Origin of the sequence: Campylobacter concisus (assembly GCF_003048615.2) — a bacterium.
Classification (GTDB): domain Bacteria; phylum Campylobacterota; class Campylobacteria; order Campylobacterales; family Campylobacteraceae; genus Campylobacter_A; species Campylobacter_A concisus_C.
Genome location: NZ_CP049263.1, coordinates 1148257 through 1378942 on the forward strand (window position 1 = coordinate 1148257; position 230686 = coordinate 1378942).

Annotated in this window: 232 protein-coding genes, 4 tRNA genes, 6 rRNA genes and 1 pseudogene (2 of these 243 running past the window's edge); 96 read left to right on the forward strand and 147 right to left on the reverse strand. The window is 40.7% G+C overall.

Features of this window, described 5'->3' with window-relative positions:
- The 8 genes from CVS89_RS05815 to CVS89_RS05850 form a co-directional block, all read left to right on the forward strand.
- Positions 1-1050 carry the 3' portion of a M16 family metallopeptidase gene (locus tag CVS89_RS05815; protein WP_107848536.1) on the forward strand. It extends 192 nt beyond the left edge of the window, so 1050 of the gene's 1242 nt are visible here — the last part of the coding sequence; its start codon lies off the left edge, out of view; it ends in the stop codon at positions 1048-1050.
- A gap of 26 nt (positions 1051-1076) precedes the next feature.
- A complete protein-coding gene (gene dapA, locus CVS89_RS05820) occupies positions 1077-1946 on the forward strand; it encodes a 4-hydroxy-tetrahydrodipicolinate synthase (RefSeq protein ID WP_219811330.1) in 870 nt (289 codons plus the stop codon).
- A complete protein-coding gene (locus CVS89_RS05825; protein WP_021089130.1) occupies positions 1946-2734 on the forward strand; it encodes an enoyl-ACP reductase in 789 nt (262 codons plus the stop codon). The genes dapA and CVS89_RS05825 overlap by 1 nt, the downstream gene beginning before the upstream one ends.
- A gap of 31 nt (positions 2735-2765) precedes the next feature.
- Positions 2766-3311, forward strand: coding sequence for a CDP-diacylglycerol--glycerol-3-phosphate 3-phosphatidyltransferase (pgsA, locus tag CVS89_RS05830; protein ID WP_009293904.1), 546 nt, complete (start codon positions 2766-2768; stop codon positions 3309-3311).
- 2 nt (positions 3312-3313) lie between these two features.
- On the forward strand, positions 3314-4210 hold the full coding sequence (locus CVS89_RS05835) for a hypothetical protein (RefSeq protein WP_107848537.1): 897 nt from the start codon (positions 3314-3316) through the stop codon (positions 4208-4210).
- 76 nt (positions 4211-4286) lie between these two features.
- Positions 4287-5396 carry an RIP metalloprotease RseP gene (gene rseP / locus CVS89_RS05840; protein WP_107848538.1) on the forward strand — a complete coding sequence of 370 codons (1110 nt, stop codon included), beginning with the start codon at positions 4287-4289 and terminating at the stop codon, positions 5394-5396.
- Positions 5393-6031 carry a YggS family pyridoxal phosphate-dependent enzyme gene (locus tag CVS89_RS05845; RefSeq protein WP_196376803.1) on the forward strand — a complete coding sequence of 213 codons (639 nt, stop codon included), beginning with the start codon at positions 5393-5395 and terminating at the stop codon, positions 6029-6031. The genes rseP and CVS89_RS05845 overlap by 4 nt, the downstream gene beginning before the upstream one ends.
- Positions 6032-6141: 110 nt before the next feature.
- On the forward strand, positions 6142-6684 hold the full coding sequence (locus tag CVS89_RS05850) for a tetratricopeptide repeat protein (RefSeq protein WP_107848539.1): 543 nt from the start codon (positions 6142-6144) through the stop codon (positions 6682-6684).
- 41 nt (positions 6685-6725) lie between these two features.
- Here CVS89_RS05850 and CVS89_RS05855 read toward each other — a convergent pair whose 3' ends face one another.
- The 8 genes from CVS89_RS05855 to CVS89_RS05890 form a co-directional block, all read right to left on the reverse strand.
- Positions 6726-7295 carry a ComF family protein gene (locus CVS89_RS05855; RefSeq protein ID WP_107848540.1) on the reverse strand — a complete coding sequence of 190 codons (570 nt, stop codon included), beginning with the start codon at positions 7293-7295 and terminating at the stop codon, positions 6726-6728.
- On the reverse strand, positions 7295-7852 hold the full coding sequence (locus tag CVS89_RS05860; RefSeq protein WP_012001474.1) for a YajG family lipoprotein: 558 nt from the start codon (positions 7850-7852) through the stop codon (positions 7295-7297). The genes CVS89_RS05855 and CVS89_RS05860 overlap by 1 nt, the downstream gene beginning before the upstream one ends.
- A 10-nt stretch (positions 7853-7862) precedes the next feature.
- Positions 7863-8585: a membrane protein gene (locus tag CVS89_RS05865; RefSeq protein WP_012001473.1), complete on the reverse strand. Its 723-nt coding sequence runs from the start codon at positions 8583-8585 to the stop codon at positions 7863-7865.
- Positions 8579-8809 (reverse strand): 2-hydroxymuconate tautomerase family protein, encoded by a 231-nt coding sequence (locus tag CVS89_RS05870; protein WP_107848541.1) that lies wholly within the window; start codon positions 8807-8809, stop codon positions 8579-8581. Before CVS89_RS05870 ends, CVS89_RS05865 begins: the two co-directional genes overlap by 7 nt.
- Before the next feature lie 187 nt (positions 8810-8996).
- Positions 8997-10787 (reverse strand): translation elongation factor 4, encoded by a 1791-nt coding sequence (gene lepA / locus CVS89_RS05875; protein ID WP_004317620.1) that lies wholly within the window; start codon positions 10785-10787, stop codon positions 8997-8999.
- An 89-nt stretch (positions 10788-10876) separates the two neighbouring features.
- Positions 10877-11272 (reverse strand): transporter, encoded by a 396-nt coding sequence (locus tag CVS89_RS05880; RefSeq protein ID WP_107848542.1) that lies wholly within the window; start codon positions 11270-11272, stop codon positions 10877-10879.
- 26 nt (positions 11273-11298) lie between these two features.
- Positions 11299-12219, reverse strand: a complete 921-nt coding sequence (locus CVS89_RS05885) for a cation diffusion facilitator family transporter (protein ID WP_107848543.1) — start codon at positions 12217-12219, stop codon at positions 11299-11301.
- Complete coding sequence (locus tag CVS89_RS05890) at positions 12209-13081, reverse strand: ABC transporter six-transmembrane domain-containing protein (protein WP_107848544.1); 873 nt, start codon at positions 13079-13081, stop codon at positions 12209-12211. Before CVS89_RS05890 ends, CVS89_RS05885 begins: the two co-directional genes overlap by 11 nt.
- A 162-nt stretch (positions 13082-13243) precedes the next feature.
- Between CVS89_RS05890 and CVS89_RS05895 the strand changes: the two genes are divergently transcribed.
- The 3 genes from CVS89_RS05895 (at position 13244) to CVS89_RS05905 (ending at position 14796) form a co-directional block, all read left to right on the forward strand.
- Positions 13244-13618, forward strand: coding sequence for a cupin domain-containing protein (locus CVS89_RS05895; protein ID WP_107848545.1), 375 nt, complete (start codon positions 13244-13246; stop codon positions 13616-13618).
- Positions 13619-13646: 28 nt separating this feature from the next.
- Positions 13647-14282 carry an NAD(P)-dependent oxidoreductase gene (locus CVS89_RS05900; RefSeq protein WP_107848546.1) on the forward strand — a complete coding sequence of 212 codons (636 nt, stop codon included), beginning with the start codon at positions 13647-13649 and terminating at the stop codon, positions 14280-14282.
- 100 nt (positions 14283-14382) lie between these two features.
- On the forward strand, positions 14383-14796 hold the full coding sequence (locus CVS89_RS05905; RefSeq protein WP_107848547.1) for an Rrf2 family transcriptional regulator: 414 nt from the start codon (positions 14383-14385) through the stop codon (positions 14794-14796).
- A 210-nt stretch (positions 14797-15006) separates the two neighbouring features.
- Here the strand turns inward: CVS89_RS05905 and CVS89_RS05910 are convergent, their stop codons facing one another.
- The 15 genes from CVS89_RS05910 to CVS89_RS05975 all read right to left on the reverse strand — a co-directional run bounded on the left by CVS89_RS05910 (position 15007) and on the right by CVS89_RS05975 (position 27994).
- A complete protein-coding gene (locus CVS89_RS05910; RefSeq protein ID WP_159070865.1) occupies positions 15007-15489 on the reverse strand; it encodes a hypothetical protein in 483 nt (160 codons plus the stop codon).
- Between the two features lie 62 nt (positions 15490-15551).
- Positions 15552-15980 (reverse strand): hypothetical protein, encoded by a 429-nt coding sequence (locus CVS89_RS05915; RefSeq protein ID WP_107848549.1) that lies wholly within the window; start codon positions 15978-15980, stop codon positions 15552-15554.
- A gap of 251 nt (positions 15981-16231) precedes the next feature.
- Positions 16232-16450 (reverse strand): hypothetical protein, encoded by a 219-nt coding sequence (locus CVS89_RS10010; protein WP_107848550.1) that lies wholly within the window; start codon positions 16448-16450, stop codon positions 16232-16234.
- A gap of 104 nt (positions 16451-16554) precedes the next feature.
- Positions 16555-17040, reverse strand: coding sequence for a hypothetical protein (locus CVS89_RS05920; RefSeq protein WP_196088128.1), 486 nt, complete (start codon positions 17038-17040; stop codon positions 16555-16557).
- 65 nt (positions 17041-17105) lie between these two features.
- A complete protein-coding gene (locus CVS89_RS05925; RefSeq protein WP_107848411.1) occupies positions 17106-17411 on the reverse strand; it encodes a hypothetical protein in 306 nt (101 codons plus the stop codon).
- A 339-nt stretch (positions 17412-17750) separates the two neighbouring features.
- Positions 17751-17869: ribosomal RNA gene (gene rrf / locus CVS89_RS05930) — 5S ribosomal RNA — on the reverse strand.
- A gap of 133 nt (positions 17870-18002) precedes the next feature.
- Positions 18003-20907: ribosomal RNA gene (locus tag CVS89_RS05935) — 23S ribosomal RNA — on the reverse strand.
- Positions 20908-21340: 433 nt separating this feature from the next.
- Positions 21341-21416, reverse strand: a tRNA-Ala gene (locus CVS89_RS05940).
- Between the two features lie 12 nt (positions 21417-21428).
- Positions 21429-21505: transfer RNA gene (locus CVS89_RS05945), tRNA-Ile, on the reverse strand.
- A gap of 94 nt (positions 21506-21599) precedes the next feature.
- Positions 21600-23110 (reverse strand): 16S ribosomal RNA (locus tag CVS89_RS05950).
- Together the 16S, 23S and 5S rRNA genes with 2 tRNA genes alongside form the textbook arrangement of a ribosomal RNA operon.
- A 254-nt stretch (positions 23111-23364) precedes the next feature.
- A complete protein-coding gene (locus tag CVS89_RS05955) occupies positions 23365-24705 on the reverse strand; it encodes a DUF945 family protein (protein WP_107848354.1) in 1341 nt (446 codons plus the stop codon).
- Entirely contained in the window at positions 24702-25268 is a 567-nt protein-coding gene (locus CVS89_RS05960) for a DedA family protein (RefSeq protein ID WP_107848355.1), read from the reverse strand. Before CVS89_RS05960 ends, CVS89_RS05955 begins: the two co-directional genes overlap by 4 nt.
- Position 25269: 1 nt before the next feature.
- The gene (locus CVS89_RS05965; RefSeq protein ID WP_107848356.1) at positions 25270-25866 is read right to left on the reverse strand and encodes a YSC84-related protein; all 597 of its coding nucleotides are present in this window, start codon (positions 25864-25866) and stop codon (positions 25270-25272) included.
- Between the two features lie 9 nt (positions 25867-25875).
- Positions 25876-27429 carry a ribonuclease Y gene (rny, locus tag CVS89_RS05970; RefSeq protein WP_034901872.1) on the reverse strand — a complete coding sequence of 518 codons (1554 nt, stop codon included), beginning with the start codon at positions 27427-27429 and terminating at the stop codon, positions 25876-25878.
- Entirely contained in the window at positions 27350-27994 is a 645-nt protein-coding gene (locus CVS89_RS05975) for a 5-formyltetrahydrofolate cyclo-ligase (RefSeq protein WP_107848357.1), read from the reverse strand. Before CVS89_RS05975 ends, rny begins: the two co-directional genes overlap by 80 nt.
- A gap of 49 nt (positions 27995-28043) precedes the next feature.
- On the opposite strand from CVS89_RS05975, the gene CVS89_RS05980 reads away from it, so the two are divergent.
- The 5 genes from CVS89_RS05980 to CVS89_RS06000 are packed head-to-tail and all read left to right on the forward strand — an operon-like array spanning position 28044 to position 32316.
- Positions 28044-28679, forward strand: coding sequence for a TlpA family protein disulfide reductase (locus CVS89_RS05980; RefSeq protein ID WP_103638782.1), 636 nt, complete (start codon positions 28044-28046; stop codon positions 28677-28679).
- Positions 28679-29545, forward strand: a complete 867-nt coding sequence (gene ftsY / locus CVS89_RS05985) for a signal recognition particle-docking protein FtsY (RefSeq protein ID WP_107848358.1) — start codon at positions 28679-28681, stop codon at positions 29543-29545. Before CVS89_RS05980 ends, ftsY begins: the two co-directional genes overlap by 1 nt.
- Entirely contained in the window at positions 29538-29900 is a 363-nt protein-coding gene (locus CVS89_RS05990) for a VanZ family protein (RefSeq protein ID WP_107848359.1), read from the forward strand. The genes ftsY and CVS89_RS05990 overlap by 8 nt, the downstream gene beginning before the upstream one ends.
- Complete coding sequence (gene radA / locus CVS89_RS05995; RefSeq protein ID WP_107848360.1) at positions 29875-31215, forward strand: DNA repair protein RadA; 1341 nt, start codon at positions 29875-29877, stop codon at positions 31213-31215. Before CVS89_RS05990 ends, radA begins: the two co-directional genes overlap by 26 nt.
- A 57-nt stretch (positions 31216-31272) precedes the next feature.
- Positions 31273-32316 (forward strand): Cj0814 family flagellar-dependent secreted protein, encoded by a 1044-nt coding sequence (locus tag CVS89_RS06000; RefSeq protein WP_107848361.1) that lies wholly within the window; start codon positions 31273-31275, stop codon positions 32314-32316.
- Between the two features lie 35 nt (positions 32317-32351).
- On the opposite strand, the gene CVS89_RS06005 is transcribed toward CVS89_RS06000, so the two are convergent.
- The 4 genes from CVS89_RS06005 to fliL form a co-directional block, all read right to left on the reverse strand.
- A complete protein-coding gene (locus CVS89_RS06005) occupies positions 32352-33143 on the reverse strand; it encodes a cell surface protein (RefSeq protein WP_107848362.1) in 792 nt (263 codons plus the stop codon).
- A gap of 13 nt (positions 33144-33156) precedes the next feature.
- Positions 33157-33960 (reverse strand): hypothetical protein, encoded by an 804-nt coding sequence (locus CVS89_RS10015; RefSeq protein WP_107848363.1) that lies wholly within the window; start codon positions 33958-33960, stop codon positions 33157-33159.
- 140 nt (positions 33961-34100) lie between these two features.
- The gene (gene acpS / locus CVS89_RS06015) at positions 34101-34445 is read right to left on the reverse strand and encodes a holo-ACP synthase (protein WP_107848364.1); all 345 of its coding nucleotides are present in this window, start codon (positions 34443-34445) and stop codon (positions 34101-34103) included.
- Positions 34442-34978 (reverse strand): flagellar basal body-associated protein FliL, encoded by a 537-nt coding sequence (fliL, locus tag CVS89_RS06020; protein ID WP_002942267.1) that lies wholly within the window; start codon positions 34976-34978, stop codon positions 34442-34444. The genes acpS and fliL overlap by 4 nt, the downstream gene beginning before the upstream one ends.
- Positions 34979-35036: 58 nt before the next feature.
- Between fliL and ybaK the strand changes: the two genes are divergently transcribed.
- Complete coding sequence (ybaK, locus tag CVS89_RS06025; RefSeq protein WP_002942247.1) at positions 35037-35519, forward strand: Cys-tRNA(Pro) deacylase; 483 nt, start codon at positions 35037-35039, stop codon at positions 35517-35519.
- On the opposite strand, the gene CVS89_RS06030 is transcribed toward ybaK, so the two are convergent.
- Positions 35508-36494, reverse strand: coding sequence for an SAM-dependent methyltransferase (locus tag CVS89_RS06030; protein ID WP_021084707.1), 987 nt, complete (start codon positions 36492-36494; stop codon positions 35508-35510). The genes ybaK and CVS89_RS06030 overlap by 12 nt on opposite strands.
- Complete coding sequence (locus tag CVS89_RS06035) at positions 36491-37099, reverse strand: trimeric intracellular cation channel family protein (protein ID WP_107848365.1); 609 nt, start codon at positions 37097-37099, stop codon at positions 36491-36493. The genes CVS89_RS06030 and CVS89_RS06035 overlap by 4 nt, the downstream gene beginning before the upstream one ends.
- Before the next feature lie 117 nt (positions 37100-37216).
- Here CVS89_RS06035 and CVS89_RS06040 point away from each other — a divergent pair, with 117 nt between their 5' ends.
- Positions 37217-37882, forward strand: coding sequence for a lipid-binding SYLF domain-containing protein (locus tag CVS89_RS06040; RefSeq protein WP_107848366.1), 666 nt, complete (start codon positions 37217-37219; stop codon positions 37880-37882).
- A gap of 106 nt (positions 37883-37988) precedes the next feature.
- Here the strand turns inward: CVS89_RS06040 and CVS89_RS06045 are convergent, their stop codons facing one another.
- The gene (locus tag CVS89_RS06045; protein WP_002942234.1) at positions 37989-38198 is read right to left on the reverse strand and encodes a hypothetical protein; all 210 of its coding nucleotides are present in this window, start codon (positions 38196-38198) and stop codon (positions 37989-37991) included.
- A 150-nt stretch (positions 38199-38348) separates the two neighbouring features.
- Between CVS89_RS06045 and CVS89_RS06050 the strand changes: the two genes are divergently transcribed.
- The 10 genes from CVS89_RS06050 (at position 38349) to modD (ending at position 45491) form a co-directional block, all read left to right on the forward strand.
- Positions 38349-38795, forward strand: a complete 447-nt coding sequence (locus tag CVS89_RS06050) for a Fur family transcriptional regulator (RefSeq protein WP_107848367.1) — start codon at positions 38349-38351, stop codon at positions 38793-38795.
- A 102-nt stretch (positions 38796-38897) separates the two neighbouring features.
- Positions 38898-39221: an HMA2 domain-containing protein gene (locus tag CVS89_RS06055; RefSeq protein WP_009293946.1), complete on the forward strand. Its 324-nt coding sequence runs from the start codon at positions 38898-38900 to the stop codon at positions 39219-39221.
- Positions 39214-39864 carry an aminotransferase gene (locus tag CVS89_RS06060; protein WP_107848368.1) on the forward strand — a complete coding sequence of 217 codons (651 nt, stop codon included), beginning with the start codon at positions 39214-39216 and terminating at the stop codon, positions 39862-39864. Before CVS89_RS06055 ends, CVS89_RS06060 begins: the two co-directional genes overlap by 8 nt.
- Positions 39865-39895: 31 nt before the next feature.
- Positions 39896-40207 (forward strand): hypothetical protein, encoded by a 312-nt coding sequence (locus tag CVS89_RS06065; protein ID WP_232523957.1) that lies wholly within the window; start codon positions 39896-39898, stop codon positions 40205-40207.
- A gap of 9 nt (positions 40208-40216) precedes the next feature.
- On the forward strand, positions 40217-40531 hold the full coding sequence (locus CVS89_RS06070; RefSeq protein WP_009293949.1) for a hypothetical protein: 315 nt from the start codon (positions 40217-40219) through the stop codon (positions 40529-40531).
- Complete coding sequence (locus CVS89_RS06075) at positions 40531-40851, forward strand: hypothetical protein (RefSeq protein ID WP_012001864.1); 321 nt, start codon at positions 40531-40533, stop codon at positions 40849-40851. The genes CVS89_RS06070 and CVS89_RS06075 overlap by 1 nt, the downstream gene beginning before the upstream one ends.
- A complete protein-coding gene (locus tag CVS89_RS06080; RefSeq protein WP_411160889.1) occupies positions 40820-42910 on the forward strand; it encodes a heavy metal translocating P-type ATPase in 2091 nt (696 codons plus the stop codon). Before CVS89_RS06075 ends, CVS89_RS06080 begins: the two co-directional genes overlap by 32 nt.
- 14 nt (positions 42911-42924) lie before the next feature.
- Positions 42925-44388, forward strand: coding sequence for an alanine/glycine:cation symporter family protein (locus tag CVS89_RS06085; protein ID WP_107848369.1), 1464 nt, complete (start codon positions 42925-42927; stop codon positions 44386-44388).
- Positions 44389-44398: 10 nt separating this feature from the next.
- Complete coding sequence (locus CVS89_RS06090; RefSeq protein ID WP_107848370.1) at positions 44399-44656, forward strand: helicase; 258 nt, start codon at positions 44399-44401, stop codon at positions 44654-44656.
- Position 44657: 1 nt separating this feature from the next.
- Positions 44658-45491: a ModD protein gene (gene modD, locus CVS89_RS06095; protein ID WP_107848371.1), complete on the forward strand. Its 834-nt coding sequence runs from the start codon at positions 44658-44660 to the stop codon at positions 45489-45491.
- 170 nt (positions 45492-45661) lie between these two features.
- Here the strand turns inward: modD and CVS89_RS06100 are convergent, their stop codons facing one another.
- The 5 genes from CVS89_RS06100 to abc-f form a co-directional block, all read right to left on the reverse strand.
- Positions 45662-47602 carry a BCCT family transporter gene (locus CVS89_RS06100; RefSeq protein WP_107848372.1) on the reverse strand — a complete coding sequence of 647 codons (1941 nt, stop codon included), beginning with the start codon at positions 47600-47602 and terminating at the stop codon, positions 45662-45664.
- A gap of 126 nt (positions 47603-47728) precedes the next feature.
- On the reverse strand, positions 47729-49174 hold the full coding sequence (locus CVS89_RS06105; protein ID WP_107848373.1) for a DKNYY domain-containing protein: 1446 nt from the start codon (positions 49172-49174) through the stop codon (positions 47729-47731).
- Complete coding sequence (locus CVS89_RS06110) at positions 49155-50684, reverse strand: DKNYY domain-containing protein (RefSeq protein WP_107848374.1); 1530 nt, start codon at positions 50682-50684, stop codon at positions 49155-49157. Before CVS89_RS06110 ends, CVS89_RS06105 begins: the two co-directional genes overlap by 20 nt.
- A 75-nt stretch (positions 50685-50759) precedes the next feature.
- Positions 50760-51128: a hypothetical protein gene (locus CVS89_RS06115; protein WP_199907219.1), complete on the reverse strand. Its 369-nt coding sequence runs from the start codon at positions 51126-51128 to the stop codon at positions 50760-50762.
- A 67-nt stretch (positions 51129-51195) separates the two neighbouring features.
- Positions 51196-53127 (reverse strand): ribosomal protection-like ABC-F family protein, encoded by a 1932-nt coding sequence (gene abc-f, locus CVS89_RS06120; RefSeq protein ID WP_107848376.1) that lies wholly within the window; start codon positions 53125-53127, stop codon positions 51196-51198.
- 95 nt (positions 53128-53222) lie between these two features.
- Here abc-f and CVS89_RS06125 point away from each other — a divergent pair, with 95 nt between their 5' ends.
- The 3 genes from CVS89_RS06125 (at position 53223) to CVS89_RS06135 (ending at position 55736) form a co-directional block, all read left to right on the forward strand.
- Positions 53223-54542, forward strand: coding sequence for an MATE family efflux transporter (locus CVS89_RS06125; protein ID WP_107848377.1), 1320 nt, complete (start codon positions 53223-53225; stop codon positions 54540-54542).
- Positions 54539-55180, forward strand: coding sequence for a M48 family metallopeptidase (locus CVS89_RS06130; RefSeq protein WP_233091243.1), 642 nt, complete (start codon positions 54539-54541; stop codon positions 55178-55180). Before CVS89_RS06125 ends, CVS89_RS06130 begins: the two co-directional genes overlap by 4 nt.
- A gap of 70 nt (positions 55181-55250) precedes the next feature.
- The gene (locus CVS89_RS06135) at positions 55251-55736 is read left to right on the forward strand and encodes a tetratricopeptide repeat protein (protein WP_107848378.1); all 486 of its coding nucleotides are present in this window, start codon (positions 55251-55253) and stop codon (positions 55734-55736) included.
- A 98-nt stretch (positions 55737-55834) separates the two neighbouring features.
- On the opposite strand, the gene CVS89_RS06140 is transcribed toward CVS89_RS06135, so the two are convergent.
- The 6 genes from CVS89_RS06140 to CVS89_RS06165 all read right to left on the reverse strand — a co-directional run bounded on the left by CVS89_RS06140 (position 55835) and on the right by CVS89_RS06165 (position 62149).
- Positions 55835-57901, reverse strand: a complete 2067-nt coding sequence (locus tag CVS89_RS06140; protein ID WP_107848379.1) for a TRAP transporter permease — start codon at positions 57899-57901, stop codon at positions 55835-55837.
- A gap of 87 nt (positions 57902-57988) precedes the next feature.
- Complete coding sequence (locus CVS89_RS06145; RefSeq protein ID WP_002940425.1) at positions 57989-58930, reverse strand: TAXI family TRAP transporter solute-binding subunit; 942 nt, start codon at positions 58928-58930, stop codon at positions 57989-57991.
- A gap of 205 nt (positions 58931-59135) precedes the next feature.
- Positions 59136-60008 carry a carbon-nitrogen hydrolase gene (locus CVS89_RS06150; protein ID WP_107848380.1) on the reverse strand — a complete coding sequence of 291 codons (873 nt, stop codon included), beginning with the start codon at positions 60006-60008 and terminating at the stop codon, positions 59136-59138.
- A gap of 1 nt (position 60009) precedes the next feature.
- Positions 60010-60936: a cation diffusion facilitator family transporter gene (locus CVS89_RS06155; protein ID WP_107848381.1), complete on the reverse strand. Its 927-nt coding sequence runs from the start codon at positions 60934-60936 to the stop codon at positions 60010-60012.
- Positions 60937-60938: 2 nt separating this feature from the next.
- Positions 60939-61907 (reverse strand): agmatine deiminase family protein, encoded by a 969-nt coding sequence (locus CVS89_RS06160; protein ID WP_107848382.1) that lies wholly within the window; start codon positions 61905-61907, stop codon positions 60939-60941.
- A complete protein-coding gene (locus CVS89_RS06165) occupies positions 61904-62149 on the reverse strand; it encodes a CBU_0592 family membrane protein (RefSeq protein ID WP_009293649.1) in 246 nt (81 codons plus the stop codon). Before CVS89_RS06165 ends, CVS89_RS06160 begins: the two co-directional genes overlap by 4 nt.
- Positions 62150-62258: 109 nt before the next feature.
- On the opposite strand from CVS89_RS06165, the gene CVS89_RS06170 reads away from it, so the two are divergent.
- From CVS89_RS06170 to CVS89_RS06190, 5 genes are all read left to right on the forward strand, one after another.
- A complete protein-coding gene (locus CVS89_RS06170) occupies positions 62259-62912 on the forward strand; it encodes an amino acid ABC transporter permease (RefSeq protein WP_087581877.1) in 654 nt (217 codons plus the stop codon).
- Positions 62899-63567, forward strand: a complete 669-nt coding sequence (locus tag CVS89_RS06175) for an amino acid ABC transporter permease (RefSeq protein ID WP_107848383.1) — start codon at positions 62899-62901, stop codon at positions 63565-63567. Before CVS89_RS06170 ends, CVS89_RS06175 begins: the two co-directional genes overlap by 14 nt.
- A gap of 1 nt (position 63568) precedes the next feature.
- Positions 63569-64306 (forward strand): amino acid ABC transporter ATP-binding protein, encoded by a 738-nt coding sequence (locus CVS89_RS06180; protein ID WP_107848384.1) that lies wholly within the window; start codon positions 63569-63571, stop codon positions 64304-64306.
- 91 nt (positions 64307-64397) lie between these two features.
- Complete coding sequence (locus CVS89_RS06185; RefSeq protein WP_107848385.1) at positions 64398-65255, forward strand: cysteine ABC transporter substrate-binding protein; 858 nt, start codon at positions 64398-64400, stop codon at positions 65253-65255.
- Positions 65256-65275: 20 nt separating this feature from the next.
- On the forward strand, positions 65276-65590 hold the full coding sequence (locus CVS89_RS06190; protein WP_035142669.1) for a TfoX/Sxy family protein: 315 nt from the start codon (positions 65276-65278) through the stop codon (positions 65588-65590).
- A gap of 67 nt (positions 65591-65657) precedes the next feature.
- Here the strand turns inward: CVS89_RS06190 and CVS89_RS06195 are convergent, their stop codons facing one another.
- From CVS89_RS06195 to groES, 3 genes are all read right to left on the reverse strand, one after another.
- Positions 65658-67025: a phosphomannomutase/phosphoglucomutase gene (locus CVS89_RS06195; RefSeq protein WP_107848386.1), complete on the reverse strand. Its 1368-nt coding sequence runs from the start codon at positions 67023-67025 to the stop codon at positions 65658-65660.
- Between the two features lie 128 nt (positions 67026-67153).
- A complete protein-coding gene (groL, locus tag CVS89_RS06200) occupies positions 67154-68788 on the reverse strand; it encodes a chaperonin GroEL (RefSeq protein ID WP_002940160.1) in 1635 nt (544 codons plus the stop codon).
- A 17-nt stretch (positions 68789-68805) separates the two neighbouring features.
- Positions 68806-69066: a co-chaperone GroES gene (gene groES / locus CVS89_RS06205; RefSeq protein ID WP_009293641.1), complete on the reverse strand. Its 261-nt coding sequence runs from the start codon at positions 69064-69066 to the stop codon at positions 68806-68808.
- A gap of 168 nt (positions 69067-69234) precedes the next feature.
- On the opposite strand from groES, the gene CVS89_RS06210 reads away from it, so the two are divergent.
- Together CVS89_RS06210 and CVS89_RS06215 are read left to right on the forward strand one after the other, a co-directional pair.
- The gene (locus CVS89_RS06210) at positions 69235-71775 is read left to right on the forward strand and encodes a tryptophanyl-tRNA synthetase (RefSeq protein WP_107848387.1); all 2541 of its coding nucleotides are present in this window, start codon (positions 69235-69237) and stop codon (positions 71773-71775) included.
- Positions 71776-72936: an MFS transporter gene (locus CVS89_RS06215; RefSeq protein ID WP_107848388.1), complete on the forward strand. Its 1161-nt coding sequence runs from the start codon at positions 71776-71778 to the stop codon at positions 72934-72936. It abuts the gene before it with no gap.
- A 334-nt stretch (positions 72937-73270) separates the two neighbouring features.
- Here the strand turns inward: CVS89_RS06215 and uvrB are convergent, their stop codons facing one another.
- Positions 73271-75247, reverse strand: a complete 1977-nt coding sequence (gene uvrB / locus CVS89_RS06220; RefSeq protein ID WP_107848389.1) for an excinuclease ABC subunit UvrB — start codon at positions 75245-75247, stop codon at positions 73271-73273.
- Between the two features lie 125 nt (positions 75248-75372).
- Here uvrB and CVS89_RS06225 point away from each other — a divergent pair, with 125 nt between their 5' ends.
- The 8 genes from CVS89_RS06225 to CVS89_RS06260 all read left to right on the forward strand — a co-directional run bounded on the left by CVS89_RS06225 (position 75373) and on the right by CVS89_RS06260 (position 82965).
- Complete coding sequence (locus CVS89_RS06225; protein WP_009293637.1) at positions 75373-75606, forward strand: hypothetical protein; 234 nt, start codon at positions 75373-75375, stop codon at positions 75604-75606.
- A 14-nt stretch (positions 75607-75620) separates the two neighbouring features.
- Positions 75621-75857: a hypothetical protein gene (locus tag CVS89_RS06230; RefSeq protein ID WP_103613436.1), complete on the forward strand. Its 237-nt coding sequence runs from the start codon at positions 75621-75623 to the stop codon at positions 75855-75857.
- Complete coding sequence (locus CVS89_RS06235; protein ID WP_021085213.1) at positions 75854-76270, forward strand: type II secretion system protein; 417 nt, start codon at positions 75854-75856, stop codon at positions 76268-76270. The genes CVS89_RS06230 and CVS89_RS06235 overlap by 4 nt, the downstream gene beginning before the upstream one ends.
- Positions 76270-78123, forward strand: a complete 1854-nt coding sequence (locus CVS89_RS06240) for a primosomal protein N' (protein WP_107848390.1) — start codon at positions 76270-76272, stop codon at positions 78121-78123. Before CVS89_RS06235 ends, CVS89_RS06240 begins: the two co-directional genes overlap by 1 nt.
- 675 nt (positions 78124-78798) lie before the next feature.
- A complete protein-coding gene (gene ispG / locus CVS89_RS06245; protein WP_107848391.1) occupies positions 78799-79857 on the forward strand; it encodes a flavodoxin-dependent (E)-4-hydroxy-3-methylbut-2-enyl-diphosphate synthase in 1059 nt (352 codons plus the stop codon).
- Between the two features lie 4 nt (positions 79858-79861).
- Positions 79862-81274: a replicative DNA helicase gene (locus CVS89_RS06250; RefSeq protein WP_107848392.1), complete on the forward strand. Its 1413-nt coding sequence runs from the start codon at positions 79862-79864 to the stop codon at positions 81272-81274.
- A 110-nt stretch (positions 81275-81384) separates the two neighbouring features.
- Positions 81385-82545 (forward strand): ComEC/Rec2 family competence protein, encoded by a 1161-nt coding sequence (locus CVS89_RS06255; RefSeq protein ID WP_233091244.1) that lies wholly within the window; start codon positions 81385-81387, stop codon positions 82543-82545.
- Between the two features lie 51 nt (positions 82546-82596).
- Positions 82597-82965 (forward strand): hypothetical protein, encoded by a 369-nt coding sequence (locus CVS89_RS06260; protein ID WP_107848394.1) that lies wholly within the window; start codon positions 82597-82599, stop codon positions 82963-82965.
- A 29-nt stretch (positions 82966-82994) separates the two neighbouring features.
- On the opposite strand, the gene CVS89_RS06265 is transcribed toward CVS89_RS06260, so the two are convergent.
- Genes CVS89_RS06265 through CVS89_RS06300 form a run of 8 tightly spaced genes read right to left on the reverse strand, consistent with a single transcriptional unit; the run spans position 82995 to position 92395 of the window.
- Positions 82995-83858 (reverse strand): EamA family transporter, encoded by an 864-nt coding sequence (locus CVS89_RS06265; RefSeq protein WP_107848395.1) that lies wholly within the window; start codon positions 83856-83858, stop codon positions 82995-82997.
- Positions 83855-85090: a TolC family protein gene (locus tag CVS89_RS06270; protein ID WP_107848396.1), complete on the reverse strand. Its 1236-nt coding sequence runs from the start codon at positions 85088-85090 to the stop codon at positions 83855-83857. Before CVS89_RS06270 ends, CVS89_RS06265 begins: the two co-directional genes overlap by 4 nt.
- The gene (locus tag CVS89_RS06275; RefSeq protein WP_107848397.1) at positions 85087-88113 is read right to left on the reverse strand and encodes an efflux RND transporter permease subunit; all 3027 of its coding nucleotides are present in this window, start codon (positions 88111-88113) and stop codon (positions 85087-85089) included. Before CVS89_RS06275 ends, CVS89_RS06270 begins: the two co-directional genes overlap by 4 nt.
- The gene (locus tag CVS89_RS06280) at positions 88110-88832 is read right to left on the reverse strand and encodes an efflux RND transporter periplasmic adaptor subunit (protein ID WP_233091245.1); all 723 of its coding nucleotides are present in this window, start codon (positions 88830-88832) and stop codon (positions 88110-88112) included. The genes CVS89_RS06275 and CVS89_RS06280 overlap by 4 nt, the downstream gene beginning before the upstream one ends.
- A gap of 17 nt (positions 88833-88849) precedes the next feature.
- Positions 88850-90115: a TolC family protein gene (locus CVS89_RS06285; RefSeq protein WP_107848399.1), complete on the reverse strand. Its 1266-nt coding sequence runs from the start codon at positions 90113-90115 to the stop codon at positions 88850-88852.
- Complete coding sequence (gene fliP, locus CVS89_RS06290) at positions 90115-90837, reverse strand: flagellar type III secretion system pore protein FliP (protein WP_196779718.1); 723 nt, start codon at positions 90835-90837, stop codon at positions 90115-90117. Before fliP ends, CVS89_RS06285 begins: the two co-directional genes overlap by 1 nt.
- Positions 90838-90848: 11 nt before the next feature.
- Positions 90849-91628, reverse strand: coding sequence for a flagellar motor protein MotB (locus CVS89_RS06295; RefSeq protein WP_107848400.1), 780 nt, complete (start codon positions 91626-91628; stop codon positions 90849-90851).
- The gene (locus CVS89_RS06300) at positions 91628-92395 is read right to left on the reverse strand and encodes a motility protein A (RefSeq protein ID WP_103558167.1); all 768 of its coding nucleotides are present in this window, start codon (positions 92393-92395) and stop codon (positions 91628-91630) included. The genes CVS89_RS06295 and CVS89_RS06300 overlap by 1 nt, the downstream gene beginning before the upstream one ends.
- A gap of 136 nt (positions 92396-92531) precedes the next feature.
- Between CVS89_RS06300 and glmU the strand changes: the two genes are divergently transcribed.
- The 8 genes from glmU to CVS89_RS10190 all read left to right on the forward strand — a co-directional run bounded on the left by glmU (position 92532) and on the right by CVS89_RS10190 (position 101319).
- The gene (gene glmU / locus CVS89_RS06305; protein ID WP_107848401.1) at positions 92532-93842 is read left to right on the forward strand and encodes a bifunctional UDP-N-acetylglucosamine diphosphorylase/glucosamine-1-phosphate N-acetyltransferase GlmU; all 1311 of its coding nucleotides are present in this window, start codon (positions 92532-92534) and stop codon (positions 93840-93842) included.
- Positions 93829-95001, forward strand: a complete 1173-nt coding sequence (gene coaBC / locus CVS89_RS06310; protein WP_107848402.1) for a bifunctional phosphopantothenoylcysteine decarboxylase/phosphopantothenate--cysteine ligase CoaBC — start codon at positions 93829-93831, stop codon at positions 94999-95001. Before glmU ends, coaBC begins: the two co-directional genes overlap by 14 nt.
- Complete coding sequence (locus CVS89_RS06315; RefSeq protein WP_107848403.1) at positions 94998-95684, forward strand: hypothetical protein; 687 nt, start codon at positions 94998-95000, stop codon at positions 95682-95684. Before coaBC ends, CVS89_RS06315 begins: the two co-directional genes overlap by 4 nt.
- Before the next feature lie 3 nt (positions 95685-95687).
- The gene (gene uppS, locus CVS89_RS06320) at positions 95688-96359 is read left to right on the forward strand and encodes a polyprenyl diphosphate synthase (RefSeq protein ID WP_107848404.1); all 672 of its coding nucleotides are present in this window, start codon (positions 95688-95690) and stop codon (positions 96357-96359) included.
- A gap of 7 nt (positions 96360-96366) precedes the next feature.
- Positions 96367-97155, forward strand: coding sequence for a prepilin peptidase (locus CVS89_RS06325; protein WP_107848405.1), 789 nt, complete (start codon positions 96367-96369; stop codon positions 97153-97155).
- Positions 97148-98176, forward strand: a complete 1029-nt coding sequence (locus tag CVS89_RS06330; protein ID WP_107848406.1) for an LptF/LptG family permease — start codon at positions 97148-97150, stop codon at positions 98174-98176. Before CVS89_RS06325 ends, CVS89_RS06330 begins: the two co-directional genes overlap by 8 nt.
- Positions 98176-98907: a tRNA pseudouridine(38-40) synthase TruA gene (truA, locus tag CVS89_RS06335; RefSeq protein WP_103613423.1), complete on the forward strand. Its 732-nt coding sequence runs from the start codon at positions 98176-98178 to the stop codon at positions 98905-98907. Before CVS89_RS06330 ends, truA begins: the two co-directional genes overlap by 1 nt.
- Positions 98908-99075: 168 nt before the next feature.
- Positions 99076-101319 carry a molybdopterin oxidoreductase family protein gene (locus CVS89_RS10190; protein WP_258031156.1) on the forward strand — a complete coding sequence of 748 codons (2244 nt, stop codon included), beginning with the start codon at positions 99076-99078 and terminating at the stop codon, positions 101317-101319.
- 203 nt (positions 101320-101522) lie between these two features.
- Here the strand turns inward: CVS89_RS10190 and fdh3B are convergent, their stop codons facing one another.
- The 6 genes from fdh3B to tupB form a co-directional block, all read right to left on the reverse strand.
- On the reverse strand, positions 101523-102164 hold the full coding sequence (gene fdh3B / locus CVS89_RS06350; protein ID WP_103570688.1) for a formate dehydrogenase FDH3 subunit beta: 642 nt from the start codon (positions 102162-102164) through the stop codon (positions 101523-101525).
- A 1-nt stretch (position 102165) separates the two neighbouring features.
- The gene (locus CVS89_RS06355) at positions 102166-104991 is read right to left on the reverse strand and encodes a formate dehydrogenase subunit alpha (protein ID WP_107848407.1); all 2826 of its coding nucleotides are present in this window, start codon (positions 104989-104991) and stop codon (positions 102166-102168) included.
- A 30-nt stretch (positions 104992-105021) separates the two neighbouring features.
- The gene (locus tag CVS89_RS06360; RefSeq protein ID WP_002941238.1) at positions 105022-105195 is read right to left on the reverse strand and encodes a twin-arginine translocation signal domain-containing protein; all 174 of its coding nucleotides are present in this window, start codon (positions 105193-105195) and stop codon (positions 105022-105024) included.
- The gene (locus tag CVS89_RS06365; protein ID WP_103613901.1) at positions 105185-105880 is read right to left on the reverse strand and encodes a TorD/DmsD family molecular chaperone; all 696 of its coding nucleotides are present in this window, start codon (positions 105878-105880) and stop codon (positions 105185-105187) included. The genes CVS89_RS06360 and CVS89_RS06365 overlap by 11 nt, the downstream gene beginning before the upstream one ends.
- 245 nt (positions 105881-106125) lie before the next feature.
- Positions 106126-107079: a tungstate ABC transporter ATP-binding protein TupC gene (gene tupC / locus CVS89_RS06370; protein ID WP_107848408.1), complete on the reverse strand. Its 954-nt coding sequence runs from the start codon at positions 107077-107079 to the stop codon at positions 106126-106128.
- 9 nt (positions 107080-107088) lie between these two features.
- Positions 107089-107781, reverse strand: a complete 693-nt coding sequence (tupB, locus tag CVS89_RS06375) for a tungstate ABC transporter permease TupB (protein WP_012140313.1) — start codon at positions 107779-107781, stop codon at positions 107089-107091.
- A gap of 75 nt (positions 107782-107856) precedes the next feature.
- Here tupB and tupA point away from each other — a divergent pair, with 75 nt between their 5' ends.
- Positions 107857-108675, forward strand: a complete 819-nt coding sequence (tupA, locus tag CVS89_RS06380) for a tungstate ABC transporter substrate-binding protein TupA (protein WP_002941321.1) — start codon at positions 107857-107859, stop codon at positions 108673-108675.
- A 122-nt stretch (positions 108676-108797) separates the two neighbouring features.
- On the opposite strand, the gene CVS89_RS06385 is transcribed toward tupA, so the two are convergent.
- The 13 genes from CVS89_RS06385 to mqnE form a co-directional block, all read right to left on the reverse strand.
- Entirely contained in the window at positions 108798-109199 is a 402-nt protein-coding gene (locus CVS89_RS06385; RefSeq protein ID WP_159070855.1) for a hypothetical protein, read from the reverse strand.
- A 137-nt stretch (positions 109200-109336) separates the two neighbouring features.
- On the reverse strand, positions 109337-110593 hold the full coding sequence (locus tag CVS89_RS06390) for a hypothetical protein (protein ID WP_159070856.1): 1257 nt from the start codon (positions 110591-110593) through the stop codon (positions 109337-109339).
- A gap of 65 nt (positions 110594-110658) precedes the next feature.
- Positions 110659-110964, reverse strand: coding sequence for a hypothetical protein (locus CVS89_RS06395; protein ID WP_107848411.1), 306 nt, complete (start codon positions 110962-110964; stop codon positions 110659-110661).
- A gap of 339 nt (positions 110965-111303) precedes the next feature.
- A 5S ribosomal RNA gene (gene rrf, locus CVS89_RS06400) occupies positions 111304-111422 on the reverse strand.
- Positions 111423-111555: 133 nt separating this feature from the next.
- Positions 111556-114460, reverse strand: a 23S ribosomal RNA gene (locus tag CVS89_RS06405).
- A 433-nt stretch (positions 114461-114893) separates the two neighbouring features.
- A tRNA-Ala gene (locus tag CVS89_RS06410) sits at positions 114894-114969 on the reverse strand.
- A 12-nt stretch (positions 114970-114981) separates the two neighbouring features.
- Positions 114982-115058, reverse strand: a tRNA-Ile gene (locus tag CVS89_RS06415).
- A 94-nt stretch (positions 115059-115152) separates the two neighbouring features.
- Positions 115153-116663: ribosomal RNA gene (locus CVS89_RS06420) — 16S ribosomal RNA — on the reverse strand.
- Between the two features lie 302 nt (positions 116664-116965).
- On the reverse strand, positions 116966-117667 hold the full coding sequence (locus CVS89_RS06425; RefSeq protein ID WP_107847725.1) for a pilus assembly FimT family protein: 702 nt from the start codon (positions 117665-117667) through the stop codon (positions 116966-116968).
- Between the two features lie 3 nt (positions 117668-117670).
- Entirely contained in the window at positions 117671-118888 is a 1218-nt protein-coding gene (locus CVS89_RS06430) for an ArnT family glycosyltransferase (protein WP_107847724.1), read from the reverse strand.
- A gap of 9 nt (positions 118889-118897) precedes the next feature.
- The gene (locus tag CVS89_RS06435; protein WP_021084219.1) at positions 118898-119338 is read right to left on the reverse strand and encodes a phosphoribosyltransferase; all 441 of its coding nucleotides are present in this window, start codon (positions 119336-119338) and stop codon (positions 118898-118900) included.
- 12 nt (positions 119339-119350) lie between these two features.
- A complete protein-coding gene (locus CVS89_RS06440) occupies positions 119351-120643 on the reverse strand; it encodes an NCS2 family permease (RefSeq protein WP_004317807.1) in 1293 nt (430 codons plus the stop codon).
- 11 nt (positions 120644-120654) lie between these two features.
- Entirely contained in the window at positions 120655-121719 is a 1065-nt protein-coding gene (mqnE, locus tag CVS89_RS06445) for an aminofutalosine synthase MqnE (RefSeq protein WP_107847723.1), read from the reverse strand.
- Between the two features lie 110 nt (positions 121720-121829).
- On the opposite strand from mqnE, the gene CVS89_RS06450 reads away from it, so the two are divergent.
- The 6 genes from CVS89_RS06450 (at position 121830) to CVS89_RS06475 (ending at position 128291) form a co-directional block, all read left to right on the forward strand.
- Positions 121830-124328 (forward strand): HD domain-containing protein, encoded by a 2499-nt coding sequence (locus CVS89_RS06450; RefSeq protein ID WP_107847722.1) that lies wholly within the window; start codon positions 121830-121832, stop codon positions 124326-124328.
- 3 nt (positions 124329-124331) lie between these two features.
- On the forward strand, positions 124332-126143 hold the full coding sequence (gene glmS, locus CVS89_RS06455) for a glutamine--fructose-6-phosphate transaminase (isomerizing) (RefSeq protein WP_107847721.1): 1812 nt from the start codon (positions 124332-124334) through the stop codon (positions 126141-126143).
- Between the two features lie 128 nt (positions 126144-126271).
- Entirely contained in the window at positions 126272-127066 is a 795-nt protein-coding gene (locus CVS89_RS06460; RefSeq protein WP_107847720.1) for a CsgG/HfaB family protein, read from the forward strand.
- Position 127067: 1 nt separating this feature from the next.
- Positions 127068-127493: a gamma-glutamyl phosphate reductase gene (locus CVS89_RS06465; RefSeq protein ID WP_103558357.1), complete on the forward strand. Its 426-nt coding sequence runs from the start codon at positions 127068-127070 to the stop codon at positions 127491-127493.
- Positions 127494-127524: 31 nt separating this feature from the next.
- Positions 127525-128040 carry a DUF4172 domain-containing protein gene (locus CVS89_RS06470; RefSeq protein ID WP_107847719.1) on the forward strand — a complete coding sequence of 172 codons (516 nt, stop codon included), beginning with the start codon at positions 127525-127527 and terminating at the stop codon, positions 128038-128040.
- Positions 128041-128048: 8 nt separating this feature from the next.
- Positions 128049-128291: a hypothetical protein gene (locus CVS89_RS06475; protein ID WP_233091246.1), complete on the forward strand. Its 243-nt coding sequence runs from the start codon at positions 128049-128051 to the stop codon at positions 128289-128291.
- A gap of 30 nt (positions 128292-128321) precedes the next feature.
- Here CVS89_RS06475 and CVS89_RS06480 read toward each other — a convergent pair whose 3' ends face one another.
- Both CVS89_RS06480 and CVS89_RS06485 read right to left on the reverse strand, forming a co-directional pair.
- Positions 128322-128816, reverse strand: a complete 495-nt coding sequence (locus tag CVS89_RS06480; RefSeq protein ID WP_107847717.1) for a hypothetical protein — start codon at positions 128814-128816, stop codon at positions 128322-128324.
- Between the two features lie 11 nt (positions 128817-128827).
- On the reverse strand, positions 128828-130027 hold the full coding sequence (locus CVS89_RS06485) for a tetrahydrodipicolinate N-succinyltransferase N-terminal domain-containing protein (RefSeq protein ID WP_107847716.1): 1200 nt from the start codon (positions 130025-130027) through the stop codon (positions 128828-128830).
- 159 nt (positions 130028-130186) lie between these two features.
- Between CVS89_RS06485 and CVS89_RS06490 the strand changes: the two genes are divergently transcribed.
- The gene (locus CVS89_RS06490) at positions 130187-130783 is read left to right on the forward strand and encodes a YagU family protein (RefSeq protein ID WP_107847715.1); all 597 of its coding nucleotides are present in this window, start codon (positions 130187-130189) and stop codon (positions 130781-130783) included.
- Between the two features lie 173 nt (positions 130784-130956).
- Here CVS89_RS06490 and CVS89_RS06495 read toward each other — a convergent pair whose 3' ends face one another.
- The 6 genes from CVS89_RS06495 to thiC all read right to left on the reverse strand — a co-directional run bounded on the left by CVS89_RS06495 (position 130957) and on the right by thiC (position 136499).
- A complete protein-coding gene (locus tag CVS89_RS06495) occupies positions 130957-131409 on the reverse strand; it encodes a hypothetical protein (RefSeq protein ID WP_107847714.1) in 453 nt (150 codons plus the stop codon).
- A 159-nt stretch (positions 131410-131568) separates the two neighbouring features.
- On the reverse strand, positions 131569-132258 hold the full coding sequence (locus CVS89_RS06500) for a cytochrome-c oxidase (RefSeq protein ID WP_103645734.1): 690 nt from the start codon (positions 132256-132258) through the stop codon (positions 131569-131571).
- A 103-nt stretch (positions 132259-132361) separates the two neighbouring features.
- Positions 132362-133699 (reverse strand): PFL family protein, encoded by a 1338-nt coding sequence (locus CVS89_RS06505; protein WP_021085933.1) that lies wholly within the window; start codon positions 133697-133699, stop codon positions 132362-132364.
- Between the two features lie 9 nt (positions 133700-133708).
- Entirely contained in the window at positions 133709-133975 is a 267-nt protein-coding gene (locus CVS89_RS06510) for an ACT domain-containing protein (RefSeq protein WP_002939508.1), read from the reverse strand.
- A gap of 131 nt (positions 133976-134106) precedes the next feature.
- On the reverse strand, positions 134107-135207 hold the full coding sequence (locus tag CVS89_RS06515; RefSeq protein ID WP_009294471.1) for an Mrp/NBP35 family ATP-binding protein: 1101 nt from the start codon (positions 135205-135207) through the stop codon (positions 134107-134109).
- Positions 135201-136499 carry a phosphomethylpyrimidine synthase ThiC gene (thiC, locus tag CVS89_RS06520; protein WP_107847713.1) on the reverse strand — a complete coding sequence of 433 codons (1299 nt, stop codon included), beginning with the start codon at positions 136497-136499 and terminating at the stop codon, positions 135201-135203. The genes CVS89_RS06515 and thiC overlap by 7 nt, the downstream gene beginning before the upstream one ends.
- 149 nt (positions 136500-136648) lie before the next feature.
- Between thiC and CVS89_RS06525 the strand changes: the two genes are divergently transcribed.
- From CVS89_RS06525 to CVS89_RS06540, 4 genes are read left to right on the forward strand one after another with little or no spacing between them, the layout of a single operon-like run.
- Entirely contained in the window at positions 136649-137767 is a 1119-nt protein-coding gene (locus CVS89_RS06525; protein WP_107847712.1) for a bifunctional 2-C-methyl-D-erythritol 4-phosphate cytidylyltransferase/2-C-methyl-D-erythritol 2,4-cyclodiphosphate synthase, read from the forward strand.
- Entirely contained in the window at positions 137764-138654 is an 891-nt protein-coding gene (locus tag CVS89_RS06530; protein WP_107847711.1) for a response regulator, read from the forward strand. The genes CVS89_RS06525 and CVS89_RS06530 overlap by 4 nt, the downstream gene beginning before the upstream one ends.
- The gene (locus CVS89_RS06535) at positions 138632-139813 is read left to right on the forward strand and encodes a sulfate adenylyltransferase (RefSeq protein WP_103596762.1); all 1182 of its coding nucleotides are present in this window, start codon (positions 138632-138634) and stop codon (positions 139811-139813) included. The genes CVS89_RS06530 and CVS89_RS06535 overlap by 23 nt, the downstream gene beginning before the upstream one ends.
- Positions 139814-139821: 8 nt before the next feature.
- Positions 139822-140289, forward strand: coding sequence for a phosphatidylglycerophosphatase A family protein (locus CVS89_RS06540; RefSeq protein WP_103601499.1), 468 nt, complete (start codon positions 139822-139824; stop codon positions 140287-140289).
- A 53-nt stretch (positions 140290-140342) separates the two neighbouring features.
- Here the strand turns inward: CVS89_RS06540 and CVS89_RS06545 are convergent, their stop codons facing one another.
- The 3 genes from CVS89_RS06545 to CVS89_RS06555 are packed head-to-tail and all read right to left on the reverse strand — an operon-like array spanning position 140343 to position 142674.
- On the reverse strand, positions 140343-140804 hold the full coding sequence (locus CVS89_RS06545) for a hypothetical protein (RefSeq protein ID WP_021084467.1): 462 nt from the start codon (positions 140802-140804) through the stop codon (positions 140343-140345).
- A gap of 47 nt (positions 140805-140851) precedes the next feature.
- Entirely contained in the window at positions 140852-141805 is a 954-nt protein-coding gene (gene hemH, locus CVS89_RS06550; RefSeq protein ID WP_107847710.1) for a ferrochelatase, read from the reverse strand.
- The gene (locus tag CVS89_RS06555) at positions 141805-142674 is read right to left on the reverse strand and encodes a Gfo/Idh/MocA family protein (protein WP_107847709.1); all 870 of its coding nucleotides are present in this window, start codon (positions 142672-142674) and stop codon (positions 141805-141807) included. Before CVS89_RS06555 ends, hemH begins: the two co-directional genes overlap by 1 nt.
- Before the next feature lie 167 nt (positions 142675-142841).
- Between CVS89_RS06555 and alaS the strand changes: the two genes are divergently transcribed.
- The 8 genes and pseudogenes from alaS (at position 142842) to CVS89_RS10150 (ending at position 150237) form a co-directional block, all read left to right on the forward strand.
- The gene (gene alaS / locus CVS89_RS06560; protein ID WP_107847708.1) at positions 142842-145400 is read left to right on the forward strand and encodes an alanine--tRNA ligase; all 2559 of its coding nucleotides are present in this window, start codon (positions 142842-142844) and stop codon (positions 145398-145400) included.
- Positions 145397-145894 carry a 3-isopropylmalate dehydratase gene (locus CVS89_RS06565; RefSeq protein ID WP_107847707.1) on the forward strand — a complete coding sequence of 166 codons (498 nt, stop codon included), beginning with the start codon at positions 145397-145399 and terminating at the stop codon, positions 145892-145894. Before alaS ends, CVS89_RS06565 begins: the two co-directional genes overlap by 4 nt.
- Entirely contained in the window at positions 145894-146436 is a 543-nt protein-coding gene (maf, locus tag CVS89_RS06570; RefSeq protein ID WP_107847706.1) for a septum formation inhibitor Maf, read from the forward strand. Before CVS89_RS06565 ends, maf begins: the two co-directional genes overlap by 1 nt.
- Complete coding sequence (locus tag CVS89_RS06575) at positions 146433-148361, forward strand: transglycosylase domain-containing protein (protein ID WP_021087919.1); 1929 nt, start codon at positions 146433-146435, stop codon at positions 148359-148361. Before maf ends, CVS89_RS06575 begins: the two co-directional genes overlap by 4 nt.
- A gap of 8 nt (positions 148362-148369) precedes the next feature.
- The gene (locus CVS89_RS06580) at positions 148370-148684 is read left to right on the forward strand and encodes a helix-hairpin-helix domain-containing protein (RefSeq protein WP_107847705.1); all 315 of its coding nucleotides are present in this window, start codon (positions 148370-148372) and stop codon (positions 148682-148684) included.
- Between the two features lie 191 nt (positions 148685-148875).
- Positions 148876-149314 (forward strand): annotated as a pseudogene (locus tag CVS89_RS10030) (phosphoethanolamine transferase domain-containing protein).
- Positions 149274-149663, forward strand: coding sequence for a sulfatase-like hydrolase/transferase (locus CVS89_RS10145; RefSeq protein WP_265094328.1), 390 nt, complete (start codon positions 149274-149276; stop codon positions 149661-149663). The pseudogene CVS89_RS10030 and the gene CVS89_RS10145 overlap by 41 nt, the downstream one beginning before the upstream one ends.
- A complete protein-coding gene (locus tag CVS89_RS10150) occupies positions 149644-150237 on the forward strand; it encodes a phosphoethanolamine transferase (protein WP_265094329.1) in 594 nt (197 codons plus the stop codon). Before CVS89_RS10145 ends, CVS89_RS10150 begins: the two co-directional genes overlap by 20 nt.
- Before the next feature lie 41 nt (positions 150238-150278).
- Here CVS89_RS10150 and glyS read toward each other — a convergent pair whose 3' ends face one another.
- The 17 genes from glyS to CVS89_RS06670 form a co-directional block, all read right to left on the reverse strand.
- The gene (gene glyS / locus CVS89_RS06590; RefSeq protein WP_107847704.1) at positions 150279-152297 is read right to left on the reverse strand and encodes a glycine--tRNA ligase subunit beta; all 2019 of its coding nucleotides are present in this window, start codon (positions 152295-152297) and stop codon (positions 150279-150281) included.
- Positions 152294-152446: a hypothetical protein gene (locus CVS89_RS06595; RefSeq protein ID WP_162141601.1), complete on the reverse strand. Its 153-nt coding sequence runs from the start codon at positions 152444-152446 to the stop codon at positions 152294-152296. The genes glyS and CVS89_RS06595 overlap by 4 nt, the downstream gene beginning before the upstream one ends.
- 3 nt (positions 152447-152449) lie before the next feature.
- The gene (locus CVS89_RS06600) at positions 152450-153832 is read right to left on the reverse strand and encodes an endonuclease/exonuclease/phosphatase family protein (RefSeq protein WP_107847703.1); all 1383 of its coding nucleotides are present in this window, start codon (positions 153830-153832) and stop codon (positions 152450-152452) included.
- The gene (locus CVS89_RS06605) at positions 153829-154308 is read right to left on the reverse strand and encodes a tRNA (cytidine(34)-2'-O)-methyltransferase (protein WP_012139996.1); all 480 of its coding nucleotides are present in this window, start codon (positions 154306-154308) and stop codon (positions 153829-153831) included. The genes CVS89_RS06600 and CVS89_RS06605 overlap by 4 nt, the downstream gene beginning before the upstream one ends.
- Positions 154309-154382: 74 nt before the next feature.
- Positions 154383-155555: a CCA tRNA nucleotidyltransferase gene (locus CVS89_RS06610; RefSeq protein ID WP_107847702.1), complete on the reverse strand. Its 1173-nt coding sequence runs from the start codon at positions 155553-155555 to the stop codon at positions 154383-154385.
- Positions 155515-155955 carry a CiaD-like domain-containing protein gene (locus tag CVS89_RS06615; RefSeq protein ID WP_196088133.1) on the reverse strand — a complete coding sequence of 147 codons (441 nt, stop codon included), beginning with the start codon at positions 155953-155955 and terminating at the stop codon, positions 155515-155517. The genes CVS89_RS06610 and CVS89_RS06615 overlap by 41 nt, the downstream gene beginning before the upstream one ends.
- Positions 155937-156182 (reverse strand): hypothetical protein, encoded by a 246-nt coding sequence (locus CVS89_RS06620; RefSeq protein ID WP_002941772.1) that lies wholly within the window; start codon positions 156180-156182, stop codon positions 155937-155939. Before CVS89_RS06620 ends, CVS89_RS06615 begins: the two co-directional genes overlap by 19 nt.
- Positions 156179-157246 (reverse strand): 3-isopropylmalate dehydrogenase, encoded by a 1068-nt coding sequence (gene leuB, locus CVS89_RS06625; protein WP_107847700.1) that lies wholly within the window; start codon positions 157244-157246, stop codon positions 156179-156181. Before leuB ends, CVS89_RS06620 begins: the two co-directional genes overlap by 4 nt.
- Positions 157247-157255: 9 nt before the next feature.
- Entirely contained in the window at positions 157256-157741 is a 486-nt protein-coding gene (locus tag CVS89_RS06630; protein ID WP_021092243.1) for a 3-isopropylmalate dehydratase small subunit, read from the reverse strand.
- A gap of 125 nt (positions 157742-157866) precedes the next feature.
- A complete protein-coding gene (locus tag CVS89_RS06635) occupies positions 157867-159414 on the reverse strand; it encodes a flavocytochrome c (protein WP_107847699.1) in 1548 nt (515 codons plus the stop codon).
- 131 nt (positions 159415-159545) lie between these two features.
- A complete protein-coding gene (locus tag CVS89_RS06640; RefSeq protein ID WP_107847698.1) occupies positions 159546-160439 on the reverse strand; it encodes a DUF4299 family protein in 894 nt (297 codons plus the stop codon).
- A gap of 18 nt (positions 160440-160457) precedes the next feature.
- Entirely contained in the window at positions 160458-160817 is a 360-nt protein-coding gene (locus CVS89_RS06645; protein ID WP_107847697.1) for a DsrE/DsrF/TusD sulfur relay family protein, read from the reverse strand.
- 73 nt (positions 160818-160890) lie between these two features.
- A complete protein-coding gene (locus CVS89_RS06650) occupies positions 160891-161490 on the reverse strand; it encodes a LysE family translocator (protein WP_107847696.1) in 600 nt (199 codons plus the stop codon).
- A 284-nt stretch (positions 161491-161774) separates the two neighbouring features.
- Positions 161775-162266 carry a DUF1877 family protein gene (locus tag CVS89_RS06655; protein WP_107847695.1) on the reverse strand — a complete coding sequence of 164 codons (492 nt, stop codon included), beginning with the start codon at positions 162264-162266 and terminating at the stop codon, positions 161775-161777.
- 82 nt (positions 162267-162348) lie between these two features.
- The gene (locus CVS89_RS06660; protein WP_430393993.1) at positions 162349-163365 is read right to left on the reverse strand and encodes a type II asparaginase; all 1017 of its coding nucleotides are present in this window, start codon (positions 163363-163365) and stop codon (positions 162349-162351) included.
- Between the two features lie 115 nt (positions 163366-163480).
- Complete coding sequence (locus CVS89_RS06665; protein ID WP_021085868.1) at positions 163481-163816, reverse strand: branched-chain amino acid transporter permease; 336 nt, start codon at positions 163814-163816, stop codon at positions 163481-163483.
- Positions 163813-164475, reverse strand: coding sequence for an AzlC family ABC transporter permease (locus tag CVS89_RS06670; RefSeq protein ID WP_107847693.1), 663 nt, complete (start codon positions 164473-164475; stop codon positions 163813-163815). The genes CVS89_RS06665 and CVS89_RS06670 overlap by 4 nt, the downstream gene beginning before the upstream one ends.
- A 149-nt stretch (positions 164476-164624) precedes the next feature.
- On the opposite strand from CVS89_RS06670, the gene CVS89_RS06675 reads away from it, so the two are divergent.
- Complete coding sequence (locus CVS89_RS06675) at positions 164625-165584, forward strand: tetratricopeptide repeat protein (protein ID WP_107847692.1); 960 nt, start codon at positions 164625-164627, stop codon at positions 165582-165584.
- Between the two features lie 9 nt (positions 165585-165593).
- Positions 165594-166034 (forward strand): sel1 repeat family protein, encoded by a 441-nt coding sequence (locus tag CVS89_RS06680; protein WP_107847691.1) that lies wholly within the window; start codon positions 165594-165596, stop codon positions 166032-166034.
- 255 nt (positions 166035-166289) lie between these two features.
- On the opposite strand, the gene flgG is transcribed toward CVS89_RS06680, so the two are convergent.
- Positions 166290-167078 carry a flagellar basal-body rod protein FlgG gene (gene flgG / locus CVS89_RS06685; protein WP_002942100.1) on the reverse strand — a complete coding sequence of 263 codons (789 nt, stop codon included), beginning with the start codon at positions 167076-167078 and terminating at the stop codon, positions 166290-166292.
- 15 nt (positions 167079-167093) lie between these two features.
- Positions 167094-167903, reverse strand: coding sequence for a flagellar hook-basal body protein (locus CVS89_RS06690; RefSeq protein ID WP_107847690.1), 810 nt, complete (start codon positions 167901-167903; stop codon positions 167094-167096).
- A gap of 150 nt (positions 167904-168053) precedes the next feature.
- Between CVS89_RS06690 and rpoD the strand changes: the two genes are divergently transcribed.
- A complete protein-coding gene (rpoD, locus tag CVS89_RS06695; protein ID WP_107847689.1) occupies positions 168054-169907 on the forward strand; it encodes an RNA polymerase sigma factor RpoD in 1854 nt (617 codons plus the stop codon).
- A gap of 748 nt (positions 169908-170655) precedes the next feature.
- Here rpoD and CVS89_RS06700 read toward each other — a convergent pair.
- From CVS89_RS06700 to CVS89_RS06730, 7 genes are all read right to left on the reverse strand, one after another.
- On the reverse strand, positions 170656-171411 hold the full coding sequence (locus CVS89_RS06700; RefSeq protein WP_196088134.1) for a flagellin: 756 nt from the start codon (positions 171409-171411) through the stop codon (positions 170656-170658).
- Positions 171412-171548: 137 nt separating this feature from the next.
- Positions 171549-172841 carry a histidinol dehydrogenase gene (gene hisD / locus CVS89_RS06705; RefSeq protein WP_107847687.1) on the reverse strand — a complete coding sequence of 431 codons (1293 nt, stop codon included), beginning with the start codon at positions 172839-172841 and terminating at the stop codon, positions 171549-171551.
- On the reverse strand, positions 172838-173689 hold the full coding sequence (locus tag CVS89_RS06710; protein ID WP_107847686.1) for a pyridoxal-phosphate dependent enzyme: 852 nt from the start codon (positions 173687-173689) through the stop codon (positions 172838-172840). The genes hisD and CVS89_RS06710 overlap by 4 nt, the downstream gene beginning before the upstream one ends.
- Positions 173682-174773 carry an OmpA family protein gene (locus CVS89_RS06715; protein WP_103609058.1) on the reverse strand — a complete coding sequence of 364 codons (1092 nt, stop codon included), beginning with the start codon at positions 174771-174773 and terminating at the stop codon, positions 173682-173684. The genes CVS89_RS06710 and CVS89_RS06715 overlap by 8 nt, the downstream gene beginning before the upstream one ends.
- Positions 174770-176083, reverse strand: a complete 1314-nt coding sequence (locus CVS89_RS06720; protein WP_107847685.1) for a MotA/TolQ/ExbB proton channel family protein — start codon at positions 176081-176083, stop codon at positions 174770-174772. The genes CVS89_RS06715 and CVS89_RS06720 overlap by 4 nt, the downstream gene beginning before the upstream one ends.
- Before the next feature lie 4 nt (positions 176084-176087).
- Positions 176088-177152, reverse strand: a complete 1065-nt coding sequence (fbaA, locus tag CVS89_RS06725; RefSeq protein ID WP_021092185.1) for a class II fructose-bisphosphate aldolase — start codon at positions 177150-177152, stop codon at positions 176088-176090.
- Between the two features lie 15 nt (positions 177153-177167).
- The gene (locus tag CVS89_RS06730; protein WP_009294116.1) at positions 177168-177986 is read right to left on the reverse strand and encodes a peptidylprolyl isomerase; all 819 of its coding nucleotides are present in this window, start codon (positions 177984-177986) and stop codon (positions 177168-177170) included.
- Between the two features lie 94 nt (positions 177987-178080).
- Between CVS89_RS06730 and nth the strand changes: the two genes are divergently transcribed.
- Positions 178081-178713 carry an endonuclease III gene (gene nth / locus CVS89_RS06735; protein ID WP_107847684.1) on the forward strand — a complete coding sequence of 211 codons (633 nt, stop codon included), beginning with the start codon at positions 178081-178083 and terminating at the stop codon, positions 178711-178713.
- Here the strand turns inward: nth and dsbD are convergent.
- Positions 178710-180437 carry a protein-disulfide reductase DsbD gene (gene dsbD, locus CVS89_RS06740; RefSeq protein WP_103594081.1) on the reverse strand — a complete coding sequence of 576 codons (1728 nt, stop codon included), beginning with the start codon at positions 180435-180437 and terminating at the stop codon, positions 178710-178712. The two genes, nth and dsbD, sit on opposite strands and share 4 nt — an antisense overlap.
- A 107-nt stretch (positions 180438-180544) precedes the next feature.
- Between dsbD and ppk2 the strand changes: the two genes are divergently transcribed.
- Entirely contained in the window at positions 180545-181354 is an 810-nt protein-coding gene (gene ppk2 / locus CVS89_RS06745) for a polyphosphate kinase 2 (protein ID WP_002942696.1), read from the forward strand.
- Between the two features lie 53 nt (positions 181355-181407).
- Here ppk2 and CVS89_RS06750 read toward each other — a convergent pair whose 3' ends face one another.
- The 4 genes from CVS89_RS06750 to CVS89_RS06765 all read right to left on the reverse strand — a co-directional run bounded on the left by CVS89_RS06750 (position 181408) and on the right by CVS89_RS06765 (position 185193).
- On the reverse strand, positions 181408-181839 hold the full coding sequence (locus CVS89_RS06750) for a trehalose-6-phosphate synthase (protein ID WP_107847683.1): 432 nt from the start codon (positions 181837-181839) through the stop codon (positions 181408-181410).
- A gap of 114 nt (positions 181840-181953) precedes the next feature.
- Positions 181954-183828, reverse strand: coding sequence for a molecular chaperone DnaK (dnaK, locus tag CVS89_RS06755; protein ID WP_002942660.1), 1875 nt, complete (start codon positions 183826-183828; stop codon positions 181954-181956).
- A 31-nt stretch (positions 183829-183859) separates the two neighbouring features.
- On the reverse strand, positions 183860-184402 hold the full coding sequence (grpE, locus tag CVS89_RS06760) for a nucleotide exchange factor GrpE (RefSeq protein ID WP_103640103.1): 543 nt from the start codon (positions 184400-184402) through the stop codon (positions 183860-183862).
- Positions 184399-185193 carry an HrcA family transcriptional regulator gene (locus CVS89_RS06765; RefSeq protein ID WP_107847733.1) on the reverse strand — a complete coding sequence of 265 codons (795 nt, stop codon included), beginning with the start codon at positions 185191-185193 and terminating at the stop codon, positions 184399-184401. Before CVS89_RS06765 ends, grpE begins: the two co-directional genes overlap by 4 nt.
- A gap of 367 nt (positions 185194-185560) precedes the next feature.
- Between CVS89_RS06765 and CVS89_RS06770 the strand changes: the two genes are divergently transcribed.
- Both CVS89_RS06770 and CVS89_RS06775 read left to right on the forward strand, forming a co-directional pair.
- Complete coding sequence (locus tag CVS89_RS06770; RefSeq protein WP_009294123.1) at positions 185561-185806, forward strand: DNA-binding protein; 246 nt, start codon at positions 185561-185563, stop codon at positions 185804-185806.
- Positions 185807-185986, forward strand: a complete 180-nt coding sequence (locus CVS89_RS06775; protein WP_021084321.1) for a hypothetical protein — start codon at positions 185807-185809, stop codon at positions 185984-185986. It begins immediately after the preceding gene.
- A gap of 130 nt (positions 185987-186116) precedes the next feature.
- Here the strand turns inward: CVS89_RS06775 and kdsB are convergent, their stop codons facing one another.
- From kdsB to CVS89_RS06805, 6 genes are read right to left on the reverse strand one after another with little or no spacing between them, the layout of a single operon-like run.
- Complete coding sequence (gene kdsB, locus CVS89_RS06780) at positions 186117-186830, reverse strand: 3-deoxy-manno-octulosonate cytidylyltransferase (protein ID WP_107847682.1); 714 nt, start codon at positions 186828-186830, stop codon at positions 186117-186119.
- Positions 186827-188299 (reverse strand): threonine synthase, encoded by a 1473-nt coding sequence (gene thrC, locus CVS89_RS06785; protein WP_107847681.1) that lies wholly within the window; start codon positions 188297-188299, stop codon positions 186827-186829. Before thrC ends, kdsB begins: the two co-directional genes overlap by 4 nt.
- The gene (gene cutA / locus CVS89_RS10320) at positions 188296-188610 is read right to left on the reverse strand and encodes a divalent-cation tolerance protein CutA (protein ID WP_103606942.1); all 315 of its coding nucleotides are present in this window, start codon (positions 188608-188610) and stop codon (positions 188296-188298) included. The genes thrC and cutA overlap by 4 nt, the downstream gene beginning before the upstream one ends.
- Before the next feature lie 50 nt (positions 188611-188660).
- The gene (locus tag CVS89_RS06795) at positions 188661-189581 is read right to left on the reverse strand and encodes a tetraacyldisaccharide 4'-kinase (RefSeq protein WP_107847680.1); all 921 of its coding nucleotides are present in this window, start codon (positions 189579-189581) and stop codon (positions 188661-188663) included.
- Positions 189574-190704, reverse strand: a complete 1131-nt coding sequence (locus tag CVS89_RS06800; protein WP_002942695.1) for a DegT/DnrJ/EryC1/StrS family aminotransferase — start codon at positions 190702-190704, stop codon at positions 189574-189576. The genes CVS89_RS06795 and CVS89_RS06800 overlap by 8 nt, the downstream gene beginning before the upstream one ends.
- Positions 190705-190714: 10 nt before the next feature.
- Positions 190715-191452, reverse strand: a complete 738-nt coding sequence (locus CVS89_RS06805; RefSeq protein WP_009294132.1) for an NAD+ synthase — start codon at positions 191450-191452, stop codon at positions 190715-190717.
- A gap of 120 nt (positions 191453-191572) precedes the next feature.
- Here CVS89_RS06805 and CVS89_RS06810 point away from each other — a divergent pair, with 120 nt between their 5' ends.
- A complete protein-coding gene (locus CVS89_RS06810) occupies positions 191573-192175 on the forward strand; it encodes an MBL fold metallo-hydrolase (RefSeq protein ID WP_107847679.1) in 603 nt (200 codons plus the stop codon).
- 131 nt (positions 192176-192306) lie between these two features.
- Here the strand turns inward: CVS89_RS06810 and CVS89_RS06815 are convergent, their stop codons facing one another.
- The 4 genes from CVS89_RS06815 to CVS89_RS06830 all read right to left on the reverse strand — a co-directional run bounded on the left by CVS89_RS06815 (position 192307) and on the right by CVS89_RS06830 (position 195428).
- Positions 192307-193644: a major outer membrane protein gene (locus CVS89_RS06815; protein ID WP_107847678.1), complete on the reverse strand. Its 1338-nt coding sequence runs from the start codon at positions 193642-193644 to the stop codon at positions 192307-192309.
- Between the two features lie 197 nt (positions 193645-193841).
- Positions 193842-194381, reverse strand: a complete 540-nt coding sequence (locus CVS89_RS06820; RefSeq protein ID WP_103568543.1) for a thioesterase — start codon at positions 194379-194381, stop codon at positions 193842-193844.
- An 8-nt stretch (positions 194382-194389) separates the two neighbouring features.
- Positions 194390-195259, reverse strand: coding sequence for a tRNA 5-methoxyuridine(34)/uridine 5-oxyacetic acid(34) synthase CmoB (gene cmoB / locus CVS89_RS06825; protein WP_233091247.1), 870 nt, complete (start codon positions 195257-195259; stop codon positions 194390-194392).
- Position 195260: 1 nt separating this feature from the next.
- On the reverse strand, positions 195261-195428 hold the full coding sequence (locus tag CVS89_RS06830) for a hypothetical protein (RefSeq protein WP_002942642.1): 168 nt from the start codon (positions 195426-195428) through the stop codon (positions 195261-195263).
- Positions 195429-195520: 92 nt separating this feature from the next.
- Here CVS89_RS06830 and CVS89_RS06835 point away from each other — a divergent pair, with 92 nt between their 5' ends.
- Genes CVS89_RS06835 through CVS89_RS06850 form a run of 4 tightly spaced genes read left to right on the forward strand, consistent with a single transcriptional unit; the run spans position 195521 to position 198477 of the window.
- Positions 195521-196600, forward strand: coding sequence for a transglutaminase-like domain-containing protein (locus CVS89_RS06835; RefSeq protein ID WP_021084318.1), 1080 nt, complete (start codon positions 195521-195523; stop codon positions 196598-196600).
- A complete protein-coding gene (locus tag CVS89_RS06840) occupies positions 196597-196920 on the forward strand; it encodes a hypothetical protein (protein ID WP_009294140.1) in 324 nt (107 codons plus the stop codon). Before CVS89_RS06835 ends, CVS89_RS06840 begins: the two co-directional genes overlap by 4 nt.
- Positions 196913-197170, forward strand: coding sequence for a heavy-metal-associated domain-containing protein (locus tag CVS89_RS06845; RefSeq protein WP_103640117.1), 258 nt, complete (start codon positions 196913-196915; stop codon positions 197168-197170). The genes CVS89_RS06840 and CVS89_RS06845 overlap by 8 nt, the downstream gene beginning before the upstream one ends.
- A gap of 17 nt (positions 197171-197187) precedes the next feature.
- Entirely contained in the window at positions 197188-198477 is a 1290-nt protein-coding gene (locus tag CVS89_RS06850; protein WP_107847676.1) for a M28 family peptidase, read from the forward strand.
- Positions 198478-198565: 88 nt separating this feature from the next.
- On the opposite strand, the gene CVS89_RS06855 is transcribed toward CVS89_RS06850, so the two are convergent.
- Genes CVS89_RS06855 through CVS89_RS06885 form a run of 7 tightly spaced genes read right to left on the reverse strand, consistent with a single transcriptional unit; the run spans position 198566 to position 205074 of the window.
- On the reverse strand, positions 198566-199843 hold the full coding sequence (locus CVS89_RS06855) for a dihydroorotase (protein WP_107847675.1): 1278 nt from the start codon (positions 199841-199843) through the stop codon (positions 198566-198568).
- Between the two features lie 2 nt (positions 199844-199845).
- A complete protein-coding gene (locus CVS89_RS06860) occupies positions 199846-200775 on the reverse strand; it encodes an aspartate carbamoyltransferase catalytic subunit (protein ID WP_002942659.1) in 930 nt (309 codons plus the stop codon).
- Between the two features lie 17 nt (positions 200776-200792).
- Positions 200793-201203 carry a tetratricopeptide repeat protein gene (locus CVS89_RS06865; RefSeq protein WP_021085857.1) on the reverse strand — a complete coding sequence of 137 codons (411 nt, stop codon included), beginning with the start codon at positions 201201-201203 and terminating at the stop codon, positions 200793-200795.
- 9 nt (positions 201204-201212) lie between these two features.
- Positions 201213-201440 (reverse strand): hypothetical protein, encoded by a 228-nt coding sequence (locus CVS89_RS06870; RefSeq protein ID WP_021089755.1) that lies wholly within the window; start codon positions 201438-201440, stop codon positions 201213-201215.
- The gene (locus CVS89_RS06875) at positions 201437-202462 is read right to left on the reverse strand and encodes a DHH family phosphoesterase (RefSeq protein ID WP_107847674.1); all 1026 of its coding nucleotides are present in this window, start codon (positions 202460-202462) and stop codon (positions 201437-201439) included. The genes CVS89_RS06870 and CVS89_RS06875 overlap by 4 nt, the downstream gene beginning before the upstream one ends.
- Before the next feature lie 9 nt (positions 202463-202471).
- Positions 202472-204667: a flagellar biosynthesis protein FlhA gene (gene flhA, locus CVS89_RS06880; RefSeq protein WP_107847673.1), complete on the reverse strand. Its 2196-nt coding sequence runs from the start codon at positions 204665-204667 to the stop codon at positions 202472-202474.
- Positions 204668-204669: 2 nt separating this feature from the next.
- Complete coding sequence (locus CVS89_RS06885; protein ID WP_004317794.1) at positions 204670-205074, reverse strand: Rrf2 family transcriptional regulator; 405 nt, start codon at positions 205072-205074, stop codon at positions 204670-204672.
- A gap of 146 nt (positions 205075-205220) precedes the next feature.
- Between CVS89_RS06885 and rpsO the strand changes: the two genes are divergently transcribed.
- On the forward strand, positions 205221-205493 hold the full coding sequence (gene rpsO, locus CVS89_RS06890) for a 30S ribosomal protein S15 (RefSeq protein WP_004317763.1): 273 nt from the start codon (positions 205221-205223) through the stop codon (positions 205491-205493).
- Between the two features lie 352 nt (positions 205494-205845).
- Complete coding sequence (fdhF, locus tag CVS89_RS10195) at positions 205846-208122, forward strand: formate dehydrogenase subunit alpha (protein WP_080655749.1); 2277 nt, start codon at positions 205846-205848, stop codon at positions 208120-208122.
- A 144-nt stretch (positions 208123-208266) separates the two neighbouring features.
- Here fdhF and cmoA read toward each other — a convergent pair whose 3' ends face one another.
- The 12 genes from cmoA to CVS89_RS06960 form a co-directional block, all read right to left on the reverse strand.
- Positions 208267-208971, reverse strand: coding sequence for a carboxy-S-adenosyl-L-methionine synthase CmoA (cmoA, locus tag CVS89_RS06905; RefSeq protein WP_107847672.1), 705 nt, complete (start codon positions 208969-208971; stop codon positions 208267-208269).
- Complete coding sequence (locus CVS89_RS06910) at positions 208968-209861, reverse strand: bifunctional riboflavin kinase/FAD synthetase (protein WP_107847671.1); 894 nt, start codon at positions 209859-209861, stop codon at positions 208968-208970. Before CVS89_RS06910 ends, cmoA begins: the two co-directional genes overlap by 4 nt.
- Positions 209827-210540, reverse strand: a complete 714-nt coding sequence (gene tlyA, locus CVS89_RS06915; RefSeq protein WP_107847670.1) for a 23S rRNA (cytidine-2'-O)-methyltransferase TlyA — start codon at positions 210538-210540, stop codon at positions 209827-209829. The genes CVS89_RS06910 and tlyA overlap by 35 nt, the downstream gene beginning before the upstream one ends.
- Complete coding sequence (ligA, locus tag CVS89_RS06920) at positions 210530-212473, reverse strand: NAD-dependent DNA ligase LigA (RefSeq protein ID WP_107847669.1); 1944 nt, start codon at positions 212471-212473, stop codon at positions 210530-210532. Before ligA ends, tlyA begins: the two co-directional genes overlap by 11 nt.
- 41 nt (positions 212474-212514) lie before the next feature.
- Positions 212515-213375 (reverse strand): NADAR family protein, encoded by an 861-nt coding sequence (locus CVS89_RS06925; protein WP_107847668.1) that lies wholly within the window; start codon positions 213373-213375, stop codon positions 212515-212517.
- Positions 213376-213400: 25 nt separating this feature from the next.
- Positions 213401-214540: a dihydropteroate synthase gene (gene folP, locus CVS89_RS06930; RefSeq protein WP_107847667.1), complete on the reverse strand. Its 1140-nt coding sequence runs from the start codon at positions 214538-214540 to the stop codon at positions 213401-213403.
- The gene (locus tag CVS89_RS06935; RefSeq protein ID WP_107847666.1) at positions 214537-215157 is read right to left on the reverse strand and encodes a DNA polymerase III subunit delta'; all 621 of its coding nucleotides are present in this window, start codon (positions 215155-215157) and stop codon (positions 214537-214539) included. Before CVS89_RS06935 ends, folP begins: the two co-directional genes overlap by 4 nt.
- Positions 215158-215700 (reverse strand): HobA family DNA replication regulator, encoded by a 543-nt coding sequence (locus CVS89_RS06940; protein WP_035142818.1) that lies wholly within the window; start codon positions 215698-215700, stop codon positions 215158-215160.
- Complete coding sequence (locus tag CVS89_RS06945) at positions 215700-216899, reverse strand: aspartate kinase (protein WP_002939482.1); 1200 nt, start codon at positions 216897-216899, stop codon at positions 215700-215702. The genes CVS89_RS06940 and CVS89_RS06945 overlap by 1 nt, the downstream gene beginning before the upstream one ends.
- Complete coding sequence (locus CVS89_RS06950; protein ID WP_004317768.1) at positions 216899-217363, reverse strand: RNA pyrophosphohydrolase; 465 nt, start codon at positions 217361-217363, stop codon at positions 216899-216901. The genes CVS89_RS06945 and CVS89_RS06950 overlap by 1 nt, the downstream gene beginning before the upstream one ends.
- Positions 217364-217427: 64 nt before the next feature.
- Complete coding sequence (locus CVS89_RS06955) at positions 217428-218519, reverse strand: PepSY-associated TM helix domain-containing protein (protein WP_107847665.1); 1092 nt, start codon at positions 218517-218519, stop codon at positions 217428-217430.
- 1 nt (position 218520) lies between these two features.
- On the reverse strand, positions 218521-220479 hold the full coding sequence (locus CVS89_RS06960; protein WP_107847664.1) for a TonB-dependent receptor domain-containing protein: 1959 nt from the start codon (positions 220477-220479) through the stop codon (positions 218521-218523).
- Positions 220480-220586: 107 nt separating this feature from the next.
- On the opposite strand from CVS89_RS06960, the gene CVS89_RS06965 reads away from it, so the two are divergent.
- From CVS89_RS06965 to CVS89_RS06990, 6 genes are all read left to right on the forward strand, one after another.
- Positions 220587-221471, forward strand: coding sequence for a helix-turn-helix domain-containing protein (locus CVS89_RS06965; RefSeq protein WP_107847663.1), 885 nt, complete (start codon positions 220587-220589; stop codon positions 221469-221471).
- Positions 221472-221525: 54 nt separating this feature from the next.
- A complete protein-coding gene (gene hemW / locus CVS89_RS06970; RefSeq protein ID WP_107847662.1) occupies positions 221526-222572 on the forward strand; it encodes a radical SAM family heme chaperone HemW in 1047 nt (348 codons plus the stop codon).
- 67 nt (positions 222573-222639) lie between these two features.
- Positions 222640-223038 carry a Sec-independent protein translocase protein TatB gene (gene tatB, locus CVS89_RS06975; protein ID WP_107847661.1) on the forward strand — a complete coding sequence of 133 codons (399 nt, stop codon included), beginning with the start codon at positions 222640-222642 and terminating at the stop codon, positions 223036-223038.
- Positions 223038-223793, forward strand: coding sequence for a twin-arginine translocase subunit TatC (gene tatC, locus CVS89_RS06980; RefSeq protein ID WP_103595541.1), 756 nt, complete (start codon positions 223038-223040; stop codon positions 223791-223793). Before tatB ends, tatC begins: the two co-directional genes overlap by 1 nt.
- Positions 223786-224808, forward strand: a complete 1023-nt coding sequence (gene queA / locus CVS89_RS06985; protein WP_107847732.1) for a tRNA preQ1(34) S-adenosylmethionine ribosyltransferase-isomerase QueA — start codon at positions 223786-223788, stop codon at positions 224806-224808. Before tatC ends, queA begins: the two co-directional genes overlap by 8 nt.
- Positions 224805-225608, forward strand: coding sequence for a hypothetical protein (locus CVS89_RS06990; protein ID WP_107847660.1), 804 nt, complete (start codon positions 224805-224807; stop codon positions 225606-225608). The genes queA and CVS89_RS06990 overlap by 4 nt, the downstream gene beginning before the upstream one ends.
- Positions 225609-225615: 7 nt before the next feature.
- Here CVS89_RS06990 and ruvX read toward each other — a convergent pair whose 3' ends face one another.
- From ruvX to ilvC, 4 genes are read right to left on the reverse strand one after another with little or no spacing between them, the layout of a single operon-like run.
- Positions 225616-225999 (reverse strand): Holliday junction resolvase RuvX, encoded by a 384-nt coding sequence (gene ruvX, locus CVS89_RS06995; RefSeq protein ID WP_107847659.1) that lies wholly within the window; start codon positions 225997-225999, stop codon positions 225616-225618.
- Positions 225996-226766, reverse strand: a complete 771-nt coding sequence (locus CVS89_RS07000) for a DNA-processing protein DprA (protein ID WP_107847658.1) — start codon at positions 226764-226766, stop codon at positions 225996-225998. The genes ruvX and CVS89_RS07000 overlap by 4 nt, the downstream gene beginning before the upstream one ends.
- Positions 226763-228211, reverse strand: a complete 1449-nt coding sequence (locus CVS89_RS07005) for a divergent polysaccharide deacetylase family protein (protein WP_107847657.1) — start codon at positions 228209-228211, stop codon at positions 226763-226765. Before CVS89_RS07005 ends, CVS89_RS07000 begins: the two co-directional genes overlap by 4 nt.
- A gap of 3 nt (positions 228212-228214) precedes the next feature.
- Entirely contained in the window at positions 228215-229237 is a 1023-nt protein-coding gene (gene ilvC / locus CVS89_RS07010) for a ketol-acid reductoisomerase (RefSeq protein WP_107790880.1), read from the reverse strand.
- Positions 229238-229378: 141 nt separating this feature from the next.
- On the opposite strand from ilvC, the gene CVS89_RS07015 reads away from it, so the two are divergent.
- Both CVS89_RS07015 and CVS89_RS07020 read left to right on the forward strand, forming a co-directional pair.
- A complete protein-coding gene (locus CVS89_RS07015) occupies positions 229379-230197 on the forward strand; it encodes an HDOD domain-containing protein (RefSeq protein ID WP_103613384.1) in 819 nt (272 codons plus the stop codon).
- Positions 230194-230686, forward strand: partial view of an RNB domain-containing ribonuclease gene (locus CVS89_RS07020; protein WP_107847656.1) — the start only. 1427 nt of this gene lie beyond the right edge of the window; only the first 493 of its 1920 coding nucleotides appear in the window; its start codon is at positions 230194-230196; its stop codon lies off the right edge, out of view. Before CVS89_RS07015 ends, CVS89_RS07020 begins: the two co-directional genes overlap by 4 nt.

Below are 230686 nucleotides of genomic sequence, written 5' to 3' on the forward strand. Positions count from 1 at the left end.
GGGGAGTTTGACGAGATCGTAAAGGGCTTTGGCGGCGTAAATAACGCAAGTACGGGCTTTGACTATACTCACTACTTTATAAAAGCCTCAAATGAAAATTTAGACAAAACGCTTGGACTTTTTGCCGAGCTTATGAAAAATTTAAGCCTAAAAGATAAAGAATTTCAGCCAGAGCGCGAGGTGGTGCACGAAGAGCGCAGGTGGCGAACAGACAACAACCCCATGGGATACCTCTACTTTAGGCTCTACAACCACGCATTTATCTACCACTCATACCACTGGACGCCAATAGGCTTCATAAAAGATATCGAAAACTGGAAGATCGCTGATATAAAAGAATTTCACTCCACATACTATCAGCCAAAAAACGCCATTTTGATGATAAGTGGCGACATCGGCAAGGACGAGGCATTTAAGCTAGCTAAGAAAAACTTTGGCAGCATAAAAAACAAAAAAGCCATACCAAAACTACACTGCAAAGAGCCTGAGCAAGACGGCGCAAGAAGGGCTATCATCTACAAAGATAGCCAAACGCAAATGCTAGCTATCGCTTATAAGATCCCAGACTTTAGGCATGCCGATCAAGTGGGGCTAAATGCGATAAGCGAGTATCTAGCCACTGGAAAAAGCTCCATTTTGCAACAACGCCTAGTCGATGAGCTAATGCTTGTAAATCAAATTTACGCTTACAATATGAGCTGCGTTGATGAAAATTTATTTATATTTTTAGCAGTTTGCAACCCAGACGTCGAGGCTAGCACGGTTGAGGCTGAAATTTTAAAGATCATAGATGATCTAAAGAGAAAGCCAATAGACAAAGAGGACGTTTTAAGAGTTAAAAATTTGATAAAAACTGATTTTATCTACTCATTTGAGAGCGCGAGCAAGGTGGCAAATTTATACGGCTCATACCTTGCTAGAGGCGATATAAAGCCACTTTACGAGCTTGAAAAAAATATAGATAAGATAGATGCCAAGCTTTTAAAAGAGATAGCAAATAGATATTTCAACGAAAAAACTAGCACGACAATAATCTTAAAAAAGGAATAGACGTGAAAAATTCGCTTCAAGGTGCGATGACAGCACTAGTTACGCCATTTAAAAACCAAAAAATAGACGAAGTCAGTTTTGAAAAACTGATAAAAAGACAGATAAAAAACGGCATAGACGTCGTTGTGCCAGTTGGAACAACAGGCGAGAGTGCGACTTTAACGCATGATGAGCATAGAATTTGCATAGAAATCGCAGTAGATGCATGTAAAGGCACAAATGTCAAGGTGCTAGCTGGTGCTGGCAGCAACGCCACTCACGAGGCCATAGGTATCGCTAAATTTGCCCAAGCTCACGGTGCTCACGGCATCTTATCAGTCGCTCCTTACTATAACAAACCGACGCAAGAAGGGCTTTACGAGCACTACAAGGCTATCGCAAACAGCATAGAAATTCCGGTGCTCCTTTACAACGTCCCAGGCAGAGTTGGCGTAGATATCTTGCCAGCAACCGTTTTTAGACTTTTTAAAGATTGCCAAAACATTTACGGCATCAAAGAAGCAACAGGCAGCATCGATAGATGTGTCGATCTGCTAGCTCACGAGCCTGATTTGGTGGTTATTAGTGGCGAAGATGCGATAAACTACCCTATCCTATCATACGGCGGCAAAGGCGTTATCTCGGTTACTTCAAACCTCTTGCCAGATCAAATTTCGCAGCTTACTCACCTTGCGATGAACGAAGAGTACAAAAAAGCAAAACTGATAAATGACAACCTCTATACGATAAACAAAACGCTCTTTTGCGAAAGCAACCCGATACCGATCAAAGCGGCGATGTATCTAGCTGGGCTGATCGACACTTTGGAGTACCGCTTGCCACTTTGCAAACCGAGCAAAGAAAATTTTAAAAAGATCGAAGAAGTTATTAAAAATTACGAAATAAAGGGATTTTAATGAAGGACACACTAAACGAATTTAAAGGTAAAACGCTAGTCATCAGCGGCGGCACTAGAGGCATCGGCAGAGCCATAGTCGAAGAATTTGCAAAAGCTGGCGTAAATATAGCTTTTACCTATAACTCAAACGAGGAGCTTGCCAAAGAGCAGGCAAAAGAGCTTGAGGCTACCTACAAGATAAAAGCTAGAGCCTACGCGCTAAATATCCTTGAGCCAGAGACTTATAAGGAGCTATTTTTAAAGATAGATGAGGACTTTGACAGGGTTGATTTTTTCATCTCAAACGCTATCATCTCAGGCCGTGCGGTAGCTGGTGGATACACTAAATTTATGAAGCTAAAACCAAGAGGTATAAATAATATCTTCACAGCAACCGTAAATGCCTTTGTCGTGGGCGCGCAAGAGGCTGCAAAACGCATGGAAAAAGTGGGTGGCGGCAGCATAATTAGCCTAAGTTCAACTGGAAATTTAGTCTATATCGAAAACTACGCAGGCCATGGCACAGCAAAAGCAGCCGTTGAAGCGATGGCAAGATACGCTGCGACCGAGCTTGGCGAGAAAAACATCCGCGTAAATGTCGTAAGCGGCGGCCCTATCGAGACAGACGCGCTAAGAGCCTTTACAAACTACGAAGAGGTGCGCGATATGACGGCAAAGCTTAGCCCGCTAAACCGCATGGGACAGCCGACCGACCTAGCTGGAGCATGTCTATTTTTATGCTCATCTAAGGCTAGCTGGGTGACTGGACATACATTTATAATAGATGGTGGCACGACTTTTAAATGAGAGCTAAATTTCTAAGCATAAAGGCATATTTGTGAGCTTAAATTTACCAAATTCACTGGCATTTTTTAGGATATTGCTAGCTCCGCTTATGTTTTTTATGCTCGTAAATGCGCCAGGGATTTTTACGCAAATTCATATAAGCTGGATAAACTACTTCGCAGCCCTCATCTTTGTGATCGCCTCGGTGACTGACTTTTTTGATGGCTACATCGCTAGAAGCTGGGATCAAAAGACCAAGCTAGGCGCGATCCTCGACCCACTAGCCGATAAGATGCTGATTTTGGCTGCATTTTTGGGTCTTATGATGCTTGGCAGAGCGAGCGCTTGGGCTGTTTATCTCATCTTGATAAGAGAGTTTTTTATAACTGGCTTTCGTGTCGTGATGGCAAGTGACGGCGTCGAAGTCGCAGCTTCGATGGCTGGCAAGGTTAAAACCGTTTCGCAGATGTTTGCGGTTGGATTTTTACTGATGAGCTGGCCTGGTGGCGAGCTTTTGCTCTGGATAGCTGTTGCGCTTACGCTTTATTCTGGATTTGAATACATCTTTGCCTATGTAAAAGCGATGAAAAAGAGTTAAATTTGAGCTACGAACTAAAAGAGATCATTCTAAAACGCACTGCAAATTTAGAGCCGGCACTGCAAAAGCAAGCCAAAAAACTAAATCAAAAGATTATTAATACAAATTTTTATCACGATGCTAAAAATTTAGAAAAGATCGGCGGTGTGATCAGCCCTGAGCTAAATGAATTTTTATTAAGCTGCGCTTTAGAATACGACAAAACCCATGCAGATAAATTTGATACCTTTGATAACGACGTAGAGACTTTGCGTGGCATTTGGAGCGCGATGAGCTTTTCAAAAAACCCTGAAATTTTAGACTATCTAAGCACGCAGGCCACTCGCTCGGTATCGCACCGCTCGTTTGCGCACAGATATATCTTTGAAATTTTACGCTTGCAAGAGAAGGCCGGCCGTTCACATCCGCTACTTGCCAAGCTTTATGGCTATTATGATGACTTGCAAGCAAAACTGCCTATATATGAGCTTTTGCGCCGTATAGGCGTAAGCCCTGCTGATCCTTATGATTTTGATATCTCGCTAAATGCTGTAAATTTTGGCTACTGGTTTAGCAATCAAGGCTTAAGTGATGAGGAGCTAGCTAGTAAATTTCACTTAGAAATTCGCCTTTTTGCGCCATTTGTGTATGATCACACATTTGAGATAGAGCTTAGAAACGACGCTGTACCAAGGGCTAGAATAAATTTTAACGATGATGGCATGAGCTTTTTGCAAGAGCTGCCAAAAGATATTTTGCCCTGCCCTGATATTTTAAATTTAAAGCCATTTGTAGCTCAAGTAAAGTCACGTTTTAATGTGAAATTTGATCTAGACGATAAAGACAAAAGTTATTTTAGCGTCAGCAAAGGGCTAAATAGAGCCAAAATACTCTCTTGGCTAAAAGAAATTTTCGCCTAAATGGCAAGCCAAATTTGAGAGTAAATTTATAAACTTTGGCTAAAATCTCATCAATTTTTTCAAAAAAAGGTAAGTTTTGAAAGGCATTCTCTTCACGCTGGCCCTGCTTTGCCTTGGGCTTTATGCGTATTCGTTTTATTTTTTAGTGACCGTTTTAGCCATTAGTTTTCTCATATTTTTTCACGAGCTTGGCCACTTTTTAGCAGCAAGATCGCTTGGCGTCAAAGTAAATACCTTTAGCATCGGCTTTGGCGAGAAAATTTACACCAAAAACGTTGGCGGCACCGACTACTGCCTAAGCGCGATCCCACTTGGCGGATACGTGCAGCTAAAAGGGCAAGACGACACCGACCCAAAGGCCAAAAACTATGACGCTGATAGCTACAACGTGCTAAGTCCAATAAAGCGCATTTACATCCTCTTTGCTGGGCCATTTTTTAACTTTATCCTAGCTTTTTTTATATACATTTTGCTTGGATTTATCGGCGTTGAGAGGCTTGCGCCAAGTGTCGGACACATAGCTGAAGGCTCAGCAGCTGCGAGCGCTGGCATAGCAATAAACGATAAAATTTTAGTGATAAATGGCGTAAAAATAAACGAGTGGAATGATATCAGCAAAAACGTAAAGCTTGAGCCAAGCGCCATTTTGATAGATCGCAACGGCTCGTCACTAACCATAAATTTAACACCAAAGATAGGTGAAACGATAAATTTATTTAATGAAAAGGTGCAGCGCCCACTGATCGGCATCCAGCCTAATGGTGAAGTGGTGAAAATTTATCACACAGGTTTAGAGAGCCTAAAATTTGCCTTTGGCGAGACGATCGAGGCTTCAAAGCTCATCTTTAAAAGCTTTGAAAAGCTAGTCGTTGGAGCTGTGCCATTAAAAGAGGTCGGAGGCATCGTGCAGATCGCCGATGTCACTTCAAAGGCCGCTAAGATCAGCCTTAGCGTGCTTCTAACCATCGTGGCGCTCATCTCTGTAAATTTGGGCGTGCTAAACCTCTTTCCTATACCAGCGCTTGATGGTGGGCACATTTTATTTAACATTTATGAACTAATTTTTAGACGCGAGATAAATGAGCGAGTGCTTGTTACGCTTACCTACTGCGGCTGGGCACTACTGCTTGGCATCATGGTGCTCGCAACCTTTAATGACATTATGAGATTAAGCGGAGGTTTATGATGATAGTTTTAAAAGATCTACTTGAAAAGATAGAAATTTTAAGCAAAGATGTGACGCTGATAGCCGTTAGCAAAAATGTGACATGCACTGAAGTGAGGGAGCTTTACGCACAAGGACAGAGAAATTTTGGCGAAAATAGAGTCCAGGAGCTAGCCAAAAAAGAGCTAGAGCTGCAAGATTTCACTGACATCAAATGGCACATGATCGGCCGCTTGCAAAATAATAAAATCAATCAAATGATAAGCCTAAAACCAGTGCTTTGGCAAAGCTGTGATAGCTTCGAAAGAGCCCTAGAGGTCGATAAAAGGCTCAGCTATAAGCTAGACACTCTACTTCAGATAAACTCGGCCGACGAAGATACAAAGCAAGGTGTGAGCGTCGCAAATGCGGCTGAAATTTATGAGCGCATCCAAAGCGAGTGCAAAAATATAAATTTAAAAGGTGTGATGAGCATCGGAGCGCATGTGGATGAGCCAAAAGAGGTGCAAAAGAGCTTTGAGCTAACATATAAAATTTATGAGAGCCTAAAGCCAAAAGGCGCAACTATCTGCTCGATGGGTATGAGTAGCGACTTCGAGTTAGCAATAAAATGTGGCTCAAATATGATCCGCCTTGGAACGATGCTATATCTATAAATTTGTCCCTCCTGGGGCAAATTTACCTTTCTACCCCTTTTTAAATTTTAATCTAAGTTATATGATTTTATAATGCGATTAAATAAATTTTTAACGATAAAGGAGTAAATGTGTTTAAAAATTTTATTCTAACCGCTGTTGCGATCTTGTTTATCTCGGGTTGCGGTAGAGCTGAAAAGATAGCTAGGATCGAGCAAAAATGCGCAAATAATGAAGCTGTTTGGTGTTTAAAGCTTGGTAAAACATATGCCAGAAGAGACATCAACAAAGGTGTCATGTACTATCAAAAAGCTTGCGATCTAGGCGATAAAAGGGGTTGCTATAGACTTGCAGTTTTACTAAACTCAAAATCAATCAACTCAAAAAAAGACAATGAAACGATCGTAAAATCACTAACTAAATCATGCGATCTTGGCACGCCAAAAGCTTGCTTTGAGCTTGGCGAATACTACGAAGATGACCCAAAAATGCAAAGCAAAGCAAATGAGCTATTTGCAAAATCATGCGAGCAAAGATTTGGTCTTGCTTGCTATAAGTTAGCTGACTTTTACGGCGAGAAAAACGATGCAGCCACTCAAAAAAGCTACCTAGAGCTAGCGTGCAAATACCGCTATAAAGTAGCTTGCGAAGAAGTAGGCGAAAATAAAAAATAACAGCTTAGCTTCAAATAGTTTTTTGAAGCTATTTTCTTAAATTAAAATTTAGCATCTGCTAAAACAAGCGCAAAAAGCACATCAACGCCTGCTTTTTGAAGCGTATCTCTAGCTTCTAGTATCGTTGTGCCAGTGGTTACGATGTCATCTATCAAGATAACTGGCGCCGTGATCTTTTTTAAAATTTTAAAATTTCTTGGATTGTTTTGCCTAAATTTAAGATCCTTGCCGCTATAGCTGACACTGCTTGTCGCATGCAGGGCATGAAAGATAGGTTTAAGGTTTTTAGCACGAAGCTCATTTGCCAAAATGGCCGTGTGTGAGTAGCCATGATGCACTCTATCATCTATCGGCAGGGCATAAATTTGCTCTGGGAAGCTAAAGCTTTTAGCAAATTTCTTAAATGCAAATTTGGCTAAATTTTTATAGATAAAAAGTCCGTGCATGTGGTGCTTTGAGTGGATGAGCTCTTTGATCTCAGAGTAGCCGTAAAAGCTATAAATTTTAAAGCCCTCTAGCTCTCTTACCAAAGGGCTTGGCTCGCTTAAAATTTGCGAGCAGGTTTTACAAAATGTCTTTAGCGTAAAGCTCTTGCAAAACGCACAAAACATCAGCTATTTAAGATAGCGATAGCAGAGCGTTTAACAGCGTCATTTATGATGTCTGTTAAGAATGGCTTAAATGCTCCACCAGTGCGAACTAGCTCAAATTTGGTTTGGTTGTTTGAGATATTTTTGATGATGCTTTGATCGCCTTTTTGGATTTTAAGAGTGATCTTTATCTTGCCCTTTGTGTTGTCACTGCCATATCCGCTCATATTTGCTTCAAATTCGTTTATGAAAACTTCAACTACGACGCCACCCATGCCATTTACATTTGCGCCACGTGCCGCAAGCTCTCTTTTAAGGGAGTCGCTAAAGTAAGTCGCAAGATCGTTTTGAAGCACGACATACTCTTTTACAGTGCCTCTACCATCGGTTATAGTTGCGATAGTGCTTTTGTTTTTGCGACTATCATGCACCGCGCTTATATAGACTTCAAGGCCGTTAGCTTGCTGACTTGCAGCAGTTTTGTAAGGATCAAAGGCAACTACTGTCTGAGTAGGCGCGCAACCGCTCAAGAATAGGACAAAAAGTCCAAAGATAGCTAAAAATTTAAATTTACTCATATTTTTCCTTTCAAAGTTTAGTGATCTCATCAGCCACTTTTATGGCAGCTTGCTTGACTAAAAGCGCGATAAAGAAGTCAAACTGACCGCTTCTTGACGCCTCAAGCTCCTCCACATGGTGTCTAGTCGAGATAGGAATTCGTTTTTTGAAATTTATATCTGAAAGCACAAGCTCGCCGTATAAATGTCCGTTTAAAATTTCAGAGCTTCTTGAGTAAGTGCCTCTAAGCTCGTCAAATCTAAAATCAAGCCTATATGTATAAGGCGATGTTTGCGTATCCACGACAACGATGCCACGAGAATTTAGCTCACGTTTTAAAAACATATAAAAGAGCACTTCAAGGCGTGGATTTGAGTTAAAGACTACGCCGCTACCATCTTCTCTTGTGTAATAAATCGACCTTGCGCTGCTTCTAGCATCCACGATCCTATGAAAATAGACCTTCTTTAGCCCGACATTTATGTCGATCATATTTTTTTCTAAGCAGCAGTTTATCGCCACGTCGCTTCTATACTTGACGCCATTTATAAAAACACCATCACCCCTGCCCCTGCAAGCGCTGCAGTCAGCTGGGATCCTCATAACCTCTTCAAAATAGGTCTTATCTTCGCTACTTATGCTTGCACTTTGCACGCCGTCTATGCCCTCGCACGATAGACAAAGACTAGCTTTTGCCACGCAGCCAGTTAGAAAGACGGCTGCAAAAATTGCTAATAATGTCGCTCTTAGCATTTCACTTCCTTTTGCTCTTTTTGTTTTTTGCGGAGATTTTTCACGCTCTCGCCTGCGATGCCGTAGTTGTTCGTGTCGATCTCATCGATAATGACAACGGTATTTTGAGCGCTTCTACCTAAAATTTCGCTTATTAGCTTTGTAACTCCACTTATCATCTTCTCTTTTTGCTCCACACTTGGGCTATCACTCTCTTTTGTCACGCAAATTTTCACAAACGGCATAGCACTCCTTTTTGTAAATTTAACACTTAAATTTTAATCAAAACCTATCCACCAAACAAGCTCCCAAATGCGGCAGTATCGCAAAGTCAGACAAGGCGTGGATAAAATTTACGACGGGAGTTACCATGGCAGGTAATGACCGAGTAAATTTTAGACACAACGAAGTATGACAAAGCGAGACAACGCATTAGTCTATTTTTAGGACAGATAAAAACGCCTCCTGCGGCAAATTCACCTTACCTATCGCCTTCATCCTCTTCTTACCCTCTTTTTGCTTCTCAAGCAACTTTCTCTTACGCGTAATATCGCCGCCGTAGCACTTGGCTGTGACGTTTTTACCCATTGATTTTACGGTTTCTCTAGCAATGATTTTATTGCCGATGCTCGCTTGTATCGCCACCTCAAAGAGTTGGCGCGGGACGATCTCTTTCATCGCCTTTACAAAGTCCCTGCCTTTTGTCTGCGCCTTACTCTCAGGCACGATGATAGAGAGCGCATCGACCGTCTCACCGGCCACTTTGACATCAAGCTTCACTAGGTCGCCCACACGGTAGTCACTTGGCTCGTAGTCAAAGCTCGCGTAGCCTTTGGTGCTTGACTTTAGCTTGTCGTAAAAGTCCATCACGATCTCATTCATCGGTATGTCATACTCGAGTAAAACGCGGTCAGTCGTGATGTAGTCCATCTTTGTTTGTATGCCGCGGCGGTTGTTTAAAAGCGTGATGATGTTGCCCAAAAACTCGCTTGGTGTGATGATAGTGGCCTTTACGTATGGCTCAAGGATCGAGTCTATTTTATTTACAGGCGGCAACTGGCTCGGGTTTTGAATTTTTAAATTTAGCCCATCAGTTTGGATGACTTCATAAGTCACAGTTGGCGCTGTGGCGATGAGATCAAGATCAAATTCACGCTCCAGCCTCTCTTTGACAACCTCCATATGAAGAAGACCTAAAAAGCCAACCCTAAAGCCAAATCCAAGTGCGACCGAGGTTTCTGGCTCGTAGCTAATGGAGCTATCATTTAGCTTTAGCTTATCCAGCGCGTCACGCAGATCTTCAAATTTATCAGTTTCAATAGGATAAAGTCCCGCAAAGACAAATGGCTTAGCCCTCTCAAAGCCGCCAACTGGCTCTTTTAGAGGATTTCTTGACTGCGTTATCGTATCTCCAACTTGCACGTCGCTAACGTTTTTAAGCCCCAAAACAACGATGCCAACCTCGCCAGCGCTAAGCGTTTTGGTCTTGATCGGAGCTATAGGATTTGGATACATGAGGTCTAGCACGATGTGTTTTTTGCCCGTGCCCATGACCAAAATTTCATCATTTTTTGAAATTTCACCATCATAAACACGCACAAGAGCAAGCGCGCCAAGGTAGTTGTCAAACCAACTATCGTAAATTAGCGCCTTTGTAGGCTTACTTACGTCGCCATTTGGCGCAGGGATCCTCGTGATGATCGCTTCAAGTAGCTCCTTTATGCCAACGCCTGTTTTTGCGCTCACTTCGATCGCTCCTGAGCAGTCAAGCCCGATGATGTGCTCGATCTCATCTTTTACCCTAGCAGGGTCAGCCGCTGGTAGGTCGATCTTGTTGATGACTGGGATGATCTCTAGGTTGTTTTCAAGTGCGATATAGACGTTTGCGATGGTTTGCGCCTCCACGCCCTGGCTAGCATCCACGACAAGCAGTGCGCCCTCGCAGCTAGCCAAAGAGCGGCTCACCTCATAGCTAAAATCAACGTGTCCTGGGGTGTCTATCAAATTTAGAACAAAATTTTGCCCATTTAGTGCGTAGTTTAGGCGGACAGACTGGGCTTTGATCGTGATGCCACGCTCTTTTTCGATGTCCATCGTGTCCATGATTTGCGAGCTCATCTCACGGTCGCTAACGGCGCCACACTCCTGAATGAGACGGTCAGCAAGCGTGCTTTTGCCGTGGTCGATGTGAGCGATGATGCTAAAATTTCTAATGTTTTTCATGAAATCCCTAGTTAAATTTTAGGCGATTTTATAAAAAAAATCGTTAAAGTTGAGTAAAAATGAGTTTGCTAGGCTAGCAAGGCTTAAATTTAAAGCTCAAATTTAGCTCTTAAACTTTTACACAAAGCGCAGAGTACAACGCAAAGTGAATATAAAAAATAAAAATAAGCAATAAGCGGCAAAAAAACAAGAAAACCTGAAGCATAAACTAAAGCGCTAAGCCCGTATGTCGCAGTTGCCAGCGCTGGCACGTAATAAGTCCAAAGCTCTGGTTGTTCAAAAGGGGTGTCTATGGCATTAAAATATAGAGCAAAATTTAACGCCAGCAACAAAACAAATATATAATCCTTTTTCATACAAAATAGAGCGCAGATCAAGGCTACTGCAAAATTTACCGCGATAAGAGAAACTATGACACTGCCCATAAAAACGCAAAACAAACCCATAGCCACGACCATTAGATATTCATTTTTTATGCGAAACATTAAATTTAAACCTTTTGCGTCAAATTTTAGTGATGATGCCCAAAATGTTCGTCCTTATGCGCGCTTTTTAGCTCGCAGATGAGACCAGCTTTGTGTCCAAGGCTCTCGCTCTCAAACTGAAGCGTGACGTGACCGATACCTGCGTGAGAAAGCTCGTGCTCGATGCGCCTTATCATCTTTGAAATTTCAGCCACGCTTAGCGCGTCATCTACCACCACGTGGGCTATGAGTGCGTTTGTGCCAGCATTTATCGCCCAGATATGCAGGTCATGCACGATTTTAACGCCATCTACACCCTTTATAACGCCTAAAATTTCATCCGTATCAAGCTTAAGCGGCACCGCTTCGATCAGGATATTAAAGCTATCTTTTAGCAAGCTAGCGCCACTTTTTATGATGAGTAGCGAGACAAAGATACTTGCGATGCTATCGGCCTGCGTGAAGTTAAATTTCATCACAAGAAGTGCCGCGACGATGGCACCAACTGAGCCAAGCGTGTCGCCAAGCACGTGCAAATAAGCACCTTTCATATTTAAATTTTCTTTTGTATCAGCACTTTTATGCATATAAATAGCCACGACTAAATTTACCACAAGCCCCAAAATGCTAACAAAAAGCATCGTTTTAGCCTCTATCTCTGGCTCGTTAAAAAGTCTGATGATAGCTTCTACTATGACAAAAACAGCAAGTGCGATAAGAGCGATGGCATTTATAAAAGCGGCGATGATCTCGACCCTTTTGTAGCCAAAGGTCTTTTGTAAATTTGCCCTTTTTTCTGCGATCTTAAAAGCGACCAGTGACAAAAAGAGAGCCGCAGCGTCTGAGAGCATGTGAAATGCGTCGCTAATAAGCGCAAGCGAGTTTGAAACGAAGCCAAAAACGGCCTCAACTATCATAAACGTGAAAATTAGAAAAAATGAATTTCTAAGAACGCTCTTATTGTGCATTATTGTCCTTCTTTTCGGCGTCGATCCTCTTGCCGATATCTTTTAAATTTGAAAATTCCTCGATGAGTTTTGGCGAGTCGTCAAGGCTGATGACGAAATTCCATATATAGGTCATCACAGAGTAGATGTGGCCGGCATTTGTCTGCTGCGAGCTTAGCACTATTATCGCCACCAAAAAGAGTAGCGAAGCGCTAATGCCGATGATAAAATAGCTCATCGCCTCTCTATTTGAGATCGCTATACGAAATTTAGAAACGACATCGTAGTGCCTATTTAGTGTGCTTTTATTAAAAACACCTATCACCTTTGCCTCTTTTTCTAGGCGGTCATTTAAGCGAAGATAAAGGTCGTCATTTTTCTTAATATATCTTGGTAAAAATATAAGAAAAAAGGTCATCACTACAAAGCACACCACAGCGACCTTTGGCTCGACAAAAATGAGCATAAACGCTGAGCCGATGATCGAAATGACCGATGTAAAAAACATAGGAAAATGCGTCTCAAAGAAATTTACAAACTCTCGCGAGAGCGCTACTCTGGCGATGATGGCAGAGTCGTCTTTGGCATTTTGTTTTTCATTCATGATGACATTTACAGCAAGCTTTGCATAGATATTTGCAAAAACTTGCGTATCCACACGGCGTCTAACGGCTCCTACAAGCCACGCTACGAGCACAAAAAGTGCGTAAATGAGGGCATTTAACGTATTTCCTTGCATGATTGCATTGATCGCATAGCCCGCAAATATCGGATATGCTAGAAAAAGTCCATTCTCTGCTAGCACTAAAGCAAGGGTCAAAATGAGCTTTTTGTCGTGCTCGATAGCTATGCTCTTTAGCGTTTTAAAGGCATTATTTTGCAAATTTTAACTCCAATTTATCATAAATTTTTCGTAGATTTTAGCCTAAATTTGCAAATTTTGATAATTTTTAGTTGTAACTCTTGACATTACAACAAAAAATTATTATACTTCGCTCATCGGTTGTAAATAAAAATATTACAACACAAAAATAAGGAGAATAAAATGAAAAATTTTCAGGTTGCAAAGATCGCAAATGCGCCAAGAGTCGAGCTAAAAGAGGCTTTGAATTTAACTGGCTGTGAAGTATCTATAAACGAGCTTGCGGCAAATGTGAGCGTGCCATTTGTCCATGCGCACAAGCAAAACGAGGAGCTTTACATCATCACTGATGGCGATGGCGAGCTCTTCATCGATGGCGAAGTGATAAAAGTAAGCAAAGGCGACGCAGTGCGCATAGATCCAGATGGCAAAAGGTGCTTTAAAGCTGGCAAAAACGGCATCAAAATGATCTGCATCCAGACAAAACGCGGTAGCCTAGAGCAATACACTATGACTGACGGCGTAATGGTTGATGACGTAAAGCCAAGCTGGCTCTAAATTTAAAAAGAAATTTAAAGGAGAAATAATGAAAATAGCAATCATAGGTGCAAACGGCAAAAGCGGTGCAAATTTAGTAAAAGAAGCGCTAAAACAAGGTTGCGACGTCACAGCGATCGTTAGAAACAAAGAGTATAAAAACGAAGGCGTAAAGGTCGTTTATAAAGATATTTTCGAGCTTACAAAGGCTGATCTCGCTGGCTTTGACGCGGTTATCAGCGCATTTGCTGCATGGAGCGAAGAAACTTTCCCGCTTCACAAAAAAGTGGCCGCTCACCTTTTAAATTTACTAGAAGGCACTAACACAAGGCTCATCGTAGTTGGTGGCGCTGGTACGTTATTTGTTGATAGCAACGGCACTATGGTCATGGATACGCCAGACTTCCCAGCTGCATATATGGGCGTGGCAAAGGCTACGGCGGAGTCATATTTTGAGCTAAAAGGTAGTGCAAATGTGCTTTGGACATACGTAAGTCCAGCAGGCGACTACGACGCAAACGGCGCTCGCACGGGCAAATACGTGCTTGGCGGGGATGATCTCATACTAAACTCAAAAAATGAGAGCTACATAAGCTACGCAGACCTTGCACTTGCGATCATAGACGAGCTAAAAAATAAGAAATTTATCCAAAAGCGCTTCACTGCGGTTGGCGAGAGAGCGTGAGTTTATAAATTTGACAGCTGGCGAAGGCTCGTAAGTCAAATTTAGCTGGCTGTCTTTGGCAGAAAATTTAAGTATAATCACGAAAAATTTAAGGACGATCATGCAAGTTGGCATTAAATTTTCAACTGCGATACACGCGCTTTTATGTGCTAAATTTTTTGAAAATGAGAAGGTTACAAGTGAATTTATAGCTGGCAGCATAAACACAAACCCAGTTATCGTTAGGCGCCTGCTTGGCACTCTAAAGGCCGCAGGGCTAGTAAATGTCGTAGCTGGAGTTGGTGGAGTGAGCCTTGTAAAAGAGCCAAAAGATATAAATTTACTTGAAATTTTTAACGCAGTAAATGAAAAAGAAAAACTTTTTAAAATTCACTCTGACTCACCAAAAGCCTGCCCGCTTGGTGGCAGGATAGAGGAGCTTTTAAGCGGGCACTTTTTAAGAGCGCAAACTGCTCTAGAAAACGAGCTAAAAAACGTCACTTTGCAAGACTTGCTAGACGAGCTTGCAAGATAAATTTAAAAAACTGAAACTAGAATTTTAATTTCCTTTCCTTTTGTAGCTGGGGCTTGAAACCCAGTTGTAGTTATTGCCATTTCTTTGCTCCTTTTATGCAATTTAATGGCAATTTATCATTTGTGACTGTGTCAAATCTACCCAATTTTGAGAAAATAAAAATTTTTTTACTTGATTTGAAAAAGAGAGTAAGCCCTAAAGATAGGGCTTTTAATTGTTATCTGAGTTTTTAGTAGATATATAGCTAGTTTTTACACCTTGACTAATTTTATTTTTAGTTAGCCTATTTACTGCTTTAGCTTTTACTCCGTCGCTTAAGTCTTTGTTTAATAAGACTTTCTTAACTAAGCCTACTTTATCTCCGCTTGTGTCTATTGCATCAAGTAGTTTAAGTTTTGGGTTTTCAAACTTCATAGGCTCTTTTAAGTTTCTATCAGAATAAAAGGTTATAATGTTGACAAGGCTGCCACTTGGGCTTAATCCCTTTTTCGTGGCTGGGCGAAGGTCATTAGTAATTGAGGACACGTCTTGGCTTTTGCCAAGCGGTAACCCTCTCCCTTCGCCATTTTTGTTACTAACTACTAGCTTAAACCTGACACCTTTATCATCTTCCCACTCATAAATACGAGCATTTTTCTTATTTACAAATGGCTCTTTGTGTTCTTTAATAAAATTACGCACATTTTCACCCAAATTTAGCAATTCCTCTTTCGTAACAAAGCCAGCCTTATTTTCATCGTCTAAGTGCCTGATACTTATATGCTTAGCTCCTTTACCAATATTGCCTCGTTCGTATTTGATAGCATCACATTTATGTTGTCTAAGTCTTGCTTTATTTGTGTAGAGTTCTTGCCATTATACGTTACATTATAGATGCCTCGTTTTTCTTGTTTAGCAAGTTTGTCCGCTCCTGCATTATCAACTATATTTTTTATCTCTTCGCTTGGCTTTTTAGATATGCTTAGTATCTTACTGTAAAGCTCAGGACTTACTCTTTTTACTCCCTCAGCTGTTATCTTTGATCCAAACAACGCATATATAAAACCCTTTGCAAACTCTTCAGGGCTAACGTTGCCATTTTCATCAGCTCCATTTGCTGTGCCACCAAGTAAGCCGCTTGCTATGTGTGGATTAGCATAAAGGGTTTTTATTTTTTTGCTTTCACTAGCACTTAGTGGTTTCACAAAAGTCTCGTATGCTTGTTGTAACTTATTGTCTATTTCTCTTAAATTATTAGTGTATTCAGGGGAGCGTTTGCTTTTACCATAAGTTGGGACAATATCTCCTAAGTCTAAAAAGAAGTTAGGCTTTCTCCCCTTTAATGTGTTGATAGTTTGGTCTAAAAAAATCTCTTTTAGTTTTGCTTCGTCTAAGGCATGCTCTTTTGCAATAGTCTTTAGTTGTGGTTCCCATGTTGGGTTTAAATAACCCTCTTTTACAAGAGCATCCTCTTTATTCTTATAAGGCTTAACATTTTTTCTAAAGTTTTATCTAATTCTTGTGTTTGTTTTGGTATAATGCTTTCATCAGAGCTAGAGAATGTGCTTTTTGCACCAGCCGTCGGTCCAACCTGATTAACATCAGCACGTTGGAGTGTAGGGTATGGCGTCCCTACCTTTAGCTCTTTCTCATTAACTTTTCTTAGTCGATCCATCTCATTTTTATTTGTGCTTTTTGATAAGTGTCCTACATGCCCACTTTCTTTTACTATGCCAAGCTTCCCTACGCTCCCGTCTTCTAAGACCTTAGCTATTAAAGCTATATCTGGACGGTTGTCTTAAAAAAGTGAGTTGGGTTATTTTTTATCTCTTTTAGCAGCCTATACACATCGCTTGGCTTTTTAAAAAGTTCAGGGTGCTTATTTTGTAAAATAAATAAATTTGCACTAAGCTCGTTATTATTTATTTCTGATAGCTCCCTCACCCAGTCATCCACGCTAATTTTTACATTTAAATCACTCTTTGGCGCTGGACTTTCTTTTGTGATGAAATTATCCCCTTTTATTTCTCCAGTTTGAGCCTCTTCTCTTAACGCCTTTACCTCGTTTTTAAAAGCTTCTAGTAGTTTAGTTGAGTTCTCTGGTGCATCTTTTATCTCTATCTTTTCAAGATTATTAATGACACTTTTTAGATCGCCTGCATTATTAATTGCATTTCTTATATGATTTTTTAAAGATGCGTCATTGCCTAATACTGGGAGTAGTGATTTTAACCTTTCAATGGCTAAATTTCTCTTCATTGTCATAAGTGCTCCAGTTACTGAATGCCCTATGCCTTGTTGTAGCTCTTTAGCCTTTGGATTAATCGCTGTTAGTTTTCAAGCAGTGAAGACGTGTTATTTAGTATAGGAGCTTTTTTGTTTAGCTCACCCATTATCTCCACCGCTCTTTTACTCTCAAATGGAGCATTTTTTAAAGTATTGCTTACTTTAGAAAAATCAGTTATTCCATCTTTGGTAAATTTTTCTATTACGCCACGGATCAGGCTAGTTTCTAACGCTTCTTGTTCGCTGCTACTTAATCTAGCTGTAAGAGCTTTTAAATCTAAGCCGTTTTCCGCATTAAGAGCTTTTAAGAGTGAGTTTGTTATATCGCCACTACTCTTTAGCTCACCCATTACATCATGGTAAATTTTAGAGTTTTGAAGTTCTTTAAAAAGAGCGTATTCGCTTCTTGCTTGTTTTAAAACATCTTTTGCTTTTTGACTAAGAGCTGGGTTGCTAAAAGCTTGCTCGGCGACATTGTCTATTAAGCTCTGTCTTTACTTTTCAAGCAAAGGATCATATTATCATTAAGTAAAATTCAGTCTAAAGATTTTAAAAACTGGCATAAAAATAAATTTAAAACATAATCAAACCAATAATCTAAAAATAAATATAAGAATCTTATCATATATAAAAAATAACAATAATAACTAAGATTAATAATATAAGAATTAAAAGCAGATAAATAACAAAGCCCGCAACGACCTACTTTTCCAACATCCCAGTAAGGGAGAGTATCATGAGCCAGGACGAGCTTAGCTTCTTGGTTCGAGATGGAGCAAGGCGTTTCCTCGTCTGTATAGTCACGGGCAGTGTTAAATAAAAGATATAATAGCTAAATCTTTTATTTAACACTACTAGATAAAGTTAAAAGTCATAAACAAAGTTTTATAAAAACATATCTTATTAAGTTTTTACCCTTAACAAGGAAGTGATGCTTATTAAAAGATAAGCAGACGAGCTATTAGTACTGGTCAGCTAAAGGACTTTCATCCATTACACACCCAGCCTATCAAACACATAGTCTATATGAGCTCTTAAAAGAAGATTCATCTTGGAGTTGGCTTCCTGCTTAGATGCTTTCAGCAGTTATCACATCCCAACATAGCTACCGAGCGGTGCCCTTGGCAGGACAACTCGTACACCAGTGGTTGGTTCGACCCGGTCCTCTCGTACTAGGGTCAACTCTCCTCAATCTTCTTGCGCCCACGGCAGATAGGGACCGAACTGTCTCACGACGTTCTGAACCCAGCTCGCGTACCGCTTTAAATGGCGAACAGCCATACCCTTGGGACCTGCTCCAGCCCCAGGATGCGATGAGCCGACATCGAGGTGCCAAACCTCCCCGTCGATGTGAGCTCTTGGGGGAGATCAGCCTGTTATCCCCGGGGTACCTTTTATCCTTTGAGCGATGGCCCTTCCACACAGAACCACCGGATCACTAAGACCGACTTTCGTCTCTGCTTGACGTGTATGTCTCGCAGTTAAGCTGGCTTATGCCTTTATACTCTACGAACGATTTCCAACCGTTCTGAGCCAACCTTTGTAAGCCTCCGTTACATTTTGGGAGGCGACCGCCCCAGTCAAACTACCCACCAGACATTGTCCTACTTGAGGATAACTCAAGCTAGTTAGCTATCAGAATAAAAAAGAGCGGTATCTCAACAATGGCTCACCATAAACTGGCGTCTATGGATCAAAGCCTCCCGCCTATCCTGCACATTTTTATCCCAATAGCAGTGTCAAGCTGTAGTAAAGGTCCACGGGGTCTTTCCGTCTTGCCGCGGGTAGGAGGAATTTTCACCTCCACTACAATTTCACTGGATCCCTCTTCGAGACAGCTCCCATCTCGTTACGCCATTCATGCAGGTCGATATTTAATCGACAAGGAATTTCGCTACCTTAGGACCGTTATAGTTACGGCCGCCGTTTACTCGGGCTTCGATCAAACGCTTCGCAGAGCTAACGTCATCAATTAACCTTCGAGCACCGGGCAGGCGTCACACCCTATACATCCTCTTACGAGTTAGCAGAGTGCTGTGTTTTTGGTAAACAGTCGGGAGGGACTCTTTGTTGTAACCTTCAATGCTTACGGAGTAAATCCTTCACAAAGTTAGGCACACCTTATACCGAAGATACGGTGCTATTTTGCAGAGTTCCTTGAAGAGAGTTCTTCCACGCGCCTTAGAATACTCATCCCACCCACCTGTGTCGGTTTACGGTACGGGCAACTATAACTAAACTTAGAAACTTTTCTTGGCTCGACAGTATAAAGGATTTACGATTCATTCCGAAGAACTTCACGCACCTGTAAGGCCTCGGCTTAAAGGAGTTCGGATTTGCCTGAACTCCAACCTGCACCTTTCGACCAGCACTACCATCCGCTGGCTCCTCTAACTCTAAGCGTCCTTCCATCGCACATTATAGTTGGCATTGGAATATTAACCAATTTTCCATCGCATACCCCTTTCGGACTTTGCTTAGGACCCGGCTAACCCTACGATGACGAGCATCGCGTAGGAAACCTTGGGTTTACGGCGTTGGGGATTCTCACCCCAATTATCGCTACTCATGCCTGCATGCTCACTTGTATTCGCTCCAGCACTCCTTACCGGTATACCTTCAACGCAAATACAACGCTCTCCTACCACTTAGTAAAACTAAGTCTAAAGCTTCGGTACTCATTTTAGCCCCGTTATATTTTCCGCGCAGAATCACTAGACCAGTGAGCTATTACGCTTTCTTTAAAGGATGGCTGCTTCTAAGCCAACCTCCTGGTTGTTTAAGTAACTCCACATCGTTTTCCACTTAAATGAGATTTAGGGACCTTAGCTGTTAGTCTGGGTTGTTCCCCTCTCGACGACGGATTTTATCACTCGCCGCCTGACTGCCATGATTACACACTAGGTATTCGGAGTTTGATAGGGTTTGGTACATTGGTGTATGCCCTAGCCCATTCAGTGCTCTACCCCCTAGTGTTACTACATGACGCTATACCTAAATATATTTCGGAGAGAACCAGCTATCACGATGTTTGATTGGCCTTTCACCCCTATCCACAAGTCATCCCATAGCTTTTCAACGCTAGCGGGTTCGGTCCTCCACCGGCTCTTACACCGGTTTCAACCTGCTCATGGATAGATCACATCGTTTCGGGTCTGCAACGTCTGACTAAACGCCCTATTAAGACTCGCTTTCGCTACGGCTCCGGGTTTCCTTAACCTCGCCAGACATCACAACTCGCAGGCTCATTATGCAAAAGGCAGTCCATCACCCTGATAAATCATAGGGCTCTGAATGATTGTAAGCAAATGGTTTCAGGTTCTATTTCACTCTGATCACCTCAGTTCTTTTCACCTTTCCCTCACGGTACTTGTGCACTATCGGTCTAGTAGTAGTATTTAGGGTTGGATAGTGGTCTACCCAGCTTCAGACAGAATATCACGTGTTCCGCCCTACTCAGGATACTGCTAAGTAAAACAAAGCTTTCATATACGGGGGTATCACCCTCTGTGCCTAACCTTTCCAGGTCGTTCTATTAGCTAAGTTTAGTCTATATTGCAGTCCTACAACCCCACTAGTAAACTAGTGGTTTGCCCTCTTACGCGTTCGCTCGCCGCTACTAGCGTAATCTCTTTTGATTTCTTTTCCTGAGGGTACTAAGATGTTTCAATTCCCCTCGTTCGCTCCGTTATACGGTAACTAATATCTCTATTAGTTGGGTTGCCCCATTCAGAAATTCCCGGATCAAAGCCCCTTGACGGCTCCCCGAGACTTATCGCAGCCTGGCACGTCTTTCATCGCCTCTACTAGCCAAGGCATCCACCACTTGCTCTTTGTAGCTTACCTTTTCTATATTAGATTATTCTAATTCGCATCACTTCCTTGTTAAAGATAACTTTATGTTACTACATTTAAATTCTAGCTCTCAAGACGGAAAGCATTGACTACTATTTAGATAAGTTTTAAATCCTAAATAGATTGTGATGTCAAACTTTTGCATTAAATGCAAAGAGAATAGAAATTTAAATCTTTAACAAGTCCTGTAAAATTGTTTTTAAAACTTGCTTGTGACTATTAACAATATTAATTAAAAGAACATTTAGACTTCGCAGACTAGCAAGCTAGCCTTTACGACCAAAGAGTTACACCCTTTGGAAACCCCTAAAGCACAAAGTTGCTTTAGGCAACTTCGTAATCAATAAAGATTAAGACGCTTAAAAGTCTAAAGTAAATGCTTCTAAAAACACTTAATATAGACTTTTAGTGTTAAACTATTTTATGGTGGAGAATAGCGGGATCGAACCGCTGACCTCCTGCGTGCAAAGCAGGCGCTCTCCCAGCTGAGCTAATTCCCCAATTAAATTCTCTGGTGGGCCTAACAAGACTTGAACTTGTGACCTCACCCTTATCAGGGGTGCACTCTAACCAGCTGAGCTATAGGCCCCTATAGGTCTATCAATCTTTCAAAACTAAACAAGGATGATTGAGAATATCTTTCTTATAGATATCTTGTGAGGGAATATCTATATGTACTCTAGAAAGGAGGTGATCCAACCGCAGGTTCTCCTACGGTTACCTTGTTACGACTTCACCCCAGTCGCTGATTCCACTGTGGACGGTAACTAATTTAGTATTCCGGCTTCGAGTGAAATCAACTCCCATGGTGTGACGGGCGGTGAGTACAAGACCCGGGAACGTATTCACCGTAGCATGGCTGATCTACGATTACTAGCGATTCCGGCTTCATGGAGTCGAGTTGCAGACTCCAATCCGAACTGGGACATATTTTATAGATTTGCTCCATCTCGCGATATTGCTTCTCATTGTATATGCCATTGTAGCACGTGTGTCGCCCCGGACATAAGGGCCATGATGACTTGACGTCGTCCACACCTTCCTCCTCCTTACGAAGGCAGTCTCATTAGAGTGCTCAGCCGAACTGTTAGCAACTAATGACGTGGGTTGCGCTCGTTGCGGGACTTAACCCAACATCTCACGACACGAGCTGACGACAGCCGTGCAGCACCTGTCTTAACATTTCTGCAAGCAGACACTCTTCTATCTCTAGATGATTTGTTAGATATCAAGTCCGGGTAAGGTTCTTCGCGTATCTTCGAATTAAACCACATGCTCCACCGCTTGTGCGGGTCCCCGTCTATTCCTTTGAGTTTTAATCTTGCGACCGTACTCCCCAGGCGGTATACTTAATCCGTTAGGTGCATTACTGCCAAGACTAGCTTAGCAACAACTAGTATACATCGTTTAGGGCGTGGACTACCAGGGTATCTAATCCTGTTTGCTCCCCACGCTTTCACGCATTAGCGTCAGTTGAGTTCCAGCAGATCGCCTTCGCAATGGGTATTCCTGGTGATCTCTACGGATTTTACCCCTACACCACCAATTCCATCTGCCTCTCCCTCACTCTAGATTATCAGTTTCCCAAGCAGTTCTATGGTTAAGCCATAGGATTTCACAAGAGACTTGATAATCCGCCTACGCGTCCTTTACGCCCAGTGATTCCGAGTAACGCTTGCACCCTCCGTATTACCGCGGCTGCTGGCACGGAGTTAGCCGGTGCTTATTCGTTAGGTACCGTCATTGTTCTTCCCTAACAAAAGGAGTTTACGCTCCGAAAAGTGTCATCCTCCACGCGGCGTTGCTGCTTCAGGGTTTCCCCCATTGAGCAATATTCCCTACTGCTGCCTCCCGTAGGAGTCTGGACCGTGTCTCAGTTCCAGTGTGACTGATCATCCTCTCAGACCAGTTATGCGTCATAGCCTTGGTGAGCCATTACCTCACCAACTAGCTGATACAATATAGCCTCATCCTACACCGAAAAACTTTCCCTATCTAACTTATGCTAGAGAGGAGTATAGAGTATTAGCAGTCGTTTCCAACTGTTGTCCTCTAGTGTAGGGCAGATTAGCTATACATTACTCACCCGTGCGCCACTAACTCATAAGAGCAAGCTCTTACTCGTCCGTTCGACTTGCATGTATTAGGCACGCCGCCAGCGTTCACTCTGAGCCAGGATCAAACTCTCCATATTAATTACCTATCTAATAGATAGGATTTTTATTATGAAGTTTTTAATCAAAAAAACTTTTAGTTTTTATATTAGTTTGTCTAATCTATTATTTAATCATAATAGACTGGCTCAATCGATCACTTGTTTAGATTTCAAAGATTGACTAATAGTTTAACAATTGTAAGTTAAAAGAACTTTCTGCTCTGCGCTCTGCAAAACAGAAAGTGAAGTATATAGAAGTGATGCTTAAAAGTAGATAAAAATCAGGCTAATTTTTAAAAGCCCATAAATAAATTTTGAAGTCCAACCTTTTCATTAAAAATGATATCTTTTTTATTTGGATCGTACTTAAATTTACTCACTACTTTTTTGCCATCTTCTTTTAAATATCCAGCAGATATAAGTGTTGGCTCGATAAGAGTCATCTCAGGGAAGAGCGTATCAAAAAATTTAGCCAAAGTCTCATCCACGCTTAGCTCACCATTAAGTGATAGCTTATCAAAGATCGCAAGCTGACTTTCTCCGCTTTTAAAGCCATTGATAGCAGCATCTAGTTTTAAATTTATCGCATTATCGCCATTTTTAAAACTTAATGTATCCACTTTCACACTTGGATTTTTCTCTAAAATTTGACCCATTACTTCGTCCAAATTTAACCCAGCAAATATACTCTCATTTGTATCAACATTTACATTACTTAGTCTATCAAGTATATTATTTATAGTTGGCACGTTGATATTTGCTATCTTACTATCTAAGATAAAATCTGTAAATTTCACTTTATTAACAGCAACCGCACCTATCTTCACTACATCATTTGAGCTACCAAGATCATTTGAGACTTCAAATTTCGAGTTATACTCTAGATCGTCTAAAGCAACATTACCATCTTTTTCATCTAATAATGCTAGTTTTTTGATCTTAGCCTTTGCTATGTAAGGGACTAGTTTGTTCTCAAATATCTTTGAAATTTCAACTGGCACAGTGTAGCTTGTATCTATATCGACACCTTCAACATTAGCTTCTACTTTATTTTCTTCATTAAGACCTTTTAAAACAACTTTTTCAACGCCCAAGTTTGCGCTATTTACATTATCTTTTGCGTCCAGTTTCAAGCCAAATTTCACATCCTTTGTATGAACGTTCATAGTTTGCTTGTCACTAAAGTCGATATCGCTAAATTTAACATTTACATCTTTATCGCCACTCACGCTGGCTTTTGTTTTAGCCGTTGCGACGACGTTTGATCCAAGAAATGAAGCAACGATATTTTTTATCGCCTCATTTTGTATAGAAATTTTTGAGTCGATATCAAAGCCATTTACAAATGCAAGCACTGAGTGAGAAATTTCATTTTCTACCTTGAAATTTAGATCCTCATCTACATCTTTGCCAGCCAAATTTTTCAAAAGATCCTTTGAAACGATAAGATCAAACGATCCTTTTGAGCCAAAAAAGCCTTTTTGATAGCTATTTTCTGAAACTTTAAAGCCATTTACATCATTTAGTCTATCAACTATCCTTTGATAGTTCTCCTCGACCTTATTTGAGGCGAAATAAACAGCGCCTGCGACGATCACGATAACTACGATTAGAGCAGATATCACCTTTTTCATGCTTTTCTCCTTTTTGTAATGTGTTGTAAAAATAACCAGATACCTAATAACAAGCCAACCATGACAAGCGGCATGATATAGCCATGCTCGCTAAGATAATTGCTCACACTCATAAAATAATCCCCTGCTTTATAGCTAGCAAGACCGACGATCACTGCCCAAAGCACTGAAGAGATCAAATTTATAACGCTAAATTTATAAAAAGAGTATTTTGTAAGTCCAAGTGCGATAGGCACTAAAGTTTTGACGCCGTAGATAAATTTTTTGATAAATATTATCTTATCGCCGTGTTTTTTTGCCAAAATTCCAGCGTAAGCAAGCTTTCTTTTGTGATTTTTCACATAAGGCATAAGCGAGCTTTTGTTAAACCTTGCGACGTAAAAGATCAAAGTATCGCCGATCGTATTTGCAACGGCAGCAACTGCTATGCTAAGAGTTAGATCCATCTTGCCAGCAAAGCTTAATATCCCAGCAGCGATAAGCGCAACCATGCCACCACCAAGGCTGTAAAAAAACAGCACGATGTAGCCGTAAGTCGAAATTAAGTTTATAATATCTTGCACATCATTGCCCCAAAAGCTTAGAAGCTGAAGATATCAGTTGCTCGTATGCGTAGCCACTTTGTTTTAAAATTTCATCCTTTGCGCTTATCACTGCTCCGCCAAAGCTTGCTCCTGCGAAAAATCCATCATTTGCAGCGTATGCGTAGATGTCGCTTGAAAATTTAAAGTCGCTTATTTTATTATAATTGCGCCCGATATCGCCAAATGCCACTGAAAGCTTCGTATCAAGCGTGATCTTGGCGTCTTTTATGTCGTAGATAATGCTATCTTTAAATATAAAAAGCACAAGCGAGCTATCTTCGTAACCAAGCTGTATGCCGATACTGCCGCCACTTATACTAACTGGCAAAATTTCACTTGGCGAGTTGATGTTGCCAACGACCATGATGCCATCTCCGCCCATGCCACCGACCACAAAACCGACTTTTTTTACACTTGGAAAGATGATCGTCGCTTTTGACTGTTCGATGAGCTCTTTTATAGGGGCGTTTCTAGCGCCTCTCATCGTCGTTATAAACGAATTTGCCGAGTCTAGCACGAGCTCCTCGCTGGCAAAGCCAAGCGAGAAAAATATTATTAATGATAAAAGAAATTTCATATCTTGCCGTTATTTCGCAAAATCAACAGCGCGAGTTTCTCTGATGACGCTCACTTTGATCTCACCAGGATACTGCACCTTGCTCTCGATCTCTTGAGCGATCTCTTTTGCCACAAGCACGGCCTCATCGTCGTTTATGAGTTTAGCATTTGCGATGACGCGGATCTCACGGCCAGCGTTGATCGCATAAGCTTGTTTAATGCCCTCTTTGCTTTTTGCGATGTTTTCGATCTCTTCGACACGTTTTAGGAAGCTCTCAAGCACCTCACGTCTTGCTCCTGGACGAGCTGCGCTTAGTGCATCAGCTGCGCAAACAGCAGCACTTTCTATACTTGTCGCCTCTTCGTGGCCATGGTGAGCATAGATCGCGTTGATGACGACTGGATGCTCTTTATAGCGTTTGCAAATTTCAGCTCCAAGATCGACGTGGCTGCCCTCGTACTCGTGAGTTAGCGCTTTGCCGATGTCGTGAAGTATGCCAGCTCTTTTTGCTAGCTTCTCATCTCCGCCACACTCAGCCGCGATGATGCCAGCGAGGTGAGCCACTTCAAGGCTGTGAGCAAGGGCATTTTGACCATAGCTTGCTCTAAATTTAAGCTTGCCTATTAGTTTTACTATCTCTGGATGAATTTTATTTAGACCAAGGTCCATGACGATGTTTTCGCCCTCTTCTTGTATACTTTGCTCAAATTCTTCAGTCACTTTTTTGTGAAGATCCTCTATCCTCGCAGGCTGAATTCTGCCATCCTCCACCAAAAGCTCGATCACTCTTGTAGCGATCGCACGCCTGTAAAGGTTAAAGCTGCTTAAGATGATAGCGTGTGGGGTATCATCGATGATAATATCAACACCAAGCACCATTTCAAGGGTTTTGATGTTACGTCCCTCTTTGCCGATGATCCTGCCTTTTAGCTCATCATTTTTGATATTTACGACATTTATCAGACGCTCAGCCGCAAATTCACCAGCAAATCTTGACGTAGCCTGCGCCAAGATGTAATTAACCCTCTTTTTAGCCTCTCTTTTTGCCTCTTCTTCGTATTTTCTAACGATGTGAGCGATGTCGGCGCGCGACTTCTCTTCGACCTTTTTAAGCACGACCTCTTTTGCCTCTTCCTCCGTTAAGCCAGCAGCGTGCTCAAGCACTCTTATCGCCTCTTCTACTTTGTTTTGATAAGTCGCTTTTAAATTTAAACCCTCTTCGTAAGTGACCTTCGCATCTTGCTTGTCCTTTTCAAAAAGCTCTTTGCTCTCGTTTAAGAGTTCTTGCTCGTTTAGCAAAATTTTCTCTTTTTTGGTCAGCTCATCAAATTTACTTGCGTACTCTTTTTGAAGCTTTGTCGTCTTGTCGTCATATCTTTTTTTAGCCTCAAATTCAGCCTCTTGCACTGAAATTTTAGAGTTTTTAAGCGTTAGCTCAGCTTCATACTCGATAGCTTTTGCCTTTGCTTTTGCCTGCTCTAAAAATATGTTGTAGTTTGCATCATTTATCTTTTTGGCGTAGAGATACCCTGCTCCAACGCCCACCACACCGGCTCCTAAGCCTATTAAAACCTCTATCATTTATTCCTCTTTTTATATAATTTTTACTTGGGGTTATATAAAAGTCTCCCACCGCATCGTGCGCCTGCGAGAGCACATCTTTGGTGTAAAAGTCTTTTACCTCTAAGAAAACTATCAGTTTTGGCTTAATGGGCAAAGTGTCAAAAAATCTATCGTAAAATCCTTTTCCGTGCCCTATCCTTGCCATAGCTCCATCAACCCCAATCGCTGGAACTACCGCCATATCGAGTTTAACATTATTCATTTTTTTGCCAGATGGCTGCCTGACATTAAATTTATAAGTTAGAAATGGCAGTCGCAATCTTACCATCTCTAAGCTAAGACCTACCATAAAAGGGGCAAAAATTTCACATTTATGTGATAAATTTCGTCTTATTTTAAGCACATCGACTTCGTAGTTAAGCGGCAGGTAAAAGAGCACCTTTTTAGAATTTGTGTAATTTATCAAATTTAAAAGCGTTTTTGCTGCCTTATGATGTGTGCATTTTGCTCTAAATTTAGTAAGCTTTATCAAATTTGCTCTTGCATTTTTTCTAAATTCGTTTTTTTCTAAATTAACGCTCATTTTATGCTCTTTCTTGTATAATCCTGAAACATTTTTCAAAAGGAAATTTATGACACTAAAACGCGTAATTATAACATCACTTTGTCTTTTTGCATTTTTCGGATGCGGTGACGACTCTAACAAAAAGAGCGAGCAAAACACTAGCGAACCAGCTGTGCAAAGTAAAAATTTAGAAGAAAATGCCAGCAAAGATGAAAATTTAAGCAAAGATACGCTCACTCCAAAAATGAATGAGAGCGCACAAAGCGACGAAATAAAAGAGATAAGCCTAAAATTGCTTAACGGCACAACTATGCAGATCACAAAAAGAAGCAACGGCTTTGACGTAAAAGATGGCAAAAAAGCGACACTTTACGTATTTTTCGCTACTTGGTGCCCACCTTGCAAGGCCGAGATCCCATCTTTAAACAACCTAAGTGAGAAATTTAAAAATGAGCTAAACATCGTTGCTGTCTTGCTTGAAGACAAGAGCGAGGACGAAGTTAAAGAATTTGCTCAAAAGTATAAGATCAAATACGACATCGCAGTTGGCGAGGGAAATTTCTTATTTGAAAAGGCGATGGGCGGCATCAAAGGACTCCCTGCATCTGCACTCTTTAAAGCAAATGGCGACTACGCTCAAGGTTACATCGGTCTTGTGCCTGAAGAGATGCTTGAAACTGACATAAATAGGGCCATAAAATAATGCTTGAGTTTTTAAAAAGAGGCTTTGAAAAGACCTTTGGAGCGATAAGCTCAGTTAAAAAGTCAAAAAAGATCGACAAAGAGAGCTTAGAAGAAATTTTACTAGAAGCTGACGTGGCTTACGAGATCGTGGAGGAGATTTTATACTACTTGCCGCCACAAGATGAAGTGAGCAGAGCTGATCTAAGACGCGTTATGAGTAGCTATTTTATCTACGAAAAAGAGCGCGTGATCGAGCCTGACAAGCCATTTGTCGATCTCATCCTTGGCGTAAATGGCGCTGGCAAGACGACAACCATCGCAAAGCTAGCAAATTTATATAAAAATAACGGCAAAAGCGTCATTTTGGGCGCTTGTGATACATTTAGAGCTGGGGCGATCGAGCAGCTACGCCAGTGGTCGATCAGACTAAATGTGCCGATAGTCGCCACCCAGCAAGGGCATGATCCTTCAGCTGTTGCCTACGATACGATCAGCTCAGCCCTTGCAAAAGGCATCGACTGCGTCATCCTAGACACGGCTGGCAGGCTTCAAAACCAGACAAATTTAGCAAACGAGCTTGACAAGATCGTTCGTATCAGTAAAAAAGCCTACGAAAAGGCGCCTCATCGCAAGATCCTCATACTTGATGGCACGCAGGGCAACGCTGGCGTCGCGCAGGCAAAGGCATTTAACGATATCGTCTCGCTTGATGGCGTCATCATCACAAAGCTTGACGGCACTGCAAAGGGCGGAGCGCTATTTGGCGTGGCAAGAGAGCTTGAGCTACCTATATTTTATATAGGCGTTGGCGAGAGCATGGACGATATCATCAAATTTAACCCAGACGAGTTTTTAGACGAGCTGATGGACGCCATTTTTGAGTAGGGTAAAATTTCTTAGTAAAATTTGCTTTTTTGCTGCTCTTTTGGCGATTGATATTCTTGCATTTACTCCAAAAAGTCCTGCGATCATCGAAAATTCGTGGGACAAAGCAAACCATTTTTTAGCTTTTTTCGTTCTTTATATACTGCTCTACCTTGGCTATGAGTTTGTAATTTTAAAAAATTTAGCCCTACTTTTAGCCTTTGGAGTGCAAATAGAGCTCGTTCAGGCATTTTTGCCAAACAGGAGCTTTAGCCTGCTTGACATCGTGGCTGACATGATCGGAGCGGTCTTTGGAGTGATAGTAGTTGAAATTTTAAAAAGGATATATTATGGCAAAAGCAAAGCCAGTTTTTGAGTGTCAAGCCTGCGGTAATCAACAGGCAAAGTGGCTGGGTAAATGCCCACAATGTGGGGCTTGGGACAGCTTTGTCGAGCTTAGCCAGCAAGAGATAAAGATAAGCAAGGAGATAGCAAAAAGCAGTGGCACACCCAGCAAAGCCATAAGCATAGACGAAGTTGAAATTCAAAATTTCACGAGATTTAGCACCAAAGATAGCGAGCTAGACCTTGTTCTTGGTGGCGGCGTGGTCGAGGGCTCGCTTGTTTTAATAGGCGGCAGTCCAGGCATTGGCAAATCAACCCTGCTTCTAAAAATCGGCTCAAATTTAGCAAAAGATGGCAAAAAAACGCTCTATGTAAGCGGCGAAGAGAGCCAAAGCCAGATAAAAATGAGAGCTGATAGGCTAAATGCGGTGGATAAAAATTTATACCTGCTAACTGAAATTTGCCTAGAAGATATCATGCTAGAAGTGCAAAAGAGCGACTACAAGGTGCTAGTCATTGACTCCATTCAAACTCTTTATAGTCAAAATATAACCTCCGCCCCAGGCTCGATCACGCAGGTTCGAGAGATCACATTTGAGCTGATGAGGCTTGCAAAGAGCCAAAATATCTGCGTTTTCATCATCGGACACATAACCAAAGAGGGCTCAATCGCAGGGCCAAGAGTGCTTGAGCACATGGTAGATGTGGTGCTTTATTTTGAGGGTGACGCGAGCAGAGAGCTAAGAATTTTACGTGGGTTTAAAAACCGCTTTGGCTCGACTAGTGAGGTTGGTATATTTGAGATGAGCCAGCATGGGCTTGTGAGCGCAAATGAGGTTTCTAGTAAATTTTTCACACGTGGCGGGGCGATGAGTGGCAGTGCGATCACTATCATAATGGAAGGCTCAAGGGCGCTTAGCATCGAAATTCAGGCGCTCGTTTGTGAAAGCGCCTATCCAAAGCGAAGCTCGACTGGCTTTGAGAGAAACCGCCTAGATATGCTGCTAGCCCTACTTGAGCGAAAGCTTGAAATTCCACTTGGGCACTACGACGTCTTCATAAACGTTTCAGGTGGCGTTAAGATAAGCGAGACTGCGGCCGATCTAGCCGTCATCGCAGCGATAATCAGTAGCTTCAAAAACCGCCCTATCAGCAAGGATAGTATCTTCATCGGCGAGCTAAGCCTAAACGGCGAGATAAGAGAAATTTTCAACCTCGATCAGCGCTTAAAAGAGGCAAAAACGCAGAAATTTAAAAATGCGATCATCCCAAACAAACCGCTTGACACGCAAGGTCTAAAGTGCTTCTACGCCAAAGATATCACGCAAGTGCTTGAGTGGATGTAAATTTACTCTGGAACAAATCATGCTTGCTCTTTGACAGATAATATCAAGGAGCAAACCATGAATGATATTAGCATCTTAAGCACAAATGTAAATTCATACACTAAGCAACAATACAAGAAAGATAGGTCTTTAAATTTTAGTGATCTTATAAAGCAAAATGTCAAAGAAAAGATTAGCAAGCCAAACCAAGAACCAGCTAAATTTACTTATACCACTTCTTCACAAAATAGCCTCACCTCATTAAATTTTAATGATCTTCAAGCTTATGGCTACACAGTGGATAAAGCTGGCTTTATGGGAGCTGATTTTAACAAAGCTGCAGGCTTGCCACAAGACTTTAAAATCCACAAAAGCACGCTTGATGAGATAGTTAGATACAACAATAAAACATATCTCTTCACACAAGATAAAAGAAAGGCTGCCTTTGAAAAGATAGACGTAGCTGATACTACAAAGCACTATTATAAACTTTTTAAAAGCATTGTAGGGGATGAAAAAGATAGATATAGCGAGGCTGATCTAGTAAATTTACCAAAAGGCTTTAGTATGGATACCAACCAAAAAACCTTTGGTAAAAATGCAAATTTCTTAAAAGATGTGAGCTTAATATCTGTTACAAATGTATATAAAACATTTGATCAATTTAACGATGCAAAGAGCGTTAGAGATGAGCTTAGAGGCTTTGGAGTAAGCCACGAGGTCTATGAGCTAAATTTTAGCAAAGAGCATCTTGATGCAAGAGCCAGTGACGAATATACATTTAACCCTGATATGTCGGTATATCAAGCAGATGATACTTATAGCAGCGCTGGTGTATTTGTGGGATTTTTAAAGAGTTTTAGCCCTATCGCTAGTGATAGTGGCGAGACGAAGCTTAGTGTGGAGGCAAACTCTTACTCAAAGCTAATGAATGAGCAAAGCCTAGCTGATGATATAGTGCCTCTCTCAAGGCTTTTGAAAAATGAGAAGATGATCAAATTTATCTTAGAAGAGCTACTAAAGAGAAATTTGCTAACTTCAAAAGATGGCAAAAGTGCTGGTGAGATAGTAGATAGTGTGCTAGCTCATGCCACAAAGCTTCAAAACGAGACAAAAGTTTAAATAGATAAATTTAAAAGGTGGCTATCTTTAGCTAGTCAAGCCATCTTATTTAAAATTTGCTTCTTGTCTATCTTTTGCATAAGCTCTAAGACGTCTATACCTCTTTTTTCTTTGAAATTTAAAAGCTCTCTTGCATAGAGAAATTTCTGATCCTTATTTATATCATAGGTCTCATACTTCTTCTTAACCTGCATAGGTTTAAATTTCTTCTCACTTTGCTCTTTGGCAAAATTTGCATTGTATTCTTGTTCTTCTTTGATTATCTGCTTTCTTTGTTCTTCAACATCCTTTGTAGCTTTTTCTCTTGCTTTGGCAAATAAAGTCTTAAATTCATCTATGCTTAGGTCGGTTCTATCTAAAAGACTAAGCGACTCCTTGTTATTATTTGGATATAGAGAGGACATGCTATCCATAAATGCTCTTAGGTCAGCCTCCTCTTCTTTTGTGCCAAGACCTATTAGTTTGCCCATCATGGTTGGCTTGCCATCAACAGAGTTTTCCTTTAATATATCAGAATACATTATAAGAACTTGATCTTTTGCTTCTTCTAAAGTTCTTGGCTGTTTCATCGACATGGCGTTGCGATCTTGTTCGGTATTGTAACGCTTAGAAAGCATATTATCTATTTTGCTTATCGTTTTTGCAACCCAATTATCTTCATTTTCGTCTATATCAATAATCTCTTTTATGCTCTTTCCAACTGGGCTATACCATAAAGCTTCTATTTTAGCCTTTTCATCGTCTTTGGTATCTTTAGCCACGTTTTCTTTTTGGATAGTGTTATCTTGTATCGGTGTGTTGCTAAGTCCGTTTATGCTAGTTATAATTTCAAGCTCCCCTTTACGCTGTCTTATCCACTTTAAGCTTTGCTACTTTTTCTAAAATTTCAAACATGCTCTTGCCACTATCAAATTCACTCTTTATAAATTTATAAAGCTCCTTAAATCTCTCATCGGCTTCAAGCTTGTAGGTTTGAGACTTTTTAGTAACTTGTATAGGAGTAAATTTCTTCTCTTTTTTCTCTTCTTCGTTTTGTGCTTCAAGATCGTTGATGGAATTTATAGTTTCCTTTGCTAGTTCCTCGTCAAGCTCTAAACCAAAGCGCTCATTTAGTGCAAATTTAGCCCATTTGCCTTTAAACTCATCAACACTCATATCGCTATCAAGTAGTTCAGCTGTCTTACTACCGCCAAAAGCTATAAAAGAGAGGATTTTTTTATTTGCAAACTGATCTATAAAATCATCAACGCTAAGCTTTTTACTATTTAATGGATCTTTAAAAATCCCCTTTGGCTCAAATGCTGGATTTCTCTCAAGCCCTAAAGCACCGCTATCATCTATAAATTTCTTTAGCTCATCTATCTCATCTTTTGAAAAAGAGTCGTCATAGCCCATTAGCTTGCCAAGTATGCTTACCCTTGGCTCTCCTTCACCTTTTACAAATCCAGTGAGTGAGTGATCATATCTATCGTATTCTCTTGCTCTTTCTTTATCATCTAGCCTTGCATACTTAGAAAATGTCATACCATGACCCATATCATTACTAAGTATCTCGTTTATATCGTTAAATTTAAAGCCCATCTCCCTTGCTATGTTCTCTCTTGAGAGATAGTTAGGGGTTGAAAGATTATTAGAAATTTGCATTTTACTATCCTTAGTTTTTATAAACCACAAAGCGCTACATCAAATTTCGTCTTTTTTGTAAAAAAGTTTATATAAGTATTTGTTTGTAAATTAGGCTTTATATAAAAAAGTAGCCAAAAGTTAGAAAAAACAGATAAATTTCACACTATCATCACTGCAGCTACGGCAAATCCGCCGTCGTGAGTTATACTAAGGCTTGCTTCTTTGATATTAAAGCTTGTATAAATTCTTGGGCTAAATTTTATCTTTGGTGCGTTTTTTGCGTCTTTGCTGAGCACAATATCCAAAAAGCCACACTCTTTGCTAATCCCCACACCAAGGGCTTTGCTAGCTGCTTCTTTGGCCGCCCAAAATCCAGCCAAAGTCGCATCATTTTTTGCTAGCGCTATCTCGCTATCACTTAAAAATCTCTTTAAAAAAAGCTCGCCGTGACGAGCCTTAAGTCTTGAAATTCTATCTATTTTAACGATATCGATGCCTATCATTGCACCACGAAATCAGTAAAAAATATGTTTTTGATGTAGCCATCATTTAGCACTTCATTTAGCTTGCCGACGATCTCGTCTTTTAGTCTATCCTTGCCCTTTGCAGTGCTTACTTCTTCATAAGTTTTAGAAGAGAGCGTTCTTATGATGATATCTCTTAAAAGTGCCTTTTTCTTATCAAGCTCGGCTGTTAGTAGCTCGTCGCTTTGCTCTAAATCGATCTTAGTTTTAAGAAATCTCGAGCCGTTTTCACTAAGTAAATTTACGACAAACTGATCAAGCGGATATATCGGTCCCATGTTCGAATAGTCGTTGCCACCGCGTTTTGCTTTGTTTTGAGCGGGTGCTGGTTGAGTTTGAGTCTGAGCTGGTGTTTGCGCCATATTTGCCTCTTTTGGCTCGTCAGAACTAAGCATCAAAAACGCCACTAGCCCTCCGATAACTAGCAATAAAACAAATATCGCGATGATGATTATCATCAAAGCGCCATTGCCACCTTTTTTTGCTTTTTTCTCTTCAACTTCTTCAGCCATCTTTCCTCCTTTAAGTTTTGGCTATAATTATACAAAAAATTCACAAAAATGAGAAAAGATGATACATAAAACCAACGCCGCTAGGCTTTTAGACAAGCTAAAAATAGAGTATGAGATACTTGAGTACGAAGTCGATCTAAACGACCTTTCAGCCGTTCACGTAGCAGCTAGCACCAAGCAAGATATAAAGCAAATTTATAAGACGATCGTCTGCCAGTGCGAGCCTAAAAATTTTGTCGTTGCTTGCTTGCAAGGCGATCTGGAGCTTGATCTAAAAGCACTTGCTCATGCGTGCGGAGCCAAACGCTGCGAGCTCATAAATTTAAAAGACCTAGAAAAGATCACCGGCTACATCAGAGGTGGCTGCTCGCCACTTGCTATGAAAAAGCATTTTGCCACATTTATCGATGAGCGAGCAAAAGAGCAAGAGTACGTGCTAGTAAGCGCTGGAGTAAGAGGCAAGCAGATAAAGATAGCTCCAAATGACCTTTTAAAGGCTTGCGAAGCGGGTTACGCTGATATCGCTAGGCTAGCTCTTTAAAAACTCTATAAATTTAAACTTCTCGCCTAAAAACTCAGGCGAGAGTAGAAATTTCGCCTGTTTTGCAGCGTTTTCATAGGCTTTCTTGCTGCCTTTTTCAAGTACCAAAGATAAAATTTCATCCACGCCAAAGTCGCAAACTAAGGCATCATTTTGTTTTTTAAATTTAAGCATCAAAAAGCCAGCTTCACAAAAAGCCTCTTTTACCTGCTTAAAACAAAGGCTATAAGTTAGATCTGAGCTTTTAAAATATGGCTCGAGGTTTGAAATTTCAAACAATGAAAAAACTTGATGATCCTTAAAAACTCTTAGGCTAAACTCATTTTTTGGCTCAAATTCGCCGTAGTCAAAGCTTAAAAATCTCACCTTTTTTGCCGCATTTGCAAGCTGGAGTGCAAATTTAGCGTAGCTAGTTGATATCTCGCCCTTTTTTATGCCAAATTTCTTTGCAAGAGCCAACAAATTTTGATCCGCTTTTTGCCAGTGAAATTTTAGATCGCTATCCACAAAAAGCATATTATCTGCGTCTATCACCTCGCAGCTAAATGCGTCAAGCAGCTCATTTGAGATGACAAAAATTTCATCAAAAGAGCACTCGCTCAAATTTTCATAGTGTTTTATTTTTACTTCGTCACCAAAGCGATTTTTAAAGGTTTTAAGCTGTTTTTTGCGTAAAATTTCATGAGGTTCTATGATGATAAACTCTAAATTTGGCAAAATTTCTGGCTCAAGCGTAAATATACCTTGCGCAAAATCAGCCAGCATATCGCCTGAGTTTGCGCCGATCTCCATGACCTTGCATGAGCTAGAAATTTCGCCGTTTTTAAGTAGCTTTAAAAAATAGTTTGCAAGGCAAGCGCCAAAGAGGTAGCCAACGCTTACATTTGTGTAAAAATCGCCCTTTTTGCCGATATCCACGCCAAATTTATAGTAGTTTTCATTGACCCAGATATCAAAAAACTCGCTAAATTTCATAGATCAGGCAGCTTCCAACCTCTATAAAATGCAAACATCCTGACCGTTATGCCAGCAGCTAGCAAGAGCATGGTAAAAAATATGTTAGTAAGGCCTAGATAATATAGGATAAAGTAGGCAAGCCCCACGCCAAGGCTTATCGTGCCGTAAAGTCCGGTGCGTAAAAACCACGGGACTTCATTTAGCAAGATATCTCTTAAGATACCGCCACCAACGCCGTTAAAAAAAGCGATCATCATGACGCCAAAGATGTTGTAACTATACTCAATGGCAACCATCGCTCCAACGATCGAAAAGCAGATAACGTCGATCGCATCGGCAAAGATAAAGACAAATTTCTTCTCTAAACCATCTCTTTTTATATGCAAATTTGTGATCCTAGATACGACAAGCATAAAGATGACGACGCTTACTGGCATGTAGTGAGTAAATGAATAAACCGCCCTGCCAACTAGCATATCACGCACGATACCGCCTCCAAGTGCGGTCAAAAATGCAGACAAAAAGACACCCAGCCAGTCACACTCTCTTTTTACTGCAAACAAAAAGCCACTAAGCGCAGCTGATGCGATACCGACGTATTCTACAAAAAGTATTAAGCTCATATTTTTTCCTTAAAAATGGGCATTTTATAATGAAATCTCATAAAATTTCATTAATAAATTTTTAAATAATAGTTTATTTTAGGCTATAATAACAAAAATTTTAAATAAGGAAATTTGATGAAAAAAATTCTAACTTTGCTCTTTTTGATCGGCTCATTTTTTGTGTTAAATTTAAACGCTGACGTGATCCAAAATCAAAAATTAAAAAATGCGATAAACATTTTAAACGCTTTTGGCACTAGAAATTTAAAACCAAATACCAAATTTACAGGCATCAAAGCCATCGCCATCATCCCAGATGTAACAAAAGCAGGTGCGATCATCACTGGCTCAAAAGGCAAAGGTGTATTTATCGCTAAAAACGACGATGGCGAGTGGTCAAGCCCATTTTTTGTAAATTACACATCTGGCAGCATCGGCCTTCAGCTAGGATATAGCTCAGCAGATATGATCATCTTGTTTAAAAACTCAGAAGCCTACGCAAGCTTATTTAACGCAAAAGATACGATCAGCCTAAAAGCAGAAGCGACTGGCGGCGTTGGCAACGAAGTGGCGATAGCTAGCGATTTGCCTGAAATTTCAGCATTTGTCGAGGAGCGTGGCAAGACTAGTGGAGCTTTTGTTGGCGTTAGCTTAGACGTGGCAAGACTTAAGATAAACGCGCAAGATACAAACGACTACTACGATAGAATTTATGAATTCGAAGATATCTACAACAACAGCCCAAAAGCTAGCAAATACACAATCAAATTTAAAGAGATAATCTCAAAATACTTCTTATAAAAACCTCACATCTTGGCTCTTTTAAAAGAGTCAAGCTCTTTTTTGACATTTTAAAGATTTTTGAAATTTAGTTTATAAATTAGCAAGATTATGGCTTAGCCTTTTGCTAAACCATAAATAGTGATACAAAGCGTTTTTTAGGGATCGGAGAAAATTGAGTCATATATTCAAACGCCTCTTCGTAGTCGCCGTCAGTGTATTGCGCGACTTGCTCGATAAGCTCGTAAAGCTCTTCGTCATCCATCGAGTCAAAGCTGCCTCTATTTTCCAAAACCTCTAACAAAACGGCGTCTAATTCTAGCTCGTCGTAAGTCATTTCGTTCCTTAATTCTGATTTAAAAAATGCGAAACTATACCAAAAGAAGCTTATAAAATACTTTACTTTAAATTCGTAAGAAATTTTATGCATTTTTTAGTAGCAAAGTTGTAAAATCTTTACTTTCATTATCAATTTGATAGGGACTTTGTGGAAGACTTTGAACTATTTTACAAGCATTTTAACGAGTTTTTAAAAGCTTTTGGTCAAAAAGGCTCTGAGATAAAAGAGCAAATTTTGCGTGTGCTTTTTACTAGCAAGTCGCATCTAAATGCTCAAGAAATTTGCCAAAAAATTTATGAAACTTACAAAAATGAAATTTCAATGACTTCTATATATACCTTTTTAAATTTTCTTGAAGAGCACCATCTGGCAAATAGTTTTGAGCAAAATGGTGTTAAAAATTACGAGCTAAATTTAAAATCCTCTCACGATCACCTGATATGTGAAATTTGCGGCAAAGTGGTTGATTTTGAAGATGAGATGATAGAGCAAAGACAAGATCAAATTTGTAGTCAAAGTTCATTTAGTGCAGAGTCTCACAAGATGATACTTTATGGAATTTGCAGTGATTGCCAAGCAAAAAATGGGATTTAAATTTATCATTTCATTTTACTTTTTGATAATGAAAGACAAAAAAATTTCAGATTTGTTTAAGTTACAAATTAGATAATACGCAGACAAAATAAAAGGATGAAAATGGATATAAAAACACAAACTTTAGCACAAGTTGCAAGCTATTTTTCTATGATAGCTCACACAAATGGCAGACTAAGAGTAAGGGTTAGCCCAAAGATCAAAGAGCTAAGCAGTAGCGTAAATTTAGCCAGTTTAGATGACATGATAGCTCAGATAAATGGCATAAAAAATGTTAAATTTAACAAGCTAATCGGCTCTGTAACGATAGAATACGATCATGAAATTTTCCCTAAAAATCTCTGGGAGGATCTCTTAAAAGGGCAAAATTTAGAAGAAATTTCAGCTAAAGTAAATGAAGTAGCAAGAGAAGTAAAATATGCTTAACGAGCTTTTAAACGCCTCTTATACGAGCGAAAAAAACGCACTTAGGCTATATGAAAGCCTAGCTTCATTTGGCGAAGTATTTGATCAAATCGCAAGCGTAAGAAAAAATGCGATCATCTTGATAGAGAAATTTGCAAGTGCGCATGAGTATGAGCTTGTTTGTGAAAATGAAGCTATCTTTTTGCCAGCAAAAAATAAAGAAGATGCGCTGATAGAGGCACTAAACTATGAAAATGAGCTAAACAAAATGTATGAAAAATTTTGTGAAAGCTTAGACGATGAGGAGCTAAAAGATCTATTTTTTAGACTTTGGGCTACTTCAAATAATGAATATATCGCCTCTTTAAAGCACTGCTTAAAAGAAATTTATAGCGGATGTGAGGTAAAAAATGAGCTAAATTTAAATGAAATTTCGCAAAATTTTGAGCAAAATGGCATAGCAAACATTTTAGAAAGCTATCAAAATGACTTTAATGAGATAACTAAAAGCTTGCAAAATATCGCAAGTGGCAAGGCTGATAAAAGCGAGTTAGCAAAGATAACCAATAATCCAAATTTCTCGTTTTTTAGCGGGCTTGCGCTTGGGGCATTAGGCATTTCAGTAGTTAGCAAAAATTTAAATAAGGATGAAGAAGATGAATAATTTACAAAATCAAACAAAGAAAGGATTTAAAATGGCATTACCATTTTTAGCAGGTTTAGCAGTAGGCGGTTTAGCAGTAGTTGCTTGGAGTAAAAGAGATAAGATCAAAGAGTGCGCAAAAGATGGCTTAGATAAAGGCAAAGAGGCTGCAAAAGATCTTTATAAAAAAGGCAAAAACGTCGCAAAAGACGCAAAAGACTTCATAGTTAAAGAAGAGAAAAAAGCAAAACGTGGCGTTAAAAAAGTAGAAAAAGAGGCTGAAAAAGTGGTTAAAAAAACAAGAAAACCACGCGCTAAAAAGCCAGCAGCTCCAAAAGCTATCACACCAAACGATATAGCTTAAGGATAGAGAATGCAAGAAAATAGTCTTTTTACACTTTCAAACACAAGACTTCCATTTGATCACTTCATCAGTGGAGCCTTGATCGCTGGTATGGGTGCGGCTGCGCTTGGCTTTAGCGACTATCTAAACAACAGAGCAACTAAAAAAGATGTCGCTAAAAAGATAGCAAAATACGCCGTAACTGGTGGTTTTGTAGGTGCTGTTGGCATTCATGCTTCAAATTTGATAGCACAAAAAAAATATCTAAACGCAGCAGCTTTTACTGCAGCTGGCATCGGCGGTCTTTTGATAGCTGAAGAACTAATAAAATTGGAGAGTAAATAATGAATAACCCTTATATCAATGAAGAAAACGCAAACGAAGTAGCAGCAAATGACGCAGCAGCAACTCAGCCAAGTGCGGTTGATAATGCGATAAACAATGCAGCTCAAAATTTACCATTTGTACCTGAAAATTTTAACGCAGCTGGCTTTGTAAAAGGCCTACTTTTAGGTGGCATAGCAGCTTATGTGCTAACTAATCCAAAAGCACAAGAGTGCGTATTTAAAGCGATCATCAAAGGTGGCGAGCTAATAAACGCTGGCATAGAAGAACTAAAAGAGCGTTTTGAAGATGTCAAAGCAGAACTTGACTCACAAAAATAAGGTCACTCTAGCTCACAAGAGCAAAAATAGAGCGAGGTTTATTTGCGAGAGCCTAAACGCTAGAAGCGATGTCAGCGCCATCGAGGCTGCGATCTCAGAGCGAACCGATGCAAAAAGCGTGCGTGTAAATAAATACGCAAAAAGTATCGTTGTCGAGTTTGATAAGAGCTATGAGAAAATTTTAGATTTTATAAAAAGCTATGATTTTCCAACTAAGCCAAAAGATGAGAGCCTGCCTAGCAAAGCAAATATCTACAAAGCTGCTGCTGCACTTGGTGTAACGCCATTTATGAGTAATAAAACTCTAAAATCAGCCGTAACTCTTTACGCCACAGCTCCAAATTTAATAGAAGGCGCAAAAGAGCTAAGGCATGAGGGCATCACCTCAAAAGTGCTCGAGGCAACTGCTATTGGCACAAGCCTAGCAATGGGTGATCATTTGGCTGCAAATAGCACAAATTTGATGATAAATATCGGCGAATACATGGAAGAAAGTGCTAGCCACAGAAGCGATGATCTCATCAAAGAGCTAGCCAAACCAAACATCGAAGAGGTCTGGGTCGAGCGAAATTTAAACGGCGAAAAGACACTTGAAAAGGTAAAAACCGAAAATTTAAAAAAAGGCGACATCGTAGTAGTCGGAGCTGGCGAGACGATAGGCGTTGATGGCTACATCGTCGAGGGTAATGCTGATGTAAATCAAGTCTCAATGACTGGAGAAGCAGAACCCGTGGCAAAAGCTAGAGGTGACCGCGTCATAAGCGGCACTGTTGTCGATGAGGGCAGGATCAAAATTTGGGCTGAAAATGTAGGTAGCGACACCGCAACCGCAAGGATCAAAGAGTACATCCAAACTTCACTTAATGAAAAATCAGCCATCGGCGTAAAAGCTCTAAAACTAGCTGATAAGCTAGTGCCAGTTACACTCTCTCTTGCTGGGCTTTCGTATGTTATAAATAAAAATATGAACAGCGTTGCAAGCGTGCTTCAAGCTGACTACTCTTGCGCGCTTAAGCTTGCTACGCCAGTTGCGTTTAAGTCAAGCATCTCAAAAGCTGGCAGAAACGGCATCCTCATAAAAGGCGCAAAGGCGATCGAGGCTCTAAGCTCGGTCGATACATTTGTCTTTGACAAAACCGGCACTCTAACTCACGGACGCCTAAGCGTGGTTGAAATTTACTCTTTTAAAGATGGATTTTCAGAGGCTGATATCTTAAATTTAACCGCAAGTGCCGAGGAGCACTACTTCCACCCTGTGGCTGAAGCGATAGTTGAGGCTGCAAACAAGCGTGGATTTAGCCATATTCACCACGACGAGGTTGAATTTATCGTAGCTCACGGCGTAAAAACTGCGATGCACGGCAAAGAGGTCGTTATCGGCAGTAGGCACTTTTTAGAAGATGATGAGATGATAAGCTTTAAAGCTCACGAAACGCTCATAAATAAGGCTTTACAAAGCGGTTTAACCTTGCTTTACGTAGGATACGACAAAGAGCTTGTTGGCGTCATAGCCATGAAAGATGATATGAGAGCAAACGCTAAAGATATGGTGGCAAAACTACGAAATCTTGGCGTAAAAGAGATAGTTATGCTAAGTGGTGACATAAAGAGCAAAGCTGAAGAGGTAGCGCGCGAGCTGGGGCTTGACAGGGTCTATGCTGAGTGCTTGCCAACTGATAAAGCAGCGATCATCGAAGAGCTAAAGAGTGAGGGCAAAAAGGTCGCTTTTGTAGGTGATGGCATAAATGACGCGCCAAGCCTAACAAAAGCAAATGTTGGCATCAGCATGCACAAAGGTGCTGATATCGCTAAAGCAACAGCTGATATAAGCCTTTTAAAAGATGACATCATGAGCGTAGCGCTTGCAAAAGAGCTTGCTAATAAAACTATGAAGTTAATTAGCTCAAATTTCCGCTCAACCGTTGGCGTAAATACAGCCATACTAAGTGCCGCAACGCTTGGCATGCTAAATCCAATAGCAACTGCCATGCTTCACAATGGCACGACGATCTGGCTTCTGCTCAACTCAATGAAGGGCGTGAAGATCAAGTCAAAATAAATTTGAAAGGATAGATGGTGTTTGAGAATTTCTTAAACTTTTTAAACGGCAAAATGGATGTAGCCAACGACTTTTTATATGGATATTTTTTGGTTATCATCCTTGTAGCTTCAGGAATTTACTTTAGCTACCTTACCCGTTTTGTGCAGTTTAGGATGTTCTTTGAAGCTTGCAGAGTTCTGGTAGAAAAAAAGGACAGGTATAACAAGCACCATCTAACTCCGTTTCAAGCGCTGATGATCTCGACTGCTTCACGTGTCGGCATCGGCAACATTGCCGGAATTTCAGCTGCCATCGTCGCAGGTGGTCCAGGGGCACTTTTTTGGATGTGTTTGATGGCGTTTTTAGGCTCAGCTTCAGCCTTTATCGAGAGCACTTTGGCTCAAATTTATAAGACAAAAGATGTCTTTGGCTTTAAAGGCGGGCCGGCTTATTACATCAAAAATGGGCTTGGCATAAAGTGGCTTGGCTCTTTGTTTGCCATCATTCTTATCATCACCTATGCTTATGGTTTTAATGGGCTTCAAAGCTACACCATGACCTCTGCTTTTGAAATTTACTACGACAAAGCAGGCAGCAACATCACCTTTGCACAAAGCGGCTTACCTATTGGCATCGGACTTATCCTTACAGCATTTACAGCTGTGATGTTTTTTAGCAAGAGCCACATCATTGGCAAGGTTAGCTCATATATCGTGCCTTTCATGGCGCTTACTTACATCTTACTAGCTATCATCGCGATCGTTTTAAATTTCAAAGAAATTCCAGCCGTCATCAAGATGATCATAGAAAGTGCCTTTGATTTTAAAGCGATCTTTGGTGGATTTGCTGGAAGCGTGATCGTAATAGGCATAAAAAGAGGACTTTTCTCAAACGAGGCCGGCATGGGCTCAGCCCCAAATGCAGCGGCTGCGGCGCACACAAGCCACCCAGTCAAACAAGGACTAGTGCAAGCAATGGCGGTCTTTATCGATATGACGATATGCATCGCCTCTGGTATGATCGTGCTTTTTTCTCAAGCATATCTTACAAAACAAACTGGCGTAAGTGGCGAAGTGCTAACCGCCCTACCTCTCGTTCAAGCAGCGATGAAAGAGTATTTTGGCGACTTTGGGCTACACTTTACGACCCTTGCAGTAGTGCTATTTGCCATCACATCGCTCATTGGCAACTACTACTACGCCCAGGCAAATATGAAATTTCTAACAAAAAGTAAAAATTTAACGCTAGCATTTAAGATCACAGCAGTGATTATGATATTTATAGGCGCTCAGATGAACTTAAAACTAGCTTGGAATATCGCTGATATCACGATGGCAGCTATGGCTACGATAAATATCATCGCTATTTTCTTACTATCAAAAGTGGTGATAATAGCGATAAAAGACTACGAAGCTCAAAGAAAAGCTGGTAAAAATCCAGAATTTGACCCAGAGAGTCTAGGCATCAAAAACACAAGCTGCTGGGGCAAAAACTAAAGGAGAAAATTTGGGAAAAGATATAAAGATAAGCGGCAAACTACTAGACCTAAACATCCATAGACAAGTAGCAAAGGTCGGCATGAGCGTCACTTTGGCATCTGTTTGCCTAAGCGCACTTTTTATGAAAAATAGATCTGTTAAAAAATTCCACGTAGCTTCTGGCATCGCATTTACATGCTTTGCGCTTTACCACGCTGGACTTTACGACAACGGCATCTTTAAAAAGATGATCGTAAAAGCAAAAACCGCTTCAAAAAAGGCATAAAATGAGACTAAGCGACGCTGAAATTTTAGACTACATAAATGAGGATCTACCCTACTTTGACCTCACAACGTCGCTTCAAGATATCGATAAAAAAGCCTCACTTGAAATTTACTCGCGTGATGAAATTTGCGTTAGCTGCGTAGATGTAGCAGCAAGCATAGCAAGGCTACTTGGCTGCGAGAGCGAAATTTTTGTCAAAAACTCTCAAATTTGCAAGGCTGGCGATGTGATCATAAAAATTTATGGTAGCTACGAAGATGTGCATAAGGCTTGGAAACTAGCCCAAGTCACACTAGAGTACGCCAGCGCCATCGCAACCTACACAAATAAAATGTCAAAAGCTGCAAAAAGCGTCAATGAAAAATGCGAAGTTTTAGCAACCAGAAAGAGCTTTCCATTTGCGAAGAAATTTTGCGTAAAAGCCGTGCTTGAAGGCGGTGGTGGCATGCATAGGCTGGGGCTTAGCGATAGCATTTTATTTTTTAGAAACCACATAAAAGCCTACGCTAGCTTTGATGAATTTATATCACATTTGCCAGAGTTTAAAGCTAAAATGGTCGAGCGAAAGATCTGCGTCGAGGCTGAAAATTTAGACGAAGCAAGCAAGCTTTTGAAGGCAAAATGTGACGTCGTGCAGTGTGATAAATTTAGCCCAGAGCTTATCAAAAACGTGCTAGCCTTAAGAGATGAAATTTCACCAAATACTATGATACTAGCAGCTGGCGGCGTAAATTTAGCAAACGCAAAAGAATTTGCAGCTGCCGATGCGATAGTAACTTCTGCAATGTATTCAAAAGGCGTTGCCGACATCAGCGCAAGACTTGAAATTTTGTAAAATTTTACATATAAAAATACATATTAACCTTTATAGTAAATAATAAGCCTCTACCAAATTTTAGTAGCCAATTCTTGCGAGTAAGTGGAATTTTAAAATTTATGAAATAACTAGATTAAATTTGTAAATTTGCCCAGAATTTTAAAAATCTAGGCAAATTTCACTCAAATTTACTCTCTAACGACGTGTAAAAACTGCATGTGTTTGCGGTATTGCTCGATGACGTCGTTTATCAGCGTGGCTTCGCTCCAGCCAAGCACGTCGTAGTCCTGACCGCCCTCTTTCAGATAGACCTCAGCCCTGTAGTAAAGATCGTCGCCGTCAAGCTCTCTGGTGTAGTCTGGACTATGGCTCTTAGTGAGATAGACGCCATATCTAAAGTCCATCTCGTCGCCAAGTCCGACATTTAAATTTACAAAATTTTCGCCATTTGTAACATTTGCTTCAAGGCCGTTTTTGGCAAATTCCTCTTTTAGCTCGTTAAAAGCTTTTAGCACGACTTCGTTTAAAAATTTCTTGCCATCTTTCTTGCCTGGCAGCGTGATGATCGCACTTAGACGTTCTTGCCACGGCTTTGAAAGATCACTAATAGGCATGTTGCTAAAGTTATTTGTCTCTTTTTTGGTTAGATCCACACGTAACGCCTTAAATAGCCCATAAATGGCACCAAGTAGCACTATGGAAAATGGCAGTGCTGTGGTGATCGTAAGTGCTTGAAGCGAGCCAAGACCGCCTGCTAGCATCAAAAATGCCGCCACGACGCCCACTGTAACGCCCCAAAAGACCTTTTGCCAAACTGGTGTATCATCCTTGCCGTTTGAGCAAAGCATATTCATCACGATCGCCGCAGAGTCAGCGGAAGTTACGAAAAATATGACGATCATAAAGACTGCAATCACGCTTAGCACGCCTGAGAAGCTAAATTTCTCCAAAAACATAAAAAGTGCTGAGGCTGAGTCGGAATTTACAGTCGTTGCTAGCTCGCTAAAGCCATTTTGAACAAGCGCAATCGCTGAGTTACCAAAAAAGCTCATCCAAGCAAAAGTAAAGCCAGTTGGCACTAAAAGCACGCCGATCACAAATTCTCTAATCGTTCTGCCCTTTGAAATTTTAGCTATAAATAGCCCCACAAACGGCGACCAAGATAGCCACCAAGCCCAGTATAGCAGCGTCCAACCGCCAAGCCAGCTCTCGTTTTGCCTCTCGTAGGCGTAGAGGTTAAAAGTGTTTGAGATGAGCGTAGAGACGTAGTCGCCGCTGTTTTGCACAAACGACTTTAAAAGCTGCGTCGTATCGCCCAAAAATAGTATCAAAAACATAAAACATATAGCTAGCGCGATATTTGCGTTTGATAAGATTTTGATACCCTTATCCACGCCGCTTGCCGCTGAGATGGTAGCTGCAAAACAAAGCACTATTAGAAGCGTGATATGCATAGTCGGCAGGCCAAAAACGTGCGTAAGGCCAGCATTTACCTGAAGCACGCCGTATCCTAGCGATGTCGCCACGCCAAAAAGGGTCGCTACGACGGCAAATGTATCGATAGCGTTGCCTATCTTGCCATAAATTTTATCTCCGATGATCGGATAAAACGCCGATCTAAGCGTTAGTGGCAAGCCGTGTCTATACGAGAAAAAGGCTAGAATTAGCGCTACGATAGCATAAACTGACCATGCGCTCATGCCCCAGTGAAAAAATGTGATATTCAACGCAAGCTTTTGCGCTGCGATAGTTTGTGCGTCGCCAACTGGTGGGTTTAGATAGTGCATGAGCGGCTCAGCCACACCAAAAAACACTAGACCTATGCCCATGCCAGCAGCAAAAAGCATAGAAAACCACGAGATATTTTTGTGCTCTGGCTTTACGTGATCAGCTCCAAGCTTGATCTCGCCAAGCTTACTAAAGCCAAGAATGATGACGCTTAGCAGTATGACGGCAACGACTAGGATATAAAACCAGCCAAATTTGGCCGCGATGTAGTTTTGCATACCCTTAAAAAACTCATTTGAGAAATTTGGAAATATCGCTGCAAATGCCGCTATTAAAAATATGACAATAAGCGATGGGATAAATACTGAATTGTTAAATTTTGACCTTTGAAATTTAAACATCTTTCTCCTTTTTATAAATTTCAGTTTTGCCTTAAAATAACAAAAAAGAGTAAATAGGTCAAATTTTCTCTTTAAATTTTTTATGAAATTTTAAGCTTCAGCCACCAAAAATAGCCACTTTGAAATTTATCTCAAGTCTCTTTCATCTCTCTTTGGTTTTGCAAGAGTTGTTAGCACTATGACGAAAAAAGCAATGCCAAATGTGATATACAAGATGATCTTTGGCGAGTCAAACTCTATCCTCGACCTTGCGACCTCTTCGCCGCTTGCCTCCACTAGCTCGCCGCGCTTTATCATCTCGCTGATATCTTTTGCGCTAAGCTCTTTAGACGTCCTTGTTAAAATTTCTATGACGCTAAGATCAACCACCTCATAAACGCTATGTCTAATGCCATAAAATGGCTTTATACTGCTAAAAAAATAGACCTTATCGCCATTTGCATAGACCGCGCCATACTCGCCATCTTTTACCAGCCCTATCTCACGCCAAGAGCTGCTTGGGGCAAATTTATATAAAGAGACAGTTTGTGCCACTAAGTGCCTGCCGTGCTTTGAGCGCTGCCACTCTTCGCCTTGCTGTAAAAAATAGGCTGAGCTTTCATCTACAAAAACGTCAGCATAGAGCCTTTTTAGCTCGCCTTTTAGCTGATAGTCTGAAATTTTAGTTTGTTCGTTTTTACTGCCATCCCAAAAGTAAATTCCATCTTTGCTGGCAAAAAGAGGCCAAAACGAATGCACGTTATCCACGCTATAAATGGCGCTATAAGGCATATTTTGAGCGCTAAATTTATGCTCATTTGCAAACACAGCCCCACTTTTTGGCTCAAAAAGATATTCTATGTCGTGCTTAGCATCGTAGCATATCCGGCGCGTCTCATCTGTGTAGCTTGCATCAAGCCTATAAAAGCCCATAAATAAGCTTTTGCCATCTGTGTAATATCCGCTAGCAGCGCCACTTTCTGTCGTGATGTATCTTAGCTCGCTAGGATCTGCGTCAAGCTTTTCGCCCTTGTAGTAAAGCGTAACTCCGTCTCTTGCAAAACCAGCGTCAAAGATAGGCTCTAAATTTGTGCTTTCGACCCTTTTTGCCCTGTAAAAATAAGGGCTTTCATCGTAGCTTTTTATAAAGGTGTGAGCAAGGTTTTTCATAATGGCGCCAAATTCGCTAAATCCAGCCTCTTTCTCGCTTCTAGTGGCGCAATAATAGCTTATCTTGCCGTCACTTATATAGCCATTGCCAAGCACTTTGGCGCTGTTTGGATCAAGACCAGGCAAAATTTCTCTAGCGCAATAGACACTGTTTTTATCAGCCGCCACGTTTGAGTAATCATACGCGTGTTTTAGCTTTAAGACCCTAAAACTAGCCTCATCAACGCCTTTTAGCTCATACTTGCCACTGCCTGAAATTTGAACGTAAATTTTACCCTCAGGTGAGCGGTAAAACTCGCTATTATCAATGTTTGCAAAGCCTCTTTGATACTCGCCCTCATGCCAGAGATAAAGCATCGCCAAAACAAAAAATAGCGTCAAAATGACAAAAAGACAAAGTATCTTAGTCGCAATTTTTCTCATTATCTATAGTCATCCACCCTTTTTTAAGCTCGCTTTTTTGATTTTTATTTTTAAAAATAGCGCCAACTACCGAGGCCACAAACGCAATGGCAAGAAATATCCAGTAAGCATATTTTTGCGAGTAATCATCAAAGTCGCTTATCGCATCGATCACCACCTCGCCCTCAGCTGGCGTCATAGCGCCTTGATCTACCATTTTTACTATCTCATCAAGTTTTAAATTCTCAACATTTGGACCATAAGGACGAGTGAGAATTTCAACCACGCCAAGGTCGTTTATGTCATAAACACTGCTGTTAAAACGCCAGCCGTAGCCGACGTTATCAAAATAATATGTCTTATCTCCGTTTGCATAAACCGCTCCGTAGCCATCGTTTCTTACAAGCCCTATCTTTCGCCACTGCTCTTTTGTATCAAGCCTTACGATACACGTGTGGCGTGAGCTTAGGCTGTGGTCTTGTTTTGTGTTGTGCCAAATTTCATAGGTTTTTAAAAAATATGTCTTGCCATCACTTATCACCACGTCGCCATATAGCGGCGTTATCTCGCCTTTAAAAGGATCGTCTCCGTCTCTTACAAACTCGCCCTCATCTATGCTGTTATACCACTGCCACTTTCGCTCCCAGTGATAGATACCGCCTTTGCCACGAAAGAGCGCATGATAGGTGTGCCTGTCTTCTAGGTTAAAAAGTGGCTCGTATGGGGCAAATTTTGGGTCAAATTCATGATCATTTGCATAGACCATGCCAGAATTTGGCTCATAAAGATAGTGAATGCGCCATATCTCGCCGATATCACGCATTTGCGGGCTAAATTTGATCCCTAGTTTTGTGCTGTCATAATAGACATTTTCCCCATCAGTCGTAAAATGTATGCTCTTTCTGCCAGATGCCTGCTCGATGTAGCGCATTTTGCTGGCATTTGCGCCCTCTAGCTCTTTGCCCTCATGATAGACCTTCACGCCGTCACTTGCGTAGCCAAAGCCCAAGATCGCTGCTAAATTTGCGTTATCAACCTGCCTAAATTTATAGATATGGGTTTGCGCTTTTGGGGTTTTAAACATTTTATGTGAGAGGATGTCCCAAAACTCTTTAAGTGCGGATATTTCGAGGTTTGTCTCGCTTTCGCTATCGCAAAAATATGTTACATTGCCGTCACCAAAGTAGCCATTGCCAAGCGCTCTAACGCCATTTGGATCAAGCCCGCTCATCACGAGATTACCGCAATACACCGCCTCATCGCTTGCGCCAACGTTTCTGTTGTCGTATTTGCCGGTATCAATGTATCTAAATTTGCTGGCCCTCACGCCTATTAGCTCAAATTTACCACCACTTGGCACCAAGGCATAGACCTTGTCGTCTTTGACGTAAAAAAAGCTATTATTTAGCTCTTTACTATCGCCAATGTCGTCATCTAAAATAGAAACTAACCCAAAGACAAAAAAGTAGGTAGCAAAAAATATCACAACAATGGCGATTATTACTGAGATTAGCGGATGTTTTTTTAACATTTTAGCCCCATTTCAAACAAATTTAGCGACCTTATCATGGCACAAAAACCTTTCATACATTTAAATTTCAAAGTTCTATCCAAATATAAAATATCTAAAAATTAAAAACTGATAATATACTACTCTAACTACTGTATTTAATAGCCAAACAGCACATAACGCTAAAATAGCTCCAATAATACTAAAATTCTTTAAAACCCCATAATAAATCACCATCACTAAAAAAAGAGAAAAATATAAAAACATAATCAAATAAAATAAATTTTTCAACCTTTCATATAAGTCCGAATTTTCTCTATTTGTCGCGATTAGCCTAATTGTCTCTATCTTATTTAAAAATCCAACCTTTTTATATTTTATCTTGACTAGATCGCCTACTTCATATTTTTCTATCTCTGGTGAAAACACCCCGCTAAATCTCTCTTTACCTATCAAAAGGCTCATGCTTGTGGCTAAATTTTGCCTAACAACTCTCGTATTTAGCGCGCTTATCCTACCGATCTTTTTCAAGCTACTCTAGCTCCTCGGCGATCTCTAAAACTTCAAAATACTCATTTTCTAGGCTTTCAAGCTCAGCTTTTGTGCTTTCTAGCTCTTCATAAAGCTTAGTTAGCCCCACTTCTTGATAAATTTTAGGATCACTAAGCCCCTCGTTTAGCTCAGCCACTCTTGCTTCGAGGGCTGAAATTTTATCTGGATATGTGTTTAAAATTTGCGTTTGTTTGTAGCTTAGTTTTGCGCCAGATTTACTCTTTTGTTTAGCTTCATTTTGGCTATTTGCTAGCTCTTTTTCAAATTTATCAAGCTCTTTCATCTCATCTTCAAGCTCCAAATAGACGCTATACTCCTCATGCAAGACATTTATCTTTGTGCCCTCAAACGCCCAAAGCTTATTTGCCATCTTATCGACAAAATATCTATCGTGACTAACTAGCAAGATAGCCCCCTCAAAGCTTTGCAAGTAGTCCTCTAAGATGTTGATAGTTGCGATGTCAAGGTCGTTTGTCGGCTCGTCAAGCACCAGCACATCGTAAGTTTTGGTAAAAAGCATCGCAAGTGCCACGCGGTTTTTCTCGCCACCACTTAAAACGCCTATCTTTTTATCCAGAAATTCCTTTGGAAAGAGGAAATTTTTAAGATAGCCATAAACATGCATATTTCGCCCGCGAACTAGCACGTGGTCGCCGCCATTTGGGCAAAATGTCTCTATAAGGCTCTTATCATCATCAAGGACATTTCTAGCTTGATCAAAATAGCCGATACTTACCTCGCCTCTTTTTATCTCACCGCTGCTTTGCTTTTCAAGTCCTAGCAAAATTTTAAGTAGCGTGCTCTTTCCACTGCCGTTTCGCCCAACTATGGCGATCCTCTCGCCCTGCAAGACTCTTGCGTCAAATTTTTCAAAAAGCACCTTGCCGTCTATGCTTTTGCCTAAATTTTTAAACTCAAAGAGCATTTTTTTGCGGTTTTGGCTCTGCGTTTGGTTGAAATTTTTACTCGCACGCTCAAGCTCTAGCCTCACTCGCCTTATCACGCCTGGGTTTTTCTTGGCCTCCTCACGCATAGCAAGCACCCGCTCTTTTCTGCCCTCATTTCGCTTTAGCCTAGCTTTTACGCCGCGCCTTAGCCACTCCTCTTCAGCCTTTAGTTGCTTTAACAGTGTCTCATGCGACTTTGCAAGGCTTGCTAAAATTTCCTCTTTTTTAGTTAGATAGTTTGCATATCCGCCCTCGAAATTTTTTAAGCTTGCATCATCGACCTCAACGCACCTAGTAGCGAGCGCATCGATAAAATATCTATCGTGGCTTATAAAAACTATGCTTTGATTTGAGTTTTTAAGCATATCTTCAAGAAATTTGACCATATAGACATCAAGGTGGTTTGTCGGCTCATCAAGCAGCAGCACATCTGGCTTTTTAAGGATGAGCGCACCCAGTGCCACGCGCCTGATCTCGCCACCACTTAGTGAGCAAATGGGTCTATTTTCATACTCTTTTAGCTTAAATTCTTGCAAAATTCGCTCGATTTTGTGCTCGATATTCCAGCCGTCCTTTGCCTCTATAAATTTTAAAAGCCTCTCTTGCTCTTTTAAAATTTCTTTGTTTTCAGGCTCATTTGCTAGTAAGACGCCGCTCTTTTCATACTCGCTTATCGCGTCAAATATCTCTTTTAGCTCGTTATTTAGCGCATCTCTTACGCTAAAAGTGGCGTTAAAATTTGGATTTTGCGCTAGCATCTCGACGCTTATCAAGCTCTGCACTATACGCCTGCCGCTATCAGCTGCCACCTCGCCAGAGATGATCTTCATAAGCGTGCTCTTGCCACTACCGTTTTTACCGATGATCGCTATCTTTTCATTTTCATTTACACTAAGGCTTACGTTGTTTAAAATTTCATTTGCGCCAAATTTTTTACTTACGTCTATCAGGTCGATTAATGCCATTTTTCTCTCAAATTTTAAATTTTTTGGATTATATCAAAAGGGAGCTAAAACCTAATTTGGCTATAATCGCCCAAAATTTAAAAAGGGAGAAATTTATGAATCTTTCTATGAAAAAACTGGTCGTACCTATATTTTTAGATATGTTTTTGCACTTTATAACGCTCATCATCAACACCTACATGGTGACAAAAGTGAGCGTGCATCTAGTTGGCGCCATGGGTGCTGGCAATCAAGTGATGGATCTTTTTATGACCATTTTTAACTTTTTAAGCATGGGCTGCTCAGTCGTCGTCGCACAAGCACTTGGAGCAAAGCAAAACGAGCTAGCTTCAAGCGTCATACACGCAAGCATCACGTCAAATACGGTCTTTGGCATCTTTTCAGCCATCATCATCTACGTCTTTGGCTACAACATCTTAAATTTACTAAACGTGCCAAGTGATCTCATAAACGATAGCTTCTCATACCTTCACATCCTTGGCTTTGCATTGCTATTTGATGGCATCGGCATGGTGCTAGCTGCGGTGCTTCGCGTCTATAATCTAGCAACTGCTGTGATGCTAACTTCGGTTTTGATGAACATCATCACCATCTTTGGCAACGCCATCGCTCTTTTTGGCTGGTTTGATCTGCCAAATTTAGGCCTGCAAGGTGTTGCTATCTCGACATTTGTGGGCAGACTAATAGGCCTTTTTGTCCTACTTTACATGCTCATACGCGTGGCAAAAGTTAGAATTTATCTTAGCGGACTGCTTGTCGTGCCGTTTGGAATTTTAAAGAAAATACTCTCAGTTGGCCTACCAAGCGCTGGCGAAAATTTACTCTGGATGGCGCAATACATGGTCGCTTTTGGCTTTATCGCGAGCATGGGCGAGGCAACTCTTAGCGTGCAGACTATCTACTTTCAGATCACACTTCTCATCTTGCTATGTGGCGCAAGTATCAGCGTGGCAAACGAGGTCATCGTGGGGCATTTAGTGGGAGCTAGCGAGTTTAACGAGGCTTACGCAAGAACCTTTAAAGCCTTGTGGCTTGGAATTTCTATCACGCTCGTCGTCGTTTTGATCGCCTACGCCTTAAAGTATAAGATCATGGACGCACTAAATTTAGATGATGGCTTGCGCAAGATAATGCTACCACTCTTTACACTCTCGATCGTGCTAGAAGCTGGCAGAACCTTTAACATCGTCATCGTAAATGCCCTTCGTGCAAGTGGCGACGCGAAATTTCCGCTAGCAACTGGGCTTATATTTATGTGGGGGCTTTCGCTGCCGCTTGGATATTTCTTAGGCATACACCTTGGCTGGGGCATTGTTGGCGTTTGGATAGGATTTTGCGCTGATGAGTGGCTAAGAGGCCTTGCAAATACCTGGCGCTGGAGAAGCAAAAAGTGGCAAGAAAAACGCCTAGTTTGAGGCAAAAGAGCCTAAATTTAGACTTTTATGGCTTAAGCGTTTTAATAAATTTTAAAACAAATGTGAAATCTATGCGATTAAGAGTTGGCAAGGATGCTAAGATCACGCTTTCTATGCCATTTTACAGCACGCAAAAGATGGCTCTTAGCTTTCTTGAAACGCACAGAATTTGGCTTGAAAACTCATATAAAAAAGCTCTTTTAAATTTACCAAAAGATGATGAGATGAAATTTCTTGGGCAAATTTATAAGATCAAATTTGATGAGAGCGTAAATGTGCCATTTTTTGAAGATAAATTTATCATAACGCCAAATTTAAAGGCACTTGAGCGCTTTAAAAAAGCAAGAGCAAAAGAGCTATTTTTAGAGCTTGTAAGCTACTATCAGCCTCATATCAATAAGCCAGTTAGTCGCATCGTCATAAGAGATAGCAAAACTCGCTGGGGCAGCTGCAACCACAAAAAAGGCTATATAAACTTAAGCCTAAGGCTCATCGAAAAGCCGCTCTCAGCCGTGCGATACGTCGTGCTTCACGAGCTTACTCACCTGCTCTATCCGCATCATCAAAGCAGTTTTTATAAATTTATAGAAGCCATCATGCCTGATTATAAAGAGCAAGAGCAAATTTTAAAATCGTAATTATTTTTCATCAAGTAAGTGTAAATTTAATATGTTAAAATTGCATATTACTTTACAAAAGGAAAATTTAATGAAAAAAATGATTTTTATCTCGCTTCTTGCAGCTTGCGCTCTAGCAGGCGACTTTGAAGATGGCTTGAAAGCTTATGCTGACTCAAATTTCACTGATGCTTTGTCTAAATTTGAAGCAGGTTGCGCAGCAAATGACGCAAGATCATGCGCAAAAGCAGGTGCGATCTATCAGCTTGGAAAAACTGACGTGCCAGATAGCAACAAAGCGTTAGAGTTTTACAACAAAGCTTGCCAAGGTGGCGAAAAAGAGGGTTGCTCAGCAGCTGGTGGAATTTATCTAAACAGCGATCCGCAAAAAGCAAGAGAGCTTTTTAACAAAGCTTGCGAGCAAAACGACGGCTACTCTTGCGGCATGATAGGCTCGATACTAATAGAAGCTAAGAAATTTAAAGAGGCTTACACCTTCTTAGTAAAAGGCTGCAAGCTAGGCGATAAGCTCGCTTGCGAGTTTGCAGGCGATCTAAAACGCTCAAAACAACTTTGATCTTTAGGCTTTAAAAGCCTAAATTCTCACTTTTTACAAAATCACTAGAAATTTATAAATAAATTTAAAAGTTTAGGCAAGAGAGCTCTTGCCTAATGTTAAATCGCTCTTATTTGATCAAGCGGTTTATCTTTTATGCCCCACTGAGTCATAAAGACAAAGCCATAAAGAGCAGCTGCCACGATGTAGGCTGTGTATTCGTTTGGCATCAGACCAAATTTCACGCAGATATTTGGCACAAGAGCTAGTGGCACGACTGGTATAAGTAGCAACCTCTCCCAAATCCTAAGCTTTGTGACGTAGTAGCCTTGCAGCAAGCTAGAAAAGGCAAACATTCCCACGATCGCCATGCCAAAGACGAGTAAAATTTCAAGCGGATTGCTCATCCAGACTATCCCTTTTGAATCAAGCGGATCGCTCGTATTTATGCTCTCAATAAGCATAAGTTTGTTGTTAAAGAAAAAGGCAAATGGCAAGATCGCTGTTCTTAGATCGTAAAAAAATCCTTGCACGCCAACGGTTATTGGATTTGCCTTGGCGATACCCGCTGCCGCGTAGGCTGCGATACCAACTGGCGGCGTATCATCGGCTAAAATTCCAAAGTAAAAAACAAAAAGATGCACGGCGATGGCTGGGATTAAGAAGCCATTTTTATGCGCTAAAAACAAGATAACTGGTGCAACAAGGCTTGAGACGACGATGTAGTTTGCTGTCGTTGGAAGCCCCATACCAAGGATGAGCGACATAAGAGCCGTTAAAAGTAGGATCATCATGATGTTATCGCCCGCTAGAAGCTCGACTAGATCAGAAAGTACTTGACCAAGGCCAGTTAGCGAGATAGAGCCTACGATGATGCCAGCAAGCGCGGTTGCGATGGCTATTGTGGTCATGCTCTTTGCAGCTGCGACCATCGCCCAAAATATATCCTCAAAGCCAAGAAGCACATCGTTTAGCCCTACCTTTTCGCCTGAAGCTAGCTTTTTGGTTGGCTTTTGAAAGATCATTATCAAAAATAAAAATCCTATCGCATTAAACGCTGCGGCTATGGCTGACTCTTTTGCTATTAAAAGCGTGTAAAGTAAAATCAAGATCGGCGTTATATAGTGAAGACCGCTAACGAAAATTTTAAATCTTGAGTGAAATTCGCTCTGATTTATGCCCTTTAGTCCAAGCTTCACGCTCTCTAAATGCACGATAAAAAATAGCGACAAATAGCACGCAAACGCTGGAATAACCGCTGCCATCATAACATTTGTATATGTCATGCCTAAAAACTCAGCGATGATAAAAGCAGCCGCACCCATGATAGGTGGCATGAGCTGTCCATTTACGCCAGCTGCAACCTCGATAGCTCCAGCTTTTGTGCGTGAAAGGCCAGCTTTTTTCATAAGCGGTATGGTAAATGTACCAACGGTTACGACGTTTGCTGTTGAGCTGCCTGAAACCATGCCAGTTAGGCCACTTGCGATGACTGAAGCCTTAGCTGGGCCACCTCTATATTTGCCAAGAAGAGAAAAGGCTAAATTTATGAAGTATTGTCCAGCGCCTGCTCGCTCAAGCAATGAGCCAAAAAGAACAAAAAGATAGATAAAGCTAACACTAACGCCAATAGGCACGCCAAAGACGCCCTCAGTCGTCAAAAACATGTGCCCTGCGATCTTTTCAAAGCTAGCGCCTTGATGAGCGATGATGTCTGGCATATAAGGACCAAAGTGATCATATATCAAAAATAATATACAAATGATAGGAAGTGCTGGTCCCATGACACGCCTGCCAGCCTCAAGCAAGACGATGATCGCCAAAAACGATATGACGATATCTTGAGTGATATAATCCCCTGTCCTATCAGCTAGCTCATAAAAATAAACCGCTGGATAAAGCACGGCAACAACGCCTACCACGCAAAAAACTAGGTCGTAAAGTGGCAAACTTGAGTGAGCCTTTTTATGAAAAGTGACTGGATAGAGCAAAAATACAAGCCCAACCGCAAAAGCTAGGTGAATAGAGCGTGAAATATTAGTATTTAGTGGGAAATACGCTATATAAAGCTGAAAAACCGACCAAGAGAAACACGCAAATGCGATAAAATAGTTGTAAAAATTGCTATTTATCTCTCTTGTCTTTACTTCGACAAATTGTTCTTCGTTGTCATTAACTTCGTTCATCTTTCTCCTTTAAAATTTAAATATATAAATTTAGAAGAAATTTGCATATTTAAATTTTATCCAGAGGCAAAAGCCCCTGGAGATGGATTATTTTAAGATACCAGCCTCTTTAAACGCAGCCTCTGCAGCTGGGTGAAGTGGAGCTGAAAGACCTTGAACAAGATCCTCTTTTTTAACTGATTTTAGTGCTGGGTGAAGAGTTTTATACTCATCAAAGTTATCTAAGATAGCTTTTATCACAGCTTTTACAGCCTCATCTTTTGTATCTTTGCTAGTTACTAAAACAGCTTTTACACCGATAGTATTTACATCGTGATCGACGCCGTCATAAGAGCCTTTTGGGATCACGCCTTTTGCAAAGTATGGTTTTTCTTTAAGAAGATTATCAATCTCGCTACCTTCGATGTTTAAGATATCGATCGGTAAAGATGTCGCTGCATCAGTGATGTTTGCAGTTGGGTGACCAACGACAAAACTATATCCATCTATCTTTTTATCTTTTAGTGCGTGTGGGCATTCGCCAACTGTTAAAACACCACGGTATCCTAGTTTTGAAACGTCAAAGCCCTTTGCTTTAAAGACCTCAAGTGTGCTCACTTCGTTACCGCTGCCTGGGTTGCCGACGTTGTATTTTTTACCTGCAAATGAAGAGAGATCGCTTGTTAGACCGCTATCTTTTGCTACTACAAATGCAAGAAGCTCTGGATAGATCGCAACTACTGAGCGTAAATTTTCATCTTTTGCTCCGTCAAATTTGCCAGTGCCGTTATACTTATCATAGACGACGTCACTTTGAACAAAGCCAAATGTAAGCTCTTTTTTAAGGACGTTATTTACGTTATAAACTGAGCCGCCAGTTGATTGAACAGAGCATTTTACGTCTGTATTTTTATTTGCTAAGCGGCAGATCGCTCCACCTATCGGATAGTATGTACCTGTCATGCCACCAGTGCCGATACTGATAAATTCTTTTGCTGAAAGTGTTGTTGCCAAAAGCAATCCAGCAAGTGCCAAAGAAGTAGTTTTCATCTAAAATCCTTTCAAAAAATTTAAGGCTATTTTATTCTATAAATTTAGCTTTGTATCTTTTTGATATGATATTTTTATGCCATTTTGGTAAAGTTGCAACTATTCTACACAATCAAGGCTTAAAAAAATATTTTCTTAAGAATAAATTTATATTTCTTTTACGAGCATTCTAAATTTTAAGAGCTAGAAATTCTAGCTCTTAAAATTAGTCGATAAACCTCTTTGTGATATTTGCGTAGGCATCGATCCTGCGGTCTCTTAAAAATGGCCAAATTCTGCGAACTTGTTCGCTTCTTTTCATATCTATCTCAACGATCTTACAAAGCTCATCTGTGCTATTTGCGCGGAAAAGCTGCTCGCCTTGTGGCCCGAAAACAAAGCTATTTCCCCAAAACTTAATCCCATCCATCACGCCGCTATCATCTTTTTCAAAGCCCACACGATTTACTGCAACAACTGGCAGGCCATTTGCCACGCTGTGACCTCTTTGCACCGCCACCCACGCTTCAAGCTGTCTTGACTTTTCATCGTCACTATCGCCCTCAAACCAGCCAATAGCCGTTGGATAGATGAGAATTTTCGCCCCTTTTAGCGCCATTAGCCTTGCTGCCTCTGGATACCACTGATCCCAGCAAACCAAAACGCCAAGCTTACCAAGGCTAGTTTCAACTGGCTCAAAGCCAATGTCACCAGGCGTGAAGTAAAATTTCTCGTAAAATCCAGGATCATCAGGGATGTGCATTTTTCTGTATTTGCCAGCCACGCTGCCGTCGCGCTCGAAGACAAAAGCGGTGTTGTGATAAAGCCCGTCAGCCCTCTTTTCAAAGAGCGAAGTGACCAAAACTACGCCATTTTCTTTTGCCACCCTGCCCCAAAAAGCGACATCCTCTTGCCACTCATTTGCGTGATCAAAGAAATTTGTATCCTCGCTTTGGCAAAAGTACTGCGTCTGGTGCAGCTCTTGGCACACAACTAGATCAGCGCCACCTTTTTTTGCCTCAGCTATTAGCTCAAGTGTCTTTGCGATGGTCGCCTCTTTTGTCCCTTTAAATTCTTGTTGAAGTAGTGCTACTTTCATCTCATCTCCCTTCTTTGTCGTTATATGGGTCTAAATGCGTGGTTATCTGCCACGAAAAATCCTTAAATTTCTCTCTTATCTCAGCTTCAAGCGATTCGGCCACTTCGTGCGCGTCGTAAAGAGAGATATCTTTGTCAAAAACTAAATGCAGCGTTAAAAATATGGTATTTGCGCTCTGTCTTGTGTTTAGGTAGTGAAAGTCTGAAATTCTCTGCTTTGCCTTTATCATCTTGATGATCTCAGCTGTGACCTCAGGGCTTGCTGCGTGATCTAGCAAGACACCAAGGGCGTCTTTGCCAAGACTTATGGCGCTTTGAGCGATGTAGCCACTTATCACGATGCCAAAGATCGCATCTATCATCACAAATCCACTAAATTTAATGATAAGCAGCGAGATGATGACTGCAAGGTTGCTAAAAAGGTCGATCTTATAGTGCAGCGCGTCTGCTTTGATGATAAGGTTGCCACTTTTTTTAGAAATTTGGTTTAAAAATAGCACCAAACATAGCGTCACTATGACCGAAAATATCATAACACCAAGGCTTAAGCCAAGGCCTATCTCTAAATTTGGCTCGCTAAATTTCTTAACACTCTCATAAAATATATACCCAGCAGCCAGCACGATGATAACGCACTCAAATAGCGCTGCTAACGCCTCTAGCTTTGTGTAGCCAAAGTTAAATCTCTCATCGGCTTGCTTTCTTGACTTTCTAAGCGCAAATAAATTTAAAAGCGAAACGATAAAATCAAGCATCGAATCAATCGCCGAGCCAAGCACAGCGACTGAGCCGCTAAAAAGTCCAGCTGCAAATTTCACAAGTGCGAGCAAAAAAGCGCATGCTCCAGCTGCGATAACTGCCTTATTTTCGCCCTGCGTGCACTCTTGCTTATTTATGCTGTTAAACTCATAATCAAACGGACTTGACAAGGCTAAGCCCTTTTGTATCTATTTTGGCTTGAGCAGTGAAGTGAGCCATTTTGACGGACAAAAACTAGCGAATTTACACCGATGATCTTTCTATCTGGCAGTGCCTGGGCTAGTAAATTTAACACCTTTTCATCGTTTTCGTCGTTATATGTTGGCACGATTAAGGCGCCATTTATAAAGATAAAGTTTGCATAGGTGCAGCCAAGCCTTTTGCCATCATAAAATTTAGGTTTTGGTAGTGGCAGAGCAAGCAGCTTAAAGCCAGTTTTTTTAAGCTCATCCTCCATCCTTTTAAGCTCATCAAAGTGCTCATCACTCTCATCTTCGCAAGCTACGTAAGCTATCGTATCAGGCGTGATAAAGCGCGCTAAAGTGTCGATGTGGCTATCTGTGTCATCGCCTCTTATAAAGCCATTTTCAAGCCAGATGATACGCTTTAAGCCAAACAAACTTTTTAATTTTTCTTCGATTTGCTCTTTGCTAAGCGCTTTGTTTCTATTTTCATTTAGCAGGCATTTTGAGGTGGTTAAAAGCACGCCATCTCCGTTAAATTCAACACTTCCGCCCTCTAGTATCATATCAACTGGCTCAAGCTTAGTTTTATAAATTTTAGCTAGCTCTAAATTTATCGCATCATCTTTTGAACTCTTAAATTTACCGCCCCAAGCGTTAAATTTAAAGTCGTAGCTCTTGACGCCGTCCTTGGTGCAAACGTCGATCATACCGTAGTCTCTGATCCAAGTATCATCAGTCTCAAGCTTTACAAACTCTACATTTTTAAATTTCTTAAATCTATCAAAATTTGCCTCATCAGGGCAGATGAGCACCACCTTTTCATAGGGCGTAACAGCAGCCACAAGCTCCTCATAGCCCGCCAAAATCTCCTCTAAATAAGGCTCCCAGTCGCTCTTACTATGTGGCAGCGATAAAAACAAAAGCTCCTGCTCTTCCCACTCTGCATACGCTCTCACGCTCTCTCCTTGTAAATTTTATAAATTCCATAAATCGTAATGATTATCCAAAAGACTTCTATCAAAAATGAACCGAGGTTAAAGTGCACAAAAAGCGAGATTATAAGTAGCACCGCACCTACTAAATTTATTATCTGATAGGCTAGATCGCGGCTATTTAGACGGCCGATCTGAAGTAAAAAGTAGCCCATCACGATGCAAATCATCCCTAAAAAGCCGATGATCTGAAAAAGATCGATCAAATTTTATCCTTTTTGTAAGCTTAAATTTAAAGCGTGATCATATCTAATTAGTTTTAAATTTATGATTATGGGATAAAATAACTCCATTTTTCAGATTGGATTAAAGTTTATGGATTTTGAGTTTATCGAGAAATTTTACCCCCTTTTTGTAAAGGCTGGGATTCTCACCTGCCAGATCGCCTTTTTAGGGATCGTTTTTTCTATTTTGATAGGCATTTTTTGCATGGCTGTGAAATTTTACAAGCTAAAATTTCTCTCAAAACTAGTTGATTGCTACGTTGAGCTTTCAAGAAACACGCCGCTTCTTATCCAACTCTTCTTTTTATACTACGGCTTGCCAAAGCTTGGAGTGTCGATGAGCGGCTTTACCTGTGCGGTCGCGGGACTTAGCTTTCTTGGTGGCAGCTATATGAGCGAGAGCTTTAGACTTGGCTTTGAGGCGGTGAGAAGGTCGCAGATAGAAGCAGGACTTAGCATCGCACTTAGTAAAAATCAGCTCCTAAGATATGTCATCTTGCCACAAGCCTTTAGCGTGGCTCTGCCAAGCATCAGCGCAAACGTCATATTTTTGCTAAAAGAGACAAGTATCGTTAGTATCGTAGCACTTGCTGATCTAGTCTACGTCGCAAAGGATCTCATCGGACTTTACTACAAGACAGACGAGGCGCTTTTTATGCTAGTTATTAGCTATCTTGTCATCATCTTGCCAGTCTCACTGGCGCTTAGCTACGTCGAAAAAAGGGTGAGAAATGCAAGGAGTTAGTATATTATTTGACACGCAAAATTTACTAAGGCTGCTTGAAGGTCTTGTGGTAAGCACTGAAATTTCATTTATCTCGATCATCATCTCCGTTATCGGCGGCCTCATACTTGGCGTTTTGATGAGCATGAAAAACAAATTTATCTATTTTGTTTTAAAAATTTGCCTCGAGATCGTTCGTATAATGCCTCAGATCGTCTGGTTATTTTTATTTTATTTTGGCGTTAGCAAGGCTTTTGATATCCACATCTCAGCATTTACTGCCTCGCTCATCGTCTTTAGCCTTTGGGGCGTTTTTGAGATGATGGATATCGTGCGCGGCGCTATCACCTCGATACCAAAGCACCAGTTTGAGTCAGCCGCCTCACTTGGACTTAGTAAATTTCAAATTTACTTTTATGTCATCATCCCGCTTGCCACAAGAAGACTGGTGCCTGGAGCTGTAAATTTACTAAGCCGTATGATAAAAACGACCTCTATCGTCGTGCTAATCGGCGTTGTGGAGGTGGTCAAAGTCGGCCAGCAGATCATCGAGCGAAATGTATTTACAAATCCTATGGCGCCATTTTGGATATACACGCTCATATTCTTTTTATATTTTACGATCTGCTATCCAGTCTCAAAACTATCGAAAAAACTAGAAGAAAAATGGAGCTAAAATGAGCGAAAATATCTTAGAACTTAAAAAAATCAATAAATTTTATGGAGAGCTTCACGCCTTAAAAGATATAAGTTTAGAGGTAAAAAGTGGCGAAGTGGTCGTGCTTCTTGGACCATCAGGCTGTGGCAAGAGCACAACTCTTAGGTGCATAAACGGCCTTGAGAGCATAGCAAGCGGCGAGATCATTATAGACGGCGAAGTGATAGACGCTAAATTTAAAGAGTGGCAAAGGATCCGCCAAAAGGTTGGCATGGTCTTTCAAAGCTACGAGCTCTTTGATCATATGAACGTCATAGACAACGTCCTTCTTGGGCCTTTAAAGGTGCAAAAAAGAGATAGAGTCGAGGCTGAAAAAACGGCTGATATGTGGCTAAGCAAGGTTGGGCTACTTGATAAGAAATTTGCTTATCCAAAGGAGCTAAGCGGCGGCCAAAAGCAGCGTATAGCCATCGTTAGAAGCCTTTGTTTAAACCCTGAGATCATGCTATTTGACGAGGTTACGGCTGCTCTTGATCCAGAGATCGTTAGAGAAGTGCTTGATGTGATACTAAATTTAGCCAAAGATGGCATGACGATGCTAATAGTCACCCACGAGATGAGCTTTGCAAGGGCGGTTGCAAATAAGATCGTATTTATGGACGCTGGAGCGATCGTGGAGATAAGCGAGCCAGAGGAGTTTTTTACTAATCCAAAGAGCGAGCGAGCGAAGAAATTTCTAAATTTATTCTCGTTTTAGAAAAAATAAGAGATAATTTGCCGTTTTTTCAAAATGCGTTTAGAGCGAGATTTGGTCGCTCTTATTTACTAAATTTTTCAAAGGAGAAAGAGTGAGAAAATTTAAATTTTTCTTATTAGCATTAGTCGCTACCGTCTTTCTAACGGGTTGTGGTGATGACAAAGGTGCGGACAAAGTAGCCGCTTCAAACCAAGCTGATACAATCGCAAAGATCAAAGAGCGTGGATATATAAGGATAGGTGTTTTCAGTGACAAACCGCCATTTGGCTACGTCGATAAAGACGGTAAAAACCAAGGCTATGACATCTACTTTGCAAAACGCATCGCAAAAGACTTACTTGGCGATGAGAGCAAGGTTAAATTTGAGCTAGTCGAAGCTGCTGGCAGGGTTGAAGTGCTCACAGCTGACAAGGTCGATATCACGCTTGCAAATTTCACAAAGACGCCTGAGCGCGCGCAAGTTGTTGATTTTGCGCTTCCATATATGAAGGTCTCACTTGGCATCGTTAGCCCAGAGGGCGCTGTGATAAAGAGCGTCGATGAGCTAAAAGATAAAACTTTAATCGTCAATAAAGGCACAACAGCGGACGCATTTTTTACGAAAAATTATCCTAATATCAAGCTTTTAAAGTATGATCAAAACACCGAAACTTTCGCGGCTTTAGTTGATAAAAGGGGTGCTGCTCTAGCGCATGATAACGCCCTACTTTTTGCCTGGGCGAAAGAGACTCCTGGCTTTGTCGTAGGCGTTGAGGCGCTTGGCGATGTGGATGTGATAGCTCCAGCTGTCAAAAAAGGCAACAAAGCCTTGCTTGATTGGCTAAATAACGAGATCATCGAGCTTGAAAAAGAAAATTTCTTCCACAAAGACTATGACGCAACGCTAAAACCGATCTATGGCGACAGCGTAAATCCTGAATCTCTAGTCGTCGAAGGCGGCAAACTCTAAATTCAAAGTGAGTGATCATAGTGAATGAATTTAATGAATATGTTCGCGATAGATTTTCTGAATTCGGCGATATTGTCATAAAATCCATGATGGGTGGATACCTTGTATATTTTAACGGTAAACTGATAGGTGACATTTGTAATAATGAACTGTTTTTAAAGAGAACGCCGACATCGGACAGACTTCTTGCAGACTCAGAACTACGTTATCCTTATAATGGCTCAAAGACGTTAATGCATGTATTCGAGAAATTTGAGGATGCGAATTTGATTGGAGAATTGTTGCGCGGCATGTATGCGGAACTGCCCGAAAAGAAACCAGCAAAAGCCAGATAAGTTGGATGTTTAAATAAAAATTTGAAAAGCATTTTGGAGTAAATTTAGCCCAAAATGCTTTTATTGGCTACATCAAGCTCTTTAGTAAATTTGTCACTTTTTGCTCGATCTCTTTTAGAAATTCCTTACTCTTTGCTTCAAATCTAGTGACGATAACTGGCGTTGTATTTGACGCACGCACAAGCGCCCAGCCATTTTCAAACTGAATCCTAATGCCATCAATATCAATGATATTTTTTATCCTTGGCAGGTCACAACCCTCGTTTTTCACGCACTCTTTTAGCTTAGCAACTATCTTAAATTTAGCCTCATCAGTCGTCTTTATCTTGATCTCATCGGTGCTAAAGACAAGTGGCATCTTATCAAGCTCGCCGTCAAGATCAAAGCCTTTATGCACTAGCTCAAGCACTCTCATCATCGCATAAAGTGCATCGTCAAAGCCAAAATAGCGCTCTTTAAAGAAGATATGGCCGCTAACTTCAGCCGCAAGATCTACGTTTAGCTCTTTCATCATTTTTTTGATGTTGCTGTGTCCGGTCTTACCCATGAAAACTTCGCCGATTTTTGCGATCTCATCGTACATATTTTGTGAGCATTTTACCTCGCCAAGCACCTTTGGATGATCCATATTTAGCGCATAAAGATAGGCTAGTTCATCGCCTTTTATATCTCTTTTTGGCGTTATAACTGCGATCCTGTCGCCATCTCCGTCAAAGCCAAATCCAAGGTCAAATTCTTTCTTTTCAATGAGCGAAAATATCTCTTTTAAATTCTCTTTTTCGCTTGGGTCTGGGTGGTGATTTGGGAAATTTCCGTCTGGATCTTCATATAAAATTTTTGCATTTAGTCCAAGTGCCTTGACGATAGGCACCAAGCTCACACCTACAGCACCATTTGCGCAGTCGATGACAAAAGGCTTTTTGAAATTTTTAAGCTCACTAAATTCTTTTACAAAAAACTCAACGTATTTTTCTAAGATGTTAAATTTCTCACAGCTCTCATCGTCTGCTATTTGCTCACCAGAGGCGATTATCTCATTCACCTTGTCTTTTAAAATTTGCAGGTCTTTGCCAAAAAAACTATCCTTTTTGATAGTGATCTTAAAGCCATTATAGTCTTTTGGATTGTGAGAGCCCGTGATCATGATGTTTGCGTCAAAATAATCAGCATAAACGCTAAAGTAGCCAACAGGAGTTGGTAGCAAGCCGATGCTATAAATTTTAAAGCCACCAGCCTTATTTAGACCACTTAGCAGATACCTAAAAAGCGTGCTAGCACTTAGCCTTGCGTCAAAGCCAACGCTTAAAGTTTTCACGCCAAATTCGTTAAATTTCTTACCCAAAGCAAGCCCTATAGCCTTGACACTGTCCTCTGTCAAGTCTTTTTCAAAAATGCCGCGGATGTCGTATTCTCTAAAAATTTCATCATATTTCATTGTAAATTCTCCCTAAAAGAATGCAAAAATGATACAAGAATAAATTTAAAAAGGAGTAAATAATTTTATAAATTTAGTGAGGTTAAAATTTAAATTCGAGCTAGAAAGCTCTAGCTCGAAAAGGGCTGCTACATCATGCCGCCCATGCCACCCATTCCGCCCATGTCAGGCATTGCAGGCATTGCTTTTTCTTCTTTTATCTCGCTGATAGTTGCTTCAGTTGTTAGTAGCAAGCTAGCCACGCTAACAGCGTTTTGAAGCGCAACTCTCTCAACCTTAACTGGGTCGATGATGCCAGCTTCAAACATATTTACATATTCGCCAGTTGCAGCATTAAAGCCAAAATTTGCATCTTTGCTTGTCTCAACAGCATTTGCTACCACGCCTGCGTCAAAGCCAGCGTTCTCAGCGATTTGGCGAAGTGGAGCACGAAGCGCTCTTCTAACGATCTCAGCACCGATTGCCTCGTCACCTTGTAAATTTAAATTTACACTCTTTGAAGCAAGGATAAGAGCTGAGCCGCCACCTACTACGATGCCCTCTTCAACAGCTGCACGAGTAGCGCTTAGAGCGTCATCTACGCGGTCTTTTTTCTCTTTCATCTCAGTCTCAGTCGCAGCACCTACTTTGATAACTGCCACGCCACCACTTAGTTTTGCAAGGCGCTCTTGAAGTTTTTCTTTGTCATAGTCGCTTGTAGTCTCAGCGATTTGCGCTTTGATCTGAGTTATTCTAGCGTCGATCGCTGACTTCTCGCCTGCACCATTTACGATAGTAGTGTTATCTTTGTCGATAACTACGCTTGAAGCTTGTCCAAGGTCGTTTATAGTGGCACTCTCAAGTGTTCTGCCTAGCTCTTCGCTGATAACTTCACCACCTGTTAAGATAGCGATATCTTCAAGCATAGCTTTTCTTCTATCGCCAAAGCCAGGAGCTTTAACAGCTGAGATGTTTAGCACGCCACGAAGTTTATTTACAACAAGCGTTGCAAGTGCCTCACCCTCGATATCTTCAGCGATGATTAGAAGTGGTTTGCCACTCTTTTGTACTTGCTCAAGCACTGGAAGCAGGTCTTTTAAATTTGTGATCTTCTTGTCAAATAGTAATATAAATGGATTGCTTAGCTCAACCTGCATCTTTTCAGGGTTTGTGATGAAGTATGGGCTTAGATATCCGCGGTCAAACTGCATACCCTCAACAACGCTTAGTTCGTCTTGGATAGACTTTGCCTCTTCTACTGTTATGACGCCATCTTTGCCGACTTTCTCCATCGCATCAGCGATAAGTTTGCCGATGCTCTCGTCTGAGTTTGCAGAGATAGTAGCGATCTGAGCGATCTCTTTTGAGCCAGAAACTTTTTTAGAGATATTTTTTAGTGCATCTATAAGAGCTGCTACTTCTTTATCCATACCACGTTTTACTTCGATAGGATTTGCGCCAGCAGTTACGTTTCTAAGACCCTCTTTAAATATCGCGTGAGCTAGCACAGTCGCTGTTGTAGTACCATCACCTGCTTGGTCGTTCGTCTTGCTCGCTACTTCTCTAACTAGGCTTGCCCCCATATTTTCGATAGTATCTTTTAGCTCAACTTCTTTAGCCACGCTAACGCCGTCTTTTGTGATGTTTGGAGCGCCAAAGCTCTTTTGGATAAGAACATTTCTGCCTCTTGGTCCCATTGTCACTTTTACAGCGTCATTTAGTTTTTTTACGCCCTCATATAGGCGGTTTCTTGCATCATCAGAGTAAAAAATTTCTTTTGCCATTGTCTTTCCTTTTTAAATTATTTAATCACGCCTAAAATGTCGTCGATGTTTAAAACAAGATATGTTTTATCATCTAAATTTACTTCAGTGCCAGCGTATTTAGCAAATACTACTTTTTCGCCAACTTTTACGCCCTCAGCTTCAGCGCCAACTGCTTTTACCTCGCCGCTTAAAGGTTTTTCTTTTGCGTTATCAGGTATAATTATGCCCGAAGCTGTCGTCTTTGTCTCTTCTACGCGTTCGACTAGGACACGCTTGCCTAATGGTTGAAAGTTCATTGTTCATCCTTTTAGTTTAATTGTCTTTTTTAGCACTCTTTATTTTTGAGTGATGAAATCCTAGCATTTTTTTCTGAAAAAGTCAATAATTTATAGCAAATTTAATTAAACCTTTAGTCCATTTGACTAAAGTTTCGTGATATATAAAACTAAATATAAAGGAATTTTATGAAAAAAGTAACTTACATAGTTGGCGCGCTTGTGCTCATAGTAGCTTGCATCTTTGGCTTTATCTTTAGCTCTTTTGGCAATAAATTTATAGCCAGTAAAATAGAAAAAGAGGCGCTAGCTCGTGGTATCGATATCAAATTTAAAGATTTTAACCTTGGTTTTAGCACCTTAAATTTAGAAGCGACAGTGATGAACGCCATAAATTTAAAGGCAAATGGCGATCTATCCTTGCTTGCTCAAAGTATGAGCTTAAACATAGATATAAACGCCAACAAGGCAAAGGCTAGCGAGCTTGGGCTAAAAAAGGACGTCGCGCTTAAAGCAAACGTGGCTGGTAAATTTAGCGACTTCAAGCTAACAGCAACCGGCACGGCGCTTGGTTCAAACATAAATTTAAACGCAAATTTAAAAGACTACCTGCCAAAAGCTCTAAATCTTGACGCTAAAAATATCGAACTCTCCGAGATATCAGCTCTTGCTAAAAAGCCAAATTTAGCTAGCGGTAAGCTTGATCTAACGAGCAATATGCAAGGAGTTGATGAGAAAAATGAGCCCATCATAAACGCTCAAATTTTAGCAAGCGATGCAGCGATAAACAAAGAAATTCTTAAAAACGAATTTGGGCTAAATTTAGCAAAAGATATAAACTTTAAAGGCGGTATAAATGCTAAATTTGCAAATGAAAAAGTGAGCGCAAAAACCATCATCATCGCACCTGAAGCCACTTTAAAAGCAAACGAGACGACTTATGATCTAGCTAGTAAAAATTTAAAGAGTGACTTTTTGCTAAATGTGCCTGATCTTGCCCTTTTTGGCAAGCTCTTAGGCGAGCAACTAAGCGGCGCAGTGGATGCAAACGGCGAAATTACAATGCAAGAAAATGCTCTTAAAAACCTAAAAGCTGAGATAAACGGGCTTGGTGGCAAGATAAATGCAAATTTCGATAGCAAAAACTTAGCACTAAATGCAGCTAACATCAAGCTAAAAGAGCTTCTAGCGCTTGCCTTGCAGCCTAACTACGCAGATGGGCAGATAAATTTAAAAGCAAATTTTAGCGGCTTTGATGAGCTAAAAAAGCTTGCAGGCGAGGCTAAATTTGAGATAAAAAACGGCCTTATAGATAAAGGGCTTGCAAAGCTTAAAAATGCGGCTAAATTTGAGATAAAAGGCGGCGCAACAGCAAAAGGTGAGCTTGTAAATTTTGACGCAAATGTACTTAGCGACCTTGGCGAGCTAAAGGATGTAAAGGGCGTTTATGACCTAAAAAACAGCCAAATTTTTAGCAAATTTGCCCTGCTCATTAGCGACCCTGAGAAATTTAAAGCGGTTAGTGGCTTTGAGGTTGGCTCAAAGATGGCGCTTGCGGGCGATGTGAAGGTTAAAGAGAGCAAGATAGATGAGCTAAATTTAGGCGGCGATGCCTTTGCTGGCAAGCTAAACGCCACCATAAAAAATGAAAATCTTGATCTTAGTCTAAAAGAGGCGCAGCTAGGAGAAATTTTAGCACTTAGCGGCAACGACAGGCTGGCAAATGCTAAGACAAATGTCCAAGCAAAGGGGCAAAATATCTTTAGCAAAAGTCCAAGCGTCACCGCAACGATCGCTTTAAATGATGGTAAATTTAACGCCGCAGCGCTTAGCAAAATGCTTGATAAAAAATTCCCAGAAAACGAGAAATTTAGCTCAAATTTGAGCCTAGACTATAAAGGCGACATAGCAAAATTTAGCGGCGACTTTCTTAGCTCGCTAGCTGATATAAAGGGCATAGATGGTAGTTTTGACGTGGGCAAAAGCACGCTAAGCTTAAAGCTTCAAGCGGTAGTTTCAGAGCTAAATAAGCTTGCGTTTTTAGCTGGCCGCGAGCTTCACGGTAAATTTGCAGCCCTAGTAACGGCGAACGGCAAAGTGGATGATCTAAGCGTGAAAGCCACTTCTGATGATCTATTTAAGGGCAAGTTAGAGGCAAACTACAAAGGTGGCGCGCTTGATGCGGTGCTAAAAAACTTTGAGGTCAAAGGGCTAACGCAGACTTTGGGGTTAGAGCATCTTTATGACGGCAACGGCGATGCTAAATTTGACTACGAAACAAAGCAAAAGCTCGGTAAATTTGATATCTTGCTAAAAGAAGGTCACCTAGCCAGCACAAATCTCACAAACAATATAAAAATCTTCACCGGCAAGGACATCACAAAAGAAATTTATAAAGACGGCAAAATTTACGGCGATATAAAGGGAGATAACGTCGTTTTTAACGTAAATTTAAGCTCGCCAAAGAGCGATATAAAGGTTACAGGCGGCACTTATAATACCGCGACAAAAATGCTTAACGCGCCACTTGTTTGCAGGCTAGAAAAGACCGATCTAAACGTGCAAATCTCAGGCACGACAGACAAGCTAAAATACGACGTCAGGTCGCAATATCTTGAAAATAAGGTCAAAAAAGAGATAGGTAGATTTTTAGATAAAAAGCTTGGCAAAGATGATGACGCAAGCGGCGAAAAACAAAATTTAAAGGGGCTTTTAAAAGGGCTATTTTAGATGAAAAAGGCGGAAAATTTAAAGTATCTAATGGGGCTTGGGCACTTTTGTAGCGACATAAACCAAAGCGCGCTTGGTGCGATGCTGCCCTTTTTCATCGCGAGCTACCACTACGACTACGCCACAGCCGCCTCGCTCGTGACCGCCACAAATTTAGCAAGCTCGCTCATCCAACCGCTTATCGGCCGCCTAAGCGACAAAAAAGAGCTTCCCTATGTCATCCCGCTTGGGCTACTTTTGGCAGGCGGGGGCATGAGTCTAACTGGCTTTGTGACAAATTACTACATCATCCTAGTTTGCGTGATGATAAGCGGTATCGGCGCCGCGCTCTTTCACCCAAGTGCCGCAAGGATCGTAAACTACGCCTCAAACGCCAAAAATAGAGCCAAAAGCATAAGCATATTTTCATTTGGTGGCAACGTGGGCTTTGCGGTTGGACCCATTTTAGTCGCCGTTTTTGTGGGAAATTTTGGACTAAAAGGGACGTTAATTTTCATAATCCCTCAAATTTTGCTAACAATTTTATACCTTAAAAAAGGCAAATTTATAAAAGCGCTAGAAGGCAATCACAAAAAGCAAATTTCACAAAAAACAAGCGCCCTAAAAGACGATCTGGGCGCGTTTTTGAGGCTTTGTCTGTGTATATTTTCACGCTCGATCGTCGCTTTTGGCTTTGCAGCATTTTTTAGCATCTATCTCATCAAAATTTTTGGTCTTAGCAAAGAGGCTGCAAATGTAAATTTAAGTATTTTTTTTGCTGCAGGTGCGATCTCTACGCTATTTGGTGGAGCGCTAGCTGATAGATACGGCTTAGTTAGGCTCATCAAAATAAGCCTAAGCATCGCCGCGCCGCTAGTCGTGCTAATGCTCTTTATCGACAGCTACGCACTATTTCTCGTGGCCTCCATATGCGTAAGCGCCTGCATCAGCCTATCTTTTAGCCCCTCTATCGCCCTTGCACAGCTTTATCTGCCAAATCAAATCGGCCTAGCCTCAGGCGTAACGCTTGGGCTTAGCATCACAATCGGCGGTATATTCGCAACGGTCATCGGCAAGATCGCTGACATCTTTAGCCTAACGCACTCATTTTACTTTATCGCCGCAGTATCGCTCATCTGCGCAGTGTCGAGCTACTTTTTAAAGCCAGTCAGTAGAACTTAAATTTATATCCCCTGCTTCATTTTTATACAAAAAATTAAGTAATGAAATTTGCGAGTAAATTTTAATTCCTACTTGTTTTTCCATACTCACAACGAGACTTCGATACGAGGAAACAAGGCGAAATTTTACGATACAAAGGGGCATACATATAGTATGTGACTGCAGTAGAGTGAAATTTCAACGACGTATAGCAGAAAAAGACAAATCGCAAAAGACAAGAAAATTTTTGTTTCAGACAAGGCGGATGAGCAAAAACGAGGGAGCGTATATATGATACGTGACCGAAGTTTGAAGCGATATCCAACGCAGTATAAAACAAAAAGAGCTTGTCTTTTTATAACTTTCTCATCTTTGCTATTTCGTCGCGTAATGCCGCCGCCTTCTCAAACTCAAGCTGCGCCGCCGCTTCAAGCATCTGCTTTCTTAGCTCTTTTACTATCGCGGCTCGCTCGCTCGCAGGCATTTTTTCCAGATTTGCGCCTTTTCTTAAAATCTCCGTACCGTCCTCGACGTGCAGGCTCTCTTCGATATTTCTGCTGGCAGAGTGTGGCGTTATGCCGTGAGCTTTGTTGTATTCATCTTGAAATTTACGCCTAGCAGTCGTCGTATCGATCGCCTCTTTCATAGATTTTGTTATCTTTTTGGCAAACATTAGCACCTTGCCATTTACGTTTCTAGCCGCACGCCCCATCGTCTGTATAAGGCTCGTCGTAGAGCGCAAAAAGCCCTCTTTATCAGCGTCCATGATCGCTATCAAGCTCACTTCAGGCAGGTCAAGCCCCTCACGGAGCAAATTTATGCCTATTAGCATATCAAACTCGCCACTTCTAAGCCCTCTAATGATCTCATTTCGCTCGATCGCGTCGATGTCTGAGTGCATATACTTGACCTTTATGCCAAGCTCGATGTAGTAGCGGCTTAGCTCCTCGGCCATCTTCTTAGTTAGCACCGTAACCAGCACGCGCTCACCTCTAGCGATCACCGCCTTTGCCTCGTCAAATAGCGCCTCGACTTGATTGTCACTATCTTTTATCTCGATGATCGGATCAAGTAGCCCCGTAGGTCGCAAAATTTGCTCATAGACGTGCCCCTGGCTGATACCAAGCTCATACTCGTTTGGGGTGGCTGAGACAAAGAGAAATTTCGCCTTTTTACTTATAAACTCGTCAAATTTAAGCGGCCTATTATCAAGCGCTGATGGCAAGCGAAATCCATACTCCACAAGCACCTCTTTACGGCTCCTATCGCCTGCGTACATACCCCTAAACTGCGGCAAACTCACGTGGCTCTCATCGACGATGACTAGATAGTCTTTGCCGCTTATCTCAAAGTAGTCAAACATCGAGTACGGCGTCTCTCCAGCCTTTTGACCGGTTAGGTGGCGCGCGTAGTTTTCGATACCTTTACACATGCCCGTACTCGCCATCATCTCAAGGTCAAACTCCACTCTCTGCTTTAGTCTCTGCGCCTCAACTAGCTTGCCCTGCTCGTTAAATTCTTTCAAGCGCACATCAAGCTCCTCTTCGATCTCTTTCATAGCGATCTTTAGCCTATCAGCGCCCACGATAAACTGGCTGGTCGGGTAGAGGATAAATTTTTTCAGGTCGTGTCTTTTTTTGTTTTCCAGCACGTCCAGGCTATACATCGTCTCGATCTCGTCGCCGAAAAACTCGATCCTAAACGCCTCGTCGTTAAAATATGCGGGATATACGTCCACCACGTCGCCGTTTACGCGAAAGTCGCCTCGGTCGAAATAAACGTCGTTTCGCTTGTATCCCATATCCACTAGCTTTTGCAGTAGCGTGCGCTGGTTGATTTTATCGCCGACGTTTAGGTATGCGACCATGCCTTTATACTCGCTTGGATTACCAAGGCCGTAGTTTGCAGAGACTGAAGCCACACAGACGACGTCATCAAAGCTTAGCAAGCTAGCAGTTGCACTTAGACGCAGGCGCTCAAGCTCATCATTTACCGAGCTATCCTTTTCTATATATAGGTCGCTTCTTGGGATGTAGGCCTCTGGCTGGTAGTAGTCGTAGTAGCTTATGAAGTACTCGACGTGATTTTTTGGGAAAAAGCCCTTAAATTCGCTGTAAAGCTGAGCGGCAAGGGATTTATTGTGCGTCATGATGAGCGTTGGCATATTTAGCTCACGTATGACATTTGCCATGGTGAAGGTCTTGCCAGATCCTGTGACGCCTAGAAGTGTTTGATATTTATTGCCTGATTTTATACTTTTTACTATCTCTTTTATCGCTCTTGCTTGGTCGCTGCTTGGGCTAAATTTAGATGAAATTTCAAATTTACTCATTGATCGCCTTTAAATTTGGGCGAATTTTATAGCAAAGATAGTGCTTTGTCAAATGAGAATTTTAAATAGAATTTAGCCTCTGCGTGTTAGAATACGGCATTAATTATTATTTTAAAGGAACCTTTATGTTTGAAGATAATGCGATCTTAACCACACTAAGCGATAAAGTAAATGACCTCATCACAAAATACGATGAAGTTTGCAGAGTAAATGAAGAGCTACGTAACGAGATCGTAACATTAAAAGCACAAAATGAGGCAAAGAGCAATCAGATCATGCGCTTAGAAGAGGATCTTGACAAGAAAAATAGCGAAGCTGATGATGTAATGAAAAAGATCGAAGCCGTACTTGGTAGATAGTCCTAGCATAAAAAATGAAGAAAATCACGCTCACTATATCATCTCGTGACTACACTATCACGCTTGATGATGATTTTGCTAAATTCTTTGAAGATGACTGGCAAAATTTAATGGGCGGACGTCAATTTATCGAACCAAAAGAACTTCTAAATGCATTTATAGAAAAGTGTTATGAAAATTACAGTACGCTAAAAGCGGTTAAAAATTTAGCTACTGATATTGAAGAAACTTTAAAGCGAGAAGAGAGATGAAAAGACGAGCTTACACTTTACTTGAACTAATATTTATAGTAGTTATCCTTGGTGTCTTGAGTGCTGTTGCCATACCTAGATTATTTTTTAGTAGAAGTGACGCCACAATGGCAAATGCCAAAACACAGCTCGCAGCTATAAGAAGCGGCATATCGCTAAGATATAATGACAATATTTTACAGGCAAAGCCTGGCTTTCCAGCCAAACTAGACGATGGCGATCCAAACAAACTATTTTCAAAAGTTATAGACATAGCCATAAAAGATAGCGGAAGCAAAAACGGCTGGCACAGAATAAGCGATGATAAATATACATTTAAGCTTGACGGCAAAGTAGCAAATTTCAAATATGATAAAAACAGTGGTGATTTTAGCTGTAGTGACTCAAACGACATTTGTAAATCACTTCAATAATGCACTACTACATACTTGCATTTAGTGGGCTAAATTTAGCCCTTCTCACTTACGAAAGCGAACAAAAACTAGAAAAATTTCAAGGAGTAAAGGCTTCTTTACGAGGCAAAATTTTTACCGCCTTTGTTGTCGGTGAAACCAGCAAACCAGAGTTTAAAACAAACAAAATTTTAGAAATTTTACCCATCAATTTAACCCCTATCCAAAGTGAACTGGCAACTTTCATCTCACGATACTACACTTGCGAGCTTGGTATTAGTATAAATTTGTTTGAGCCAAATGATAGCAGTCTTGAAAGTTACATTTATAATAAACAAGACTTTACCATTGCACCAAATCTAAATAAGCGCCAACAAGAAGCACTTGAGTTTATAAACAATCGCAAAATTTCGCTCATCTTTGGCGACACGGGGAGTGGCAAAAGTGAAATTTACATCGCTAAAATTAGAGAAATTTTAAACGCAGGCGGCCAGGCGCTATTTTTGATGCCTGAAATTTCACTAACCCCGCAGATGCAAAAGCGCTTAGAGAGCTTCTTTGGCGAGGCTGTGGCTGTGTGGCACTCAAAGATCACGCCAAAGAAAAAAGAGCAAATTTTAAAAGACATCAAAAGCGGCAAGGCTAGGCTTATAGCTGGAGCTAGATCTGCCCTATTTTTGCCACTTGAGAAGCTAAAACTCATCATCATCGACGAAGAGCACGACGATAGCTACAAAAATACAGGCTCAAAGCCCCACTACAACGCAAGAGACCTAGCCCTCTTTTTAACTAGTAAATTTGACCTGCAAGTGGTTCTGGGTAGTGCCACGCCAAGCCTCACTAGCTTTTATAAGCAAGAATGTTTTCGCCTAAAGGGGACATACTTTGCGTCGCAAAAGAGCTATATATTTGACGAGAGCGAGACTGGCATAAGCGAAATTTTAAAAGAGCAGATCGCAAAGACGCTTGAGAATAAAAAGCAAGCCGTCATCTGCCTGCCAACAAGGGCAAATTTCAAATATCTTGTCTGCAAAAACTGCGGCGAGACAGTGAAGTGCCCGTTTTGTAGCATCGGCATGAGCTACTATAAAAAGCAAAACGTGCTAAAGTGCCAATACTGCGAGCACAAAATGGCCGTGCCAAAGACCTGCCACCAGTGCGGCAGCGAGATGATAGAGGCTAAAAAGATCGGCACGAGCGAGCTTCTTGAGAGACTTCAAGCTGAGTTTGCAAACGCTAGGATCGCTAAATTTGACAGAGACGAGATCACGACGCAAAATAAGCTCGTAAAGGCTTTGAAGGAATTTAATGATGGCAAGATAGATATCTTGCTTGGTACGCAGATGCTAAGTAAGGGGCATGATTATCACAACGTCGAGCTAGCCGTCATCATGGGCTTTGACGAGCTTTTAAATTTTCCTGATTTTAAAGCTAGAGAGCGGACACTTGCCCTTGCTATGCAAGTAGCTGGAAGAGCTGGCAGAAACGGAGCTGGCAGGGTCATCATCCAAAGCAAACAAAGGGAGTTTTTTGAAAGTTATATCAGCGACTACGATGCATTTTTAAAGGAGGAGACCAGCTACCGAGAGGGGCTATATCCGCCATTTACTAGGCTGCTTCGCGTGGTCGTTTCGCACAAAGATGAGAGCACGGCAAAGGGCGCAATGAACGAATTTGTGCAAAGGCTAGAGCCACTAAAAAGCGATGAGCTAGAGATCGTTGGATACGGCAAGTGCCAGGCTGAGTATCTTGTGGGTAAATTTAGATATGAAATTTTGCTTCGCTCAAACTCTCACACCATGCTTTTAAAAGCGGCAAACCTCTGCAAAAGCGAACTTAGTGATATTGATATAGATCCGGTAAATTTTAGCTAGAAGACGATTTAACACAAGCAAATTTTAAATTTAGCAAGTTGCTAATGCGAGTGAGAAAATTTTAAAATTTGAAAAATTTGCTTTTCTAAATCAGGTGAGCGCAAGTAAATTTTAAAATTTCATGAACGAGTAATTTCGACTCTAAAATTTGAGCTAAGCTGTAAGCGAAGCCAAATTTTAGTAGTCAATTCTTGCGAGTGAGTGGAATTTTAAAATTTGCAAAATGGATTTTTAAAATTTAAAGCTTTATTTCTTTGTTAAGGGGGAAGAGGCTTGAATTACGGTCTGCTTGCAGTTGCGAGCTCGCGAAGCAAAGAAGCTCCCTTCCCCCTTAACAATCCCCTAACCCCTACGACGTTAGAGGTGCATGCTTCAGTGCTAAAGCACTGCATGTGATTAAAAATTAAGACTAATTTTATTTATCAACCAAATAAGGGTCAAACAAATTTTAAAATTTCATGAGCAAGTGATTTTGGCTCTAAAATTTGAGCTAAGCTGTAAGCGAAGCCAAATTTTAGCAGCCAACTCTTATGGGTGAATGAAAGTTTAAAATTTGTATTTACGATGCAGGAGCTTAAATTGCAAACTGCCTGCATTTAAAAACTTTATTAATTTTTCAAGCCTTTTAAAAGCCATTTTTTCTTATAATCCCCAATAAAATTTAAAGGCAAAATTTTGCAACGATACCCGACAAAACAGATAAAAATTCGCGATGTTTTAATAGGCGGTGACGCACCGATCTCCGTGCAGTCGATGACATTTTCAAAGACAAAGGACGTAAAAGGCACGCTTGAGCAGATACAAAGGCTATATTTTGCAGGCTGTGACATCGTGCGCTGCGCAGTTTTTGACAAAGAGGACGCTAGCGCGTTAAAGCAGATCGTCGCTAGCTCACCCATCCCAGTCGTTGCAGACATTCATTTTAACCACACATACGCGCTCATCGTTAGCGAATTTGTCGATGCTATCCGCATAAATCCAGGCAACATAGGCTCAGCTAAAAACATAAAAGCAGTCGTTGATGCCTGCAAGCAGAGAAATTTACCTATCCGCATAGGCGTAAATTCTGGCTCGCTTGAAAAGCAGTTTGAGGACCGCTACGGCCGCACGGTGGAGGCGATGGTGGAGAGTGCGATGTATAACATCAAGCTTCTTGAGGATTTTGACTTTACGGACATTAAAATTTCACTTAAATCAAGCGATGTAGAGCGCACTATGCAAGCTTATAGAGCGCTTCGTCCAAAGACAAACTATCCATTTCATCTAGGCGTAACAGAGGCAGGTACTACTTTTCACGCGACTATCAAGTCCGCGATCGCACTTGGTGGGTTACTACTTGAGGGTATCGGCGATACGATGAGAGTTAGCATCACTGGCGAGCTTGAAGAGGAGATCAAAGTCGCAAAGGCGATCTTAAAAGATAGCGGCCGCCAAAAAGAGGGGCTAAACATCATCTCATGCCCAACTTGTGGGCGTTTGCAAGCCGACCTAATGGCAGCAGTAAAGCTCGTAGAAGAAAAGACAAAAGGGATAAAAGAGCCACTAAACGTCTCAGTGATGGGCTGCGTGGTAAATGCGATCGGCGAGGCAAAAGGCGCAGATGTAGCCATAGCATTTGGCAAAGGCAATGGCATGATCATGCGCCACGGCGAAGTGGTCGCAAGGCTGCCTGAGAGCGAGCTTGTGGATAGATTTTTACAAGAGATCGACGACGAGATAAAGAGCAGAGGATAAAGCAGTGGCAAAAGAGAGACTTAACGAGATAGAATTTAGCAACCTTTACGACCTTGACATGGAGCGAGCCATACTAAGCTCAATCTTACAAAACAACGACACTTTAGGCGAAATCTTTGACACGATAAAGGCAAAAGATTTTTACCTAAAAGGGCATTCGCAAATATATGAAGCAATGGTTGAGTGTTTAAACAGCGATGACCCAGTAGCTGTACCATTTTTAAAAAATAAACTTGGTGATAAGTATGATGAAGCACTTATGATCGATATCATCGGCACAAACTCATTAATAGATATAAGAAGATATGCGAGCGAACTAAAAGAAAAGTCAATAAAACGAAGTCTAGTCAAGATCGCTCACGACATCCCTAGCAAAGTAAACGAAGATAAAGCTAGTCGTGACATGGTTGATGAACTAAGTCAAGAGTTTTACTCTCTAATAGAAGGTGGAGGCACCGGAACTATCAAAGAAGGCAAAGATATTATCTTAAAAGTAGTCGAGCACATAAAAACTCAGATAGAACTTGGCGAGCAAGATATCGTTGGGCTTGATACTGGCTTTAAAAAGTTAAACGAGATGATAAAAGGCTTTAAAAACGGCGATCTCATCATTGTTGCGGCTCGTCCAGGCATGGGAAAAACGACACTTTGTCTAAATTTTATGAGTCAAGTTTTAAAAAGCGGCACTGGTGTAGTCTTTTTCTCGCTTGAGATGCCAGCAGAACAGATCATGATGAGAATACTTTCCAGCAAAACATCTATCCCGCTTCAAGACATCATGACAGGAAAAATAGACGATGAAGCTATGGCTCGCCTTAGTGATGCTTGCGGTGAGTTTTCCGAATACAAGCTATTTGTTCACGATAGTGGCTATGTAAATATCCACCAAGTAAGAACACAAATGCGCAAATTAAAGGCTATGCATCCAGAAATTTCTCTTTGTGTCATCGACTACATCGGCCTTATGATGAGTACAAACAACTTCGCCGATCGTCACATACAAATAGCTGAAATTTCTCGTGGACTAAAGCTTCTAGCGCGCGAGCTGGATATGCCTATTATCGCGCTTTCTCAGTTAAACCGTAGCCTTGAGTCTCGTGCAAACAAACGCCCGATGTTAAGTGACCTAAGAGAATCAGGAGCAATCGAGCAAGATGCCGACATCATTCTTTTTGTATATAGAGACGAATTTTACTTAGAGCAAGAAGAGAAAGAGAAAGAAAAACGCGCAAGCGCTGAAGGCAAAGAGTACAAGAGTACTCATGTCTTTAACAAGCTTCAAGAAAAAGCCGAAATAATCGTTGGTAAAAACAGAAACGGTGAAACTGGTTCAGTTGATGTGCTCTTCCAAAAGCAACACTCAAGGTTTGAAGATATCACTAGCGCACCTGTATCAGATGTCACATTTGAAGGCTGATGAGATCAAAATATCTAAAAAATAGGCAAAATTTTCTTATTTTTTGTCTATTTTGCATCTTGATATTTTTCATAAATTCGGCTATCAGCTATTATAAATATCAAATTTTTATGGATAATGGCGAACAAGAATTGACAGCAAGAGTCATCTCTAGCTATCAAAAAATGGGTAGTGACGGCAAAAAAAGACAAATTTTAAAATTACAAACAGATGATTTTACCTTTTATACCATAGGCTCTAAAAGTGATGATTTTAGAGCTGGTGATAGTATATTTTTAAGTGTTATAAATTTAGACGTTAGTTTTAAAGACTACCTTGCCTCCACATTTTATATGCCTAGTTTTTCGCGCGAGAAACTACCACAAAAGCCAGCACACAGCTTCAATCAAAAATTACAATCCTTAATCTACGCCCAACATGAAAATAGCAAAATCGCACAGCTTTATTCGGCTTTATTTTTAGGCACAAATATAGATGGCGAGCTAAGAGATGACGTCTCAAACTGGGGCGTGGCGCACCTCATCGCCATTAGCGGCTATCATCTTGGCGTCATAAGCGCGGTTTGCTTTTTTATTTTAAGGCTCGTTTTTAAGCCCATCTACGCAAGATATATGCCTTACCGCTCATACATTTTTGACTTTACGATCGTCATATTTTTGGTGCTTTGCTTTTATTTTTACATGATCGGCTTTATAGCAAGCTTTTTGCGGGCATTTTTGATGAGCGTGGCTGGCTTTTACATGATCTGTAAAAAGATAAAGATCTTAAATTTCTACACGCTCTTTGGCGTTATTTTATTTAGCGTCGCCCTATTTCCGCAGCTTCTTTTTAGTGTTGGCTTTTATTTTTCATGCCTTGGCGTCTTTTATATCTTCGTCTATCTTTTATACTTTGCGCCCAAATTTAACCTGGTAGCAAACTCGCTACTTTTAAATTTATATGTCTTTTTTGCGATGGAGGTTGCGGTGCTTTACTTTTTCCCGCTCATTAGCCTCTTACAGTTTAGCGTGCTAGCTATCAACTACCTATTTGGCGTATTTTATCCGCTAAGCTTTTTACTTCATCTCTTTGGATATGGCGACATTTTTGATGAAATTTTAAGCAAAATGCTAGCTTTTAGACTAAGCTCTGGTAGTCTTCACATAAGCACATTTGTCTTTTTACTTTATAACGCCATCACGCTTTTATGCGTTAAATTTAAGCCAGCAGCATTTTTGCCACCGCTCTTTGGCGTGGCATCATTTTTGCTCTTTTTGCTAAATTTTTCGTAGTCAAAATTTATTTAAATTTGCCGATATGCTTTTAAATTTAAAGGTGTGGCGATGCAGATAAACTCAAATTTTATAAATTTAAACAAAAACACTCCCAAAAGTGGGCTAAATTTAAAGGCTGATGAGGCAAATTCAAAGAGCGAAAATTTACAAAGCAACAAAAGCGCTATCTTGCATGACGCTTCAAATTTAGTTAGCGAGACAAATAACGAGAGCGAGAGTAGCGCCGATGTCATAAAAAAGCAGTTAGAAAAACTGCAAAAACAGCTAAAAGAGATTGAAGCTGCGATAAAGCAAGCAAGTGCGAGTAAAAACCCATACGCAAAAGAGCTGGTTGCTTCGCTTCAGACCAAAAAGGGAGCTATCTTTGCTCAGATAATGCAGCTAAACGCCCAGCTTGTAAAGATGCAAGGCGCTTAACAAGATCAAATTTAACCCTAAATTTAACCTCACGCGGCCTTTACGCCGTAAAATTTCATCACTCTATTGTGAATTAACAGCGAGATATACATTATCGCGGCTCCCAAAATAAGCCTTGTTAGGTTGGTGTCCTTTTGCCAAAAGACTAAATTTACGATGATGGCAGCTGGTATGAGGGCGTTGTTCATGATGGCAAGCACGCCGCTATCGACCTCGCAAGCGCCTTTGTTCCACATAAAATAGCCAACCCCGCTAGCGACCGCTCCAAGCCACAAAAGCACCAAAGTTTGGGTTAGATCTACGTGAAATTTAGCTGGATTGCCAAGGGTTATGAATGCGATCACTGCCACAAAAAACGCTCCAAAGTGAAAGTAGCCAAAGACCTTTTTTTGATCCACGTCATATCTCTCCAAAAGCGCCTTATACGCACTCTGCCCTGCTCCAAAGCAGATGTTTGCGCCTTGCACCAGCAAAAAGCCCTTTATCGCGCCTTCGTTTATCGCGCCATACTTGATGATAAGCGCGCCAAAGACCGCAACGCCAACGCTAAAGAGATAAAGCGGTCTAAATTTAAAGCTAAAAGCATCGTATATGAGCGTCACATAAAACGGCGTGAAAATGGTAAAAAGTGCGACTTCAGGCACGCTTAGATACAAAAACGAGTTGTAGTAGCAAAGATACATTAGCCCTATTTGCACCGCTCCTATGCCCATTATGCCAAGGGCTAGCTTTGGACTAACGCCTCGAAATTTCGTAAATGGCAAAAAGACCAAGCTTGCAAGTGTCACACGCACAAAAACAGCCAAATAGCTATCGACCTTGCCAGCTAAAAATTCCCCTATCAAACTAAAGCTAAACGCCCACAAAATGGTCACAAAGATCAGTTTATTCATTCTATCACCACCTCATTTATATTTCTTGCGCATTCAAAAAAGTATTCAAGCTTGTTTAGCTCGAGCAAATCGCCATTTAGGATGAAATTTGCCCTGTCGCTAAAATTTTTCTCACTCACAAACAAAAACTGCTCAAATTTTACCTTGCCACTAAGATAGCCATTTAGCAGATCATTAAAGTCGCTATCAAGGCTATCTTGCTTTAGTGAGTCCAAATTTAGCCTAGCGCTTAAACCCTCTATCACGCCTCTTAGATCCTTTAGCCTAGCTATTATCCTGTTTTCTTCGTCGCTTAGATCAAGTGCGGCCCTTTGCTCCTCTATGCGCTTTGTTTGGCTTTGCTTGCTAAGGCTTAGGCTATCTGGTAGCTTCCACTCAAACTCCACTCTAGGCTTGTTCGCATCAGCGTATGCCTCAGCCATCTGCGAAGTCGTCCTCTCACCTTTTTTAAAGCTGTTATTATTCACACTTTGCGTATCTTTTAAGTAAATTTTTGGAGCAAATTTGCTCTTTTGCTTCTCATTTTCTTGCTCTTTTATATATTTTTCTTGCTCCATAGCCCCAAGTTTGGCGCTTATATCATCTTTGCTAAAATCAGGCATCACTATCTTTGAGCCAGCCACAAAGCCGATCTCGCCGTTTGAGAGCAAATTTATCCTTGAGTTTAGCTCAGCTAGCTTAAGCCCAAGCTCATCTAGCTCGGCTCTTTTTTTATTAAGAGTGAAATTTATCGCATCAAATTCGCTCTTATCTATCTCACCATACTCAAACCAAAACTCATTTTCAGCTGCAGCCTTGGCAAAGCTATCTACAAATTTTGTCTCTAAATTTATCAGCGAATTTAGCGCAACAGCGTTAAAATAGACCTTTGCGACCTGAAAAGCAGTGAGATTCATAAGCTCTTCATCTTTGTAAATTTTCTCCACGCCCTTGTGGTCTAAAATCTTATCCGAAGCCTCGCTAGCACCGCCATCAAAGATGAGATACTCGACCTTTGCCGTGATCGATCCAGCCTTTGTCATATATCCGCCCTTTAGCTCGTCAGGCACAAAGGTATATCTGCCATCAAGGGATAAATTTAGCTTGTTGCTCTTATTTTTATTTATATATTCATTTTTATTAAATTCTTTCAAACTCTCAAGCTTCGCACTTTGCGCCAGAGCAATGATCTCTAGTAAATTTCCAGCCCAAAGAGGCAAAGCAAAGAGCAAAACAGCCAAAATCTTCTTCAAATTCTCTCCCTTTCATAAAATTTTCTTATAAATTTATCAAGATTATAGACCCAAGCAAAAAGCACTGGCACGACAAGCAGACTTAGCAAGGTCGAGCTAATGAGCCCAAAGATGATGCTTATAGCCATCGGCGAGTTGGCCTCAAAGCCAGCACCCCTGCTAAGAGCAAGGGGGAGCATGGCAAATATCATGGCAAAAGTGGTCATCAAAACGGCTCTTAACCTCTTTTTAGCGGCCATTTTCACAGCTTCGTTTGCCTCCATACCACTATTTGCAAAGTGATTTGCAAAATCAACCACCAAAATGGCATTTTTACCGACCATACCAAAGAGCAAGATGACGCCAACCATGACAAATAGGCTAAATGGATTGCCGCTTATAAAAAGTCCGATCACCACGCCACAAAAGGCAAGCGGCATGGCTAGCATGATGAGAAATGGCAGCAAAAAGCTCTCATAAAGCGCAGCAAGCACCATGTAAATAAGCACCGCACTAGCGCTCACTGTAAATATAAAAGAAGCGTTCGTATCGTCCATCAGCTCCACAAATCCAAGAAATTTATACTTGAAATTTGCTGGCAAAATTTCATCAAGCTTCTTTGAAATTTCATTTGCCACGCTATTTAGCGGAGCGTTGTTTTTGGTATTTGCTAGAAATTTGATCTCATCGGCTCTATTAAACCTTGAAATGCTAGCTGGCTTTTGCTCAAAACTAATCGTCGCCACATCGCCAAGTGTGACGAAAAAGCCCTCATTGCTTCTTATCTTGGTCTTTAAAATATCATCTGTATCGCTTCTAAATTTATCATCAAGGCGCATGTAAAGCTCATACTCTTTGCCATTTTCGTTTTCAAAAACAGAAACCTCGTTCTGGCTAAATGCGCTATAAACGGCGCTTGCAACGCTAGCTTTGTCTAAATTTAGCCTCTTAGCCTTATCTTCATCTATAGAAATTTGCACGCGTTTTAGCAGATCTTCTTCGGGCGAATTTACGTCCGTTGCGTCATTTATCTCTTTTAGCATTTTGCTGATCTTTGGCACAAATTTCTCTAGCTCTTTGCCATTTTCAGAGGTGATAGTAAGCTTAACTGGCTGCACATCGCCACCTTCAACAACTGGCAAGTCAGCCACGATGACGCTCATATCGTCACTTTTTAGCTTATCGCGAAACCTCTGCATGATAGCGTTTTGCCGCTCGTGATTAGCTCTATCTTTTAGCTCTTTTAGCCTAACGTAAGCTTTTACAAGATAAGGCTGCTTGGCGTCTGTGTAGCCAAGGATGAAGTAGGCGTAAGCGACCTGAGGATCAGCGTTTATGAGTGAAATTTTATCTTTTAGCCTCTCTTTGCTAGCTTGCAGGCTAAGTGAGGGATCAAGTTTAAAGTAGATGTTAAACTCCGAGTTATCCTCGCTTGGCATGAAGTCGCCACCTACAAATTTAGCCAGTCCAAACGAGCAAACAACGACCACAAGCGTTATGGATAAAAATATGAGCTTAAATTTAAGCGCTAAAGTCAAAAGCTTCTCGTAGCCATTTTCAAGCGCTTCAAAAAATGGCTCGCTCTTTATATAAAATTTGCTCTCCTTAGCATCTACAAACCTAGCGCTAAGCGTTGGCACAAGAAATATACTCACAAAAAACGAGATGACGATGCCAGCTGCTACGCTCATCGCAAAGGAGTTAAAGTACTTGCCAACGATGCCGCTCATAAAGGCTATTGGCACAAAGACGCAAAGCAGCACGAGTGAGATCGCAAAGACGCTAAATGCTATCTCTTTTATGCCTGCAAAGCTTGCCTTTAGGGCATTTGGCTCATCTTTTAGCCGGCTTGCGATGTTTTCAGTGACGACTATCGCATCATCGATAAAAATTCCAATACCAAGCGTAAGCGCTATAAGGCTTAAGCGGTTGATGTCGTAGCCTAGGGCATTTATGATGAAAAATGTCGCCACGATGCTAGTTGGTATCGCCACGACCGAGATGATGGTGATCGAGAAATTTCTTAAAAACAGATATACGATCACGATGGTTAGCAAGACGCCAAGGATCATATCAAAGGCGGTTTGATCGATGTGCTTTTGTATCACTTCGCTCTTATCGTAGGCTATTTTTACGTCGTATTCGCTACCAAGCAGGCTTTTAAACTGATCTAGTTTTGACTTAGCTAGAGCGATCACGGTTAGAGCGTTTGCGTCTGGAGCTAGCTCAAGACCCAGCAAGACGCCACTTTTTTTATCCATTATCGCTGCTTCGTTTGCATCTTTGTAAGCAAGATCAACACTTGCAATATCTTTTAAAAAGACCCCTTGCTTGATCGTTAAATTTCTTATCTCATCTATGCTTTTGGCGCTGAAATTTGACTTGATCGCCATTTGGATCTGCTCATTTTCTATCTTGCCAAGTGGCGCTTTTAAATTTTCAACCTTTATCAAATTTGCCACTTCATTTGCGCTAAGAGCGGCCTTATCTAGCTTAAACCTATCTAGTAAAATTTTAACCGCTGGCTCTAAAAAGCCATTTGTCTTAACCTTTGAAACGCCGCTTATGCGCTCTAAAAATGGCTTTGCCCCGTCATCAATCTCTTGCATGAGCTTAGTTTCGTTGCCATCAAGCCTTGTGATAAAAAGGCTAAATACAGAAGAAGAGAGCCCATTTAGCTTTTCTATCTCGTAGTTTGCGCCAACTCTCGCCTTTTGCATCTTGTCACGAACGTCGTTTGTAGCGCTCTCTAAGTCTTTGTTTAGCTCAAATTCGATGCTTACCACGCTTAGGTTGTCAAAGCTAGTTGAGTAAAGCTTTTTTATCCCCTCGATGCTTGAGACCTCGTCCTCGATCTTTTGCGTGATCTTTGTCTTGATGTAGTTCATATCGCCATTTGCGTAGGTCGTGATCTTTACTATTGGGATATTTACTTGCGGGTATAAATTTACATTCATCGTCTTTAGCGAGTAGATGCCAAAGACAACGAGGCTTAAAAATATCATAAGCGTAGTTATGGGGCGGTTTATGGCTGTTTTTATCATTTATTTTCGCCGATTATCACTTTTCCTTGACCAAACATGCCTGGCTTCATCCCCACATCGTAAGCCTCGGCGTAAAATTTTCTAGTCTCTCGCTTAATTTCTGGATGAATTAGCGCGATTTTTACCTCTTTTTCCTCACTTGTCGCGTCAAGCTTAAATTTAAACATATCGCCTATTTTTACTAAATTTGCATATTTTTCATCGATCGCTATTAAAATTTTAGCCTCCTCAGAGTTTAAGACAAAGGCTGGCTGAAGCGGCGAAGCGCTCTCGCCAAGCTCGACATTTTTACTAGCTATGACGCCATCAAAAGGAGCTTTTAAAACGGCCTTTTTAAGATGATCATCTGCGTTTAAAATGGCGATCTGGGCACTCTCTACCCTAAGAGCTGCCTCATCAAATTTATACTTTACCTCATCGAATTCTTGCTTTGAAGTGACATCCTTTACTTGGCTAAATTTATTAAAGGTGCTTTTAGCAAATTCTTTGGCATTTTTGGCAAGCGCTAGGTCGTTTTTTGCCTTTTTTAGAGCGATCTCAAGGCTTGTTTGATCAAGGCTAGCTAAAACGTCGCCCTTTTTGACGTGACTTGAGACATCTACAAAAATTTTATCTACCTTGCCGCTGCTCTCAAATGCAAGCTTTGAGCTTTGCTTGGCATAGACTTCAAAATCAGCAAAAATCTCCTCCCCTGCAAATGAAAAAATGCAAAATATCATTAAAATTATCAGCTTTTTCAATCCCTAATCCTCTCTAAAATGCTCTCCCCGCTTTCAAAAAAATACTCCGCCTTTTTAATCTCCAGCTCATCTTTCGCCCCTTCAAAAAGGCTAATGGCGTCAAATTTTTGTGAGAGCGCTTCAAGCAGGTCGCTATATCCTAAAAGCCCAGAGTTATACTTCTCATAGCTTGCTTTAAGTGCTAGATCACTCGCCTTTACATACTCATTTAGCGAGGCGATCTTTGAGCTAAGAGTTGCGATCTCGTTTTGTAAATTTTTAAGTTTTGTCTCGTTTTCACGCTTTTTATACTCTAAACTTAGCCTCGCTTCATCAAGCGCGATCTTGCTAGCTTGGCTCATCTTGCTAGTGGCAAAAAAGTCAAAAATTTTCCACCTAAAGCTAACGCCAAATTTATTGCCGTGCGTATCTTCTTTTAGATATTTATCAAGATATGGGCGGTAAGCGCTATACTTGCCAAGGTCGATGTCGTAGTTGTTTTTGTAAAATCCATAGGTGTCATAGAGCGAAATTTGAGGCAAAAAGCCAGCTCTTGTCTCACTAAGCTTAGCTTCGCTTATAAAAATATCTTGATTTAGCCTATCAAGCTCGGCGTTTTTTGAAGATAAATTCGAACCAGTCTCAGCCATTTTTGCCCCGCTAAGTGGCGAAATTTGCTCACCTGTTAACAAATTTATCTCATTTAAAATTTGCTCCATTTTGTTTTTGTATTCAAGCTCCACGCTATTTGCCAAGTGGTATTTTGCCCGCACATTTTCTAGCTCGTCTTTTGCGGCAAGTCCTGCTTTATTTGCCTTTTCAAGCTTATCTAAAACGCCTTTTAAGAAATTTGCCTGAGCGTTTTTGGCAGCTATTATATTTTCAAGTGCGCAGGCGTTAAAGTATAAATTTACAGCCTTAAATGCAAGGTAGTTTTTGGCCTCATCGCTTGCGATGGCGGCTTTATTTTTTAAAAGCTGGTTCATCTTTAGCCTAGCCTCTCTCGCCCCGCCGTCGTATAGTAGAAAATCGATCCTTGCTAGCACTCCAGCTGACTCTTTAGCGACTATGCTTGGAAAGGTGCTTGCGTTTTTGCCGTATGAGCCCTCTAGGCTAAGGCTTGGCAAGTAGGCGCTTGATGTCGCTTCGTCACTTAAATTTGCTCTTTTTAGCTCAAGCTCTTTGATCTTTGAAATTTCGTTTTGAGTGGCTTTGTTTGCTATCTCGCTTAAATTTGATCCAAATAGCGCCAAAGGCAAAAGTGCTAATAAAATTTTTTTCATCAGTGAAAACTCTTTACTAAATTTCCTATTAGCAAATTCCAGCCGTCTACCAGCACGAAGATGAGTAGTTTAAATGGCAGCGAGATCATGACAGGAGGTAGCATCATCATACCCATCGCCATCAAAACGGAGCTTACGACCATGTCGATGACAAGAAATGGCAGATAGAGCAAAAATGCTATCTCAAAAGATGTTTTTAGCTCGCTTATCATAAAAGCTGACATAGCAATGCTTAGCGGGATATCCTCTATATTTGCTGGATTTTGCAAATTTCTTATCCTAAAAAATAGCGCAAGATCTTTTTCTCTAGTGTTTTTAACCATAAATTCTTTAAACGGCTTTAAACTCTTATCAAGCATCTCCTCATAGCCTATCTGCTCGGCTATATAAGGCTTTATGCCCTCATCGTAGCTTCTTTGCCCAACTGGCTCCATGATAAAAAATGTAAGCACCATTGCAAGCGAGATAAGCACCGTTGAAGGCGGCACTTGCTGCGTACCCATAGCTTGGCGCAAAAATGAAAAGACAATGACAAGGCGCAAAAAGCTAGTCATCATAAAGATGAGTGAAGGAGCAAGTGCAAGAGCAGTGAGGATTAGTAAAACATTTAGAGAATTTACAAGCTGCTCGGCATTTTGCGGTGAATTTAGGCTTAAATTTATAGTTGGTAGCGCAGGATCAGCGCCAAAAACCACACAAAACAAAACCGCTAAACTAAGCAGTGCTTTCACGACTAATTCCTCGTATCAAGGATACTTTTCTTAGTAGCCTCTTTATTTTTTGGCTCGAGCGAAACGAAGTGAATTTCCACTCTATTGTTTTTGGCTCTGCCCTCGTCTGTGCTATTGCTAGCAATCGGATCGAAAGAGGCTCTGCCAGAAGTGATAAGCCTATCTTGTGGCACGCCATCACTAACTAGCTCTTCAAGCACGCTAAGCGCCCTTGCAGCAGAGAGCTGCCAGTTATTTTTATATATAGAGTCTTTACTTGGATTTGTATTATCAGTGTATCCGATGATATCTGTTTTTACCTCATTTGGCATTTTGGCTATGATCATGCCTATTCGCTTTAAAAAGAGCTTCGCATCCTCGCCAGAAATTTCAGCGCTATCTTTGTCAAAGAGCATAGCAGCTGGAAGCCTAACGATAAAGCCATCCTCGCTCTCCTCCATAGTGATCTCAGGTGCCCCACTAGCCGTTAGTAGCTCATTTATCTTTTTAACAGTCGAGGTAACCTCATTTTGAGCACCTTTTTGAGCTTTTGGTTTTGGAGTGCGTCTGCTTTCAGGATCTGTCTCTTTTTCTACCTGACTATCTGGTCTTGCGCCACCTTCTAGCACGCTTAGCGCACCAGCTAGCGAGCCAACAGCAGCCTCCATCTTTTTAGCATCCATCGTTGCCATAGAAAGGAGCAAAACAAAGAAGCAAAGTAGGAGTGACATAAGGTCGCCAAAGGCAGCCAACCACTCAGGCATGCACTTTGGGCACTCTTCTGGTTTTATTAACTTACCCATTATTCAAACTGACTTTTTCTATCTTTTGGAGGTAAAAATGCTAAGAGCTTAGCCTCAAGCGTTCTTGGGTTGTCCCCTGCTTGTATCGCCATGATCCCCTCTAAAATGACTTGCTTCTCAAGCGCCTCATCAGCATCGCGGATCGAGAGGATATTTGCAACAGGCGAGCCGATGATGTTACCTATCATCGCACCATAAAGTGTCGTAAGCAAAGCAACCGCCATAGATGGACCGATCGCACTAGGGTCTGACATGTTAAGAAGCATCGCAACAAGACCGATAAGCGTACCAATCATACCCATCGCACCAGCAAAACCACCGACTTGCTCGAAAATTTTGATGTTGTTTGCATGCCTTGTGCTAGTCTGATCGATATCGATCTCTAAAAGCGCTCTGATAGCGTCTGGCTCATTGCCATCGACTGCCATTGAAAGGCCTTTTTTTAAAAATTGATTTGTCTCATTATTTACTTCGCTCTCAAGTGCTAAGATGCCATCTCGCCTAGCTTTGGTTGAGTAATCAACTACTTTTTTTATAGTCTCAGGTAAATTTACTACAACTGATGGCTTAACAGCAACACCATAAAATTTACCAACACCTTTAAGCGTCTCCATCTTGAAGCCAACCATCATAACGCCGATAGTACCACCAAAAACGATCATCACAGAAGGGATATCTATGTATGGTCCTATACCAACGCCTATCGCCATTGATCCAAACAAAAGCACCAGGGTCAAAACCCAGCCGACGACGGTTCCTAAATCCATTTAAACTCGCTTTATTTATAAATTCTTAAGAATTGCTATTTTATTAGCTTTTTGTTGAAACAATCGTTAAATTAAAAAAAATGTTTGCCATTTTTTGCTACAATCTGCGAAATTTTTAACGTTAAAAGGCTTAAAAATGAACAATAATACTTCAATCATAATCCTAGCTGCTGGTCTTGGTACCAGAATGAAATCTAAACGCCCAAAAGTCCTATTTGAGCTATGTGGCGAGCCGATGATCATTCACATCTTAAAGCAAGCTTATGCGATCACAAATGACGTTAGCGTCGTGCTTCACTACGAAAAAGAGTTAATTAGCAAAAAGATAAAAGAAATTTTCCCTCAAACTAAAATTTTCGAGCAAGATCTAGCAAATTTCCCAGGCACTGCTGGCGCGATAAAGGGCGTAAGCTTAAGCGGCGAAAAGGTGCTTGTCACTTGCGGCGACATGCCACTTGTTAGATCAACTGACCTTATGCGTCTAGCAAATGCCGAAGCAGACGTAGTTATGAGCTCATTTGAAGCGGCAAATCCTTTTGGCTACGGCAGAGTTATCATAAAAAACGGCAAAGTTGAGGCCATCGTCGAGCAAAAAGATGCGAGCGAAGCGCAGCTTGCCATAAAAAGCGTAAATGCCGGCTGCTACTGCTTTAAACGCGAGGCGTTAGAGCAAATTTTACCGCTCATAAATAATCAAAACGCACAAAAAGAGTACTACCTAACTGACGCCATAAAAATAGCAAACGAAAAGGGTTTAAAGTGCGTTGCAGTAAATGTTAATGAGCAAAATTTTATGGGCATAAATGATAAATTTCAGCTTAGCATCGCTGAAAAGATCATGCAAGATGAGATCAAACAAAATTTGATGAAAGCTGGCGTTTTGATGCGCATGCCTGAGAGCATTTTCATAGATAGTAGGGCTAAATTTGAAGGCGAGTGCGTGCTAGAAGAAAACGTAAGCATCCTTGGCGAGTGCGTTATTACTGAGAGCATCATCAAAAGCTCATCGGTTATCGAAAGTAGCATCATCAAAAACTCAGACATCGGCCCACTAGCTCACATAAGGCCAAATTCTGAAATTTCTGACACGCACATAGGAAATTTCGTCGAGGTTAAAAAAGGCGTTCTTAGCGGCGTAAAAGCTGGACACTTAAGTTATCTTGGCGACTGCGAGATAGAAAGTGGCACAAATATCGGTTGTGGTACGATCACATGCAACTACGACGGCAAGGCAAAATACAAAACCAAAATCGGCAAAAACGTCTTTGTTGGCTCAGATACGCAGCTAGTTGCCCCTGTAAATATCGCTGATAACGTCATCATCGCAGCTGGCAGCACCATCACAAAAGACGTTGAGAGCGGCGCTCTAGCTATCAGCAGAGGTCGTCAAGAGAACAAAAGCGGCTTTTTTGAGAAATTCTTTGGCAAAGACGATGTTAAAAAATAAGAAAATTTTACTTGCCGTTTGCGGCAGTATCGCCTTTTACAAGGCATTCGAAATTTTATCGCTGCTTAAAAAGCAAGGTGCAGATGTTTATGTGGCTTTAAGTGACGGAGCGCTTGAATTTTGCAGTGTAAGCGGCTTTGAGGCGCTAAGTGAGCATAAAATTTTAAGCTCACAAACGCAAAACTGGCAAGACGGCGTAAATCACATAGCCTACTCTAAAATGGATCTAGTCCTCATCGCACCTGCCTCGGTAAATACGATAAATAAGCTAACAGCTGGCATCTGCGATAACGTCTTTATGCAAACGCTAATCGCCGCCTCGCACGTGCCTTTAGTCGTTGCCCCTGCTGCAAATAACAATATGATCGAGCATTTTGCGACGCAAAATTCACTTGAAATTTTAAAGAAAAACGGCGCTTTAGTGGTTGAGCCAGTGCTTAAAACTCTAGCTTGCGGCGACGTTGGCAAGGGCGGTCTTGCAAGTCCTGAAGTGATAGTAGAAGCTGCCATTAAAAGGCTTAGTAAGCCACTTTTTGCTGGCAAAAAAGTGGTGATCACAGGCGGCGCGACAACCGAAAAGATAGATGATGTAAGAGCCATTACAAATTTCTCAAGCGGAAAGATGGCAAGAGCTTTGGCTAGAGCCTTTTACTACGCAGGTGCGGAGGTAAAACTGCTTGCTAGTTTTGAAGCCGCAAACGAGCCGTTTCTTAGCCTTAAATTTAGCTCAAGTAGCGAGCTTTTAGAGCTTTGCAAGAGTGAGTGCGAGAGTGCAAATTTACTTGTAATGTGCGCTGCTGTGAGCGATTTTGTACCGACAAAGATAGATGGCAAGATAAAAAAAGAGGACGTTGGCGAGAGCTTAAATTTAAGCCTAAAGAGAAATGTCGATATCTTGCAAAGCTTAAAAGAGCTTAAATGTAAAAAGATCGGCTTTAAGCTTGAAACCTCAAACGAGAGTGCTCTTAAAAGTGCTAGATCGATGTTAGAGAAAAAAGCGCTTGATGCAGTTTGCCTAAATATTTTAGGCGAGAAAAATGGCTTTGCAAGCGAGCAAAACGAGGTAAATTTCATTACAAAGAGTGGTGAAATTTTATTGCCACTTGCCTCAAAAGATGAGATCGCAGGGCGTATCGTGGAGCTAGCAGCAAATTTATGATAGAGCAAATCTCACGCGTCCAAAAGATAGCAAAAAACAGCCAAGCTCCGCTAGTAGCGATAAATTCGTCCTTGCCACTTAGCATTTTGGTGAGCCAAAAGGTCGGCTTTAACAGATACATCTTAAATTTCGCAAATAGAAATTTAAATACAAAAAGCGTAAAAGAGCTAAACGTAGGCTCTAGATACTGGGGCGAAGTGCATAGTCAGGGCGAAAACATCGTCATAAAAAATTTATACGAGAAACCAAAAATTTTAGATGAGGACGTTTTGACTGACGGGCTAAATTTGATAGAAAATTTGGTAAAAAACGAGAATTTATCGTGGCTTTACAGCTATTTATTTAAAAGCTTAAGCGAAGTTAAAACAAAAGATGAGATGAGAGTACTAGCAAAAATGCTCTTTGCCCTGCAAGAAAATGTCGTGCACATACCATTTGCGTATAGCGGCACAAACGGCATTTTCCAGCTTAAAAAAGAGGCAAATGAGATGAGAGTTTTTCTTGTTTTTTCAAATTTTGCGCCGCTTATTTTTAAATTTAAAGATGAAAATTTATATGAGATCGCAACTCCATTTAGCAACGTCGCAAGCTTGCTAAAAAGCGAATTCAGCGCCGCAGTTTTGGTGCAAAACGTAAGCGCTCTTTGGAGCAAAAAAGAGCAGATAATTGACTTTAAAGGCTAGACATTGAACAAACTTAACCACCTTGCTATCATCATGGACGGCAACGGACGCTGGGCGAAAAAGCGCGGATTTTTGCGAACAAATGGGCACGAGGCCGGAGCAAATGTGGTGAGCGATATGTGCGAATTTTGTATCGATAATGGGGTGAAAATTTTAAGCCTTTATGCATTTAGCACCGAAAACTGGAAAAGACCGCAAAAAGAGGTTGATTTTTTGATGAATTTGCTTAAAAAATTTCTTTTTTTAAAGCGTGATGATTTTATAAAAAATGGGATCAAATTTAACATGATCGGCGACATCTCGCCATTTAGTGACGAGCTAAAAAATGAGATAGAGATCACCAAAGACGCAACAAGGGAAAATACAAATTTACTTTTAAATTTAGCGATAAACTACGGCTCAAAAGACGAGATCATAAGAGCTGTGCGAAAACTAAATTTAAAAGGCTGCGAGATAAATGAAGCGAGCCTAAATGCGGCACTTGATGAGAGTGAGCCGGTGGATCTTCTCATTAGAACTGGTGGCGAGAGCAGACTTTCAAATTTCATGCTCTGGCAGGCAAGCTACGCGGAGCTGTTTTTCACGCCAACACTTTGGCCTGACTTTGGTAAGGATGAGCTTGCAAGCATCGTTGCTAAATTTAAAGATATAGAGCGAAGATTTGGCGGGGTTTAGTGAGATAATGGATATTTTGGTCATATTTTTTGCTGTTTTTGCTTTTGTTTTTGGCATCTGCGTGGGGTCATTTTCAAATGTGCTGATATATCGTTTGCCACGAAATGAAAGCATAAATTTCCCAGCCTCACACTGTCCAAAATGCTCTCACAAGCTAAATTTTTATCACAATATCCCACTTTTTTCATGGCTATTTTTAGGCGGAAAATGCGCCTTTTGCAAGCAAAAGATAAGCCTTGTCTATCTGCTGGTTGAGCTAGCCTCTGGATTGTTTTTTCTGATCTGCTTTTTTAAAGAGTGCGGCGAAATTTTAAGCGTAGAAACCTTGCTTTATGCGCTATTTTTAGGGCTTTGCTTTATCATGCTACTAGCCCTTAGCGTCATAGACATAAGGTATAAAGCCGTGCCAGATGCGCTTCTTTTTGCGGCGCTATTTTTTGCATTTGCCTATGCCTTGCTACTTTTTATCTTTAAAGGAAATTTTGCTCAAATTTTAAATTTAATCCTCTTTGGTCTTTTGTTTTGGGCACTGAGATTTGTCGTGAGCTATGCGATGAAAAAAGAAGCCATGGGCAGTGCCGACATATTTATCGCAGCGATCATCGGAGCCATTTTGCCGGCCAAGCTATCCCTTGTGGCGATCTATCTGGCGGCACTTCTTACGCTCCCAGTCTATGCGATCGTTCGCAAAAAGGGCTACGAGTTAGCCTTTGTGCCGTTTTTAAGCCTGGGACTGCTTGTCACCTACGCTTTTGACGCGCAAATTTTAGAAATTTTAAGGTTCATTTATGAGTAGAGTAAATAAATATCTTTTGTTTAACTTTTTAGGCACGTTTGCATCGCTATTTAGTACGCTTTTTTTGATCATGTCGATCGTCTTTTTCATCCAGATCGCGCGTATCACCTCATATATCGAGATCAGCTTTGGCGAGCTCTTTAAACTCTACTCATTTATGCTCCCACGCGTACTGCTCTTTGTCGTGCCTATCGCATTTTTCGTCTCACTTGCGATGACGCTTTTTCGGCTATCAAAAGAGAATGAAAGTATCGTTATCTTCACACTTGGTGGCTCGCCAAATAAAATAGCAAGATTTTTCCTCGCATTTTCAGCCCTTTTAAGCGCTGCCTTGCTGGTAGTTGCCATCGTCATGATACCGATAGCCGCCCAGCTAAATGCAAATTTCATCGACTATAAAAAGACGGTCGCAAAGCTAAATTTAAAGCCAACCCAGTTTGGACAAAAATTCTCCGACTGGATGGTCTATGTGGGCAGTGAAAGCGAAGATAAAAATGGCACAACCTACAAAGATATCGTGATGTTTAATCCCTTTGTCAAAGACTCACAGCGCCTAATAACCGCTAAAAACGCAAAGATCATAAACGTGGGTCAAAGCGTGGAGCTCTCTTTAAACGAGGGCAAAATGTATGACATCAGAGATGAAATTTATCATCAAAGCAACTTCAAATCGATGAAGATAAGAACCGCCCAAAGCGAGGAGATAAGCGACGTTGGCAGCATCAAAGAGTACTGGATGGAGGCAGCTAGCAGCGATAAACGTAGAAAAGACCTTAGCACTTACGTCCTAGTGGCGCTATTTCCGCTTGTAAGCACGCTCTTTGCTATCAGCCTTGGCATCGTCACATATAGATATGAAAAAGGCATGGTCTATGTGGGCACTTTTGGCGTTTTGTTTGGATATTTTACGCTCATAATGCTCTTTTCATCAAAGCCAGCACTTGCGATACCGCTCATATTTTTCGTATTTTTACTAGCTGGCGTCTTGCTTTATAAAGCCAAGATCACACGAAGATACTGATGAAAATTCAGCTAATCTACAGCTACGATGGCTCGAAATTTCAAGGCTCACAGACCCAGCCACACGAAAACGGCGTAGAGGATGAACTTGCTCGCGCCCTAGCTCACGTTGGCATTTTTGAAAGAGTGATCTCTAGCTCGCGCACCGATAAAAGCGTGCACGCAAACAACCAAAGCTCAAGTGTCGTTTGCGGCGATTACTTTAAAGACTTGAGACGCTTACAGGATCTTATAAACCGCCATGCACATCCAAGCATTCACATAAAACGCATAAATTTGGTGGATGATAGCTTTCAAGCGAGATTTGATGCGGTCGCAAGATCGTATAGATATGTGATAGATCATGGCAAATTTGATGTTTTTAGCTCAAATTACAAGGTATTTTTGCCTAAATTTGATATCAAAAAGGCAAATGAAATTTTGCGAAATTTTATCGGTGAGCATGATTTTAGCGCATATATGAAAACTGGGAGCGACACAAAAAGCCCAGTGCGCGAAATTTATAAAGCGTTTTGCTATGCACGCAAAGAGCAAACTATCATAATTTTTAAGGCAAATGGCTTTTTGCGTGGTCAAGTGCGCCTCATGGTTGCAAATTTGTTAAAAGCGCTAAAGCAAAAAGACGGCAGCGAGCTCATCAAAGCTTCACTAAATGGACGTCCTGCCCTAACTCGCATACCAGCACCTGCTGAAGGGCTATATCTAAATAGAGTTTTTTATAAATTTAGCTAAGCTCATTATATGCAACATTAAATAGTAAATTTTATGTATTTTTAAATATGCAAATTTTGCATATTTACTTAAAAGAAAATTAAAAAAAAATATTAATTTTAAAAATAATTTTATATTCTAAGGTATATAATAACCGAGTTATTAGAAATATTATTTGAAAGGAAATCTATGCAAAAGATTGTTCAAACAACCTGTCCGTATTGCGGAACTGGTTGCGGCATAGACCTTATCGTAGAAAACGGTAGGATAGTCGATGCAAAGCCGACTGATAACCACCATGTAAATGATGGCGAGTTGTGCTTAAAAGGTATGTTTGGTTGGGAATTTGTAAATTCTCCAAAACGTTTAACTAAACCAATGATGAGAAAACTAAACGGAGAGTTTAACAAAGAGGGCAAACTTGAAGAGGTTAGCTTTGAAGAGGTTTATGAATTTTTAGGAAAGACTTTTAAAAATAGCGTAGAAAAATATGGTCCAAGCTCTATCATGGGCTTTAGTTCAGCTCGTTCAAACAACGAAGACAACTATGTATTTCAAAAATTCTTTCGTGCTTTAGGAAGTAACAATGTAGATCACTGCGCTCGTCTTTGACACGCTCCAACAGTGGCAGGTCTTGCCAGCACCCTTGGAAACGGAACGATGACAAACGATCTTGTTGAATTTGCGACTGATACAGATGTATTTTTACTAATAGGCACAAACACAAGCGAATGCCACCCGATCATCGCTATGCAGATGCAAAGAGGCTTAGAGCGTGGTGCAAAAATGATCGTTGTGGATCCAAAACGCACCGATATGGCTAAAAAAGCGGATATTTTCTTGCAAATTCCAGTTGGCTCAAACATCAAAACATTAAACACAATGATGAACGTCATCATCTCTGAAAATTTACAAGATACAGAATTTATCGAAAAATATGCAGAGGGTTTTGAGTACTTAAAAGAAGCCGTAAAAGACTTCACTCCTGAGAGATTTGAGCGTGAGACTGGTGTCAAAAAAGAGCTTATCACTGAGGCTGCTAGGATGTATGCAAAAGCTGGCAGTGCTGCCATTTGCTACACTATGGGTATCACTCAGTTTAGCGACGGCACATCAAATGTATTCTCGCTTTCAAATTTAGCGATATTAACAGGAAATTTAGGTAAAAAGGGCGCTGGAGTAAATCCACTTCGTGGCCAAAACAACGTTCAAGGCTCATGCGATATGGGCGCACTACCTAACGTCATCCCAGCAGGTGCAGTAAATAGCGCTTATGCACAAGAGCAAGCTCGCAAAGTTTGGCACTTCGAGCTTAATCCAGTGCCTGGCTTTAAACTAACATACGCACCTGATAAGATGGATAGCGGCGAGCTAAAAGTGCTTTACGTTTACGGCGAAAACCCTGTTATGAGTGACCCTTGGACAGAGCACTTTGTGCATGCTACACATCACCTAGACTGCTTTATCGTGCAAGATCTATTCTTTACTGAAAGTGCTCAAAAAGCTGACGTTGTCTTACCTGCAGCTGGTTGGGGTGAGAAAGATGGTACATTTATCAACACATCTCGCCGTGTTCAAAGAACTAGAAAAGCAAGCGAGCCAGTAGGTGGCGTAGAGCCTGACTGGAAAGTAGTTTGCAACATCGCAAAAGCTATGGGACTTGAGGGATTTGACTTCTTAAGTGCAGAAGAGGTTTGGGACGAGCTTAGAAAACTAATGCCTAAATTCTTTGGCGGTATCAGCTATTATAGGCTTGAAAAACTAGGTGGCATCAGCTGGCCATGCCCTGATGAAGATCACCCAGGCACACCTGATCTTTATACCGATCACAAATCAATGCTACCTGATGGTAAATTCCGCCTAGCTCCAGTGCTTTACGCTGACGATAAAGATAAGCGTGCGAGCATGGAGGCTGAATTTAAAGCCAAAATGCATATACCTGATGGCTATCCAGTAGGCTCAGGTGCGATGAGCGAAGTACCAGATGAGGTCTATCCTTGCTTATTTACAACAGGTAGAAAAGTTTATCACTACCACACAGGTACGATGACTAGAGAGTGCCCACCGCTAGAGTATGGTGCTGGTATCGAAGGTCCGCTAATCGAAGTAAGCCCTGATATCGCAAGAGAAAGAGAGCTAGAAGATGGCTGCTACGCAATGGTAGAGAATAAACGTGGTAGGATCGCAGCTAAACTTCGCGTAAATCCTGACCTTAGAGAAAGCACGATATTTACGACTTTCCACTATAGTGAGGCTGACGGTAACGAGCTTGCAAACGCACAAGACCACGACCCACTCTCAGGTATCACACCTCTTAAGATCACTATAGCTAACATAAAAAGGTTAAGCGAAGAGGAGTATATAGCATTTAGGCAACAAAACGAGATGTCTATGCACTCTGAAAAACCTTATCTTTCACCTGTTAGATCATAATTTCAAGGGCGCAATGCCCTTGAAATTAGTTTGCTTCACTCTCCTCGTATATCAATCATATATTCATAAATTTACTTTGTGCATCGAGCTTGTTAATATCACAGTTATGGTATATGTATCATATATTGATTTTTGTCTCTTGTTTTTATTATAGAAAGAATGTAGAAAATTTGGCGCAGAAGCTCTACGCCAAATTTATAAATTTACGCTTTTAGTTTTAGTCTGTCGCCAGCGTAGTAAGCGATCTTCCAAACAGTAGTTTGCTTTAGGTCTTTTTCGCCATAGCCTCTTGCGGTAACTCTGTCATTGTAGATTTTCTCGATCACATCTGACTCACCAACTAACAAAGCCTTTGTAGAGCACATCGCAGCACAAACTGGCACTTTGCCCTCAGAAATTCTATCTTGTCCATATACTTCGCGCTCTTCTTCACTATTAGTTGGTAGCGGACCGCCTGCACACATGGTGCATTTATCCATTACGCCTCTTGCGCCAAACGCACCATCTTTAGGGAATTGCGGTGCGCCAAATGGGCAAGCATACAAGCAGTATCCGCAGCCTATGCAGATATCTTTATCGTGAAGCACAATGCCATCAGCTCTGATGTAGAAACAATCAACTGGGCAAACAAGCGAACAAGGCGCATCTTCGCAGTGCATACATGCGATTGACGTTGAAATTTCTTTACCAGGCATACCTTCATTTAGTGTGACGACGCGGCGTCTTCTAACGCCGATAGGCAACTCATGAGCTTCATCACACGCTACCGCGCAACCGTTGCAATCAATGCATCTATCTGTGTCGCAGTAAAATTTAAGTCTATTGTTATCGTTAAATGCGCTCATATTATGCCCTTTCTATGCGGCAAAGACCGCCTTTTGTTTCTGGAATTTGAGTGACTATGTCATATCCGTAGTTTGTTACGGTATTTGCGCTCTCGCCAACTGCAAAAGGTCTTGTTCCCTCAGGGAAATTTCCAGTCATATCAACACCTTGCATATATCCAGCCCAGTGGAATGGCAAGAAGATCATATTAGGCTTAACCGATGGCACGATCCTTGCGCGAACCTTGATCTTAGTGCCCTCAGGTGAATGAACCCAAACAAAATCCCAATTTTTAATGCCATGTTTAGCCGCTAGCTCTGGGTGGATGTCGGCAAACATCTCAGGCGTAATGCGTGATAGATACTTGCTAGCACGCGTCTCCATACCAGCACCACTGAAATTTACGAGACGAGCTGTGATGAGGTTGATAGGGAATTCTTTTGAGAAGTCCTTACTTTGTTGCAAGCTCTTATACTTCGTATAGACGCGGTAGTGATTTGGTTTATCCTCAAAGCTTGGATATTTTTGCGCAAGATCTTGACGCTGTGAGTGGATAGGCTCTCTATGCTGAGGGATCTGATCAACAAATGTCCAAACTATCGCTCTAGCACGTGCATTGCCGTATGGAGCTATGCCTTTTTGCATACATTTTTCAGCGATTATACCACTGCCATCAGTCGCCCATGTAGCGCCCATTTTTTCACGCTCTTCATCTGTAAGTTTTATGCCAAGAACCTCTTCGATATTTTTCTTAGTTATCTCAGGATATCCGCCATTTATCACGCCTTGTTCTGGAGCAGAGCCCATTGCAGCAAGCTGATTAACGCCGTTATGCTCTAAACCAAAGCGGTTTCTAAATCCCATACCACCTTGCATTACTGGTTTGCTTATATCATATAAATTTGGACTACCAGGGTGCTTTTCTGTCCAGCAAGGCCATGGCAAGCCATAATACTCACCAGCTACGTCAGTGCCCTCTTTGCCCATAAGTGTTTTTTCATCAAATTTATCCCAGTTCTCTTGGTGACGTTTTAGGCGTTCAGGTGTCCAGCCTGTAAGTCCGATGCTTTTTACGATATTTGCTATCTCGCGGGTAGCAGCTTCTGGCCACTCTATCTTGCCATCAGCGTCCCTTATAGTGCGAGTTAGCTCATCATAGAAACCTATGCGTTTAGCTAGTTCAAATAAAACTTCATGATCTGGCATGCTCTCATAAAGTGGCTTACATACTTGGCTTCTCCATTGACCACTTCTGTTTGTAGCTACGACTGTGCCGCTAGTTTCGTATTGAGTTGCTGCTGGGAGAAGATAAACGCCATCTTTTTTATTAGTGATAACGCCAGCATCATTTACAAATGGATCCATAAGCACTAAAAGCTCAAGTCCGTCAAGACCCTCTTGAACCTTTGCTTGTTGCGCAGTAGATGTTATGCCGTTACCTATAACTACAAGAGCTTTTAGGCTATCGCCTGCGTTTTCAATAGCGTCGTTGCCATCTTTGCCATCAAGCACACCAGCCCACCAGCGAGCTAGAGTAAATCCAGGCTTCATCATCCACTCTGGTTTTACGAAATTTCCTTGTAACCACTCGTAATCCACTTTCCACATTTTGGCAAAATATTTCCATGTAGCTTCGTTTTTAGCGTAGTATCCAGGCAAGCTGTCAGGTGCGTTTGCCATGTCGCTAGCGCCCTGAACGTTGTCGTGGCCTCTTAGGATGTTGCATCCGCCACCACTTACGCCCATGTTGCCAAGAACTAGTTGCAAGATCGGAGCTATACGAGTATTTGAGCTGCCTATTGTGTGCTGAGTTAGACCCATCGCCCAAACGACTGAGCCAGGGCGGTTTTTAGCATAAATTTCTGTGATCTCTTTTAGTGTTGCAGCGCTCACTCCAGTCACATCTTCAACGACTTCTGGTGTCCATTTTGCAGCCTCTTTACGGATCTCATCGATGCCGTATGTGCGCTCATCTATAAATTTCTTATCTTCCCAGCCATTTTCAAAGATGAGATTCATCATGCCATACATAAATGGTATGTCTGTGCCTGGGCGAATTTGTGCGAAATAATCAGCCTTTGCCGCAGTTCTTGTGTATCTTGGATCGACAACGATTAGTTTTGCGCCATTATTCTCTTTTGCTTTTAAAAAGTGTCTAAAACCAACTGGGTGATTTACTGCTGGATTTGCGCCGATTATAAAGATAGACTTCGCGTTTTGGATATCTCCAAGGTGATTTGTCATAGCTCCATAACCCCACGTATTCGCCACACCGGCGACTGTTGCGCTATGTCAAATTCTTGCTTGGTGATCTAGGTTGTTTGTCCCAAACATCGCAGAGAATTTACTGATGTAGTAGCTCTGCTCATTGCTATCTTTTGCTGAACCCAAAAACATAACTTGCTCTGGATTTTTCTCGCGGTAAGCTTTTAGCTTTGCGCCGATCTCGTCAAGTGCTTGCGTCATAGAGATGCGTTGCCACTTGCCGCCAACTTTTTTCATCGGATATTTTACACGGCAGTGTGAGCGCACCATATCGATAACGTCTGCACCTTTACAGCAGTGACCACCAGCACTTACTGGGTGATCTTGTGCTACTTCTTGACGTACCCATGCACCATTTTCTACCTCTGCTAATACTCCGCATCCTACAGAGCAAACTGTGCAGACAGTTTTTACTATTTTTGAGTCTGGAAATGGGTTTGCCATCTCTTGAGCTGTTGCTTCTCTTGTGACATTGCTTGCTGCAAAGCCAGCCGCGCCACAAGTACTTGCTAATGCAGCCATTTTTAAAAACGATCTACGACCGATGTTGTTTGGCGTAGTGTTTAATCTAGCTTCAGACATTTTCATCCTTTCTTAAATTTCTATCAAATTTTATTTTGCTTGTTTGTAGTAAAGTTCCCAGTTTTTGCTTCTTTTATAAAGCACTTCGGTCTTTTTACTCTTTCCTGATTTTAAATTTTCATTAGCATTTGCTGCTACCGCACCACTTGCTGCCACAGCGCCAACTAGACCGACTTTTTTTAGAAATTCGCGTCTATTTTGCATATGTACCCTCCGTTCTTAGTTTTCTTATCCTATTTTTTTCTCTTCTTATGCTTTCAGATCTTGAAAGACCATCGCTCTTTTTGTGGTCTATCTTGACCGGTTTTGGTGAGTTTAGTGCCACGCGCTCAAACGCGATAAATTCGTTTAGCAAAACGGCCACATCCTTGTAAATTTCACTATTTTTATGCTCATATAAATTTTCTATAAACTCATCAATGTTTGGATTTATAATATTTTTAAAAAGCTCCTCTTCGCACTCGTCAAATTTACCGATAAACTCGTTCATAAGTGTAAAGACAAAGCCCACGTTATCTTCATTCTCTTTAAATTTGCTCTCATCTCTTCTGATGTTTGTCTTAGCTAAAATTTTACGCACATCAGCACAAACATGACCCACTTCATAACCCTCATCGTAAAAAGAGAGCGAGTTTCGAAGCGGACTTGGCGGAGTGTGAAAAATGTCATCAAATTCGGTGATCAAATTCTCTGGACTTTTTTCATTAAATTTACTTTTTATATTAGCTACAGCATGCGAGACTTCATCATTTAGGCTGTATTCTTCTATGAGATCAAGCATTTTACTAAGGCCATCAAATCTCTTTTCATCTTCACTAAATACGAAGAATTTAGAGAAAGTAGCGTAGTAAAGTTTTCTGCCAGCTGCAAATTCCTCTTTTGTGCTCACCTTTTTCCTTAAATAGTTTTTTAACGATACCGAAACTATACAATTAATTGCCTTATTAATGTGGCTTAAAATAAAATAAATTAGAAAAGTTAAAAAAAGCTTAAATATGCCTTATATGCATATTTAAAAACGCTATTTTTAGGGGATTACACAAAATATGATTTTTTAGCAGGATTATTAAAATTTAGCTCTTTTTTGATATCCATTTTTATTTTTGGGCTAAATTTAAAGAGTGGGAGTAAATTTTACTCCAAAGCGAGCATCGAGCCATCTTCAAATTCTAAAAATACTCTCTCGCCGATCTTTGTAATTTCATCATCGTGGCTAAAAATTTTGATCAAAAAGTCGCCAACTTTGACCTTCAAAAGCTTTTCATCGCCCATGTAAAGCGAGGCTGAGTGTAAAACCCCTGAAATTTGACCCTCCCCACCTGTTTTAGAAATTTTTATCTTGCTTGGGTTGATCGTGATCTTGCTTTTACCTTTAAAATTTGAAGGCAAATTTAACTTTGCTTCATCGCCAAAGCTTAGCACGCCACCTTCTATCTCAAAGATATTTTTGTATTCAAACTCGCAGACCCTACCCTTGTGTAAGAAGACGCACTCATTTGCTAGCATGCTAAGCCACTTCTCGTCGTGACTTGCGATGACAAAGCCGCAGCCATATTTCTCGTGCATCAAATTTATAGCCTTGCTAAAGAGCTTTGAAGTGCCGATATCAACGCTATTTGTCGGCTCATCAAGCAGATAAAATGGCACCCTTAAAGAAAGTGCAAGTGCAAATGCGATGCGCTGCGTCTGACCAGAGCTTAGCTCAAAGTGGCGCTTGTTTAAAAACTTCTCATCAAGTCCTACAAGAGCGAGTGCTTCGCTAGTTCGCTCCTCAAATTCGCTTAGTAAATTTCTACTTTTTAAGATGACTTTGAAATTTTCTCTAACGCTTCTTTTTAAAAGGGTAGGCTCAGGTAGCAAAACGCAAATTTTACGCAGCATTTCAAGGCTTGGTCTATTTTCTCCCCAAAGTGAAATTTCGCCGCTATCTGGGCTTTGCAGGCGTGAGAGCACTCTTATTAGCGTGCTTTTGCCACTGCCATTACTGCCCATTAAAGCGGTTATCTTTTTGGTATTTATATCAAGGCTTGGGATATTTAGGATCTCGCTTTTGCCGTAGCTTAGGTGTAAATTTCTTATCTTTATCAAAATTTGCTCCTATTTGTCGAGTTTTTTGAGCGCAAAGATCGCTAAATTTACTAAAAATGCGATAAATATCAAAACCATGGCAAGCGCTATACCCATGGCAAATTCGCCCTTGTTCGTCTCAAGCGAAACGGCTGTGGTGATCGTTCTAGTAAAATACTTGATGTTGCCACCTATCATCATCGCAACGCCCACTTCAGCCACGATCCTGCCGTATGCGGTGGCGATAACTACCATGAGAGCGTAACGCAGCTCGTAAAGCACACAGCAAACTAGCTTTGCTGGTGCAAGGCGTAAATTTAGGATAGTTAGATAGTGCTTTTTCTCCATATTTTCAACCACGCTTGCAGTAAGCGAGATGATGATAGGAAGGGCGAGCACAAACTGACCCAGCATGACTGCTTTTAGCGTAAAGAGTAAATTTAAGCTGCCAAGCGGGCCATTTCTAGTGATAAATGCGTATAAGATAAGACCAATGGCAACTGTTGGCATGGCAAGAGCCGTGTCACTTAAAAGACGTAAAATTTTTCGGCCCCTAAAGTCATAAAAGCCAAGCATGAAACCAAGCGGAAAACCAACAATAACGGCAAGAAGTATCGACACGCTTGATGTGTAAAGTGTAGCCTTGATGGCTGAATATGTTTCAAGGTTGCCGTTTAAAAGCAGATTAAAGGCTTCTGCAAAGCCGTTAAGTAAAAAATCCAATTATTCTTTCCTAGCATATTTCTTAAGATTATTTTAAATGTGCTATAATATCACAATTTTTTTTAAAGGAGAAAAATGAAAAAGATTATTTTAGGCTCACTAGCAGCCGCAGTTTTGGCGTTTGGCGCTGACAATGAACTAATCATGGCGACTACAACAAGTACAGACAACACTGGCTTGCTTGATGCAATCTATCCAGCTTATAAGGCAAAAACAGGTGTTGATATAAAATGGACAGCTGTTGGTACAGGTGCAGCTCTAAAGCTTGGCGAAGACTGCAACGCTGACATACTTTTCGTTCACTCACCAAAAGTTGAGAAAGAATTTGTAGAAAAAGGTTTTGGCTTAAAGAGAAATGCCGTAATGTACAATGACTTCGTCGTTATCGCCGATAAATCAATCGCTGATAAATTTAAAGGTAAAGATATCAAACAAAGCTTTGAACTTATTAAAAAAGATGGTATCAAATTCTTCTCACGTGGCGACAAATCAGGCACAGATAATAAAGAAAAAGGCATCTGGAAAAAGATCGCTGGTGAAGTCCCTGAAAAAGATAGCTGGTATATGCAAACAGGTCAAGGCATGCTAGCTACGATAAATGCTGCTGCTGAGCAAAAAGGCGTTACATTTACTGATCGCGGTACTTACATTAAATATGAAGCAAATCAAAAAGGTCATCCTGAGATGGTCATCATCAATGAGGGCGACAACGACCTTAAAAACTTCTACTCTCTAATCGCAGTAAATCCAAAACACTGCCCTAAAACTGACATCGAAAATGCAGAGAAATTTATAAAATGGGCGACAAGCGAAGAGGGTCAGAAATTTATAGGCGACTTCAAACTTCTTGATAAGCCACTTTTCACTCCAGACGCAAACACACGCAAAAACTAACAGAGTTTCTAGGGATACAAAGTTGTCCCTAGAAACTTTATTTTTACTCCTGTTAGACTAAGATTGAGGTTTATAAAATTATTTTAATACCCATATTACTTTTTATAGCCTTACAAAAAATGCTAAAGTGAGAATATAACTATTTTTGCACCTTGACTAATTTTATTTTTAGTTAGCCTATTTACTGCTTTAGCTTTTACGCCGTCGCTTATGTCTTTATTTAGTAGCACTTTCTTAACTAAGCCTACCTTGTCGCTACTTGTATCTATCGCGTCAAGTAGCTTAAGCTTTGGGTTTTCAAACTTCATAGGCTCTTTTAAGTTTCTATCAGAATAAAAGGTTATAATGTCATCATTAGCGGAGGTTGAAGTAATTGCGGAGTGTATCCCGCTTCCTCCGTTTTTATCCTTTATATCATTTATGACAAGCCTAAATCTTACACCATCTTTATCTTCCCACTCATAAAGCCTTGCTTTGCGATCATTTATAAATGGTTCTTTATATTCTTTTATAAATTTACGCATATTCTCGCCCATATTTAATAGTTCTTGCTTCGTAACATAACTTTCCTTTGTTGTGTCTTCTAAATGCTTTATCTCGATATGCTTGGCTCCTTTGTTTTTATTTCCTATCGCATATCTTACCGCTCCCTCTACATCCTCTAAATCCTTATAAACTGGCGTTGAGAATTTGCCATTATTGTAACATTATAAATGCCTCTTTTTTCTTGTTTGGCAAATTTATCTGCTCCTGCATTATCTACTATCTTTCTTACCTCTTCGCTTGGCTTTTTTGATATGCTTAGTATCTTATTATAAAGTTCAGGGCTTACTTTTTTTACCCCATCAGCTGTTATCTTTGATCCAAACAATGCATAGATAAAACCTTTTGCAAACTCTTCAGGGCTTACGTTGCCGTTTTCATCAGCACCATTTGCTGTGCCACCAAGCAAGCCGCTTGCTATATGTGGGCTTGCGTTGATAGTTTTAGTTTTTTTGTCTTTTTGTGGTATAATGCTTTTATTAGAGAGCTTTAATAATTCGCCATCCTCCTTATTTAGAGAGGTTTCCAGAGCTGGCGTCCTGGTAAGCTCTTTCTCATCTAAAAGTGCTTTTGCACCATCCGCCGTTGGCTCTGTGGCTTCGCCAAGAGTGAGCTGTGTGGGAGTAGGCGACCCCACTAGATGAGAATTTCCATTTTGTGTTTGTTTTGATATAATCTCATCTGGCAGCCCAAGCTCGCTATTTGATTTGCTGCCTGGCTGGATGAAAGTTTGGATAATGCCAGCATCTTTAGAATTCTCTCTACTAACTTTATCAAGGCGTTTTAAATCTTTTTCTTTTACTTTTGTTGCATGTTTTACTTCTCCACTTTCTTTATCGATCGCAAGCTTTCCAATTTTGTTTTCGTCCATTCGTTTTACTATCAAAGCATAGTCTAGTCTATTATTATTAAAAAAATGTGTTGGTTCATTTTTGATCTCTCTAATCAGCCTAAAAAAATCACTTGGCTTACTAAACATCTCTGGGTGTTTGCTAGCTAGATAATCTAAATCTGCGCTTATTTCTTCAGTTGTTATCTTCGATAAATCCCTTACGTTTGGGGCTAAGTCCATTTTTACATTTAAATCACTCTTTGGCGCTGGACTTTCTTTTGTGATGAAATTATCCCCTTTTATTTCTCCAGTTTGAGCCTCTTCTCTTAACGCCTTTACCTCGTTTTTAAAAGCTTCTAGTAGTTTAGTTGAGTTCTCTGGTGCATCTTTTATCTCTATCTTTTCAAGATTATTAATGACACTTTTTAGATCGCCTGCATTATTAATTGCATTTCTTATATGATTTTTTAAAGATGCGTCATTGCCTAATACTGGGAGTAGTGATTTTAACCTTTCAATGGCTAAATTTCTCTTCATTGTCATAAGTGCTCCAGTTACTGAATGCCCTATGCCTTGTTGTAGCTCTTTAGCCTTTGGATTAATCGCTGTTAGTTTTCAAGCAGTGAAGACGTGTTATTTAGTATAGGAGCTTTTTTGTTTAGCTCACCCATTATCTCCACCGCTCTTTTACTCTCAAATGGAGCATTTTTTAAAGTATTGCTTACTTTAGAAAAATCAGTTATTCCATCTTTGGTAAATTTTTCTATTACGCCACGGATCAGGCTAGTTTCTAACGCTTCTTGTTCGCTGCTACTTAATCTAGCTGTAAGAGCTTTTAAATCTAAGCCGTTTTCCGCATTAAGAGCTTTTAAGAGTGAGTTTGTTATATCGCCACTACTCTTTAGCTCACCCATTACATCATGGTAAATTTTAGAGTTTTGAAGTTCTTTAAAAAGAGCGTATTCGCTTCTTGCTTGTTTTAAAACATCTTTTGCTTTTTGACTAAGAGCTGGGTTGCTAAAAGCTTGCTCGGCGACATTGTCTATTAAGCTCTGTCTTTACTTTTCAAGCAAAGGATCATATTATCATTAAGTAAAATTCAGTCTAAAGATTTTAAAAACTGGCATAAAAATAAATTTAAAACATAATCAAACCAATAATCTAAAAATAAATATAAGAATCTTATCATATATAAAAAATAACAATAATAACTAAGATTAATAATATAAGAATTAAAAGCAGATAAATAACAAAGCCCGCAACGACCTACTTTTCCAACATCCCAGTAAGGGAGAGTATCATGAGCCAGGACGAGCTTAGCTTCTTGGTTCGAGATGGAGCAAGGCGTTTCCTCGTCTGTATAGTCACGGGCAGTGTTAAATAAAAGATATAATAGCTAAATCTTTTATTTAACACTACTAGATAAAGTTAAAAGTCATAAACAAAGTTTTATAAAAACATATCTTATTAAGTTTTTACCCTTAACAAGGAAGTGATGCTTATTAAAAGATAAGCAGACGAGCTATTAGTACTGGTCAGCTAAAGGACTTTCATCCATTACACACCCAGCCTATCAAACACATAGTCTATATGAGCTCTTAAAAGAAGATTCATCTTGGAGTTGGCTTCCTGCTTAGATGCTTTCAGCAGTTATCACATCCCAACATAGCTACCGAGCGGTGCCCTTGGCAGGACAACTCGTACACCAGTGGTTGGTTCGACCCGGTCCTCTCGTACTAGGGTCAACTCTCCTCAATCTTCTTGCGCCCACGGCAGATAGGGACCGAACTGTCTCACGACGTTCTGAACCCAGCTCGCGTACCGCTTTAAATGGCGAACAGCCATACCCTTGGGACCTGCTCCAGCCCCAGGATGCGATGAGCCGACATCGAGGTGCCAAACCTCCCCGTCGATGTGAGCTCTTGGGGGAGATCAGCCTGTTATCCCCGGGGTACCTTTTATCCTTTGAGCGATGGCCCTTCCACACAGAACCACCGGATCACTAAGACCGACTTTCGTCTCTGCTTGACGTGTATGTCTCGCAGTTAAGCTGGCTTATGCCTTTATACTCTACGAACGATTTCCAACCGTTCTGAGCCAACCTTTGTAAGCCTCCGTTACATTTTGGGAGGCGACCGCCCCAGTCAAACTACCCACCAGACATTGTCCTACTTGAGGATAACTCAAGCTAGTTAGCTATCAGAATAAAAAAGAGCGGTATCTCAACAATGGCTCACCATAAACTGGCGTCTATGGATCAAAGCCTCCCGCCTATCCTGCACATTTTTATCCCAATAGCAGTGTCAAGCTGTAGTAAAGGTCCACGGGGTCTTTCCGTCTTGCCGCGGGTAGGAGGAATTTTCACCTCCACTACAATTTCACTGGATCCCTCTTCGAGACAGCTCCCATCTCGTTACGCCATTCATGCAGGTCGATATTTAATCGACAAGGAATTTCGCTACCTTAGGACCGTTATAGTTACGGCCGCCGTTTACTCGGGCTTCGATCAAACGCTTCGCAGAGCTAACGTCATCAATTAACCTTCGAGCACCGGGCAGGCGTCACACCCTATACATCCTCTTACGAGTTAGCAGAGTGCTGTGTTTTTGGTAAACAGTCGGGAGGGACTCTTTGTTGTAACCTTCAATGCTTACGGAGTAAATCCTTCACAAAGTTAGGCACACCTTATACCGAAGATACGGTGCTATTTTGCAGAGTTCCTTGAAGAGAGTTCTTCCACGCGCCTTAGAATACTCATCCCACCCACCTGTGTCGGTTTACGGTACGGGCAACTATAACTAAACTTAGAAACTTTTCTTGGCTCGACAGTATAAAGGATTTACGATTCATTCCGAAGAACTTCACGCACCTGTAAGGCCTCGGCTTAAAGGAGTTCGGATTTGCCTGAACTCCAACCTGCACCTTTCGACCAGCACTACCATCCGCTGGCTCCTCTAACTCTAAGCGTCCTTCCATCGCACATTATAGTTGGCATTGGAATATTAACCAATTTTCCATCGCATACCCCTTTCGGACTTTGCTTAGGACCCGGCTAACCCTACGATGACGAGCATCGCGTAGGAAACCTTGGGTTTACGGCGTTGGGGATTCTCACCCCAATTATCGCTACTCATGCCTGCATGCTCACTTGTATTCGCTCCAGCACTCCTTACCGGTATACCTTCAACGCAAATACAACGCTCTCCTACCACTTAGTAAAACTAAGTCTAAAGCTTCGGTACTCATTTTAGCCCCGTTATATTTTCCGCGCAGAATCACTAGACCAGTGAGCTATTACGCTTTCTTTAAAGGATGGCTGCTTCTAAGCCAACCTCCTGGTTGTTTAAGTAACTCCACATCGTTTTCCACTTAAATGAGATTTAGGGACCTTAGCTGTTAGTCTGGGTTGTTCCCCTCTCGACGACGGATTTTATCACTCGCCGCCTGACTGCCATGATTACACACTAGGTATTCGGAGTTTGATAGGGTTTGGTACATTGGTGTATGCCCTAGCCCATTCAGTGCTCTACCCCCTAGTGTTACTACATGACGCTATACCTAAATATATTTCGGAGAGAACCAGCTATCACGATGTTTGATTGGCCTTTCACCCCTATCCACAAGTCATCCCATAGCTTTTCAACGCTAGCGGGTTCGGTCCTCCACCGGCTCTTACACCGGTTTCAACCTGCTCATGGATAGATCACATCGTTTCGGGTCTGCAACGTCTGACTAAACGCCCTATTAAGACTCGCTTTCGCTACGGCTCCGGGTTTCCTTAACCTCGCCAGACATCACAACTCGCAGGCTCATTATGCAAAAGGCAGTCCATCACCCTGATAAATCATAGGGCTCTGAATGATTGTAAGCAAATGGTTTCAGGTTCTATTTCACTCTGATCACCTCAGTTCTTTTCACCTTTCCCTCACGGTACTTGTGCACTATCGGTCTAGTAGTAGTATTTAGGGTTGGATAGTGGTCTACCCAGCTTCAGACAGAATATCACGTGTTCCGCCCTACTCAGGATACTGCTAAGTAAAACAAAGCTTTCATATACGGGGGTATCACCCTCTGTGCCTAACCTTTCCAGGTCGTTCTATTAGCTAAGTTTAGTCTATATTGCAGTCCTACAACCCCACTAGTAAACTAGTGGTTTGCCCTCTTACGCGTTCGCTCGCCGCTACTAGCGTAATCTCTTTTGATTTCTTTTCCTGAGGGTACTAAGATGTTTCAATTCCCCTCGTTCGCTCCGTTATACGGTAACTAATATCTCTATTAGTTGGGTTGCCCCATTCAGAAATTCCCGGATCAAAGCCCCTTGACGGCTCCCCGAGACTTATCGCAGCCTGGCACGTCTTTCATCGCCTCTACTAGCCAAGGCATCCACCACTTGCTCTTTGTAGCTTACCTTTTCTATATTAGATTATTCTAATTCGCATCACTTCCTTGTTAAAGATAACTTTATGTTACTACATTTAAATTCTAGCTCTCAAGACGGAAAGCATTGACTACTATTTAGATAAGTTTTAAATCCTAAATAGATTGTGATGTCAAACTTTTGCATTAAATGCAAAGAGAATAGAAATTTAAATCTTTAACAAGTCCTGTAAAATTGTTTTTAAAACTTGCTTGTGACTATTAACAATATTAATTAAAAGAACATTTAGACTTCGCAGACTAGCAAGCTAGCCTTTACGACCAAAGAGTTACACCCTTTGGAAACCCCTAAAGCACAAAGTTGCTTTAGGCAACTTCGTAATCAATAAAGATTAAGACGCTTAAAAGTCTAAAGTAAATGCTTCTAAAAACACTTAATATAGACTTTTAGTGTTAAACTATTTTATGGTGGAGAATAGCGGGATCGAACCGCTGACCTCCTGCGTGCAAAGCAGGCGCTCTCCCAGCTGAGCTAATTCCCCAATTAAATTCTCTGGTGGGCCTAACAAGACTTGAACTTGTGACCTCACCCTTATCAGGGGTGCACTCTAACCAGCTGAGCTATAGGCCCCTATAGGTCTATCAATCTTTCAAAACTAAACAAGGATGATTGAGAATATCTTTCTTATAGATATCTTGTGAGGGAATATCTATATGTACTCTAGAAAGGAGGTGATCCAACCGCAGGTTCTCCTACGGTTACCTTGTTACGACTTCACCCCAGTCGCTGATTCCACTGTGGACGGTAACTAATTTAGTATTCCGGCTTCGAGTGAAATCAACTCCCATGGTGTGACGGGCGGTGAGTACAAGACCCGGGAACGTATTCACCGTAGCATGGCTGATCTACGATTACTAGCGATTCCGGCTTCATGGAGTCGAGTTGCAGACTCCAATCCGAACTGGGACATATTTTATAGATTTGCTCCATCTCGCGATATTGCTTCTCATTGTATATGCCATTGTAGCACGTGTGTCGCCCCGGACATAAGGGCCATGATGACTTGACGTCGTCCACACCTTCCTCCTCCTTACGAAGGCAGTCTCATTAGAGTGCTCAGCCGAACTGTTAGCAACTAATGACGTGGGTTGCGCTCGTTGCGGGACTTAACCCAACATCTCACGACACGAGCTGACGACAGCCGTGCAGCACCTGTCTTAACATTTCTGCAAGCAGACACTCTTCTATCTCTAGATGATTTGTTAGATATCAAGTCCGGGTAAGGTTCTTCGCGTATCTTCGAATTAAACCACATGCTCCACCGCTTGTGCGGGTCCCCGTCTATTCCTTTGAGTTTTAATCTTGCGACCGTACTCCCCAGGCGGTATACTTAATCCGTTAGGTGCATTACTGCCAAGACTAGCTTAGCAACAACTAGTATACATCGTTTAGGGCGTGGACTACCAGGGTATCTAATCCTGTTTGCTCCCCACGCTTTCACGCATTAGCGTCAGTTGAGTTCCAGCAGATCGCCTTCGCAATGGGTATTCCTGGTGATCTCTACGGATTTTACCCCTACACCACCAATTCCATCTGCCTCTCCCTCACTCTAGATTATCAGTTTCCCAAGCAGTTCTATGGTTAAGCCATAGGATTTCACAAGAGACTTGATAATCCGCCTACGCGTCCTTTACGCCCAGTGATTCCGAGTAACGCTTGCACCCTCCGTATTACCGCGGCTGCTGGCACGGAGTTAGCCGGTGCTTATTCGTTAGGTACCGTCATTGTTCTTCCCTAACAAAAGGAGTTTACGCTCCGAAAAGTGTCATCCTCCACGCGGCGTTGCTGCTTCAGGGTTTCCCCCATTGAGCAATATTCCCTACTGCTGCCTCCCGTAGGAGTCTGGACCGTGTCTCAGTTCCAGTGTGACTGATCATCCTCTCAGACCAGTTATGCGTCATAGCCTTGGTGAGCCATTACCTCACCAACTAGCTGATACAATATAGCCTCATCCTACACCGAAAAACTTTCCCTATCTAACTTATGCTAGAGAGGAGTATAGAGTATTAGCAGTCGTTTCCAACTGTTGTCCTCTAGTGTAGGGCAGATTAGCTATACATTACTCACCCGTGCGCCACTAACTCATAAGAGCAAGCTCTTACTCGTCCGTTCGACTTGCATGTATTAGGCACGCCGCCAGCGTTCACTCTGAGCCAGGATCAAACTCTCCATATTAATTACCTATCTAATAGATAGGATTTTTATTATGAAGTTTTTAATCAAAAAAACTTTTAGTTTTTATATTAGTTTGTCTAATCTATTATTTAATCATAATAGACTGGCTCAATCGATCACTTGTTTAGATTTCAAAGATTGACTAATAGTTTAACAATTGTAAGTTAAAAGAACAACGATAAGAAAAAGGCTTTATTAACGTTGAAGTTAAAGGTGGTTTCTCGTTTCGTGAGCTGGAATTATATATGAGGGATGCTTAAAGATAGTTGAAATAATGGAGAGAAAATTTATTTTATAAAAAATCAATTTATATACGCAAATCCAGTTTTTTTCTCTATATTTATGCTGGCAGTATTATTATTTTTATCTGTTAAAACTATTTTGCAATCTTCTTTAAATAACTTAGAATAAGGTCGTTTTGCACTCCTTATAGCTGTTGAGCTTACAACTCTCATTGGACGGCCAAGCTCATCAAAATTAATAGTTTGCGATCCATTTCTAGAACAATCACCAATAAATTTAACTGATTTTATCCCATATTTTTTTTCAATATTTAAATCTTTATTTATCTTGTCGCAATAGGATTTAGGCATGCCACTCCAACCAGCGCTTAAAAATTTATTAGATTTTTGTGTATCAATAGCAACCTCATCTTTAGAATTTACATTGCCAGAAAATTTATTACCAGCACCTTTTTTATCGTAAAAAACACTATATTTCCATGTGCTTGACCCAGGCTCATCTATAGAACATGTTTGTTGTAAACTAGTATTATTAAAGGTTATCCCCCATCTCATTTTAAACCAAAGTTTTTCGTTTTTAGAGTAGACAAATTTATCATCTTGCATAGCAAGGTGCTGGGCGTATCTTATGTGAGTTAACAGCTGTGTAGCAGCTTCTTTTGCACCATTTCGCTCCAGTCTTGGCATTATCATTGCTGCAAGTATACCAACAACAACAATAACAAAAATAAGCTCTATCATCGTAAAAGCTCTTTTTTTCATAGCCTATCGTTCCTTGATATTGAAATTTGCAACTACTTTTCCCATTTTTTCTATACTAAATTTTGACTTCTCATCTAAATCGGCACTTGCTAATAAATTTTTAGAGTAGCTTTTTGTTTTTATCCCATAAAATTTAAGCCTTAGCGCAAGCCTTGTATCTTCAGTCGCTATATCTTGCACTCCAGCCTCTTTTAGCTTATCTGCTAGCTCTTTTGCTACATCAAATTTATAAGTGAGGTGTTTTGTAGGATCGTTTAAAAAAAGGTAAAAAATTTGATTAAAGATGATCGCTGACCAGTTAAATATCAAAAAAAGCATCACTAAGCTAGTGCAAATTTTATGACCTTTTCTAAATTTTGGCAGCCTCACGCGATATGAGTTGAAAAAAACTCTTACCATAAGTGGCGTTGCGATCACGCAAAATGGCAAAAACTGCTCAAGCTCCAGCCTTTGGCGCACAGAGACTATCATACAAAAGCAAAATGAGCAAATGGCGATAAACCACAAAAGGTCCTTCTTCTCCTTAACCCAAATTCTATAAATCGTATATACAAAAAAGATAAAGACAAATGGCGAAAATACAGCAGCAAATATGCCAAAGGTATCGATAAAGTGCCCGCTTGGTCTGCCATTTGTTTCAAAACCAAAAAAGTAAAGTGTCAGCAAAAATAAAATGGCGCTTAGCCAAGCAAGAGGCGGCTTTCTTTTGTAAAGTGCAAATATAAAAAATCCTGCATAAAATATCAAAAAATCGCCATCTATGAAAAAGGCTAGGCAGAAAAAGATGCCAAATAAAATTTTCTTTTTAATATGAAAAAGATATATACACAAAAGCGCTAGAGTGATGCAAATTCCAGCATTATTTATGATAAGGGCTGAAGCTAGCGTGCCAGGAAGCAGCACAAAAAGCAGAACCGCTATGATCCTGTCAAACTCGAGCTTAATGTAAAATTTACTCACCTTATACATCAAAACCACGCTTGCGATGTGAAAAAAGATCATCACGCCTCGCACAGCAAGGTCATTTTGACCAAAAAAGTGAGTGCTTAGTTTTAAGATATAGCTTAAAAGGCTGTGCTTTTGAAAGAAAATTTCAGCCTCATTGTAGCTTATACTAAGAGAATTTGCCGCATAAAGTAGAAAAACAAAATCAATCAAACATATCAAAAATACGCTAAAAGCGATGTGTCTGCTAGCAAATTCTCTAACTCTTTCTAACAAATTTAGCCCTTAAATATGTATATCCCAGAAAAACTCAACCCAGTCATGAGCCTCTTTTACCTTAAATTCAGGCAAAAGCAGAGCCTTTTCTTTATAAAATACAGTAGCTATCTTTATATCTAAATTTGGATAGCGTTTAAGCAGCTCTCTTTTTATCTCGACCATGCTCTCGCCGCTATCGATGATGTCATCAACAAGCAAAATTTTAGTGTATTTGCTAAGATCTGGCACGTTAAAAATTTGTATTGTATCAAGCTTGTTTGTATCCTCGTAGTGGATAGAATTTAAAGTAAATAAATTTCTATTTTCAAGCGCGACAGCTAGCGAGTGACCAAGCGTTAGACCGCCTCTTGCCACAGCTAGTATCACCTCTGGATCAAACTCATCTTTTATCTGTTTTGCCATCTTTTTGGCATCAATGGCAAATTCATCGTAGCTATAAAATATCATCTTTCATCCTTATCAATGCACTAAAAATACGATAAAACTAATGAGCGCTAGCACAACTACACCTAAATTTATATCGCTAAATTCTCTCTTTATGAGCTTAACTATGACGTATGACATAAAGCCAAATGCAAGGCCGTTTGTGATCGAGTAAGTAAGCGGGATGAGCACAACTATGAAAAATGTCGCAACGGCGATGGCTGGATCTTTGAAATTTATGCTAGCAAGCTCGGCAAACATAAGCACGCCGACCATTACGAGGATCGGATAGATGGCATTGCCAGGGATAGCTTTAAAAAGTGGCAACATAAATAGTGTAAGTATGAATAAAAGTCCGCAAAATACAGCCGTTAGACCAGTCCTACCGCCCTCTTCTACGCCGCTAGCACTCTCTACAAACGATGTGGTCGTACTTACACCTACAAGCGAGCCAGCTGCAGTAGCAACGGCATCAGCTTCAAGAGTTTTTTCAAGTTTTACGACACCATCTTTTTTGTTTTCGTCAAATATCCCAGCCCTTGTGCCAACGCCAGCTAGTGTGCCTATCGAGTCAAAAAGATCGGTCACAAAAAATGTGATAATAACCGGTAGCAAGGCTAGGCTAAAGGCACCTTTTATGTCAAGCTCTAAAAATATCGGAGAGATAGAGGCTGGAGTTGAAAAAATTTCTGTTGGATGAGGAGCGATGCCAAGCACCCAAGCTATCACTGAAGTGACAAGTACAGCTAGGATAAACGCGCCCTTTATCTTCCATGCCCAAAAGCAAATAACCAAAAATAGCCCCAAAACGCCAAGAAGCACGTTTGGATCTCTGAAATTTCCTATGCCGACTAAAACCGCGTCGTTATTTACGATAAAGCCCATTTGCTGAAATGCGACAAAGCTGATAAATGTGCCTATGCCAGCGCTTATCGCTCTTCTTAGATCAAGCGGGATGGATCTAATTATCCACATCCTAAAATTTGTAAAAGACAAGACGACAAATATCACGCCACTCAAGAAAACAACGCCAAGAGCCGTTTGCCAAGGCACTTTCATACCAATGCAAAGACCAAATGTAAAATAAGCATTAAGCCCCATGCCAACGCTCATCGCAACTGGCGTGTTCGCCCAAAGACCATTTAATATAGTAGAAAATATGGTAATTAGCGCAGTTGCAGTGATGAGTGCCTCATAAGGCATGCCTGTTTTGCTCATAATGATCGCATTTACCGGTACGATATACATCATCGCCAAAAATGTCGTAAGTCCCGCTCCAAATTCCTGCTTCACACTCGTTTTGTTTTGTGCTAAGTCAAAAAATTTCACCCCAAACTCCTTTAGTAAATTTTAAGTTCGTTATATAAGCTATCACGCTCAACCGGCGTAAAACCAGATGTTTTAATAAGATCGCAAAATGTCTTTAGCGTAACGCCATTTGCGCTGTTTGCGCCAGCTGCACTTTGTATGCTCTCTTTTTCTATCGTGCCATCAAGATCATCAGCGCCAAATTCCTGAGCGATCATCGCTAAATTTAGCGTCGATGTAGCCCAGTATGCCTTTATGTGCGGGACATTATCAAGCACCAAGCGAGATATCGCCATGGTCTTTAAAATTTCAGCCGATCCTAGAAATTTCACATCTTTTAAGTAGTTATTTTCTCTTTGATAAACTAGCGGGATAAATGCGTTAAATCCACCCGTTTCATCCTGTAAGTCCCTGATCCTTAGCATGTGATCAATCCTATTTTCGCGGCTTTCTATATGTCCAAAAAGCATTGTTGCATTGCTTTGTCTGCCTTTATCGTGCCACATTTTGTGGATCTTTAGCCAGTTCTCGCTACTTACTTTACCTTTGCAAATTTTAGCCCTGACCTCTTCGTCAAAAATTTCAGCCCCACCCCCTGGCATGCTATCGACGCCGTATTCAAGCATCTTTTCTATCACCTCATCGTAGCTTAAGCCGTAATGCCTTGATAAAAAATCAATCTCAGCCGCCGTCATCGCCTTTACGTGAAGCTCTGGATGAGCTGCCTTTATCTTTTTAAAAATTTCTAAATACCACTGCCAGCCGCTAGTTGCGTTGTGGGCGGAGACGATGTGTATCTCTTTTACGCCGTGACTCACGCTCTCATCAACGATCTTTAAAATTTCTTCGTGGCTCATTAGGTATGGATTTGGATTTTTTCTGTGGGCTGAAAATGCGCAAAATTTACAGATGTCAGCACAGATATTTGTTGGGTTTATGTGGCGATTTACGTTAAAAAAGACCTTGTTGCCGTGCAGTTTTCTGCGCTTTTTGTCGGCAAATTTAGCCAAGGTAAAAAGATCAAGCCCATAAAGCGAAAAAGCCTCTTGCTTGCTTAATCTCTCGCCACTTTCTAGTTTTTGTAATAGATTCATTATTTATATCGTCCTAAAGCTGAACTTAAGGCTTTATTATAAGCAAATAAAGCTTTGTTTTTGCAAAAATTATGTAACATTTGCCAAGATATTTTTAACAATGGAAACACTAAATGCTAGCTGATAAAAGTGCCAAAAATAGCGATAATTATTCAAAGATCAAAGAGAAATTTCTTGATTTTAAGGCAAATTTGCCAAAACATTTTCAAAAAAATCAAGGTAGAAATTTCACAAATTTCTTAGCCAAAGAGTATGATGATTTTATAAAATCTTATTTAAATGAAACTATGCGAGAATTTTTTGATGAGTTTGTGCCACAAAATGACAGCTTTGCTTTTAGCGTTCTAGCCACTGGCAAATACGCTCAAACGCTGCTTAGCGCAAATAGCGAGCTTGAAATTTTACTAGTTTATAAAAATTTAAAGGGCTATAATATAAAAAATTTCTTAAAAGAATTTTCTGAAATTTTAGATAGCTCTGGCATGAAATTTGTGATAAAAATTGCTGAAGTGGATGAAATTTTTATAAATTTCAAAGATGACCTTAAATTTAAAAGCGAAACCTCGCAAGTTCGCTATATTTGTGGCTCAAAAAGCCTCTACCGCTTAGTAAAAAGCGAGATCATAAAGATAAAAGAATTTAATAAAAAAGCCTTTTTAAACTACCATTTAAAGGCATTTTTGCCATTTTCTAGCATAAGCTACTTGGCACAAGAGCCAAATTTAAAAAGTGGCTTTGGCGGGATCGATGAAATTTACCGCTTAAACTGCATACTAAACTGCCTTGATAGCGACGTTTCAGTTAGATCACAAGCTCTTAAAGTGATGAATGAAAAAGAGATTGCGAGTTTTAATCTAAATGTGGATTTTTTACTAAGCTTGCTAAGTGCTTTAAATTTGACCCAAAACACCGATACTTTCAGCGCTTCAAGTGTCGAGATCACGACAAATTTCATGCAGACAAAGTCCAAAAAACTTCAAGACAACGAGAGCGTCATCAGCCAAAAGATGCTAAGCTCGATGAATAACGTAGCCATTTATTCAAGATTTATCGCAGCTTCGCTTTGCAGGCCATTTTTCAAAAGCGAGCTAAGCTTCGAGCAGAGAAAATTTGCTAGGCTAAAAAATGGATTTTATGAGATAAATGGCGTCATCTACGTGCCACTTCACAAAAAGCCAGCGCTCATCGAGCATCTCATAAATGAGCTTTTAGAGCTAAAAGATGTGGATTATAAATTTGATATAAGCGCGATCTTTTATATCAAGCGAGCCATCATCACAAAAGATGGCTTAGAGCGCGCTATCAGCGAGTTTAAGAAGATATTTTTAAGAGAAAATTCCTACGCCATTTTAAAATCCTTGCTCGATGCGCAGATGATACAAATTTTGATAAAACCGATGGAGCACATCTCCCAGCTAGCAGAATATGACGGCTATCACGAATTTACGGTTGATGAGCATAGTATCTTAAGTGTCAAATTTCTTGAAAACATAAAAGATAAATTTATAAAAAATCTCTATGCTGAGCTTTGCTTAGAGGGCAAAACGATGCTAAAGATCGTGACACTTATGCACGATGTTGGTAAAGGACTTGGCGGCAAAGATCACGCAAACATCGGTGCAAACATATTTAGAGCCTATGCGAACAAGCTAAATTTAAGCCAAAAAGCTATCAACATCGGCGTCGTCTTGATAAAATATCACACCCTAATGAGCAACGTCTCAAACAGAGAGGATATCTACTCACAGCGCGTCATCTTCGCCTTCATCTCAAAGCTAGGCGACAAGCAGGTTTTAAAGCTACTTTACATCCTTAGCTACTGCGTGATAAACGCCACAAATGAGAGGCTTTATAACGCCTACACAGCAAAGCTTTTAAGAGAGCTTTATGAAATTTCTCTTAGCGCATTTAGCGATGAAAATTTACTTGATGAGGCGACAAGGCGGGTAAAAAAAGAGCAGTCTATAAAACGAAATAGCGAGTTTTTGGCGCTTGAGCCAAAGCTTCAAGAGAAAATTTTTAAGATCACATCAAATTTGGTCTTTACAAAATATAGCGCGAGCGAGATCATAAATTTAAGCAAAGTGGCTGATAGCTTAAACGAAACCGAAATTTTCATAAACAATACTAAAAATTTAAGCATTCAAATTTATACAAACAAGAGCCTAAATTTAAGCGCCCTGCTCTATGAATTTGCCAAATTTGACCTTGCATATATGGAGATATTTGAGCTTTTTGAGAAGAAATTTTATATCAGGCTTGACTTTAACCAAAATGTAAAAAATCATGAGCTCGAAAACACTAAAATTTTAGCCCTAAAATCCCTAAATAGCGAGGTTTTAAGAGAGCCTTTGAAACCAAATATTAACAAAGATGAGATAAACTTCGAGCTAAATCACTCAAAAGATTACGCCAAACTTAGCATCAACGCAAAAGATCAGCGCGGGCTAATGGCTTATGTGATGAGTGTTTTTGACAGGCTTCATTTTCAAGTCACGAGTGCTAGAATTCAGACGGTTAAAAATAGAACGAGAAATCTCTTTTTGATCGAGAAAAACGAGCGACTTGAGAGTAAAGGCGAAGAGATATTAAATTTATTAATAAGCGAGTAAAACATGTGTGGAATCGTAGGATACATCGGAGATAAAGAGAAAAAAGAGGTCATTTTAAGCGGGCTAAAAGAGCTTGAGTATCGCGGATACGACAGCGCTGGCATGGCTGTGATGAGTGATGGCAAGATCGACTTTTTCAAAGCTGTTGGCAAGCTTGAAAATTTAGCCCTAAAGACAAAGGACTTTACATCAGAGGGCTTTGGCGTGGCGATAGGTCACACACGCTGGGCAACTCACGGCAAACCAACTGAGATCAATGCTCACCCGCACCTTGGAGAACACTCATTTGTCGTTCACAACGGCATCATCGAAAACTACAAAGAGCTTAAAGATGAGCTTGAGGCAAAAGGCGTGAAATTTGTCAGCCAAACCGACACCGAAGTGATCGTGCACCTTTTTGAAGAAATTTTAAAAGAGAAAAAAGACCCTTTTAAGGCTTATGAGGCGACTATCGCAAAGCTAAGAGGCGCTTATGCGACGCTGCTTATCACCAAAACTGCACCTGATAAGATATTTTTCGCAAAAGATGCCGCTCCTATGGCGATAGGCAAAAGCGACAAAAAAGAGCTATATTTTGCCTCATCAGATGCCCCACTTATTGGCAACGCAGCCGAAGTGGCCTACTTAGATGATAACAACTACGGCTACGTGAGCTTAGATGAAATAGCTGTTTTTAAACACGGCAAAAAGGCTAGCATAACATTTAACGCACTGCCAAAAGATAAGAGCTATGCCCAAAAAGAGGGTTATACATTTTTTATGGAGAAAGAAATTTACGAGCAAGGTGCAGTCGTATCTGAAACCATCATGGGCAGAGTTAAAAACCACAAAGTCACCCTTGAAAATTTAGACGACGAATACCTAAAAGGCATCGATGATGTTGTGCTTTGCGCGTGCGGTACGAGCTACCATGCAGCACTAACTGCAAGCTATCTTTTTGAAAGGCTTGCCAAAGTTAGAACAAAGGTCGAAGTGGCAAGCGAATTTAGATATAGAAAGCCTTATCTAAACAAAAACTCGCTCTTCATCGTCATCTCGCAAAGTGGCGAGACAGCTGACACTCTTGAAGCACTTAGGATAGCAAAAGAGGCTGGGCTAAGGACACTTGCGATTTGCAACGTCGATAACTCATCTATCGTTAGACTAGCTGATAATACGCTTCTAACTCGCGCTGGCATCGAAAAAGGTGTGGCAAGCACAAAGGCCTTTGCTACGCAGATCATCGTGCTTTGGATGCTTGTACTTCAAATGGCATCAGCAAAGGGATCTATCAGTAAAAAGGAGCTTGATCACGAGATCAAAACGCTTCTTCACATCCCGCAAATTTTAAATATAGATAACTCTTTGCAAGAGAAGCTTCACCGCCTAAGCAAGCACTATTTGCACGGTCATGGCTTCTTCTTTATCGGTAGAGATATCTTCTATCCGCTGGCACTTGAAGGTGCGTTAAAACTTAAAGAAATTTCATATCTTCACGCCGAGGGTTATCCATCAGGCGAGATGAAGCACGGCCCTATCGCACTTGCAGATGAGAAGCTATTTACGATCGCTTTAATGCCTCAAAACTTACTATATGAAAAGACAAAGAGTAACGTCGAAGAGCTCGCTGCAAGAGATGCATATATCCTAGCGATAAGCCCACTTGAGTTTGAACTAAGCGATGACTACGTAAAAACAAGCGTTCAAGATCACTATATGAGCGAATTTTTCGAGATGATGCTTGTGCTTCAGCTACTTGCACTTGAAATTTCCGTTAGACTTGGCAACAACGTCGATATGCCAAGAAACCTCGCAAAAAGCGTAACTGTCGAATAATTTATGTGGCTGGCATCTTGCTGGCCGCTTAAATTTTACTTTTATATTTTTCTTTTAAAATTTAAGTTTTCACAAAATATTATTTTCTTATAATATTTGCACTTCTAATTACATTAAAAAGGATCTTCATGAAAAAGAGATTTTTAGCATCTAAGGTCTTTAGCAGCATTGCCGCTCTTTGTTTATTTGCTGGATGCGCTAGCAGCAATAGCGGTGTAACTGGTGCCGCAGCAGGAGATACATCCAAAAATGCCAACACGAAAATCGAGCGTTGCAGCCAAACACTAGGAACATTATCTTTTTATGAGGATCAAAGTAGCTCATGGTACTCATATCTAACTAGAGATTATCAGCTTGGCTCAACCGTGCCGGTGCTAAGGATCTTAGCTCAGCAAACTGGCTGCTTCGTCATCGTAGAGCGTGGCAGAAGTATGGATAATATGATGCAAGAGCGCGCACTTGAAGCTAGTGGCGAGCTAAGAAAAGGCTCTAAATTTCACAAAGGTCAAGTCGTAGCGGCTGATTATACCATGCAGCCAGAGATCACATTTAGCAAAGAGGATACTGGCGGTATCAGCGGACTTGTAGGCGCTGTCTTTGGCAACGTTGCTGGCAAGGTAAGCGGAGGCTTTTCAAAGAGCGAAACACAAACATCTTTGCTTCTCATAGACAACCGCTCAGGCGTACAGATCGCTGGTGCAGTCGGCAGTGATAGCAACTTTGACTTCTTTGGCATGGGGTCAAATTCATTTTCACGTGTGAGCGCTGGACTTGGTGGCTACACAAAGACACCAGAGGGCAGGATGATTGTAAATGCCTTTATGGATGCGATGAACCAACTTATAGTCGCGCTAAAAGACTATAAAGTCCAAAATGTAAAAGGCGGTCTTGGCAAAGGCGGAAATATAAAAATAGGAGACTAAGATGAAATTTATAGCCATTTTGTTTTGTACATTTACGATGTTGCTAGCTGTAAACTATACTAAAAAGATAGAGATCGGGCTTTGCAAACTTATAAACGAAAGAGAAATGGCTAAATTTTATGGCGACACGAGAAACTACGACGCCCTTAGTAAAAAGATAGACGGATATAAATTTCGTTTTGGATTGAAAGATTTTGATGAGGATAGCTGCCGCATGAGTGGCTACTATCCTATTGATCCAAACTATGCGCCATATCCGCCTAACTACCGCCCATACTATCAAAATGAGTACGAAAGATTTGATAGATTTCAGCGTGGTTACCGTGGAGGCTACTATAACGATGACGACTACGACGATGGTTTTGAGCGTGGATATAGACGTGGCTACAATGACGCTAGAAGAGAGTATAGAAGACCTTATAGATAGGCACAAAAGCCGTAATCTTTAAAGAAATTTGATGCAAAACCTGTGGATATGGCAACATCCTAACTACCCAAATTTTTCTTTCGATAAAAGTGCAATAGATACCCTTGCAAATAAGCTAAAGCAAAATCACGAAATTTTAAAAGAGATAATAAGCAAGACCAGCAGAAACGATCTTCTAAAGGTGCAAATTAACGCCCTAGAAGATGAGATCTTTTACTCATCTCTTATAGAGGGCGAGAGGCTAAAAAGATCAAGCATTCGCTCATCGGCAAAAAAGAGACTAGATGAAAATTTTGACTGGCTAGCCGACACTCATGCGACTAGACACAGTGATAATCTAGTCTCGCTAATGCTTGAAGCAAATTTAAACAAAGCTTATATGAACTTCGAGCGGTTACATGGCTGGCACAATGCCTTGTTTGAATATAGCCATAGCAAAACTTACAAGATAAAACGAGCTAAATTTAGAGATGATGAGATGAGCGTCGTCTCAGGTCCTTCAAAAATGTGCAAATCCACTACGAAGCCTTGCCAGCAGAATGCATAGGGGATGAGATGAGAAATTTTTTAGGTTTTATCAATAAAAGCTCCGAAAACGCCTATGTAAAAAGTGCCTTGACGCACCTTTGGTTTGCGATCATCCATCCTTATGAGGGCGGCAAAGATTATTATGAAATTTTAAAGCAGACGACAAAGCTTGAAAATAATTTAAACTTTGACTTCACAGCGTGGATAAAGTGGCATTTAGAAGCGGTAAATAGCGCCATAAAACAAGCTATAAGATCATTAAAAAGATAAAATTTCTATCAAATTTAAGAGCCAAAGCCCTTAAATTTTATCTTTACTTAGGATTTTTGTGAGCTGCTCTTTGATCTCATCATCAAATTCGCTAACACTTATCACACCCCTGCTCTCGCACATCTTAGCGTCATTTACCTCGCAGTAGCCACTCAGCGCGTTTTTGTATCCGCCCCTTATGCAGGCCTCTCTATCTTCTAAAAATCCAGCCCCGCCAAGGATGAGCACGCCAAGGTCAAAGCCGATCTTAAATTTCGCACTCGCTGAGCTTTTTATCCAGCTTAAAAATATCTCGTCATATCTTAGACCAAGCGCTCCAACGCCATCTGGCACGACCAAGATATCCACGCCGTAAAGGCTCTCAGCGTAAATTTCAGGATGAAGCCTGACGCCAAATTCATCGACTATCTCAGGCTTTAGGGCGTAGGTTTTGATGTTAAAACCTTCAAATTTATGCAAAAAATCATAAATTTTGGCAAAGCTTAACAAATTTATCTTGTCAAACATCAAAATGCCAACTTTCATGCTAGCTCCTTTTAATGAAGTGCCTCATTTAGCTTGATCGCCCTTTTGCTCGCACTTGCAGTGATCTGACCTGTTTGGCTATTTTGTCTAAAATGAAGCCCGTTTAGCCCGCCAAGCTCAAGCGCCTTGTAAATTTCAGCTTCAAATTTAAACTCTGGATTTAGCTTAGCCAGCTTTTCGCGCTCGCTGGCTGAGATATAGACCTTTGTTCCTTCAAGTACCGCTATGCCAGCATCCACGATGCAGTTATCGCCAAGTGGCACGCCTGTGACTGAGTTTGCGCCAAGCAAGCAGTGTTTGCCGATGCTTACAGGGTTGCCGTTTGTGCCGCTTAGCACGCCAAGTATGCTAGCTCCGCCACCTACGTCGCTGCCCTCGCCCACGACGACAGAGCTGCTAACCCTGCCTTCAACCATCACGCCACCAGTCGTGCCTGCGTTAAAGTTGATATAAGCAGCCCCTGGCATGACGACTGTGCCAGGATGCACAGCAGCGCCCATGCGGACTTTAGCAGCGTCTAAAATTCTCGTGTTATCAGCTGGGATGATGTGACTTAAAAATCTTGGGAATTTATCCACGCTCACGATCGCTGGATACTCGCCAAACATCTTTAGAGAAATTTCATTTTCTCTTAGCCACTCAAGCTCGATCGGGATGTTTTGGCTAGTCCAAGCGACATTTGGTAGCACTCCAAAGGCTCCATCAAGCACGATCGTCCTAGGTGCGACCTTGCCAAGTGAGATCAAGTAGAGCTTGAGATAGACAGCTTCTACGCTAAGTGGCTTTGCGTCATCAAATAAAAATACAAGCTTAAATTTATTCTCGTTTAGCTCAAGATCGTCATCAAATGCCATCTTCACAGCGTGTAAATTCTCCACGTTTTTGTGTGATTTTATATCTTTTTCAAAGATACTAAAGAGCTTGCTAGCCTTTTTTGCTACCTTTGGCGTGAGATCAGTGACAAACTCGTGAGCGCCAAAATCAACCTCAACATCGCACTTTTGCAAGGCGTAGATAAAAGCAGCTGCGCTTAAAAAGCTCTCTTTATAATTTACAACGGCGTAACTTGCCTGCAAAATTTTGTCGCTATTTTTTTGTCCGCGATCGACTCTTGCGATGCCAAAAGCAACTGGATCTTTGTAGCCATCTTTTTTTCTAAATTCTTCAAAAAATTCCTTAAATTCGTTTGCGTCTTTAAACTCTTTAGACATCTATTCTCCTTTAAATTTTTTCTTAGTCTAGCCAAAAATGGCTAAAAATTTTATGATTTTAAAGCATTTGAGCTTTGATAAATTTATAAATTATAATAATGATTAACCTTATCATAAAGAAAATAGAAAAAAATGCCTCAAATTTTACAAGGAGACAAAATGTCAAATTTAGCTACCAAACCAAAATTTGCTCTAGCTGCGTTGATCGGCCTCGTCGCTGGCGTAGTTTCAGCTTTTGTCAAATGGGGTGCAGAAGTGCCACTTCCGCCAAGAAGCCCTATGGATATGTTTAACGCTGCTTGCGGACCAGAAAGTGCCATCAGAGCGGCTGATGCGATCGACTGCTCGAGAAATTTTCTAAATCCACCTTATGTGTTCTTAAGAGATTATGTCGGTATCGCCGATCCAAACGCCACTATCTACGAGTTTGCAGGGCATGCATTTAACTACGTGATGCTAACGCACATTATCTTCTCAGTCGTCTTTGCCGTTGGCTACTGCGTCGTGGCTGAAAAATTTCCAAAGATCACGATGTGGCAAGGCGTGATGGCTGGTATCTTAGCAACTATTGCAGTTCACGGCATCTCACTGCCGCTTCTTGGCCTCACTCCGCCACTTTGGACACTTCCTTGGTATGAGTATGTCTCTGAGTTTGTGGGTCACATGGTCTGGTTTTGGTCGATAGAGATCATCCGCCACGACCTAAGAGCTAGGATCACAAAAGAAAAAGATCCGAGCGACTGCTGCAACGCATAGCTTATAAATTTGCTGTTTTGGGCGCAAAACCTAAGACAGCAAAATTTAATAATTTAAAAAACCCTAGCGCCTCTTGATCGCAGCCAATACCTAAAAACAAAATTTTCATCATTTTTTGCAAAGCTTGAAAATCTTAACTAGCTTTTAATGCATAAATTTAAAAATTTAAGCGTTTAGTACTCACTGCTAAGCTCCAAATTTTCTAAACAAAGTGGCTTTTCACCCTCAAAGATCACCCCAATACCATAAGGCTCGCAAATATCAAGCTCGCCCCCTGCGAATCTCATCAGCCACTGCTTATCGTGCGCATAAAAAGTGCATTGTGGCGAGCTAAATGGTAGTTTGCAAACTGGCAAGTCAAGTAATTTAAGCTCGTCCTTGCTCAAAAAGCACCCTCGCCTAAGCTCATCTTTTAAAAAGACAAGCGCCTCTTTTACATACCGGTCGATATCACTGGCGATGCGCTCTGCTAGTAAAGTAGTCTCATCATCCATGTCTGCCCCATCTGTGCTAACAAGGCAAAATGGCACTTGACCAAAAATTTCGCTTTTTAGCTTCGCCTCCGCATACCAGATAAAGCCATCATCTGTTGCAACTTTTTCAAGTTCGCCAAATTTCAAAGTCATTTTTTATTCTCATTTTTGTAGTTTTGCTACTCTTTTGCAAAAAGAGCCAAATTTAAGCAAATTTGTAGTTACATAAAATAGAAATAGCTTGTAAATTTGCCCTTTTAGCATAAAGCAAAAAGCTAAATTTACAAGCAAATTTTCAGTTTTTCTCGCTATTTAAAAGCAAAATTTCTCATCAGTGCCATTTTGCTTGCGCATAGCTTTAAAGTTAGCAAGATTGTCTTTATCTAAAAAGTAATCTTTCTCTTTTTTATTGCGGGCTTCTAGCTTTTCTATGCCTTTTGCAAGGGCTGCTTTTCTATCTTCGTGAGGCGAGCTAAATTCTGGCGAAAACATCGCTTCATAGGCATTTTTCTTAGTCCATTCAAGCGCTTTATCAGCGATCTCTTGTTGCTTTTTGATATCGCAAAATGCATAAGGATTGACCACGTCGCCAACAAGCTTCATAAACGCCCCTATCGCAGCCACCACGTCAGCAAATTTCTCACCCTCCATGTCTATAACGCCTCTTAGCAAGATCGCGCGGTTTTTTGCCGCATAAAACCAAAATACCGCATCATCGCGAAGCCCAAGATCATAAGCGCGAGCTGAGAGAACAAAAAGAGTTATCGGAGAGACCATTTGTGGGGCGTCTTGCACGATCTTTTCAGCCTTTTTGAAGTCCTCTTCTTTGCCACTTTTTAAAAGCTCATCTATCTTGTCATAGACCTTGACATACTCCACCTTGCCAGCGTTTGCTGAGTAGTAAGGCGTGACGTAGATGTCGATACTTCTTACTTTGCCATCGTTTGCAAAGCCACATACTGCTCCAAAAAGTAGCGCCGTAAGCAGTGATAAAATTTTCATTTTAACTCCTTAGTTTAAAATTTTTATTATTTTAACTAAAAGCAGTTGAAAAGTCGGGGTAAATTTAAGAGAAAGTCCGCAAATTTAAAGCGGACTTTGAAGATTAATTTTTAAAACTATGAATTGGTGCTGGAATTTGTCCGCCACGAGCGATAAAGTCGGCACTTGAGGCTTTATTTATCTTCATCACAGGCGCTCTTCCTAAAAGGCCGCCAAACTCGATCATATCGCCCTCACGGCCCAAAGGTATGATACGAACGGCTGTTGTTTTTTGATTTATAACGCCGATAGCCGCCTCATCAGCGATCATCGCAGCTATACTCTCACTCGGCGTATCCGCAGGTATGGCGATCATATCAAGTCCAACTGAGCATATCGCAGTCATCGCTTCAAGCTTTTCTAAATTTAATGATCCCGCGCGCACCGCAGCTATCATGCCCTCGTCCTCTGAGACTGGGATAAACGCACCGCTTAAGCCACCCACTTGATTGCACGCCATTACGCCACCTTTTTTGACCGCGTCATTTAGCAGAGCTAGTGCCGCAGTCGTGCCGTGCGTGCCAACAGCTTCAAGCCCCATCTCCTCAAGCACGCGAGCCACCGAGTCGCCCACAGCAGGCGTTGGAGCAAGAGATAGATCGACGATGCCAAATTTAACCCCAAGGCGCTCGCTCGCCATTTGACCAACGAGCTGACCGATACGAGTGATCTTAAATGCCGTCTTTTTCACGGTCTCAGCCACCACGTCAAAGCTCTCGCCACGCACCTTTTCAAGCGCTCTTTTTACGACGCCTGGGCCTGAAACGCCGACATTTATCACCACATCAGCCTCGCCCACGCCGTGAAATGCACCAGCCATGAAAGGATTATCTTCGACTGCGTTTGCAAAGACAACAAGCTTCGCACAGCCCATCTCTGAAGCTGCTGCCGTCTCTTTTATGATACGTCCCATGTCACGCACTGCGCTCATATTTATGCCACTTTTTGTTGAGCCGACATTGACGCTTGAGCACACTTTTGCGGTTTGTGCGAGTGCTTGCGGGATAGAATTTATCAAAATTTCATCGCCCTTTTGGTAGCCCTTTTGCACTAGAGCCGAAAAACCACCTATAAAATCAATACCAACTTCAATAGCTGCCCTATCAAGCGTCTTTGCGATCATCACGTAGTCTTTTGCATCTGTTGCGGCGCCGATTATCGAGATAGGCGTCACGCTCACTCTTTTATTGACGATTGGTATGCCTAGCTCAGCGGAAATTTCGTTGCCCACTCTAACTAGGTCTTTGGCTTTAGTGGTGATTTTTGCGTAAATTTTGTCGCAGGCTTTATTGATGTCAGGGTCGATGCAATCAAGCAAACTAATGCCCATCGTGATCGTTCTGATGTCAAAATTTTGCTCCTCGATCATCGAGATCGTTTCGGTTACATTTTTGATATCCATCTTTTGTCCTTAAATTTTGTGCATAGCATCAAAAATGGCTGAGCTTTGGATATTTATCTTTACTTTTAGGCTCTCTCCAAGCTTATCTAGCTCCGCTCTTAAGGCTGTAAAGTCCTTATTTTCATCGCTTGAAACCACCGCCATCATCGTGAAAAAGTCGCTCAAAATAGTCTGACTTATATCATCTATGTTTAGACCTAGCTCGCTAAGCTTTGCTGAGACGCCAGCAACGATGCCAACTCTATCTTTTCCGACTACGGTTACGATCGCTTTCATCTTTTCTCCTGTTAAATTTTCTTTTTAATGATTGCATTTTGGCTCCAAAATTTAAGCTAAGCACCAAACAAAGCCAAATTTTGGTAGCCAAATTTAATTAAAATTTGCTCTAAATTTTATCTTTTGTAAATTTACTTCGAGCAAGCACTCTTGCCGTCATTTACTGGCTGGATCGCTGAGTTATCAGCCCCGCCGCCGTTATTTATGTTTTCTATTATCTCCCAAAGCCTTGCAGCTGCGCTCTCATAGCGTTTTGCAGTGACTGAGTTTGGCTCGTAAAAGCTAACTGGCTTGCCATTATCGCCACCCACTCTAACAGCTGGCTCGATAGGAATTTCAGCTAAAATTTGAGTGTTGTAAGCCTTTGCTACCTCTTCAGTCGTGCCTTTGCCAAAGATGTCATACTCTTTGCCGTTATCTGGGCAGATAAAACCGCTCATATTTTCGATGACGCCAGCGATTGGGATGTGAAGCTTCTCAAACATATCAAGCGCACGCTTGCTATCGTCAAGCGCTACAACTTGAGGCGTTGTGACGCAGACACCTGCCGTTACTGGCACGCTTTGAGCTAGAGTTAGCTGCGCATCGCCCGTTCCTGGAGGCATATCGAGAAACAATACATCAAGCTCGCTCCAAAGCACGTCTCTTAGCAGCTGCTCGATCGCTTTCATGATCATCGAGCCACGCCAGATAAGGCTCATGCCCTCCTCCATCAAAACACCCATACTCATCATCTCCACACCATGGCTAAGTATCGGTTTTAGCTTGTTGCCAACGACTTGTGGCTGAGTATTTACTTCGCCAAGCATCCTTGGGATATTTGGTCCGTAGATGTCAGCGTCTAAGATGCCCACTTTTTTGCCTAGTTTTGCCATTGAGATGGCTAAATTTAGCGTTGTGGTTGATTTACCAACGCCGCCTTTTCCAGAGCTTACCATTACGAAATTTTTAACTTGTGGCGCGATATTTTTGCCACTTTGAGTATTACTTTTCTCCTCAGGTATCTTTGGCTGGATCAAATTTAGCACGTACTCATTTGAGCCCATGACACGTTTGATGTCTGTTTTTAGCTCGTTTGCCACCTCTGGGCTTGAGCTAACGATCTCGACTTCGATTAAAATTTTCTCGCCGATCTCCACATTTTTTACAAAGCCAAAGCTAACTATATCCTTTTCAAACCCCGGATATATGACGCCTTTTAGTCTATTTAAGACCTCTTCTTTATTTAACATTTTTCTCCTTTTTCTAGATCTTTTGAAATTTTATATGCACAAAATTTTGGTCCGCACATCGAACAAAAATGAGCGCTCTTAAACGCATCTTCTGGCAAGCTCTCATCGTGAAGCTCTCTAGCCTTTTTTGGATCAAAGCTAAGCTCAAACTGCTTGTTCCAGTCAAACGCATATCTAGCGTCACTCATCACATGGTCTTTTTCGATAGCTCCTGCCTTACCAAGCGCGACGTCTGCGGCATGAGCTGCTATCTTGTGAGCTACGATGCCCTCTCTTACGTCATTTTCATTTGGTAGTCCTAGGTGCTCTTTTTGCGTCACGTAGCAAAGCATGCTAGCGCCGTGAAATGCTGCCATCGTACCACCTATCGCTGAAGTGATATGATCATACCCCGCGCCGATATCGCTAACTAGCGGTCCAAGTACGTAAAATGGGGCGTCATGGCAGAGCTCTTGTTCGATTTTCATATTATACTCAATTTGACTTAATGGCACATGACCAGGGCCTTCTATCATCACTTGCACATCTTTTTGCCACGCCCTAAGCGTAAGCTCTCCAAGCACCTTTAGCTCGCTAAGCTGTGCCTCATCTGTCGCGTCGTAAAGGCAACCTGGGCGAAGTCCGTCGCCAAGCGAGAGCGAGACGTCATATTTTGCGCAAATTTCTAAAATTTGATCAAAAATCTCATAAAATGGATTTTGCCTATTTAGCTTTGACATATAGCTAGCGCTCAGGCTGCCGCCACGGCTAACTATGCCCATTTTACGCTTTTTAACAAGTGGCAAAAACTCACGCAAAAAGCCAGCGTGTATCGTAAAGTAACTAACCCCTTGCCTTGCTTGTTTCTCTAGCACGCTTAAAATTAGCTCATTTGTGATATTTGTAACCTCTTTTGCCTCTTTTAAAATTTCATACATCGGCACTGTGCCAACTGGCACGCTTGAGTGCTCAATGATCGCACTTCTAATAGCGTCTAAATCGCCGTCCGTGCTTAGATCCATAACCGTATCAGCGCCAAATTCTAGGCAAATTTCAAGCTTTCTAAGCTCAGCGCAAATGTCGCTACTTAGGCTTGAGTTGCCGATATTTGCATTGACCTTTGTCTTTAGCTTTCTTCCTATACCCATTGGCTTTAAATTTATGTGATTTACATTTGCTGGGATGATGATGCTGCCTTTTGCCACCTCATCCATCACTAAATTTTCGCCTATCCCCTCGACCTTTGCCACATAGCTCATCTGCTTTGTGAGCTCACCACGCCTAGCATAGTACATCTGCGTCTTATCTCTCATGAGTAGCCTTTTTAAATTTATAAAAAAGCTAATTTTAGTCCTTTTTATATTTGAACTAACTAAATAAATCTAAATTTCTACTCTTTTTTAAAAAGATTTTTTCAAGTTTTAGAATGTATAATTCCGTAACAATCTTCAAAGGAGCTACCTTGCTTGATATCTCACTTATAATGCTAGGAGCAGGAAATTCCAGTCGTTTTGAGCTACCTGTAAAGAAGCAATGGCTTCGTATAGGTAGCGACCCACTTTGGCTATTTGCCACTAAAAATTTGAGTAACTTTTACACATTTAAAGAGATCATCGTCGTTAGTAAAGAGTGCAAATATATGTCTAAATTTGCTCCAAATTATAAATTTGTTGATGGCGGCGAGACAAGGCAAGATAGTCTAAAAAATGCACTTGAGCTAGTAAGTAGCGAATTTGTCCTAGTTAGCGACATCGCGCGCCCTTGCATATCAAGCGAGCTCTTTCACAAGATCATCGAGGCGGCCGCTCAGGCTGACTGCGTGGTGCCTGCGCTAAAGATCGCAGACACTGCCTATCTTGGCGAAAATGCGATCGATAGAGAAAAGGTAAAACTTATCCAAACGCCGCAGCTCTCGCGCACAGCACTTCTTAAAAAAGCTCTTAGTAGCGGTGAAATTTACACAGATGATAGCTCGGCTATGAGAGCTATAGGCGCAAGCGTTTGGCACATTTTGGGCGATGAGATGGCTAGAAAGATCACTTTTAAAGAGGACCTAGCTAAAATTTCAGCCCTAAAAGCACCAGAAAATGAGCTCTTTGTAGGTAGCGGCTTTGACGTGCATGAGTTTGAAAAGGGGCGTCCGCTTGTGCTTTGTGGCGAAAAGATCGACTATGAGTTTGGGCTAAAGGCTCACAGCGACGGCGATGTGGCACTTCATGCGCTAACAGACGCTATCTTGGGAGCTGCTGGGCTTGGCGACATAGGCGAACTATTTCCTGATACGGACGATAAATTTAAAGATATTAGCTCTATTTATCTGCTACAAGAAGCCTACAAAAGGGTGCAAAGCGTGGGCTTTGTGCTAACAAACGCTGATATCACGATAATGGCGCAAAAGCCAAAAATCTCAAGGCTAAAATCAAAAATGGAGGCAAACATCGCTCAGGCTCTAAATTTAAGCCAGAGCCGCATAAATGTAAAGGCGACAACAACTGAAGGGCTTGGCTTTGTCGGCAGATGCGAGGGGATCGCTGTCATGGCAAGTGCTAGCCTTAAATTTTACAACTGGACACAAATATGAAAATTTTAATAGTAGAAAACGAAATTTACCTAGCTGGCTCGATGGCTAGCAAGCTAGCTGACTTTGGCTACGACTGCGAGATCGCAAAGAGCGTAAAAGAGGCTTTGAAATTTGAAAATTTTGACGTAGTGTTACTTTCTACCACACTCCCTGGGCAGGACTTCTACCCAGTCATAGAGAAATTTAAAAGCTCTATCATCATCTTACTCATCGCCTATATCAACAGCGACACCGTGATAAAGCCGATACAAGCGGGCGCGGTTGATTACATACAAAAGCCATTTATGATAGAAGAGCTTGTTAGAAAGATAAGGCATTTTGAAGAGTTTAGAGGCTTTAAAAACGAGATCAAAAACTACGAAAACTATATAAATTTCGCCCTAAAAGACTATGAAATACCTTGTTTTGAAGCTAAAAAGATCAAATTTCCACTTCTTTTAAAATCAAGCAAAAATGGCTACAGCGATAAATTTATCTTTAACTATGTAAAGGCAAACAAAACGCCATTTTTGTTTTTAGGTAAAGCCTGTTTTAGCGAGCTTGAAAAAGCACTTGTTCAAAGTGGCGACGAGCTAATATACATCACAAATCTTGAAGAGCTAAAAGATGATGAAAAAGAGAAAATTTTAGAGCTTTGCAAAAAGAAAAAAGTGGCTATACAAACTAGCGATTTTGCGCAAAGTGCGCCATTTGAGGAGCTTGAACTCTCCGTCCGAGATAAAAACTTTGACATCGGCGAGATCGTCACGATCGATGAATATATAAAATATATCATCATTAATTATCAAGATAAATTCCCCGACACTGAGCTTAGCAAAAAGCTTGGAATTTCTAGAAAATCACTTTGGGAAAAGAGAAAGAAATATGACGTCAGCAAGAAAAAATAGTGAAATTTCTATAAACACCGAAGTTTATGGCGCCTTAGAGCTTATCAAAAACAAAATTCTCTCAAATTTTAGCGCCCTGATGGACGACGAGCAGATCAAAGAGGTGGCAAAAAAGGGCTACTTTAACGGCGAGCCGATGCCCTACTCTTTTGGCTTTGCTCCATTTGGCGAGGTCAATCAAAATATCGCTAGCAAGCTGCATGCTGGACAAAGAGTAAATTTAAATATGGACGGCAAGATCGTTGGGCATATCGACGTGGCAAAGGTCTTTAAATTTGACGAGAGCATGCGAGCTAAAAATATATTTTTAGCAAATGAATCAAACAGCGAAATGTCACTAAATTTAGGCAAATACGGCATAAGTGGCGAATTTGAGCTATATGATGAGAGCCTGCAAATAAGCAAAGATGCGCTAAATGAGCTAATAAAAGAGAGTGGCGCCAAGAAGATAACGGCTGTTTTTTTAACGGCTGATCCATTTAACCGCGCGCATGAACGCCTAGTTAGGATGACTATCGACAAGGCCGATCTCGTGGTCGTTTTTCTAATAAGAACGCGCGAAGAGAGGCACATCGACTACGAGATCAGAAAGCAGGTGCTTGACTTTTTTAACCAAAACTATCTGCCAACAAAAAAGGTCTTTGTCTTTGCACTGAAAAACACAACCCTTTTTAGCTCGCACGCCAACCCAACGCTTGAGTGCATCGCAGCTTCAAGACTTGGTGCAAACAAGCTAGTCATCGGACAAAACCACTCTGGCATTGGCATGTTTTTTGATCACAACGAAGTTCATACGATACTTGACATCTACAAAAACGATCTAAATTTAGACGTGATCGTCCTGCCAGAGCTCGTTTATTGCAATAAGTGCAAGACGCTAGTTAGCACAAAAAGCTGCCCGCACGGACAGCACCACCAGATCAAATACCACCCAGACGTGATCAAGGAGTTGCTATTTAATGGCATCATGCCACCAGCTATACTAGTAAGGCCTGAAATTTCAGCGCTCATCTTAAGCAAGCTCTATGTAAATCGCTTCAAAGATATACAAAAGCTCTGCGACGATCTCTTTGTAAATTCTGGACTGCTTGAAAACAAGACCGACCGCGACTTTTACGAGGAACTCATGAAGCTCTACCAAACATCATCACTCACTTAAGGAAATTTATGCAAAAGCTATTTTTGACATTTTTTGGATTTGGACTTTTACCAAAGGCGCCTGGCACTTGGGGCTCGGTGGCTGGGGCTGTGGTGGCTTATTTTGTGCTATATTTTTTCTCATCTACCACGCTTTTGCTAGCTAGCATTTTGTTATTTTTGGTGAGCATCAGTGTCATTGATGATTTTGAAAAAAAGGTAAATTCGCACGACGAGAGTTTTATCGTGATCGACGAAGTTGCTGGCGTTTGGCTCGCTATAGCCATTAGCGGAGCGACTATCTCTCAGCTAGTTCTCTCACTCGTGCTTTTTAGAGTGCTTGATATCAAAAAACCATCGATCATTGGCAGGATCGACCGCAACGTAAAGGGCGGGCTTGGCGTCATGGGCGATGATATGGTTGCTGGATTTTTCGCTGGCATTATTAGCGCGATGATATATGGCGTGGCTATGAAATTTGGCGTAGTTTTGCCATAAATTTGAGCTAAATTTTATTTTTTGGATCTAGGCAAGCGGCCTAGATCCAGAATTTATGCAAGTCCAAGTTCATTTAAGACAGAGCTTAAATTTACAGAATTATTTGTATTTTTGCCAAGGCTATTTTGCTTTTCAAGCAGTGTTTGGCTCGTAAGTGCCATGTTTAGCTCTTTGCGGTAGTCACTTAAAATTTTATCCATGATTTTAAGTAGCTCATTTTTTTGATCCTGCGTTTTGGTCGGATCATTTATGCTTAAAAGCTCAGTTAGCTCCTCTTTTTTCTGAGCTATTTTCTCTTCTATTTTGTTTGAATTTAGCTCATTTATAAAGCCAGCAGCACCGATTTCTGTAAGCCTTTTCTTAAACTGTTCAAGCTTGTCTGAAACCTTTGCCTCGCTTGTGATCTTATCAAGCGTTAGACTTAAAATTTCATCAAAACTATTTTTTTTATCTTTAGCTTTGCTTGAGCCTGACTGCAACAAATAATCGATAATATCGTTATTTTGAACCTTCATACATCTCCTTTTAAATTTGAGATGCTTTTTATAAGCAAGATTTATTCCTAAAGGCTAAATTCTCTAGTGTTTTTTGACTTTTCTAGGATAAAACTAGCAAATTCATCACTAAAATTTGGACACTCCACCACTTTATAAAAGCTAAAATTTAGCTCTTTTGCAAGCTTGGCATACTCGATAACTAGCTCAAAAATAGTCTCAGAATTATCTATACAAAAAGATAGCGGATAGATAAGCACTTTTTTATTTTCGCACTTTGCCAAAGCCTCATTTAGAGATGGCTCTAACCATTTAATTGGGCCAAGGCGTGACTGATAAGCAAGGCTCACATCTTTAAAATTTAGCCCCTGCTCTTTTAGCATTTTGCCTAAAATTTGCACATGCTCGTTTATGTGTTTTTCGTAGATATCACCTTTTTCAATGATCTTGCGAGGCAAAGAGTGAGCTGAAAAGATGAGGCTAATATCGCTTGTATCAATATCTTTTATCGCTTCGCGGATGTGAGAGATAATGATCTTATTGTAAGCGTCATCATCATAAAATGGCTCACAAAGTGAAATTTTAGCTTTTATATTAAGCTCCTCTTTTGCCTTTTTAAAATCAGCTAAGCTTGAAGTTATCGTAGTTTGTGAGTGATGAGGGTAGAGCGGTAAAAGCACTATCTCATCAAAATCTTCATACTTTTTAAGCACATCTTTTACAAATGGCGAAGTGTAGTTCATCGCAAAATCAACCGCGTCAAATTCGCTTTTAAGGCTTGAAATTTTCTCACAAAGCCTAGCTGTAAGCTCGCAAAGTGGCGACTTTCCGCCTATTTGCTCGTAGTTGTGCTTCGCAGTTTTTAGTCTGCCTTTTGTGATCATGAAAGCTACAAATTTTCTTAAAAATTTATTTTTTATACTCAAAATATATGGGTCATTAAACATATTTGTTAAAAAAATTTCGACATCATCTAGGCTGTTTGCACCGCCCATATTTAAAAGCAAAAGAGCTTTTTTCATCAAAAGAGCTCTTTAATCTTTATAGCATCATCGATGTTTGAAAGTTCACTACTCTCGCCACTTTGGCAAAGATCATAAAAGGCCTCGTATTGTGCTTTTATCTCATTATTTAAAGAGTCGGTCTTTAAATTCATCTGACCATTTTCACTTACTCTGTGAAGTTTGTAATCAATCAAATCTCCAAAATAAACACCATCTTTTGCATTTACTTCTATTTTAAAACGCTCCAAAGAACCGCAAAATGAGTCAGTAATGTTAACTAAAATTTGATTTTTCATTTTAAGACTAATGCCAACGTTATCGCTTAACCTCTTATTTGTCTTGTTTGTTTGAGTATAAAAAAAGTCACAAATTTCACTGCCAGCTAAATTTTTAGCAAGATCAATGTCGCAAAGAGAGAGTTCATTTATAATATTTCCTTCACAAAGTGGCTTAAAATGAGCAATTGAGATGCTATAAATTTCTTCTTCTCTTAAAAGCGCTTTTTTTAGTGAAAAGACAGTTGGATTAAAACGCTCATCAACCCCAGTACAAACCCTTGCCTTATTTACACCTGCTGCGTATTTTATCTCTTTTAGCTCACTTACACTTTTAAATATTGGTCTTGAAATTAATATATTTTGACAGTATTTTACACACTGACAAAAAGCTTCAATCATCTCATGCTGTGGCAAACAAAGTACAACTGCCTGAGGCTGTGCATTCTCTATAAATTCTTTAAAATCATCAAAAAATGGAGCCCTGCAAGCATCGTCTCTATTTTCTCTATCAAAAACTCCACAAACTTCAAATTTGTCAGAACGCCTAAGTTCCATATAGTGTCTCTTACCGACTAAATTATATCCGACAATACCAATTTTGAGTTTCACTAAAAACCTTTTATTTGTAAAATTTTAATTATTTTATTTACAAATCGCTTTTAAACAAATAAATTTATCAAATATCTTAAGAAAATATTAATTTTATATATTTTTATAAATTTACAAACGAATTTTGGCTAAAATCAAGCAAAATTTTAAAGACTACAAGGACAAAAATGCAAAATTTAGATATAAGAAAGGCATATCTTGATTTTTTCAAATCAAAAGGTCACGAAGTCGTAGCTTCTGCACCACTCGTGCCAAACGATGCAACACTACTTTTTACAAATGCTGGCATGGTGCCGTTTAAGAGCATTTTTACTGGCGAAGTGCCACGCCCAACGCCACCTATCCGCACAAGCTGTCAGACCTGCATAAGAGCTGGAGGCAAGCACAACGACCTTGATAACGTCGGCTACACAGCGCGTCACCACACATTTTTTGAGATGCTTGGTAACTTTAGCTTTGGCGAATACTTCAAAAAAGAGGCGATCGCTTATGCTTGGGAATTTGTCACAGAGGTGCTAAAACTACCAAAAGATAAGCTTTATGTAACCGTTCACGAAAGCGACGATGAGGCGTTTGAAATTTGGAGCACTCACATCGCAAAAGAGAGAATTTACCGCTTTGGCGACCATGATAACTTCTGGCAAATGGGCGACACTGGACCATGCGGCCCTTGCAGTGAAATTTTTTACGATCAAGGCGCTGAGCACTTTAACACACCAGAAGATTACATGGGCGGCGATGGAGATAGATTTTTAGAGATCTGGAACCTTGTTTTCATGCAGTATGAAAGAAGCGCGGATGGCAAACTAAGCCCACTACCAAAGCCAAGCATCGATACTGGCATGGGACTTGAGCGCGTTACAGCTATCTTGCAGGGTAAATTTAGCAACTACGACAGCACACTTTTTATGCCGCTAATTAGCGAAGTGGCAAAGCTTTGCGGCAAGCCATACGTCTATGAGAGTGGCGCTAGCTACCGCGTCATAAGCGATCACATCCGCTCGGTCACATTTTTGCTAGCTCAAGGCACAACATTTGACAAAGAAGGCCGTGGCTACGTGCTTCGCCGTATCTTACGCCGTGCGATCCGACATGGATACTTACTAGGCATAAAAGAGCCATTTATGTATAAGCTTGTCGATAAAGTTTGCGAGCTTATGGGCGGACACTACACCTATCTAAACGATAAAAAAGCGGCTGTAAAAGAGCAGATCAAGCTTGAAGAAGAGAGATTTTTAGCGACTATCGCAAGCGGACTTGAACTATTTGAGAGTGAGCTTAAAAATACAAAAGAAATTTTTAGCGGAGAGGCTGCGTTTAAGCTCTATGATACATTTGGCTTCCCACTTGATCTAACGGCTGATATGCTTAGAGAAAAGGGCTTAAAGGTCGATGAGGCAAGGTTTGATGAGCTTATGAGCGAGCAAAAAGCACGTGCAAAAGCTGCTTGGAAAGGCAGTGGCGACAAGAGTGCGAAGGGCGATTTTAAAGAGCTACTTGAGAAATTTGGCGAGAATAAATTTATTGGCTACGAAGAGCTTAAGAGTAAAAGTAAAATTCTAGCCTTGCTTGATGAGGAATTTAAAAATGTAGATAGCCTAGATGCTGGCAAAGAGGGCTGGGTGATGTTTGATGTCACTCCATTTTACGCTCAAAGTGGCGGCCAGTGCGGCGACAGCGGTAAGATAGCAGGTAAAGCAAATGTGCTTGATACGCAAAAATTCCACGGGCTAAATTTATCTTTAGTAAAAACTAGCGCGGCACTAAAAGTTGGCGACGAAGTAGAGCTTGAAGTGGGCAGTGATAGAGCGGAGACTGCGCGACATCACAGCGCTACACACTTGCTTCACGCAGCCCTTAGAAGCGTGCTTGGCACACACATTGCTCAAGCTGGCTCAAACGTCGAGGCAGATAGACTAAGGTTTGACTTCTCTCATCCAAAGGCGCTTACTGGCGAAGAAATTTCAAAGGTCGAAAACCTTGTAAATGAGTGGATATTAACTGGTGCAAATGCAAAAACGCAGGTTATGGAGCTTGAAGAGGCTAAAAAAAGCGGAGCGATCGCGTTATTTAACGAAAAATATGCCGACAAAGTAAGGGTTGTGAGCTTTGGCGATGTCAGCAAAGAGCTTTGCGGCGGCACACACGTGAAAAATATAGATGAGATCGGCTCATTTTTCATCACAAAAGAGAGTGGCGTAAGTGCTGGCGTTAGGCGTATAGAGGCTGTTTGTTCAAGAGCTGCGCTAAATTTAGCAAGGTCATTTAGAGCTGAGCTTGAAGAGCTAAAAGATGAGTTAAAGAGCACAGAGCCACTAAATGCCGTTAAAAAGCTAAAAGGCGAGATAAAAGGCTTAAAAGATAAGCTAAAAAACGCTAAAAGCTCTGAAGAGCTAGCCTTTATAAATGTAAATGATACCAAGCTTTGCGTAGCAAGCATCGATGGTGGTGACATAAAAACTTTGATAGATGAGTTTAAAAATGGGCACGAAAAAGCTGCTATTTTACTGATCCAAACAGATGAAGATGGTAAAATTTCTCTTGCAGCTGGCGTGAAAAATGCTCCACTAAAAGCTGGCGCTTGGGTTAAATTTGCAGCGCAAATTCTAGGCGGCAATGGCGGTGGAAAAGACGACTTTGCAACAGCTGGCGGCAAAAACGCTCTAGCTATCGAAGACGCCATAAAAAGCTCACTTGAGTATGCAAGGCAAGCTTTAGAAAAATGATTCATCAAGAGATCGCTTTTTTTAAATTTGATCAACTAATCATCTTCTTGCACATTAGTTTCGTAGCTCTTTTTATAGGGCTACAAGCTGGTTTGGTGCTTGCTGGAAGCTATTTTATAAAAAATAAATTTGAAGATAAAGAGCGCTATCACATCTTGCTTCACATCATAAGACGCTTTGGACTAGCCATCTTTGCGCTAGTTCTTGGCATCGCGCTAACTAGCCTGATAATGATCTTTTACTTTGATGATGGCAAAATGCAAAACCCGATGGCAAGTGCCATAGTAGCGACCAAATGGGCGATAGAGATATTTTTACTCTTAAATTTAAGCTATATCTTTTATAGATACAAAAAGGCTTTAAAAACTCTAAGATCGCACGAGATGATCGAGCTAAACGAAAGCCTAATCGTCATCATCTACTACTTCACGCCTCTAAATTTACTAGCCTCGCTTGCGGCTGTCTATCTTGGCGTGAGCTATAGGAGCTTTTGATGATCACTCTTGCTTCTAGCTCGCCAACAAGGGCAAATTTACTAAAAAATGCTGGGATAGAATTTAAACAAATTTCTTGCAGCTTTGATGAGAGCATGATAGCAAAGAGCCTAAGACCAGAAATTTACGTCCAAAACGTCGTAAAAACTAAAAAAGAGCAGTTTTTAAGGGCAAATGGCAAGCTTTTAAATTTACTCTTTGCAGATAGCTGCGTGGCTTGTGGGGATAAAATTTTAGGCAAGGCAAATGACAAAAACGAAGCACTTGCTATGCTAAATTTACAAAGTGGCAATGAGTGTAGCGTCTATACGGCGATGATATTTTTAGGCGAATTTGAGCTTATAAATGTGAGTAAGACTACATATAAATTTGATAAATTTAGCGAGCAAGAGCTAAAAAGCTACCTAGAAAGTGGCGAGTGGCAAGGCAAGGCTGGAGCCATGACGATAGAAAATTTTAATAAAAAATACATCACCTCCCAGCACGGCGAGACGAGCACGGCAATGGGGCTAAATTTAAAAATATTAAAGGCATTTTTATGAAATATATCTTGGCATTTATCTTCGTAGTTGCCATCGCACTTGGCGGAGCGTTTTTATACTTTTATTCGCAGGTGAGATTTGACGCTTATACCATCATCGACTACAAGCCAAAGCTTGCGACACAAATTTTTGATAGAAACAACGAGCTCATCGCAAATATCTTTGAAGAAAATAGAATTTACGTAAAATATAACGACATCCCGCCACGTGTCATCGAAGCACTCGTGGCTATCGAGGATACGAGCTACTTTGAGCATGGCGGTATCAACGTAGAAGCCATGGCAAGAGCAGCGATAAAGGACATCAAAGCTAGAAAGCTAGTCGAGGGCGCATCTACGCTAACTCAGCAGCTCATAAAAAACCTAGCCCTAAGCCGCGAAAAGAAATTTACAAGAAAGATAAAAGAGGTTGTGCTCGCTATGAAGCTTGAAAGCGAGCTTAGCAAAGAGGACATCATCGAAAGATACCTAAATCACGTATATTTCGGCCACGGCTACTATGGCATCAAAACGGCTGCAGAGGGCTACTTTAGAAAAGAGCTAAATGAGCTAAGCATAAAAGAGATAGCGATGCTAGTTGGCATGCCAAAAGCGCCAAGTACTTATGATCCTACAAAGCACCTCGACCTCTCGCTTAGCCGTGCAAACAGGGTTCTTGAGAGGATGTATAGCATCGGCTGGATAAACGAGGATGAGTACCGCAAGGGCGTGCTTGAAGAACCAGCAGTTTTTGACGATACGCTCACAAGAAATAAAGCTCCTTACGTGGTCGATGAGATCATAAAAGAGGCTTCAAAGAAATTTGACGATATAAAAACTGGCGGTTACAAGATACAAAGCACCGTCGATCTAAACGTGCAAAAGATCGCTCAAGACGCTCTAGTATATGGTTACAATGAAATTTTAAAAAGAGATAAAAAGGCAAATCCAGAGATGCTAAATGGCGCTATCGTCGTCACTCATCCACAAAGCGGTCAAATTTTAGCTCTAATTGGCGGCATCGACTACGCAAAAAGTAGCTACAACAGAGCGACACAAAGCAAGCGCCAGCCAGGATCAAGCTTTAAGCCATTTATCTATCAAATAGCCCTTGATAGCGGCTACTCGGTCGTCTCTCAGGTAGCTGATATCGCTAGGACGTTTGACATGGGCAATGGCAAAGAGTGGACGCCAAAGAACTATAGCGGTGGCTTTCAAGGCTACATCACGATAAAATCAGCCTTAACCCAGTCTCGCAACCTCGCAACCATAAATTTACTAAACGATCTTGGTCTTAGCTCGGTTCGCAAACAGCTTACAGATATGGGCTTTAACGACATCCCTGAAAATTTATCAATCGCACTTGGTAGCTTTGGAATTTCGCCACTTGACTTTGCGAAATTTTACTCGATGTTTCCAAACGATGGCGAAGTGGTCGAGCCTACGCTCATCAAGCATATAGAAAATAGCTTTGGCGCGTCGATGGACTATGAGCCTCAAAAGAAGCAGGTGCTAAAACCTGAGCAGGCATTTTTGATGACTACCTTGCTTCAAAATGTCGTAAACAACGGTACCGGACGCAACGCAAAGGTAAATGGCATCCAGATCGCTGGCAAGACTGGTACGACAAATAACAACATCGATGCTTGGTTTTGCGGCTACTCACCTGATATCGAGGCCATCATCTGGTACGGAAACGACGATAACAGCCCTATGAAAAAGGTCGAGGGTGGTGGCAGGACAGCTGCACCTGTCTTTAAGAAATTTATGGAGGGCTACATCAAGCTCTACCCTACTCTAAGACGCGCGTTTGAGCAGCCTGATGGCGTCTATAAAGGATACTACAACGGCGCTGATGAGTACTACACAAACGACTCGCCGTTGCCGCAAAATACGCCAACAAATGACATCATTCAAGATCAAGAAAACGATGGATTATTATTTTAGGAGATAAGATGAAAAGATTAAAAATTTTACTTTGCCTAGCGCTTGCAAGCCTTGCGTATGGCGCTGATCTAAACACAGCTAGCAAGAGTGAGCTAATGAGCCTTGGGCTAAACAAAAGCCAGGCACTAAACGTCATAAAGTATAGAAAAGCTCATAAATTTACAAGTGTTGAGGAGCTTGAGAAGGTTCAAGGCATCGGCTTTAACGACATGCAAAAGGTCAAAGAAAAGCTTAGTGTAAAAGATAGCCAAAAGGCGAAAAAGACTGAGCCTGAAAAGAAGTCAAAAAACAAGAAACTAAAAAGCAAGAAAAAGAAAAAATAGTTTTTCTCTTCTAAATTTCTAGCCATTTACTTTTTGGCTCTATCATTACACCCCTGAAAGAAGGTGGCTAGAAATGCTAAACATCGACAAAATAAGACATATAAGCTTTTTGTAATTTTTAATTTTATTTGTAGCTTATATGTTTTTCATAAACTACATATGCTCTTTGCTGGAGTTTTTGCATTTTGCTTGTGCCATTTTTGCTAAAACCTCTTGCTATCTTTTTCATCATGATTAGCAGCATCTCTGCTTACTTTATGCAAGCTTACGGCGTCATTATAGATAAAGGCATGCTATTAAACGTCTTGCACACTGACACAAGAGAGGCATTTAGCTATTTTAGTTCTTTGGCTTATTTTTGTAACCATCTTGCCTTGCGTATATGTAGCGCTTGTAAAGATTAGCTATGAAGGTTTTAAAAGTGCGCTTAGATCAAGGTTAAAAATGGCCCTTAGCACTTTGGCAAGTGCGGCTATAATCTTTACTCTCATGTCTAAAATTTTTATACCATTTTTTAAAGAGCCACAACGCCTCAAGCGTTTTACTCCCATACTACCCCATCTACTCTGGCATAAGATTAGCAAAGTCTTTGGCACAAAAACCGCTCCCTTTTACCTACGTGGCAGATGACGCAACTCTTACTAACGACAAAAAGAAAATTTTAGTTTTGATAGTAGGTGAGACACAAAGGAGCAAAAACTACTCGCTAAATGGCTACGCTAAAAACGATACAAACAAATTTACTAAACAAAAAGATGTGGTAAGTTTTACAAATTTTTACTCATGCGGGACTGCCACAGAGACTAGCGTGCCTTGTCTATTTTCAGACTTAAAGCGAGAAAATTTTAGCAACCACGAGGCTAAGGCTCGTGAAAATTTAGTTGATATCATCAATAAACTTGGTATAAAAACATACTTTTTTGACAACAATAGTGGCGGCTGCGAAAAAAATAGGAGTAGTGGTTTGCGACAATCTTGATCAAAAACACACTTCAGAGCACAGAGCAGCTGGCTTTGATGAAGTGATATTTGATGAGGCAAAAAAGGTCATAAAAGATGCAAATTCCACTACATTTATCGTGCTACATTTGCAAGGCTCACATGGCCCTATCTACTACAAAGGCTACCCAAGTAAATTTAAAGAATTCACACCAACATGCGACACTGTTGAGCTAAACAAATGCACGCCAGATGAGATAGCAAACACCTATGACAACACCATTTTATATGAGGACTATCTGCAAAGCGAGCTGATAAACGCCCTTGAAGCAAGAAAAGATAAATTTGAAGTTGCCATGTTCTTTTTCTCAGATCACGGAGAGAGCCTAGGCGAAAATGGCATATATTTACATGGCCTGCCTTACTCTATCGCTCCAGATGAGCAAAAACACATCCCAGCCATCATCTTTTCAAGCGATAGCGAGCTTTTAAAAAGACTAAAAGCTAGAAAAGACGAAACTCTTTCGCATGATTTTATCTTTAGCTCAGTTCTTGGATATTTTGGGGTAAAAACTAAGGCTTACGAGCCAGAATTTGATATCTTTAGGGAGTAAATTTAAAGCCAGCCTAGGCAAAGCCCGAAGCTGGCGCAAATTTAAAAGCTGATCTCTTTTATATCAGCTACTTTTAGTATCTCGCTATAAATTTGACCGATGATTGCGACGCGGTTATTTCGCACTTTCTCGTTTTCAACATTTATCATAACTTTGTCAAAAAACTCATCTATCTGCGGTTTTAGAGCAAATAGTGCTTTTAGTCTTGGCTCGTACGCTAAGCTCTTATCGACTGCTTTAAATGCGTCATTTAAGGCCTTTTCAGCATCTATCTCAAAGAGATTCTCATCGACCTTGCTGAATTTATCATCTTTTATGATGTTTGCAAGGCGCTTAAATGTCGAGAAATTCTCTCTAAAATTTGGCTCGCTTGAAATTTTAGCAAGTGCTTCTATCATCTTAGTTAGCTCCAAGATGTCCTTTTCTCCGCTTTTTATGCAAGCTTTTACGATAGAAGCATTTGCATCAAAGAAGGTGTAGAGCCTATCAAGGATGAAATTTATAAGCACTTCAACGTCAAATTTCTTATAATCTTTTGCGATATCTTCTAAAATTTCTTTTACGTTAAATTTCAGATTATGCGCCAAAACGATCTTTATCACGCCATTTGCTGCGCGTCTTAGAGCGTATGGGTCCTTGGTACCGCTTGGGATTTTGCCGATGCTAAAGAGCCCCATTAGTGTATCAAGCTTATTTGAAAGCGCAACAACCGAGCTAAAGACCTTGCTTGGGCACTGCGCCTCCTCGCCGTCTGGCAGATACTGCTCTTTTATAGCCAAAACGACGTTTTCGTCCTCGTTTTTGGCCTTTGCGTAGTAAGCACCCATGACGCCTTGAAGCTCGGTAAATTCATAAACCATCTGCGTTGTAAGATCGGCCTTGCTTAGCATCACAGCTCGCTCTAGCTTAGCCCCGTACTCGCCAGCTTCTTTTTTAAGTAGCTCATCATAGTTGCTAGCTAGTTTTTTAGCCACCTTTAGCTCTCTAAGCTCTTTTTCATAGATGCTTCCAAGCTCTTTTAGGTAGGTTATATTTTTTAGTTTTTCTGGGCTAAATTCGGCCTTAAGGTCGCTTTGCCAAAAGAACATCGCGTCACTTAGCCTTGCTCTTAGCACCTTTTCGTTACCTTTGATGATGAGCGAATAGTCCTGTGTGATGGCGTTGCTAACAACAACGAAGCCATTTGCGAGCTTGCCATCCTTAAAAACTGGGAAATAGCGCTGATTTTCTTTCATCGATGTGATGATGACCTCGCTTGGCACCTCCAAAAACTCCTCTTCAAACGAGCCAAGAAGCGCTGTTGGATACTCAGTGATCGCCACGACTTCAGCTAGCAAGTCTTTATCTATCTCTATCTTTAGTCCGCTTTTTTGACTGATCTTTTCAAACTCATCAAGGATTATTTTCTCTCTCTCGTCCGCTTCAAGCACGACGCCACGGCTCTTTGAGCCTTCAAAATACTCTTTTATATTTGAAATTTTTATCTTGTCATAGCTGATGCTTCTGTGAGGATAGGTAGAGTTGCTGCTCTCTACGCCAAATTTGTTAAATTTAATGACCTCATCACCAAGCAAGCACAAAAACGATCTTATCGGGCGGATAAACTCAAATTCGCCGTTGCCCCAGCGCATAGACTTGCCAAAGCTAAGACTCTTTAAAAACTCCTCGACCATGTCGCCCATTATCTTATCAACCGGCTCACCCTTCACCTCTTTTTCGTGATAAAGCACCTCTTTGCCGTCTATCTCTTTAAATTTAAGCTCGCTCTCGCTTATGCCACATTTATTTGCAAAGCTAAGCGCTGCCTTTGTAAAAGCTCCGTCTTTTAGCGCTACTTGCTTTGGCGCGCCAACGAAGCTAGCCACGCTATCTGGCTGAGCTTGCGGGAATTTCTCATGGAAAAAGACCAAACGGCGCGGCGTGTAGTAAAATTTAAACTCGCTTTTGATGTTATATTTTTCAAGCACAGCCTGCCATTTAGCGTTGATGTTTGGCAGCTCCCTTAAAAATGGTATCGCTGGGAGCTCCTCGACTCCGATCTCTAGTAACAACTCTTTCATATCTCACTCTTTTTATTAAAATTTTCTCTTTTTTCTCTTATCATCTCTCTTGCTCTCTCCTTCTCTTGCGCCTGCAAAATGACGCCTCTTATCATAAATATCACAAACAAGACAAACGCTGCGATCATAAAAATATCTAAAATTTGCACCATCTACTCCACAACGATCTCTTTTTCGTTTTTATAAATTTTCACCCTCGCCCGCTCAAAGCTATACTCGCCATCTTTTAGCCTTTTTTTGCTATAAACTCTGATCTTGCCATGCGGCGTATGCAAGTAGCCACTCTCTAGCTTGCCTGAAATTTTAGCGATCACATCGCCACTTCTTGCAATGCTTAGCTTTGAGCTATCAAGTAAATTTTCACTCACTTCTTTTGTGCCATGCTCATTTATGATCTCATAAGAGCTCACTTCAAGCGCCTCTTTGTAAAATTTCACTCGCCTAATCAAAATGTCAAGCTCATCGCCCACACCGACGCTATTTTTAGGATCATAAACGTAAATTCCACGGCGATTTTTTGAGATGATAAAGCCATGCTTATCTTTTAAGATGACAACAGCTTTTTCAACTAACGCTGGCACATCCTCAGGATGCTCAAAAAGTGTCTCTATGTCAGTTTTTTTATAGTTTTGATCTTCTACTTTTTTAGCTTCTTTTTTTAAATTTTCATTTGATTTAGCAGGACTTGGTTTGGTTGAGATTTTAAATTTAAGTGCAAAGTGGTCTGAGTAAAGATCGCTCTTTGCAAAGCCATGCTCATCAAGCACAAAGCTTGGCTTAAAGACCTCAAAACTGCCATCAATGTAGCTTAGATCGCCATTTGCCATAAAGCTAGGCGATAGCAAAACGTGATCAATAGCTCGCTTTTTGCCATGGACTGCATGGGAGTATCTATCTTTTGGGGCTAAAAAGCTATAAAGATCGTAAAATCCACGAGTTGCAATGATATCGTTTAAGATGGATTTTTGCCCATAAGGTGAGTTAAAATCACCTAAAACTATGGCATTTTGATCGTTACCAAGAGCAGCTCTTAGCGTTCTTTCGGCCTTTTTTTGCATATTTATGCCGTTTTTATAAGCTGGGAAGTGATTAACAAAAACGCTAAATTTCTTACCCTCCACCTCAAAAACGACCTTTAAAATGTTTCTAGTTTTTACATTTGGCACTTCGAAAATTTCACTGCCACTTGGCTTTATCTTTGATATGAGAGCTAGCCCGACTGGAGAGCTTTTTGCCTTGCTAAAGGCTATAAATTTATACTCGCTGCCATCAACCAAAGCCCTTAAAACCTGCTCGTTTTCAACCTCTTCAAGTGCGATGATGTCGGTATTTATAGCGTCTATGACCTGCCTTGTTCTTTTTAGTTTTGAGCTAGCCGCCTCACAGTCCCACTTTGAAGTGTTAGATTTAAAGTCAGGATATTCGCTGCCATCGTCTTTGCAGTCAAATAAATTTTGCACGTTATAAGTTGCAATGCTTATCTCGCTAGCAAACGCCATCAAAACGGCAAAAACTAATGCAAAGAGCGCTCTCAAACCTCGCTCCTAAAGTCAAATTTAGAGATGTTTTGCCTGATCGCCTCATACGCGATGATGCCAGCGCTCATGGCTAAATTTAAACTCCTGCCCTCTTTTCCCATCGGGATCGTTATGGCATTTTTAAAATTTATATCCATAAATTCTCTTGGCAGCCCAGTGCTCTCTCCGCCAAAAAATATAAAATCTCCTGGCTCAAATTTAGCGTCGTAATAAAGTCTGTTTGTCTTGGTTGTAGCAAAGAAAAATCGCTCTTTGTGGCTTAAATTTGCCTCCAAAAATTCATCTAGGCTCTCCCAAATTTTTGGATCTAAAATTTTCCAATAATCAAGTCCAGCGCGTCTAACAGCCTTTTCGCTCAGGTCAAACACGGTTGGCTTAACGATGTGCAGCTTTAAATTTGCATTTACGCACATTCTGCCGATAGCTCCGGTGTTTTGCGGTATCTGAGGATGGACTAGGACTATGTTAAACATAAGTTTTTCTTGCCTTAAAAAGTGTTATAAACTGGCTCATTTTAGCCAAAATGGGCTTTTAAGAGTTTTAAAGATTAAGATTTTCTAAATTTGCGCTCTCTAAGATAGCTTGAAATTTCGAGCTCCTGTCTGCGTTTTATCTCAGCTGCTATCATCTCGTTTTTAAAGCCAGCCGCCAAGATCTCTCTCACATCGATCTTTGCGTCAAATTTACTCTCATAGACCCCAAGCTCTTTTGCACGCTCTATGCGCTCTTTATTGTAAGCTCCAAGCCACGATTTTATAGGCATATTTAGAGCAATTTTTAGTAGCTCTCTATCACTTGGCATAGCTTTAAAAAATGGCTCTTTTAAGATAGAAAAGTAGCTCTTTGGCAGGCGCATTTTTTCTAAAATTTCTTTTGCGTCAAGCTCAAATTTACCAAAAAGCATATATAAAAATAGCCTCTCATCATCCACGAAATTTCTAGCGCTCTTTAGCTCAGCCAAAAACTCATCATTTTCACAAATTTGCACGCCAAAAATTTCTTTAAAAAGTGAAAGTTTAAAAAGATAAAACGCCCCTTTTTCAAGATGCTCTGAGCGAAAAAATTTAATGAGCTCGGTATTTATCCTATCTTTGCTTAGATGCGCTAGATCAAGCGTCTTCATAAGCTCTAGCGTATCATCAGCTATGCTAAAATCAAGCCTAGCGCTAAACTGCACGCCACGTAGCACCCTTAGCGGATCTTCTTTAAATTTCTCACTATCGATGTGTCTTAGTGTCTTGCTTTCAAGGTCCTTTTTGCCGCCATGAAAGTCTAAAATTTCGCCGTTAAAGATATTCATCATCATGGCATTTACCGTAAAATCACGCCTTAGACTTGCAAGGCTTGGATCATTTATGTAGCTTACGGCAAAGTCTTTGTGCGAATTTCCAGTCTTGCTCTCACTTCGTGGCAGTCCAAGATCGTAATTTTTGTATTTGTAGATAAAGTAGCTTTTGCCAACACCACTAGCTCTTATGCCAGCCATCAGTTCGTCAAATTTAGCGGGCTTTATGTCATAGACTTCGATGTCATAATCATAAATTTCTCGCCCCAAAAGCGCATCTCTCACGCAGCCACCTACTAGATAGACGCGCTTGCTAAAAGGAGCAAATAGCGATCTAAAGAAGTCTAGTTCGCTATTTTTGTAAATGCTTGTACCAGTTTTTGCCTCAAATTTATTATTTTGAGAGATTTTGTAGTCTATTTTCGATGTTTGCAAGGGTAAATTCTAAAAATTTAGTCGTTAGCTCGAGCCTTTGGTTAAGGTCTTGCTCACTAGTTTGTTTAAGCCCTTCAAAAAGCACCTCTATGCGTTCAGCAAGGTTTGCTAAGAAAATTTCCTCCTCACTTATCTCCCTGTTCTTTGGCGAAATTTGCGCCACCTTTGGCTCTGGCTCGATTTGCGCGCTTTGAGCACTTGGCACACTTGCCTCTACTTTTGGCTCTTCAAGCGCTTGCTCATCAGCAGTTTCTATTGCTAAAAGCTCTTTTTTTAAATTTTCTCTTTCAAGCTCTTCTTGCTTTTTGTTTTGCAGTGCCTCTATCTTCTCAAGCTCGGCGCTAACCTCACTAATGGCCATCCTAGCGATATCATCAAGCTTCATAATCTTATCAACCACCTTTTAAATTCATTTATCTCTTCGTCACTTTTCATCCTGATAAAAAACTCTTTCATCTGCTCATTTTTTATCACGCGCTCTTTGCGAAGTCCGCTCAGGCGGTTTATCGCGCTAAGGGCGTCCTTGTTTGATGGGTCTTGTTTTAAGATGTTCTTGTAAATTTCAAGCGCATCGTCTTTTAGCCCTTGCGCCTCATAGATCAGTGCTTCTGTGATCGTGTTTTTCATTTTTTGATAAATCCTGCTATCACGTCGCCTATCTCGCTTGTTGAGCAAATTTCAACTGCGTTAAAAGCGGCGATATCTTTTGTTCTATATCCCTTTGCAAGAGCTGTTTTTACGGCATTTTCTATCGCATTTGCAGCCTCGCTCTCGCCAAAAGCGTATCTTAGCATCATCGCTGCACTTAAAATGGTCGCGATCGGATTTGCTATGCCCTGCCCTGCGATGTCTGGAGCTGAGCCGTGGATAGGCTCATAAATTCCCACTTTGCCGCCCATGCTAGCACTTGGCAAAAGTCCTATCGAGCCACAAACCATACTCGCCTCATCACTTAAAATGTCGCCAAATAAATTTTCAGTCAGTATGACGTCAAAATTTGCTGGCGCTCTTACTAGCTGCATCGCTGCGTTATCTACATACATAAAGCTAAGCTCTACTTCAGGATAGCCCTTTGCCACTTCGCTAGTCACCTCGCGCCAAAGCTGACTTGTCTCAAGCACATTTGCCTTATCGACCATGCAGACCTTTTTCTTGCGAAGCATAGCCGTCTCAAAGGCGATCTTTGCGATGCGCTCGATCTCAAATTTAGTATAAACCATCGTATTAAATGCTCTATCTTCGCCTTTTTCACGTGGCTGTCCAAAATAAAGCCCCCCAGTTAGCTCGCGAACCACGACAAAATCAACGCCCTTTAAAACCTCTGGCTTTAGCGTGCTAGCATTCACTAGCTCGTCAAAGATGATAGCTGGGCGTAAATTTGCATAAGCTTCTAGCTCTTTTCTGATCTTTAAAAGCCCGCTCTCTGGCCTTAGGTGTCTTGGCAGGCTGTCCCATTTCTCGCCACCGATCGCACCAAAAAGCACTGCGTCGCTACTAAGTGCCGAGCTTAGCGTCTCATCTGGTAATGGCTCGCCAAAAACGTCGTAGGCTGCGCCGCCCATAAGCTTGTAGTCATACTCAAATTTGATACCAAACTCGGCACTTACGACGTCTAAAACCTTTATCGCCTCGTCGATGATCTCAGGGCCGATGCCATCGCCTTTTATAACGCAAATTTTATAGTTTTTCATCGCCGCTCCTTAGTTCATCTTCGCTTTTGCGTACTCTATAAGGCCACCAGCGTTTAAAAGCTCCTGCATAAATGGCGGGATAGCGTTAAATTTATACTCTTTTTTTGTGCTTTCATCTACGATGACGCCGTTATCTACGTCGATCTTTAGCGTGTCGCCCTCGTTTATCTCATCAGTTTCTTTTATCTCAAGTATCAAAAGCCCTGTGTTAAAGCTATTTCTATAAAAAATCCTCGCAAAGCTCTTAGCCACAACAGCTGCTATGCCAGCCTCTTTTAGCGCTAACGGGGCGTGCTCTCTTGAGCTTCCGCAGCCAAAATTTTCGCCAGCCACGATGATGTCGCCTTTTGCTATTTTTGAGCTAAATTTAGGATCGGCGTCTTCCATGATGTGTTTTGCTAGTTCTTTTTCGTCTGAAGTGTTTAAATATCTTGCGGCGATGATGATGTCAGTGTCGATGTTATCGCCAAATTTCCAAACTTTGCCTTGTTTCATTTTTAACCTTTAGTTTTGTAAATTTGGGCTGATTTTAACCAAAAGAAGCTAAATAAATAATCAAAAGCGCTCTTGCAAGCTAAATTTAGCGGCATTTAAACCGCTAAAATTTAAGTAAAAATAAATTAGATATTCTCTCCAGCAACCATGCCAAATACCATACAATCAGCCATGCTCATCGTGCCAAGACGGCTTGCTCCATGCACGCCACCAGTGATCTCGCCAGCTGCGTAAAGACCTGCGATAGGCTCGTGAGTAGTTGCGTTTATGACTTGCGCTTTTGTATTTATCTCGACGCCACCCATGCAGTAAAGGATCTTTGGCGTAGTCTCACTCGCGTAAAATGGCGCTTTTGTAATACCAATGCCATTTACATCAGCTTTTGTCAAAGGTTTGCCAAACTCAGGATCTTTTTCATTTTTGACATATTCGTTGAAATTTTTAATGGTCTCTAAAAATGGCTCAAGCGGGATATCATAAGCTTTTGCAAGCTCTTCAAGTGTGTTAAATTTCTTGATAGAACCCTCTTCAACGCCCTTTTTTGTATAAGCGATATTGTTTGCATCAACGGCTGCTTGATCGCAGATATTTACTGGATAGTTATCGTTTTTATCGCTTTGCGCCATACAAGCAAAGATCGCATCGCTCTTTACCTTACGGCCTGCATGCTCGTTCATAAAGCGTTTGCCAGTTTTTGGATTGACGCTTAAGCCGTAGTCATTTGCGCAGTGATTTGTAAAAAGTGCAGATGTGCCAAAGCCTCTTTCAGTTGGGTTTGTGTATGGATTTAGCTGGATCCAGCTAAGCTGGATAGGGTTTGCTCCAAGCTTTATCGCAGCTACTAGCGCTCCAGAGGTTGCACCTGGCTGGCTAACTGTCTCGATATTGTCTTTTAGATACGGCACTTGCTGCATCCTAAACCACTTATCAGAGCTAAAACCTCCTGCTGCAAGGATGACGCCATCTTTTGCCTTAAAGCATTTTGGCGTGCCAGTTTTATTCTCTTTATCATCATTTGCAAGCTGATGATCAAATCTATAATCCTCCCTGCATTTTATGCCAACAACCCTGCCATTTTCATCGATGATAAAATCATCAAATTTAGTCCTTCTTTTTGTCACGGCATTTGGATTTTTATCGATCGCATCGTGCATAGGCAAAACATATCCCGCGCCACTTGTGTTTTTAGACTGAACAGCACGTTTTATAGAGTGACCGCTCGCTGAGATCACCTTGCCAGTAAATTCAACGCCAAGCGTTTTTAGGTACTCAAAAGCGTCATTTGCACGGTCATAGATAACCTCAAGCAGATCGACATGGTTTAAATTTTGACCATCTTTTAGGCAGTCAGCGATAAAAGCCTCTTTGCTATCTTTTATGCCTGCTGCTTTTTGAAATTCATTATTTGGGACAGCCATATTGCCAGCATTTATGACTGAGTTGCCGCCGCTTCGTCCCATTTTCTCGATCATTAGCACTTTTTTGCCGCGTTTTAGCGCTTGCAAAGTGGCCATCGAGCCTGCAAAGCCTGTGCCTATGACGATGACGTCATACTCTTCGTCAAATTTAATATCTTTCGCCTCTAAAACTCCAGCATTTGCGCTGCTAGCAGCAAGCGCCAATGCACCAGTAGCACCCATTTTCATAAAATTTCGCCTTGAAATTTCTTTCATTGTTTGCTCCTTTTTTAAATTTCTTGGCGTAAATTATACGTCAATTACGCATAAAATAAAACTTAATTATGAAAATTTGACTAAAAATATTTATAAAGAAAATTTTAATACTAGCCTTTAAAACTTTAAATTTAAGCCTTTGCCTTTTGTAAAATCTCTCTCATCTCATCTTCACTAAGTGGCTCAACAAGCACGTTTGCAGCGTCAATGAAGCGGTATTTCTCTTTTGGTAAATTTGCCATGAAAGCTCCATATTCACACTCATCAAGCACTTGAGCGTCACTATCATCCACGCCCACAACTAGCGTAAGCACCCAGCGCGATACCTTGCGATCCCCAAGCGCTTCTTGTGCCTGCCACGACGGAGATGGAGCATAAGGCAAGATGGTCGGCAAATTTTCACTAAGCGTGTATGCGCCAAAAATTTCGTTGCCGTCTTTGTCTTGATAGAGGTGCTCTTTTGCGCTGTATGCGTCAAGATACTGCACCTGCCTCATCATCTCATCAAATTTAGCCGCAGGGCTGGCACTAGCAAAGATTTCATCTACCATAACCGCGTCAAACGCCACATCACGCCCCACGCCAGAGATATAAAGCGTTTGATTTTTCTCTTTTATATCTTTTAACGCCTCAAGCCCCCACATGATGTCAGCCTCGTAGTCAAATTTTAAAATTTGCTCGCTATCATAAATTTTTTCGTTATCGCACTCTATTTTTGAGCCAGTTTGGGCTGAGAGCTTTGAGAGTAGCTCAAGTGCGATCTGCCAGTCTCCGACGCCACTTGGAGTATAAACGCGCACGATATACTCGCCATCTTCGTAGTTTAGCTCAAAGCCACGAGCGCTCTTTTGCCACACGCCTGCTATCATCACGTCAGCACCCAGCTCATTTGCGCTTGGCTCCTCTTGCTCGCTATTAAAAAAGAAAAGCCCCTCAACAAGAGCTGAAATTTCACGCTCGCTTAGCGCCTTTGCGTATCCGCCAAGTAGCTTCTTTTTATTTTTTACACTAAATGTCAAACTCATAAATTCTCCTTTTTTGCTCTAAAATGTCATCACCTGATCGCACTCTCTCACCCACTCGGATAAGATATCCATGCTGCCTTTCACCTCAGCCTCAAAATAAGGCTCTCCCACATGCAAACCACACCTTGTTTGGCAGCTACCACAAACCTTAAGCATCGCGCCGCTAGCGTAAAGCTCTTTTAGCATCTCCACTAGATCAACGTCGTAGTTTTCTGGCTTTTTAGTGCTATTTCGCGCAAGATCGACTGCGTCGTTCATAAGAAAGATCCTAATCTCTTCGCCCTTTTCTTTTAGCGCTCTAGCCAGCCTTAGCGCGTTGTAAGCGTTGTCCGTGCCGTTATATGGCTGATTTGTAAATATAAATAGAAATTTTTTCATCTCTTATCCTTTTGCTAAAAATGTAGCGCAAACTGGACAAATTTTAGCCAAGCTAGGTAAAAAAGGGATAAATTTATCTAAAAAGCAAGAGTACGCCGATCGTGCAGACGATGATGGCGGTGCAAATTTCAAGTAGCCTTAGGTGCATTTGTAAAAATTTCTTTAGCATAGCTCCGCCAAGTGCGTAGATATTTAGCGCGCAAAACTCGATGAAAACAAGCGTTACTGTGATAACGCACATGCGAGTGAGGCTAAAAGGGTCGTCTTTATCCAAAAATGTAGGCAGTAAAGCTGAGAAAAATATCCACGCCTTTGGGTTTGAGACGCTAACGATGAGGCCATTTATAAACATCTGCTTCTTGCTTGGCAAATTTGAGACATTTGTGATGCTAAGCTCGCCCTTACCAAAAAAGAGCATCACGCCAAGATAGAGCATATAAAGGCCTGCGATGATATTTAGCGCCTTAAATGCGTACTCAAAGTGATGTAGCACCGCTCCCACGCCAAGCATGCAGCTAAACGAGACAAAAGCGATCGCTAAAAGCTGCCCAGCCATCACGAAAAACGAGTGCTTGTAGCCAAAGCTCATGCCAACGCTCATCGCATAGGTCATGTTGATGCCTGGCATCATGGAGATTGGCGCAAGGGTGATAAAAAATAGCAAGAAATTCATGAGATGCCTTGAAATTTTAGTGAAATGCTAAATCAAAATCTATAAATTTATGATAAAAGAGCGCTTTATTAGCAAATTTAGCCTGCTTTTGGACGTGAGAAATTTGACTTTTGGCGCTAGGCATATAAATTTAATAAATTTAGTGCAAAAACAAAGGCGATTTTGTATGTGTTTCGCAGCCTAGATGGTAAATTTATCTTTTGCCACGTAGGCACTCTATAAATTTATTTGCCACAAAAACTAGCTAAATTTAGAGCAAAATAGCCCACTAAAAATTTATAAATTTAGGCTATTACTATCAGCACGCCAAGCCCTTTGTCGGCGGCATTTTGGTAAAAATTTAAAAGCCCAGTAAAGTGCTCTTTTAAACTCGCCCTTATATCTTCAAATTCGCTCTGCCGCCCAAAGATATCAGGATACGTCTTTGAGCTAGCAAATTCTTTTAAATTTATCTTTGCTAAAAGTGCGCTAATCTCAACATTTTTCATCGCCCTAGCCACCTCTTTTACATCTGTGGCATTTGTGTAAGAGATCATCTCGCTTAGCTCTTCGTTTAGCGCACTACGCCCAAAAATGGCCCAGCTAAAAGGCTCATTTGAGCTAAAAATATCGCCAGCCTTAAGCCTCTGGGAGAAATTTCTACCAGTTAGCATCTTACACATCGCGTCCCACATCTTGTCCATATCGTATTCGTCCAAAAGCTCGCCGTCACCACCATTTTTTATCATCTCTATATCATCTTGCAAGTAGGCGTAGTAGTGTGCGCTGATACCCATTTTAGAGCCTTAAATTTAATGTGAATTTGAAAAAGAGAGGGCGGAGCTATAAATTTAATAGTTCCGCCACGAGAATTTAAGTTTAGTGAGTTAAGAAAAACTCTTGAATTTTAGCTTTGTCGCTTGTTTTTGTAAGAGCAAGCATCAAAAGCACTCTAGCTTTTTGAGCGTTTAGATTGTCGCATGTTAAAAAGCCGTATTTTGCGTCATCGACTTCGCCGTTCATAGTTGTCTCGCCGCTTCCCACACGTGAGTCACGAACTACCACTACGCCAGCTTTTGAAGCCTCGCCAAGAGCCTCTAGCACGCTAAAGTAAGGGTTGCCGTTGCCAAGACCAGCACTAACGATACCTTTTACGCCGTTTTTAACAGCTAAATTTACAAAGTCAGGGTTGTCATTTGCGTGAGAGTAGATGATATCGACTCTTGGAAGCTCTTTTACGCCAGTTAGGTCAAATGCTGAGCTTGCTGTGTGTTTTCTGATCGGATTCATATAGTATTTTACGTTGCCATAAAAGACTGTGCCGATCTTGCCGCTGTTTGGTGATTTAAATGTATCAACGCCTGTAGTGTTAGTTTTTGTCACCTCACGAGCCGCGTGAATTTCGTCATTCATAACAACTACAACGCCCTTGCCTACGCTATCTTTGCTAATAGCTACATTTACAGCGTTAAATAAATTTAGTGGGCCATCTGCGCTTAGTGAGCCGCTATTTCTCATCGCACCTACAAGCACGACTGGCTTGTCGCTTTTAACGACTAAATTTAAGAAGTAAGCTGTCTCTTCCATAGTGTCTGTGCCGTGAGTAACGACGATACCATCGGCTTTGCCACTGTTTAGAAGCTCATTTATTCTATTTGCAAGCTTAAGCCAAACTTCATTGTTCATATCTTGTGAGCCGATATTTGAAATTTGCTCACCTTTTATGGTAGCGATCTTGTTGATATCTGGCACGGCTGCGATTAGTTTATCGACCGTAACAGTTCCAGAAGTATAGCTTGAATCAAGCGAACCTGAGCCGCTTCCTGCTATCGTTCCACCAGTAGCTAGGATGTAGATGGTTGGCTTAGCAACCGCTAAAGTAGCACCTAAAATCATGAGTAACACCGCCTTAAAGATTAAACGCATTTTAGCTCCTTTGCATTAAAATTTGCTAGAGCATTATAACGTCATATATTTAAAAAATTTATTAATTTTTAAAATTTATATTTATTTAAAAAATTCTTATCAAAAGCATATAAATTCCAGTTGAAACGACTATGCTAAGAAGGGCATTTTTGAATTTCAAATGCACCAAAACAGCCGTAAAAACCGCTACTATCTCGCTTAAGCCGTATGGATACTCGCTAAATTTCGTATCTTTTAGCCCGTAGCAGACCAAAACGACCATTATCATCATGCCCATGTGCTTCTCAATGGCGTCTAAATAAGGGTTTGGCTTATAGTTTCTTAACGCATAAAACGGCGTCGCTCTCGTTATAAAAGTAGCTAAGGCGCTTAAAAGCACAGCCACAAAAAGCACCATCTCGCTTGAGCTTACACTTATCAAATTTTATCCTTAAACAAAAGCAAAAATACAAAACAAAGTGCCATCGAGCCAACAAGCACAAATTTAGCTGGAAAGAGGCTCACTCCAAGCACGCCAAAAAAGACCGCCGCAAAGAGCACGCGGTAGTTTTTATCATTTTTAAACATCTCGATGACGACCACTGTAAAAAGCGCTGTTAAGCTAAACTCAAGCCCCCTTGTATCGGCCTTGATAAAGTCACCAAGTATCGCTCCAAGAAGCGTTCCAGCTGCCCAGTAAGACCAAGATAAAAAATTTAGCCAGGTAAAGACAAAGCTTCGATCACTTGCATCTTTTAGCCCCAAATTTTTAAATATCGCAAAGGTCTCATCTGTTAGCAAAGCGATGTTTAAGAGCTTAAATTTGATCCAGCTATACTCTTTTAAAAGTGAAATTCCATAAAAAGTGTGACGCAAATTTACAAGATAGCTCACGATAAATACCTCAACGTAGCTCGTGCCGACGCTAAAGAGCGAGAGCATCATAAACTGCGCTGCTCCGCCGTATCCAAGCATGCTAAGCGCCATGGCGATAAATGCGCTCACTCCCATGCTTTTTGCCAGCACGCCAAAGGCGACACCAAGCGGAAAATAGCCCATAAAGATAGGAATAGATAGTTTAAAAACGTAGCTAAATGTCAAATTTTACCTTCATAAAAAGCCAAAATATTAGCAAAAATTTAAAAATTTAAATTTAAAGAGGCGTTTTTGCTTTTATAAATTTAACTGCTTGCTCGCATTTTAAAACTAAATTTTATAAAATAGCAACAAAATTTATAAAGAAAATTCCTATGAAAAAGATAGTTTTACTAATATTTTTAACACTAAAATTAATAGCCTTAACAACAAATCCAAAGATCAAAATCCCTCAAGCAAATAGCTGTAATATCGAGGATAACTGCATTGATTTTAGCCGCAGATACAGCGATGATGAGTATAAAAGGCTATTTGGAATTTACAAAAGTGAGTGCGAGGTTAAAAATTTAGACGCATGCATCTATCTGGCTGAGTTTTACAAAAGCGGACTTGGCGTAAAAAAAGATGCGAAAAAATCAATAGAAATTCTTAACAAAACTTGCAATGAGAGCAATAAATTTGCCTGCCACAACCTTGGTGTTGAGTATCAAGAGATGAAAGATCACAAAATGGCTTTAGAAGCTTTTAAAAAAGGCTGCGATCTAGCTTTTATACAAAGCTGTTTTAACATCGCAGTTTTATATAATAACGGCGGCGGCGTAAAAAGAGACTACAAAAAGGCTGCTAAAATTTACAAAGAAGTTTGCGAACAAAATTTCTATGAAGGATGCTACAACCTAGCCGTTTTATACCACAACACCCCAGGTGTAAAGCGCAACTACAAAGAGGCGGTAAAGCTTTACAAAAAGGCTTGTGATAATAACTTTAGCATCTCTTGCTACAACCTAGCGAGCTTATATCAAGAGCAAAAAGAGTATGAAAAGGCTAACAAGCTCTATTTTAAAGCTTGCAAGCTTGACTTTGCCGATGCTTGTAATAACCTAGCCAGCCTTTACGACGACGCACTTGGCGTAGAAAAAGACGATGAAGTGGCGTTTAGATACTACAACAAAGCGTGCAGGCTAGATAGCGCAAGTGGGTGCAAACATCTTGCATATTTTTATTACCATGGCATAGGGACAAAAAAGGATAAAAAGTTGGCAGAAAAAGAGCTTAAAAAAGCTTGCAAGCTAGGCCTTAAAGAGGCTTGCGAGATAGTTAGAGATTTTCACTAAAGAGCGTTTATGAAAAATTTGATTTTGTTTTTATCCCTCATTGTTCTTTTAAATGCAGAAAATTTAGATGAGATGTGCCAAAGCGAGGGCGATATAAGAGCAAATTTAACGAGCTGCTACAAGGCTGCCACAAAAATTTATAACTCATCAAGCGATGATAAAGATTTTAAAAAGCTACAAAAGATATTTTTACTAGCTTGCGAAAATGATATGAAAGAGGGTTGTTACAGCGCTGCGCTCATCTATCTAAATGGCTACAACGACGTTGATAGCGAGCTTAATCAAACTATCATATTAAATAGATATGCCAGATTTTTAAACTACGCGCTTTTAGATAACGGTAAAAAAGAGGACAAAATGACTGCCAAAAGCTACTTTCAAAGATCATGCGAGCTAGGCTTTAAAAAGGGCTGTGATATGAGAAATTTATTAGATAAGCTTGGGTATTAGCAAATTAAATTTTCTATCCTCTATAGTGTTTTATAAAACATAAATTTACTGCTTTAACTTGGCGATAAAAAAACTATCAATACTCTTGCGAGCTAATTAGCGGCGAAGACTGCCAAATTTACAATGCTCTATAAATTTAGTGCACCTGACTTTTGGGACCCTTGCCCTTTGGGGTCTTATGTGAAAAGTAAAAAACATCGAGCGTAAAAGCAACGAGTATGAGTCCAACAATAGCCAAAGTCGCGTCCATATCACCTACCTTTTAAGTCCATTTACTATCTCTAGCATCGAATCACTCGTAGTTATCGCCTTTGAGTTCGCCTCGTATGCGCGCTGGCCGGTAATGAGGTCGGTCATCTCTTCAACAAGTTGCACGTTACTCATCTCGACAAAGCCCTGTCTAATGGTGCCAAGTCCGTCAAGACCTGCTACACCTACCACCACGTCGCCACTAGCGCTTGTTTGAAGGTAGTTGTTATCACCCATTGAGTGAAGACCGGCTGGATTTATGAAATTTGCTAGCTCGATCTGACCTATCTGAGCCATATCGGTTTCGCCAGCTTGAAGCACTGAGACGGTGCCGTCTGTGCCTATTGAAATTTGCGTCGCATTTGCAGGGACAGTGATCTGCGGGATGAGCTGGTAGCCGTCACTATTTACGATCGTGCCGTTTGCGTCAAGCTTAAATGCGCCGTTTCTGGTGTATGCCGTCGTGCCATCAGGGAGTTGAATTTGAAAAAAGCCGTTGCCAGCTATGACCATATCTAGGTTGTTGCTAGTCTCTTTAAAATAGCCCTGAGAGAAAATTTTATTTATCGCTGTTGGGCGCACACCAAGGCCTACTTCGATGCCTGTCGGGCTTGTAGTAGTTTGGCTAGTAGCCGTGCCTGCGTACTCCATGACTTGATACATAAGGTCAGCAAATTCAGCCCTATTTTTCTTATATCCATAGGTATTTACGTTTGCGATGTTGTGTGAGGTTACGTCTATCTGCGTCTGCTCGGCGATCATGCCAGTGGCCGCAGTGTAAAGTGATCTCATCATAGTTTTATCCTTTTATTAAGCTTTTAGGGCTAGTTTTTGAACAGCATCTTGGTTAAGGTCAGTCATGTGACTTGTCATAACCTTTTGATACATATCAACTAAGCGTTGGGTTTCTATTAGACCCACCATTTCTAAGACTGGATTTACGTTTGACATTTGAGCGTAGCCTTGCATCACACTATCAGCCTCGTCAAGCTCGGTTATGTCGTCAAAATTTCTACTCTCAAAGAGATTATCTCCAACCTTTTTTAGATCTCTTATCTCTCTTGGCTGAGCGATGTAGAATTTAGAAAATTGATTGTTATTTGAGTATAAATTTCCATTTTTATCAACGGTTAGCACCTCGCCTTGTGGCACTTGGATGCCTCTTTGACCAAGATTTTGCGCTTCATAGCCACTTGGTAGCACCCTGCAACCCTCTTTTGTGACGATATATCCGTCCGCGTCAAGGCTAAAAGAGCCATTTTTGCTTAGTTTTACACCATTTGGAGTATCGACTAAGAAAAAGGCATCGTCTCTTTTTATCGCAAAGTCAAGCGTATTTGAGCTGTATTTAAAGCCACCAGCGCTAAAGTCGGTGTACTCTTCGCTCACTTGTGGCACACGATCAAGCGTTCTATTTAGAAATTTAGCTCCGTCTTTTGTGTGATTTTTAATCGGAAGCTCATCTTGCGTCTCTTTAAAAATTCTCGCAAAGTCGCCGATAACTACGTCGTTTCGCTTGTAGCCGATCGTATTTACATTTGCAAGATTGTTTGAGATGACATTTAGTCTGTTAAACTGCGTTACCATGCCAGCAGTGGCTTGATAATAACCATTTTGCATAAATTTTCCTAATCAAAATTTGATTTTTTAGAATTACTAAGCAATCATCGTTCCAACTTTCTTTTTATACACTTTTTAAAAATTTTGGGTATAATCCATTTTCTTTTAACCAACACTTAAATCACAATAATACGATTTGAAAGGAAATTTATGAGCGCCGCAAAAGACTCTTTTTCTCAGATAGAAGAGCTTTTTGTTGAAAATGCAAAAGGCTTTTTGACATACGAAAAATTAGTAAAATTATTAGACAAAGCTCCGACGGCTACGATAGTAAAAAAGATAGAACAACTAGCAAAAACAAACAAAGTCCAGCTCATCACATCTGCTGAAGCTGCAAAACTTAGAAATTTAGCCGATGCTAAAAAACGTCAAGAAAATGCTCAAAAAAGCGACCAAGATATCGACGAAGACCTCGATCTTTCAGGCGAGAGCGACCTTTTAGAGTGGTCAAGATCAGATAGCCCAGTAAGGATGTATCTACGAGAGATGGGTCAGATTGCGCTTCTTACAAAAGAAGAAGAGGTCGAGATCAGCAAGAGGATCGAGCTTGGCGAAGATATCATCATCGATGCATTTTGCTCGGTGCCGTTTTTGATCGATTTCATACTTGACTACAAAGAGCCGCTTATCAACAGAGAGCGCCGCGTAAAAGAGCTCTTTAAAAGCTTTGAAGATGAGAGCGAAAACGAAAATGAAGATAGCGAAGAGGATATAGACGAAGAGGATGAGGAGAACGAAGAGAACGAAACTCCTAAGAAATCAGCCAAAAACGACAAGCGTGCAGAAAAAGTTATAGAGAGTTTCAAAGCCCTAGAAAAGGCTAAAAAAGAGTGGCTAAAGACTGCAAATAAGCAAGATAAAGTTGAAAGCGACGACACAGCTTCAAAGATGACGCTTGCGTTTAAAAAGAAAATTTTAAAAGAGAAGCTGATGGATCTTGGTCCAACAAGTAAGCTAATTAGCGAGATCGTAAAATCAATGGAGACGGCTCTTAAAAGCGACGATGAATTTGATAGAGAGCTAAAACGCTTGGAGTATCGCTTGCCGATGTTTAGTGACGAGCTAAAGAAAAATCACAAAAGCATCTTAAAAGATATCATCAAGCTTAGCAAAGAAGAGATCGCGGCTCGCGTGCCAGAGGCTACGATGGTCTCAACCTATGTCGAGATCAAAAAGCTTTTTACGACAAAAGAGGCTAGCAAACAGGGCTTTGACCTTGAGCCAGCAAGACTAAAAGAGATTTTAGAGCAGATCAAGCGTGGAAAGAAAATTTCAGACGAAGCAAAAGCTAGAATGGCTAAGTCAAACCTCCGTCTAGTCGTAAGCATCGCAAAACGTTATACAAACAGGGGCTTGCCATTTCTTGACCTCATCCAAGAGGGCAACATCGGTCTTATGAAGGCGGTTGATAAATTTGAATATAGAAAAGGCTATAAATTTTCAACCTACGCCACATGGTGGATCCGCCAGGCTATCTCGCGCGCGATCGCTGATCAGGCAAGGACGATTAGGATACCTATCCACATGATAGAAACGATCAATCGTATCAACAAAATCAACCGCAAATACCTCCAAGAGGAGGGAAAAGAGCCTGACGTAAGCGTCATCGCAAAAGAGGTCGGACTAAGCGTTGATAAGGTAAAACAGGTGATAAAGATCACAAAAGAGCCTATCAGCCTTGAAGCTCCGATCGCAAACGAAGAAGACGGTAAATTTGGAGATTTTGTCGAGGATAAAACCTCGCTCTCTCCGATAGATCAAATTTTAAAAAGTGACCTTAGAGAGCAGATCGACGATGTGCTTTCACAGCTAAATGAGCGCGAAAAGGCGGTTATTTCGATGAGATTTGGTCTGCTTGAAGATGAGAGCGACCGCACGCTTGAAGAGATCGGCAAGGCGCTAAACGTCACTCGTGAGCGCGTCCGCCAGATAGAAAGCTCAGCTATCAAGAAACTAAAACACCCAAAAGTTGGTAGAAAACTTAAAAACTACATCGAGGGCTAACAAGCCCTGCCCTTTTGGGCATCTGTACCTAAACTCTGCAAATTTCTGAAATTTACTCTCTAGTCTATAATTAAGCTATTCTTGCGACCAAAGCACTAAAAGATACAAGTAAAAATTTAATGTTTTTGTATAGTGTTATGCCCTATTTTGGTGTATATACTCTTGCTTTGACAGCTTTTCTTTTGGTAAATTATTAGCATATATACCCTTTAAAGGACTTTCTCTTTGAAAAATTTATAGCATATATACTCAAAAATTGTTTTAAACATTACATATAGCTCTCATCTTAAAGTATAATTAATCTAACCTTCGTTTTGAGGGTACACTTGCTACAAAAATAGATAAAAAAAGGTACATAAGCTATAAAAATAGATAAAAAAAGGTACATAAGCTATAAAAATAGATAAAAAAAAGGTACACTTGCTACAAATTTTCAAAAATTTACCACTTCGATAGCTATTAAAGATATCTTTTTTATAGCATATATACTCAAAAATTGTTTTAAACATTACATATAGCTCTCATCTTAAAGTATAATTAATCTAACCTTCGTTTTGAGGGTACACTTGCTACAAAAATAGATAAAAAAAGGTACATAAGCTATAAAAATAGATAAAAAAAAGGTACACTTGCTACAAATTTTCAAATGAGAAATATCAAATTTTTGATTTGCAAATATATTCTAAAATCAAAAAGTAAAGCATAAAAAATAAAAAGAGAGTTTTACCGGCACAAGGCCGGTAAAAATTTATTCGCCTAGAAGTTTATCTAGTTTTGCAGCCAAGCTCGTAGTGTCATGAGCTTTAGCCAAAGAAGCAGCATGTAGCTTTAAATTTGCTTGTAAATTTTCTTCCAAGCTCTTTGCGATGTCGCTGCTATCAAGATTTTCTACGCTAATAGCGTTTGCTACGCTTCTAGCAGCCAGAGCGTTCATACCCTTAAATACAGCATTTTGTGTCGAGCCGATCTCTGAGCGAAGTGAATTTATATTTTTCAAAATATCGCCAGAATTTGAGCCATCCTCTTTAACATTTAAAAGAGCATTTGTACTTAAATTTATATTTTTTGTGCCCTCGCCTGTGAAAAAGCCAAGCTCGGCGTCAAAAACGTTTTTGCCGTTAAATTTAGCCTCTTTTACACTGTCGCTCATCGCATTTTTAAGCGCATTTATCTCGCCTTTTATGCCCTTTTGCTCGTTCGCTGAAAGAGCTGGGTTTGAAAGCTTGCTTGATAGCTCGCCGATCTTGTCCGCACTCTCGCTTAAATTTAAAAGCGTTGAGTCGGCGATCTGAAGCATACCGATCATTTCGTTTGCATTTGCCATGCCCTCATTTAGGACATTTGTTTGCGAAAGTAAGCTCTCTGCGATTTGCAAATTTGCACCTGATGCTTTGATCTCGCTATTTGCAGAGATGGCGTTTAGCGCCTTTTTCTCGCTATTTTTAGCTTGATCTAAATAATAGTTTCCTGAAGCCTGGTTTGCAGTATAAGTTCCTAACTTCATATCAACTCCTTTTTTAGTAGTTTTGTGATGGATTTTACTATAAATTTCATAAAAAGTTGCAAAAATATTTCTTAAAGCAAAAAATATTATAAAAAGAATTTAGAAAAAAGCCATTTTTCCTAAATTCTTTGCCCTTTTTAGTCTTCTAATCTCACAGCAATTGATCTTTTATGGGCTGTTAATCCTTCGGCTTCGGCTAGCTGCATGCATGGTTTGCCAAGATGCATGATGCCTTTTCTGCTAACCGAGATGATAGAGCTTCGCTTCATGAAATTTTCAACTCCAAGCGGTGAGTAAAATCTCGCACTTCCGCCAGTTGGCAAGGTGTGGTTTGGTCCAGCTAAATAATCGCCCATCGCTTCAGGCGTGAAGTGTCCAAAAAATATCGCTCCAGCGTGTTTTACCTCGTCCATATAGCTCAAAGCGTCATTTGTAGCGATCTCTAGGTGCTCCACAGCAAGCTCGTTCATCAGTTTAAAGCACTCCTGCAAATCTTTTGCGACGATGATAGCGGCTTTGTTTCTCATGCTAGCACTAGCGATTGGTTCTCGTTTTAGAGTTTTTAGCTCGTCCTCTACGTGTCTTTGCACTGCTCTTGCAAAGGCCTCGACTGGCGTTATCAAAAAGGCACTCGCGATCTCGTCGTGCTCAGCTTGCGAGAGTAGATCGATCGCTATGTGGCGAGGGTCCGCGCTATCATCAGCTATCACGCCTATCTCGCTTGGGCCTGCGATCATATCGATATTCACGTCGCCATAAACTAGCTTTTTAGCAGTCGCTACGTAGATGTTGCCAGGTCCTGTGATGACATCGACCTTTGGCACGGTTGCTGTGCCGTACGCCATCGCTGCGATCGCGCTTGCACCGCCTATTTTAAAGGCTGTTTTGATACCACATAGATGCATCGCAGCAAGAAGCAGAGGATTTACCTTGCCATTTGGTGCTGGGGTGCAGACAACGATCTCTTTTACGCCTGCAACGATTGCTGGGATAGCATTCATGAGAAGCGAGCTAGGGTATGCGGCCTTGCCACCTGGGATATAAAGGCCAGCGCGATCAACTGGAGTGTATTTTGCGCCAAGCAAGATGTCGTGCTCGTCCTTATAGGTCCAGTCGCTTGGTTTTGTGCGCTCGTGATAGCTTTTTATCCTATCATAGGCTAAATTTAGAGCCACTCTTAGGGCGTTATCTAGCGAGTTATAGGCTGCTTCCATCTCTTTTACGTCGATTATTATGTCGTTTTTGCTTGTGACATTAAATTTATCAAATTTGCTTATCTGTGCAAAAAGCGCGCTATCACCATCTTTTCTTATCTCGTCTATTATGCCTGCAACCACTGGCATCACGGCACTCATGTCATTGTCACTTCGTCTAACAAGCTGCGAAAATTTACTCTCAAAGTCAGCGTCGCTGCTGTGTAAAAATTTCATTTATGATCCTTTATTTTTAGTTTTCTCTCATATCTTTGCTTTTGTGTAATGTTACCTAAAATTCCGCCCTGGTGGATATATAAAATTTCACTCCCAAGCTTGTCTAAATTTGCAAAAAGCGTGATGAAACCGACTGGGTCGTAAATAAGCTCAAATTCTACGCCACTTTTGCACACTTCAAGCCAAATTTCATAAAGCTCTTTGTATAAATTTCCAAAATGATACTTCTTTGGCGGATTTAAAATTTGCACTTTGCTGTTTTTATCTAGCTCATAAATTTGCTTTTTTAGATAGTCGCTATCCCCTACGCAAGGAGCAGTAAAAACCCTAAGATCGGTGTGTTTTGCCAGGTAGCATGCGCTTGTACCTGTTCCTGAGGGCAAGAAGATATCAGGCTTTATGCCACTTTTTTTGCTCCACTCATTTATCTCGCGTGCCTGCGTGATAAAGCCAAGCTCAGCCTCACTCTGCGCCACACCCTCGTTTATAAAGAGCGCATTTTCGCTCTTTGCTAGCTCTTTAGCAAATTTCTCGCGCTCCTCTTTTACAAAAATTTCCATGCCATTTTCAAGTGCAAATTTGAAATTTCCAACTGGATCTTGCTCTAAATTTGAGCTTAGATGAGAGATGACGTAGTAAAATTTAAGCCCTTTTAGTTTAGCAAAAAGACTTAGGCTATACATGGCATTTGACTGGCTTGAGCCATGAGATACGATGGCTTTGATGCCGCTAAGATCGGCCTTTAGAAAATACTCTAGTTTTCTTGCTTTGTTGCCGTTAAACTCTCCTAGCAGATCGTCCCTTAAAAGCCAAAATTCTCGCCCTCTTAAGCGAATTTTATCAATCACCCTTAAACTCCAAAAATTTCTCTATCTCGTTGATAGCCTCTTTGTTTGAGAGTGAAAATTTGATCTCGATGCGTCTTGAAGCGTCCTTGTCCTCGGCTCCGTCTTTAAAAACTAGCTCGTTGTAGCTTCGCCCACTTGCAACAAGCAGCTTTCTAAGGCGTGCATCGTCGCTAAATGAGTTTATAAACTCCATCACCGCATAGGCTCTTTTTTGCGAAAGCTCTAGGTTGTAAATGTAGCTTCCATCGCTATCTGTAAAGCCCTCTATGACGATCTGATCGATGTTTGAGGCGATCTCTTTATCATTTAAAAGCACGTCAAAATACTTACTAAGCGTGGCCTTTAGCTCCTCTTTGACTTCTTCTTTTAAGACCGCACTGCCCTTATCAAAAAGCACTGATGAGCTAAGCTTTAGCGCGCCTGAGTTTGGGTCGATCTCAATGCTAGATCCTAGCCTATCTTTTAGGGCGGAGATCACTTTTACCCTTATGCCAGTTAGGTTTTTGACCCTGTCACGAGTGACGTTTAGATCCCTTAAGAGCTCGTCATATCTAGCCTCTTTTTTGCTTACTTGCTCGAGCAAAAAGGCGATCTTGGCTAAATTTTTCTCGCTACTTGCATTTGCGTCGCTAAGCGCTCTATCTTTTGATGAAATTTCATCATTTAGCACGATCATCTTTTGATTTAGATCAAAAATGCTAGCATTTAGCTCTTTTATGCTCGCATTTGCGTCCTTGTTTTCATCTATGAGCCGGGCTAGCTTTTCTTTTAGGGCGTCTATTTGGATGACGAAAATTTCATTTGATTTTTTTAAATTTATGTTTTCGTCGCTTATCTTTGAAAGCTCACTTTTTAGGGCGTCATTTAGCTCTTCGAGGGTGAAATTCTTACCCTGAGCGTCTTTTAAATTTGCTAGTGCTGCGATGATGGCTTGCTCTTTATTTTCAAGGGTGTTTTGAGTTAGGACGTATTTTACGACGACAGCGCCTATTAGTAGCATAAAAACAAAGAGCAGACCCGCCATCAAGTCCGCGTACGAAACCCAAAAGCTCGATTGATCTTCGTTATTTTTGTTTATTTTCATTGCACTAGATTTTCGATTTTTTCTATTACAGAATTTGCTTCTTTATCGATCTCGTCTATGTTCTTCTTAAGCTCAGCAATGAGGCTCTCGCGCTCTTTTTCACGCTCCAAGCTCCTGCCCTCTTGCTCATACGCTGCCTTAAATATCGTAGCACTCTCCACGAGCGAGGCTCTAAATGCCTTTAGTGCCTCGTTTTGCTCTTTCATCAAAGAGAGAGAAAATTCTTTTAAAATGGCGTCAAAACTCTTGATAGTCTGCTCAAATTTAAGCTGGCTCTCTTTTGTAGCGTTTAAATTTCTACTAAAAATTTCGCCAAGCTTTGCATGCTCGGTTAAAATTTTAACCTCCATATCTTTAAAGGCATTAGAAAACGCGCCAACCGCCTTTAATATATCGGAGTGGATTTTTACAAATTCATCTTGTTTTAGTCCAGATTCATTTAGCATTTTTAAACTTGCGCTAAGTTCTGCCTTGCTTTGATTGATGATATTTTTCTCAACCTCGCAAAGCTCTTTTAGGCTGTTAAATTTCTCATTTGTCTGCTCGCTTAGCTCTTTTACAAATTTATCGTCAAGCACCATTTTAAAGGCGTCGTGGCTATCTTTAAAGTAGCCTACACTTGCTTTCATGAAATTTGCATTTAGCTCATTTTCCTGCCAGAAAAACTCACGGCTTAGCTCTTTTTGCTCGCTGTAAAATCTCTCAAATTTACTAATGCCGATCTTTTCAAAAAACATCCACCAAAGCGCCAAAAATATGCCGTATATCGATACATAAAACGCCGTAGCCACGCCATTTAGCAGTATAGCGATCTCTTTTTCAAGTCCGTTTGCGGTGCTTGAGCTAAAGCTTGGCATAGAGATAGCGATACTGATAAATGTGCCCAAAATTCCAAGCATAGGAAAGACTGCTTGACCGATGTTTGCTAGGTTGTCATTTCTAAAATTTCTTGTATAGCTCTCGAAAAAATCTTCAAATTTAGCGTTTGCCTTTTTGACGCCTGAAATTTCAAAGAGATGAGCGATGATAAATTCTTTTAGCCTTATCTTGTAATCTTTGGCATTTGCTAAAAAATTTGAGTAAGCTACCAAGGCGCTGTGGCGTGAAAATATAAACGCCACAAAGAGTATAACGCCCATCATCACGATGGTGTGAAGCTTCATCTGAAAATTTATAACGCCAAGATACGCTAGTATCGCCAAGATATAGATAGCTAAAGGGATAAAGATAACTTTAAAAAAGACAAAGAAAGAGTGAGCTTGGCGCTCTTTTGGCACGCTTAGCTCACTAAAATCATTTTGATTTTGCATAGGATTAGTTCCTATTTAGGCAGTTTAAGTCGCTAAAAGCAGTCTGAAGACGCTTAACCATGCTCTCCTCGCCACTTCTTAGCCATTTCCTTGGGTCGTAGTATTTTTTATTTGGCTTATCTTCGCCCTCTGGGTTGCCGATCTGACCTTGCAAGTATGCTCTATTTTTGGCCTCATACTCACGCACGCCGTCCCAGAAAGCCCACTGAGTATCGGTGTCAATGTTCATCTTGATAACGCCGTAGCTTACAGCATTTTTGATATCTTTTAGCTCACTGCCGCTACCACCATGAAATACAAAATTTACTGGCTTGTCGCTTTTTGTGTTAAATTTCTTAGCGACATAGGCCTGTGAGTTTTTAAGAATTTCTGGTCTTAGCACGACATTGCCCGGTTTATAAACGCCATGAACGTTGCCAAAACTAGCCGCGATGCTAAATTTATCGCTTATCTTGCTTAGTCTTTCATAAGCAAGCGCGACGTCCTCTGGCTGGGTGTAAAGAAGTGCATTATCAACGCTTGTGTTATCTACGCCATCTTCTTCGCCACCAGTGACGCCTAGCTCGATCTCTAGGCTGATGCCAAGCTCGCTAAGCTCTTTTAGATACTTCTCGCACGTGCTTAAATTTTCGTTGATATTCTCTTCACTAAGATCAAGCATGTGAGAGCTAAAAAGTGGCACGCCGTGAGTTTTTTTATACTCATGACTTGCTTTTACTAGCTCATCTATCCAAGGCAAAAGCTTTCTAGCGGCGTGGTCAGTGTGTAAAATGACTGGCACACCGTAAGCCTTGGCGAGCAGATGAACATGTTTTGCGCCAGCGATCGCACCAAGAACGGCTGCATTTTCGCAGGCTTTACCAGCGTAAAAACCTGCACCGCCATTACTAAACTGAACGATAACAGGCGAGTTAGCAACCTTTGCCGCTTCTAAAACAGCATTTACTGAGTCGCTGCCTACGACATTTACAGCAGGTATTGCAAAACCTTGCTCTTTGGCATAAGCATAAAGTTTTGTTACATCATCTCCGCTTAAAACACCAGGTTTTACGATATCTAAAACGCCCATTTTATCCTCCAAATTTTATTTGTATTCTATCTTTGCTTTTTGGCGTAGAGCTTCACTTTTTTGTCTAACAGCAGCTTGGAATTTCTCCATTTTTACAGCTTGCTCGATCTCTGGTTTTGCTTGTTCAAAGCTTACAGTGCCAGCAGCTTTGCCATCTTCTTTTAAGATAACATGGTAGCCAAACTGAGTTTTAACTGGCTTAGTTGAAACTGTGCCATTAGCCATTGAAAATGCTGCGTCTGCAAAAGGTTTTACCATTTGGCTTTGACCAAACCAGCCAAGCTCGCCACCGTGTGCTGCTGAGCCTTTGTCGATTGATTTTTGGCTTGCTAGCTCTGCAAATTTCTTAGTTAGCGCCTCACCTTTTAAATTTTTAAGTTGAGCGATGATGTCGTTTGCTGTTTTTTCATCTTCAACTAAGATATGTCTTGCTCTTGCTTGAGCTGGTTGGTTCATGCTAGCTTTGTTTTTGTTATAAAAATCTCTTAAATCGCTATCGCTTACTTTTATGCCGTCAAATAATTTTCTCATATAAAGCTCAACTGCGATGCCTTCTTGTGCAGCTTTTACAGCCTTGATGTAATCAACATCTTTTTCAATGCCTGTCGCTTTTGCGTCTTTTAAAAGAAGTTTTCTGTTGATTAGATCGTCGATTATACGTTTTTTCTCATTTGGTTGAAGCTTGCTAGCGTCAAAACCTGGCATAGCTGCTGATAAAAGCGCTGAAATATCGCTATCGTTTATAGCATCGCCATCAACTGTTGCAACTACTGCTGCGTTTAGAGTGACAGCTGCAGCTAAACTTAAAACTGCTGGAAACAAAAATTTTTTCATATAAATCCTTTAAAAAATTGATTTTATGGGCAGGATTATATCAAATAATGCGGTAACTTTTCGTTTAACTTGCAATTTTAGGTAAAATAGCCAAATGAGAACAAAAAAAGATATTTTAGAGATAAAAAAAAGGCTTTTAGAAGAGTTTAAAGACGCCAAAAGCGAGCTTCAGTTTAGAAATTTATATGAACTTCTTGTCTGCGTCATGCTCTCAGCTCAGTGCACAGACAAAAGGGTAAATTTGATCACCCCTGCCCTATTTGAGGCGTATAAAGATGTTTTTGAGCTAGCAAGTGCAAATTTAGCCAGCCTAAAACTCATGATAAACTCATGCAGCTTTTTTAACAATAAGGCCCTGAATTTGATCAAGATGGCAAACAGCGTGGTTGAGCTTTATAACGGAGAAATCCCACTTGATGAAGAGAAGCTAAAAGCCCTTGCTGGAGTTGGGCAAAAGACCGCTCACGTCGTGCTTTTAGAGGCGACAAACGCAAACGTAATGGCCGTTGATACGCATGTCTTTAGAGTATCACATAGACTTGGCTTAAGCGAGGCAAAGACACCAGAAGCAACAGAAGAGGATCTAACTCTTGCCTTTAAAACTGATCTTGGCAAGCTTCATCAAGCGATGGTTCTTTTTGGACGCTACACCTGCAAGGCTAAAAAGCCGCTTTGTTTTGAGTGCATATTAAGCGATCTTTGCAAGAGCAAAGATAAGGCTATTTAAATTTTCTCAAGCTTTGCTATGAAATTTTTAGCATTTATAAAGCCGATCGTTCTAAGTGCTTTTTGCTCTTCGCCGTCTTTAAAAAGTAGAAGTGCAGGCGGATCGATGAGCCCAAAATTTCTTAACATCTCATCGTTTTGCGTCCCACCGCTTGTCACGTCGATGCGAATAAGCGTAAAATTTGCCAAAGCATTTTTCACGCCAGCATCCTTAAAAGTGATGTGCTCTATCTCTTTGCAGCTCGCGCACCAGTCGGCATAAAAATCCACTAGCACTGGCTTGCTTGAGCTTTTTATCATCTCATTTAGCTCGTTTAAATTTCTAGCTTGTTTGAAATTTAGCTCGCTCTCGTTTTTGGCTAAATTTAGTCCAGAAAGCGGCGAAAACGCGTCTTTTGAGCCCAAAAATGCGCCGATTATCAGCATGAGCGAGTAGATAAAAACTAGCATGCAAAGCGCTTTTTTAAATTTAGCCCAGCCGCTATTTGCTGCCTCAAAAGCGCCAAGATAAATGGCCGCAAAAACGCCTATGACGCCATAACCTAGTAGCTCAAAAAACGCTCCAAGCACGCGTGCTAGTATCCAAACTGCCATTATGAGCATCAAAAAGCCAAAGAGTTTTTTAACTTCATCCATCCAGCCACCAGGTCTTGGCAAGAGTTTGCCAGAGCTTAGCCCTATCACAAGAAGCGGCGCGCCCATGCCTAGCCCCATGACAAAGAGCATTATGCCCCCATAAATGGCGTCTCCACTTTGCGCGATGTATAGAAGTGCGCCTGCTAGCGGTGCTGCCACGCAAGGTGAGACGATGAGCGCTGAGGCAAAGCCCATGATGAAAACGCCAACAAGGCCTGAGCTGTTTTGTGACTTTTTGCTGATTAGGTTTTCAAATTTTGAGGGCAGTTTGATGTCGTAAAAGCCAAACATACTAAAGCTTAAGATGACAAAAATGGCTGCAAATGCGCCAAGCACGTAGATGTTTTGGAGTGCCCCTGCAATGCCAAAACCAAGCAGGCTTGCCCCAACGCCAGCTAGTGCGTAGGCTAGGCTCATTGCAACGACATAAACTAGCGAGAGCAAGAAGCCTTTTTTGGCATTTAGGCTGCCACCCTTTGAGACGATGATGCTTGATAAGATCGGTATCATCGGAAATACGCAAGGTGTGAGCGAGAGTAAGAGACCGTAGCCAAAAAATGTCGCAAGCGAGATAAAAAAGTTTTTGCTGCTTAGCTCATTTGCGATGCTTTGATCTTCTGAAAGCTCTGTAAATTCAGGATTTGTTTCGTCTTTTTGCTCTTTTTCAAAGGCTATGATGCTAAATTTGCCAAATTTCTCAAAGATGTCGTAAATTTTAGTTTGCGGGCGGTAACAGATGCCATTTTTAGCACAACCTTGATAGTTTAAATTTAGCCTAGCATTGCCATTTTTAAGATGCTCTTTTATTAAATTTAATGGGATAAACAGCGAAAAATCTTTTGGATAAATTTCGTATTCGCCGGTGTTTTCGCTCTTTGGCATATTTAAGAGGCTGTTTATCTTCTCTTCGCCAAGTTTAACCTCAAAGCTATCTTTGTAAAGGTAGATATTTTCGCCAAATTTAAACTTGATCTCAACACCTTGTTCATCGATACTTGGGCTTAAAACAAACGCCTTACTAACGTCTAAAACCTCGGCAAAAAGCGAGCCTGCAAACAAAATGAGAGAGAAAATAAATTTAAAAAACATGCTAATCCTTGCTAAATCAAAAGAGATGATTTTAGTCTAAATTCTTAAATTTATTCTATTTTATAGTAAAATCGTGAAAAAGCGTGAAATTTTTAAAAGGAGCGATGATGTCAAAAGATAAAAAGCACCAAAAGAGCGATAAACTTGGCTATGAAGAAGAGCTAAGGCTACTTCAGATAGAACTTTTAAAATTCCAAAATCATGTCAAAGACAAGGGTCTTAGAGTGCTTATGCTAATGGAGGGTCGAGACGCGGCTGGCAAGGGTGGCACGATAAAGCGCCTAACTGAGCATCTAAATCCGCGCGGTTGCCGTATCGTGGCGCTTACAAAGCCAAGTGACGTCGAGAAGACGCAGTGGTACTTTCAAAGATATGTTACACATCTGCCAAGCGCTGGCGAGATCGTGATCTTTGATAGAAGCTGGTACAATAGGGCTGGGGTTGAGCCAGTGATGGGCTTTTGTACGCAGGCTGAGCATAAAGAGTTCTTGCGTGAAGTGCCAAAATTTGAAGAGATGATCATAAACTCAGGCATCATTTTCTTTAAAATTTATCTCTCGATCACAAAAGAGGAGCAAAAAAAGCGCTTCAAAGAGCGTCTAAATGACCCGCTAAAGCAGTTTAAGATCTCTCCAGTAGATCAAAAAGCGCAAGAGCTTTGGGATCAGTACTCCATCGCCAAATACTCGATGCTACTTGCCTCTCACAACAGCATCTCGCCATGGGTGATCGTCTCAAGTGACAATAAAAAAGAGGCGAGACTAAATGTCTTTAAATTTATCCTAACTCATGTCGAGTATCCAAAAAAGATAGATGAGTACTTAAAATACGACAAAAGCGTCGTGAGAGATGGAAGCGAGGAGATCAAGCGCATAGAAGAAGGGCTAAATAAAGATAAGCTAAAGAGCATTGACTAAATTTATTTGGGCTTGGTTGTAAATTTGTGCTTTAAATTTATGACCAAGTTTTGCTAAAGCCACCACATAAGTTTTGCTAAAATGACCATTGCTAGACAAAGCACAAGAGCTATGAGATGTGAAAATTTACCAAACGGATCTGGCTTTTTTAAGATAGTGACATTAAAAACAGAGATGAAAGTGATAAGGCACATTAGAAGTAAGACAGCGATCTTTGCTAGCAAAAGCTTTTGAAAGTTGCTCTGCCACCAGCCATGTTCGCCTCCAAGATAGTCCTTTGCCATAAAAGCTCCGCTTATCAAAAGTAGTAAAAATGCCGTGCCAAAAACCTTTGCACTGCCTTTTGTGTAAGCTTTTTTGACAGCTTCAAGAGTTTGAGGACTTATCGTTTTTTTAGCAAATGGATATATGCAAACATCAAAAAATACATATCCTATAAAGATAATGGCACAAACTAAATGCGTAATAAGAGAAAAAAGATACATTTTTTGCCTTTTTATTTGGCATTATATTGGGTTTATTTGAAAGGATTGCTGATTTGGATTAAGGGTGTGGATGTGAAATTAAAGAGCAAGGCTGATTGCCCTGCTCTAGGAGTTTTACTCGACTTCAGCGTCTATGACGTCGTCGTCTTTTTTGTTATTTCCGCCGTTTGCACCAGCGTTTTCATCTTTTTTATACATAGCTTCTGCTAGTTTGTGGCTAGCTTTGCTTAGAGCTTCTACTTTTGCATCGATTTGCTCTTTTGAAGAGTTTTCATCTTTTAAGACCTCTTTTAGGTCATTTAGCGCAGCTTCGATGTTGCTTCTATCCTCAGCTGGGACTTTCTCGCCAAGCTCGCTCATGCTCTTTTCAGTTTGATGAACAAGTGCATCGGCTTGGTTTCTAGCCTCAACTGCGTCTTTGCGCTTTTTATCCTCTTCTTTGTGAAGCTCAGCATCTTTTACCATGCTATTTATCTCATCTTCGCTAAGGCCGCTTGATCCTGAGATAGTGATGTTTTGGGCTTTGCCAGTCGCTTTATCTTTTGCTGAAACGGTTAAAATTCCGTTTGCGTCGATGTCAAATTCAACTTCTATTTGAGGCACACCTCTTGGAGCTGCTGGGATGCCCTCTAAGTTGAAGTTACCAAGTGATTTATTATCCCTTGCAAACTCACGCTCACCTTGTAAAACCATGATAGTAACGGCACTTTGGTTATCTTCAGCAGTTGAGAAAACTTGACTTTTCTTGGTTGGTATCGTTGTACCTTTTTCGATGATCTTAGTCATCACGCCGCCAAGTGTCTCGATACCAAGGCTAAGTGGAGTAACGTCAAGAAGTAGCACGTCTTTAACATCGCCTTTTATAACCGCACCTTGGATCGCAGCACCGATAGCTACGACTTCATCTGGATTTACACTCTTATTTAACTCTTTGCCAAATGCCTTTTTAACCTCTTCTTGAACAAGTGGCACACGAGTTGAACCACCGACCATTACGACCTCTTTGATGTCACTCTTGCTTAAACCTGCATCTTTGATGACTTCATTTATCTTAGTGATAGTCTCGCCCACAAGTGAGTCGATCATACCTTCAAATTTAGCGCGAGTTAGCTTTTTGACAAGGTGTTTTGGGCCAGTCGCATCAGCTGTGATAAATGGTAAATTTATCTCAGTCTCTTGAGCTGAGCTTAGCTCTTTTTTAGCATTTTCAGCTGCTTCTTTTAAGCGTTGAAGCGCCATGATATCACCTTTTAGATCGATACCAGTTTCATTTTTAAACTCACTTACCAACCAGTCGATGATCTTATTATCAAAGTCATCACCACCTAAGAATGCATTACCACCAGTTGCCAAAACTTCAACGATGTTATCGCCAGTTTCAAGAACTGTAACGTCAAATGTACCGCCACCTAGGTCATAAACTAAAATTTTCTCAGCCTCTTTTTTATCAAGACCATAAGCAAGCGCCGCAGCTGTTGGCTCGTTGATGATACGAAGCACGTTTAGTCCTGCGATCGTTCCAGCCTCTTTTGTAGCCTTTCTTTGGCTATCGTTAAAGTATGCAGGCACAGTGATAACCGCATCTGTTACCTTTTCACCAAGGTATGCTTCAGCATCTTCTTTTAGTTTGATAAGAATTTTTGCTGAAATTTCTTGCGGAGTATAGACCTTACCAGCGATCTCAACCGCGCAAGCGCCATTTCTATCTACAACGTGATATGGCAAGCGAGCCTTTGCCTCTTCAGCATTTTTTTCATTGCTCATCAAACCCATGATACGTTTGATAGAATATATCGTTTTTTCAGGGTTTGTAACTGCTTGACGTTTTGCAACGTCACCTACTAGAATTTCACCTTTATCTGTAAAAGCAACAACAGATGGAGTTGTGTTTTTACCCTCTTTATTTGGGATAACCTTGCTCTCGCCGCGCTCAAAAACGCTCACACAAGAGTTTGTTGTACCTAAGTCTATACCTATAACTTTTGACATATTTTTCCTTTATTAGATTTATTTTTTAAATTTAGTTTGCCACACTGACCATAGCTGGGCGCAAAACCCTACCATTTATCATATAGCCTTTTTGTAAAGCTTGCACGATCTGACCGCTTTGCTTCTCCTCGCTATCGACCCTTAAAACGGCATTATGCACATTTGGATCAAACTCGGCATCAGTTGCGATCTCGCTCACGCCATGCTTTTCAAAACATTTCTTAAACTGATTTATCGTTATCAAAATGCCCTCTTTGATCTTTTTAGCAAATTCATCATCCTCTGGGTCAAAATTTGCAGCGATCTCGAGTGCATCGATGACTGGTAGCAAGTCCCTTGCAAATTTCTCATTTGCATAGCTTGCAACGTCTGCTTTCTCTTTTTCATAACGCTTTTTGATATTTTCAAACTCAGCATTTGCTCTGTAATATTTATCAGTGATCTCGCCAAGCTCTTTTTCGAGCTTCTCCACTTTTGAGATATCGCCAAGTGCATCTAAATTTACGCTATCACTAGCTGCCTCTTGCATAGGCTCAACCTCAGGTAGATTTTGCTCTTTTACCTCTTCGCTCACGCGGCCTCCTTTATTAGATTTATAAATTTCACATAATCAGTATAAACACTGCCAGCACAGATCATCTGCGCCTCGCTACCAAGGTAGTTTGCTTTAAATTTAAGCCCCATATAATTTTCGTCAAACATAGGAGAAAATGTAAGTTTTTCGTCCATCTGCAAGCTAAAACTTGGGTCAAAAACCATCTTAAAGCATCTATCCTTAAACATATCAAAGGCTAAAATTTCGTTTTCTTGGAAGTAAATTTTAGTCCTTTTAAGCTCTCTTATCTTGTTTTTTAGTTCGCTTAAGCCAACTTGAGAACAGATAAGCTCAAGCTTGTCTAAACTAACTCCGATAAGGTTGTTTAAAAATTTATACATCCTAGCGTCAAATTTGACGACAATCTCATCGCCACTAAAATTTAAAACCAGATATCTATCATTTAAATTTAAAATTTCTAGCAACTCCTTATCGATCGTGCCAAAAATCATACAATAAAGCTCAAACTCATCACAGAGCATCTTTAGGCTTCTTGGGTCATTTATCTCTAAACTTATGTCGTTCTCAGTAAAAATTTCACTCCAATATCTTCTCATCGCAGCGATAGTTGGGATCCTGCCGCCACTTATGTGAAGCTTTGTGATCTCGCCCTCATCTGAAAGCTTTTTAAAATAAACACGTATCGTCGATGCTGGTATCGCCATGCTCATACGAGAGCCAAGCTCGTTTGAACCAATAGGCGCATTGTCCTGCAAATAGGCTTCAATGATAGAATTTAATATCAAATCGCGTTTATTTGTTTTACTCACTTTTAGCACTCTTTCTTTTTAATTGCTAAGCGGATTATACAACTTTAGTTTATCAATGTCAAGTATATAAGTTAAAAAAATTTATTTATATATATTTAGCCTATATAACTAAACTTTTCTAATACCTATATTATAAGCTTTGCGTAAAAACAAATAAAATTTAAAGCAAAATAAAAAATTTAACTTCAACATAAAACCCAAAATTTCTAATTTTATTCAAGAATTTAAAAGATTTTTATACGTTTTAACGTATATTATAAATAGTTTTTAGTATATTTAATAGTTAATCTTGATATTTATATACTATTTTACATTATTTATATAATATTTTAGGTATATTTAATGATAAATAACGTATAATTCTCCAATGATTGAAACAAGTGATATATTTAATTTGCTTCACAATGCAGTTGAGGCAAAAAATATCGGTAAGAAAATTTCACAAGCAAAAATGGCAGAAGATCTTGGCGTGCCTATGAGGACATATCAGGACTGGAGACTTGGAAACTCAAAGCCACAAGCTGCTGCTGCTGTTTGCAAACTGCTATGTGAGCTTGACGATGATGAAATATTATTTGTTGTCAATAAGATGAGAAAATTGCTAGGAAAATAGATGGAAAATTTAACACAAAAAGAGAGAATCGACCTTGAGAGCGTTTTTGCAGTCATTTGCACTAAAAAAGAGTCAAAAATTTTAGTTACCTACAAGGATCTATGCTCGGCTGCGGCTTCAAAATTTCATGTAGTTAAAAATAAGATCAAAAAAATAAAATTTAAGAAGATAGAAAAATAACCTAAAATTGAAGCTCTACTCTTAGCTTTATTACAAAAATATTTTTATATCAAGGTCTATAAAAATAAAACTATAAAATACACCAAAATTCTCTTTAATACATATGTTTATTAAAGAGAATTTATTTACATTACTTTTTGCCAAATTTAGCTAGCGCTCTTTGGTAGTCCTCTTCGCTATCGATGCCGATACTTTGACTTTCAACCTCTAGCATAGCTATTTTTTTGCCATTTTCTAAGGCGCGCAGTTGCTCGAGTTTTTCTGTGTTTTCAAGGCTTGAAGGCATGAGGCCGCAAAACTCTTTTAGGCTTTTTACGCTGTATCCGTAGATACCAAGGTGCGCCTTGTAGCTTTTGCACTCGCTTCTGTTAAATGGTATCCTCGATCTTGAAAAATAAAGCGCGTAGCCCTCAAAATCAGTCACCACTTTGACTAAATTTTTATCATCCGCAAACTCATCGTCCATCTTTTTGTAGCAAGAAAACATAAAGGCATTTTGCCTATTTTGCTCGCAAAATGCCCTAAATTTAGCGATATTTTCAGGCTCGATAAATGGCTCATCAGCCTGAACATTTATGATGATCTCGCTCTCTCTTAACCCCAAAATTTGCGCCGCTTCGTTTATCCTGTCAGTGCCACTTTGATGATCTTTACTAGTTAGCACCGCTTTTATGCCGTGAGCCTTGGCGATATCAAGCACGCTTGGCTCATCCACCGCAACCGCCACATCATCCACGCCGCTTACTCTAAGAGCCGTCGCCACAAACATCGGCACGCCGTTTATCTCTTTTAAAATTTTATTACTAAACCTTGTTGAGGCAAGGCGAGCTGGGATGATTATCATCGCTCGATCCATTCTAGGACGCACTTTTCGATCTCGTCCTCTTTTATGATATTTTTGTGTAAAATTTTCGCGCTAAATAGCGAGTTTATCGAGCTTGGCACGCTGTCATTTAAGATTTTAGCAGTCTTTGCGAGCGCATCTTTTTCATCTTTTTCATCTTTTGTATCTTTGATCTGGCACGCTTTGATCATGCTTGGCGTAAATTTCACCCAGTGCGCGGTCGATGTGATGACGTTTATGCGGCCAGCATCCAACATCTTAAAGCAAGTAGCCGTATGTGGATCGATCGCGTAGCCGCTCTTTGCGAGCTTTGCTATGTATGCCTCGCACTCTTTGTCGTCGCACCAGCTAGCTTCAAAGTCCTCTTTTAGCGCTTCAAGCTCTTGCTTGCTAAGCTTATAAAATTTATTTTTGGCTAGGCTTTGCATAAGCTCATTAGTTCGCTCGCTGCCAAATTTATCAAACAGCAAGCGCTCGACGTTTGAGCTTATTAAAATGTCCATGGCTGGGCTTATCGTCTTAACCAGCTTTTTATCTCTTAGGTCGTAAACGCCGGTGGTGAAAAACTGCGTCAAGATGTTGTTTGCGTTTGAGGCGATCTTGATCTTGCCGATCTTTGCGCCCATTTTTTTAGCGTAATACGCCCCAAGAGCGTTGCCAAAATTTCCACTTGGCACGATGATGTCAAAGCTCTCGTTTGCTTTAAGTGCCTTTTGTTTTAGTAAATTTGCGTAGGCGTAGGCGTGGTAGATGATCTGAAAGAGGATTCTGCCAAAATTTACCGAGTTTGCCGCGCTTAGTTTAAGGCGCTTTTTCTTAAGCTCAGATTTAAATTTATCATTTGCAAGCAGTGTTTTTAGCGCTCTTTGAGCGTCATCAAAGTCGCCTTTTATGCCAAAAACCTTTAAATTTTCACCCTGCATGGTCTGCATCTGAAGCTTTTGCACCTCGCTCGTGCCACCATCTGGATAGAGGCAGACGACCTTTATATTTTCATCATTTGCAAAGGTTTGAAGTGTCGCAGGACCCGTGTCGCCGCTAGTTGCGCACATGATAAGGTATCTTTCGCCCCTCTCTTTTGCTAGCTGGCTAAGCAGCGAGCCAAAAGGCTGAAGCGCCATATCCTTAAACGCCCTTGTTGGGCCGTGATATAGCTCATTTACGTATAAATTTTTATCTATTTTTTTAAAAATGACTGGGTGTTTTGGATCATCAAAGCTTGCATATCTTTTGAGAGCCTTTTTGAAAAACGCCTCTGACACGTCAAATTTAAATAGCGAGATGATGTGAAGTGCGAGCTTTTCGTAGGTTAGGCTTGAGAGCTCTTGCCACTTTGCCTTTGTGATCTTTGGTAGCTTCTTTGGTGCGTAAAGTCCGCCGTGAGCGGAGCTTGGGCTAAGCATAGCTGTGCTTAAATTTACATTTTTTACCTTTTCATCTTTTACGCTTCTAGTTGGTGTTAGTCTCATTTTTTGCCTTTTTTGGTTGATTTTTTTATCCAATTTTCATATTTTTTAAATACCTCTTTTGGCTTAAGTGCCAAAATTTCTGGAGTTTCATAGCTGTGGTACTTTCTTATAAATTTAGCTACTTTTTTAAATTTCACGTCCGTTTTTATGAGTAAAATTTGCTCTTTTTCATCACAAAGCTTCTCTTGCCAAAGATAAATGCTCTTTGCGCTAAAGCTACTCACGCAAGCTGCAAGTCCCTTTTTCACGAGCTTTTTGCTTAGTTTTTTTGCCTCTTTTTTCTTTGCGACTGAGGTGATTAAAATTCTCATTTTGATCTAAATTTTCCTTTTAAAAAGTGGCTCATTATAACAAAATGGGCTTAAATTTGCTTCGCCAAAACCTTTTTAAACTCCTCACTTAGCGTAACTTCAAGCGTGATAAGCGATACCCTTAGCCCAAAATCCTTTACCTTTACATAGTCCTTTTGCGTCATCAAAAGCGAGGTCGCGCCATAACTTTGCAAAATTTCACTTAGCTCTTCTTTTGAAAAGTCGTAGTGATCAGGGAAAAAGACCTGTCCCACACACTCGCTAAAAAATGCCTCAAGGCGGGCTGGGTTTGCTATGGCGGTAACTAGCACCATTTTTTCGCTTTTATTTAAAATTTCACTCTTTCTAAAGTGAGTTTGCCCCTCGCACGCTATAAAATCACCAAATTTATAAAAGCTAAATGGATATCTATAAGCCCCACTTGGCAGGCAAAGCCTTAGCTTTGGCTCTGGGTTTGGACGCACCAAGATGTCAAATTTAGCTATGTCAAATTTAGAAAATCCATCATCTAGCAAGATATACTTCGCGCCCTGAGTTTTGGCATACTCTATGGCTATTTTTCTATCTTCGCTAACGATCACATTTGCGTTTTTAAGGCTTGTAGCGTATATCATCGCCTCATCGCCACTTGCCGCCACGTCAAGTAAAATTTCGCCATCCCTAGCGACAACCTGCATGCCTTTACTCTTTCTTTTATAGCCTCTAAGCACGATAAAAGCGCCCTCGTAATTCTTAGCGATAGCGACGCAAAGTGGGGTCTTGCCGCTTCCTCCAAGGGTTAAGTTTCCAACGCTAATTATTTTTATACCAAACTCTTTTTTTTGCGCGCTAAATTTCTTGCAAACAACGACTAAAGCGTAGATAAGACTTAGTGGCAAAAGTAAAAATGCTAGTAAAATTTGAAATAAATTTGGGCGAAAGAAGTAGTCATTCGCCCAAGAGTGTAAAAAGATGTTAAATTTCTTAAACACGAGATTTAGAAATTTCTTTTACCGTGTTGCAGATGTATTGCACCTCTTCGTCGCTCAAACTATGATAGATAGGTAGCGACAAAACTTGTTGATACGCTTTTAGAGCATTTGGGAAGTCATTTACTTTAAGCGAATATTTATTTTTATAATAGCTTAGCAAATGTATCGGTATGTAGTGCAGCGAAGTGTGAATTCCACGCTCCAAAAGCTCTCTAGCAAAGCTGTCGCGGTTTTTATTTATCTTGATGATGTACTGAGTGTAGATGTGCTCGCGTTTTTTGACTGGAGTTGTGATGTTGTGACACTCTTTAAGCTCTTTATCGTAAATTTCAGCGATCTTTTTTCTACGTTTTATAAGCTCGTCTGTCTTTTCAAGCTGAGCGATAGAAAATGCCGCATTTATCGAGTTTATGTCGTATTTTAAACCGATATCAACGACGTCGTAGATGTAGCTTAAACTACCAAATTTATCTATACCATTTACAAGGGCGTAGTTACGAAGTAGTTTTGCTTTTTTATAGACCTCTTCGTCATTTGTCGTGAAAAATCCAACTGTTGAGATAGGATTTTGTACGCGTGAGTTTGTCTGAAAGCATGACAAAAACGAGTCTGAACCAACTTTTTTGCCATTATAAGTTAGTCCTATGCCTCGGTTTGCATCATCTAAAACGACGATGCCGTATTTTTCGCAGATAGCCTTTATCTCATCAAGCCTAGCACTTTGTCCAGCGATGTGTGAGATAAAAGCACATTTTAGTTTTTTGTGATTTTGCTCTTTTAGTACCTTTTCAAGGGCTTCTGGGCTGATGTTAAAGTCCTCTTCATCGATATCAACAAAGATAGGCTCGGCATCAAAATGTCTAACAGCCTGAGCCACGCTAGGGAAGGCATTTACTGAGCAGATGACCTTGTCACCGCGCTTTGTATCCATCGCACTTAGAGCCAGATGATGCGCTGCTGCGATGTTATTTGTAGTGATAACAAATTTAGCACCAAAGTACTCTTTTAGCTTTTCTTCAAATTTAGCAACCGTATCGGTGGTATTTTCAGAATGCAAAGCCTCTTCGATAAGCTCACTCTCACGCTCAGTGATAGTTGGTTTGTAAAACGGAATTTCTCTCATCTTTAATCCTTTAAATTTTCACTATCAACGGCATTTGTCGTTTAAACCTGTTTGACACAACTCTATTTTCTATATCCAAGACCGCTTTTAATCCAAACTTTTTGATGGCTTGCTCCTTGTTATTTTCTAAATTTTGTAAAATCTCGTCGATAACAGCATAGCTGTAACCTATGTCGCCCTCGTCACTTTGCCCATCCCAAAGATCAGCCGAAGGTGCTTTTTTGATAAAATTTTCATCAACACCAAGATGTTTTGCAAATTCAAAAATTTCACTCTTATAAAGCTCCCCGATAGGATTTATCGCGCACGCCAAATCCCCAAATATCGTGCCATAACCAAGCATAAGCTCACTTTTGTTGCTTGTGCCGATGACCAGAGCGTTTATACTAGATGAATAATCATAAAGCAAGCTCATTCTAACTCTAGCTGCCAAATTCCCTTTTCTTAAATTGCTTAAATTTACATCTATCGTTTCGTAAAAGGCATTTAAAATGCCCTCTATGGATAAAACCTTATATTTTATGTTTAGTTTTTCGCATAAATTTAAGGCATCGTCCATATTTTCTTTGTTTGATGATGCTGTTGGCATGATGAGTGCGTGAGTTTCATCTGGCTTTGCTCTCGCACAAAGTGTCGCAACCACAGCAGAATCAATACCACCGCTTACGCCTAATAGTAGTTTTTTACCTTTAGTTTTATCTTTTAAGCTAAAAACTAAGGTTTCTTCTATTTTTTGATACCCCTTCATTATCCCTTTGCCTAAATTTGCTTCCTTTTGAAAAGATTATACTAAGTAAATTTAAAATTTTTCTTTAAGTTTAAGTAAAAAGATGCAAATATTTAAGAAATAATAAATTTAAGGTAAGAAATGAGAGTAATGCATAAAAGTTTTGGCGATTTTGGGACAAATTGCTACATCGTCACCAAAAATGGCTCAAGTTTAGTGATAGACCCAGGCGATGGGGCAAAAGAGTGGGTTTTGCAAAATGCACAAAATTTAAAGGCAATACTTTGCACTCATGGGCATTTTGACCATATTTACGACGTGAGCGAGCTAAAAAATGAGCTAAAAATCCCAGTTTATATCAATAAATTTGATGCTTTTATGTGCGAGAGTAACATTTTTGGCTATATGAAAAATACCTTTGTGCCAGATGTTTTGGCTCAAGGCGATGAGAGCTTTGTAGTGGATGAATTTTCTTTTAAATTTCACCATTTTCCAGGGCACACACCGGGCTGTTCGATGATAGAGATAGATGATGCGATGTTTAGTGGAGATTTTTTATTTAAAGGTAGCATCGGACGCTGGGACTTTCCATATTCAGATAAAGATGAGATGCTAGAAAGCTTAGAAAAATGCAAAAATCTAAAGGGCGACTTCGCACTTTACCCAGGACACGGGGAAAGTAGCACGCTAAAAGCCGAGCAACAAGAGCTTGATAGATGGGTGAAGATCGTAGAAAAAAGTTAATATTCTTATTAATAAAAAACTTTTAGATTAAATAACTATTTTTTTATAAGGTGCTTGTAAAATTTTGTTTTTATTAAAAAGATTTATGGTTAAAAGAAGATCCGAGCGAAAGCTCGCTCGGATAAATGTTTTTAGAAGCTATATTTTGCTTCAAATCTGATACGATCTTGTTTGTAGCTTTCGCCGTCTTTTTTGTCTTTAGCAGCTGCATACCAAGAAAGGAATGTGAGTTTTTTGCTGTATTTATAGCTAGCATCAAGAGACCATTCGTTTCTTTTTGCTCTCTCTTTGCCAAGCGCATAGCTTGTACCTTTACCTTGAGTATATCCAGCACCAAAGCCAAATTTATCTATATCATATCCAGCATTAACAAACCAGTAATCGTTGTTGCCCTTGATGTTGTTATAGTATTGTGATCCACCAGACATTACACCATTTAGTATTTTAGTTGGGTTGATTAGCTCGCCATTTCCATCAATTGATGTAAATGCGATTTTATCTTTGTTTTTAGCATCATTTTCTTTGTTTTTAGCGTCAAAGTCTAAATAACCAGCGTTAAGTTTAGCACCAAATAGTTTTGTGCCAGCTTGTACTGCCCAGAAAGTTGCATCAGCTACTTTTTTATGATCTGAGTCACTATAAGCATACTGGCCTTTTAAGTTTAGATTTACATCATCTGTTACATTAAAGCTTACACCAGCTTCAGTGCCATAAAGTGTAGCAACCTCTTGGATATTTGTAATTGCAACTTTAAATGATACTGGATCATAGTTACCCATAGCACCTAAGTTATAGATATTGCCAGCAGCATCACTAAATTCATCACTGCCAAGTCTTGACAATAATGGACCATCTATATCTGGGCTTTTAGCTTTATATTTAATATGTCCAAAAGCATCTTTTTTTGGTGTACCGACTACTGCTGGAGCAACTGGAGCATTTCGATCTATTTCAGCATCGTTATCAATAGCATCATAAGCAGCAGCTGTTAAAGTAAGACCAGGTACGTCAGTACTTACTACTTTTAGACCAGTGCCAGCTATATCACTATCAATGAAGAAACCTTTGACAAGTTGTTTACCAGCTGTGATAGTAGTATTAGCTACTTTGTAGCCTAGATACATCTCATAAACACCAAAAGTGCCTGTTGTATTTGTTTTATCTGTACCAACTCCTGCATTATCACCAGAACCATCTGTAGCAGAATATCTTAGTCTCAAAACACCAAAGAAGTTATCATCGATCGCAGCTTTAAATGCTGTCTCCATTCTAAACGCATGACCAGCACCACTACCTTTAGCAGTATCATTAACTTTTGAATTTTTTATAAAATCATTTGTATAACGATATCTTGCAAATCCTGAAAGATCTACGTTTTTTATAGCTTCTTCAAGTGGAGTTGCACTTGCAACGCTTGAAAATGCACCTAAAGCAACCAAAGCAGCTAAGCTAACTTTTGTAAGTTTCATCTAAATCTCCTTTTGATAAAAATGTTTTGAAAGGATATTATCATAGAAAATTAATTTTATAGCTTAAATTTCGTTAAAAATTTCAAAAATTATTACCGATTGTTTACCAAAATAAGATAATGAGATAAGATTTGTCTTTAAAAATTTTAGTTTATTTGAAGTTAAAAGATGAGAAATTTATATCTCATCAGTTAAATTTAGCCGTTGTTTTTAGCCTGCGCCTCTTCGCGCTCTTTCTTTTGTCTTATAGCGGCTTCTTTTTGGATATTTTTTTGCTGAGCGACAAAGATATGCTCTTCAAGTGTGACTAGCTGAAAGACACCCTCAAATATCTTGATCTCTTTTACATAGCCTATCACTTTCACCTCTCTTTTTCTGCTCTCTTCAAACCTTGCTTGCGCATCAAATTCGACCACATCGCCAAGCTTGAGCGGTCCAAAGAAATTTATCCTAGCACCGATGCTGACGCAAAATTCTTCATTTATAGCTAAAAGCGCTGCGTAGTTTGCCCCCATGAAGACAAAACCGCTATGTATGAGTCCTTCAGCATCGCTCACCATATCAGCTGTGGCAAAAAATCTAGTTTTTGCGTGATTTTTCTCAAGTAAAAATGCCGTTCCACTAAAATTTAGCTTTGTTAAAGGTGCTGTTTTTATCTCGTTTCTTAGTGGGTTTTCGTCCTCTGGGAGGATTATTTGCGATTCGTCTTTTGCTTCAAAAATATTTTCATCTGCCATATTTATCCTTAAATTTTAACTCTCACGTAGGCTCTTTTTGGAGCCGGATAGCCCTCGATGGTCTTTGTATTATCGGCTGGGTCTAAGAAATTTCCAAGACTTTCGCCATCTATCCACTGCGTTTTTCGCTGTTCGTTTAGATCAGTCGCCTTTGTATCAAGCAAGCTAAAATCTTTAAATTTAGCCCTCTCGCACCAGTTTTGAAGCGCGCTAAGCGTTGGCACAAAGTAGATATTTGGAATTTTTGAGTATCTATCTTTTGGGCTTAGGGCAAAGTCGCCATCCATATCTATATACATCGTGTCTAAAAATAGCTCGCCGCCAGGATTTAGCGCGGTTTTTAGCTCTTTTAGCATCTTTATAGGATCGCTTCTGTGGTATATCACGCCAAGGCAAAAAATGGTGTCAAATTTCGCTCCAAACTCTGGCAAGCTCTCTACTCCAAGAAGCTCGTAAGTGATATTTGAGCGGATAAATTTATTTAAAAAAGCAAACTGCAAATATGTATGCACGCTAGGGTCAAAGCCAGTTATGCTTTTTGGGCCGTACTCAAGCATCTTAAACATATAATATCCATTGTTGCAACCCACGTCAGCCACGCACTTACCAGCTAAATTTAGGTGTGGGGCAAGGATATTAAATTTAATAAAACTTTGCCACTCGCTATCTATATATATATCATCAAGCAAAAATGGCCCTTTTCGCCAAGGCTTTAGGCTAAGGGCGAGGTTATAAATTTCATCTTTGCTCGCAGCGCTCAGCTCTTTAAATTTGACATTTACGCTCTCACTAAGGCTAAATTCGCAATCAAAATTTGCTAAATTTTCTATCCTATTATAAATTTGCTTTTGCTGCTCGTTAAATTTGCTAAGATCCACGCTATTTCCAGTCGACGATGTTGTGCGGACACTCTTTTTGGTAGGTGCCAGTCGCGTCATAATACTCTTTACAATCATTATAATATTGCGTCGAAACTCCACGCTCATTCATATAAAGACAACCGTTGCAAAATAGCGCTATAAAGCCTAAAAATATAATCTTTTTCATGTGGCGGATTTTATCATAAATAAAAATTTTATGCTAGAATAGCAGGCAGTTTTAGAGCCAAGTTTGGCTAAGATTAAGCAAAAAGGCATTTTATGCAAAGAAGAGATTTTTTTAAATTCAGTAGTTTTTTAGGTGCAGCAAGTCTGCTTCCAAGTGTCACTCTAGCTAGCGACGAGCCAGCAAACCCAGTAGTTAGAAATTTCGACGTAAATTTTAAACACCAGCTTCTTGAAAAGGGCAAAAGCTCAAGAATTTGGTTGCCCCTTCCACTAAGCACCACTTATCAGCAACTAACCCAAGACTACGTCATAAACACAACAGCTAAAAACGTCTATATCTCAGACACGCTAATACCAACAATGTATGGCGAATTTGAAGAAAATGAGCAAAGACCTATTTTAAATATCCAGTTTAAAATTCAAACAACAGAGCGCAATACCGACTTTAGTAAGGTAAATTACGATCCAAACGAGAAGGTCGATCCTGCGATTTTAGAGTTTTTAAAACCAACTTCACACATCCCAACTGACGGTGTTGTAAGAGCAAAAGCGCTAGAGATTATCGGCAATACTAAAGGCGATTTGGAGCGTGCAAAAGCGATCTATACGTGGGTTGCAAACACTATGCAGCGCGATAACAGCATCCTTGGATGTGGCACAGGCGACGTTAAAGCGATACTAGAAAGTGGCAAACTAGTTGGCAAATGCACCGACATAAACTCAGTTTTTGTGGGACTTTGCAGATCAGTTGGTATCCCTGCAAGAGAGATTTTTGGTATCAGGGTTGGCCAGTCTAGATTTTCAGATCAGATGGGTAGCGCAAAAGACGGCGTGGCTAAAATTTCAGGCGGACAGCACTGCAGGGCTGAGTTTTACTTAAAAGGCTATGGTTGGATACCGGTTGATCCAGCTGACGTTACAAAGGTGAGACTGGGCGAGAAATTAACAAACGACGACGCAAAGATCAAAGCTGTTAGGGATTATTGCTTTGGCAACTGGGAGATGTGCTGGATAGGCTTTAACTACGGACGCGACTTTATCTTAAAGCCAACCCCAGAGCAAACTCCGCTAAACAACTTTGGCTATCCATACGCTGAAGTTGATGGCAACACACAAAACTACTATTCGCCAAAAGAATTTAGCTACGACTACGTCTCAACAGAGCTAAAATGAGAGCCTTTTGGCTGATACTAACATCCATAGGTAGTGCTATCGGCGCTACCTTGTGCTGCTTGCCGGCACTTCTTTTCTTGCTTTTTGGCACATCTTTTTCTTTTCTATCTTGGACACAAAATTTATACGAGTACCGCGTCCCTTTAAGCGTCGTGGCCGTCATTTGCTTTGTGATCTCAGGTGTGGCTTTATTTTACAAGCCAAAAAGCTGCAACCTAAGCTATAAAAAGAAAAAATGGATACTTATATATATACTTTTTGGAGTGATACTACTTTTACTCCTTACATATCCGGAGCTTTTAGGAGAAATTTATGCATAAAATTTTAGTTTTAGCCCTTTTGGTGGCTACAAGCTACGCTGATAAAAAGATAGAAATTTCAGTGCCTAGCATGCACTGTCCGCTTTGCACAGCGATTGTTAGAAAGGCCGCACTTAGCGTTGAGGGCGTAAAAAAGGCAGATGTATCGCTAAAAGAGCGAAAAGCTGTCGTTATAGCAGATGACAAGGTCGATGAAAAAGAGCTTTTAAAGGCGGTCGATGCGACTGGCTATAAGGGCGAGATAAAATAAATTTAAAGGAGGCAAATATGTCAAAGAGCGAAGTTTTAGCGAAATTTGAAACACTTGCGACGATACCGCACTGCAGTTATGAGACTGATAAGATGCGTGATTTTCTGGCTAGCTATGCAAAAGATAAGGGCTGTGAAGTCGTGGTCGATAGTTTTGGCAACGTTCATGCATTTAAAGGCAAGCCAAAAATTTGCTTGCAAAGCCACTATGATATGGTCTGCATGGGCGACGCGCCAAAGATCGAGATAGTTTATGGCGATGATGGCTACATGAGGGCTAAAAACTCATCTTTAGGTGCCGATAACGGCATAGGCGTGGCTATCATGATGCAGATGATAAGTGAATTTGACGACATAGAGTGCCTCTTTACAAACAACGAAGAGGTCGGCATGGTCGGAGCTGCTGGCTTTAGCGGTGATCTAAAAGCCGATAAGCTTTTAAATTTAGACAGCGAAGAGGACGACCGCGTAACTATCGGCTGCGCTGGCGGTGTAAATTTATTTGCCACTATAGCGCTTAATAGCAAAAAAACAAAAGAGAGCACGCTTTATGAGGTAAAAGTGAGCGGACTTCCTGGCGGACACTCTGGCAACGAGATACATAAAAATATCCCAAATGCGATCAAGGTTTTAGCGGCATTTGTTACTAAAAATGGCTGTAAGCTTGTTAAATTTGAAGGTGGGGAGCGAAGCAACTCTATCCCAAGCGGCGCAACTGCACTGGTTTTAAGCGATAAAGAGCTAAAGAGTGAGTGTGAGAATTTAAGCGTGAAAAAGCTTGGCACGGGGGATGAAATTTTAGAAAACGGCGAGAAAATTTTAGCTTTAATTAACTCATTTTCACAAGGCGTAAGAGCCTATAACTGCGAGCTAGGCATACCACAAGATAGCGTCAATCTCTCACTTGCAAAGATCAAAGACGACGGCACGCTTGAAGTGGAGTTTTTCGCAAGGTCAATGAGCAAAGACGGCCTAAATAGAATGGAATTTGAAATTTCAGAGCTTGCAAAAGCGGTTGGCTTTAACGTCATTTCAAAAGATAGAAATCCAGCTTGGAAACCAATAAATGATAAATTTGCAAACGATATCTTAGAAGAGCTTAAAATTTATAAGCCAAATGCAAGGATAACAGCTGTGCATGCTGGACTTGAGTGTGGAGTGCTTTTGGAGAAAAAAGCAGGTCTTAGTGCATGTTCTATTGGACCAAATATCTACTCACCTCACTCTACAAGAGAGCACTGCGAAGTTGCATCTGCACTTTTTATAGAAAAAGTAGTTCGCGGTATTGTTAAAAAATATAACTCATAAAAAAGTAAAATTTGCTAGAAATTTCTAGCAAATTTTATATCTCAAAGCATCTAAAGCAAATTTGCCCGCAAACGCGAGCAAATTTAGACTATTTACCAAACTCATAAACGATCTTGCCACTTTTTATAGTAGTAGTCGCTGCGCCTTTTAGCTTTTTGCCAAAGAGTGGAGAATTTACCGATTTTGAGCGGTTTATCTTTTCATCATAAATGTACTCGATCTCAGGGTCTATCACCGTGATGTCAGCTAGCATGCCCTCAGCAAGCCTGCCCTTATCTTTTAAATTTAGCATCTTAGCCGCATTTGTAGATGTTAGCTCCACCATGCGCTCTAAGCTTATAACGCCCTCATTTACGAGCTTAAGAGTGAGTGGCACAAGGGTTTGAAGTCCGATGATACCAAATGGTGCCTTGTCAAATTCCACTATCTTTTCGTCTGTATGGTGTGGGGCATGATCGGTGGCGATAACGTCTATTAGTCCGCTTTTTAGCGCCTCTCTTACCGCTTTTACGTCGCTTATCTCACGAAGTGGCGGCGACATTTTGAAATTTGTATCGTAGGCATTTTTCAAAATTTCATCGTCGCTAAAGCTAAAATGGTGCGGTGTGGCTTCGCAAGTGATGTTTATGCCCTCTTTTTTGCCCATTTCGATGATCTTTAGCGAGTACTCCGAGCTTACGTGAGCGATGTGGATGTGCGCTTTGGTGAGTTTTGCGAGCAACATATCACGGCTCACTGCGATCTCCTCTTTCTCTCTCGCCATGCCGCGAAGTCCAAGTATGGCCGAGACCTTACCCTCGTGCATGACGCCCTGCCTGCAAAGCGAGCAGTCCTCTGAGTGGCTTATACAAAAGCTGCCAAACATGCTTGAGTACTCAAGTGCCGCTCTCATCACGCTTGAGCTAGTCACTGGTAGGCCGTCGTCGCTAAATGCAACTGCACCAGCTTCTATAAGGTCACCCATTTCAACGATCTCGTTGCCACCAAGCCCTTTGCTAATGGCTGCAATCGGTAAAAGATCGATCAGTCCGCAGTTTTTAGCCTTTTCTATCATCGCTCTTGTGATCGAGGCATTGTCATTTACTGGGTTTGTGTTAGCCATGCAAAGGCATGTGGTCACTCCTCCAGCCACGGCCGCCTGCGAGCCTGAAATGATGTCATCTTTATACTCTTGACCAGGATCTCGAAAATGCACGTGCATGTCGATAAGTCCTGGCATGACAAGCTTATTTGTAGCGTCTATGACCTTATCAGCCTCAAATTTCTCACTTCCGATTTTGGCTATTTTGCCGTTTTCTATTAGGATATTTGCCTTAAATTTCTCGTCGCTATTTACGATAGTGCCGTTAATTATTGCTATTTTCATCGTTAGCCCCTATTTTTTGCAAGCGTATTTAGTATCGCCATTCTTATAGCAACGCCGTTTTCAACTTGATTTAGTATGACTGAGTGCGTGCCATCAGCCACGTCTGAGTTTAGCTCCACACCCCTGTTTATCGGTCCTGGGTGCAGCACGATCGCATCAGGCTTTGCTAGTTTTATCCTATTTTTATTTAGTCCAAAGAATTTCGAGTACTCTCTCGAGCTTGGAAATGCCACGTCCGCACCGCCACGCTCTAGTTGGATGCGAAGCATGATGATGACGTCGCTACCCTCGCAAGCCTCCTCCATATTTTTGCAAATTTGAGATTCAAAGACCTCAGCATCTTTTGGCATCATCATCCTTGGCGCAAAGAGCTTTAAATTTATGCCAAATTTCTTCATTGCCCAGATGTCAGACCTTGCCACGCGGCTTCTAGCGATGTCACCGATGATAGCCACGTTTAGGTTTTTATCCAAAATTTTGCCATGCTCTCTTAGTGTGAAAAGATCAAGCAAAGCTTGGCTTGGGTGCTCATTTGTGCCGTCCCCTGCATTTACGACGCTAGCTTCTGTCCTGTCAGCTGCAAATTTTGCCGCTCCAGAGCTTGGGTGACGAAGCACAATGATATCAGTTCTCATCGCAGCCATGTTATTCATCGTGTCATTTAGGCTCTCGCCCTTTGTCACACTAGAGCTTGACGAGCTGAAATTTATCGTATCAGCTCCAAGCCTCTTTGCTGCGATCTCAAAGGATGTTCTAGTTCTTGTCGAGTTTTCATAAAATGCGTTGATCGTGGTCTTTCCACGAAGGTAGTCATTTTTTTTCACTTGGCTTAAATTTAGCTCCTTAAACTCTTTCGCCGCCTCTAGAAAATATAAAATTTCTTCCTTGCTAAGCTCTCTAGTTCCTATCAAATCTTTATGTTTGTAGCCCATTTTAAGCCCTTTTTGATCTATTTTGTTACAAAGTCACAAGCTGGTTTGTAGCCGTTGTCGCAAGCTTTTTTAAACAAAGCTTTTGCCTTCTCTTCGCTTTTTGCTTCATTATCATCTTTGTCTTTTATGAGGCCATAAGCTGTCATTTCGCCTAGTTTTTCGCAGGCCATGCCCTCATTTTCGTCGCACATTTTTGTAAAAATTTTCTCAGCCTGAGCTCTATCTTTTGCCACGCCATCACCGTTAAATAGCATGATCGCATTCATCGTGCAAGCCTTTTTCTCGCCTTCGCCGCAAGCTTTGTTAAAAGCAAGATAGGCCTCGTTAAAATTTTTCTTTGCATAAAGCTCATTTGCCTTGTCTAAATTTTCATTTGCCATAGCATTTAACGCAAAAAGTGCCGCCGCTAAAACTAAAATTTTCTTCATATTTTCTCCTTATTTAAATAACTTTGAATGGTGTTTTTTCATATATTCAACTATCTCTATGACTTCGTCGCTACCGCTAGCGTCAGAGTTTTCTAGCGCATCGTCGATGCACTCTACATAGAGATTTGCCGCCTCTTCAAGCTTATCTTTTTTCACGCCAGCATAGTAAAACATCGCCTCAAGCACCATGCTAAGCTCGTAGCTAAGCTCCTCTACGCTTACCTCTTCTTCTTTCATATCTCCTCCTGTGTTTTTTTAGTTATTAGATCAACTATCTGTGCCTTGATCGGCTCATAGCTAAAGCCATCTTTGAAATTTGCAAACAGCCCGCCGCTAGCATTGACGTGTCCGCCGCCACCAACTAGGTGTTTTGCCATGGCGCTAACGTCTAGCTTGCCATTTGCACGAAAGCTTAGCGTTTTTTTATTTGTCACGTCGATAAAGAAGTCAAATTCAGGATTTGCCACCAAAAAATCGTTGCCGATAACAGAAACATTGCCGACATTGTAGGTTAAAATTCCTTTATGATCTTTATAGCTTATGCTAAATTTCTCTTTATTTTCACTAAGTTTTTTTACGACGTAGTTTGAGATTAGATTGCTTAGCGTATCGTCTTTATCCTCTTTGAAAAATGACTTCTTTATAGCATGCACCTGCATGTCAAGGCCTATGTAGTCGTTTTTCTCGTTAAAAAATTTGCTAGCTTCTTTTAAGATATGATCCATATAGAGGTTGTTTTCAGCTTCAAACATCACCTTATTTATCTCTTTAGCGTTTGCCACAAGCCCCAAGCAGACCTTGCCCATCTCGAAATTTTTATCATCTTTTAGCCAGATATCCACGGCATTTACGACGTCACTAAAAATTTCAAACTCCTTGTTTTTGCCAAAAATTCCCGCAAAAAAGTCGTAAGTGATCTTTGTAGCGCACCTTGAGCTATCTAAAAAGTACCATGAGTAAGCGCTCGCGCACTCGGCACCGCTTTGGTGATGATCTAGCAAAAATAGCTTTATATTTTTGCCCTCTATCATCTCCTCAAAGCTCTCGCACTGAGCCGGAGTTAAATTTAGATCGGTGATTAAAATGACGTTTTTATCATCGTTTGAGGCATCTATCTCAGATAGAATTTGAGCAAATTTATCATCTATCTCTCTGCCGTAGTTTGAGTTTAGAAATTTCACATCTTTGAAGTAAAAATTTGTTATGTATTGCGCGCCGTATCCGTCAAGATCGGTGTGTGAGAGGTGATAAATTTTCATCTTTTTCCTTTATAAATTTTCTATTTCTATGACGCCAACTGTTTCAAATGGCGTATTTGCCGAGATCTCAGCAAAGCTTAGCACCACTATATCGATGGCAAAATTTGCGCAGATATTTGCTATAAATTTGCGCAAGCTTGGCTCCACGCAAAGCACCATTTCTCCGTGTTGGCTCATTGGCCGCTTCTCTTTTTCACGCCTAAGTGCTTGCACGATAGATGATGTCTGCGCCACGTTTATCATCAGGTGATAGGCGCCGTCTTTATACTGCACCGCATCCATAAGCTTTTGCTGTGCGGCGGTGTCTAGGATGTAGAAATTTAGCTGTCCCTTTTCATCTACATAAAGCGAAGTGATGACACGCGAAAGCGCTGCACGCACGTGCTCGATGATCATGTCTAAATTTTTACTAACCTCGGCGATGTCACTAATGGCTTCAAGTATGCTAAGCAGGTCTTTGATCGGAATATTGTCTTTAAGCAGCGTTTTTAAGACCTTTTGGATCAAATTTATAGGTGCGATCCTTAACGTATCCTCGACCACTACTGGGTAGTCGATCTTTAGTTTATCTAGTAAATTTTGCGTCTCTTGGCGAGTTAGAAGCTCGGCTGCATTTTGCTTGATAAGCTCGCTCATGTGCGTTGAGATGACGCTTGCAGGATCAACTATCGTGTAGCCACTAAGTATGGCGTCCTCTTTGACGCTAGCATCGATCCAAAGAGCGTCTAGCCCAAAAGCTGGCTCCTTTGTGGGAATCCCCTCGATATCCTCGCTAACTAAACCACTATCCATCGCTAGAAATTTATCCGCATAAATTTCGCCCTGACCGATCACGATGCCTTTTAGCTTGAAGCGGTACTCGTTTGGTGGTAGTTGGAGGTTGTCGCGGATCCTTATCTTTGGCATCAAAAAGCCAAGACTTGAAGCGATATTTCGCCTCATAGCGCGAATTCTCTCTATTAGATCCACATCAGCTAGCTTTAGTAGTCCATATCCTAGGTCAAGCTCTAAAATTTCAAGCTTTAAGATGTCATTTATCTTTGTCTCTTCTTCTCTTGCGATCTCTTCGTCGCTCTTCTTTGGTGCCTTAGCAGCCCCACCACTCGCAGCTGCCGCCCCTGCCCCACTTGGCGTAGCGGCTCCAGCTTTTTTAGAAGCAGTTTTCTCTTTTGGTGCAAGGTTTAAATTTAGCCCGCCATCTTTTGTCTGCTTGATGATGTAGCCAAGCCCCAAAAATAGCAGCGCGATAAAGCCAAGAGATAGGGTTGGAAGTCCTGGCACAAGGGCAAACATAAATAGTATGAAGCCCACTATCAGCAAGGTTTTATAGTCGCCTAATAGCTGATTTAGCGTGCCTTCTGCAAAATCCTCGTCATCTTTGCTAGCCCTTGTGATGATGATAGCAGTCGCTGTTGAAGTGATAAGTCCTGGGATCTGGCTCACAAGGCCATCGCCGATAGTTAGGATCGTATAGTACTGAGCCGATGTCGCCATATCAAGGCCGTGTTGAAACGAGCCGATAGCAAAGCCGCCGATGATGTTAATTATAGTGATGATGATGCCAGCGACGGCGTCACCTTTTATAAATTTAGACGAACCATCCATCGCGCCGTAGAAATTTGCCTCGCCGATGATGGCTTGACGTCTTTCGCGCGCCGTTTTTTCATCAATCAAACCTGCGTTTAGGTCCGCATCTATCGCCATTTGCTTACCAGGCATCGCATCAAGTGTAAAACGAGCTTGCACCTCACTCACGCGGGTTGAGCCCTTTGTTACGACCATGAAATTTATGAGCACCAAGATACAAAATACGATGGTGCCGATGACAAAGTTGCCACCAACGACGAAATTTCCAAAGCTTGAGATGATCTCACTGACCGCTTCTGGGCCGTTGTGACCCTCGCTTAAGATCATACGCGTAGTTGCTATGTTTAGCGATAGGCGAAAAAGCGTGATAATGAGAATGAGCGTCGGAAACGTGCTAAGGTCAGTCGGCTTTGGCACGTAAATAGATATCAAAATAATAAGCACTGAAATCGAGATCGAAAATGCCAAGAAAAAGTCAAGCACCGCGCTTGGAAGCGGCACGATGATGATAGCAAGGATGGCAACGATGATGCCAACGATGCTAAGACTTTTAAATTTGACAATTGGCGCAAGAAACGGTGCGACAAGAGTCAAGATATTATTTTTTTGCTTTGCCAACTTTACTTCTTAACGATGTCACTTAGTTTTATCGCGTCAAGCATCTCGTCGATCTTGCCTTGAAGGCCGCTAAACATCGACCAAATTTGACAGCTTGAGGCTTTGTTTGATGGGCAACCCAGCGCTGAAGATGAGCACTCAAAGACGCTTAGTTCGCGCTTTTCGGCGCATTCGATTATCTTTTTTATGCTTAAATTTTCAGGTTCGCCGTTTAGTGCAAAACCGCCATTTGCTCCTTTAAATGACTTCAAAACTCCATCTTTTGCTAAATTTTGTAAAATTTTTGCCAGAAAACTTTTTGAAATTTTAAGCTCATTTGAGATCGTATCAACATCAACTGGCGATGATTTTTGAGATATTAAAATAAGCGAAAGTAGAGCGTATTCGCTTGCCTTTGTAAAAAGCATTTATCTTCCTTAACTCTTTAAATAGCCCTAATTTTATTAAATTTTTACTGCATTTTTCATTAATTTTTAAAAAGCGTAATTTTATCTAACTTTATGTTTTAAATGCTATAATCGCTCTTCCAAAATTCACCAATCAGGAGGTCATCATGGCTTTGGATTCGGCTAAAAAAGCTCAAATAGTTGCGAAATTCGCTAGAAAAGAGGGAGATACAGGCTCTCCAGAAGTTCAAATAGCTCTTTTAACAGCTAGAATAACTGAACTTACAGAACACCTTAAAATTTTCAAAAAAGACTTTTCATCACGTTTAGGTCTTTTGAAACTAGTTGGTCAAAGAAAAAGACTTTTAAAGTATCTTAAAAACAAAGACTACACTACATATTCAAAACTAATCTCTGAGCTTGGCTTAAGAGATAAATAATCCCACGGAGAGCGACCTGCTCTCCATTTAAATTTTCCACTATTTTAAATTTACAACTTCCTTTCATTTAAATTTCACTTTTTCGTAAATATATAAAATTAATTTAATAATTTTAGCTTCTATATCAAATTTACACAATTTACTTTTCATTTGATAAATTTTAGAAATTCATGCAAATTTAGCATATTTTTTAAATTCCTATATATTCGGCTTTTTAAATTTTATATAAAATATAACTTAAAATTAAAATTTATTTTTTAAATAAAGAATTTTTCATAAAAGATTAAGTTTTGCGCTAGTAATATTACTCAAAATAAATATGCAGAAAATGCATAATTAGAAGGAGAAAGTGATGAAAGAAGGCAAAGTCATCTGTCCTTATTGCGGGACAGGCTGTCAAGTAACCTTGCACGTGGAAAACAACGTCGTTCGTGCCGCTACTGGCGTCGAAGACAATCCAGTCAATCAAGGAAATTTATGTTTAAAAGGCTTTTATGGCTGGGACTACGTTGCAAGTCCGGACAGACTTACAAAGCCACTTATTAGAAAGAAAAATGGGGTCTTTTCAAAGGATGGTGAATTTGAAGAGGCCAGCTGGGACGAGGCACTTGACCTTGTCGTAGAAAAAATGAAAGAGGCAAAAGAGAAATACGGCCCTGACTCACTAGCAGGTAACTTCTCAGCACGCTGTACACTTGAGGACAACTACGTCGCTCAAAAGCTAATGCGCGCTGTAATTGGCACAAATAACGTCGATCACTGCGCTAGAATTTGACACGCTCCGACAGTAGCAGGACTTGCTAAAACAATCGGAAACGGAGCTGCCACAAATAGCTTTACAGAGATTGGCACTTATAGTAACTGTATATTAATGATAGGCTCAAACCCAGAAAATGGTCACCCAATCGCAGCTATGCACATCCAAAGAGCGCTAAACCGCGGTGCAAAACTGATCGTTATCGACCCTATAAAGACTGAGTTTGCAAGTAGAGCAGACATCCACTTACAACTAGAGCCAGAGCACAACATCCCTGTTATCAACGCACTTCTTTACACTATCATCGAAGAAGGCCTTGTAAATGAGGAATTTGTAAGAGATCACACAATAGGCATCGAGTATGTCAAAGAAGCTGTCAAAGACTATGCTCCAGAGGTTGTAGCTAAATACACAAGGCTAAATCCAGAGGATATCAGAGCAGCTGCTAGAATGTATGCCACCACAAAACCAGCCGTCATCACTCACGGCATGGGTGTAACTCACTTCAACCACGGTGTTGGCGGAGTTTGCGACGTATCAAATTTATTCTTGATCACTGGCAATATCTGCGAGCTTGGCACAGGCGACTTGCCGCTTAGAGGTCAAGAGAACGTTCAAGGCTGCTGCGACATGGGCGTTTTACCAAACATATTCCCAAATCTTGGCTCAGTAACCGATCCAGAGCAAAGAGCTTGGTTTGAGAAAATGTGGCACCTAGAACCTGGATTTTTAAACTCAAAGATAGGTATCCATAAAACTGAAGTGCCTGATGCAATACTTGATGGCAGAGTGCATTTCTTCTGGACTATCGGCGAAAACCCAGTCATCTCTGAGCCAAATACAAACCACTTCTTAAAAGGCATCGCAAATGTCGATTTCTACGTGGTTCAAGATCTATTTTTAACTGAGACTTCACTAAAAGCTGACGTCGTTCTCCCTGGCGTTGCAAGTAGCGAAAAAGAGGGTCTTTACACAAACGCAGAGCGCCGTGTCCAGCACAACGAAGCTGTCATCACACCTCCAGGAGATGCTAGACAAGACTGGTGGATCGTTTGCGAGATCGCACGTCGTTTGGGCGCAACTGAGGGCTTTAACTTCAACTCACCTGAAGAGATTTGGGAAGAAGTTAGAAAATGCGACCCTAGACGCTACGGCGGTATGAGCTATTATAGACTTAAAAAATATCACGGACTTCACTGGCCATGCCCAACTGAAGATGATATGGGTGGTCAAAGTCTCTATCTTGATAAGAAATTCTTTACCCCTGATGGCAAAGGTCGCTTTGTGCCATGCTTATTTGTGGATAAAGCTGATGAGATCGAGAGTGCAAAACTTGAGTTTGCTAAGAAGATGAATATGTCACCTGAGTATCCTATCATGGCTGGTTCAGTCGATGAGAAGACTGACGCTGAGTATCCGATACAGCTTTTAACTACAAGAAAAGTTTATCAATACACAGTTGGCACTATGACAAGACGCTCACGTGCCATCGAAGAGGGCGGAGATAGCATCGGACCTATCGCTGAGATGAGCCCAGCGCTTGCAGAGAGATACGGACTAAAACAAGGCGACTTTATCAAAGCTTGGAGTAGATACGGCTACATCGTCGTAAAAGCTGAAGTAACAGACATCGTGCCTGATGGCATAATTCAGATGACTTTCCACTACTGGGAGAGCTCTTGCAACGAGCTAACAAGCAGCGGTTGGGACTACATCAGTAAGACTCCGACATTTAAAGCAGCTATCCAGATCAAAAAGATCGATGAAGAGGAATTTTTACGAGTTCGCGAGCTAAAACGCGAGAAATTCCAAACTTCAAAGATCATCTACGATGACTTCCACCACCACGGAAATGCAGCGATAAATGAGTAAATTTAGCGGGTAACTCCCGCTAAATTTCTTTACTATTAAATTTCATTATCCAAAAATGCTGACATTGCAAAGCAAAATCTAAATTTTAAATTCAATGTTTATGATTAAATTTTATATTTAAATACAAAAGCAGATATTTTAAATTTACTTAAACGCCAAAAAGCTCATGAAATTTCCCCATTTAAACGTGCTCTCGACACGCTTAAAGCCAGCATTTAGGGCTAAGTTTCTATTTTCTTCTTCAGTGTATGGCACCAGCACATTTTCAAGCGCCTCTCTTTTTTGGGCGATCTCGTAGCGTGAGTAGCCTTGCGCCTGCTTGTAGTCCTCGTAAATTTCTATGACGCTTTTAGTAAGCTTTTTATCTTCAAAGATGATCTTTTCACTAAATAAAAAGACGCCATTTTCATTTAGTCCGTTACAAATTTTTTGCACAAGATCAGCCCTTTTTGGCGGTCTGATAAACTGCAAAGTGTAGTTTGCCAAAACAGCGTCAAAGCCCTCTAGCTCGCACTCTAAGATGTCATCTAAGATAAATTCAATATCAGCCCCATAAGCCTTTGCCTTGTTTTTTGCATTTGCAAGCATCGCCTCAGAGTTATCCACGCCGCTTAGCACGAGGTCGTTTCTTAGGTTGTTTAGCAAAAGTAGGCTATTTGCCGTAGAGCAGCCGAGGTCGCACACTTTTGCTGATTTTGGCAAAATTTTAGCAAGCAACTTTGCATTTAAATTTGAACTAACGTCGTAAAATGGCACTGAACGCGAGATCATATCATCAAAAACGCTCGCCACAAAGTCATCAAATTCAAACTGCTTGTTTATAGGCTCTTTAAAAATTTCATCTCTCATATACCAGCTCCGTATCCATCAAAGTATCTCATCGTCTCTCCAAAAAAGAGATCGCACACGCCCACACACTGCCTAGCCTCGTTTATATCGCGTTTTATCTGCTCTTTTAGCTCGCTAAGATTATTAAATTTCTTATTATCGCGCAAACGTTTTATGAAGCAAACGGCAACGTGCTTCGTCACCTTTGGCGCGACCTCGTCTAGGATGTGCGTCTCGACGCTAAAATTTCCATCCGTACTAAGCCTGTTGCCTATAAAAGTGACCGAGCCATAGGTGTATGAACCCATCCTCGTTCTTGTCGCATAGACGCCCTCGCGCGGCAAAAGATAACTTTTTATATCTAAATTTAGCGTAGCAACCAGCTCTTTTGCGCCGATACCCTGCCCTTTTATCACGTTGCCCTCGATCGAGTACTCCCTGCCTATTAGCCTGTTTGCCTCATCGATGTTGCCTTGGCGTATCAGCTCTCTGATTGATGAGCTATGCACACCCATGCCGTCATAGCAAACCTCATCAACGACGACTACCCCGCCATCAAAAATCCTTTTCAAATCGTGTTTGTCCCACGCTCTGTTTCTGCCAAATCTAAAATCAAATCCAACAACGATCTTTTTTAAATTTTTAAAATCCCTCTTCAAAAGTGCGATAAATTCCTCGCCGCTAAGCCCTTTTATACTCTCAAAATCATACAAGAAGCAAGGATAGTTTGAGTACTCGGCTCGCTTTAGCTTTGGCGTGATGTTTGCCTTATTTTTATCGATGACGACAAGCCCGCCAAACTCGCCAAGCTGTTTTAGAAGTTGCTTGTGCCCCCTATGCACGCCGTCAAAGTGCCCGATCGCAACGGCAGTGATGTTATCTTTTGTTAAAAGCGTAGAAAAATTCGGCATTTCCTTCCTTTCCCTTGACTTCGCACTCTTTGCAAGCTATCAGTTCAAATTTCAAGCTGCTTGCTAGCACTTCAAAGCGCTTCATCGCTAAATTTACAGCCTTAGTGTCGGTGACAACGCCTTTTTTGTTGCGTTTTACGCCAACGCCCACTTCAAACTGCGGTTTAAAAAGCGTTATGATGAGCGAATTTTCGCTTGCTAGCTCGCAAATTGCAGGTAAAATTTCAGCCAAAGAGATAAAGCTCACGTCGCAGGTTATTAGATCAAATTTATTTTGATGCGTTTTAGCAAACTCCCTGACATCAGTTTTCTCATAAATTTTCACTCGCTCATCGCTTCTTAGGCTAGCATCTAGCTGATCAGTGCCCACATCGACGCCAGTCACGCTCTTTACGCCACGCTCAAGCAAAATTTGCATAAAGCCGCCAGTTGAGCTGCCGATATCAAGTGCGTTTTTGTCAGCTAGGTCAAATTTCATCGCCTCCAAAAAGCTTTTTAGCTTAAGCGCGCCTCGCCCAACGTAAATTTCATCAAGTAGCGAAATTTTAGCCTCGCTAACCTCGCTTGAAACCTTGGTGCAAATTTCGCCATTTGTTAGCACTTTGCCTGATTTTATTAGCTCGCTAGCCTTGTTTCTACTTATATTTAAAACGCTTGCGACGTAGTTATCAAACCTCAAGTTTTAACCTCTCATATTCGCTCTCGTCGATCACCAGCACGCCTAGCTCGTTTGCTTTTTCTAGCTTACTGCCAGCCTCCTCGCCAGCTAGGACAAAGTCCGTTTTTTTAGAAACTGAGCCAGAAACCTTTGCACCAAAACTCTCAAGCTCAGCCTTTATCTCATCTCTTGGGCGACTTAGCGTGCCAGTTATAACGACCGTCTTGCCACTTAGCGCATTTGAGATGCTCTGCACCTGCGTCACGCTTGGTTGCACGATCTGACTAAGAGCTAAAATTTCATCTCTATTTACCTCGGCAAAGTCGGTTAAGCTATTTGCCATCTCCGCGCCAAAGCCCTCAAGCGAGACAAGCTCAGCAAAACTAGCATCAAGCCAGCCCAGCCCAAAGCTACTTGCTAGCTTTTTAGCCGCCACCTCGCCTATGTGCTCGCAGCCAAGACCCGTGATAAAGCGCGATAGCTCCGCTCCTTTGCTAGCTTCGATCGCATTTAAAAGGTTATTTACCTTTTTCTCTTTAAAGCCCTCAAGTGCCATAAGATCATCAAATTTAAGGCTGTAGATATCTTTTATGCAAGCGATCAGCCCCTTGTCAAACAGCAAATTTACGATCGCATCGCCAAGACCGTCTATATTTAGGCATTTTTTCGATGCGTAGTGAATTATTGAGCCCACCACTCTTGCCCTGCAGCTTAAATTTTGACACTTTACAAAGACCCCTTCATCAAGCAGGTGTGAGCCGCAAACTGGGCAAAATTTAGGCCTATCAATCGCTTGCTCGCTGCCATCTCTCCTATCTTTAAAGACCTTTGTGATCTTTGGTATCACATCTCCTGAGCGGATGATGCCGATGTAGTCGTTTTTCATGACGCCAAGGCGCTCTATCTCGTCAAAGTTATGAAGGGTGGCGGATTTTACATTTGCGCCATCTATATTTACCTCATCAAGCACGCCAACAGGCGTTACTACGCCGCTTCTGCCAACTTGAAGCGCGACATCTCTTAGCCTAGTCACCTTTTCAATGGCTGGAAATTTAAACGCCACCATAAATTTTGGAAATTTGACCGTGTAGCCTAGCTCTTCACAGCGTGCAAGATCATTTACTCGTATCACCATGCCATCCATCATCACGCTTTTTGCCTCGCGGCTAGCTAGTAGCTCGTTATAAGCAGCCTCAAGCTCATCTTTTTTTAAAATTTTGAAAAATTCATCCCTCTCAAAGCCAAGATCACGCACAAATTTCATCACCTCGCTGTGATCTTTTAGCCCAAGACTCTGCTCGCCCACGCCCCAAGGTATGAAAAGTAGCTTTCTTTTAGCAGTAATCGCGCTATCAAGCTGTCTTAGACTGCCAGCGGCTGCATTTCTAGGGTTTGAAAGTGGCGCCTCGCCCTCTTTTGCGCGCTCTGCGTTTAGTAGTTCAAAGTCATCTTTTCTTATGACGACTTCGCCCCTGATTTCGATTAGCCCTTTGTAGCTAATGCTCTTTGGCACCGAGCTAATAGTCCTTGCATTTTGCGTCACGTCCTCGCCTGTAATGCCATCGCCTCTTGTTATCGCTCTTACTAAAACGCCATTTTCGTAGAGTAAATTTAGGCTCGCTCCGTCAAATTTTGGCTCAGCGACAAAGGTCAAATTTTCCTTCTCGCCGCGTTTTAGCCACGCATCAAGTTCGCCAAGGCTAAAGATATCCTCCATGCTCCACATGCGCTTTATGTGGCTTGCCTTGCTAAAGCCCTCTTTTACGCCTCCGCCCACTCGCTTAGTCGGCGAAAATAGCGAAATTTCACTTGGGTTTGCCTGTTCAAAAGCCAAAACCGCGTGATATAGCGCGTCATACTCCTCGTCGCTTGCAAGTGGCTCGTCCTCGTCGTAGTAGGCCTTTGCCCACGCATTTAGCGTATCTATCGCTCGTTCGTACTCTTGTTTTGTCATTTTCGCTCCAAATTTACACCGCATTTTATCTTAAACATACTTTATAAATGATCCAAATTTAGCTCATTTTCATCGCATAAATGGACGTTTTTATAGACATTAGCTATCTCGTCTCTAGCCCTCATCAACGAAAAGCCGAGCAAATTTTGCCCACGCCACTTCATAGGATTGTGCGCATTTTCATCGCTTGCGCTCATTCCTATGCCCCAAATTTTATCAACAGGGCTTGCCTCAACCAAAATTTTATCCTTTGTCGAGAGCAAAAACTCTCGCAGCTTGGCATTTTGGCTAAATTTTAAATAGCTCGCATTTAACACAACGCTAAATTTTATCTCGTCCCAGACCTTAGCGTCAAAGCCACGCACCTGCCTACCAAGCGCCTTCATCTGCGCTGGATCTTTGGCAGATAAAATTTGCTCCAACGCCTCTTTATCGCCAAAACACTCAGCCTTTTTAGCCATCATATATTGCTCGGCACAAACGTAATGAACCTCATCTTGCCAAAAGCTAGCAGCGTACCACTGGCTTAGACAGCTAGCACTTATGCCTGCACTCTTTTGATGACCCCAAAAAAATAGAAATTTATCCGCCTTGCCAGCGTTGTAGCGCTTTTTTAGCCACGCTAGATCATATCTTGGCTCACGCTCCCAAAGATCTAGCACGAAATCATTATAAGTAAAAAGCGTGTTCTCATCACCACTAAGCCTCTCATTCCAGTAGCCACGCCACGTCGCAGGCTCAGCAAAGAGTTGCTGATACTCGCTACGTTCATCTTGGCTGAGTGTTTTTAGCCAGTCATTAAATTTAAACCTATAATCCTCGCCAGCGCCCATCCTCCAGCCGATGGAAAATGGATCTATACTTGGAAATTTGATCCAAGGCGGCGGCAATAAATTTTTCATCTAGCCTCTTTTTTAGCCAAGCGCCCTACCAAAGCGTGGCTTGGCTCATCGCCTCGTGCATATTAAAAAGCTGTCTGTGCTCGGCCACATCGTGCGTCCTAATGATTTGCGCGCCATTTTCGAAGGCTTTTAAGTGCAGATAAAGCGAGCCTGACAAGCGCTCCTTAACCTCGCTTGGATAATAGTGATTTATGACTGATTTGCGGCTAGCGCCGACTAGCAACGGGCAGTCAAATTTCAAAAAATGCTCCAAATGCTTAATAAGCAGTAAATTTTGCTCAGCAGTTTTGCCAAAGCCGATGCCAACGTCAAGCACTATCTTTTTAGCGCCAAGCTCCCTTGCTAGGGCAATCTTTTGCTCAAAAAAGTCTGAAATTTCGCCGATTAAGTCGTTATACTTTGGCGCAATCTGCATGGTAGCTGGATCTCCTTGCATATGCATCATGCAAAACTGGGCATCGTATCTTGCAGCAAGCGGGGCTAAATTTGCGTTTGCCGTGATGTCATTTATCATCTTAAAGCCGTGGTTTAGCGCAAATTCTAAGCAATACTCATCAAAGCTATCAAGGCTAAATTTTGCCTTTTCGTGTAAATTTAGCTTGTAAATTTCCTCCACGATATCTTTTATGCGCCTAAACTCCTCCTCGCATCCGCAATACTCGCTCCCTGGCCTTGAGCTAACGCCGCCAAGATCGATGTAGTCAGCACCTGCTTCGATCATCGCTTCGATTTTAGCTATGCCATTTTGCGTATTTATGCGGCTTTGCTCGTTAAAACTATCTGAATTTATATTTGCAACGCCCATTATAAGAGGCTTTGTGGGCTTTATAAATTTAGTCTCTAAAAAACCTGCAAGCTTTTTAAGCCCAAAGTCTTGTAGCTTCTCTTTTTTAGCTAGTTGTTTAAGCTGTGCATTTGTCGCCATTAGCAAGGCTTTATTTAGACTCTCGCGACCTAAAATCGTATCATTATGCGTAACTAGCTCGGCGCCAACACTTAGTGCGTCTTGCTTTAGGATATTTGCCGCTGGGGTCTTTATCTCGTCAATGAAGATAAAATTTATTTCGCTCTTTTCTTGCATGAGCTTCGCACCAGCCGGACTTGGCGAGATGGCCTTGCAAATTTGATCAAAGTCGCTTTTGTTATTTATCTTATAAAATTTCAACGTCGTCCTTTCTCAAATATAGTAAGCAAGAGTGGCGTTAAAACGGCGTGAGACTTGGCGTTTAGATCGGCAAGCTTGATGAGCGAGAAAAAATACTCCATATCCTCGCCACTAAATTTATACCCGCTATCAACCGCCTTTGTCACGATGGCTCCGACAAGCTCTTTTAGCTCGTTTTTGCCAAATTTTTGCGCCTGCTCCTCTGCTATCTTTTGATCGATAAAGCTTGTTAGCTCTTTTAGGCTGAGCGATTTTAAATTTAGCTCCACACTCATTTTTGGCTTTTTGGTGAGCTTATTTTCTATAAGCATCCTCGATCTTATCGTTGGTAGAAGCAAATTTTTACTCTGCGTTACTATTATAAATTTAATGTTTCTTGGGGGCTCTTCGATGATCTTTAAAAGTGCGTTTTGAGCCTCGGTGCGAAAAGACTTCGCCTCTATGACTAAAATTTTCTCATCTTTTTCGGCGATATAGGCTTCGGCGATGACCTCTTTTGCATTTTCTAGCAAAAAATCATCGCTTATAAAAAATCTTAGATTATTTACGCCAAACTCGGCTTCAAGCTTGGCTTTTAAATTTTCAAAATCGCTTGTTATGACGATTTTATTAAGCATTTAGAGTATCACCTTTGCAAACAGTGCTGCATCGATACTCTTGTCAAAAAGCTTGCAAAGACTTATCAGTTTTATATCCAAATTTTCATCGCTTGAGCTTAGCGTGAAGCTATTTTGCGCCTGCTCATCAAAGAGCCACATATAGCTGTTCTCGTCACTTTTAGCCAAATTTGCACATTTATCAAGGCTCTTTCCGATATAAAAAAATAAGTAGCCATTTGGGAAAGCAAGACTTAGCATATCTTTCAAAAGCTGTTTTTGTTCATTTGTCTCTATCTCATCAAGCGACGGATAGAGTGATCTTAGACTAAAAAATGGCAAAAAAGGTCTAATGCTTTTTGAACTATTCATCTTTCTTAGAAGATAAATTTCAAACCACTTCCGCTCTTCATCGCTTACTGTTATAAACGCCCTTCCTTCGAGCAAAAATTTAAGCCTAGAAGCAAGCAGAGGTGTCCACTCTACGCGCCTTTCCTCCATCCAGCTCATCAAAGGACCCTCATCGCGAATAGCTTTAAGCGTCCATTGGATAAAATCTTGCATTATTTATCTAACTTATACGCATCGTGAAGCACGCGAACCGCGAGCTCGCCATATTTTTGATCGACGATCATTGAAATTTTTATCTCGCTTGTTGAGATCATCTGGATATTTATCCCCTCTTTTGCAAGCGTCTCAAATGCTAGACATGCTACGCCGCTGTGGCTCTTCATGCCTACGCCAATAACTGAGACTTTCACGATCGCATCGTCATACTCGACATGTTTTGCAGCTGAGAGCTTTTGCATAGTCTCTTTTGCTAGGTCAAGCTCGTTTTGTGGCACTGTAAAGCCTAAATTTGTCGTGCCATCGTGTCCTACGTTTTGGATGATCATATCTACATTTATATTTTGATGAGCTAGAGCTGTGAAAATTTCAGCTGCGATGCCAGGCTTATCGACTACGCCTCTTAAAGTTACTCTTGCTTGATTTTTATCTAATGCTATACCGCTTACTAAAACCGCTTCCATATTATCTTCCTTTGCTATTAATGTACCTTCGTTGTGGTTAAAACTGCTTCTTGTGATTAGTTTGACATTTAGTTTTTTTGCTAGCTCGACTGAGCGATTTTGAAGCACTTTTGCCCCAGCAGAGGCAAGCTCAAGCATCTCGTCATAGCTTATCTTTTCTAGTTTTTTTGCCTTTTTTTCTATCCTTGGATCAGTTGTATAAACGCCATCAACGTCGGTAAAAATTTCACACAGATCAGCTTCGAGCGCGCCAGCTAATGCAACCGCACTAAGGTCACTTCCGCCCCTACCAAGCGTCGTGATATCACCTTTATCGTCTATGCCTTGAAAGCCTGCTACTACAACGATCCTGCCAGCTTTTAGCTCAGCTTTTAGCCTAGTGGTGTCTATCTTTTCTATCCTAGCTTTTGTGTGAATTTCATCTGTTATTATCCCAGCCATTGCGCCAGTTAGTCCTACGCACGCATAGCCTTTTGCATTAAGCGCAATCGTCAAAAGTGCGGTGGTTACTTGCTCTCCAGAGCTTAAAAGCATATCAGTAGCAACGCCGTCTGGGTGCTTTGAGAAATACTCACTATATTCTACCAATTGATTTGTAACTCCACTCATCGCAGAAACTACCACAACCACGTCTGCGCCGCTGTTTTTAGTCTCTATGACCCTGTTTGCCACAGCTTCGATGCGCTCAAGCGTGCCTACGCTAGTTCCGCCAAATTTTTGAACGATTAACATCAAAAATATCCTTTCTCTTTAAAATAACTCAAAACTTTGTCATAAATAGGCTTTTTGAAGTGGTTTATCCCTTCTAAAGCCTTGTTGATATCTACAAATTTATACTCGCTAAACTCTGGATGCTCAGTCTTTAAATTTATACTCGCACCATTTTTAAGCCTAACTAAAAAGTACTTTTGCGTCTGCCCATCAAATGGGTAAAATTTCTTTGACGCATTTGCTGGAAAGTCGTAGCTAAGCCACTCAGGATACTCTTCTAAGAAGTCAAATTTATCAGTTCCGATCTCCTCTTTGAGCTCCCTTTTTAGTGCCTGCTTTGGGCTTTCGCCTTCATCTATACCACCTTGAGGAAACTGCCAGATATCGTCCATATCAACCCTTTTTGCGACTAAAATTTCGCATTTGAAAGGGTAAGAGCTAGACAAAATGACAGCTGCTACATTTGGTCTATATTTTTTTTGCATGTTTTTTCCAAAAAATTTATTTGAGATGATAACGAAAAAGAGTTAAGAGATAGATAAATAAGAGTTAGTTTTTACACCGTTTGTAATAAATCGCACCTCCACTAAAAAGTAGCAAAACCACACCGCATGATGCTAGACAAAATATAAATTTACCAAGCTCACCAAAGATATATCCAGCGTGCAGATCAATCATAAATTTATAAATTTCAAATGACTTTGGCATGGCATTTTTTGAAATTTGCTCGCTTTTAGTATCTACTAAAAGCCTAACGCCATCTCTCTCACTAGCCCCCTTTGGCAGGTAAAAGAGCATAAATTTGACGCCGCCGCTATTTGCTATAAAATTTAAAGCCTCAAACTCACCGCCAAATTTAGAGATGAAAATTTCATACGCTTTTTTAAGGTTTGCCACCTTTTGCTCATCGCTTAAACTAAAGCCATTTTTGTTTGTAAAATTTGGCTTTTTAAAGACCTTCTCCTCGCCATAAATTTGATTTATAACTTTAGCAAAGCTCTCATAAGAAAAGTAAAGCCCACTAATGCAAATCACACTTAAAATAACGCCAAGATAGATACCTAAAAAGCCGTGTAGCGAATACAAAAACGCAAATTTCTTTGCTTTTAAATTTAGTTTAAATGCCTCCCCTACCCTGCTTCTAAACCTCCAAAAATATATCGCCGCCCCGCTTATCAAGATAAACAGCAGTGCAAGCGTAGAGAGTGCCACTAGCTCGCTTGCAAATTTACTCAAATTTTCATTTTTAAAAAGAGAGAGGGCTAAGTTTTTATGCAAATTTAAAACCAGCCCTATAAATTTCTCCGCCTTGTTAATGCCAGAAATTTCTCCAGTGTAAGGATCTATAAAAAACGACTCAAACTCGCCATTTTCACTAGTTCCGCTTATGACGTAAGCCTTGTTTGCCTCTGCTCTTATCTTTAGGTAGCTAAGATTAAAATTTGGCTCACTTTTGCTAAAAATTTTTAAAATTTCATCTATCTCTAAAGGCTTTTTGCCAGCCACGACCTCATCTTTGCTAAAGATATCAATTATCTCATCGTGATACGAGATGATCGCTCCACTAATGCTAAGCACAAGAAGCGGCAAGGCAAAGATAAAAGCCAAGATAAGATGAAATTTCTTTAAAATTTTTATCATTTTAAAACTTTAGATTAAACCCAAGTTCGATCTTTTGTCCGTCAGCTATCAAGATGTCGTATCTGCCAGATCTTGTCGTAAAGTACTCATTAAAGAGGTTATAAACGCTTAGATTTAGGCTGAAATTTTTAGTTACGTTGTAGTTTATGCCAAGATCAGCGATCACGTAAGGTCTGATGTCATCATCGTAGCTAAGTGAGTCTTTGCTCCTGCCATAATAATTTATCTGAGACCAGAAATTTAGCCATCTGTTTAGCTCGTAGTTTGCTCCAAATTTAAATGTATGAAGCGGATAGTTGTTTAAGCTTTTGCCGATCTCCGCTCCATCTTTTTGCTTTGATCTTGTATAAACATAGCTTTGATTTAGCCTAAGAGCATTTGTGACTTGCCACTCATTTGTTAGTTCAACTCCGTAAATTTCAGCCTTGCCGACATTTACACTCTCCCAAATCCCACGGCGATAAATTTTGCCTTTATGCGTGCAAGGGTTGCCAGGTCTTGGAGTGCAGATACGCTCTGTGCCTAGCATATCTTTAAAGCTTGTGTAAAAGCCAGTTAGCGACGCTTCAAAGCCTTCATTGTCGTTATAAACGCCGCCAAATTCATAGCTCACGCTTGTCTCTGGCTTGAGATCACTTCTACCAAGCTGTGCTCCAAGCCCTCCAGCAAACGGCATAGCAAGATCTTGCGTGCGTTGCTTGATATCAGGTGTCGCGTATCCTGTGCTAACTCCACCTTTTAGGGCAAAAAAGTCATTGAAGCTATAGATGCCATAAATTCTTGGCGAAACATGCGAGCCATAGTTCTCATCGTAGTTGTAACGAACCCCAGCGCTTAAGATAAAGTCTTTTGTAAGGTGATAATCATCCTCGCCGTAAAGCGAAACGTCATATCTTTTTACATTTGCAGCGTCTGCGGTGGTTGCCTTTTCATCAAGCTTTTCTTTTTTGGCGTTTAGTCCTAAAGTAAAGGCGTTATTATCAGTAAAATATGAGCCTTTTGTGTCAAAATTTAGTGTTTTTAGCGTCAAATTTTGTTGTGCGATCTCTTTTATCTTGCCGTAAGAGAGGTAGCTTTGAAGCAAGATATCATCAAGCCTTGCTTCGTGGCTTAAATTTATCATATCGCCTTTTATACGCTCAAGATCTACTGAGCTATTATTTGTGCCAGAGGCTAAAGTTTTACCTTTGCTTCTTTTATACTTCACGTCGCTTCTTGCAAGCTCAAGCGTGATGTCGTTATTTTCATTTGGTCTAAAAAAGAGCTTCGTGCCAAAATTTCTATCCTTTTGCTCTCTATTTGCGTATGAGATTTTATCCTCTGACTTGTTTAAATTTTTACCATAAACTGAGATACTTAAAAGATCGTCTATTAGCCCAGAGTGCAGATAGAGGCTGTTGTAAAACTCTCCGCTTATGTTTTTATTTCTTGCAAATTTATAGCTTGAGCCAAGATTTGCATGAAAGTCGTTGCTAAACTCGTCTGTTATAATATTTATCACACCGCCCAACGCGTCACTGCCATAAAGCGAGCTCATAGGACCTCGTATCACTTCGATACGGCTTATCGCACTTGCTGGCGGGATGAAGCTGTATGAGCCTCCAACGCTTCTTAGCCCCTTGTAAGCGTTATCTCCTGGCACTGGTATGCCATTTACTAAGATCTTTGTATATCTTTGCGAAAGACCTCTTATGGAGATGCCTCGCCTATTTGCCGCACCAAGTGTCGCTCCAAAAAGACTTGGCACGTCTTTAACCATGCTCTCAACGTCCTTGTGATTTCTCTTTTCTAGCGCATCTTGAGTGATGACGCTAAGCGTTGCAGGGGCGTCTTTTATATTTTGCTCAAAACCAGTTGCGCTCACTACTTTGACCTCTGGCAAGAGCTTATCTTCATTTGCAAAAAGCGGTAAATTTATAAAAACTGCCGCACAAATAGAAATTTTTAATAGACTTCTCACAAAAAACTCCTTATTAAAATTTAAATCACATTTTACTAAAATTAAATAATCGTTATCAATATCAGACATAACGCTAGAGGGATTAAATTTAACGCTCAAGGGATAAAATGATAAATTTAGATAAAAGATATGGCATAAGTAAAATCTCACAAAACAACAAGCGGATAAATGTAGAATTTTTTAAACAAAATAATGGCATCAGCTACCTAAAAAGCGAGATTTTATGCAACGAAATCATCAAAAGAGAGAGCGAGGGAGATAAAAAATATCTATTTTTGATGTTTAACGAAGCAAAAGATAATCTTTGCTTCAAGCTTGATAAAAAAGAGTATCTTTTAAGCAGGGATGAGTTTTGCGTAGGGCTAGTAAATGATAGCTTAAAAGGTGTTTTTGAATATCAAAATAAATTTTATAAAACCAAAACCTTGCTTTTTGAAGAGCAGTACGCAAATAAGCTTGAAATTTTTAGTGAGCTAAAATTTGAAGAGAAATTTGATCTTATAAAATACAAAAAAGATAAGGCTCAAATTTGCGTTTTAAACGAGCTTGAGACGACAAATTTATATGATGGCACGATGAGAGAGATCTTTATAGAGTCAAAAATTTTAGAGCTTATCTACAAGAGCAAAGCTTTAAAAGATGAGAAAATTTATTTTAGCAGTGACGAAGAAAAAGTGCTTTTAAAGGCTAAGAAAATCTTACTTACTCGCATGCAAAATCCCCCAAGTATCAAAGAGTTAGCGCATCTTTGCGGCACTAATGACTTTTGGCTTAAGAAAAATTTTAAACTCTTTTTCAAAGATACGATCTATCAGCTTTTAGCAAAAGAGCGGCTAAAGCTTGCATATACTCTTTTAAAGCAAAATGATATCAGCATAAAAGAGGCTGCTAGTATCGTTGGCTACACAAATGCAGCTCATTTTGCAAAAATTTTTAAAGGCACTTTTGGCTTTTTACCAAGCGAGCTAATAAGGCAAAAAAGCTACTTTTAAACTGCTCTAAATGCCAAATTTCTTATAATCGCCAAAATTTAAAAAGAGAGAAATTTGCAAGTTTATATCCACGTGCCATTTTGCGAGAGCAAGTGTCCTTACTGTGCCTTTGGCTCAAGCGATGACGAGTTTAAGAAGGTTAGCGCATATTTTAAAGCGCTTTGCCTTGATCTAAATTTTCAGCTAAAAAGCCAAAATGTAAAAGAAATTTCAACCATATTTTTTGGTGGCGGCACACCAAGCGCGGTAAATGGCAAATTTTATGATGAAATTTTTAGCATTTTAGCTCCACTTTGCACGCCTAAAACTGAGATCACATTTGAGGCAAATCCAAATTCTGCAAATTTAGCTTGGCTAAAGCATGTAAAAAATTTAGGCGCAAACCGCATAAGCTTTGGCGCGCAAAGCTTTTTTGAAGATAAGCTTAAATTTCTAGGGCGCATCCACAGCAAGGAGCAAATTTTTAAAGCAGTTGAAAATGCCTATGCAGCTGGCTTTAAAAATATAAATTTAGACCTCATCTATGACACTAAATTTGATACCAAAAAGCGCCTTTTGGCTGAGGTTGAAAATTTAAAAAGCCTTGCTATCACGCATCTAAGCGCCTACTCGCTCACACTTGAAGAAAACACCCCATTTGCTGGCAAAAAAAGCTATAAAAAGGATAGCGACACTTTGGCTAAATTTATGATAGGGCAGACCCAGAGGGCTGGCTTTAGGCAGTATGAAATTTCAAATTTTGGAGAAATTTGCAGGCACAATCTTGGCTACTGGCAGGGCAAAAACTACCTTGGCGTGGGGGCTTTTAGCGTGGGCTTTGTGGATGACACCAGATACTACGCAAAAAGTAGCATAGACGCCTATATCACGCAGCCAACGCATAGAGAAAGAGAGATTTTAAGCCAAAGCGAGCTAGTAAGAGAGCATATATTTTTAGGGCTTAGAAGCATTGTGGGCGTGGAGGCTGGGCGCTTAAATGAGGCTCAGAAAAAAAGGGCAAATTTACTTGTAGAAAATGAAAAACTGCTCTTTAAAAATGGCAAATTTTACAACCCAAATTTCTTGTTAAGCGACGAGATCGCACTCTTTATCGAGGGCTAAATTTATAAAAATTTGAGCAAAGTCAAGATAAAATACAAAGCTTAAATAAAATTTAACAGAGGCAAAAATGTTTGGAATGAGTTTTTCTGAGATCTTGGTCATCGCCGTGATCGCCGTGCTAGTTTTGGGCCCTGACAAGCTGCCAAGCGCTATGGTGCAGATCGCCAAATTTCTAAAGATGTTTAAAAAGGGCATAAACGACGCAAAATCAACATTTGATCAAGAGATGAAGATAGCCGAGCTTAAAGAAGACGCTCAAAAATACAAAGAGAGCATAACTCAAAGTGCGCAAAGCGTGCGAAAAAAGCTCACTTTTGAAGAGCTTGACGAGATCAAGAAAAGCGCAAGTGACATTACTGGCAGCATACAAAACGTCGTAAGCGACACCAAAAAAACGGTAGAAAATATAAAAAATCCAACAAATTTAGTTAAAGATGCGATCTTAAACGATAAAAAAGAGGCGTAATGTTTGAAGAGCTAAGACCCCATTTGATCGAACTTAGAAAGAGGCTTTTTATAAGCATAGTAAGCGTTTTTGTCTGTTTTGGCATCTGTTTTACATTTTGGAATCCACTGCTTGCATGGATGAGCGAGCCGCTAAAACAGGTCTTGCCAGCTGGCTCAAATATCATCTTTACGCAAATTCAAGAGCCATTTTTCACTGCGATGAAGGTCGCTTTTTTTGCTGGTTTGGTGCTTGCTTTGCCTATCATTTTTTGGCAGTTTTGGCTATTTGTCGCACCTGGACTTTATGATAATGAAAAAAAATATGTGATCCCATTTGTCCTCTCTGCTTCATTTATGTTTGCGTGCGGGGCGGCGTTTTGCTACTACGTGGTCATCCCGCTTGGCTTTACATTTTTGGTAAATTTTGGCGGTCAGCTCTTTACGGCGCTGCCAAGCATAGGCGAGTACGTGGGCTTTTTTACAAAACTACTAATCGGCTTTGGAATTTCATTTGAGCTGCCAGTCATTACATTTTTCTTAGCAAAGATCGGCCTTGTCGATGACAAGATGCTAAAAGACTACTTCAGATACGCAGTAGTCGTCATCTTCATCTTCGCAGCCATCGTCACACCGCCAGATGTTATAAGTCAAATTTTAATGGCACTGCCACTCATCGGACTTTATGGAATTTCTATCATCGTAGCCAAAAGAGCTGGCAAAAGCGACGATGATGAAGAAGATAGCGACACAAACAGCGACGCAGACGATGAGTGATATAAACGATATCTCAAGCTACGACTACTTTTTGCCTAACGAGCTCATCGCAAAAGAGCCAGTTTTGCCAAAAGAAGAGGCAAGACTGCTTGTTTATCTTAAAAAAACAAAAGAGATAAAACACTATAAATTTAAAGATCTAGCCAGTCTCATCCCAGAGGACGCAGCGGTCATTTTTAACAATACAAAGGTGGTTAAAGCGCGCATTTTAGGACACAAACAAAGTGGCGGAGCTTGCGAAGTGATGCTAAATCAACCGCTTAATGATAATAAATTTAGCGTCTATATAAGGGGCAGAGTAAGTGTTGGTAGCATTTTAAATTTTGCTGATAGCATAAAGGTAAATGTGCTTGAGCTAAATGATGATGGCTCAAGGGTGGTAAATTTCACCAAAGATGGCGTTATTTTAGATACGGCGCGACTTTTTAGCGAACTAGAAAAGATCGGTCATGTCCCACTTCCGCCATATATCAAAAGGGCTGATACAAAGGACGATGAGAGCTGGTATCAAAGTATATTTGCCAAAAATAGCGGCGCTGTCGCAGCTCCGACAGCCAGTCTGCACTTTAGCGAGCAGATGTTAGAGAGAATAAAGGCAAAGCACGAAGTCGCCTACATCACGCTTCACGTGGGCGCTGGGACATTTAAGGGCGTGGAGTGCCAAAATATAAACGACCACAAAATGCACTCTGAGTTTTATGAGCTAAGCGAAAAAGCTCAAGAGATCATAAACTCAAATAAACCTATCCTTGGCGTTGGCACGACGGTTACTAGATGCGTTGAAGAATTTGCTAGAAGCAAGCAGCCAAGTGGCTTTTGCAAGCTATTTTTAAACCTAAATAATAGACCGATCAGGCAAAACTACCTTTTAACAAATTTTCACCTGCCAAAATCAACGCTGATCATGCTAGTTACTAGCTTCATAGGGCTTGAAGAGACGATGAGAATTTACGAAACTGCAGTTAGCGAAAAGTATAGATTTTACTCTTATGGCGATGGGATGCTTGTGATATGAAAGATAAAAGCATTGATATAATTGAAAGGATGGAAATATTACTTAGTGCCTTATACCAGGATGCACAAGATACTAAAAATTCAATTGTTTTTGATTACAATCCAGGCTATCCAAGATTTTTAAATTTTGATGCAGAAAATTTTATAAAAGCACTTGAAAATATTTGCAAATTTTTCCTTTACTATACTGAATACGCAAGTATTTCAATAATTTTTCATCTTAAAAATTATAGTTCTAAAGCAGTACACTTTAACATCAATATCAAGTCAAGTCGTAGCGTTATCAATCCAAAGCAGTATTATTTAAACAAAATAAACAAATATTTACAAAAAGCTAATTCAACGCTGCTAAATCACAATGACGGCGAATTTATAATATCTTTAACGGCCACATTAAACAATATAAATTTGCAGCAAACGCTAATAAATCTAAAAAATCAAACAAATGTTACTGCACTTATTGCTTGCGATGAAGACTCATTGTTTGACACCATTAGTGCTCAAGCGAATTTTTTAGGGTTAAAAGTGATTGGAAAAAATGACATAAACAACTTAATGAGGCATGTCACTGATTCCATATTTTCGCCTTTTATTATTTTTATAGAAAGTGAAATTTTAAAAGATGAAGCAACTTTAAATAAGATAGTCGAGTTTAAAAATCTTAAAAACTTTAAAATAATAGTTATTTGCAAAAATGATCAACTTGCAAGTAATTTGCCAGAAAATTTTATAATTTTAAAACAGCCTTTTAGCACAGATAGTTTTCAACTAGCATTTAAAAATGCAATTAAAAATAATTAACTAATTTTTAATTTATTTCAAGATATCTCTTTAAGATGATAGTCGCTGAGACGCTATCAAGCCTGCCATCTCGCTTTGTGCTTGTATAAATTTCACTTGCCTCGCTGCTGCTAAAGGTCTCATCTTGATAGACGATATTAGCCTGCACATCAAGAAGCGAGACAAAGTGCTCTATGCGCCTTCTCATCTCATCCTCGCTACTACCGCCGATTGGCACGCCCACTACTAGCGTGTTTGGAGCGTATTCATTTACTTTTTGGCTTACATCTCTTGCGGCTTGATTTCTATTTTTTCTAAGAACTGGCTCAAGGGGCGTCACGACCTCGCCAAAGCCAAAAGCAAGCCCTATGCGCTTTAGTCCAACATCGATCGCCATAAATTTCTCTCTCATAGCACGCTTTTTACTCTTAAATTTAAAATTTCAACTAGCCCGTCAAGCTCGTACTCATAGATGATCTCGCCAAATTTAGACAATGCTTCATCAAGGCTAACGCCATTTTTGCAAAATTTCAAGATCTCATCATCAGCTTTTTCTTGCTCTTTTACCTCGCCAAAAAGTGAGGCAAATTTAACGTAATCATCGATAAGCTCGGCCTTTTTGCTAGCCAGTAAGGCATTTGTCCCACTACTCTCATTTATGCGCTGAGGCAGGACAAAGAGAGGGATTTTAAGCTCATTTGCAAGCCTTGCACTTTGCATCGAGCCACTTCTTAGATCAGCTTGTGCAACCACAAGAGCTTGCGCAAGCCCCACAACTATGCGGTTTCGCTCTAAAAATCTATAAGCGATCGGTGGCTCACCCTCGTCATACTCGCTTAGAGCCAAGCCTTTTTCATAAATTTCTCTTATCGCTGCTTTATTTTGCGCTGGATAGATGATATCAAGTCCATTTGCAAAAACGCTGATAGTTCGTGGCATGGCAGCCTTGTGCGCCGTGATATCCACGCCGATAGCCCCACCACTTACCACGCAGACATTTGCGCTTTTTAGGGCTGCGCAAAGTGCCGTGACACACTCTTTTGTATAGACACTTGCCTTTCTTGAGCCAACAACTGCTACTTTTGGCATGCTAAGAAGCGAGGTATCGCCTATGAAATTTAGCTCTTTTGGGGGATTTTTTAGCCTATTTAGCGCCTCTGGGATGATTTTAAGCTTCATAAAATATCTTTTAGATAAACAACTTCTACATCTTTTAAGATATTGTTTTTGCTAGCTTTTATCACTGCGATAGTGTTTTTCTTTGGGTGTCCGATGGCGATCGCGTAGCCCCTTTTTTTGGCTAAATTTACAGCAGCTACAAGCTCACGCCTAACCGCACTAGCCGATGGATCATCATCTAAAAATATATCTCTTGAAATGTAAGGCTGATTATACTTTTTCGCAGCCCTTGCCACGGCTGTTTGAGCAATCGTCTTACTATCAACAAAGATAAAGCCCTGCTCTATCAGCGCTCTATAAGCCTTGTCCATCGCGTCATAATCACTAGTAAATCGTGATCCTGTGTGGTTGTTTGTATATTTTGCGCGCGGGAAGTCTTTGCGTATCTTTTTTATCTTTTCATGCATACTCTCAAAGCTCTCGTTTATCGTAAGAGTGCCTATCTCTGGACTATCAAAGTGCTTTGCCTGCATCGGCAGATGTATCATATAAAACTCAAACGTTCTAGCGATCGAAGGTGTATCTGGGTGAGTTTTTGTCGCTGGAAAAATAGACGGCGTTATCTTTAGACCAAGCGACTTTATCATGCTAGCGTGCTCAAATGTCGCTACATCATCGATTATTAGCACTAGCTTGGCACGCCCTTTTACACTGCTATTTGGAGTAAATGGCACAACCGCAAAGTCATCTTTTTTCGCGCCCTCTTTTTGCGGTTTTTCGCTGTAAATTTGCTTCTTATCTTTTTTGCTAGGTTCAACCTCACTTTTTTTAGTAGGTTCTGGTTTTAAAATTTCACTATGCTTTAAATTTTCTTTTATGCTTAAATTTGCTTCAGCGCTTTTATTTTGCTCTGTTTTTGTATCTGCTTTTACTTCATTTTTGCCTGCGTAAAATGGCTCGATTATTTGCTCGACCTTTAATTCTGGCTTTTCTTCACTCTTTGCTTCAGATCTTGTATCTACGCTACTTTGCATATTTTTATATAAATTTGCAAGCAAATTTTTAGTATCGTTTTGCTCTTTTTTTGGCTCTTCTTTTTTAGCTTCTACTTTTACTTCAGGTTTTATCTCAGGAGTTATCTTTTTTTGCTCTTTTGGCTCAGTTTTTGGCTTTAAAGCAAGTTCGCTTTTGTGTTTAGGATCGGTAAAAATTTTACTTAAATTTTCATCTTCATCAAATTTTAGAGGGTATTTTCTCTTTTCATACTCTTGTTTTTTATCTTTGCTAGCAACTTTTTGCTCTGCTTTTTTTGAAATTTGCTTCTCGCTCTTTGGCTCATTTACTTTGCTTATCTGCTCAACATCTTTATTTTTGATGCTAAGAGCTGCGATGAGTGCTACTATCAAAATAGCAGCAATGACGCCGATACCAAGGAAAATTTTATTATGAGAGCGACCTGCACTCTTTTTTGCAGGACGCTTCTTTGTAGTCTTTTTTTCGCTCAAGGCTTAGTTTTTGCTTTGATCTATAAGTTTGCCGTTAGTTATCCAAGGCATCATTGCGCGAAGTTTTTTGCCAGTTTTATTTAGCAAGCTTCTCTCTGCTATACCGCGCTCAGCATTCATTCTAACATATCCTGCTTTCCTCTCTAGGATGAAGTCTTTTGCAAATTTACCGTTTTGAATTTCTCTTAAAACTTCTTTCATAGCTTTTCTGCTCTCTTCGCCAACTACTCTTACGCCGCTTACGTAGTCGCCGTATTCAGCTGTGTTTGAGATAGAGTAGCGCATATCAGCCATGCCACCTTGATACATTAGATCAACGATTAGTTTTAGTTCGTGCAAGCACTCAAAATACGCCATCTCAGGCTCATATCCAGCCTCTACAAGTGTATCAAAGCCAGCATTTACAAGTGCGCAAAGACCACCGCAAAGCACAGCTTGCTCGCCAAATAAATCTGTTTCAGTTTCATCTTTAAATGTTGTCTCAATGATGCCAGTTCTACCGCCACCTATGCCGCAAGCATAGCTTAGAGCGATCTCTTTAGCCTTTCCACTTGCATTTTGCTCAACAGCGATAAGATCAGGTATGCCACCACCTCTTACAAATTCACTTCTAACTGTGTGTCCTGGAGCTTTTGGAGCGATCATGATGACGTCTATGTTTGCTGGAGCTTTGATCTGTCCAAAATGAACGTTAAAACCATGTCCAAATGCGATAGCAGCGTGATCTTTTAAATTTGGCTCGATCTCGTTTTTATAAATTTCAGCTTGAAGCTCATCTGGTGTTAGGATCATAACTACATCAGCGCCTTTTGTAGCTTCACTTACAGTTTTTACTTCAAAGCCTTTAGCCTCAGCTTTTGCCCAGCTTTTACCGCCTTTTGCAAGACCGATTACGACACTTACACCATTATCTCTTAAATTTTCAGCGTGTGCGTGACCTTGTGAGCCAAAGCCGATAATTGCTACTTTTCTACCCTGAATAAGGCTTAAATCACAGTCTTTATCATAATAAACATTTATAGCCATTGTTTCTCCTATTGTTAAAATTTGGCGAAATTATAACTCTAGCCAGCAAAAATTCGGCTGAAACAGACAGAAACTAATTTTAAGTTTTATGATAATTTATTTTGCTAAAATACCCAAAAATTAATCAAAAGAGATGACTCAATGAATGAATCAGTTTTTAAAAAAATCAAGGCACTTCCTCCATTAGATGATACTATTATACAGATCCAGCGCCTACATGCTGACGAAAATAGCTCGATAAATGACCTTACAAAAGTTGTCGAAAAGGACCCGATGCTAACTGCAAATATTTTGCGTTCAGCAAACTCTCCGCTTTATGGTTTTTCTCAAGAGATCACAACCATAGCAAGGGCTATTTCGCTATTTGGCATGGCTACTATCCGCGGTTTTGCACTTTCAAGTACTATTAAAAAGAGCTTTTCTATAAATTTAGAGCCCTATGGCATCACTGCGCAAGATTTTTTAAATATTTCAATTATTCAAAATGCTTTGATGTACAACTGGTATTCTAAAATCAAACCTAAGAGCCTTGAAATTCTTGCACCTGCTTCGTTTATGCTTGAAGTAGGCAAGATAGTCTTAGCTCACGAGCTAATAGAAAATAAGCAAGAAGCAGGATTTAGAGAAAAAATACAAAACATAGCAAGTCCCATCGATCTTGCTTTATTAGAGACAGAAATTTTAGATATGACAAATGAAGAGGTTACTGCTAAAATTTTTGAGCAGTGGAATCTTGAGACAGAACTAAGCAACTCTATACTTTATTCAAACGCTCCAGAAGAAGGGCCTGATCATATAAAAGAGTTTGCAAGAGCGTTAAAAGTAGTAAAAACAGCGGTTAATATCTTTAACCAACTTGACGATATCAGCATACAAAACACAATGCCGATACTTGACGAATATGGCTTTGGACACGATACATTTTTAATGGCTGTTGCTAAGGTCAAAGACAATTTGTGAAAGAATTTTTAACATCACTTCTCGTTGGCATCAAAGAAAAAGAGATATCAAACGAAGACAAAGAGGTCTTACGTAATCTCCTAAACTTTGGTGTCGTAAGCTTACATAAAGATAAATTTTACCTAAACAACGGCTATGTCTGCGGCAAGCTTGACATCAGCCAAAACGCAACTGGCTTTATCATGCCATTTGACAAGCGCTTCAAGCAAGATATCATCGTCGAAAATAAAAATTTAAACAACTCTCACCTTGGCGATATCGTGCTAGCAAAGCTTTTGCCACTTAAGAAAAAACGCCAAAGTGCTAAAATAGTGATGAGCCTAAAGCTTGCAAATGAGACAAGCGTGGTCTATACAAAACGCTTTGGGGCGGCTATTTTAGGGGTAAATTTAAAAACAGGGCTAAGCACAACCCTAAAGGCAACGCAAAAAAGCCTAAAGATGCTCCCGCTTGGGACGCTACTAAAGATAAACAACCTAAACAACGAAA

Coding starts and splice junctions, on each gene's coding strand:
- dapA (WP_219811330.1), top strand. CDS start 1,077: ATGACAGCACTAGTTACGCCATTTAAAAACCAAAAAATAGACGAAGTC.
- CVS89_RS05825 (WP_021089130.1), top strand. CDS start 1,946: ATGAAGGACACACTAAACGAATTTAAAGGTAAAACGCTAGTCATCAGC.
- CVS89_RS05845 (WP_196376803.1), top strand. CDS start 5,393: ATGATGATAGTTTTAAAAGATCTACTTGAAAAGATAGAAATTTTAAGC.
- CVS89_RS05855 (WP_107848540.1), bottom strand. CDS start 7,295: ATGTTTTGTGCGTTTTGCAAGAGCTTTACGCTAAAGACATTTTGTAAA.
- CVS89_RS05860 (WP_012001474.1), bottom strand. CDS start 7,852: ATGAGTAAATTTAAATTTTTAGCTATCTTTGGACTTTTTGTCCTATTC.
- CVS89_RS05865 (WP_012001473.1), bottom strand. CDS start 8,585: ATGCTAAGAGCGACATTATTAGCAATTTTTGCAGCCGTCTTTCTAACT.
- CVS89_RS05870 (WP_107848541.1), bottom strand. CDS start 8,809: ATGCCGTTTGTGAAAATTTGCGTGACAAAAGAGAGTGATAGCCCAAGT.
- lepA (WP_004317620.1), bottom strand. CDS start 10,787: ATGAAAAACATTAGAAATTTTAGCATCATCGCTCACATCGACCACGGC.
- CVS89_RS05880 (WP_107848542.1), bottom strand. CDS start 11,272: ATGTTTCGCATAAAAAATGAATATCTAATGGTCGTGGCTATGGGTTTG.
- CVS89_RS05885 (WP_107848543.1), bottom strand. CDS start 12,219: ATGCACAATAAGAGCGTTCTTAGAAATTCATTTTTTCTAATTTTCACG.
- CVS89_RS05895 (WP_107848545.1), top strand. CDS start 13,244: ATGAAAAATTTTCAGGTTGCAAAGATCGCAAATGCGCCAAGAGTCGAG.
- CVS89_RS05900 (WP_107848546.1), top strand. CDS start 13,647: ATGAAAATAGCAATCATAGGTGCAAACGGCAAAAGCGGTGCAAATTTA.
- CVS89_RS05905 (WP_107848547.1), top strand. CDS start 14,383: ATGCAAGTTGGCATTAAATTTTCAACTGCGATACACGCGCTTTTATGT.
- CVS89_RS10010 (WP_107848550.1), bottom strand. CDS start 16,450: ATGGATCGACTAAGAAAAGTTAATGAGAAAGAGCTAAAGGTAGGGACG.
- CVS89_RS05920 (WP_196088128.1), bottom strand. CDS start 17,040: ATGACAATGAAGAGAAATTTAGCCATTGAAAGGTTAAAATCACTACTC.
- CVS89_RS05925 (WP_107848411.1), bottom strand. CDS start 17,411: ATGGGTGAGCTAAAGAGTAGTGGCGATATAACAAACTCACTCTTAAAA.
- CVS89_RS05955 (WP_107848354.1), bottom strand. CDS start 24,705: ATGAAAAAGGTGATATCTGCTCTAATCGTAGTTATCGTGATCGTCGCA.
- CVS89_RS05965 (WP_107848356.1), bottom strand. CDS start 25,866: ATGAAATTTCTTTTATCATTAATAATATTTTTCTCGCTTGGCTTTGCC.
- rny (WP_034901872.1), bottom strand. CDS start 27,429: ATGATAGAGGTTTTAATAGGCTTAGGAGCCGGTGTGGTGGGCGTTGGA.
- CVS89_RS05975 (WP_107848357.1), bottom strand. CDS start 27,994: ATGAGCGTTAATTTAGAAAAAAACGAATTTAGAAAAAATGCAAGAGCA.
- CVS89_RS05980 (WP_103638782.1), top strand. CDS start 28,044: ATGACACTAAAACGCGTAATTATAACATCACTTTGTCTTTTTGCATTT.
- ftsY (WP_107848358.1), top strand. CDS start 28,679: ATGCTTGAGTTTTTAAAAAGAGGCTTTGAAAAGACCTTTGGAGCGATA.
- radA (WP_107848360.1), top strand. CDS start 29,875: ATGGCAAAAGCAAAGCCAGTTTTTGAGTGTCAAGCCTGCGGTAATCAA.
- CVS89_RS06000 (WP_107848361.1), top strand. CDS start 31,273: ATGAATGATATTAGCATCTTAAGCACAAATGTAAATTCATACACTAAG.
- CVS89_RS10015 (WP_107848363.1), bottom strand. CDS start 33,960: ATGCAAATTTCTAATAATCTTTCAACCCCTAACTATCTCTCAAGAGAG.
- acpS (WP_107848364.1), bottom strand. CDS start 34,445: ATGATAGGCATCGATATCGTTAAAATAGATAGAATTTCAAGACTTAAG.
- fliL (WP_002942267.1), bottom strand. CDS start 34,978: ATGGCTGAAGAAGTTGAAGAGAAAAAAGCAAAAAAAGGTGGCAATGGC.
- ybaK (WP_002942247.1), top strand. CDS start 35,037: ATGATACATAAAACCAACGCCGCTAGGCTTTTAGACAAGCTAAAAATA.
- CVS89_RS06030 (WP_021084707.1), bottom strand. CDS start 36,494: ATGAAATTTAGCGAGTTTTTTGATATCTGGGTCAATGAAAACTACTAT.
- CVS89_RS06035 (WP_107848365.1), bottom strand. CDS start 37,099: ATGAGCTTAATACTTTTTGTAGAATACGTCGGTATCGCATCAGCTGCG.
- CVS89_RS06040 (WP_107848366.1), top strand. CDS start 37,217: ATGAAAAAAATTCTAACTTTGCTCTTTTTGATCGGCTCATTTTTTGTG.
- CVS89_RS06045 (WP_002942234.1), bottom strand. CDS start 38,198: ATGACTTACGACGAGCTAGAATTAGACGCCGTTTTGTTAGAGGTTTTG.
- CVS89_RS06055 (WP_009293946.1), top strand. CDS start 38,898: ATGGATATAAAAACACAAACTTTAGCACAAGTTGCAAGCTATTTTTCT.
- CVS89_RS06060 (WP_107848368.1), top strand. CDS start 39,214: ATGCTTAACGAGCTTTTAAACGCCTCTTATACGAGCGAAAAAAACGCA.
- CVS89_RS06065 (WP_232523957.1), top strand. CDS start 39,896: ATGGCATTACCATTTTTAGCAGGTTTAGCAGTAGGCGGTTTAGCAGTA.
- CVS89_RS06070 (WP_009293949.1), top strand. CDS start 40,217: ATGCAAGAAAATAGTCTTTTTACACTTTCAAACACAAGACTTCCATTT.
- CVS89_RS06075 (WP_012001864.1), top strand. CDS start 40,531: ATGAATAACCCTTATATCAATGAAGAAAACGCAAACGAAGTAGCAGCA.
- CVS89_RS06080 (WP_411160889.1), top strand. CDS start 40,820: ATGTCAAAGCAGAACTTGACTCACAAAAATAAGGTCACTCTAGCTCAC.
- CVS89_RS06085 (WP_107848369.1), top strand. CDS start 42,925: ATGGTGTTTGAGAATTTCTTAAACTTTTTAAACGGCAAAATGGATGTA.
- modD (WP_107848371.1), top strand. CDS start 44,658: ATGAGACTAAGCGACGCTGAAATTTTAGACTACATAAATGAGGATCTA.
- CVS89_RS06100 (WP_107848372.1), bottom strand. CDS start 47,602: ATGTTTAAATTTCAAAGGTCAAAATTTAACAATTCAGTATTTATCCCA.
- CVS89_RS06105 (WP_107848373.1), bottom strand. CDS start 49,174: ATGAGAAAAATTGCGACTAAGATACTTTGTCTTTTTGTCATTTTGACG.
- CVS89_RS06110 (WP_107848374.1), bottom strand. CDS start 50,684: ATGTTAAAAAAACATCCGCTAATCTCAGTAATAATCGCCATTGTTGTG.
- CVS89_RS06115 (WP_199907219.1), bottom strand. CDS start 51,128: ATGAGCCTTTTGATAGGTAAAGAGAGATTTAGCGGGGTGTTTTCACCA.
- abc-f (WP_107848376.1), bottom strand. CDS start 53,127: ATGGCATTAATCGACCTGATAGACGTAAGTAAAAAATTTGGCGCAAAT.
- CVS89_RS06125 (WP_107848377.1), top strand. CDS start 53,223: ATGAATCTTTCTATGAAAAAACTGGTCGTACCTATATTTTTAGATATG.
- CVS89_RS06135 (WP_107848378.1), top strand. CDS start 55,251: ATGAAAAAAATGATTTTTATCTCGCTTCTTGCAGCTTGCGCTCTAGCA.
- CVS89_RS06140 (WP_107848379.1), bottom strand. CDS start 57,901: ATGAACGAAGTTAATGACAACGAAGAACAATTTGTCGAAGTAAAGACA.
- CVS89_RS06145 (WP_002940425.1), bottom strand. CDS start 58,930: ATGAAAACTACTTCTTTGGCACTTGCTGGATTGCTTTTGGCAACAACA.
- CVS89_RS06150 (WP_107848380.1), bottom strand. CDS start 60,008: ATGAAAGTAGCACTACTTCAACAAGAATTTAAAGGGACAAAAGAGGCG.
- CVS89_RS06170 (WP_087581877.1), top strand. CDS start 62,259: ATGGATTTTGAGTTTATCGAGAAATTTTACCCCCTTTTTGTAAAGGCT.
- CVS89_RS06175 (WP_107848383.1), top strand. CDS start 62,899: ATGCAAGGAGTTAGTATATTATTTGACACGCAAAATTTACTAAGGCTG.
- CVS89_RS06180 (WP_107848384.1), top strand. CDS start 63,569: ATGAGCGAAAATATCTTAGAACTTAAAAAAATCAATAAATTTTATGGA.
- CVS89_RS06195 (WP_107848386.1), bottom strand. CDS start 67,025: ATGAAATATGATGAAATTTTTAGAGAATACGACATCCGCGGCATTTTT.
- groL (WP_002940160.1), bottom strand. CDS start 68,788: ATGGCAAAAGAAATTTTTTACTCTGATGATGCAAGAAACCGCCTATAT.
- groES (WP_009293641.1), bottom strand. CDS start 69,066: ATGAACTTTCAACCATTAGGCAAGCGTGTCCTAGTCGAACGCGTAGAA.
- CVS89_RS06210 (WP_107848387.1), top strand. CDS start 69,235: ATGAAAAAAGTAACTTACATAGTTGGCGCGCTTGTGCTCATAGTAGCT.
- CVS89_RS06215 (WP_107848388.1), top strand. CDS start 71,776: ATGAAAAAGGCGGAAAATTTAAAGTATCTAATGGGGCTTGGGCACTTT.
- uvrB (WP_107848389.1), bottom strand. CDS start 75,247: ATGAGTAAATTTGAAATTTCATCTAAATTTAGCCCAAGCAGCGACCAA.
- CVS89_RS06225 (WP_009293637.1), top strand. CDS start 75,373: ATGTTTGAAGATAATGCGATCTTAACCACACTAAGCGATAAAGTAAAT.
- CVS89_RS06230 (WP_103613436.1), top strand. CDS start 75,621: ATGAAGAAAATCACGCTCACTATATCATCTCGTGACTACACTATCACG.
- CVS89_RS06235 (WP_021085213.1), top strand. CDS start 75,854: ATGAAAAGACGAGCTTACACTTTACTTGAACTAATATTTATAGTAGTT.
- CVS89_RS06240 (WP_107848390.1), top strand. CDS start 76,270: ATGCACTACTACATACTTGCATTTAGTGGGCTAAATTTAGCCCTTCTC.
- CVS89_RS06255 (WP_233091244.1), top strand. CDS start 81,385: ATGGATAATGGCGAACAAGAATTGACAGCAAGAGTCATCTCTAGCTAT.
- CVS89_RS06260 (WP_107848394.1), top strand. CDS start 82,597: ATGCAGATAAACTCAAATTTTATAAATTTAAACAAAAACACTCCCAAA.
- CVS89_RS06265 (WP_107848395.1), bottom strand. CDS start 83,858: ATGAATAAACTGATCTTTGTGACCATTTTGTGGGCGTTTAGCTTTAGT.
- CVS89_RS06275 (WP_107848397.1), bottom strand. CDS start 88,113: ATGATAAAAACAGCCATAAACCGCCCCATAACTACGCTTATGATATTT.
- CVS89_RS06280 (WP_233091245.1), bottom strand. CDS start 88,832: ATGATATTTTGCATTTTTTCATTTGCAGGGGAGGAGATTTTTGCTGAT.
- CVS89_RS06285 (WP_107848399.1), bottom strand. CDS start 90,115: ATGAAAAAAATTTTATTAGCACTTTTGCCTTTGGCGCTATTTGGATCA.
- CVS89_RS06295 (WP_107848400.1), bottom strand. CDS start 91,628: ATGGGTAAGTTAATAAAACCAGAAGAGTGCCCAAAGTGCATGCCTGAG.
- CVS89_RS06300 (WP_103558167.1), bottom strand. CDS start 92,395: ATGGATTTAGGAACCGTCGTCGGCTGGGTTTTGACCCTGGTGCTTTTG.
- glmU (WP_107848401.1), top strand. CDS start 92,532: ATGAACAATAATACTTCAATCATAATCCTAGCTGCTGGTCTTGGTACC.
- coaBC (WP_107848402.1), top strand. CDS start 93,829: ATGTTAAAAAATAAGAAAATTTTACTTGCCGTTTGCGGCAGTATCGCC.
- CVS89_RS06315 (WP_107848403.1), top strand. CDS start 94,998: ATGATAGAGCAAATCTCACGCGTCCAAAAGATAGCAAAAAACAGCCAA.
- CVS89_RS06325 (WP_107848405.1), top strand. CDS start 96,367: ATGGATATTTTGGTCATATTTTTTGCTGTTTTTGCTTTTGTTTTTGGC.
- CVS89_RS06330 (WP_107848406.1), top strand. CDS start 97,148: ATGAGTAGAGTAAATAAATATCTTTTGTTTAACTTTTTAGGCACGTTT.
- truA (WP_103613423.1), top strand. CDS start 98,176: ATGAAAATTCAGCTAATCTACAGCTACGATGGCTCGAAATTTCAAGGC.
- fdh3B (WP_103570688.1), bottom strand. CDS start 102,164: ATGAGCGCATTTAACGATAACAATAGACTTAAATTTTACTGCGACACA.
- CVS89_RS06360 (WP_002941238.1), bottom strand. CDS start 105,195: ATGCAAAATAGACGCGAATTTCTAAAAAAAGTCGGTCTAGTTGGCGCT.
- tupA (WP_002941321.1), top strand. CDS start 107,857: ATGAAAAAGATTATTTTAGGCTCACTAGCAGCCGCAGTTTTGGCGTTT.
- CVS89_RS06385 (WP_159070855.1), bottom strand. CDS start 109,199: ATGCGTAAATTTATAAAAGAATATAAAGAACCATTTATAAATGATCGC.
- CVS89_RS06390 (WP_159070856.1), bottom strand. CDS start 110,593: ATGACAATGAAGAGAAATTTAGCCATTGAAAGGTTAAAATCACTACTC.
- CVS89_RS06395 (WP_107848411.1), bottom strand. CDS start 110,964: ATGGGTGAGCTAAAGAGTAGTGGCGATATAACAAACTCACTCTTAAAA.
- CVS89_RS06425 (WP_107847725.1), bottom strand. CDS start 117,667: ATGAAAAAAAGAGCTTTTACGATGATAGAGCTTATTTTTGTTATTGTT.
- CVS89_RS06435 (WP_021084219.1), bottom strand. CDS start 119,338: ATGATATTTTATAGCTACGATGAATTTGCCATTGATGCCAAAAAGATG.
- CVS89_RS06450 (WP_107847722.1), top strand. CDS start 121,830: ATGCTAGCTGATAAAAGTGCCAAAAATAGCGATAATTATTCAAAGATC.
- glmS (WP_107847721.1), top strand. CDS start 124,332: ATGTGTGGAATCGTAGGATACATCGGAGATAAAGAGAAAAAAGAGGTC.
- CVS89_RS06460 (WP_107847720.1), top strand. CDS start 126,272: ATGAAAAAGAGATTTTTAGCATCTAAGGTCTTTAGCAGCATTGCCGCT.
- CVS89_RS06465 (WP_103558357.1), top strand. CDS start 127,068: ATGAAATTTATAGCCATTTTGTTTTGTACATTTACGATGTTGCTAGCT.
- CVS89_RS06470 (WP_107847719.1), top strand. CDS start 127,525: ATGCAAAACCTGTGGATATGGCAACATCCTAACTACCCAAATTTTTCT.
- CVS89_RS06475 (WP_233091246.1), top strand. CDS start 128,049: ATGAGAAATTTTTTAGGTTTTATCAATAAAAGCTCCGAAAACGCCTAT.
- CVS89_RS06480 (WP_107847717.1), bottom strand. CDS start 128,816: ATGAAAGTTGGCATTTTGATGTTTGACAAGATAAATTTGTTAAGCTTT.
- CVS89_RS06485 (WP_107847716.1), bottom strand. CDS start 130,027: ATGTCTAAAGAGTTTAAAGACGCAAACGAATTTAAGGAATTTTTTGAA.
- CVS89_RS06490 (WP_107847715.1), top strand. CDS start 130,187: ATGTCAAATTTAGCTACCAAACCAAAATTTGCTCTAGCTGCGTTGATC.
- CVS89_RS06495 (WP_107847714.1), bottom strand. CDS start 131,409: ATGACTTTGAAATTTGGCGAACTTGAAAAAGTTGCAACAGATGATGGC.
- CVS89_RS06500 (WP_103645734.1), bottom strand. CDS start 132,258: ATGAAAATTTTATCACTGCTTACGGCGCTACTTTTTGGAGCAGTATGT.
- CVS89_RS06505 (WP_021085933.1), bottom strand. CDS start 133,699: ATGGATATCAAAAATGTAACCGAAACGATCTCGATGATCGAGGAGCAA.
- CVS89_RS06510 (WP_002939508.1), bottom strand. CDS start 133,975: ATGAAAGCGATCGTAACCGTAGTCGGAAAAGATAGAGTTGGCATCGTT.
- CVS89_RS06515 (WP_009294471.1), bottom strand. CDS start 135,207: ATGTTAAATAAAGAAGAGGTCTTAAATAGACTAAAAGGCGTCATATAT.
- thiC (WP_107847713.1), bottom strand. CDS start 136,499: ATGAGAGATAAGACGCAGATGTACTATGCTAGGCGTGGTGAGCTCACA.
- CVS89_RS06530 (WP_107847711.1), top strand. CDS start 137,764: ATGAAAATTTTAATAGTAGAAAACGAAATTTACCTAGCTGGCTCGATG.
- CVS89_RS06535 (WP_103596762.1), top strand. CDS start 138,632: ATGACGTCAGCAAGAAAAAATAGTGAAATTTCTATAAACACCGAAGTT.
- CVS89_RS06540 (WP_103601499.1), top strand. CDS start 139,822: ATGCAAAAGCTATTTTTGACATTTTTTGGATTTGGACTTTTACCAAAG.
- CVS89_RS06545 (WP_021084467.1), bottom strand. CDS start 140,804: ATGAAGGTTCAAAATAACGATATTATCGATTATTTGTTGCAGTCAGGC.
- hemH (WP_107847710.1), bottom strand. CDS start 141,805: ATGAAAAAAGCTCTTTTGCTTTTAAATATGGGCGGTGCAAACAGCCTA.
- alaS (WP_107847708.1), top strand. CDS start 142,842: ATGCAAAATTTAGATATAAGAAAGGCATATCTTGATTTTTTCAAATCA.
- CVS89_RS06565 (WP_107847707.1), top strand. CDS start 145,397: ATGATTCATCAAGAGATCGCTTTTTTTAAATTTGATCAACTAATCATC.
- maf (WP_107847706.1), top strand. CDS start 145,894: ATGATCACTCTTGCTTCTAGCTCGCCAACAAGGGCAAATTTACTAAAA.
- CVS89_RS06575 (WP_021087919.1), top strand. CDS start 146,433: ATGAAATATATCTTGGCATTTATCTTCGTAGTTGCCATCGCACTTGGC.
- CVS89_RS06580 (WP_107847705.1), top strand. CDS start 148,370: ATGAAAAGATTAAAAATTTTACTTTGCCTAGCGCTTGCAAGCCTTGCG.
- glyS (WP_107847704.1), bottom strand. CDS start 152,297: ATGAAAGAGTTGTTACTAGAGATCGGAGTCGAGGAGCTCCCAGCGATA.
- CVS89_RS06605 (WP_012139996.1), bottom strand. CDS start 154,308: ATGTTTAACATAGTCCTAGTCCATCCTCAGATACCGCAAAACACCGGA.
- CVS89_RS06620 (WP_002941772.1), bottom strand. CDS start 156,182: ATGAAAAACACGATCACAGAAGCACTGATCTATGAGGCGCAAGGGCTA.
- leuB (WP_107847700.1), bottom strand. CDS start 157,246: ATGAAAAACTATAAAATTTGCGTTATAAAAGGCGATGGCATCGGCCCT.
- CVS89_RS06630 (WP_021092243.1), bottom strand. CDS start 157,741: ATGAAACAAGGCAAAGTTTGGAAATTTGGCGATAACATCGACACTGAC.
- CVS89_RS06635 (WP_107847699.1), bottom strand. CDS start 159,414: ATGAAAGAAATTTCAAGGCGAAATTTTATGAAAATGGGTGCTACTGGT.
- CVS89_RS06640 (WP_107847698.1), bottom strand. CDS start 160,439: ATGAGTTTGACATTTAGTGTAAAAAATAAAAAGAAGCTACTTGGCGGA.
- CVS89_RS06645 (WP_107847697.1), bottom strand. CDS start 160,817: ATGAAAAAATTTCTATTTATATTTACAAATCAGCCATATAACGGCACG.
- CVS89_RS06650 (WP_107847696.1), bottom strand. CDS start 161,490: ATGAATTTCTTGCTATTTTTTATCACCCTTGCGCCAATCTCCATGATG.
- CVS89_RS06655 (WP_107847695.1), bottom strand. CDS start 162,266: ATGGGTATCAGCGCACACTACTACGCCTACTTGCAAGATGATATAGAG.
- CVS89_RS06660 (WP_430393993.1), bottom strand. CDS start 163,365: ATGATTTTAGGTGCTACTTTAGCGGTTGCTAAGCCAACCATCTACATC.
- CVS89_RS06675 (WP_107847692.1), top strand. CDS start 164,625: ATGAAAAAGATAGTTTTACTAATATTTTTAACACTAAAATTAATAGCC.
- CVS89_RS06680 (WP_107847691.1), top strand. CDS start 165,594: ATGAAAAATTTGATTTTGTTTTTATCCCTCATTGTTCTTTTAAATGCA.
- flgG (WP_002942100.1), bottom strand. CDS start 167,078: ATGATGAGATCACTTTACACTGCGGCCACTGGCATGATCGCCGAGCAG.
- CVS89_RS06690 (WP_107847690.1), bottom strand. CDS start 167,903: ATGCAAAATGGTTATTATCAAGCCACTGCTGGCATGGTAACGCAGTTT.
- rpoD (WP_107847689.1), top strand. CDS start 168,054: ATGAGCGCCGCAAAAGACTCTTTTTCTCAGATAGAAGAGCTTTTTGTT.
- CVS89_RS06700 (WP_196088134.1), bottom strand. CDS start 171,411: ATGAAGTTAGGAACTTATACTGCAAACCAGGCTTCAGGAAACTATTAT.
- hisD (WP_107847687.1), bottom strand. CDS start 172,841: ATGAAATTTTTACACAGCAGCGACGCTGACTTTGAGAGTAAATTTTCG.
- CVS89_RS06715 (WP_103609058.1), bottom strand. CDS start 174,773: ATGAAAATAAACAAAAATAACGAAGATCAATCGAGCTTTTGGGTTTCG.
- CVS89_RS06720 (WP_107847685.1), bottom strand. CDS start 176,083: ATGCAAAATCAAAATGATTTTAGTGAGCTAAGCGTGCCAAAAGAGCGC.
- fbaA (WP_021092185.1), bottom strand. CDS start 177,152: ATGGGCGTTTTAGATATCGTAAAACCTGGTGTTTTAAGCGGAGATGAT.
- CVS89_RS06730 (WP_009294116.1), bottom strand. CDS start 177,986: ATGAAAAAATTTTTGTTTCCAGCAGTTTTAAGTTTAGCTGCAGCTGTC.
- nth (WP_107847684.1), top strand. CDS start 178,081: ATGAGAACAAAAAAAGATATTTTAGAGATAAAAAAAAGGCTTTTAGAA.
- dsbD (WP_103594081.1), bottom strand. CDS start 180,437: ATGTTTTTTAAATTTATTTTCTCTCTCATTTTGTTTGCAGGCTCGCTT.
- ppk2 (WP_002942696.1), top strand. CDS start 180,545: ATGTCAAAAGATAAAAAGCACCAAAAGAGCGATAAACTTGGCTATGAA.
- CVS89_RS06750 (WP_107847683.1), bottom strand. CDS start 181,839: ATGTATCTTTTTTCTCTTATTACGCATTTAGTTTGTGCCATTATCTTT.
- dnaK (WP_002942660.1), bottom strand. CDS start 183,828: ATGTCAAAAGTTATAGGTATAGACTTAGGTACAACAAACTCTTGTGTG.
- CVS89_RS06770 (WP_009294123.1), top strand. CDS start 185,561: ATGATTGAAACAAGTGATATATTTAATTTGCTTCACAATGCAGTTGAG.
- CVS89_RS06775 (WP_021084321.1), top strand. CDS start 185,807: ATGGAAAATTTAACACAAAAAGAGAGAATCGACCTTGAGAGCGTTTTT.
- kdsB (WP_107847682.1), bottom strand. CDS start 186,830: ATGATAATCATCCCAGCTCGCCTTGCCTCAACAAGGTTTAGTAATAAA.
- thrC (WP_107847681.1), bottom strand. CDS start 188,299: ATGAGACTAACACCAACTAGAAGCGTAAAAGATGAAAAGGTAAAAAAT.
- cutA (WP_103606942.1), bottom strand. CDS start 188,610: ATGAGAATTTTAATCACCTCAGTCGCAAAGAAAAAAGAGGCAAAAAAA.
- CVS89_RS06800 (WP_002942695.1), bottom strand. CDS start 190,704: ATGAGAGAAATTCCGTTTTACAAACCAACTATCACTGAGCGTGAGAGT.
- CVS89_RS06805 (WP_009294132.1), bottom strand. CDS start 191,452: ATGAAGGGGTATCAAAAAATAGAAGAAACCTTAGTTTTTAGCTTAAAA.
- CVS89_RS06810 (WP_107847679.1), top strand. CDS start 191,573: ATGAGAGTAATGCATAAAAGTTTTGGCGATTTTGGGACAAATTGCTAC.
- CVS89_RS06815 (WP_107847678.1), bottom strand. CDS start 193,644: ATGAAACTTACAAAAGTTAGCTTAGCTGCTTTGGTTGCTTTAGGTGCA.
- CVS89_RS06820 (WP_103568543.1), bottom strand. CDS start 194,381: ATGGCAGATGAAAATATTTTTGAAGCAAAAGACGAATCGCAAATAATC.
- CVS89_RS06830 (WP_002942642.1), bottom strand. CDS start 195,428: ATGAAAAAGATTATATTTTTAGGCTTTATAGCGCTATTTTGCAACGGT.
- CVS89_RS06835 (WP_021084318.1), top strand. CDS start 195,521: ATGCAAAGAAGAGATTTTTTTAAATTCAGTAGTTTTTTAGGTGCAGCA.
- CVS89_RS06840 (WP_009294140.1), top strand. CDS start 196,597: ATGAGAGCCTTTTGGCTGATACTAACATCCATAGGTAGTGCTATCGGC.
- CVS89_RS06845 (WP_103640117.1), top strand. CDS start 196,913: ATGCATAAAATTTTAGTTTTAGCCCTTTTGGTGGCTACAAGCTACGCT.
- CVS89_RS06850 (WP_107847676.1), top strand. CDS start 197,188: ATGTCAAAGAGCGAAGTTTTAGCGAAATTTGAAACACTTGCGACGATA.
- CVS89_RS06855 (WP_107847675.1), bottom strand. CDS start 199,843: ATGAAAATAGCAATAATTAACGGCACTATCGTAAATAGCGACGAGAAA.
- CVS89_RS06860 (WP_002942659.1), bottom strand. CDS start 200,775: ATGGGCTACAAACATAAAGATTTGATAGGAACTAGAGAGCTTAGCAAG.
- CVS89_RS06865 (WP_021085857.1), bottom strand. CDS start 201,203: ATGAAGAAAATTTTAGTTTTAGCGGCGGCACTTTTTGCGTTAAATGCT.
- CVS89_RS06870 (WP_021089755.1), bottom strand. CDS start 201,440: ATGAAAGAAGAAGAGGTAAGCGTAGAGGAGCTTAGCTACGAGCTTAGC.
- CVS89_RS06875 (WP_107847674.1), bottom strand. CDS start 202,462: ATGAAAATTTATCACCTCTCACACACCGATCTTGACGGATACGGCGCG.
- CVS89_RS06885 (WP_004317794.1), bottom strand. CDS start 205,074: ATGCTTTTTACAAAGGCAAGCGAATACGCTCTACTTTCGCTTATTTTA.
- rpsO (WP_004317763.1), top strand. CDS start 205,221: ATGGCTTTGGATTCGGCTAAAAAAGCTCAAATAGTTGCGAAATTCGCT.
- cmoA (WP_107847672.1), bottom strand. CDS start 208,971: ATGAGAGATGAAATTTTTAAAGAGCCTATAAACAAGCAGTTTGAATTT.
- CVS89_RS06910 (WP_107847671.1), bottom strand. CDS start 209,861: ATGCCGAATTTTTCTACGCTTTTAACAAAAGATAACATCACTGCCGTT.
- ligA (WP_107847669.1), bottom strand. CDS start 212,473: ATGACAAAACAAGAGTACGAACGAGCGATAGATACGCTAAATGCGTGG.
- CVS89_RS06925 (WP_107847668.1), bottom strand. CDS start 213,375: ATGAAAAATTTATTGCCGCCGCCTTGGATCAAATTTCCAAGTATAGAT.
- CVS89_RS06935 (WP_107847666.1), bottom strand. CDS start 215,157: ATGCTTAATAAAATCGTCATAACAAGCGATTTTGAAAATTTAAAAGCC.
- CVS89_RS06940 (WP_035142818.1), bottom strand. CDS start 215,700: ATGCAAGATTTTATCCAATGGACGCTTAAAGCTATTCGCGATGAGGGT.
- CVS89_RS06945 (WP_002939482.1), bottom strand. CDS start 216,899: ATGTTAATCGTTCAAAAATTTGGCGGAACTAGCGTAGGCACGCTTGAG.
- CVS89_RS06950 (WP_004317768.1), bottom strand. CDS start 217,363: ATGCAAAAAAAATATAGACCAAATGTAGCAGCTGTCATTTTGTCTAGC.
- CVS89_RS06955 (WP_107847665.1), bottom strand. CDS start 218,519: ATGATAAAAATTTTAAAGAAATTTCATCTTATCTTGGCTTTTATCTTT.
- CVS89_RS06965 (WP_107847663.1), top strand. CDS start 220,587: ATGATAAATTTAGATAAAAGATATGGCATAAGTAAAATCTCACAAAAC.
- tatB (WP_107847661.1), top strand. CDS start 222,640: ATGTTTGGAATGAGTTTTTCTGAGATCTTGGTCATCGCCGTGATCGCC.
- tatC (WP_103595541.1), top strand. CDS start 223,038: ATGTTTGAAGAGCTAAGACCCCATTTGATCGAACTTAGAAAGAGGCTT.
- queA (WP_107847732.1), top strand. CDS start 223,786: ATGAGTGATATAAACGATATCTCAAGCTACGACTACTTTTTGCCTAAC.
- CVS89_RS06990 (WP_107847660.1), top strand. CDS start 224,805: ATGAAAGATAAAAGCATTGATATAATTGAAAGGATGGAAATATTACTT.
- ruvX (WP_107847659.1), bottom strand. CDS start 225,999: ATGAGAGAGAAATTTATGGCGATCGATGTTGGACTAAAGCGCATAGGG.
- CVS89_RS07000 (WP_107847658.1), bottom strand. CDS start 226,766: ATGAAGCTTAAAATCATCCCAGAGGCGCTAAATAGGCTAAAAAATCCC.
- ilvC (WP_107790880.1), bottom strand. CDS start 229,237: ATGGCTATAAATGTTTATTATGATAAAGACTGTGATTTAAGCCTTATT.
- CVS89_RS07015 (WP_103613384.1), top strand. CDS start 229,379: ATGAATGAATCAGTTTTTAAAAAAATCAAGGCACTTCCTCCATTAGAT.